The 230,686-nt window shown below is 58.7% G+C and carries 215 protein-coding genes, 7 tRNA genes and 3 pseudogenes (2 of these 225 only partly in view); 168 read left to right on the forward strand and 57 right to left on the reverse strand.

What is annotated here, in order from left to right:
- From lpdA to WI754_RS14260, 5 genes are all read left to right on the forward strand, one after another.
- Positions 1-977: the 3' portion of a dihydrolipoyl dehydrogenase gene (lpdA, locus tag WI754_RS14240; protein WP_349434088.1), read on the forward strand. Its footprint begins 469 nt before the window's first position; only the last 977 of its 1,446 coding nucleotides appear in the window; the start codon falls outside the window, past its left edge; the stop codon is at positions 975-977.
- Between the two features lie 97 nt (positions 978-1,074).
- The gene (lipA, locus tag WI754_RS14245; RefSeq protein ID WP_349437822.1) at positions 1,075-2,052 is read left to right on the forward strand and encodes a lipoyl synthase; all 978 of its coding nucleotides are present in this window, start codon (positions 1,075-1,077) and stop codon (positions 2,050-2,052) included.
- 238 nt (positions 2,053-2,290) lie between these two features.
- Positions 2,291-3,196: a phytanoyl-CoA dioxygenase family protein gene (locus WI754_RS14250; RefSeq protein ID WP_349434090.1), complete on the forward strand. Its 906-nt coding sequence runs from the start codon at positions 2,291-2,293 to the stop codon at positions 3,194-3,196.
- 104 nt (positions 3,197-3,300) lie between these two features.
- Complete coding sequence (locus WI754_RS14255; RefSeq protein WP_349434091.1) at positions 3,301-3,861, forward strand: AAA family ATPase; 561 nt, start codon at positions 3,301-3,303, stop codon at positions 3,859-3,861.
- Between the two features lie 117 nt (positions 3,862-3,978).
- Positions 3,979-4,431, forward strand: coding sequence for a type II toxin-antitoxin system RatA family toxin (locus WI754_RS14260; RefSeq protein ID WP_349434093.1), 453 nt, complete (start codon positions 3,979-3,981; stop codon positions 4,429-4,431).
- Positions 4,432-4,472: 41 nt separating this feature from the next.
- Here the strand turns inward: WI754_RS14260 and WI754_RS14265 are convergent, their stop codons facing one another.
- Together WI754_RS14265 and WI754_RS14270 are read right to left on the reverse strand one after the other, a co-directional pair.
- Positions 4,473-4,973 (reverse strand): CinA family protein, encoded by a 501-nt coding sequence (locus WI754_RS14265; RefSeq protein WP_349434094.1) that lies wholly within the window; start codon positions 4,971-4,973, stop codon positions 4,473-4,475.
- Positions 4,970-6,184 (reverse strand): bifunctional 2-C-methyl-D-erythritol 4-phosphate cytidylyltransferase/2-C-methyl-D-erythritol 2,4-cyclodiphosphate synthase, encoded by a 1,215-nt coding sequence (locus WI754_RS14270; protein WP_349434095.1) that lies wholly within the window; start codon positions 6,182-6,184, stop codon positions 4,970-4,972. Before WI754_RS14270 ends, WI754_RS14265 begins: the two co-directional genes overlap by 4 nt.
- Before the next feature lie 248 nt (positions 6,185-6,432).
- On the opposite strand from WI754_RS14270, the gene dusB reads away from it, so the two are divergent.
- From dusB to hflX, 8 genes are all read left to right on the forward strand, one after another.
- The gene (gene dusB, locus WI754_RS14275; protein WP_349434096.1) at positions 6,433-7,458 is read left to right on the forward strand and encodes a tRNA dihydrouridine synthase DusB; all 1,026 of its coding nucleotides are present in this window, start codon (positions 6,433-6,435) and stop codon (positions 7,456-7,458) included.
- The gene (locus WI754_RS14280; RefSeq protein ID WP_349434097.1) at positions 7,455-8,609 is read left to right on the forward strand and encodes a nitrogen regulation protein NR(II); all 1,155 of its coding nucleotides are present in this window, start codon (positions 7,455-7,457) and stop codon (positions 8,607-8,609) included. The genes dusB and WI754_RS14280 overlap by 4 nt, the downstream gene beginning before the upstream one ends.
- The gene (ntrC, locus tag WI754_RS14285) at positions 8,606-10,060 is read left to right on the forward strand and encodes a nitrogen regulation protein NR(I) (protein ID WP_349434098.1); all 1,455 of its coding nucleotides are present in this window, start codon (positions 8,606-8,608) and stop codon (positions 10,058-10,060) included. Before WI754_RS14280 ends, ntrC begins: the two co-directional genes overlap by 4 nt.
- A gap of 217 nt (positions 10,061-10,277) precedes the next feature.
- The gene (locus WI754_RS14290) at positions 10,278-12,551 is read left to right on the forward strand and encodes a PAS domain-containing sensor histidine kinase (RefSeq protein WP_349434099.1); all 2,274 of its coding nucleotides are present in this window, start codon (positions 10,278-10,280) and stop codon (positions 12,549-12,551) included.
- Positions 12,541-13,905, forward strand: a complete 1,365-nt coding sequence (locus tag WI754_RS14295) for a sigma-54 dependent transcriptional regulator (RefSeq protein WP_349434100.1) — start codon at positions 12,541-12,543, stop codon at positions 13,903-13,905. The genes WI754_RS14290 and WI754_RS14295 overlap by 11 nt, the downstream gene beginning before the upstream one ends.
- A gap of 35 nt (positions 13,906-13,940) precedes the next feature.
- Positions 13,941-14,804, forward strand: a complete 864-nt coding sequence (locus tag WI754_RS14300) for a D-amino-acid transaminase (RefSeq protein ID WP_349434101.1) — start codon at positions 13,941-13,943, stop codon at positions 14,802-14,804.
- A gap of 111 nt (positions 14,805-14,915) precedes the next feature.
- Positions 14,916-15,158, forward strand: coding sequence for an RNA chaperone Hfq (hfq, locus tag WI754_RS14305; protein ID WP_018325164.1), 243 nt, complete (start codon positions 14,916-14,918; stop codon positions 15,156-15,158).
- 78 nt (positions 15,159-15,236) lie between these two features.
- Entirely contained in the window at positions 15,237-16,562 is a 1,326-nt protein-coding gene (hflX, locus tag WI754_RS14310; protein ID WP_349434102.1) for a GTPase HflX, read from the forward strand.
- A gap of 31 nt (positions 16,563-16,593) precedes the next feature.
- Here the strand turns inward: hflX and mazG are convergent, their stop codons facing one another.
- Together mazG and WI754_RS14320 are read right to left on the reverse strand one after the other, a co-directional pair.
- Positions 16,594-17,427 carry a nucleoside triphosphate pyrophosphohydrolase gene (gene mazG / locus WI754_RS14315; RefSeq protein WP_349434103.1) on the reverse strand — a complete coding sequence of 278 codons (834 nt, stop codon included), beginning with the start codon at positions 17,425-17,427 and terminating at the stop codon, positions 16,594-16,596.
- Between the two features lie 5 nt (positions 17,428-17,432).
- Positions 17,433-18,014 (reverse strand): nucleoside deaminase, encoded by a 582-nt coding sequence (locus WI754_RS14320; RefSeq protein ID WP_349434104.1) that lies wholly within the window; start codon positions 18,012-18,014, stop codon positions 17,433-17,435.
- Between the two features lie 246 nt (positions 18,015-18,260).
- Here WI754_RS14320 and cysG point away from each other — a divergent pair, with 246 nt between their 5' ends.
- The 5 genes from cysG (at position 18,261) to WI754_RS14345 (ending at position 23,201) form a co-directional block, all read left to right on the forward strand.
- Complete coding sequence (cysG, locus tag WI754_RS14325) at positions 18,261-19,730, forward strand: siroheme synthase CysG (protein ID WP_349434105.1); 1,470 nt, start codon at positions 18,261-18,263, stop codon at positions 19,728-19,730.
- A gap of 1 nt (position 19,731) precedes the next feature.
- The gene (locus WI754_RS14330; protein ID WP_349434106.1) at positions 19,732-20,046 is read left to right on the forward strand and encodes a DUF2849 domain-containing protein; all 315 of its coding nucleotides are present in this window, start codon (positions 19,732-19,734) and stop codon (positions 20,044-20,046) included.
- A 14-nt stretch (positions 20,047-20,060) separates the two neighbouring features.
- A complete protein-coding gene (locus tag WI754_RS14335) occupies positions 20,061-21,734 on the forward strand; it encodes a nitrite/sulfite reductase (protein ID WP_349434107.1) in 1,674 nt (557 codons plus the stop codon).
- An 18-nt stretch (positions 21,735-21,752) separates the two neighbouring features.
- Positions 21,753-22,250 carry a DUF934 domain-containing protein gene (locus WI754_RS14340; protein WP_349434108.1) on the forward strand — a complete coding sequence of 166 codons (498 nt, stop codon included), beginning with the start codon at positions 21,753-21,755 and terminating at the stop codon, positions 22,248-22,250.
- A gap of 138 nt (positions 22,251-22,388) precedes the next feature.
- Positions 22,389-23,201: a ferredoxin--NADP reductase gene (locus WI754_RS14345; RefSeq protein WP_349434109.1), complete on the forward strand. Its 813-nt coding sequence runs from the start codon at positions 22,389-22,391 to the stop codon at positions 23,199-23,201.
- An 80-nt stretch (positions 23,202-23,281) separates the two neighbouring features.
- On the opposite strand, the gene WI754_RS14350 is transcribed toward WI754_RS14345, so the two are convergent.
- Positions 23,282-23,902 carry a GntR family transcriptional regulator gene (locus tag WI754_RS14350; protein ID WP_349434110.1) on the reverse strand — a complete coding sequence of 207 codons (621 nt, stop codon included), beginning with the start codon at positions 23,900-23,902 and terminating at the stop codon, positions 23,282-23,284.
- 89 nt (positions 23,903-23,991) lie between these two features.
- Between WI754_RS14350 and WI754_RS14355 the strand changes: the two genes are divergently transcribed.
- Positions 23,992-24,885, forward strand: coding sequence for a dihydrodipicolinate synthase family protein (locus tag WI754_RS14355; RefSeq protein WP_349434111.1), 894 nt, complete (start codon positions 23,992-23,994; stop codon positions 24,883-24,885).
- A 76-nt stretch (positions 24,886-24,961) separates the two neighbouring features.
- Here WI754_RS14355 and WI754_RS14360 read toward each other — a convergent pair whose 3' ends face one another.
- Complete coding sequence (locus WI754_RS14360; protein WP_349434112.1) at positions 24,962-26,470, reverse strand: M10 family metallopeptidase; 1,509 nt, start codon at positions 26,468-26,470, stop codon at positions 24,962-24,964.
- A gap of 256 nt (positions 26,471-26,726) precedes the next feature.
- Here WI754_RS14360 and WI754_RS14365 point away from each other — a divergent pair, with 256 nt between their 5' ends.
- The 6 genes from WI754_RS14365 (at position 26,727) to WI754_RS14390 (ending at position 35,691) form a co-directional block, all read left to right on the forward strand.
- On the forward strand, positions 26,727-26,888 hold the full coding sequence (locus WI754_RS14365; protein WP_349434113.1) for a hypothetical protein: 162 nt from the start codon (positions 26,727-26,729) through the stop codon (positions 26,886-26,888).
- A gap of 189 nt (positions 26,889-27,077) precedes the next feature.
- Complete coding sequence (locus WI754_RS14370; protein WP_349434114.1) at positions 27,078-28,337, forward strand: ferric reductase-like transmembrane domain-containing protein; 1,260 nt, start codon at positions 27,078-27,080, stop codon at positions 28,335-28,337.
- Between the two features lie 47 nt (positions 28,338-28,384).
- Positions 28,385-31,630: a c-type cytochrome gene (locus WI754_RS14375; RefSeq protein WP_349434115.1), complete on the forward strand. Its 3,246-nt coding sequence runs from the start codon at positions 28,385-28,387 to the stop codon at positions 31,628-31,630.
- Between the two features lie 69 nt (positions 31,631-31,699).
- Positions 31,700-32,590: an OmpA family protein gene (locus WI754_RS14380; protein ID WP_349434116.1), complete on the forward strand. Its 891-nt coding sequence runs from the start codon at positions 31,700-31,702 to the stop codon at positions 32,588-32,590.
- A 3-nt stretch (positions 32,591-32,593) separates the two neighbouring features.
- Positions 32,594-34,135, forward strand: coding sequence for a caspase family protein (locus WI754_RS14385; RefSeq protein WP_349434117.1), 1,542 nt, complete (start codon positions 32,594-32,596; stop codon positions 34,133-34,135).
- Complete coding sequence (locus tag WI754_RS14390; RefSeq protein ID WP_349434119.1) at positions 34,135-35,691, forward strand: caspase family protein; 1,557 nt, start codon at positions 34,135-34,137, stop codon at positions 35,689-35,691. Before WI754_RS14385 ends, WI754_RS14390 begins: the two co-directional genes overlap by 1 nt.
- An 81-nt stretch (positions 35,692-35,772) precedes the next feature.
- Here the strand turns inward: WI754_RS14390 and WI754_RS14395 are convergent, their stop codons facing one another.
- The 4 genes from WI754_RS14395 to WI754_RS14410 all read right to left on the reverse strand — a co-directional run bounded on the left by WI754_RS14395 (position 35,773) and on the right by WI754_RS14410 (position 40,048).
- Positions 35,773-36,549, reverse strand: coding sequence for an amino acid ABC transporter ATP-binding protein (locus WI754_RS14395; RefSeq protein ID WP_018325183.1), 777 nt, complete (start codon positions 36,547-36,549; stop codon positions 35,773-35,775).
- 19 nt (positions 36,550-36,568) lie between these two features.
- Entirely contained in the window at positions 36,569-37,726 is a 1,158-nt protein-coding gene (locus WI754_RS14400; RefSeq protein ID WP_349434120.1) for an amino acid ABC transporter permease, read from the reverse strand.
- Positions 37,727-37,730: 4 nt separating this feature from the next.
- A complete protein-coding gene (locus WI754_RS14405) occupies positions 37,731-38,924 on the reverse strand; it encodes an amino acid ABC transporter permease (RefSeq protein ID WP_349434121.1) in 1,194 nt (397 codons plus the stop codon).
- Positions 38,925-39,022: 98 nt separating this feature from the next.
- On the reverse strand, positions 39,023-40,048 hold the full coding sequence (locus WI754_RS14410) for an amino acid ABC transporter substrate-binding protein (RefSeq protein ID WP_349434123.1): 1,026 nt from the start codon (positions 40,046-40,048) through the stop codon (positions 39,023-39,025).
- Between the two features lie 346 nt (positions 40,049-40,394).
- On the opposite strand from WI754_RS14410, the gene WI754_RS14415 reads away from it, so the two are divergent.
- Positions 40,395-41,585, forward strand: a complete 1,191-nt coding sequence (locus tag WI754_RS14415) for a cystathionine beta-lyase (RefSeq protein ID WP_349434125.1) — start codon at positions 40,395-40,397, stop codon at positions 41,583-41,585.
- A 3-nt stretch (positions 41,586-41,588) separates the two neighbouring features.
- Here the strand turns inward: WI754_RS14415 and WI754_RS14420 are convergent, their stop codons facing one another.
- Together WI754_RS14420 and WI754_RS14425 are read right to left on the reverse strand one after the other, a co-directional pair.
- Complete coding sequence (locus WI754_RS14420) at positions 41,589-42,749, reverse strand: FAD-dependent monooxygenase (RefSeq protein WP_349434127.1); 1,161 nt, start codon at positions 42,747-42,749, stop codon at positions 41,589-41,591.
- A gap of 24 nt (positions 42,750-42,773) precedes the next feature.
- Complete coding sequence (locus tag WI754_RS14425) at positions 42,774-43,019, reverse strand: zinc-finger domain-containing protein (RefSeq protein ID WP_349434128.1); 246 nt, start codon at positions 43,017-43,019, stop codon at positions 42,774-42,776.
- A 171-nt stretch (positions 43,020-43,190) separates the two neighbouring features.
- On the opposite strand from WI754_RS14425, the gene WI754_RS14430 reads away from it, so the two are divergent.
- The 8 genes from WI754_RS14430 to WI754_RS14465 all read left to right on the forward strand — a co-directional run bounded on the left by WI754_RS14430 (position 43,191) and on the right by WI754_RS14465 (position 50,111).
- Positions 43,191-43,976 (forward strand): alpha/beta hydrolase, encoded by a 786-nt coding sequence (locus tag WI754_RS14430; protein WP_349434129.1) that lies wholly within the window; start codon positions 43,191-43,193, stop codon positions 43,974-43,976.
- A gap of 102 nt (positions 43,977-44,078) precedes the next feature.
- Positions 44,079-44,906, forward strand: coding sequence for a serine O-acetyltransferase (gene cysE / locus WI754_RS14435; protein WP_349434131.1), 828 nt, complete (start codon positions 44,079-44,081; stop codon positions 44,904-44,906).
- Between the two features lie 101 nt (positions 44,907-45,007).
- A complete protein-coding gene (locus WI754_RS14440; protein ID WP_018325192.1) occupies positions 45,008-45,211 on the forward strand; it encodes a DUF3126 family protein in 204 nt (67 codons plus the stop codon).
- A 245-nt stretch (positions 45,212-45,456) separates the two neighbouring features.
- On the forward strand, positions 45,457-45,816 hold the full coding sequence (locus tag WI754_RS14445; protein ID WP_349434132.1) for a phasin family protein: 360 nt from the start codon (positions 45,457-45,459) through the stop codon (positions 45,814-45,816).
- 250 nt (positions 45,817-46,066) lie between these two features.
- The gene (gene clpS, locus WI754_RS14450; protein ID WP_018325194.1) at positions 46,067-46,420 is read left to right on the forward strand and encodes an ATP-dependent Clp protease adapter ClpS; all 354 of its coding nucleotides are present in this window, start codon (positions 46,067-46,069) and stop codon (positions 46,418-46,420) included.
- Between the two features lie 9 nt (positions 46,421-46,429).
- Positions 46,430-48,952 (forward strand): ATP-dependent Clp protease ATP-binding subunit ClpA, encoded by a 2,523-nt coding sequence (gene clpA / locus WI754_RS14455; RefSeq protein ID WP_349434133.1) that lies wholly within the window; start codon positions 46,430-46,432, stop codon positions 48,950-48,952.
- Positions 48,953-49,032: 80 nt separating this feature from the next.
- Entirely contained in the window at positions 49,033-49,770 is a 738-nt protein-coding gene (locus tag WI754_RS14460) for an AzlC family ABC transporter permease (protein WP_349434135.1), read from the forward strand.
- The gene (locus tag WI754_RS14465; RefSeq protein WP_349434136.1) at positions 49,767-50,111 is read left to right on the forward strand and encodes an AzlD domain-containing protein; all 345 of its coding nucleotides are present in this window, start codon (positions 49,767-49,769) and stop codon (positions 50,109-50,111) included. The genes WI754_RS14460 and WI754_RS14465 overlap by 4 nt, the downstream gene beginning before the upstream one ends.
- A 6-nt stretch (positions 50,112-50,117) precedes the next feature.
- Here the strand turns inward: WI754_RS14465 and WI754_RS14470 are convergent, their stop codons facing one another.
- Genes WI754_RS14470 through WI754_RS14485 form a run of 4 tightly spaced genes read right to left on the reverse strand, consistent with a single transcriptional unit; the run spans position 50,118 to position 52,997 of the window.
- The gene (locus tag WI754_RS14470) at positions 50,118-50,549 is read right to left on the reverse strand and encodes an HIT family protein (protein WP_349434138.1); all 432 of its coding nucleotides are present in this window, start codon (positions 50,547-50,549) and stop codon (positions 50,118-50,120) included.
- A gap of 43 nt (positions 50,550-50,592) precedes the next feature.
- Positions 50,593-51,786, reverse strand: coding sequence for a GNAT family N-acetyltransferase (locus tag WI754_RS14475; protein ID WP_349434139.1), 1,194 nt, complete (start codon positions 51,784-51,786; stop codon positions 50,593-50,595).
- Positions 51,787-51,789: 3 nt separating this feature from the next.
- Positions 51,790-52,515, reverse strand: a complete 726-nt coding sequence (locus WI754_RS14480) for a glycerophosphodiester phosphodiesterase (protein WP_349434141.1) — start codon at positions 52,513-52,515, stop codon at positions 51,790-51,792.
- A 14-nt stretch (positions 52,516-52,529) separates the two neighbouring features.
- Complete coding sequence (locus WI754_RS14485; RefSeq protein WP_349434142.1) at positions 52,530-52,997, reverse strand: RidA family protein; 468 nt, start codon at positions 52,995-52,997, stop codon at positions 52,530-52,532.
- Between the two features lie 147 nt (positions 52,998-53,144).
- Between WI754_RS14485 and WI754_RS14490 the strand changes: the two genes are divergently transcribed.
- From WI754_RS14490 to lpxB, 14 genes are all read left to right on the forward strand, one after another.
- On the forward strand, positions 53,145-53,972 hold the full coding sequence (locus WI754_RS14490; RefSeq protein ID WP_349434144.1) for a cell envelope integrity EipB family protein: 828 nt from the start codon (positions 53,145-53,147) through the stop codon (positions 53,970-53,972).
- A 193-nt stretch (positions 53,973-54,165) separates the two neighbouring features.
- Positions 54,166-54,942, forward strand: coding sequence for a 30S ribosomal protein S2 (gene rpsB, locus WI754_RS14495; RefSeq protein ID WP_349434146.1), 777 nt, complete (start codon positions 54,166-54,168; stop codon positions 54,940-54,942).
- A 256-nt stretch (positions 54,943-55,198) separates the two neighbouring features.
- A complete protein-coding gene (gene tsf / locus WI754_RS14500; protein ID WP_349434148.1) occupies positions 55,199-56,122 on the forward strand; it encodes a translation elongation factor Ts in 924 nt (307 codons plus the stop codon).
- A 193-nt stretch (positions 56,123-56,315) separates the two neighbouring features.
- Positions 56,316-57,038: a UMP kinase gene (gene pyrH, locus WI754_RS14505; RefSeq protein ID WP_349434149.1), complete on the forward strand. Its 723-nt coding sequence runs from the start codon at positions 56,316-56,318 to the stop codon at positions 57,036-57,038.
- 53 nt (positions 57,039-57,091) lie between these two features.
- Positions 57,092-57,652, forward strand: a complete 561-nt coding sequence (frr, locus tag WI754_RS14510; protein ID WP_349434150.1) for a ribosome recycling factor — start codon at positions 57,092-57,094, stop codon at positions 57,650-57,652.
- Between the two features lie 38 nt (positions 57,653-57,690).
- On the forward strand, positions 57,691-58,434 hold the full coding sequence (locus tag WI754_RS14515; RefSeq protein WP_349434152.1) for an isoprenyl transferase: 744 nt from the start codon (positions 57,691-57,693) through the stop codon (positions 58,432-58,434).
- Positions 58,434-59,267: a phosphatidate cytidylyltransferase gene (locus WI754_RS14520; protein ID WP_349434153.1), complete on the forward strand. Its 834-nt coding sequence runs from the start codon at positions 58,434-58,436 to the stop codon at positions 59,265-59,267. The genes WI754_RS14515 and WI754_RS14520 overlap by 1 nt, the downstream gene beginning before the upstream one ends.
- A 30-nt stretch (positions 59,268-59,297) precedes the next feature.
- On the forward strand, positions 59,298-60,431 hold the full coding sequence (gene rseP / locus WI754_RS14525; protein ID WP_349434155.1) for an RIP metalloprotease RseP: 1,134 nt from the start codon (positions 59,298-59,300) through the stop codon (positions 60,429-60,431).
- A gap of 250 nt (positions 60,432-60,681) precedes the next feature.
- Positions 60,682-63,012, forward strand: a complete 2,331-nt coding sequence (gene bamA / locus WI754_RS14530) for an outer membrane protein assembly factor BamA (protein ID WP_349434157.1) — start codon at positions 60,682-60,684, stop codon at positions 63,010-63,012.
- Between the two features lie 48 nt (positions 63,013-63,060).
- Positions 63,061-64,125: a UDP-3-O-(3-hydroxymyristoyl)glucosamine N-acyltransferase gene (lpxD, locus tag WI754_RS14535; protein WP_349434158.1), complete on the forward strand. Its 1,065-nt coding sequence runs from the start codon at positions 63,061-63,063 to the stop codon at positions 64,123-64,125.
- On the forward strand, positions 64,118-64,585 hold the full coding sequence (gene fabZ, locus WI754_RS14540; protein WP_018325212.1) for a 3-hydroxyacyl-ACP dehydratase FabZ: 468 nt from the start codon (positions 64,118-64,120) through the stop codon (positions 64,583-64,585). The genes lpxD and fabZ overlap by 8 nt, the downstream gene beginning before the upstream one ends.
- Positions 64,582-65,400 (forward strand): acyl-ACP--UDP-N-acetylglucosamine O-acyltransferase, encoded by an 819-nt coding sequence (lpxA, locus tag WI754_RS14545; protein WP_349437823.1) that lies wholly within the window; start codon positions 64,582-64,584, stop codon positions 65,398-65,400. The genes fabZ and lpxA overlap by 4 nt, the downstream gene beginning before the upstream one ends.
- 5 nt (positions 65,401-65,405) lie before the next feature.
- Positions 65,406-66,287: an LpxI family protein gene (locus tag WI754_RS14550; RefSeq protein ID WP_349434160.1), complete on the forward strand. Its 882-nt coding sequence runs from the start codon at positions 65,406-65,408 to the stop codon at positions 66,285-66,287.
- Entirely contained in the window at positions 66,284-67,468 is a 1,185-nt protein-coding gene (gene lpxB, locus WI754_RS14555; RefSeq protein ID WP_349434161.1) for a lipid-A-disaccharide synthase, read from the forward strand. Before WI754_RS14550 ends, lpxB begins: the two co-directional genes overlap by 4 nt.
- A 30-nt stretch (positions 67,469-67,498) precedes the next feature.
- Here lpxB and gltA read toward each other — a convergent pair whose 3' ends face one another.
- The gene (gene gltA, locus WI754_RS14560) at positions 67,499-68,788 is read right to left on the reverse strand and encodes a citrate synthase (protein ID WP_349434162.1); all 1,290 of its coding nucleotides are present in this window, start codon (positions 68,786-68,788) and stop codon (positions 67,499-67,501) included.
- Positions 68,789-69,118: 330 nt separating this feature from the next.
- Here gltA and WI754_RS14565 point away from each other — a divergent pair, with 330 nt between their 5' ends.
- The 3 genes from WI754_RS14565 (at position 69,119) to exbD (ending at position 71,149) form a co-directional block, all read left to right on the forward strand.
- Positions 69,119-69,283, forward strand: coding sequence for a hypothetical protein (locus WI754_RS14565; RefSeq protein ID WP_349434163.1), 165 nt, complete (start codon positions 69,119-69,121; stop codon positions 69,281-69,283).
- A gap of 455 nt (positions 69,284-69,738) precedes the next feature.
- Positions 69,739-70,719 carry a tonB-system energizer ExbB gene (gene exbB / locus WI754_RS14570; protein WP_349434164.1) on the forward strand — a complete coding sequence of 327 codons (981 nt, stop codon included), beginning with the start codon at positions 69,739-69,741 and terminating at the stop codon, positions 70,717-70,719.
- A gap of 4 nt (positions 70,720-70,723) precedes the next feature.
- Positions 70,724-71,149: a TonB system transport protein ExbD gene (gene exbD / locus WI754_RS14575; protein ID WP_349434166.1), complete on the forward strand. Its 426-nt coding sequence runs from the start codon at positions 70,724-70,726 to the stop codon at positions 71,147-71,149.
- Between the two features lie 9 nt (positions 71,150-71,158).
- Here exbD and WI754_RS14580 read toward each other — a convergent pair whose 3' ends face one another.
- The gene (locus WI754_RS14580) at positions 71,159-71,872 is read right to left on the reverse strand and encodes an acyloxyacyl hydrolase (RefSeq protein ID WP_349434168.1); all 714 of its coding nucleotides are present in this window, start codon (positions 71,870-71,872) and stop codon (positions 71,159-71,161) included.
- A 134-nt stretch (positions 71,873-72,006) separates the two neighbouring features.
- Here WI754_RS14580 and WI754_RS14585 point away from each other — a divergent pair, with 134 nt between their 5' ends.
- From WI754_RS14585 to exoR, 6 genes are all read left to right on the forward strand, one after another.
- A complete protein-coding gene (locus WI754_RS14585) occupies positions 72,007-72,672 on the forward strand; it encodes a protein-L-isoaspartate O-methyltransferase (protein ID WP_349434170.1) in 666 nt (221 codons plus the stop codon).
- Positions 72,673-72,979: 307 nt separating this feature from the next.
- On the forward strand, positions 72,980-74,377 hold the full coding sequence (locus WI754_RS14590) for a TolC family outer membrane protein (RefSeq protein ID WP_349437824.1): 1,398 nt from the start codon (positions 72,980-72,982) through the stop codon (positions 74,375-74,377).
- A gap of 227 nt (positions 74,378-74,604) precedes the next feature.
- Complete coding sequence (locus tag WI754_RS14595) at positions 74,605-75,480, forward strand: PopZ family protein (RefSeq protein WP_349434171.1); 876 nt, start codon at positions 74,605-74,607, stop codon at positions 75,478-75,480.
- Between the two features lie 126 nt (positions 75,481-75,606).
- Complete coding sequence (locus WI754_RS14600) at positions 75,607-78,447, forward strand: valine--tRNA ligase (protein WP_349434172.1); 2,841 nt, start codon at positions 75,607-75,609, stop codon at positions 78,445-78,447.
- 440 nt (positions 78,448-78,887) lie between these two features.
- The gene (locus WI754_RS14605; RefSeq protein WP_349434173.1) at positions 78,888-80,105 is read left to right on the forward strand and encodes an OmpP1/FadL family transporter; all 1,218 of its coding nucleotides are present in this window, start codon (positions 78,888-78,890) and stop codon (positions 80,103-80,105) included.
- A gap of 656 nt (positions 80,106-80,761) precedes the next feature.
- A complete protein-coding gene (exoR, locus tag WI754_RS14610; protein ID WP_349434174.1) occupies positions 80,762-81,559 on the forward strand; it encodes an exopolysaccharide production regulator ExoR in 798 nt (265 codons plus the stop codon).
- Between the two features lie 17 nt (positions 81,560-81,576).
- Here the strand turns inward: exoR and xth are convergent, their stop codons facing one another.
- A complete protein-coding gene (gene xth, locus WI754_RS14615; protein ID WP_349434175.1) occupies positions 81,577-82,365 on the reverse strand; it encodes an exodeoxyribonuclease III in 789 nt (262 codons plus the stop codon).
- Positions 82,366-82,491: 126 nt separating this feature from the next.
- Here xth and WI754_RS14620 point away from each other — a divergent pair, with 126 nt between their 5' ends.
- Positions 82,492-83,955 (forward strand): phospholipase D-like domain-containing protein, encoded by a 1,464-nt coding sequence (locus tag WI754_RS14620; protein WP_349434176.1) that lies wholly within the window; start codon positions 82,492-82,494, stop codon positions 83,953-83,955.
- A 16-nt stretch (positions 83,956-83,971) separates the two neighbouring features.
- Here WI754_RS14620 and WI754_RS14625 read toward each other — a convergent pair whose 3' ends face one another.
- Positions 83,972-84,304 carry an iron-sulfur cluster assembly accessory protein gene (locus WI754_RS14625; protein ID WP_349434178.1) on the reverse strand — a complete coding sequence of 111 codons (333 nt, stop codon included), beginning with the start codon at positions 84,302-84,304 and terminating at the stop codon, positions 83,972-83,974.
- 209 nt (positions 84,305-84,513) lie between these two features.
- Between WI754_RS14625 and WI754_RS14630 the strand changes: the two genes are divergently transcribed.
- From WI754_RS14630 to WI754_RS14700, 15 genes are all read left to right on the forward strand, one after another.
- Positions 84,514-85,731 carry a deoxyguanosinetriphosphate triphosphohydrolase gene (locus WI754_RS14630; protein WP_349434181.1) on the forward strand — a complete coding sequence of 406 codons (1,218 nt, stop codon included), beginning with the start codon at positions 84,514-84,516 and terminating at the stop codon, positions 85,729-85,731.
- Positions 85,732-85,833: 102 nt separating this feature from the next.
- Positions 85,834-87,594 carry an arginine--tRNA ligase gene (gene argS, locus WI754_RS14635; RefSeq protein WP_349434182.1) on the forward strand — a complete coding sequence of 587 codons (1,761 nt, stop codon included), beginning with the start codon at positions 85,834-85,836 and terminating at the stop codon, positions 87,592-87,594.
- 63 nt (positions 87,595-87,657) lie between these two features.
- On the forward strand, positions 87,658-90,669 hold the full coding sequence (locus WI754_RS14640; RefSeq protein ID WP_349434183.1) for an SPOR domain-containing protein: 3,012 nt from the start codon (positions 87,658-87,660) through the stop codon (positions 90,667-90,669).
- A 147-nt stretch (positions 90,670-90,816) separates the two neighbouring features.
- A complete protein-coding gene (nagZ, locus tag WI754_RS14645) occupies positions 90,817-91,833 on the forward strand; it encodes a beta-N-acetylhexosaminidase (RefSeq protein ID WP_349434184.1) in 1,017 nt (338 codons plus the stop codon).
- Positions 91,834-91,913: 80 nt separating this feature from the next.
- On the forward strand, positions 91,914-92,732 hold the full coding sequence (locus WI754_RS14650; protein WP_156141985.1) for a ScpA family protein: 819 nt from the start codon (positions 91,914-91,916) through the stop codon (positions 92,730-92,732).
- A 22-nt stretch (positions 92,733-92,754) separates the two neighbouring features.
- A complete protein-coding gene (gene scpB, locus WI754_RS14655) occupies positions 92,755-93,459 on the forward strand; it encodes an SMC-Scp complex subunit ScpB (RefSeq protein ID WP_349437825.1) in 705 nt (234 codons plus the stop codon).
- Positions 93,460-93,719: 260 nt separating this feature from the next.
- Positions 93,720-93,923, forward strand: a complete 204-nt coding sequence (locus WI754_RS14660; RefSeq protein WP_349434185.1) for a twin-arginine translocase TatA/TatE family subunit — start codon at positions 93,720-93,722, stop codon at positions 93,921-93,923.
- A gap of 72 nt (positions 93,924-93,995) precedes the next feature.
- Positions 93,996-94,631, forward strand: a complete 636-nt coding sequence (gene tatB / locus WI754_RS14665) for a Sec-independent protein translocase protein TatB (RefSeq protein WP_349434186.1) — start codon at positions 93,996-93,998, stop codon at positions 94,629-94,631.
- Entirely contained in the window at positions 94,628-95,446 is an 819-nt protein-coding gene (tatC, locus tag WI754_RS14670; protein WP_349434187.1) for a twin-arginine translocase subunit TatC, read from the forward strand. The genes tatB and tatC overlap by 4 nt, the downstream gene beginning before the upstream one ends.
- Positions 95,447-95,516: 70 nt before the next feature.
- On the forward strand, positions 95,517-96,800 hold the full coding sequence (serS, locus tag WI754_RS14675) for a serine--tRNA ligase (protein WP_349434189.1): 1,284 nt from the start codon (positions 95,517-95,519) through the stop codon (positions 96,798-96,800).
- A 25-nt stretch (positions 96,801-96,825) separates the two neighbouring features.
- Positions 96,826-97,593, forward strand: a complete 768-nt coding sequence (gene surE, locus WI754_RS14680) for a 5'/3'-nucleotidase SurE (RefSeq protein ID WP_349434191.1) — start codon at positions 96,826-96,828, stop codon at positions 97,591-97,593.
- A complete protein-coding gene (locus WI754_RS14685) occupies positions 97,590-98,243 on the forward strand; it encodes a protein-L-isoaspartate(D-aspartate) O-methyltransferase (protein ID WP_349434193.1) in 654 nt (217 codons plus the stop codon). Before surE ends, WI754_RS14685 begins: the two co-directional genes overlap by 4 nt.
- Positions 98,244-98,248: 5 nt before the next feature.
- A complete protein-coding gene (locus tag WI754_RS14690; protein WP_349434195.1) occupies positions 98,249-98,980 on the forward strand; it encodes a class I SAM-dependent methyltransferase in 732 nt (243 codons plus the stop codon).
- 232 nt (positions 98,981-99,212) lie between these two features.
- The gene (locus WI754_RS14695; protein WP_349434197.1) at positions 99,213-99,869 is read left to right on the forward strand and encodes a biotin biosynthesis protein BioC; all 657 of its coding nucleotides are present in this window, start codon (positions 99,213-99,215) and stop codon (positions 99,867-99,869) included.
- A 275-nt stretch (positions 99,870-100,144) separates the two neighbouring features.
- On the forward strand, positions 100,145-101,689 hold the full coding sequence (locus WI754_RS14700; protein WP_349434198.1) for a peptidoglycan DD-metalloendopeptidase family protein: 1,545 nt from the start codon (positions 100,145-100,147) through the stop codon (positions 101,687-101,689).
- A 62-nt stretch (positions 101,690-101,751) separates the two neighbouring features.
- Here WI754_RS14700 and WI754_RS14705 read toward each other — a convergent pair whose 3' ends face one another.
- A complete protein-coding gene (locus WI754_RS14705) occupies positions 101,752-102,624 on the reverse strand; it encodes an ATP-binding protein (protein WP_349434199.1) in 873 nt (290 codons plus the stop codon).
- Positions 102,625-102,867: 243 nt separating this feature from the next.
- Here WI754_RS14705 and yajC point away from each other — a divergent pair, with 243 nt between their 5' ends.
- The 5 genes from yajC (at position 102,868) to WI754_RS14730 (ending at position 107,659) form a co-directional block, all read left to right on the forward strand.
- A complete protein-coding gene (gene yajC / locus WI754_RS14710) occupies positions 102,868-103,203 on the forward strand; it encodes a preprotein translocase subunit YajC (protein WP_037123840.1) in 336 nt (111 codons plus the stop codon).
- Positions 103,204-103,263: 60 nt separating this feature from the next.
- Positions 103,264-105,825, forward strand: coding sequence for a protein translocase subunit SecDF (secDF, locus tag WI754_RS14715; RefSeq protein WP_349434200.1), 2,562 nt, complete (start codon positions 103,264-103,266; stop codon positions 105,823-105,825).
- A 2-nt stretch (positions 105,826-105,827) separates the two neighbouring features.
- Complete coding sequence (locus WI754_RS14720) at positions 105,828-106,214, forward strand: Mth938-like domain-containing protein (RefSeq protein ID WP_349434202.1); 387 nt, start codon at positions 105,828-105,830, stop codon at positions 106,212-106,214.
- Between the two features lie 3 nt (positions 106,215-106,217).
- A complete protein-coding gene (locus WI754_RS14725; RefSeq protein WP_349434203.1) occupies positions 106,218-107,093 on the forward strand; it encodes a phytoene/squalene synthase family protein in 876 nt (291 codons plus the stop codon).
- Between the two features lie 125 nt (positions 107,094-107,218).
- The gene (locus tag WI754_RS14730; protein WP_349434204.1) at positions 107,219-107,659 is read left to right on the forward strand and encodes a hypothetical protein; all 441 of its coding nucleotides are present in this window, start codon (positions 107,219-107,221) and stop codon (positions 107,657-107,659) included.
- Here WI754_RS14730 and trmFO read toward each other — a convergent pair.
- The 4 genes from trmFO to WI754_RS14750 form a co-directional block, all read right to left on the reverse strand.
- On the reverse strand, positions 107,637-109,070 hold the full coding sequence (gene trmFO / locus WI754_RS14735) for a methylenetetrahydrofolate--tRNA-(uracil(54)-C(5))-methyltransferase (FADH(2)-oxidizing) TrmFO (RefSeq protein ID WP_349434207.1): 1,434 nt from the start codon (positions 109,068-109,070) through the stop codon (positions 107,637-107,639). The two genes, WI754_RS14730 and trmFO, sit on opposite strands and share 23 nt — an antisense overlap.
- A gap of 128 nt (positions 109,071-109,198) precedes the next feature.
- Positions 109,199-109,342: a DUF1127 domain-containing protein gene (locus tag WI754_RS14740; RefSeq protein WP_081927849.1), complete on the reverse strand. Its 144-nt coding sequence runs from the start codon at positions 109,340-109,342 to the stop codon at positions 109,199-109,201.
- A gap of 505 nt (positions 109,343-109,847) precedes the next feature.
- Positions 109,848-109,991: a DUF1127 domain-containing protein gene (locus tag WI754_RS14745; RefSeq protein WP_349434208.1), complete on the reverse strand. Its 144-nt coding sequence runs from the start codon at positions 109,989-109,991 to the stop codon at positions 109,848-109,850.
- Between the two features lie 660 nt (positions 109,992-110,651).
- Positions 110,652-110,822 carry a hypothetical protein gene (locus WI754_RS14750; RefSeq protein ID WP_349434211.1) on the reverse strand — a complete coding sequence of 57 codons (171 nt, stop codon included), beginning with the start codon at positions 110,820-110,822 and terminating at the stop codon, positions 110,652-110,654.
- Positions 110,823-110,997: 175 nt separating this feature from the next.
- Between WI754_RS14750 and WI754_RS14755 the strand changes: the two genes are divergently transcribed.
- The 36 genes from WI754_RS14755 to WI754_RS14930 all read left to right on the forward strand — a co-directional run bounded on the left by WI754_RS14755 (position 110,998) and on the right by WI754_RS14930 (position 145,227).
- Positions 110,998-112,104 (forward strand): DUF2157 domain-containing protein, encoded by a 1,107-nt coding sequence (locus tag WI754_RS14755; protein ID WP_349434212.1) that lies wholly within the window; start codon positions 110,998-111,000, stop codon positions 112,102-112,104.
- 1 nt (position 112,105) lies between these two features.
- The gene (locus WI754_RS14760; RefSeq protein ID WP_349434214.1) at positions 112,106-112,681 is read left to right on the forward strand and encodes a GDYXXLXY domain-containing protein; all 576 of its coding nucleotides are present in this window, start codon (positions 112,106-112,108) and stop codon (positions 112,679-112,681) included.
- Positions 112,682-113,047: 366 nt separating this feature from the next.
- Positions 113,048-113,182 carry a hypothetical protein gene (locus WI754_RS14765; protein ID WP_349434215.1) on the forward strand — a complete coding sequence of 45 codons (135 nt, stop codon included), beginning with the start codon at positions 113,048-113,050 and terminating at the stop codon, positions 113,180-113,182.
- A gap of 136 nt (positions 113,183-113,318) precedes the next feature.
- The gene (locus WI754_RS14770; protein ID WP_349434216.1) at positions 113,319-115,802 is read left to right on the forward strand and encodes a DNA-directed RNA polymerase; all 2,484 of its coding nucleotides are present in this window, start codon (positions 113,319-113,321) and stop codon (positions 115,800-115,802) included.
- A 73-nt stretch (positions 115,803-115,875) separates the two neighbouring features.
- On the forward strand, positions 115,876-116,118 hold the full coding sequence (locus WI754_RS14775) for a hypothetical protein (RefSeq protein ID WP_349434217.1): 243 nt from the start codon (positions 115,876-115,878) through the stop codon (positions 116,116-116,118).
- Between the two features lie 57 nt (positions 116,119-116,175).
- Positions 116,176-116,406 (forward strand): hypothetical protein, encoded by a 231-nt coding sequence (locus tag WI754_RS14780; protein WP_349434218.1) that lies wholly within the window; start codon positions 116,176-116,178, stop codon positions 116,404-116,406.
- Positions 116,407-116,410: 4 nt separating this feature from the next.
- Positions 116,411-116,689 (forward strand): hypothetical protein, encoded by a 279-nt coding sequence (locus WI754_RS14785; protein WP_349434219.1) that lies wholly within the window; start codon positions 116,411-116,413, stop codon positions 116,687-116,689.
- On the forward strand, positions 116,679-116,942 hold the full coding sequence (locus WI754_RS14790) for a hypothetical protein (protein ID WP_349434220.1): 264 nt from the start codon (positions 116,679-116,681) through the stop codon (positions 116,940-116,942). The genes WI754_RS14785 and WI754_RS14790 overlap by 11 nt, the downstream gene beginning before the upstream one ends.
- A 16-nt stretch (positions 116,943-116,958) precedes the next feature.
- Complete coding sequence (locus WI754_RS14795) at positions 116,959-117,555, forward strand: hypothetical protein (protein WP_349434221.1); 597 nt, start codon at positions 116,959-116,961, stop codon at positions 117,553-117,555.
- 28 nt (positions 117,556-117,583) lie between these two features.
- Entirely contained in the window at positions 117,584-117,934 is a 351-nt protein-coding gene (locus tag WI754_RS14800; protein WP_349434222.1) for a hypothetical protein, read from the forward strand.
- Positions 117,927-118,409: a hypothetical protein gene (locus WI754_RS14805; RefSeq protein ID WP_349434223.1), complete on the forward strand. Its 483-nt coding sequence runs from the start codon at positions 117,927-117,929 to the stop codon at positions 118,407-118,409. Before WI754_RS14800 ends, WI754_RS14805 begins: the two co-directional genes overlap by 8 nt.
- On the forward strand, positions 118,406-120,094 hold the full coding sequence (locus tag WI754_RS14810; protein WP_349434224.1) for a DnaB-like helicase C-terminal domain-containing protein: 1,689 nt from the start codon (positions 118,406-118,408) through the stop codon (positions 120,092-120,094). The genes WI754_RS14805 and WI754_RS14810 overlap by 4 nt, the downstream gene beginning before the upstream one ends.
- Entirely contained in the window at positions 120,094-120,255 is a 162-nt protein-coding gene (locus WI754_RS14815) for a hypothetical protein (RefSeq protein WP_349434225.1), read from the forward strand. Before WI754_RS14810 ends, WI754_RS14815 begins: the two co-directional genes overlap by 1 nt.
- A gap of 374 nt (positions 120,256-120,629) precedes the next feature.
- Entirely contained in the window at positions 120,630-120,863 is a 234-nt protein-coding gene (locus WI754_RS14820) for a helix-turn-helix domain-containing protein (protein ID WP_349434227.1), read from the forward strand.
- 118 nt (positions 120,864-120,981) lie between these two features.
- The gene (locus WI754_RS14825; protein ID WP_349434229.1) at positions 120,982-121,320 is read left to right on the forward strand and encodes a hypothetical protein; all 339 of its coding nucleotides are present in this window, start codon (positions 120,982-120,984) and stop codon (positions 121,318-121,320) included.
- 435 nt (positions 121,321-121,755) lie between these two features.
- Positions 121,756-123,777: a DNA polymerase gene (locus tag WI754_RS14830; RefSeq protein ID WP_349434230.1), complete on the forward strand. Its 2,022-nt coding sequence runs from the start codon at positions 121,756-121,758 to the stop codon at positions 123,775-123,777.
- A gap of 53 nt (positions 123,778-123,830) precedes the next feature.
- Positions 123,831-124,034: a hypothetical protein gene (locus tag WI754_RS14835; RefSeq protein ID WP_349434231.1), complete on the forward strand. Its 204-nt coding sequence runs from the start codon at positions 123,831-123,833 to the stop codon at positions 124,032-124,034.
- On the forward strand, positions 124,031-124,840 hold the full coding sequence (locus tag WI754_RS14840; RefSeq protein ID WP_349434232.1) for a hypothetical protein: 810 nt from the start codon (positions 124,031-124,033) through the stop codon (positions 124,838-124,840). The genes WI754_RS14835 and WI754_RS14840 overlap by 4 nt, the downstream gene beginning before the upstream one ends.
- Positions 124,822-125,055 (forward strand): hypothetical protein, encoded by a 234-nt coding sequence (locus WI754_RS14845; RefSeq protein ID WP_349434233.1) that lies wholly within the window; start codon positions 124,822-124,824, stop codon positions 125,053-125,055. The genes WI754_RS14840 and WI754_RS14845 overlap by 19 nt, the downstream gene beginning before the upstream one ends.
- 495 nt (positions 125,056-125,550) lie before the next feature.
- Complete coding sequence (locus WI754_RS14850) at positions 125,551-127,188, forward strand: portal protein (protein WP_349434234.1); 1,638 nt, start codon at positions 125,551-125,553, stop codon at positions 127,186-127,188.
- On the forward strand, positions 127,185-127,661 hold the full coding sequence (locus tag WI754_RS14855; protein ID WP_349434235.1) for a hypothetical protein: 477 nt from the start codon (positions 127,185-127,187) through the stop codon (positions 127,659-127,661). The genes WI754_RS14850 and WI754_RS14855 overlap by 4 nt, the downstream gene beginning before the upstream one ends.
- Before the next feature lie 82 nt (positions 127,662-127,743).
- Positions 127,744-128,604 carry a hypothetical protein gene (locus WI754_RS14860; RefSeq protein WP_349434237.1) on the forward strand — a complete coding sequence of 287 codons (861 nt, stop codon included), beginning with the start codon at positions 127,744-127,746 and terminating at the stop codon, positions 128,602-128,604.
- A 98-nt stretch (positions 128,605-128,702) separates the two neighbouring features.
- A complete protein-coding gene (locus WI754_RS14865) occupies positions 128,703-128,843 on the forward strand; it encodes an HNH endonuclease (protein ID WP_349434239.1) in 141 nt (46 codons plus the stop codon).
- The gene (locus WI754_RS14870) at positions 128,843-129,289 is read left to right on the forward strand and encodes an N-acetylmuramoyl-L-alanine amidase (protein ID WP_349434241.1); all 447 of its coding nucleotides are present in this window, start codon (positions 128,843-128,845) and stop codon (positions 129,287-129,289) included. The genes WI754_RS14865 and WI754_RS14870 overlap by 1 nt, the downstream gene beginning before the upstream one ends.
- Complete coding sequence (locus WI754_RS14875) at positions 129,286-129,534, forward strand: hypothetical protein (RefSeq protein ID WP_349434243.1); 249 nt, start codon at positions 129,286-129,288, stop codon at positions 129,532-129,534. Before WI754_RS14870 ends, WI754_RS14875 begins: the two co-directional genes overlap by 4 nt.
- A 3-nt stretch (positions 129,535-129,537) precedes the next feature.
- The gene (locus tag WI754_RS14880; protein ID WP_349434244.1) at positions 129,538-130,698 is read left to right on the forward strand and encodes a hypothetical protein; all 1,161 of its coding nucleotides are present in this window, start codon (positions 129,538-129,540) and stop codon (positions 130,696-130,698) included.
- A 9-nt stretch (positions 130,699-130,707) separates the two neighbouring features.
- The gene (locus WI754_RS14885; protein WP_349434245.1) at positions 130,708-130,881 is read left to right on the forward strand and encodes a hypothetical protein; all 174 of its coding nucleotides are present in this window, start codon (positions 130,708-130,710) and stop codon (positions 130,879-130,881) included.
- Positions 130,878-131,213, forward strand: a complete 336-nt coding sequence (locus WI754_RS14890) for a hypothetical protein (protein WP_349434246.1) — start codon at positions 130,878-130,880, stop codon at positions 131,211-131,213. The genes WI754_RS14885 and WI754_RS14890 overlap by 4 nt, the downstream gene beginning before the upstream one ends.
- Before the next feature lie 212 nt (positions 131,214-131,425).
- Positions 131,426-131,501, forward strand: a tRNA-Asn gene (locus tag WI754_RS14895).
- A 206-nt stretch (positions 131,502-131,707) separates the two neighbouring features.
- Positions 131,708-132,673, forward strand: coding sequence for a hypothetical protein (locus tag WI754_RS14900; RefSeq protein ID WP_349434247.1), 966 nt, complete (start codon positions 131,708-131,710; stop codon positions 132,671-132,673).
- 60 nt (positions 132,674-132,733) lie between these two features.
- A complete protein-coding gene (locus WI754_RS14905; protein WP_349434248.1) occupies positions 132,734-133,330 on the forward strand; it encodes a hypothetical protein in 597 nt (198 codons plus the stop codon).
- Positions 133,331-135,712, forward strand: coding sequence for a hypothetical protein (locus WI754_RS14910; RefSeq protein ID WP_349434249.1), 2,382 nt, complete (start codon positions 133,331-133,333; stop codon positions 135,710-135,712). It abuts the gene before it with no gap.
- Between the two features lie 465 nt (positions 135,713-136,177).
- Positions 136,178-136,639 carry a hypothetical protein gene (locus tag WI754_RS14915; protein ID WP_349434250.1) on the forward strand — a complete coding sequence of 154 codons (462 nt, stop codon included), beginning with the start codon at positions 136,178-136,180 and terminating at the stop codon, positions 136,637-136,639.
- The gene (locus WI754_RS14920; protein ID WP_349434251.1) at positions 136,639-138,621 is read left to right on the forward strand and encodes a hypothetical protein; all 1,983 of its coding nucleotides are present in this window, start codon (positions 136,639-136,641) and stop codon (positions 138,619-138,621) included. The genes WI754_RS14915 and WI754_RS14920 overlap by 1 nt, the downstream gene beginning before the upstream one ends.
- A 9-nt stretch (positions 138,622-138,630) precedes the next feature.
- Positions 138,631-142,290: a hypothetical protein gene (locus tag WI754_RS14925; RefSeq protein WP_349434252.1), complete on the forward strand. Its 3,660-nt coding sequence runs from the start codon at positions 138,631-138,633 to the stop codon at positions 142,288-142,290.
- Positions 142,291-142,302: 12 nt separating this feature from the next.
- Complete coding sequence (locus WI754_RS14930; RefSeq protein WP_349434253.1) at positions 142,303-145,227, forward strand: phage tail fiber protein; 2,925 nt, start codon at positions 142,303-142,305, stop codon at positions 145,225-145,227.
- A gap of 6 nt (positions 145,228-145,233) precedes the next feature.
- Here the strand turns inward: WI754_RS14930 and WI754_RS14935 are convergent, their stop codons facing one another.
- The gene (locus WI754_RS14935; protein ID WP_349434254.1) at positions 145,234-146,034 is read right to left on the reverse strand and encodes a M10 family metallopeptidase C-terminal domain-containing protein; all 801 of its coding nucleotides are present in this window, start codon (positions 146,032-146,034) and stop codon (positions 145,234-145,236) included.
- Positions 146,035-146,127: 93 nt separating this feature from the next.
- Between WI754_RS14935 and WI754_RS14940 the strand changes: the two genes are divergently transcribed.
- The 13 genes from WI754_RS14940 to tig all read left to right on the forward strand — a co-directional run bounded on the left by WI754_RS14940 (position 146,128) and on the right by tig (position 158,369).
- On the forward strand, positions 146,128-146,355 hold the full coding sequence (locus tag WI754_RS14940) for a hypothetical protein (protein WP_349434255.1): 228 nt from the start codon (positions 146,128-146,130) through the stop codon (positions 146,353-146,355).
- Between the two features lie 3 nt (positions 146,356-146,358).
- Positions 146,359-146,589: a hypothetical protein gene (locus tag WI754_RS14945; protein ID WP_349434256.1), complete on the forward strand. Its 231-nt coding sequence runs from the start codon at positions 146,359-146,361 to the stop codon at positions 146,587-146,589.
- A 56-nt stretch (positions 146,590-146,645) separates the two neighbouring features.
- On the forward strand, positions 146,646-148,373 hold the full coding sequence (gene terL, locus WI754_RS14950; protein WP_349434258.1) for a phage terminase large subunit: 1,728 nt from the start codon (positions 146,646-146,648) through the stop codon (positions 148,371-148,373).
- A gap of 1,506 nt (positions 148,374-149,879) precedes the next feature.
- A complete protein-coding gene (locus WI754_RS14955) occupies positions 149,880-150,305 on the forward strand; it encodes a hypothetical protein (RefSeq protein WP_349434259.1) in 426 nt (141 codons plus the stop codon).
- A 114-nt stretch (positions 150,306-150,419) separates the two neighbouring features.
- On the forward strand, positions 150,420-150,599 hold the full coding sequence (locus tag WI754_RS14960; protein ID WP_349434260.1) for a hypothetical protein: 180 nt from the start codon (positions 150,420-150,422) through the stop codon (positions 150,597-150,599).
- Positions 150,600-150,700: 101 nt separating this feature from the next.
- A complete protein-coding gene (locus tag WI754_RS14965) occupies positions 150,701-152,419 on the forward strand; it encodes a hypothetical protein (RefSeq protein ID WP_349434261.1) in 1,719 nt (572 codons plus the stop codon).
- A 53-nt stretch (positions 152,420-152,472) separates the two neighbouring features.
- Positions 152,473-153,507 (forward strand): M28 family peptidase, encoded by a 1,035-nt coding sequence (locus tag WI754_RS14970; protein ID WP_349434262.1) that lies wholly within the window; start codon positions 152,473-152,475, stop codon positions 153,505-153,507.
- Positions 153,508-154,056: 549 nt separating this feature from the next.
- Positions 154,057-154,209 carry a hypothetical protein gene (locus tag WI754_RS14975; RefSeq protein ID WP_349434264.1) on the forward strand — a complete coding sequence of 51 codons (153 nt, stop codon included), beginning with the start codon at positions 154,057-154,059 and terminating at the stop codon, positions 154,207-154,209.
- An 80-nt stretch (positions 154,210-154,289) separates the two neighbouring features.
- The gene (locus WI754_RS14980; protein WP_349434265.1) at positions 154,290-154,670 is read left to right on the forward strand and encodes a hypothetical protein; all 381 of its coding nucleotides are present in this window, start codon (positions 154,290-154,292) and stop codon (positions 154,668-154,670) included.
- The gene (locus tag WI754_RS14985) at positions 154,636-155,604 is read left to right on the forward strand and encodes a site-specific integrase (RefSeq protein ID WP_349434266.1); all 969 of its coding nucleotides are present in this window, start codon (positions 154,636-154,638) and stop codon (positions 155,602-155,604) included. Before WI754_RS14980 ends, WI754_RS14985 begins: the two co-directional genes overlap by 35 nt.
- A 535-nt stretch (positions 155,605-156,139) precedes the next feature.
- Positions 156,140-156,445 (forward strand): hypothetical protein, encoded by a 306-nt coding sequence (locus tag WI754_RS14990; RefSeq protein ID WP_349434267.1) that lies wholly within the window; start codon positions 156,140-156,142, stop codon positions 156,443-156,445.
- 43 nt (positions 156,446-156,488) lie between these two features.
- Positions 156,489-156,571: transfer RNA gene (locus tag WI754_RS14995), tRNA-Leu, on the forward strand.
- Positions 156,572-156,893: 322 nt separating this feature from the next.
- The gene (gene tig / locus WI754_RS15000) at positions 156,894-158,369 is read left to right on the forward strand and encodes a trigger factor (protein WP_349434268.1); all 1,476 of its coding nucleotides are present in this window, start codon (positions 156,894-156,896) and stop codon (positions 158,367-158,369) included.
- A gap of 261 nt (positions 158,370-158,630) precedes the next feature.
- Here tig and sthA read toward each other — a convergent pair whose 3' ends face one another.
- Positions 158,631-160,037, reverse strand: a complete 1,407-nt coding sequence (sthA, locus tag WI754_RS15005; protein WP_349434270.1) for a Si-specific NAD(P)(+) transhydrogenase — start codon at positions 160,035-160,037, stop codon at positions 158,631-158,633.
- Positions 160,038-160,299: 262 nt separating this feature from the next.
- On the opposite strand from sthA, the gene WI754_RS15010 reads away from it, so the two are divergent.
- Positions 160,300-161,349: a magnesium and cobalt transport protein CorA gene (locus WI754_RS15010; protein ID WP_349434271.1), complete on the forward strand. Its 1,050-nt coding sequence runs from the start codon at positions 160,300-160,302 to the stop codon at positions 161,347-161,349.
- A 13-nt stretch (positions 161,350-161,362) separates the two neighbouring features.
- Here WI754_RS15010 and WI754_RS15015 read toward each other — a convergent pair.
- The 6 genes and pseudogenes from WI754_RS15015 to phaC all read right to left on the reverse strand — a co-directional run.
- Positions 161,363-161,530, reverse strand: a pseudogene (locus tag WI754_RS15015) (JAB domain-containing protein); the annotation flags it as partial.
- Positions 161,531-162,082: 552 nt separating this feature from the next.
- A complete protein-coding gene (locus WI754_RS15020) occupies positions 162,083-163,006 on the reverse strand; it encodes a HEPN domain-containing protein (RefSeq protein ID WP_349434272.1) in 924 nt (307 codons plus the stop codon).
- A 445-nt stretch (positions 163,007-163,451) separates the two neighbouring features.
- Positions 163,452-164,042 (reverse strand): annotated as a pseudogene (radC, locus tag WI754_RS15025) (DNA repair protein RadC); the annotation flags it as partial.
- Between the two features lie 53 nt (positions 164,043-164,095).
- Entirely contained in the window at positions 164,096-164,923 is an 828-nt protein-coding gene (map, locus tag WI754_RS15030) for a type I methionyl aminopeptidase (protein WP_349434273.1), read from the reverse strand.
- Positions 164,924-164,951: 28 nt separating this feature from the next.
- A complete protein-coding gene (sfsA, locus tag WI754_RS15035; RefSeq protein WP_349434274.1) occupies positions 164,952-165,671 on the reverse strand; it encodes a DNA/RNA nuclease SfsA in 720 nt (239 codons plus the stop codon).
- 22 nt (positions 165,672-165,693) lie between these two features.
- Positions 165,694-167,547: a poly(3-hydroxyalkanoate) polymerase subunit PhaC gene (gene phaC, locus WI754_RS15040; RefSeq protein WP_349434275.1), complete on the reverse strand. Its 1,854-nt coding sequence runs from the start codon at positions 167,545-167,547 to the stop codon at positions 165,694-165,696.
- 90 nt (positions 167,548-167,637) lie between these two features.
- Here phaC and WI754_RS15045 point away from each other — a divergent pair, with 90 nt between their 5' ends.
- The 4 genes from WI754_RS15045 to recJ all read left to right on the forward strand — a co-directional run bounded on the left by WI754_RS15045 (position 167,638) and on the right by recJ (position 172,727).
- The gene (locus WI754_RS15045; protein WP_349434276.1) at positions 167,638-168,057 is read left to right on the forward strand and encodes a hypothetical protein; all 420 of its coding nucleotides are present in this window, start codon (positions 167,638-167,640) and stop codon (positions 168,055-168,057) included.
- Between the two features lie 121 nt (positions 168,058-168,178).
- The gene (locus WI754_RS15050) at positions 168,179-169,396 is read left to right on the forward strand and encodes an LL-diaminopimelate aminotransferase (RefSeq protein WP_349434277.1); all 1,218 of its coding nucleotides are present in this window, start codon (positions 168,179-168,181) and stop codon (positions 169,394-169,396) included.
- Positions 169,397-169,477: 81 nt separating this feature from the next.
- The gene (locus WI754_RS15055; protein WP_349434278.1) at positions 169,478-170,800 is read left to right on the forward strand and encodes a homoserine dehydrogenase; all 1,323 of its coding nucleotides are present in this window, start codon (positions 169,478-169,480) and stop codon (positions 170,798-170,800) included.
- Positions 170,801-170,924: 124 nt separating this feature from the next.
- Positions 170,925-172,727 carry a single-stranded-DNA-specific exonuclease RecJ gene (gene recJ, locus WI754_RS15060; protein ID WP_349434279.1) on the forward strand — a complete coding sequence of 601 codons (1,803 nt, stop codon included), beginning with the start codon at positions 170,925-170,927 and terminating at the stop codon, positions 172,725-172,727.
- Positions 172,728-172,782: 55 nt separating this feature from the next.
- On the opposite strand, the gene WI754_RS15065 is transcribed toward recJ, so the two are convergent.
- The 4 genes from WI754_RS15065 to WI754_RS15080 form a co-directional block, all read right to left on the reverse strand.
- Positions 172,783-172,857 (reverse strand) — tRNA-Glu (locus WI754_RS15065).
- Between the two features lie 190 nt (positions 172,858-173,047).
- Positions 173,048-173,122 (reverse strand) — tRNA-Glu (locus WI754_RS15070).
- Between the two features lie 137 nt (positions 173,123-173,259).
- Entirely contained in the window at positions 173,260-174,624 is a 1,365-nt protein-coding gene (locus tag WI754_RS15075; RefSeq protein WP_349434280.1) for a D-Ala-D-Ala carboxypeptidase family metallohydrolase, read from the reverse strand.
- Between the two features lie 369 nt (positions 174,625-174,993).
- On the reverse strand, positions 174,994-175,434 hold the full coding sequence (locus WI754_RS15080; RefSeq protein ID WP_349434281.1) for a VOC family protein: 441 nt from the start codon (positions 175,432-175,434) through the stop codon (positions 174,994-174,996).
- A 196-nt stretch (positions 175,435-175,630) separates the two neighbouring features.
- Here WI754_RS15080 and WI754_RS15085 point away from each other — a divergent pair, with 196 nt between their 5' ends.
- The 7 genes from WI754_RS15085 (at position 175,631) to WI754_RS15115 (ending at position 182,057) form a co-directional block, all read left to right on the forward strand.
- Positions 175,631-176,209: a cold-shock protein gene (locus WI754_RS15085; protein ID WP_037123746.1), complete on the forward strand. Its 579-nt coding sequence runs from the start codon at positions 175,631-175,633 to the stop codon at positions 176,207-176,209.
- Positions 176,209-176,694, forward strand: a complete 486-nt coding sequence (locus WI754_RS15090; RefSeq protein WP_349434282.1) for a DUF192 domain-containing protein — start codon at positions 176,209-176,211, stop codon at positions 176,692-176,694. The genes WI754_RS15085 and WI754_RS15090 overlap by 1 nt, the downstream gene beginning before the upstream one ends.
- Before the next feature lie 87 nt (positions 176,695-176,781).
- Positions 176,782-176,858: transfer RNA gene (locus WI754_RS15095), tRNA-Pro, on the forward strand.
- A gap of 442 nt (positions 176,859-177,300) precedes the next feature.
- A complete protein-coding gene (locus tag WI754_RS15100; RefSeq protein WP_349434283.1) occupies positions 177,301-178,758 on the forward strand; it encodes a hypothetical protein in 1,458 nt (485 codons plus the stop codon).
- Positions 178,736-179,554 carry a hypothetical protein gene (locus tag WI754_RS15105; protein WP_349434284.1) on the forward strand — a complete coding sequence of 273 codons (819 nt, stop codon included), beginning with the start codon at positions 178,736-178,738 and terminating at the stop codon, positions 179,552-179,554. Before WI754_RS15100 ends, WI754_RS15105 begins: the two co-directional genes overlap by 23 nt.
- A gap of 152 nt (positions 179,555-179,706) precedes the next feature.
- Complete coding sequence (locus tag WI754_RS15110) at positions 179,707-181,032, forward strand: hypothetical protein (protein ID WP_349434285.1); 1,326 nt, start codon at positions 179,707-179,709, stop codon at positions 181,030-181,032.
- A complete protein-coding gene (locus WI754_RS15115; protein ID WP_349437826.1) occupies positions 181,026-182,057 on the forward strand; it encodes a hypothetical protein in 1,032 nt (343 codons plus the stop codon). The genes WI754_RS15110 and WI754_RS15115 overlap by 7 nt, the downstream gene beginning before the upstream one ends.
- Before the next feature lie 4 nt (positions 182,058-182,061).
- On the opposite strand, the gene WI754_RS15120 is transcribed toward WI754_RS15115, so the two are convergent.
- The 4 genes from WI754_RS15120 to WI754_RS15135 form a co-directional block, all read right to left on the reverse strand.
- Positions 182,062-182,796 (reverse strand): thermonuclease family protein, encoded by a 735-nt coding sequence (locus WI754_RS15120; RefSeq protein ID WP_349434287.1) that lies wholly within the window; start codon positions 182,794-182,796, stop codon positions 182,062-182,064.
- Complete coding sequence (locus WI754_RS15125) at positions 182,742-183,566, reverse strand: hypothetical protein (protein ID WP_349434288.1); 825 nt, start codon at positions 183,564-183,566, stop codon at positions 182,742-182,744. Before WI754_RS15125 ends, WI754_RS15120 begins: the two co-directional genes overlap by 55 nt.
- Positions 183,567-183,746: 180 nt before the next feature.
- Complete coding sequence (locus WI754_RS15130) at positions 183,747-184,769, reverse strand: hypothetical protein (protein WP_349434289.1); 1,023 nt, start codon at positions 184,767-184,769, stop codon at positions 183,747-183,749.
- Between the two features lie 161 nt (positions 184,770-184,930).
- A complete protein-coding gene (locus tag WI754_RS15135; protein WP_349434290.1) occupies positions 184,931-185,671 on the reverse strand; it encodes a hypothetical protein in 741 nt (246 codons plus the stop codon).
- 452 nt (positions 185,672-186,123) lie between these two features.
- Between WI754_RS15135 and hxsB the strand changes: the two genes are divergently transcribed.
- The 4 genes from hxsB to WI754_RS15155 all read left to right on the forward strand — a co-directional run bounded on the left by hxsB (position 186,124) and on the right by WI754_RS15155 (position 189,954).
- Positions 186,124-187,533, forward strand: coding sequence for a His-Xaa-Ser system radical SAM maturase HxsB (gene hxsB / locus WI754_RS15140; RefSeq protein ID WP_349437827.1), 1,410 nt, complete (start codon positions 186,124-186,126; stop codon positions 187,531-187,533).
- Positions 187,530-188,618, forward strand: a complete 1,089-nt coding sequence (gene hxsC / locus WI754_RS15145; RefSeq protein WP_349434291.1) for a His-Xaa-Ser system radical SAM maturase HxsC — start codon at positions 187,530-187,532, stop codon at positions 188,616-188,618. The genes hxsB and hxsC overlap by 4 nt, the downstream gene beginning before the upstream one ends.
- The gene (gene hxsA, locus WI754_RS15150) at positions 188,615-189,247 is read left to right on the forward strand and encodes a His-Xaa-Ser repeat protein HxsA (protein ID WP_349434292.1); all 633 of its coding nucleotides are present in this window, start codon (positions 188,615-188,617) and stop codon (positions 189,245-189,247) included. The genes hxsC and hxsA overlap by 4 nt, the downstream gene beginning before the upstream one ends.
- 191 nt (positions 189,248-189,438) lie before the next feature.
- A complete protein-coding gene (locus tag WI754_RS15155) occupies positions 189,439-189,954 on the forward strand; it encodes a hypothetical protein (RefSeq protein WP_349434293.1) in 516 nt (171 codons plus the stop codon).
- A 405-nt stretch (positions 189,955-190,359) separates the two neighbouring features.
- Here WI754_RS15155 and WI754_RS15160 read toward each other — a convergent pair whose 3' ends face one another.
- Positions 190,360-190,872 (reverse strand): hypothetical protein, encoded by a 513-nt coding sequence (locus WI754_RS15160; RefSeq protein WP_349434294.1) that lies wholly within the window; start codon positions 190,870-190,872, stop codon positions 190,360-190,362.
- Between the two features lie 97 nt (positions 190,873-190,969).
- Positions 190,970-191,512: a hypothetical protein gene (locus WI754_RS15165; protein WP_349434295.1), complete on the reverse strand. Its 543-nt coding sequence runs from the start codon at positions 191,510-191,512 to the stop codon at positions 190,970-190,972.
- A gap of 418 nt (positions 191,513-191,930) precedes the next feature.
- On the opposite strand from WI754_RS15165, the gene WI754_RS15170 reads away from it, so the two are divergent.
- Entirely contained in the window at positions 191,931-192,380 is a 450-nt protein-coding gene (locus WI754_RS15170) for a hypothetical protein (RefSeq protein WP_349434297.1), read from the forward strand.
- A 121-nt stretch (positions 192,381-192,501) separates the two neighbouring features.
- Here the strand turns inward: WI754_RS15170 and WI754_RS15175 are convergent, their stop codons facing one another.
- Positions 192,502-194,046 (reverse strand): hypothetical protein, encoded by a 1,545-nt coding sequence (locus WI754_RS15175; RefSeq protein ID WP_349434298.1) that lies wholly within the window; start codon positions 194,044-194,046, stop codon positions 192,502-192,504.
- A 306-nt stretch (positions 194,047-194,352) separates the two neighbouring features.
- Between WI754_RS15175 and WI754_RS15180 the strand changes: the two genes are divergently transcribed.
- A complete protein-coding gene (locus WI754_RS15180; protein ID WP_349434300.1) occupies positions 194,353-195,258 on the forward strand; it encodes a DUF4238 domain-containing protein in 906 nt (301 codons plus the stop codon).
- A 227-nt stretch (positions 195,259-195,485) separates the two neighbouring features.
- Here WI754_RS15180 and WI754_RS15185 read toward each other — a convergent pair whose 3' ends face one another.
- Both WI754_RS15185 and WI754_RS15190 read right to left on the reverse strand, forming a co-directional pair.
- Positions 195,486-196,073, reverse strand: coding sequence for a hypothetical protein (locus tag WI754_RS15185; RefSeq protein WP_349434301.1), 588 nt, complete (start codon positions 196,071-196,073; stop codon positions 195,486-195,488).
- 690 nt (positions 196,074-196,763) lie between these two features.
- The gene (locus WI754_RS15190) at positions 196,764-197,651 is read right to left on the reverse strand and encodes a hypothetical protein (protein WP_349434302.1); all 888 of its coding nucleotides are present in this window, start codon (positions 197,649-197,651) and stop codon (positions 196,764-196,766) included.
- Between WI754_RS15190 and WI754_RS15195 the strand changes: the two genes are divergently transcribed.
- The 3 genes from WI754_RS15195 (at position 197,638) to WI754_RS15205 (ending at position 199,353) form a co-directional block, all read left to right on the forward strand.
- Complete coding sequence (locus tag WI754_RS15195) at positions 197,638-197,952, forward strand: hypothetical protein (protein ID WP_349434303.1); 315 nt, start codon at positions 197,638-197,640, stop codon at positions 197,950-197,952. The two genes, WI754_RS15190 and WI754_RS15195, sit on opposite strands and share 14 nt — an antisense overlap.
- Positions 197,953-198,191: 239 nt before the next feature.
- On the forward strand, positions 198,192-198,818 hold the full coding sequence (locus WI754_RS15200; RefSeq protein ID WP_349434304.1) for a hypothetical protein: 627 nt from the start codon (positions 198,192-198,194) through the stop codon (positions 198,816-198,818).
- Entirely contained in the window at positions 198,793-199,353 is a 561-nt protein-coding gene (locus WI754_RS15205) for a hypothetical protein (RefSeq protein ID WP_349434305.1), read from the forward strand. Before WI754_RS15200 ends, WI754_RS15205 begins: the two co-directional genes overlap by 26 nt.
- Before the next feature lie 20 nt (positions 199,354-199,373).
- Here WI754_RS15205 and WI754_RS15210 read toward each other — a convergent pair whose 3' ends face one another.
- From WI754_RS15210 to WI754_RS15240, 7 genes are all read right to left on the reverse strand, one after another.
- The gene (locus WI754_RS15210; RefSeq protein WP_349434306.1) at positions 199,374-199,979 is read right to left on the reverse strand and encodes an ATP-binding domain-containing protein; all 606 of its coding nucleotides are present in this window, start codon (positions 199,977-199,979) and stop codon (positions 199,374-199,376) included.
- Positions 199,980-200,241: 262 nt separating this feature from the next.
- On the reverse strand, positions 200,242-200,979 hold the full coding sequence (istB, locus tag WI754_RS15215) for an IS21-like element ISRel16 family helper ATPase IstB (RefSeq protein ID WP_341487505.1): 738 nt from the start codon (positions 200,977-200,979) through the stop codon (positions 200,242-200,244).
- 11 nt (positions 200,980-200,990) lie between these two features.
- The gene (gene istA / locus WI754_RS15220) at positions 200,991-202,520 is read right to left on the reverse strand and encodes an IS21 family transposase (RefSeq protein ID WP_341487506.1); all 1,530 of its coding nucleotides are present in this window, start codon (positions 202,518-202,520) and stop codon (positions 200,991-200,993) included.
- A gap of 92 nt (positions 202,521-202,612) precedes the next feature.
- On the reverse strand, positions 202,613-203,509 hold the full coding sequence (locus WI754_RS15225) for a UvrD-helicase domain-containing protein (RefSeq protein WP_349434307.1): 897 nt from the start codon (positions 203,507-203,509) through the stop codon (positions 202,613-202,615).
- Positions 203,506-205,281, reverse strand: a complete 1,776-nt coding sequence (locus WI754_RS15230; protein ID WP_349434308.1) for an AAA family ATPase — start codon at positions 205,279-205,281, stop codon at positions 203,506-203,508. The genes WI754_RS15225 and WI754_RS15230 overlap by 4 nt, the downstream gene beginning before the upstream one ends.
- A gap of 702 nt (positions 205,282-205,983) precedes the next feature.
- Positions 205,984-207,996, reverse strand: a complete 2,013-nt coding sequence (locus tag WI754_RS15235) for an AAA family ATPase (RefSeq protein WP_349434309.1) — start codon at positions 207,994-207,996, stop codon at positions 205,984-205,986.
- Positions 207,997-207,998: 2 nt separating this feature from the next.
- The gene (locus WI754_RS15240) at positions 207,999-208,316 is read right to left on the reverse strand and encodes a hypothetical protein (RefSeq protein WP_349434310.1); all 318 of its coding nucleotides are present in this window, start codon (positions 208,314-208,316) and stop codon (positions 207,999-208,001) included.
- A 376-nt stretch (positions 208,317-208,692) separates the two neighbouring features.
- Between WI754_RS15240 and WI754_RS15245 the strand changes: the two genes are divergently transcribed.
- From WI754_RS15245 to WI754_RS15265, 5 genes are all read left to right on the forward strand, one after another.
- The gene (locus tag WI754_RS15245; RefSeq protein ID WP_349434311.1) at positions 208,693-208,956 is read left to right on the forward strand and encodes a helix-turn-helix transcriptional regulator; all 264 of its coding nucleotides are present in this window, start codon (positions 208,693-208,695) and stop codon (positions 208,954-208,956) included.
- Between the two features lie 1,077 nt (positions 208,957-210,033).
- Positions 210,034-211,233 carry a hypothetical protein gene (locus tag WI754_RS15250; RefSeq protein WP_349434312.1) on the forward strand — a complete coding sequence of 400 codons (1,200 nt, stop codon included), beginning with the start codon at positions 210,034-210,036 and terminating at the stop codon, positions 211,231-211,233.
- A 478-nt stretch (positions 211,234-211,711) separates the two neighbouring features.
- The gene (locus WI754_RS15255; RefSeq protein ID WP_349434313.1) at positions 211,712-212,017 is read left to right on the forward strand and encodes an ETC complex I subunit; all 306 of its coding nucleotides are present in this window, start codon (positions 211,712-211,714) and stop codon (positions 212,015-212,017) included.
- Positions 212,018-212,059: 42 nt separating this feature from the next.
- Positions 212,060-212,136, forward strand: a tRNA-Arg gene (locus WI754_RS15260).
- Positions 212,137-212,589: 453 nt separating this feature from the next.
- Positions 212,590-212,985: an ATP-binding protein gene (locus WI754_RS15265; RefSeq protein ID WP_349434314.1), complete on the forward strand. Its 396-nt coding sequence runs from the start codon at positions 212,590-212,592 to the stop codon at positions 212,983-212,985.
- Between the two features lie 456 nt (positions 212,986-213,441).
- Here WI754_RS15265 and WI754_RS15270 read toward each other — a convergent pair whose 3' ends face one another.
- Positions 213,442-213,939: an AAA family ATPase gene (locus WI754_RS15270; RefSeq protein ID WP_349434315.1), complete on the reverse strand. Its 498-nt coding sequence runs from the start codon at positions 213,937-213,939 to the stop codon at positions 213,442-213,444.
- Positions 213,940-214,292: 353 nt separating this feature from the next.
- Between WI754_RS15270 and WI754_RS15275 the strand changes: the two genes are divergently transcribed.
- Both WI754_RS15275 and WI754_RS15280 read left to right on the forward strand, forming a co-directional pair.
- Positions 214,293-215,999, forward strand: a complete 1,707-nt coding sequence (locus WI754_RS15275; RefSeq protein WP_349434316.1) for a Fic family protein — start codon at positions 214,293-214,295, stop codon at positions 215,997-215,999.
- 51 nt (positions 216,000-216,050) lie between these two features.
- The gene (locus tag WI754_RS15280) at positions 216,051-216,293 is read left to right on the forward strand and encodes a hypothetical protein (protein WP_349434317.1); all 243 of its coding nucleotides are present in this window, start codon (positions 216,051-216,053) and stop codon (positions 216,291-216,293) included.
- A gap of 8 nt (positions 216,294-216,301) precedes the next feature.
- Here the strand turns inward: WI754_RS15280 and WI754_RS15285 are convergent, their stop codons facing one another.
- Positions 216,302-216,874 carry a hypothetical protein gene (locus tag WI754_RS15285; protein ID WP_349434318.1) on the reverse strand — a complete coding sequence of 191 codons (573 nt, stop codon included), beginning with the start codon at positions 216,872-216,874 and terminating at the stop codon, positions 216,302-216,304.
- On the opposite strand from WI754_RS15285, the gene WI754_RS15290 reads away from it, so the two are divergent.
- The 4 genes and pseudogenes from WI754_RS15290 to WI754_RS15305 all read left to right on the forward strand — a co-directional run bounded on the left by WI754_RS15290 (position 216,860) and on the right by WI754_RS15305 (position 220,387).
- Positions 216,860-217,441, forward strand: coding sequence for a tyrosine-type recombinase/integrase (locus WI754_RS15290; RefSeq protein ID WP_349434319.1), 582 nt, complete (start codon positions 216,860-216,862; stop codon positions 217,439-217,441). The two genes, WI754_RS15285 and WI754_RS15290, sit on opposite strands and share 15 nt — an antisense overlap.
- A gap of 457 nt (positions 217,442-217,898) precedes the next feature.
- Positions 217,899-218,972, forward strand: coding sequence for a D-alanine--D-alanine ligase family protein (locus WI754_RS15295; protein ID WP_349434320.1), 1,074 nt, complete (start codon positions 217,899-217,901; stop codon positions 218,970-218,972).
- A gap of 52 nt (positions 218,973-219,024) precedes the next feature.
- A pseudogene (locus WI754_RS15300) lies at positions 219,025-219,138 on the forward strand (MgtC/SapB family protein); the annotation flags it as partial.
- Between the two features lie 274 nt (positions 219,139-219,412).
- Positions 219,413-220,387: a GlxA family transcriptional regulator gene (locus WI754_RS15305; protein ID WP_349434321.1), complete on the forward strand. Its 975-nt coding sequence runs from the start codon at positions 219,413-219,415 to the stop codon at positions 220,385-220,387.
- Positions 220,388-220,514: 127 nt separating this feature from the next.
- Here the strand turns inward: WI754_RS15305 and WI754_RS15310 are convergent.
- Positions 220,515-220,590, reverse strand: a tRNA-Lys gene (locus WI754_RS15310).
- 195 nt (positions 220,591-220,785) lie between these two features.
- Between WI754_RS15310 and WI754_RS15315 the strand changes: the two genes are divergently transcribed.
- Positions 220,786-221,535 carry a cytochrome c biogenesis CcdA family protein gene (locus WI754_RS15315; RefSeq protein WP_349434322.1) on the forward strand — a complete coding sequence of 250 codons (750 nt, stop codon included), beginning with the start codon at positions 220,786-220,788 and terminating at the stop codon, positions 221,533-221,535.
- A 33-nt stretch (positions 221,536-221,568) separates the two neighbouring features.
- Positions 221,569-222,546, forward strand: coding sequence for an AEC family transporter (locus tag WI754_RS15320; RefSeq protein WP_349434323.1), 978 nt, complete (start codon positions 221,569-221,571; stop codon positions 222,544-222,546).
- On the opposite strand, the gene WI754_RS15325 is transcribed toward WI754_RS15320, so the two are convergent.
- Positions 222,514-223,719 carry a UbiH/UbiF family hydroxylase gene (locus tag WI754_RS15325; protein ID WP_349434324.1) on the reverse strand — a complete coding sequence of 402 codons (1,206 nt, stop codon included), beginning with the start codon at positions 223,717-223,719 and terminating at the stop codon, positions 222,514-222,516. The genes WI754_RS15320 and WI754_RS15325 overlap by 33 nt on opposite strands.
- Before the next feature lie 279 nt (positions 223,720-223,998).
- On the opposite strand from WI754_RS15325, the gene pcsA reads away from it, so the two are divergent.
- The 7 genes from pcsA to ytfQ form a co-directional block, all read left to right on the forward strand.
- Positions 223,999-224,724 carry a phosphatidylcholine synthase gene (gene pcsA / locus WI754_RS15330; RefSeq protein ID WP_037123731.1) on the forward strand — a complete coding sequence of 242 codons (726 nt, stop codon included), beginning with the start codon at positions 223,999-224,001 and terminating at the stop codon, positions 224,722-224,724.
- 9 nt (positions 224,725-224,733) lie between these two features.
- Positions 224,734-225,711, forward strand: a complete 978-nt coding sequence (locus tag WI754_RS15335; RefSeq protein ID WP_349434326.1) for a quinone oxidoreductase — start codon at positions 224,734-224,736, stop codon at positions 225,709-225,711.
- 52 nt (positions 225,712-225,763) lie between these two features.
- Complete coding sequence (locus WI754_RS15340; protein WP_349434327.1) at positions 225,764-227,338, forward strand: ABC transporter ATP-binding protein; 1,575 nt, start codon at positions 225,764-225,766, stop codon at positions 227,336-227,338.
- On the forward strand, positions 227,328-228,422 hold the full coding sequence (locus WI754_RS15345) for an ABC transporter permease (protein WP_349434328.1): 1,095 nt from the start codon (positions 227,328-227,330) through the stop codon (positions 228,420-228,422). Before WI754_RS15340 ends, WI754_RS15345 begins: the two co-directional genes overlap by 11 nt.
- Complete coding sequence (locus tag WI754_RS15350; protein ID WP_349434330.1) at positions 228,422-229,342, forward strand: ABC transporter permease; 921 nt, start codon at positions 228,422-228,424, stop codon at positions 229,340-229,342. Before WI754_RS15345 ends, WI754_RS15350 begins: the two co-directional genes overlap by 1 nt.
- A gap of 42 nt (positions 229,343-229,384) precedes the next feature.
- Positions 229,385-230,455: a BMP family ABC transporter substrate-binding protein gene (locus WI754_RS15355; RefSeq protein ID WP_349434332.1), complete on the forward strand. Its 1,071-nt coding sequence runs from the start codon at positions 229,385-229,387 to the stop codon at positions 230,453-230,455.
- A gap of 166 nt (positions 230,456-230,621) precedes the next feature.
- Positions 230,622-230,686: the start of a galactofuranose ABC transporter, galactofuranose-binding protein YtfQ gene (gene ytfQ / locus WI754_RS15360; protein WP_349434333.1), read on the forward strand. It continues 898 nt past the right edge of the window; the window shows 65 of its 963 coding nt (coding positions 1-65); it begins with the start codon at positions 230,622-230,624; its stop codon lies off the right edge, out of view.

Here is a 230,686-nt window from a genome sequence, read left to right on the forward strand (position 1 = left end):
CGACCGGCGCACGGCCGCGCGCGCTGCCCGGCATCGAGCCGGACGGCAAGCTGATCTGGACCTATTTCGAGGCGATGAATCCGGACCGCATGCCGAAGTCGCTGCTGGTCATGGGCTCGGGCGCCATCGGCATCGAGTTTGCCTCCTTCTACCGCACGCTCGGCGTCGACGTGACGGTCGTCGAACTGCTGCCGCAGGTCATGCCGGTCGAGGATGCGGAAATCTCCGCCTTCGCCAAGAAGCAGTTCGACAAGCAGGGCATGAAGATCATTCTCGACGCCAAGGTGACCAAGGTCGAGAAGGCTGCCGATTCGGTGACCGCCCATGTCGAGAAGAAGGATGGTTCGATCGAGAAGATCACCGCCGACCGGCTGATCTCGGCAGTTGGCGTTCAGGGCAATATCGAGAATCTCGGCCTGGAAGTGCTCGGCGTGAAGACCAACCGCGGCTGCATCGTCATCGACGGCTACGGCAAGACCAATGTTCCGGGCGTCTATGCGATCGGCGACGTTGCCGGGCCGCCGATGCTTGCCCACAAGGCCGAGCACGAAGCGGTCATCTGCGTCGAAAAGATCGCCGGCCTGCCGAATGTGCATCCGATGGATACTCTGAAGATCCCGGGTTGCACCTACTGTAACCCCCAGGTCGCCTCGGTCGGCCTGACGGAAGCCAAGGCCAAGGCCGAAGGCCGCGACATCCGCGTCGGCCGCTTCCCCTTCGTTGCCAACGGCAAGGCGATCGCGCTCGGCGAAGACCAGGGCATGGTCAAAACGATCTTCGACAAGAAGACCGGCGAACTGATCGGTGCGCATCTGGTCGGCGCCGAGGTCACCGAACTGATCCAGGGTTTCGTCGTTGCGATGAACCTCGAGACCACCGAAGAAGAGCTGATGCACACCATCTTCCCGCATCCGACCATCTCGGAAACGCTGAAGGAAAGCGTGCTCGACGCCTATGGGCGTGCACTGAACGCTTGATTGTGTTACGGCTCGCCTCCATTTGAAAAGGCGAGCCGCATTTCCGGCCCGAAAGGGCGCCGTCGAAACACGCGCCTGAAGGAAAGTGAAAGCCAAGATGGTCACCATTCTCGACCGCACCAATATCGAGAGCGACGTCAAGCGCATCCGTCACCCGGAAAAGGCCCACAAGCCGGACACCGAGATGCTGCGCAAGCCGGAATGGATCCGCGTCAAGGCGCCTGTGTCGAAGGGCTATCAGGAAACCCGGTCGATCGTGAAGGAGCACAAGCTCGTCACGGTCTGCGAGGAGGCTGGCTGCCCGAACATCGGCGAGTGCTGGGACAAGAAGCACGCCACCTTCATGATCATGGGCGAGATCTGTACCCGCGCCTGTGCCTTCTGCAACGTCTCGACCGGCAAGCCGAATGCGCTCGACATGGCCGAGCCGGAAAATGTCGCCAAGGCCGTCAAGCAGATGGGCCTCAGCCACGTCGTCATCACCTCGGTCGACCGCGATGATCTGGCCGATGGTGGCGCCGAGCATTTCGAAAAGGTGATCTGGGCGATCCGTGCCGCTTCGCCGGCAACGACCATCGAAATCCTGACGCCGGACTTTTTGAAGAAGCCCGGTGCGCTCGAGCGTGTCGTTGCTGCCAAGCCCGACGTCTTCAACCACAACATGGAAACCGTGCCGGGCAACTATCTGACGGTGCGCCCCGGTGCACGTTATTTCCACTCGATCCGGCTTCTGCAGCGGGTCAAGGAACTCGATCCGACGATGTTCACCAAGTCCGGCATCATGGTCGGCCTCGGCGAGGAGCGCAACGAAGTGCTGCAACTGATGGACGACCTCCGGACCGCCGATGTCGACTTTCTGACCATCGGCCAGTACCTGCAGCCGACCCGCAAGCACCACAAGGTGGAAAAATTCGTGACGCCGGAGGAGTTCAAGTCCTACGAGACCGTCGCCTACACCAAGGGCTTCCTGATGGTGGCTTCGAGCCCGCTGACCCGCTCGTCGCATCATGCCGGCGACGATTTCGCACGGTTGCGCGCGGCGCGGGAAAAGAAGCTGCTGGCGGCGGCTGAGTAGGAAGCAGACGTTTTGGCGGCGCGAGCCACCTCGACTGTGTTGATCCATTATTGAAGCTTTGCGGCGAGAGGGCCGCAGGTGGGGCATTGATAGGTAAGTTGCCATGGTGATAGGCAAGGCGAAGGCAGCACTTTTATTACCGTACAGTCTTTTTCAAGTGGTGAGCGGCAGAAAGGATTTCCGCGATCCGGTGCTCGGCAGTGAGCGGCTTAACCGTAGGGGCCTGCATGTGTGGCGCGTGAAGACGACTGCCCGCATCACCGAATGGCGCCGCCGAAAGCTAAAGCACCTGGTCTCTGACGCCGAGCGGGCCTTCTTTGCGGAAAACGGCTATATAGAGCGTCGTGATCTTCTGCCGGAGGCGGATTTCAGGGCGCTGGTAGCCGAGGTGGAGGCGCTAAAGGCGCCGGCGCGCGAGATGCGGGAGGGCCGCGCGGTGACACGCCGTATTCCGCTGACACCGGATGTGCTCGCCTATTCCCCGATGCTGCGCTCGTTTCTCAGGAGCGAGAAATGGACCGGGCCGATCCGCTATGCGGGCGGCTTTAACGTGGAGCCTGTGCTCAGCATTCAGACGATCTTCGGCGAGCCGACGGCCAAGCCCGGCGAGAAGGATCCGCAGACCGAGCTGCACATGGACACGTTCCACTCGACGGCCAAGGCCTGGTTCTTCCTCTATGACGTATCGGAAGACGAGGGACCGTTCACCTATGTCGCCGGTTCGCATAAGCTGACGAAGCGTCGGCTCGCTTGGCAGAAACGCATGAGCGTTCTGGCGTCGCAGCGGCAGGGCGGCGGGGCTTTCCGCATTCCTGCAACCTGGCTGAAGCGGCTTGACCTTCCCGAACCGACGAAATTCTCGGTCCCGGCCAATACGCTGGTCGTTGGAGACACATTCGGCTTCCATGCGCGGGGCAAATCTGTACGCAAGTCGGTACGCGTCGAGCTCTATGCATCGCAGAGGCCGAACCCGTTCTTGCCGTTCATCAATCTCGACAGCGCCTGGCTGCCCTTTGTCAGTGGCCGCAAGGAGGTCATCAGCTGGTATTTCTCGGACTGGCTGGCGCGGCTCGGCTTCCAGCGGGTGATCTGGCGGCCTGTCGGTGAGGTCTCCGCCCGCGAGACGCTTGTCGATCGCCCCTAGCGCGGCGCGGAAAAGAAGCTGCTGGATGCGGCCGAGTTATCTGCCTGTGGTTGCAAATCCGGATTCGAGTTGTATGGTGCGCGGCTCCAAGTTTGGAGCCCGCCATGCCGTGCCATATTTCCGGAATTGAACCAGCCCTCCCGATCCTTCGCCGTGCCAATCGTGTTCTCGTGATCGGCTGCTCCGGCGGCGGCAAGAGCACGCTGTCGAGAAAACTTTCGGGCAGACTGGACTTGCCCTACATTTCGATGGACCGGGAATTTTACTGGCTGCCAGGGTGGACCAAGCGACCGAAAGCGGAAGAGCGGGCGATGATAGCAGCCAGGGTTGCGGAAGATCGCTGGATCATGGACGGGAGCGGCGCGTCGACCTTCGATCTCCGCTTGCCGCGAACAGATCTGGTCGTTTGGGTTCGTATGCCCCGCCGCGCATGCCTGTGGGGGCTTGCCTGCCGGGTCGCTGCGAGCTTTGGCCGTGTACGCCCAGACATGGCACCAGGCTGTCCGGAACAACTGCCGGATCTTGAATTCCTGTCCTATATCTGGAATTTCGAACGGCGCGTTTCTCCCGTCATCGTGAACATGCTCGACCGGCATTCCCCGGACATGCCGGTCCTGACACTCAGGAACCGTCGAGACATGCGCGCGCTCATTGAGAGTTTGTAGGAAGCCGTGAATGTCAAATAAGCTTTTGGGTCTGGAGCAGGCGGCGCCATCTCTCCGCGCCGCCGAGCGGCGTCATGCCACCTTGTTTTTCCGGAAATCATTGAATATCTGAGTTCCATGCCACAGTTCGAGACCCGCCGGCCAGTCGGCCACTCACCAGACCAGATGTTCGATCTGATCGCCGATGTTGAAAAATATCCCGAGTTCCTGCCGCTCTGCGAAGCCCTGACGGTTCGTTCGCGCAAGGAGCGCGATGGCAAGGAACTGCTGCTGGCCGATATGACCGTCGGCTACAAGGCGATCCGTGAGACCTTCACGACACAGGTGCTCTTGAACAAGGCGGAGCGCATCATCGACGTCAAGTATATCGATGGCCCCTTCAAATATCTCGACAATCGCTGGCGTTTTGAAGACACGGGCGCGGGCGGTTGTTCGGTCCATTTCTTCATCGACTACGAATTCAAGAGCCGCATTCTCGGTGCCCTGATGGGGTCGATGTTCGACCGGGCCTTCCGGATGTTTTCCGAGGCCTTCGAAAAGCGCGCCGACGCGATCTACGCGACAGTATAAAGCTCTCGGCCCATCTCTTCGTGCAGTCCACCGAAGTGCGTTCAGCCTTCCGCCGCATCCTCCAGCATGTCAAGCGCCGTGCGCACCGTCGCGAGCCGGACGGCATCGCGGCCGATGTCGCCATAGTGCATTTCGCGATGAAGCACGCTGCCGCCGCGACTTGCGGCTGCCAGATGCACGAGCCCGACAGGTTTCTCGTCCGTCCCTCCGCTCGGCCCCGCAATCCCCGTAACGGCGACGGCGATATCGGCCTGCGAATGGGAAAGAGCGCCGCGTGCCATTTCAACCGCGGTCTGGCGTGACACCGCCCCGTGCGCGGCAAGCGTTGCCGGATCGACGCCCAGCATCTGTATCTTGGCATCGTTGGAATAGGTGACGAAACCGCGATCGACCACCGAGGAAGAGCCGGAAACTTCGGTCAGCGCGCCGACGATCAGTCCACCGGTGCAGGATTCCGCCGTGGCGACCATCAGGCGGCGTTCGGAAAGCGCAGCGATCAACGTGCGCGCCTTGTGTTCGATATCCTCGGGCCAGCCGCTCATTTTCCGTCTCCCGCATAAACCACCGTTGCCGTTGCAATGGCCGCAATGCCCTCGCGCCTGCCGACGAAGCCGATCTTTTCGTTGGTCGTCGCCTTCACCGAGCACCGGTCGAGGGAAATGCCGAGCATGGACGCGAGATTTTCGCGCATCGCCAGACGATGCGGCCCGACCTTCGGCGCTTCGGCGATCAGCGAAACATCGGCGTTCATAATCGTGCCACCGTTGTCGCGAACGACCTTCGCCGCGTGCTCGAGAAAGATACGCGAGGCAGCACCCTTCCACTGCGGGTCGGACGGTGGAAAATGATCGCCGATATCGCCCGCGCCGCAGGTCGCTAAAAGCGCATCCGTCAGCGCGTGCAGCGCCACATCGGCGTCGGAATGGCCGAGCAGCTTCTGGTCATGCGGGATGAAAACGCCGCAGAGCGTGACGCCGTCACCCTCGACCAGTTGGTGGACGTCATAACCATTGCCGGTGCGGACATCCGGAAGCCAATTCCGACTCAGCTTTTCGTCAGCCATGGCAATATCCCGTTTGAGCGTCAGTTTGACATTGTCGACGGACCCCTCGACCAACGTCACGGGCATGCCGGCCCATTCAGCGATCGAAGCATCGTCGGTGAAATCCGAGCGGCCGGAAGCCGCAGCTTGAGTATGCGCCGAAAGGATGGGCCCGAAGCGGAAACACTGAGGCGTCTGGGCCGTGAACAGGCCGGCTCTCGGCACGGTTTCTATGACCTTACCGTCAGGTGAGCCTCGCTTCAGCGTGTCGGAAACGGCAACGGCGGGAAGCACGGCATCCGCGCCGCCTGCGAGTGCCCCAAAGCACCGATCCAGCAGGGCATGATCGATGAACGGGCGCACCGCATCCTGGATCATGACATATGCGATGCCGTTTTTTTCCAGCGCTTTCAGCCCGGCGAGCACCGACAGTTGGCGTGTCGGTCCACCGTGGACGAAGGTGATGGGCGCATTGTTGCCAGCCATGTGGCCAAGCGCTTGCTCGAACAACGCTTCGTCATCGGGGTGAATGACCACGACGATCGTTCTTTCCCGCGGCCATGTCGCAAAAACATCAAGGGTATGAGAGATAACCGGCCGTCCGCCGATGGGGCGATATTGCTTGGGGCCGTCCTGTCGCGAACCGGCGCGTTCGCCGCGCCCCGCAGCGACGATGACGATACCACAGGAAAGCTGTTCTTTTGCGTGCATTTTCTATATGGCTTCCCGCGAATGCTTCACCGTCTGGGCCTAATGCCGCTCCTGGGAGCGGCTTCAACGCGCCGGTCACACCCGTCAAAAGCCCGCATCAGGGCCATTTCGGCGCGCGTCACTTCAAACGCCGAGGTGATTTACCGCGAAGGTCGGGTCTTTACCAGTTGTCCCGGGAATTTTGTCGCGCGGCTCTGAAATCGCTTGGCAATCCTGACAAGTATGTCTAAAAATAGTGCAGAATAAAGATGTGCCCGAAAGATAATCATTTGCAGATACCGGATTTGTCATCCCCGTTCCGGGTTGGGCGGCTCTCCTTTCGAAACCGCGTCGTGCTCGCGCCGATGTCGGGCGTGACGGACTTGCCCTTCCGGCAGTTGGCCTGGCGTTACGGCGCCGGCCTCGTCGTCACCGAGATGGTAGCAAGCCGCGAACTCGTCGGCAACGCGTCGGAAAGCTGGGCGCGCCTCAAAAACTCCGGCATCGATCCGCATATGGTCCAGCTCGCCGGACGTGAAGCCCATTGGATGGCGGAAGCGGCAAGGATCGCCGCGGACAACGGCGCCGATGTCATCGACATCAATATGGGCTGCCCCGCCAAGAAAGTGACCGGTGGTTACTCCGGTTCTGCTTTGATGCGCGATCCCGACCACGCGCTGTCGCTCATCGAGGCGACCGTAAATGCCGTCGATGTTCCCGTGACGCTGAAGATGCGCCTTGGATGGGATGAGAACTCCATCAATGCGCCTGAGATCGCCAAGCGAGCGCAAGAGGCCGGTGTGAAGATGATCACCATCCACGGCCGCACGCGCGTGCAGTTCTACAATGGCAGCGCCGATTGGGATGCGATCCGCGCCGTTCGCGACGTGATTTCGGTTCCGCTCGTTGCCAACGGTGATGTCGCGACCATGGCCGATGCTGAGGAAATTCTGAGGCGCTCCGGCGCCGACGCGGTGATGATCGGCCGCTCCAGCCAAGGGCGGCCCTGGCATGCCGGCGTGCTTGCGGGCGCGGTCGAGCATCCGGAAACAGCGCAGGTCCAGGAGGTCGTCGCCGAGCATTACGGCATGATGCTCGAATTTTACGGCGCCGATATTGGTTTGAGGCACGCCCGCAAACATGTCGGCTGGTATCTCGATCGCTTCGCGCCGCATCTGGCGTCGCCGGAGAAGGCAGCGATCATGACCTCTACCGACCCGAAAGCCGTCCTCTCCCGCACCGTCGCAGCGATCGCCGCCGGATCGGGGTGCGAAGAAGAAAAGGACGCGGCATGACCGAGAAAATGCGGGACGACGAACAGAAAATCGCGGATTCCCTGCCCATGGCGGTGCTCAACGCCATCCAGAACCCGGTCATCCTTGTCGATGAAAATGGTCTCGTGGCGTTTGCAAACTGGGAAGCGGAGGCCTTTTTCGGCGCTAGCGCCAACCATCTCGCCCGCCACGACATCAGCGCCTTCATTCCCTTCGGCAGCCCGCTGTTGACGCTGATCGAGCAGGTGCGCGAGCGCCGCGCCGCCGTCAACGAATACCGCGTCGATCTGAGCTCGCCGCGGCTCGGCGCCGACAAGCTCGTCGATCTCTATGTGGCACCTGTGCTGTCCGAACCGGGCTCCGTCGTCATCGTGTTTCAAGAGCGCTCGATGGCTGACAAGATCGATCGGCAGCTCACCCATCGCGCGGCCGCCCGCTCGGTCACGGGGCTTGCCTCGATGCTGGCCCACGAAATCAAGAACCCGCTGTCTGGCATCAGGGGGGCAGCCCAGCTTCTGGAGACCTCGGTCAACGACGACGACCGGGCGCTGACGCGGCTGATCTGCGACGAGACCGATCGCATCGTCTCGCTGGTCGACCGGATGGAGGTCTTCTCCGACGAGCGGCCTGTCGACCGCCATCCGGTCAACATCCATTCGGTATTGGATCACGTGAAGGCCGTTGCCAAAGCCGGTTTCGCCCGCAAGATTCGCATCACCGAAAATTACGACCCGTCGCTGCCGCCGGTCTACGCCAATCGCGACCAGCTGATTCAGGTCTTTCTCAATCTGATCAAGAACGCCGCCGAGGCGGTCGCCGACAAGGCGGACGGCGAGATCATGCTGACGACGGCCTATCGGCCAGGCATCCGCCTCTCCGTCGCCGGAACGCGCGAGAAGATTTCGCTGCCGCTCGAATTCTGCGTACACGACAATGGCCCGGGCGTTCCATCCGATCTGGTGCCACATCTGTTCGACCCATTCATCACCACGAAAACCAATGGCTCCGGTCTCGGCCTGGCGCTGGTTGCCAAGATCATTGGCGGCCATGGCGGCATCGTTGAATGCGACAGCCAGTCGAGCCGCACGACATTTCGCGTCCTGATGCCGGCGTCGAAAGGACCAACGGCAGAAGACAGCGAACCACTGACAGTAAAAGGACAATCCCGATGACAGGCGCCACGATTCTCGTCGCTGACGACGACGCTGCCATCCGCACCGTGCTCAACCAGGCGCTCAGCCGCGCCGGCTACGATGTACGCATCACCTCGAATGCCGCGACGCTCTGGCGCTGGATCGCCGCCGGTGACGGCGACCTTGTCGTCACCGACGTGGTCATGCCCGACGAAAACGCCTTCGACCTCTTGCCGCGTATCAAGAAGGCACGGCCCGATCTGCCCGTGCTGGTGATGAGCGCCCAGAACACCTTCATGACGGCAATCAAGGCGTCCGAGAAGGGTGCCTATGACTACCTGCCCAAGCCCTTCGATCTGACGGAACTGATCGCGATCATCGGCCGGGCGCTCGCCGAGCCCAAGCGCAAGCCGGCGAAGATGGACGACGACACGCAGGACGGCATGCCGCTGGTTGGCCGCTCCGCCGCGATGCAGGAAATCTACCGCGTGCTGGCACGCCTGATGCAGACCGATCTGACGCTGATGATCACAGGCGAATCGGGGACCGGCAAGGAATTGGTGGCGCGGGCGTTGCACGACTATGGGAAGCGCCGCAACGGCCCCTTCGTCGCGATCAATATGGCGGCCATCCCGCGCGATCTCATCGAATCGGAACTCTTCGGCCATGAGAAGGGCGCTTTCACCGGCGCGCAAAACCGATCGACGGGTCGGTTCGAGCAGGCCGAAGGCGGCACGCTGTTCCTCGATGAAATCGGTGATATGCCGATGGATGCCCAGACACGACTGCTGCGCGTGCTGCAGCAGGGCGAATATACCACCGTTGGCGGCCGCACGCCGATCCGTTCCGATGTCCGCATCGTGGCTGCAACCAACAAGGACCTGAAACAGTCGATCAATCAGGGCCTTTTCCGCGAGGACCTCTATTACCGGCTCAACGTCGTGCCGCTGCGCCTGCCGCCGCTGCGTGATCGCGCCGAGGATATTCCCGACCTCGTTCGCCATTTCGTCCAGCAGGCGGAGAAGGAAGGCCTCGACGTCAAACGTTTCGACCAGGAAGCGCTTGAACTGATGAAGGCGCATCCGTGGCCCGGCAACGTCCGCGAGCTCGAAAACGTCGTTCGCCGCCTGACGGCTCTCTATCCGCAGGACGTGATCACCAGGGAGATCATCGAAAGCGAATTGCGCTCCGATATTCCCGACAGCCCCATCGAAAAGGCGTCGAGCCGCCCGGGATCGATGTCGATTTCCCAGGCAGTGGAAGAGAACATGCGGCAGTATTTTGCCGGTTTTGGCGACAGTTTGCCACCGGCCGGCCTTTACGACCGGGTGCTGGCCGAGATGGAATACCCCTTGATTCTGGCCGCCTTGACGGCAACACGCGGCAATCAGATCAAGGCCGCCGACCTGCTTGGCCTGAACCGAAACACGTTGCGCAAGAAAATTCGCGAGCTTGGCGTTTCGGTTTACCGCAGCTCACGCAGCGCTTGACTTCGTACCGAGAACCGTTGCATTTTCGCCACAATATGTTGCTTAGAAAGCACACGGATGAGAGCGGTAGTTTGAATGCTTTGTCCGTTTGATCGGGTTGCCGGCGCGGAATAGTGCGTCGCCAACGGGTCGGTGCGGTCATTTTCTTGACCACAGAGCGTAAAATGCCCGCCGTCGTCCCATCAGGAACGGCCCCGGGTTGGGGGATGCGTTTTTGATGGCCGAAGGGCTTGTTGTGCCAGTAGCGAAAGAAGAAGCTGCTATGATCGGCCATGACCGGCGCGCGTCGTTCGCGTTTCCCGGTCTTGTTCTGGCAACCGGCGCGCTCGCCTGCGCGATCGTATCGCTGCTCGTTCTTCTCGGCCTGACGCCGATCCGGCCGGAAACCAACATCATAATTGGCTCGGCTGCCATCAATACGCTGTTTGTTATCGGCCTGTTGTTCCTGATCGGCCGGGAAATTCTGCGCCTTCTGAAAGCCCGCAACCGCGGCCGCGCAGCGGCGCGATTGCACGTCCGCATCGTTGCGCTGTTTTCGATCGTAGCGATCACTCCGGCCATTCTGGTTGCGATCTTTGCCAGCATCACGCTTGATGTCGGTCTCGACCGCTGGTTTTCGCTACGCACACAGTCGATCGTCAATTCATCGCTCGAGGTCGCCCAGGCCTATGTCCTGGAAAATGCGAGCTACCTCCAGGGCCAGACGGTCTCCATGGCCAATGACCTGGAGCGCAACCGCCAGCTCTACAGCCTCGACCGGACCGGTTTTATCGACCTGATGACACGGCAGGCCCGCGGGCGCGGCATGCTCGGCGCTTTCCTGGTGCGCGCGGACGGCTCGCCCATCCTGCAGGCGAATATCCCGACTGAGCGGCCGTTGCCGGCCATTCCGAGGGATGCGCTGCTCAGCACCGCGTCCGGACAGCCGACCCTCATCCCGCCCGGTGTGACCAATCTCGTCGGCGCAGTCATCCCGATCGACAATATCAGCGGTGCCTATCTCTACACCGTGCGCAGCGTCGACCCCAAGGTCATGCGCTCGATGCGGCAGATGGAAGAGAACACCGCCGAATACAAGAATCTCGAGGCCGGACGCACATCGCTGCAGGTGGCCTTCGGTGTGCTCTATCTCGGTTTTGCGCTGATCGTGCTTCTGGCTGCCATCTGGACCGCGATCGCAGTCGCCGACCGGATCGTGCGGCCGATCCGGCTTTTGATCGGGGCCGCCGACAGCGTGGCGTCTGGAAACCTGAATGTGGTGGTGCCCGTCCATGCGGTCGATGGTGATGTCGGCAGCCTGTCGCGCACCTTCAACAAGATGATCGCCGAAATCCGGACGCAGCGGGATCAGATCCTCGAAGCCAAGGACGAGATGGACGATCGGCGACGGTTTATCGAGGCCGTGCTTTCCGGGGTCACTGCCGCGGTGATCGGTGTCGAGGACGACCGGCGCATTACAATTGCCAATCCGTCATCCGAACATTTCCTCTCGCGCCCGATCCTGGAGCTTGTCGGCGAAAAACTTGCCGACGTGGCGCCTGAAATCGAACAGGTGCTGAACGAGGCCGCGAGCCGTCATCGCAACGACTACCGCAAGCAGATCAACATCATGCGCGGCGGAACGGAGCGCACGCTGAATGTTCAGGTGACGCGCGAGGAATCGCACGACGCCAAGGAATCCTACGTCATCACCGTCGATGACATCACCGATCTGGTCATCGCCCAGCGCTCGACCGCCTGGGCCGACGTCGCCCGCCGTATCGCCCACGAGATCAAGAACCCGCTGACGCCGATCCAGCTTTCGGCCGAGCGCCTGAAGCGCCGCTATGGCAAGCAGATCAATCAGGACGACCGGACCGTGTTTGATCAATGCACCGACACGATCGTTCGCCAGGTCGAGGATATCGGCCGCATGGTCGATGAATTCTCCGGCTTTGCACGGATGCCGAAGCCGACAAAGGAACAAGCGGATCTGCGCAACATCCTCAAGGATGCGATCTTCCTGCGCGAGATGGGGAATACCCATGTGACCTTCATCCGCGATCTCGGCGACGAACCGCTCGACGGCACCTTCGACGGCCGTATGCTCGGCCAGGCATTTGGTAACATCATCAAGAACGCGGTCGAGGCGATCGAGGCCCTGCCGGCCGATGCCGTTCGCGGCGACCGCCGCGTCATGGTCCGCTCGCGACGCAATGAAACGAGCGGCCAGTTCGTTGTCGATATCATCGACAACGGCAAGGGGCTGCCAACCGAAAACCGCCACCGCATTCTCGAGCCTTACATGACGATGCGGGAGAAGGGCACCGGCCTCGGCCTTGCGATCGTCAAGAAGATCATCGAGGACCATGGCGGACAATTGGAACTGCATGACGCGCCCGCTGATTTCGATCACGGACAGGGCGCCATGATTCGCATTATTTTGCCGCCAGCCGGACAGAGCGGCGGCACTGAAGACAGACAGGACAAGGATACTTCCCATGGCGGCTGACATTCTGGTTGTGGACGACGAGGAGGACATTCGCGAGATTGTCTCCGGCATTCTGTCCGACGAGGGCCACGAAACCCGAACCGCGTTCGACAGCGACAGCGCGTTACAGGCGATCAGCGACCGCGTGCCGCGCCTCGTCTTTCTCGATATCTGGATGCAGGGCAGCCGTCTTGACGGCTTGGCGCTTCTCGACGAGATCAAGGGCCGTTATCCGGACCTGCCGGTGGTCATGATTTCCGGGCACGGCAATATCGAGACCGCCGTTTCGGCGATCCGCCGGGGTGCCTATGATTTCATTGAAAAGCCCTTCAAAGCTGATCGGCTGATCCTGATCGCCGAGCGCGCGCTGGAGAACTCCAAGCTCAAGAGGGAAGTCTCCGAGCTGAAGAAACGCTCTGGCGATCCCGTTGAACTGATCGGCACCTCCGTTGCCGTCTCGCAGCTTCGCCAGACGATCGAGAAGGTCGCGCCGACCAATAGCCGCATCATGATCCACGGCCCTTCCGGTTCGGGCAAGGAGCTCGTGGCGCGGATGATCCACCGCAAGTCTTCACGAATGGCAGGTCCCTTTGTCGCACTGAATGCGGCGGCGATCACGCCGGACCGCATGGAAATTGCGCTCTTCGGCACGGAGGGAACGCCGGGCCAGCCGCGCAAGACCGGCGCGCTGGAAGAGGCGCATGGCGGAATTCTCTATCTCGACGAAGTCGGCGAAATGCCGCGTGAAACGCAGAATAAGATCCTGCGCGTGCTGGTCGATCAGCAGTTCGAACGCGTCGGGGGCTCCAAGCGCGTCAAGGTCGATGTCCGCATCATCTCCTCGACCGCCTACAATCTCGAAAGCCAGATCGCCGAGGGGGCTTTCCGCGAGGATCTCTACCATCGCCTGGCGGTCATTCCGGTACGGGTGCCGGCGCTTGCCGAGCGCCGCGAGGATATTCCCTTCCTGGTCGACATGTTCATGCGCCAGATCAGCGAGCAGGCAGGCATTCGCAGCCGCAAGATTGGCGATGATGCGCTGGCCGTGCTGCAATCGCATGACTGGCCGGGCAACATCCGTCAATTGCGCAACAATATCGAGCGGCTGATGATCCTTGCCCGCAGTGACGGCCCCGACACGGCGATCTCGGCCGACATGCTGCCAAGCGAGGTGGGCGACAGCTTGCCGAAGATATCGGCGCAGGGGGATCAGCATATCATGACGCTGCCGTTGCGTGAGGCGCGTGAAATGTTCGAGCGGGATTATCTGATCGCCCAGATCAATCGTTTCGGCGGCAATATTTCACGCACGGCCGAGTTCGTCGGCATGGAGCGTTCGGCTCTACACCGGAAGCTGAAATCGCTCGGCGTCTGAAATCGCCGGTTCCTATCTCTTGAAATAAGTCATCCATGTCGAGAATTGCCTATGTCAACGGCGCCTACCGGCGTCATGCCGATGCCGCCGTCCACATCGAGGATCGGGGTTTTCAATTTGCCGATGGCGTCTATGAAGTCTGCGAAGTCCGCCACGGCTACATCGTCGATTTGACGCGGCATCTCGACCGGCTCGACCGATCTCTCACGGAAATCCGTATCGCCTGGCCGATGACGCGGGCGGCGCTCGTTGTCGTCATTCGCGAAGTTCTGCGGCGCAACCGGGTACGCAACGGCCTGTTTTACCTGCAGGTGACGCGCGGAGCCGCCCGGCGAGACCATGTCTTTCCTGCAGAGGGGACGCCATCGACGATCGTCGTCACGGCGAAGAGAACCGACGCTTCACTCATCGCAAGGAAGAACGCAGTTGGAGTCCGAGCGATCACCGTGCCGGAAAACCGATGGGATCGTGTCGACGTCAAGACCGTCGGGCTGCTGCCGAACGTTCTCGCCCGGCAGGCGGCAAAAGAGGACGGCGCTCAGGAAGCGATCTTCGTCGAGCCGGACGGCACGGTGAAGGAAGGCGCTGCGACCAATGTGTGGATCGTCGACAAGGATGGAACGCTGCGGACGCGCCATGCCGATCACGGCATTCTTCGCGGCATCACCCGCACGACGCTGATGGACGTGGTTGCCGCAGCGGGAATCGATATTGAGGAGCGAGCATTTTCGGTCGAAGAAATGCTTGTCGCGCGTGAGGTTTTCATTACGGCTGCGACAAGCATCTGCTTTCCGGTGGTGGCGGTTAACGGTAAAACCATCGCCAATGGCCATCCCGGCAGCGTGTCACAGAAAATTCGTGAAGCCTTTTTCGACATTGCGGAAAAGACTGCGATTTGATACCAAAATCCTGGGGGACGCTCTGAAGGAGACTTCTGACGGCGTTCGGGATAAACAGATCGAATAATCAACCGGTTAAGTTGAACCGGCAAATAAGAAAGAAGCGGCGCTATGGCGGAACGTTCTCAGAACTTGCAGGATCTTTTTCTCAACACCGTCCGCAAGCAGAAGATATCTCTGACGATATTTCTTATCAATGGTGTGAAACTGACGGGCGTCGTCACATCTTTCGACAACTTTTGTGTCCTCTTGCGGCGTGACGGGCATTCCCAGCTCGTATACAAGCACGCGATCTCGACGATCATGCCGGGTCAGCCGATGCAGATGTTCGAGAGTGAAGAATCCGCGTCCTGACGGGATACAAGGCACATTACCAAACGTGATACAAAATCGGCGTCGATCATCCCGGAGCTCGAAAAGCTGCGTGATGACATGCGCGCCGTGGTCATTGTTCCGGTCCTGAAAAAGACCGGCAGGCAGAATGCGGACGTGATTGTCGCGACCTCGACGCGCAGCGACGAAAGCCGACTCGAGGAAACCATCGGGCTGGCACTTGCGATCGATCTTGAGGTCGTGCACGGCACGATCGTGCCCATCGCCCAACCGAAGCCGGGAACGTTGCTTGGAAGTGGCAAGATCGAGGAAATTGGTCATCTGCTCATCGAGCACAATGCCGGCCTGGTGATCGTCGATCATCCGCTGACGCCTGTTCAGCAGCGAAACCTCGAAAAAGAATGGAACTGCAAGGTCATCGACCGGACCGGTCTCATCCTCGAAATCTTCGGTCGCCGCGCCTCCACCCGGGAAGGCACGCTGCAGGTCGATCTTGCGCATCTGAACTACCAGAAAGGCCGGCTGGTCCGCAGTTGGACCCACCTCGAGCGCCAGCGCGGCGGTGCCGGTTTCATGGGCGGTCCCGGTGAAACGCAGATCGAAGCCGACCGCCGGCTGCTGCAGGAAAAGATCGTCAAGCTGGAGAAGGAACTGGAGCAGGTCCGCCGCACGCGCCAGCTTCACCGTGCCAAGCGCAAGAAAGTGCCACATCCGATCGTCGCCCTTGTCGGCTACACCAACGCCGGCAAATCGACCCTGTTCAATCGCATTACCGGCGCCGGCGTTCTTGCCGAAGACATGCTGTTTGCCACGCTTGATCCGACGCTGCGCCGCATGAAGCTGCCGCATGGGCGCATGGTGATCCTGTCCGACACCGTCGGGTTTATCTCCGACCTGCCGACGCATCTGGTCGCCGCCTTCCGGGCGACGCTGGAAGAGGTTCTGGAAGCCGACTTGATCCTGCACGTTCGCGATCTCGCCGACCCCGACAATCAGGTGCAGGCGCAAGACGTGCTGCGCATCCTGACCGATCTCGGCATCGACGAGAAGGCAAGGGCAGAGCGCATCATCGAGGTCTGGAACAAGATCGACCTGCTTGACGCTGAAACGCGGGCCGGCCTCGTGCAGAAGGCTGAAAACACGGACAATACGACGGCTGTTTCGGCGATCACCGGCGACGGCATCGATCATCTGCTCGAGGAAATCGGCAGCCGGCTTTCCGGCGTCATGACGGAATGCACGGTCGCCCTGCCTGTCGAGAAGCTGCAATTGCTGTCGTGGGTTTACGGGCATGCGATCGTGGACGGCCGCGAAGACATGGAAGACGGATCGGTCAGTCTCGATCTGCGACTGACGGCCGCCGAAGCGGAAGAACTCGAGCGCCGGCTGGGGAACGGACCGAAGGCTGTCGCCCAGGATTGGTAGGTTTCAGAGCGGCTGACGTTACGGAATGCCGTTACGTTAGTTGCCTCTCGATCGCCTTTGCTGCCTGCCAGAGTTCTTCCATCCGTTCCAGCGTCGCATCTTCAAGCGTTTCTCCAGCCGACTCCAGTTCGGTCTCGATGTGGCGGAAGCGGCGCCGGAACTTGGTGTTCGTTCCGCGCAGAGCCATTTCCGGATCGGCGCCGACATGGCGGCCGATATTGACCACGGCAAAGATCAGGTCGCCGAGTTCATCCGCCACCTTGGCCTTGTCATTGGCGGCGAGCGCCTCGCGCAATTCGGCGATCTCTTCCTCGATCTTGTCGAGGATCGGTTCCGGCGAGGACCAGTCGAAGCCGACTTTTGCCGCTCGCTCCTGCAGCTTCAGCGCTTCGACCAGGGCCGGAAAGCTGCGCTGGACCGAACCGAGATGGCCCTTGTTTGCATCTTCGGGAAAACCGTGCCGGGCGCGCCGCGCGCGGCGTTCGTCCTTTTCAGCCTGCTTGATCTCGCTCCATTGCCGCTTGACCGCCTCCGGCGTGTCTGCGTCCGAGTGGGCAAAGACGTGCGGATGACGGCGGATCATCTTTCGCGTGATTGCCTCGACCACGTCGCCGAAGGCGAAGTCTCCGGCTTCCTCGGCCATGCGGGCGTGAAAAACCACCTGCAGAAGCAGGTCGCCCAGTTCATCGCAGAGGTCGTCCATGTCGCCACGCTCGATGGCGTCGGCGACCTCGTAGGCTTCTTCGATCGTATAAGGCTTGATCGTCTCGAAGGTCTGGACGACATCCCAGGGGCAGCCGGTTTCCGGCTGGCGCAGGGCTGCCATGATGTCGAGGAGGCGCGTGATGTCCTTGGAGGGCTGCATGGGTCTCAATTCAGCGGGATCGCGTTGTCGTCCTTGCCGGACTGGTAGGCATCGGACAGGGACTGGTATTTTTCACGGATGCGCTTGTCCTGGGCGCGCAGCGCCGATTTCGCGTCGGATGTCGCAACCAGATCGGCGATCGACGAGGACCGCCAGAAGGCGTTGTTCTTCGCATAACCGCCCGGATCGAGCCGGAAGACCTCCTTCAGGATCTTCAAATCGTGCGGGATGGAAAAGGCGTCGCGGGAATCTTCGTGGCTGAAGAAATAATAGAAATTGTCGAAGCCGGCCCAGGTGATGGCCGAAAGGCACATCGAGCAGGGCTCGTGGGTGGACAGGAAGATCAAGTCCTTGGTGTCCGGCTTCTCTGCTCGTTCGTAAAAGCGTTTCAGCGTATGCACTTCGCCGTGCCACAGCGGATTTTCGGTTTCGTTGTTCGTCTCGGCGATCACCAGGGACAGGTCCGATTTACGCAGGATGGCGGCGCCGAAGACCTTGTTGCCGGCGCTAACGCCCTTTTCCGTCAGCGGAAGAATGTCAGCCTCGATGACGGTCAGAAGGCGTTCGGCGAGATCGGAATTCGTCATCCTATTGTGACTCCGGAAAGTGGCGTGGCGGCATTTGAAAAGCTATGGATGGCAATACGCAATGCCGCATGGCTGCGTCAAGCTGCTGTTGCAGCCGTGCCATAGCCGGAGATATTTGCTCAATTTATGCTGAAGTCGAGCAAAAGAATACGCCGCTTCAAAAGCCTGCGAATTTCTGTTTCTTCAATTTTCCTTCTATAAAAGGGATATTCCCCAGAACCTGTAACAGGATCAGATTCCTAACTCATGACCGAGCAGCTGACCGTTTTTCCGGCCTTCTTTCGCGTTGCGCAAAAAAGCGTGGCGGTGTTCGGCAATGGCGACGAGGCTTTTGCCAAGGTACGGCTGCTCCTGAACACGCAGGCCCGGATCGTCGCTTTTGCGGATGAGCCGGAATCGGATTTTGCTGCTTTCCTTTCCGCCAATGCCATCGACATTGTGCGCGCGCCGTTCGCGCCAGCTCAGGTCAAAGACGCGACACTGGTCTTTGCCGCGACCGGTGATGCCGCGCAGGATCGGACGATTGTGGCGGCTGCCCGTGAGCAGAGAATTCCCGCCAACGCCGTCGATCAGCCGGAGTTCTGCGATTTCCTGACGCCGGCGCTGGTCAATCGTGCGCCGGTCGCTGTGGCGATCGGAACCGAAGGCGCCGGCCCGGTGCTGGCGCAGATGATCCGTGCCCAGATCGATCAACTCCTGTCGCCCTCGCTCGGCGCACTTGCATCGTTGGCACAAGCCTATCGGGACGCAGCCGACCGGATTTTGCCGCGGGGTGTGTCGCGTCGCGTCTTCTGGCGCCGCTTTTTCTCCGGTGCCGTGGCGGACCAGGTCGCGCTCGGCAATGTCGCCGAAGCCCGCCGTCAAGCGTCACGTCTGCTGCAGTTGGTGGATCGTGTGCCTGGCCATGTCTGGCTGGTTGGTGCCGGCCCGGGGGCCGAGGACCTTTTGACCCTGCGGGCGCAGCGGGTGATGATGGAAGCCGACGTGATCGTCTACGATGCGCTGGTGCCGCAGGCGATCGTCGATATGGGCCGCCGCGATGCCGAGCGTCTGTCGGTCGGCAAGCGTAAGGGATGCCATACGAAGTCGCAGGAAGAGATCAACCAGCTGCTGGTACGCCTCGGCCAAGAGGGCAAGCGCGTCGTGCGCCTGAAATCGGGAGACCCGCTGGTTTACGGCCGTGCCGGTGAAGAAATGGCTGCGCTGCGCGACGCCGGGATTACCTATGAGATCGTGCCCGGCATCACCTCTGCCTTCGCAGCCGCCGCCGATTTCGAGCTGCCGCTGACACTGCGCGGTGTTGCTTCGTCGCTGATCTTCACGACCGGTCATGATCTGACCGGCGATGTTCTGCCCGATTGGGCGCGCCTTGCCATTTCAGGTGCTACGATTGCCGTCTACATGGGCCGCACGGTCGCGGCATCTGTCGCTGCGCGGCTGATGCAGGCGGGACTTCCCGCCGAAACCACGGTGGCTGTCGTCGAAAACGCCAGCCGTGCGGAGCGCAAGCTGCTGCATGGCACGTTGAAGGACCTGCCGGATCTGCAATATCGCGATGAACTGGACGGGCCGGTCATGGTGATCATCGGCGACGCCGTCGCCGGCGCGAATTTCGAGCGCTCGGAGCCGCTTGTCAGGGCGAAAGCCAGTGGCGAGACCGCTCCCGTGCGTGGCACGGACCTGCCGCGCAAACACAAAGACGAAGTGAGGAACTGACATGGCCGACAAAGTGCTGACCGCAAACCGCCTGTCGGACGGAATTTCCGTCTGGCTCGATGCCGCCGGCAATTGGGTGGAATCGCTGCAGGATGCCTTCGTCGCCCGGCATGCCGAAGCCGTGTCTGCCCTTGAGGCGACCGGAAAAGCGGCTTTTGCCGACAACAAGGTGGTTGACGTGAATGTCATTGATATTGAAGAAGTAGCGGGCGTTCTGCGGCCGCTGCGTCTGCGCGAGCGTGTTCGCGCCGAAGGGCCGACGATCGATTATGCGCCGGGATACAAGGGCCTGACCGGCCCCGTGCAGGCTGCTTGAGGAAAAGAAGACCGATGTACCGTTACGACGAATTCGACCATGCCTTTGTCTCCGGCCGCGTTGAGCAGTTCCGCGATCAGGTAACGCGCCGTCTGTCCGGCGAACTTGCCGAAGATGCGTTCAAGCCGCTGCGGCTGATGAACGGCGTCTATCTGCAGCTTCATGCCTACATGCTGCGCGTCGCCATTCCCTATGGCACGCTGAACAGCCGGCAGATGCGCATGCTCGCCCATATCGCCCGCAAGTATGACCGCGGCTACGGGCATTTCACCACGCGCCAGAACATCCAGTACAACTGGCCGAAACTTTCGGATACGCCGGATATCCTGGCCGAACTCGCATCGGTCGAGATGCACGCGCTGCAGACTTCGGGCAACTGCATACGTAACGTCACGGCCGACCATTTCGCCGGTGCCGCCGCCGATGAGGTCGCCGATCCGCGCCCTTACGCCGAAATCCTGCGGCAGTGGTCGTCGGTTCACCCGGAATTCTCCTTCCTGCCGCGCAAGTTCAAGATCGCCGTCACCGGCGCCGAGCGTGACCGCGCGGCGATACAGGTGCACGACATCGGCCTGCATCTGAAGAAGAACGGGGCGGGCGAGATCGGCTTTGCCGTCTATGTCGGCGGCGGGCAGGGGCGCACCCCGATGATCGCCAAGAAGATCCGCGACTTCCTGCCGGAGGAGGACCTGCTCTCCTACACGACCGCGATCATGCGCGTGTACAACCTGCACGGTCGCCGCGACAACAAGTACAAGGCCCGCATCAAGATCCTCGTGCACGAAACTGGCGCTGAGCAGCTTGCCGCGCAGGTCGAGCAGGAATTCCTGCAGCTGAAGAACACCGAGTTGAAGCTGCCGGAAGCCGATATCCAGGCGATCACCAACTATTTCGCGCTGCCGCCGCTCACAGAGCGGCCGGAAGGCTGGGCCAATCTGGCCGGCTGGAAGAAGGCTGATCCGGATTTCGCCCGCTGGGTGCAGCAGAACGTCCAGCCGCACAAGCATCCCGACTACGGCATGGTGACGATCTCGCTGAAGCCGATCGGTGGCATCCCGGGCGATGCCAGCGACAGCCAGATGGATGCGATCGCGGACCTTGCGGAACAATACGCCTTCGACGAAATTCGCATCAGCCATGAGCAGAACATCATCTTCCCGCATGTGGCGCTGGCCGACCTGGAGGCTATCTACCGCGGACTCGTCTCTATCGGCCTTGCGACCGCCAATGCCGGACTGATCACGGATATCATTGCCTGTCCCGGCTTGGACTACTGTGCACTGGCGAACGCGCGTTCGATCCCGCTGGCGCAGGAAATCTCCACCCGATTCGGCAATCCGGACCGGCAGGCAGAGATCGGCGAGCTGAAGATCAAGATCTCCGGCTGCATCAATGCCTGCGGCCACCACCATGTCGGCCACATCGGCCTTTTGGGTGTGGAAAAGAAGGGCGCGGAGCTCTACCAGATCACGCTCGGTGGCTCCGGCGACGAGAACACCTCGATCGGTGAAATCATCGGACGCGGCTTCGAGCCTGAGAAGGTGACCGACGCGGTCGAGACGATCGTCAACACGTATCTTGGCCTGCGTAAGGATGCATCCGAGATTTTCCTCGATGCCTATCGCCGGGTTGGGCCGCAGCCCTTCAAGGATGCGTTGTATGGCGGCAGCGCCCAGGAAGCCGCTTGAGGCGCAAGGACAAAAGACATGACGAAAATCTGGAAAGAAACCGGCTTCGTGACAGACGACCCCTGGGTCGTCGAGACCGAGGAGACAAAGGCGGGCTCAAACGAAAAGGCCATTCTTGGCCTCGATGCCTTCATCGAGAAGGCGTCGTCCGGTGACAGCGGGCTCGGCGTGCTGATCAACCCGGCCGACGATGTGACGCGGCTGCAACCGTTTCTCGAGCAGGTCTCTTTGATCGCCGTGGCTTTTCCGGCCTTCAACGACGGCCGGGCCTTCAGCCATGCCTCGCTGCTGCGGGCACGCCTCGGTTACGGCAAGGAAATCCGCGCCGTCGGCGATGTTCTGATCGACCAGGTGCCGTTGATGCTGCGCTGTGGCATCGACAGCTTTGCCGTCACCAACGGAACGGCTCTCAAGCGCCTCTCCGAAGGGCGGCTGCCGGGCATCGACAATCACTACCAGCCGACGGCGCGTCCGTCGGCGGATGCGAAATCCTACAGCTGGCGGCGGGTCTCCTGAGCGCTGCGACAGTCTGAAGCGCGCATCAATCCGCAAAAGGCGCTATAATTGGAACGGATTTGCTTCCAAAGCCGCGCCGTTTGGAATATCCGCTGATACCTGAAAGAATTGCTCATCATTACAGGACCTGACGCCGAGATGAATGCTCCTGCCAAGATCGAAGAATTTGCCCCAACCGTGCCCGCTGGCGTGTTCGCCGAAACGGTGACTGCCGTCAAGCACTATACGGACCGGCTGTTCAGCTTCCGGATGACCCGTCCGGCGGAATTCCGCTTCCGTTCAGGCGAATTTGCGATGATCGGCCTGATGGTCGACGGCAAGCCGATTTATCGCGCCTATTCGATCGCAAGCCCGGCATGGGACGACGAGCTCGAATTCTTCTCGATCAAGGTTCAAGATGGTCCGCTCACCTCGCATCTGCAGGGCATCAAGCCCGGCGATCAGGTTCTCATGCGCAAGAAACCGACCGGCACGCTCGTTCTCGATGCTTTGACGCCCGGTAAGCGCCTCTATATGTTCTCGACCGGCACCGGCATTGCGCCGTTCGCCAGCCTGATCCGAGAACCGGAAACCTTCGAGAAGTTCGAAGAGGTCATCCTCACCCACACGACCCGTGACGTTGCCGAGCTGAAATACGGCTTCGACCTGATCGAGGAAATCCGTAACCACGAATTCCTGGCGGAACTGGTCGGCGACAAGCTGCGCCACTATACGACGGTCACCCGCGAAGACTACCCATTCAAGGGCCGCATCACCAACCTGATGCGGGACGGCAAGATGTTCTCCGATCTGAACCTTCCGGCCTTCGATCCGGCCGTCGATCGCGGCATGATCTGCGGCTCGACCGAGATGCTGAAGGAAACCAAGGAAATTCTCGAAGCGGCCGGCCTGACAGAAGGCGCCAACAACAAGCCGGGCGAATTCGTCATCGAGCGGGCGTTCGTCGGCTGACGTTTCTACTGGATCCGGACATTGAGAGGGCGGCTTGCGGGCCGCCTTTTTTTATTTTTGCGATTCCGGCCGGCCGGGTTTTACCGCTCGGCGAGATAGTCCATCAGGTTTTCCATGGCGCTCGCCGCCGCTATGGGATCGGCCTGGTTGATGGCGCGGATGACCTTGACGTGCAGATCGACCGAGCGGTCCATGCGTTGCGTCGAAGCGGCACTGAACCAGAGCCTGCGGGCATGCGTCTGCAGCGGCGCCAGAGCGGAGGTCAGAAAAGTGTTGGGGCAGGTGGCCTCCATGATTTCGTCGAAAGCCTTGTCGGCAGCCAGAAACCCTTCCATGTCGGCGTTGATCGAGCAGGCGGTCATCGACTGGGCGCATTCGATCATCGCCGCGCGCGCTTCGGTATTTGCGTGTTCAGCGACGAGGGCCGCGGCGAGGGGCTCCAGAGTGCGTCGCACCTGCATGACATGCCGGTGGTCGCCGGGTTTGATCATCGTGATCTGCAGCCCGACGCGGGCGCGGACCTCGATCAGGCCCTGCCACGACAGCTTCTGGATTGCTTCCCGTACCGGCGTGCGGCCATGGCCGGCCAGATCGATCAGCTGCTTTTCCGTCACCAGCGAGCCGGGCTTGAGTTTCAGGGTGACGATGAGGCTTTCCAGCGCCAGATAGGCGAGATGGGCCTGCGAAGATGATCCCGACATGTTTTTCCTTGAGCTCTGATATATCAGATATTGACACAACTGAAAATGAATGGCAAATATGCTGATATATCACAGCAACGGAGGTTCCCATGTGGCGCGGCGTATTCCCGGCAGTAACAACGAAATTCACGGTTGAAGGCGATCTCGACAAGGCGGAGATGGAGCGCTGCTTCGCGCTTCAGTTCGAAGCCGGCGTCGACGGCATGATCGTCTGCGGCTCGCTCGGCGAGGCGATGGCGCTTGATCCGGAAGAGAAACTGGAAATCCTGAAAATCGCAAAATCGGTAGCCGGCAACAAACCGGTGCTGATGACCATCTGCGAAAGCTCCACACGCCGCGGCGAGACCGCTGCAAAGGCCGCTGCAAAGGCCGGAGCCGATGGTTTCATGGTCCTGCCGGGCGTTCCCTACAAGTCCGCACCGGCTGAGACGCTCGGTCATATCCAGGCGATTGCCGCTGCCGGCGGCCTGCCGATCATGGTCTATAACAATCCGGTGGCCTATGGCGTCGACGTGACGCTGTCGATGTTCGACGAACTGGCGAAGAACGACCTCGTCGTCGCCATGAAGGAATCGACCGACGATATCCGCCGCGTCACCGACGTCCTGACGCGTTTCGGCAAGCGCTTCGATTGCTTTACCGGCGTCGATAATCTGGCGCTGGAAAGCCTGCTGATGGGGGCCGATGGTTGGGTCGCCGGCCTTGTCGTGGCCTTCCCGAAGGAGACCGTGGCGATCTGGAAGCTGGTCCAGGCTGGCCGTCTGGAAGAAGCCCGCGCCATCTATCGTTGGTTCCGCCCGCTGCTCGATCTCGATGTCTCGACCAATCTCGTCCAGAACATCAAGCTTGCCGAAGTCTTTGCGATCGACAGCAACGACCGGGTCCGCGCGCCGCGTCTGCCGCTGTCCGGCGCGGAACGCCAGCGTGTGGCAGCCATCATCGAAAAGGCGCTTGCCGTGCGCCCGGAACTTCCCACGCTCTGAGGCTTTCAGGTTGGATGAAACGAAAAGGGCCGGATCGCGACGATCCGGCCCCTTTTTGTCGAATGGCGGGCGCGTCCTAGAGCACGAAATAGCCCTTCTGCAGCGTGAGGGCGTCGTCGAGGTGGATGGCAAAATCCGCAGTCTTGTCGCCGTTGACGTCACCGTAGATGTAGCTGTCCGACGACCCTTTGACGTATCTGAGTTCGCCAGCCTCACCGGTGAAGGCGGCCGTCCCACGGAAGCTGAACGCCTGGTTCCCGGAGGTGTCAGTATTGGCGTCGATACCGGAGAGATCGATCTTGTCGCCCTGTGAAGCGGCAAAATCGAAAATGGTATCGCGGCCGGACGTAGCCACCGTCGACTCCGAGACGAGCTTGAACAGGAAAATGTCGGCATCGGCGCGACCGATGAGATCGTCGGCGCCTGCGCCGCCAAAGAGCCTGTCGGCACCAGCTCCGCCGTCGAGCCTGTCGGCACCGGATGCTCCGATGAGCACGTCGTTTCCGGCTTCTCCGTTCAGCGTATCGTTGCCGCCATTGCCCTGCAGGGAATTCGCGACCTGATTGCCGGTGATCTGATCGCCGCCCGATCCGCCCTTGGCATTTTCGATCAGCGACCGGATGTCGCCATCGTGGAGCAGCGCATTGAAGATATTGCCTCTGGCATAACCATCATTGGGACCACCGCCCAGATAGGCCAACTGGTCCTCGCTGAAAAGCGACGCCTTGCCGGGACGAAGATCAATCTTGAGGTTGTCGCTATAGGCAGTGAGGTCGAACGTGTCGTTGCCGTCGCCATCCCAGAGGGTGGCAAAGATACGATTGGCACCCGGCTCGATCGCCACCTCGCCGTCGACAATCGTCCGGCCGCTGGTCGGCGTCCATTTGTAGACCGTGTTGCCGCTGTTGGTGGAGTAGTCGGCGCCATACATTTCCTGAAGGGCCGCAATATCAGCCATCATGAAGGTCTGGGGCGCACCATATTCTTCGTAGGAGTAAGCATCGCCGGTATCTCCGACAAAGCCCCTATAGGTCATCACCGAATATTCGAGCGAATCATAGGCCGTTGGCAAAGCGCCGAAACCGTCGGTTTCGTGACCGTGTTTCAGCCCCAATGCATGTCCGAGTTCGTGGATCATCGTGTGCCAGGCGTAGTTGCCGGCGACGGGTTTCCTGTAATCAAATTCGGTGCCGAACCAGACATCGCCGGCCGGTGCATATTCTTCCCATGGCATGTTGGCATAGGCCGTGCCAATGTCGGAATAATCGGACTGGGCGATGCGGATGGTGGCGCTGCTGCTGCCGCCGCTGGCAAAGCTCACATTGGTGAAACCCTCGACGGAAAAGCCGTCATTGGCGGCGGAGCCGTAGGATTGCTCCAGAGTGAAAAGCGCGGCGCCTTTCTGCGCATTCGAGATGGCAGCGAATCCATGATTTTTTTCCGGGCCATAGCTATAGCTGCTGCCACTGGTCGGAAAGGCATAGGTTATGGTGGAATCGCCCCAGGCCGTCTCGGTCAGAACGCCATCGATCAGCGCATTGCCGGTAGCGGAAATGGTTTTTGTTGTCTTGCTCGTACCAGTCAAGCGTATCTCCTGCTAACGCCTTTTGCCTCTTGGGTGTAGTATGCCGCTTGGCGTTATGCCAAACATGCGAGGCGAATCTAGGGGCAATGAATATCAAAAATTGTAAGCGTATTGTTAAAAGACGAAGCGACCCGTGATAAAATTCAGGACGTCTCTGAAACAATTTCTTTTCATGTCTGCGGGCATTGCTCTTGCCATCCTGGGGGCGGCGCCCGACCCCCATGCCCACGCGCAGATATCGACACAAGGACAGGACATGCTCCCGCCGCCAGACGTAGAGGCCGCCGTCCAGTCCGAATATGCGCGCGTCCAAGCCAAAGGCACGCGCGAAGCCTATGAGCGCTTCATTCGCCGTCATCCGGACCATCCGCTGGCCGAAAAGGCGCGTGAAGCGCTTGCAAAGGGCGGCCTGAAGTAACCTGCGGATGTCGCGTCTTGCCGCTTTTGCTCAAAGCGGAATTTGCCCGCAAACACAAAAACTTGAGGACGCCGAATAAAGCCCGACCGAAAATCGTATGGTCTACAATAGCTGTTGACGAAGCTTGAGGGGCTTGCCAGTCTTGCCTCGGGGGATTCCGGCAACTGCGGGAATTGTGAGGGATATTCTGTGAGCGCGGGTGGTGTTCTTGTCTGGTCGTTGATGGGATTCGCGGGGCTTCTGGCCGTTCCCGCGGTCAGTCACACCAATGCAGGCACGACCTTCTCGCTGATGGCCTCGTCCATGGCTTTCACCGGCATGGCGATCGCCCAGTTCATGGCCACCCGTCCGCCGCTGGTGGAGCGCCTTTTCGGCGGCCTCGACCGGATCTACCGGACCCACCGCCGGGTCGGCATCACGGTGCTGATCCTCATCCTCGTGCACTATTTCATCACGCCGGATTTCAAGGGCCTGTCACTGACGAGCGGATTGAACAAGCTGGCCGCATCGATGGGGGAGTACGCGTTCTACGGTCTGGTCGTGTTGCTGCTCTTGAGCATCTTCAAGATCATTCCGAAGACGAAAATCGAGATCCCCTATCACTATTGGCGGCTAACACATCGCTTCATCGGCCTTCTGTTCATCATGGTGGCCTTTCACCAGACCTTCATCAAGCGGCCCTACGACGGTACCGCGATGCTGGCGACATATCTCAACATCTTCGCGCTGATCGGCACGGCAAGCTATATCTATACCCAGCTTTTCCCATGGCTGCGCACGCGGGCATACGAAGTCTTCGATGTGACGCGTCATGACGGTGCAACGATCATTTCGGCGCGTCCGACAGGACGACCGCTCAAGGCGAAACCCGGCCAGTTCGGCTTTTTCCGGGTCAACAAGCCGGGGCTGCGCGAGCCGCACCCCTTCACGATCGCGGGCATGGAGGAGGGCGGTATCGTCCGTTTCGCGATCAAGCCATTGGGGGATTACACCGCGGCGCTGCGTGAAAACATCGCCGTCGGCGATCGATTGAAGCTCGAAGGGGGCTACGGCCGGTTCAATCATCGCCGCGGTGGCAAGAAGCAGATCTGGCTCGCCGGCGGCATCGGTGTGACGCCTTTCCTCGCAATGGCTGGGCGCCTCAAGGGTGATGAGGGCCAGGACATTCATATGGTATATTGTGTACGCGACCGTGCCGAGGCGATCGGTCTCGAGACGTTCGAGGCGCAGGCAGAAAAACTTCCGAATTTCAGTTTTACTTTGCATGATTCCAAAACAGACGGACGTCTTGATGCGGCGAAACTCGCGGCAGCGAGCGCAATCGATCCGGCGGGGGCGGACCTGTGGTTCTGCGGGCCGCCGCCTCTACGAAAAGCCATTGAAAAAGGACTGAAAGAACTCGGGAAAAAGCCCAGACGGGTCGAGTTCGAGCTGTTCGAGTTCCGGTAATACCGCATCGCATATTTTATCGTTTGAGAAAGCAAGGGGAACAAGCCATGCGCATGTTCGATCAACTGCCTGGAAAAATGATCCGCAGCCTGCCGCGACATATGCTTGCGATGGCGGCAGCCGTCCTTTCGATTGCCCACTGTCCGGGGACCGCCTCCGCGCGCGACGCTTTTGCCGATGATGCCTATGCGACCTACAAGGCAAATGTCGACAACGGCAAATATCTGTTCAGCGCTGCGGGCTGCGGCGCCTGCCATGGGTCCGGCAGCAATACAGAACTGCTTTCCGGCGGCATGGAGATGGATACGGCGATCGGCAAGTTTTACGCGCCGAATATTTCGCCGCACACCAATGGCATCGGCGGCTGGACCAACGCGCAGTTCCTCAATGCGGTGATGCAGGGCATCGACCGTGACGGCAACCATCTCTATCCGGTCATGCCCTATACGTCCTATGGCGGCATGAAGCCGGAGGACGTCCTCGACATCAAGGCCTATATCGACACGCTGGTGCAATCCGACGCCGTGTCGCAGGAACACGAGATCGCCTTCCCCTATAGCCGCCAGACCACGATTACGCTGTGGAAGCGCAGTCATTTCAACGTTCCAGAATATCAGTCGCGCGAAGAAACGCAGTTGGAGCGCGGCCGCTATCTCGTCGAAAACGTCGGCGGCTGTGGCGATTGCCATACGCCCCGCACGACCACCTACGGCCTCGATATCGAAAACGCCTATGCCGGCGAAAAGGGTCTGACCGGTGCGGTTGCGCCCGATATCACCAAGGCGCGAATGGCAAGCCTTGCCTCTCCCGAAGTCTTCACCGTCGGGCTGATCGACGAAGGCAAGAAGCTGTCCGGCGCGCCGCTGGCGGATCCGGTGATGCGCGAGATCGCCCACGGCCTTTCGAAGCTGACGGAGAAGGACAGGACGGCGATCTATGCCTTCCTGTCCGACCGCGAGGTCAAGCCGCCGGAACCGGTGGCACAATCGGCGACGGCCGTCTGCAAGGAAAGCACGCCGGAAGCCGCGTTGTCGGGAGACAATGCTGCGCTTGCAGTGCAGGCAGATGCCTTCATCGGCAAATATTGCCGCAATTGCCACGGGCCGGGCGAAAGCTCGCAGGGCAGTTATTCGGCCGGCGACCTGAAATCGATCGCTGCTGACGCGGCCTTCGTCGTTCCCGGTGATGCCTCGAAATCCCGACTGTTCACGTCCGTGACGAGCGGTCGTATGCCGCTTGGCAAGCGCCCGACCGCCGAAGAGGTCAAGAGCCTCGAAGACTGGATCAATTCGCTCAATCAGTCGAACCTGCCGCAGACGGCGGCCACGAAGCCGGACCGCACCCGGCCGATGCTTTCCTATCGCGACTTCATTGAGGCGGGACTAAAGGATATTTCCAAGGTCGGCGAGCTCGATCGGCAATTCATGCGCTATTTCTCCTATCGCAACCAGTACAACGGCATGATGGGCTGCGAGGCGGACAAGACCTTCATGAAGCGCATGGATGTGCTGGCCGGCGGCTTCAAGAAGCTCTTGAATTCGCTGTCCTTTGGACCGAAGCTGGTGCTGCCGCAGGAAGTCGAGGGGACCAACGGCCTGATGGTGCGGGTCGATCTTCGCGACCTGCAGTGGTCGGCCGAGGACTACAACTTCCTGATCTCGCAATATTTCTATGGGGTCGATCCGGCGAGCGACGCGTCGCTGTTGGCCTTGACCAAGGAGACGGATACCGTCCTGCCGATCATGCGCATCGACTGGTTCATGGCCAATGCCGCCAAGCCGAAGATCTACAATCAACTGATGAAACTGCCGACCCAAATCCGGGAGCTCGAGAAACGTTTCCAGATCAACGTGGATGAGAACATCCGCCGCCGACAGGTGCTCAGAGCAGGCTTTGCCGATGGTTCGTCCGGGGTGTCGGATCACAACCGCATGCTGGAGCGCCATGACATGCCGTTCGGCGGCTACTACTGGAAATCCTATGATTTCGGCGGCGATGTCGGCAAGCAGGTGTTGAAGCGCTTCCCGCACGGTCCGAAGGAGATCGAACCGCTCGACGCCGGCCTGACTGCCTTCCAGCATGACGGCGGAGAAATGATCTTCTCGCTGCCCAACGGCTTGCAGGGATACTACCTGTCGAACGCGGAAGGAAAGCAGCTCGATGTCGGCCCGACCAGCATCGTCTCGTTCCGCGAACGGCCGATCGGCAAGGGGGTCGAAATCACCAACGCCCGATCCTGCTTCGATTGCCATGCCAACGGCATCCTGTCGAAACGCGACCAACTGCGCGAGCATATCGAGACCTCGACGCTGTTCAGCAAGGATCAGCAGGCGATCCTGCTCGACATGTACGTGCCGCAGGAAGAGCTCGACGCTGCCTATAACAAGGACCGCCAGCGTTTTGTAGAGGCTCTGGTGAAGCTTGGCGTGACGGAGCCGACGCCGGACGGTAGTGCGCAAAGCATGCTGGCGCCGGGGAATGCGGAACTCGTCACCTATTTCGGTGACAAATATGAGGACGAACTCGACTTCGAAGCTTTAGCGGCGGAATTCGACATGAAGCCGGACGAGTTTTCCGCGACGATCAAGCGGGTCGAGGATGTCGATGTCCTGCGGCTGGGACTCGATTGGGTGACGACGCTGGAAGCGGGCGGCACCATCCCGCGGGCCGAGGTAGAGCAGCAATTCCCGCTGCTTCTGTCGCCGCTGATGCAACTGAAGGCGCTCGATACGACAACGGTCAAGGTTGCAGCGACGGCCCAGACCCAGGAGGTGGCCGGTCAGACGGCACAGCAGACCCCCGTCAAAGCTGAGACGATTGCGCAGGCAACACCGGCCTATCGCCAGGATAAGCCGACCGAAGGCAAGCTGGAACTCGCGCTCCAGGTCGCTTCGACGACGGCCAAGGTTGGCGATCAGCTGTCTTTCGAGCTGAGCTCCAACAAGGCCTGCGAACTGCAGGTGCTCTATGTCGAGGAGACAGGTAATGTCGAGGTCATACCGGATGCGATGATCGGCAATACGACATTGCAGGCCGGCGAGAAGCGCCAGATCCCGCAGCCAGGCACCGGCAACCTCACCTTTGACACACCGGCACCCGCCGAGACGATGATCGCCTTTTGTCGTCAGGGTGGTCTTGGCGACCAGAAGTTGACGGTGGAACGGGCACGCCAGCTGGTGGCAGAGTCGCATCTGCCACCGACGCGCGGGCTCGCCATCAACCTGGCGAAGAAGGCCGAGGATGACAAGGGCGCAAGCGGCCTGCAGGTCGTGACGTTCGAAATCAAGCAATGACGGAACGCCCGGCTGCCATCGGCGGCCGGTCGACGGTCCACAACAGCATGGAATGGCATGGAGAACACGATGAGGATGCTGATTGTCACATCTCTGCTGGCCTTGTTTTCCGCTGGCCCCGCTTCGGCGGCATGCGATGCATTGGCACAGGTTGCCGATGCGACCAATGCAGGAGACGAGGCGCGAGCCAAGCAGATCGCTGGCGGCCAGACGCCGGGCTGCACGGCGGATGACAAGGCGATGATCAGCCGCGTGGCAGCGCTCGCGTCGTTCAACCGGATCGTCGGCGCCGTCGGGCAGGGCGCCAATCTGGCTGATTTCGAGCCGGAACTCGAAACGATCCGCACGAGCAATGCGGCACCCTGGCAGGTCTTCGACGCGCTGGGCGACATCAATCGCGACCGCCGGGACTATGAGGCCGCAGCGCGTTATTACCAGCTGGCGCTGGAGGACGCGTCGAACGAGGTGCTGACGCCCGGCTGGATGGCCCCGGACGCAAAATACATTGCCCGGCTCGATCGTATGGCGACCGAAATGCGACTGGCGGCGCCGCGGCCCGTGAAACTTGCTATGCGCGGTGCCTGCAAGATCAGTTATCGCGGCGTTTCGCTGAAGAAGAAATCGACACCGGTGCGCTACGTTTTCGGCACCGCAGAATTCACGCCGGAGGGGCTGGAATCGGCCAAGGACCTTTCCGAATGCCTCAAATCCGTGAAGCCGAAGGCGATTACGCTGATCGGTCATACGGACCCTATTGGAGGTGCCGAGGCCAACCGCGCGCTGTCACTGGAGCGTGCCGAGGCGTTGGGGCAATATCTCGCCGCCGAAGGCTATGCCGGAGAATGGAAAACGGTGGGCAAGGGCGAGGACGAGCCCTTCAAGGCGGACGATGCCAGCGCCTATGACGAGGAGACGTTGAACCAGATGCACCGGCGCGTCGAAGTCGATGTGGAGAACTGAGTGATGCTGCGTGGTTTGCTTCTTTCCCTCCTTATCTCCGCTGCGCCGCTCAGTGCCGCTTCGGCGAAAACCTATGCCCTGGTGGTCGGCGTCGATGCCTATCCCTATGAGGTGAGCCTTGATGGCGCGGTGAAGGATGCGACCGACGTCGAAGGCGCATTGCGGCGAGCCGGCACTGACGAGATGGCGACCTTTTTCGATGCGGCCGCGCGCAAGGACGATATTCGAGCTGCATGGACGGGCTTTGTCGACGCCGCTGGTGAGGGCGATACGATCATCTTCACCTATGCCGGCCACGGCGCGCAGATGCCGGAGCTCGTTGCCGGCGATGAGGCGGATGGCCTCGATGAATTTCTGCAGCTGCCCGGCTTTGACCGCAATCGTGCCGAGGAGACCGATCACGAGATCATCGTCGACAACGAGCTGAATGCCTGGTTTTCCGAAGCCGAGGCCAGGGGCGTGCATGTGCTATTCGTGTCCGACAGCTGCCATTCCGGCGGTATGAGCCGCGCCTTTTCCGGAAAGACGCGACTTGCCCAGGCGGTCACCGTCAAACTGCCGCCACCCTCTGAGGAAGCGGTTTCGGGAGCGCGGATCAAGGAAGCTCAATTCCGCCAGGTGACGGTGCTTGCTGCCTCGCTGGAAAGCCAGCCTTCGCCCGAAGTGATCATCGGCGGCGAAGCGCGCGGAGCCCTGAGCTGGAGTTTTGCCCGCGCGGTCGAGGGATCGGCGGATCGGAACCAGGATGGCCGTATCTCCCGGGTTGAACTGGAGGATTATGTCTTTGCCAATGTGAAGCACCAGTCCGAGGCCTTGCAGATCCCGAACTTCACGCCACAGGTGCCGCGCTCTGAGGACGAGGTGGTCATGCCGCTTACCCGCAGCGTAGCAGCAGCTGCCGATCCAAGTGCTCAGAAAACGAAAACTCATAAGCCTGTGAGAGAAACGGGCTGGGACGGTAAGCTGGCGCTGACGGTAAGCGGCTCGCAGATGGTCCCGGAAAATACCGGCGGCAGCGGCGTGCCCTACCGCTGGGATGCGGCGAGTGGCGTCTTCTATACGCCGAATGGGGACGTGGCCGGTGAGAACATCAACGAAGGCAATGTCCAGGTCGTCGTCAACAAGTTCATTCTGCTCGATTTTCTGAAAGCGATGGCGAGCCAGAACCCCGGCACGGTATCGTTGACGCCGCAAAAGGATATTTACGCGGCCGGTGACCGGTTGGCGTTCGACGCACCCGCCTCCGGATACAAGAACATGATCGTCTTCAACCTCGCCAATACCGGCGAAGTGCAATTGCTGGACGTGCAGGCGGAGGGGACTGAAAGCCACGAGTTCAAGCTGTCCGACTTGCAGGTCGTCGAACCTTTCGGCGCCGATCACCTCATCGTCCTTTCAACCAATGAGCCGATCGACGCCATTGGCGCTGCGCTGGCGAGCAAGAATGTCGATGCCTCGACGCTGCTGCAACTGCTCACGACGCGGATTGATGGTACCGATACGAGCGTCGCGATCCAGCCGCTCTATACCCGGGAAAAACTCTGATGGCCGCGCTACGAACTGTCGCAGGATTGCTCGGTGCATCATTGCTATTGGCGCAGTCGCCGGCGGCAAAGGCGGAGGATCGGGCGCTGCTGGTCGGCATCGGTACCTACGAAAACCTGCCGGAGGATATGTTCCTGCATGGGCCGAAGAACGACGTGAAGGCGATCGAGGCGCTGTTGACCGGCACGCTCTCCTTCAAGCCGGAAGCCATCCGCGTGTTGACCGACGACAAGGCCAGCCGCGAGGCGATCCTGTCCTCGGTCAATGATTGGCTGATTGCCGCAACAGCACCCGGCGACCGGATTTTTTTCTACTTTTCCGGGCATGGCCTGCAGGTGAAGGACGCCACCAAGGATGAAGAGGACGGGATGGACGAGGCGCTGTCCACCTACGACATCAAGGCCGGCGAAGTGGACTGGACGAATGTCATCCTCGACGACGATCTCGAGGCGCTGCTGGAAAAGATGAAGGGCAGGGCGGTTACGCTGGTGATTGACGCTTGCCATTCCGGCACCATCTCCCGCTCCCTGTCGGCCGAGCAGCTTTCGGGCATGAGCGGCGCGCGCTACCTGCCGCGTCCTTCCGCTAACCCATTGAAGAACAAGGTGACACGCGGCCTGCGGATCGATCTGGGTGTCGTCGACAAGCCGGCGGAACTGACGGCCGGCGGCGTCACCGCCTGGAGCGCGGCCGCCCCCTACCAGGTTGCCTGGGACGATGTGCGGTTGCCGATCGAAGACCGTCACGGCGTCTTTACGTCGGCTTACGTAGCCGGCTACAAACCTTCGGAATCGGATGGAAACGCCAACGGTCTGGTCAGCAATGCCGAGCTCTTCCAGTATGTGACGACAAAGTCCAAGGAATATTGTTCGGCCCAGGAAAACTGCGACAACCTCGATCCACAGTTGGAGAGCGTGCCCGATGCGCTCGGCACGAGTGTTGCCAAGCCGGAACCCTACAAGACGGAACAAACCGCAACGACAACAGACCAGCAACAGGGCAAACCGGAACCGGTTTACCAGCAGGCGAAGGTCGATGCAGGGACAACATCCGCTTACGTCGATGCAAATCCCGTGGCAGCCATAGGCGACATTGTCGGCAAGGCGGATACGGGCGATGTGACGGTGACACTTGATACCGGTCCCGCGCTGAAAAAGGGCCAGCCCTTCAAGATTTCCATCACCAGCAAGTATGACGGCCGTCTGGTGTTGCTCGACGTGAACGGCGAGGGTGTCGCGACGCAGATTTTCCCGAATGAGATGGCGCAGAAAATAACGCCGCTTTCGGCGGGCTCGACACTGACCATCCCGGACGACTATTACGGCTTCGATTTCGAGGCGGATGGCAGCGGCGAGAATATGCTGGTAGCCATTGTCGTCAGCGACGATCTCGATTTGAGGGATGTCGCGCCAGCGGCGCAGGGACTGAATACCGAACTCGACGCGCGAAAAAGGCTGAGCGAGATCGTCGCCAAGCTGCAGAAGACATGGACGGGGGATGCCGAAAATCGCGGTTTGCGATGGTCGCTGGGAACGCTGAAATACACGATAGAATAGGGCCGAATGCCCTCAGAAGCCAGAAAGCCCGCGACGGTCGTCGCGGGCTTTCTGCTATGGCGCTGTTGGAGTGCGACAGATCTAGTGCAGGATCTGGCTGAGGAACAGCTTGGTACGCTCGTGCTGCGGATTGTCGAAGAACTCGGCCGGCGAATTCTGTTCGACGATCTGGCCCTGGTCCATGAAGATCACGCGATTGGCGACCTGGCGGGCGAAACCCATTTCGTGGGTGACGCACAGCATGGTCATGCCTTCTTCGGCGAGACCGACCATGGTGTCGAGCACTTCCTTGATCATTTCCGGGTCGAGCGCCGAGGTCGGCTCATCGAACAACATGACGCGCGGATTCATGCACAGCGAGCGGGCGATCGCCACGCGCTGCTGCTGACCACCGGAGAGCTGGCCCGGATATTTGTTGGCCTGCTCCGGGATCTTGACGCGCTTCAGGAAGTGCATGGCGACTTCTTCCGCCTGCTTCTTCGGCATCTTGCGCACCCAGATCGGCGCCAGCGTGCAATTTTCCAGGATCGTCAGATGCGGGAAGAGGTTGAAGTGCTGGAACACCATGCCGACTTCGCGGCGCACTTCGTCGATCTTCTTCAGGTCGTTGGTGAGCTCGATTCCATCGACGACGATCTTGCCCTTCTGGTGCTCTTCCAGCCGGTTGATGCAACGGATCATCGTCGATTTACCGGAGCCCGACGGGCCTGCAATGACGATGCGCTCGCCGCGCATGACCTTCAGGTTGATGTCGCGCAGAACGTGGAAGTCCCCGTACCACTTGTTCATGCCGACGATTTCAATGGCGACGTCCGTGGACGAGACTGTCAGTTTTGATGCCAGAGCTTCATTTGCCATGACGTTTTCCCCTCAATTGTTATCTTTTGTGGCCCTTGTCGAGCCTTCTTTCCATGAACCCTGAATAGCGTGACATGCCGAAGCAGAAAAGCCAGAAAGTAAAACCGGCGAAGATCAGGCCGGTCAGCGGCGTCACAGGCGAAGCCCAGTTTGCGTCCGAGAAGTTCTGACGAACGATCCCGAGCAGGTCGAACATCGAGATGATGGAGACAAGCGACGTATCCTTGAACATGCCGATGAAGGTGTTGACGATCCCTGGGATAACCAGTTTCAGTGCCTGTGGCAGGATGATGAGACGCATTTTCTGCCAATAACCGAGACCGAGTGAATCGGCTCCTTCGAACTGGCCTTTCGGGATAGCCTGGAGACCACCGCGCACCACTTCGGCCATATAGGCGGAAGCAAAGAACGACACCCCGATCAGGGCACGCAAAAACTTGTCGACGGTCATTCCCGGCGGCATGAACAGAGGCAGCATGACGCTTGCCATGAAAAGCACGGTGATCAGCGGAATGCCGCGAACGATTTCGATGAAGATGGTGCAAATCATTCGGATGACCGGCATTTTCGACCGTCGTCCAAGCGCCAGGATAATTCCGAATGGAAGAGAAACGACGATGCCGACGAAGGATAGGATGAGGGTCACCATCAGGCCGCCCCAGAGCGCCGTCTCGACATATTCCAGCCCGAAAACCCCGCCGATCAGCAGGAAGTAGGAAACCACGGGCAGGACGCCGAAAAGCAGGACTGCGTTGATTCCCTTGTAGGGAATCTTCGGAATCAGCATCGGCACGAGCAGTAGCACGAAGAGGATGCCGACCAGCATCGGTCGCCAGCGCTCATCGACCGGATAGCGGCCATAAATGAACTGGTCGAACTTCGCTCCGACGAACGCCCAGCAGGCGCCGCTCCAGCCTTCCGGCTGCGAACCGCCCTGGGAGACCGTGGCGCAGACGCCGCGGCCTCCGCCCGTCCAGGCGGCGTCGATGAACAGCCAGCGGATTACCGGCGGCAGGAACCAAGCCAGAAGCAGGAGGGCAACGATCGTCAACACCGTGTCCTTCGGCGTGGCGAACAGGTTTTTGCGGAACCAGGCAATCCAGCCTTTTTCAAGCAACGGTGGAGTCGTGGGTGCGATCAGCTCGCTCCGGACGAAGTTGGCTTGTTGCGCGCTCATCGGCTTATCTCTCCACCAGTGCCATCTTGGCGTTGAACCAGTTCATGAACAGCGATGTCGAAAGGCTGAGCGTGAGATAGACGACGAGCCAGATGCTGACGACCTCGACCGACTGACCCGTCTGGTTGAGGATCGTGCCGCCGATGGCGACGAGATCGGCGTAACCGACCGCAATGGCCAGCGACGAGTTTTTCGTCAGGTTGAGATATTGGCTGGTCAGCGGTGGAATGATGATCCGCATCGCCTGCGGCACGACGACCAGGCGAGTGGTCAGGCCTGGCCGAATGCCGAGCGCATGCGCCGCCTCAGACTGGCCATGACTGACGCCGCGGATACCGGCGCGAACGATTTCCGCGATGAAGGCCGCGGTGTAGAATGACAGGGCTAGGAACAGCGACAGGAATTCCGGCCCGACGACCGATCCGCCCGTCAGGTTGAATTTTCCGGCGATCGGAACGTCGAACGAGATCGGCATGCCGGTGACCAGGAAGGTCAGAAGCGGTAGGCCGATCACCGTGCCGAGCACAAACCAAAGGACCGGCGGGCGCTTGCCTGTCTCCATCTGCTTTTTGTTTGCATATCGCGCAAAGACAATGCTCGCTATGACCGCTATGACCAGAGCGTAGAAGGTATACTGCGCACTGCTGTCGAAAACGGGGCGGGGAAAGGCAAGACCGCGATTGTTGACATACATGTTGAGCGGCAGCGCCAGCGATTCACGCGGCTGCGGCAAGACGGCGAGAACGCCGGAATACCAGAAGAAGATGACGAGTAGCGGCGGAATGTTGCGGAAAACCTCTACATAGACCATCGACAGCTTCGCGATCAGCCAGTTCTTCGACAATCGGCCGATGCCGACCAGAAAACCGATGATCGTCGCCGTGAAGATGCCGGTTACGGCGACAAGCAACGTATTGAAGAATCCGACGACCAGCGCACGTCCATAGGTCGAATCGCTAGTGTAGGCGATCAGCGACTGGCCGACGTCGAAGCCCGCGCGTCCGCCCAGAAAACCGTAACCGGAGGCGATATTGGCGCGCTTTAGATTCTCAATGGTGTTTTGAGTGATCCAAATGACGGCGATTGCCAGGACAAGAATCGTGATTGCCTGGTAAAGGTAGCCCCGAACTTTGGGGTCGTTCAGAAATGAGCTTGTTTGCCGGTTTTTGCCGGGCGGAATCGTGACGTCCACTGTCATTCAGAGCCTCTTTATCCCCTATTCGCCCTGTTGCGAGCGATTCTTATTATTGGGAAGAGAAGGCGGCCGGAGCCGCTTTCTCAAGTCGTCAAACCGTCTTAGCGGACCGGCGGTGCGTACTGGATGCCGCCCTTGCTCCACAGGGCGTTCAAGCCGCGCTGGATCTTCAGCGGGCTGCCGCCACCGATGTTGCGCTCAAAGACCTCGCCGTAGTTGCCCACGCCCTTGATGACCTTCACGGCCCAGTCGTTTTCGAGGCCGAGATCGGTACCGATCTTGGTATCGGCTTCAACGCCGAGGAAGCGCTGGATGTCCGGGTTCTGGGACTTCTTCATTTCCTCAACATTGGCCTGGGTGATGCCGAAATCTTCAGCGTTGATCAGGGCGTAGTGCACCCAGCTGACAATGTCGAACCACTGGTCGTCGCCCTGACGAACAGCGGGGCCGAGCGGCTCCTTCGAGATGATCTCGGGCAGAACGATGTGATCGTCCGGCGCCGAAAGGATCAGGCGGGTCGCGTAGAGACCGGACTGGTCTGTCGTGTAGACGTCGCAGCGGCCCGCGTCATAGGCGGCGTTCACCTCATCGAGTTTCTCGAAGACGACCGGATTGTACTGCAGGTTGTTGGTCTTGAAGTAGTCGGCGAGGTTTAGCTCGGTCGTCGTGCCCGTCTGGACGCAGACAGCGGCGCCGGAAAGTTCGAGCGCCGATTTCACGTTGAGGCTCTTGCGGACCATGAAGCCCTGGCCGTCATAGTAGTTGACGGGGCGGAAGTTGAAGCCGAGCGCGGTATCGCGGTTGATGGTCCAGGTCGTGTTGCGGGCAAGCACATCGACTTCGCCCGACTGAAGCGCGGGGAAACGGTCCTTGGCGGAGGTCGGCGTGTATTTCACCTTCGTGACGTCGCCAAAAATGGCAGCGGCGATCGCCTTGCAATAGTCGACGTCGAAGCCAGCCCAGTTGCCCTGCGCGTCCGGCGCCGCGAAGCCTGCAAGCCCGCTGTTGACGCCGCACTGCAGGAAGCCCTTTGCCTTGACGTCGCCAAGCGTCGACGCAGACGCGGCCTGGGCGCCAATCCCCATGACGGCAGCGCCGACAAGCGCTGTCAGAATTCTTTTTGCCATTTTTAGAACCTTTTTCTGTTGTCTTTGTTCTTGTCCACACCCGCTGCTCGCGGTCGAGCGCAAAGCACGGCCCCCGCCACCCTCCTGGCGCGAGTTCTCTATCTCATTCCCAAAACCGCGCAGGGTCAAGACACGTTGCCGTTTTTCTGGGTTACACGCATAGAATCGTTGAGAAAGCCGAGTGTTTGGGCAGTTTTTAGCTGTTGAAAGCAGTTTTTTGTATAAAAAACCGCCAGAATCGAAATTTTCGTCAATTGGATAGCCCGTTGGCCTTGGAGTCTCTTGACCCATCCGGAGAGCGGGCCGACAAGTGCGGCAACACGATAGACCTCAGACGGATTCTCCCATGAACGACAAGAAGAGTTTTCTCGCTGACGCGGGGCCAAACACCCGGCTTGCCCATATCGGCAACGATCCAATGGACTACCATGGCTTTGTAAATCCGCCCGTGGTGCATGCCTCAACTGTGCTGTTTCCCAACGCAAAGACCATGGAGACCCGGGCGCAGAAATACACCTATGGCACGCGCGGGACGCCGACCACGGACGCATTATGCGAGGCGATCGACGAACTGGAAGGCTCGGCCGGCACCATCCTCGTTCCGTCTGGGCTTGCTGCCGTCACGGTTCCGTTCCTGACCTTCCTGTCGCCCGGCGATCATGCGCTGATCGTTGATTCGGTCTATTTCCCGACCCGGCATTTCTGCGACACGATGCTGAAAAGGCTTGGGGTCAGCGTCGAATACTACGATCCGATGATCGGCGCCGGCATCGAAAGCCTGATCAGGCCGAACACCAAGCTCGTGCACACGGAAGCGCCGGGCTCCAACACGTTCGAAATGCAGGATATCAGCGCGATTGCGGCCGTCGCCCATCGTCATGGCTGCGTCGTGACCATGGACAACACGTGGGCGACGCCACTTTATTTCAAGCCGCTCGACCACGGCGTCGATATCTCGATCCATGCGTCGACCAAATATCCTTCCGGTCATTCCGATATCCTGCTTGGCACCGTATCGGCCAATGCCGCCCATTGGGAGCAGCTCAAGGAAGCCAATATCACGCTCGGCATCTGCGCCTCTCCTGATGACAGCTACCAGATCCTGCGCGGCCTGCGCACCATGGGTGTTCGTCTCGACAGGCATCAGGAAAGCGCGCTGAACATCGCCCGCTGGCTCGAAGAGCGCGAGGACGTTGCGCGCGTTCTGCATCCGGCGCTGCCGAGTTTCCCGGGTCACGAACTCTGGGAGCGGGATTTTACCGGCTCCAGCGGTATCTTCTCCTTCGTCCTCAAGGCCGGGAGCCAGGAGCGGTTCAAGCCGAAGGCGCATGCCTTCCTCGACGCCCTGTCACTGTTCGGGCTTGGTTATTCCTGGGGCGGCTTCGAAAGCCTTGCTCTCCATGTCGGACTTTCCGACCGCAAGATCTGCACGGCGCCGAGCGAAGGCCCGGTTCTTCGGCTGCAGATCGGGCTGGAGGATGTGGCGGACATCCGCAAGGATATCGAGGCTGGTCTCGCAGCGGCAAAAGCCGTCTGATCTTCAGTCGCATGGCTCGTAGCCATAGAGCCAGTCGAAATCGGCGGCCAGGCTTTCCGGCCGCCGTATCGACAGAACCAGATCACGCCCGAGCCTGACCGGACCGCGGGCGTGATAGGCGAAGCGATTGAACGTGCCACGCGAACGCACCCGGGCTATACGGCGCTTCCGGTGATCGGCGAAAGCGGCGAGGGGCTGTCCCCCTTTGACAAAGGTTGCAAGCTCGAAGGCGTCTTCGATGGCCATCGCAGCGCCTTGGGCGGCAAACGGCATCATCGCATGGGCAGCATCACCGATCAGAACGGTTTCCTCGCCTTGATGCCAGACACCCTCGCTGACCTCGTAAAGCGGCCAGATCGTCGGCTGTGTCGCATTCCGCAGCATGTCGACAATCTCGGGATGCCAGCCGGAAAAAGCGGCCAGCAGCTGTTTTCGCGCCTCGCCATGGGGCAGGGTGCGATCCGGCGTTTCCTTCGGATCGTGTCCGCCGGCGATCGCAACCACATTGAAGCTGCGTAGCCGTGGCAAGGGATAGATGACGAGGTGCGCACCTCCGGCGAGAAACGCGGATACTTTCCTTGCATCGAACATGGCGGGTGCACGTGCCTCATCGAGCGTCAACCGCCAGGCGACGTTTCCGGAAAACTGTGCTTTTCCAGCCCCCTGGATGCGGTTCCTAACCTTGGACCAGACGCCGTCGGCGCCGACAACGAGGCCGGGTTCTTTGCCTATGACTCCTGTCAGAGAATCGCGTGATGCGTCATCGATCCGCGCGCCGAGATGCAGGCGGCACAATGGCTCGGCTTCGACAGCGGCAAGCAGAACCTTCTGAAGGTCGGCCCTATGCAGGACGCCGTAGGGGGATTTCCAGCGGTCCCGTGCGAAGGGTCCTGACGGGACAGAAGCGATCGGACGAAGAGAGGACCCGCTGACAAGGCAGATTGCTGCCGGTTCGCTCCAGACCTGTTCCAGCTGCAGGGCGAGACCGAGTTTCGCTAGAACGCGGGTGGCGTTGGGGGAGAGTTGCAATCCGGCGCCCGTTTCGCTCAGGACCGAAGTCTGCTCGAGGACATCGCTGGCGATGCCCTTGCGCGCAAAACACAAGGCTGCCGTGAGACCTGCGATGCCGGCTCCGACGATCGCGACAGGCTCGCATTGTGTCATGGACGAAACTTTCGCCGGGTGGGCTCAGGCGGCCTTCGCATTGAAGGTGCAGCCGTCCGGCACCGTCTGGTCCGCGTGAAGCCTGGAATTGTAGCGATAGAGCGTCGAACAGTAGGAGCAGACCTTCTCGTTGTCGTCGCCCATGTCGATATAGATGTGAGGATGGTCAAAGGGCGCGGAGGCGCCTGTGCACATGAATTCCTTCACGCCGATCTCGATTACTGCGTGGCCGCCGTCGTTCTGAAAGTGAGGGATACCGTGCCCGGCCATGTCGTGCTCCACTTGCGTCGTCTGGAAGAATAGTCGAATTCGGCGGCACCATAGAAAGCTTTGCGCAAAAAGTGTAGCGGCAAAGATGCCGCGGCCGCGCGTTTTTTGCCGTGCCGGGGGTTTTCCCCATCGAGCCGCTATCATAGGTTCGGCGAAAAACAGGACGTTCCCATGGATTTGAATCCCCCGCCTTTTTCGACATTTTCCCATGACGGGCTGACGATTGCCTATTTCGACGAGGGCGACCCGTCGGGCGATCCGATCCTGTTGATCCACGGTTTCGCGTCCAGCGCCAATGTGAACTGGGTCTTTCCGGGTTGGCTGAAGACGCTCGGCGATGCCGGATATCGGGTGATCGCACTCGACAATCGCGGCCATGGCGCCAGCGACAAGCCCCATGATCCGACCGTCTACCATCCACCGGCAATGGCCGGCGATGCGATCGCGCTTCTCGACCATCTCGGCATCGCCGAGGCGCACGTGATGGGCTACTCCATGGGCGCCCGCATCTCCGCCTTTCTGACGCTCGCCAATCCCCATCGTGTCCGCTCCCTCATACTCGGCGGTCTCGGTATCGGCATGGTGACCGGGGTCGGAGAATGGGATCCGATCGCCGACGCTCTCACTGCGCCGTCCCTCGATGCGGTGACCCATGATCGCGGCCGTATGTTCCGCGCCTTTGCCGACCAGACGAAAAGCGACCGCCAGGCACTTGCGGCCTGCATCTCGACCTCCCGCGACCTTCTTTCCGTCGAGGACGTGGGGCGGATCGACGTGCCGGTGCTCGTTGCCGTGGGCACGAAAGACGATATCGCCGGCTCGCCGCAAGAGCTTGCGACGCTCATACCGCACGCGCTGGCCCTGGATATTCCCGGCCGGGATCACATGCTTGCCGTCGGCGACCGGGTCTTCAAGAAGGCCGCGCTCGAGTTTTTGGCGAGGGTCGGGCAGGTGTGAAGCATCCGGAGCGTTTTAGCGCTCATTTTCGGAGCAGCCATTTATATCCGGTTCGATTTGGCCTATATCTGGTCGGACGACGGACTACGAAGGAGAGCGGCGATGGTCGCCAGAACTGACATACGCCCGACCGAGACCGTGAAGATCATGGACCCGATCTGGGACAGCCTGCAGGAGGAGGCGCGCGCCGCCGCCCAGCAGGATCCGTTGCTTGCGGCATTTCTCTATTCGACCATCATCAACCAGCATTCCCTGGAAGACAGCGTCATCTATCGCATCTGCGAGCGCCTCGATCACCCCGATCTCCAGGCCAACCTTCTGCGCCAGACCTTCGCCGAGATGCTGGAGGACTGGCCGGAATGGGGCGCCATCCTGCGCGTCGATATCCAGGCTGTCTACGACCGTGACCCGGCCTGCACGCGGTTCCTGGAGGCAATCCTCTATTTCAAGGGCTTCCATGCAATCCAGACCCACCGGCTGGCGCACTGGCTGCTGAACCGCGGCCGCCGCGATTTCGCCCTCTACCTGCAAAGCCGGTCGTCCTCGGTCTTCCAAACGGACATCAATCCGGCGGCGCGCATCGGCAAGGGCATCTTCCTCGATCACGCAACGGGCCTTGTGGTCGGCGAGACGGCGGTGGTCGGTGACAATGTCTCGATCCTGCATGGCGTCACGCTTGGTGGCACTGGCAAAGAGGGCAGCGATCGACATCCGAAGATCGGCAATGGCGTGCTGATCGGCGCCGGTGCCAAAATCCTCGGCAATATTCACATCGGCAATTGCTCGCGTGTCGCAGCAGGCTCCGTCGTGCTCAAGGAGGTTCCGGCGAAAACCACTGTAGCCGGTGTTCCGGCGCGCGTCGTCGGAGAAGCAGGCTGCTCCGAGCCGTCGCGCTCCATGGACCAGTTGCTCGTTTCCTTCGAGATCTGATTTGCAGCGATTTGTCGGCTGGCGGGGGAGACAAGGGGTTTACACCGCTTGAGGCCCCGTGCAAGAAGCGGCGCAAATCAAACCCGCCATGGAGAAAAGACTTGAAGCCCGAAGAAATCAGAAAGCTCGAAGCCTATTTCAAGCGCACTTTCAACCAGTCGATGGTCATCAAGGCGCGTCCGAAGAAGGACGAGTCGGCCGAAGTTTACCTCGGCGATGAGTTTCTGGGCGTTGTCTTCCGCGATGAGGAAGACGGCGAGCTGTCCTACAATTTTTCGATGGCCATTCTCGACATCGACCTCTAATCGCTCGTTACAGTTGAGTTCATCCTTTTTGACCCGGCCCTAATGTTCAGGCCGGGTTTTTTCGTAAAGTCATACTTTGGTTTATTCTTTTATTTATTTTTCCGCAGAAAGTGCTCCATTTTCGCTGTTTTTCATCAAGCTGTTGCAATGACAGTGTTTTATTGCGCTGCACGTATACATTGACTTTATTGTGCAGTGCACATAAAGTGGTATCGTTGCAAGGCGTCAAAAAGAGGAGCAGCCTGATGTTCAATTTCGAAGATGCAAACAAGAAAAGCAAAGAAACGATGGATACGATTTTGAAGAGCTATGCAGCGTTGACAAAGGCTTTTCAGGCGATCGCCACCGAAGCCGCAGACTATTCGAAGAAGGCGTTTGAAGACAGCGTTGCTCACATCGAAAAGATCAGCACCGTCAAGAGCGTCGAAGCTGCTTTCGAGCTGCAGACCAGCTACGTCAAGTCTGCTTATGAAGGCTATATCGCCGAAGCCACGAAAATCGGCGAAATGTACGCCGATCTCGCCAAGGACGCCTACAAGCCGTACGAAGCACCGGTCGCCAAGGCCACGGCTGCCGTCAAGTCGGCTACCGCTGCCGCTGCGTAAGGCTTCCGCGTCACAAATCTATTGCTGAAAAACCGGCCGCGCATCCCGCGGCCGGTTTTTTGTTGTCTGCATGGGATCTCAACGATTGGCAGTCCAAGAAAGTTGGTCAATCTTGTGCTCCATGACGCAAATATGATTGCAGTGCAGGAGAACAGCCTTAAAATCCGGAAAAGAACCACTAGATTATGTGTCACGAACAGGCTGTGAATACCTCCCAAGCATTTGCGGCCGGACAAGGGAATGAAGTAGAATGATCGCCATGCCGGTCTGGATGCAAAAAGACAGCGACGGGGATGGGGGCAATGCCAATCGCGGCACGTCCGTCATCACTCGGACAAAGCCGAAGACCAAGAAGCCGAGCCTGTACCGCGTACTGCTTTTGAACGACGACTACACGCCCATGGAATTTGTGATCCATATTCTGGAGCGGTTTTTCCAGAAGGATCGCGAGGCGGCAACACTGATCATGCTGCACGTTCACAATCACGGCGTGGGTGAATGCGGTGTATTCACCTACGAAGTTGCCGAAACCAAAGTGACGCAAGTGATGGATTTCGCCCGCCAGCATCAGCACCCGCTGCAATGCGTCATGGAAAAGAAATGAGGAACTGACGTGCCAACATTTTCAACCAGCCTTGAAAAGGCGCTGCACCAGGCTCTGACGCTGGCCAATGAGCGCCATCACGAATATGCCACGCTGGAGCATCTGCTGCTGGCACTGATCGACGATGCCGATGCGTCGGCGGTCATGGGCGCGTGCAACGTCAATCTCGACAGCCTTCGCAAGACCGTGTCCGACTATGTCGACAATGAACTCGGCAACCTGGTCACGGGTTACGACGAGGACTCCAAACCGACGGCGGGCTTTCAGCGCGTTATCCAGCGGGCAGTCATTCACGTTCAATCGTCGGGTCGCGAGGAGGTGACGGGGGCCAACGTGCTCGTTGCCATCTTCGCCGAACGCGAGAGCCATGCTGCCTATTTCCTGCAGGAGCAGGAAATGACCCGCTACGACGCGGTCAATTTCATCTCGCACGGCATCGGCAAGCGGCCCGGCTCGTCAGAGACACGTACCCCGCGCGGCGCCGACGAGTCGGAATCCGAACAGAAACCTTCGCGCGAGCAGGACGAGGGCGGCCCTAAGAAGCAGCAGGATGCGCTGACCGCCTATTGTATCAACCTCAATGAGAAGGCCAAGGGCGGCAAGATCGACCCGCTGATCGGTCGCCACTCGGAGGTCAATCGCACGATCCAGATCTTGTGCCGCCGTTCGAAGAACAACCCGCTCTACGTCGGCGATCCCGGCGTCGGCAAGACGGCGATCGCCGAAGGGCTCGCCAAGCGCATCGTCGAGAAGAAGGTGCCGGAAGCGTTGCAGGACGCGACGATCTTCTCGCTCGACATGGGCACGCTCTTGGCTGGCACGCGCTATCGCGGCGACTTCGAAGAGCGCCTGAAGCAGGTCGTCAAGGAACTGGAAGACTATCCGGGCGCTGTCCTGTTCATCGACGAGATTCACACGGTGATCGGCGCCGGGGCGACCTCGGGCGGCGCCATGGATGCGTCCAACCTGTTGAAGCCGGCTCTGTCCTCCGGGGCGATCCGCTGCATCGGCTCGACCACCTACAAGGAATATCGCCAGTTCTTCGAGAAGGACCGGGCACTTGTTCGCCGTTTCCAGAAGATCGACGTCAACGAGCCGACGATCAACGATACCATCGAAATCATGAAGGGCCTGAAGCCCTACTTCGAGGATTATCACAAGCTGAAATACTCGAACGAGGCGATCAAGTCTGCCGTCGAGCTTTCGGCCCGCTACATCAACGACCGCAAGCTGCCGGACAAGGCGATCGACGTGATCGACGAGACTGGTGCCGCCCAGATGTTGCTGCCGCAGAACAAGCGGCGCAAGCTGATCACCGAGAAGGAGATCGAAGCGACGATCGCGACGATGGCCCGTATTCCGCCGAAGACCGTTTCCAAGGATGACGAGACCGTTCTCGCCAATCTGGAAAAGGAACTGCGCTCGGTCGTTTACGGTCAGGACCTGGCGATCGAAGCTTTGGCGTCGGCGATCAAACTGGCGCGCGCCGGCCTTCGTGAACCGAACAAGCCGATCGGCTCCTATGTCTTCTCCGGTCCGACCGGCGTCGGCAAGACGGAAGTCGCCAAGCAGCTCGCAGTCTCGCTCGGCGTCGAACTGATCCGCTTCGACATGTCGGAATACATGGAGCGCCATACGGTCTCGCGCCTGCTTGGAGCGCCTCCCGGCTATGTCGGCTTCGACCAGGGTGGCCTTTTGACCGACAGCATCGACCAGCACCCGCATTCGGTGCTGCTGCTCGACGAAATCGAGAAGGCCCATCCGGATCTGTTCAATATCCTGCTGCAGGTCATGGATCATGGCTCGTTGACGGATCACAACGGCAAGAAGATCGACTTCCGTAACGTCATCCTGATCATGACGACGAATGCCGGCGCGTCCGACATGGCCAAGGCCGCGATCGGCTTCGGTTCCTCGAAGCGCGAAGGCGAGGACGTCGAGGCGCTGAACCGGCTGTTCACGCCGGAATTCCGCAATCGTCTCGATGCGGTGATCCCGTTCGGCTCGCTGCCGACGCCGGTCATCCACCAGGTGGTGCAGAAGTTCGTCATGCAGCTTGAGACGCAGCTTGCCGAACGCAATGTTACCTTCGATCTGCACCAGGATGCGATCGCCTGGCTCGCCGACAAGGGCTATGATGAAAAAATGGGTGCACGGCCACTGGCGCGTGTCATTCAGGAAAGTGTCAAGAAGCCGCTGGCCGACGAAATCCTCTTCGGCAAGCTGAAGAAGGGCGGTGTCGTCAAGGTAACTGTTGGTATCAAGGCCGATGGCACCAAGGGTCTGATCCTCGATTCGGTGCCGGAAACAGCGCGGATCAAGCCGAAAGCCGAGGTCGTCGCACCGGTACGGAAGTCTTCCAAGGCGGCCAAGCCGAAGGAAATGGAAACCGTTGGAGCGGAACCGGACGACGGCGCGAAGCCGAAGAAAGCTGCGAAAGCCGCCGTCAAGACCGAGGAGCCGGCAAGCACCATCGCTGCTGAAGCGCCCCGCAAGGGACGCACGGTACCGAAGGTGCCGCGCAAGAAGTAAGCGCCTCCAACATAGAGACACAGTGCCGGGCGGAATGGTCCGGCACTGTTTTTTTGTGGCATGAACCAACGGATGTTTTAATGGATCGTGGTGAGATGGCCGGCTCTGCGCGGCATTGGTTCCTGACCGGCATGATGGGCATTTTCAGCCTGCCGGCGATCATCCTGATGCTGTCCTTTGTCGGCTTCTGCGCCTTTACCGCGCAGGCCGGCATTCCGGTCGAGCAGGTGGTGTTCATGACCGGCGCCGTTTGGGCGCTGCCCGCCAAGGTCATCCTCGTTACGTCGATCCTCGGTGGCGCCAACGTCTTGACAGCCTTTATAGCGGTAACACTGTCCTCCATCCGGCTGATGCCGATGGTGGCAGCTCTCGTGCCGGAAATCCGCACGGAGAAGACGCCGACCTGGCTTTTGCTGTTCCTCTCGCATTTCGTGGCGATCACCGCCTGGGTGTTTGCGATGGAGCGGGTGCAATCGGTGCCGCGCGAGCGGCGGATCGTCTTTTTTGCCGGGTTCGGCATCACGCTCGTGCTTGCCAACATGGTGCTGGTGGCCGTCGTCTACCGCTTCGTGGCGGAGTTTCCACCGCTTGTCGCCGGTTGCCTATTCTTCCTGACACCCGTCTATTTTCTTGCGTCGATCTGGAGTTCGGCGCGCCATCCGGTGATCTATGTGGCGCTCGCCGTCGGCCTTATCGCCGGTCCGGTCTTCTACTGGCTCGCACCGGAGTTCGACATCCTGCTGGCAGGCGTCGGCGGCGGGACGGCCGCCTGGCTCGCTGAGCGCAGTTGGCGTCAACGCAAGGAGGCGCGCGCATGACCGTGCTTGAAGGCTGGTGGGCTTACGTCTTCATCGCGATCGCAGGCTGGCTCGCGACGGATATCTGGCGCTGGCTGGGTGTCGTGGCGGGCAATCGGCTGCGGGAGGATTCCGAAGCATTGAACTGGGTGAGGGCGGTTGCGACGGCGCTGGTGGCGGCTGTCATCGCAAAGCTCATTCTTTACCCGACCGGCGTGCTTGAACAGTCGCCGCTCTGGCTCCGTCTCGGGGCGGTCGCGGCGGGCGCCGTGGCCTTTTTCATCACGAGACAGAAACCCGCGATCGGCATCGCCACGGCCATCGCGGTCCTGGCCGTGGGATTGTACGCGCTGGGATTCTGAGAAGCCTCAGCCTGCAAGCGCTTCCTTGATTTTCGTAGCATTTGCCGCAAGAACCGCACCATCTTCCATCTTGCCGGAATGCGGCCGCAACGGCACGCCCTCGCGACGAGGAATGACGTGGAAATGCAGGTGGAACACCGATTGACCTGCAGGCGCCTCATTGAACTGCATGATCGTCACGCCGTCGGCATCGAAGGCCGCCTGCGCTGCGATCGCGATTTTCTGGACGATCGCAATCAAGGGACCAAGTGTTGCGGGATCGGCATCGAGAATATTGCGCGATGCCGTCTTCGGGATGACCAGGACGTGGCCTTCCGCCTGTGGCATGACATCCATGATGACGAGGGTGTTGTCGTCTTCGTAGACCTTCTGCGCGGGAATTTCGCCGCGCAGGATCTTGCCGAAGATATTGTTGCTGTCATAGGCGCCGCTGCTCATCTTGAGTCTTTCCTCCTGGTGTCTTGTCAAAAGCGTAGCTTGTTCAGTCGTCCATTTCTTGCCGTGCACCTTTGCGGAACGGGCTGTGATCGGCAAGGATGTCGCCGATCTGCTCGACCTCCCGCCGCTCGCGTTCGAGATAATCCGCGACAGCGCGCTTCAATCCCGGATGTGCAATGAAATGCGCCGAATGGGTCGTCACCGGCAGGTAGCCGCGTGCCAGCTTGTGTTCGCCTTGGGCGCCGGCCTCTACACGCTTCAGCCCCTTTGAAAGCGCGAAATCGATCGCCTGATGATAGCAGACCTCGAAGTGCAGGAAGGGATGGTCTTCGACGGCGCCCCAGTGGCGGCCATAAAGCGCGTCGCTGCCGATGAAATTGATGGCGCCGGCTATATAGCGGCCGTTGCGCTTGGCCATGACCAGCAGGATGTCGTCCGCCATCCGCTCGCCGATCAGCGAATAGAATTTGCGGGTAAGATAGGGGCGGCCCCATTTGCGGCTACCGGTATCCATGTAGAAGGCGAAGAACTGGTCCCAGACGCTTTCGGTCAGATCCCTGCCGATCAGCCAGTCGATGCTGATGCCGTGCTCGAGCGCCGTCCGGCGCTCCTTCTTGAGCGCCTTGCGTTTCCGGGAAGCGAGTGTTTCCAGGAAATCGTTGTGGGATGTGTAGCCGTCGTTGAGGAAATGGAACTGCTGGTCAGTTCGGTGCAGGAAGCCGGCGCTCTCGAATATCGGCATTTCCTCTTCCGGCACGAAGGTCACGTGCGCAGACGACGCCTTGTGACGGCGCGCCAGTTCCTGCAGTCCGGCCGCGAGTGACTCGCGAACTGCGCCCGTATCGGCATCCGTCGCACTCAAAAGCCGCGGACCGGTCGCCGGCGTGAAGGGTACCGAGCATTGCAATTTTGGATAATAGCGTCCGCCGGCCCGCTCAAGCGCATCGGCCCAGCCATGATCGAACACATATTCGCCCTGGCTGTGGTTTTTCAGATAGCAGACGAGGCCGCCTGTGAGGCTGCCGTCACTCGCCTCCATCAACAGGTGCTGGCCAAGCCAGCCGGTATCCGCGGTCGCTGAGCCGGATTCCTCCAGTGCCGAGAGATAGGCATGGGAAATGAATGGATTGTACGGACCGCCGGGCTGTCCTTTGGTGGCCCCGGACAATCCGTCCCATCTGTCCCGCGAAATATCCTGAAAGGAGGTTTCGATGCGGATTTTCACTTCGCCTGTCATTCTCTAAGCAGTGAGCCTTTCCTTTGGATCAAAGCCCTCGAACGTCATCTGATCCGCATGGTTGAACGTGTGATCGGCGCCAGCCCGATCCCTGACAGTCCAGGTCAGAATCGGTCGGCCAAGGGAGCGTTCCTTGGTGATGAACGAATTTGGCAAATCTCCATAGAAATAGGAAATAAAATCAAGACCAAGCTGCATCGCTTCTTCGTGAATGAAGAAGGACTCCGGCTGATTGCCACCCGCCGTCAGTCCCAGCGGGTAGGGTGGGTCGAGGGCCTTGAGATCCTTCAGCAGCCAATGGTCGAAGCTCATCAGGGCAACATGGCCTTCGTAGCCTTCCAACGTCTCCAGCACTGCGTCGGCAAAGCCCTCGTCGTCACCCTTGCGGCCCTTGAGTTCAAGGATCAGCGGCACACGTCCCTTTACCAGCCTCAGAAGTTGGCCGAGCGTCGGCACTTTGTCGGCCGTGCCGCCGATGGCGACCAGTCCAAGTTCGCCGGCGGTCTTTTCGCGGATGTCGCCCTTGATGCCGCACAGGCGCTGCATGTCGTCATCATGGAAAATAACGGGCACGCTGTCTGCCGTGTATTGCAGGTCGCATTCGATGGCGAAGCCGTTTTGCACCGCCCGGGAAAAGGCAGACAGCGTATTTTCCCAGATCGCATGGTTCATGTCGTGATAGCCGCGATGCGCGACCGGTTGCGCCGTGAGCCAGGAGAGGTCTTTCATGGGATGCTGTTCCGTTATGCGATTTCGATGACGGCGTCGATTTCGACGGCAGCATTGAAGGGCAGGGCGGCCATGCCGACGGCTGCGCGGGCATGAATTCCGGCGTCGCCGAGAACCTTGGCGATCAGGTTAGATGCCCCATTCATGACCAGATGCTGTTCGATAAAGGTCGGCTTGGAGGCGATGAAGCCGTTGAGCTTGACGATGCGGCGGATGCGCGAGAGATCGCCGCCAAGTGCTGCCTTGGCCTGGGCGAGAATGTTGATGGCGCAGAGTTCGGCTGCGCGCTGACCTGTCGCAACATCGACACCGTCACCGAGATGTCCGGTGATGGCAACCTTGCCGTTTTCCATCGGCAGTTGGCCGGAGATATAAAGATGCGATCCGCTGATGACGAAGGGAACATAGTTGGCGGCAGGAGCCGCAGCCTGCGGCAAGGTGATTCCCAGTTCCTTGAGACGTGCTTCGATTTCTGCGGACATGGATAACTCCGTTGTGTTTTGTCACCAAATGCTGCATGCAAAGCGTGATTCATGAAGTGATAAAATACCGCTTCGCGATCATCTATGCCTCGCTTTCGCCGGATGTGTTCTTATAGCATTGGCGGCGAGTCCAACAGGAGGAAACGGATGTTTCGTTCAGGCTTTGCCTCTGTCATTCTGGCATGGGCGTGTTTCTCAGGCGTGACGGTCGGCGGCGCTTCGGCAGCTTCCGCCAATATCCTGGTGCCTCACCGTGCCGTGTATGATCTGGAACTGAAAGACGCATCCGAGCGCTCCGGAATTTCTGGAATGTACGGCCGGATGGTCTATGAATTCAACGGCTCCGCCTGCGAGGGGTATACCGTCAGTTTCCGTTTCGTCACCAAGGTCGATACCGGCGACGAAGTCAGGCTGACGGACCAGCAGACGACGACCTACGAGGATCTGAAAAACGGCAATTTCCGCTTCCTGACGCGTTCCTTCACCGACGAGAAACTGGACAAGGAAGTGCGCGGTTCCGCCCACGAGGCCGACCAAGGCGTGAAGGTGGATCTGACCTCGCCGGACAAGCGCCAGGTCGATCTTGCCCAGAGCCTGTTCCCGACCGAACATATGCTGGAGGTCATCGACCGGGCGAAGAAGGGGGAGACGCTGTTCGAATCCCGCATCTTCGACGGCTCCGATTCGGGCGACAAGACGCTGATCACCACGACGATGGTCGGCAAGCAGCGGAACCCGATTGCCGATGACAGCGACGCTGGAAAAGCCGGCGCCATGGCTTCCAAGCCCTATTGGCCGGTCACCATTTCCTATTTCAACGACGACATGGCCGGTGACGCCCTGCCGATCTACCGCATGGAGTTCAAGCTCTATGAAAACGGCATAACCCGCGATCTGACGATGGACTATGGCGACTTCGTGCTGACCGGCAAGCTTGCCGACCTCGAAGTTTTCAAACAGGGCGACTGCAAGTAAGGCCTAACACGCTGCCCTCCGATATTTTATGCCTTCGCCCTTGATTTATCGGGCAACAGGGGGTAAGGCCACCCCATTCCACACGTAAGGTTTGGGACCGTCCGGGAGAAATCCGGGCCGTTCCACCCGGTGGCGCCTTCGAAGAAGGTGCTGTTTGCCTTGCGGAGGTTCAACCGGAAAAGGAGAAAAAGGCATGGCATTGCCTGATTTCAGCATGCGCCAGCTTCTGGAAGCTGGTGTTCACTTCGGTCACCAGACTCATCGCTGGAACCCGAAAATGAAGCCGTACATCTTCGGCGATCGTTCGAACGTTCACATCATCGACCTCGCACAGACCGTGCCGATGCTGTCGCGCGCCCTGCAGGTCGTCAGCGACACGGTTGCCAAGGGCGGCCGCGTTCTGTTCGTCGGCACCAAGCGCCAGGCGTCCGAAATCATTGCTGACGCTGCCAAGCGCTCGGCCCAGTATTACGTCAACGCCCGCTGGCTCGGCGGTATGATGACCAACTGGAAGACGATTTCGAACTCGATCCAGCGCCTGCGCAAGCTCGACGAAATCCTCGCTTCGGAAGCCTCCGGCTTCACCAAGAAGGAGCGTCTGAACCTCGAGCGCGAACGCGAAAAGCTGAACCGCGCTCTCGGTGGTATTCGCGACATGGGCGGCGTACCGGACCTGATGTTCATCATCGACACCAACAAGGAATCGATCGCCATCGACGAGGCCAAGCGCCTTGGCATCCCGGTCGTCGCGATCATCGATTCGAACTGCGACCCGGACCAGATCGATTTCCCGATCCCCGGCAACGACGACGCTTCGCGTGCGATCTCGCTCTATTGCGATCTGATCTCCCGCGCTGCTCTTGACGGTATCGCCCGTCAGCAGAGCTCGTCCGGTCGTGACCTCGGCGCCTCTGCCGAACTGCCGATCGAACCGGCTCTCGAAGAAGCCGCCGAAGCCGCCGAAGCCTGATCGGGCTGGACGGCGGGTCTCCCCGCCGCTCCTCTAGATAAAATCAGGACAAGGCCGTTTACGACTGAAGAAGTGAACGGCCTTGTTCTTTTGCATCGAGCCATCCCCACGGACACTGGTTCTTACGATGCGTATCGTCGGGATGAAGCCTTTCATCACGATGTCACATTCAGGGGTCATGCCCTGCCACATCCTCCTGGTATCGCGCCGGCATTCTGGCTTGCGGACCAGCCGAACAAACGAAGAGGCAAAAAAGATGAGCATTACTGCAGCAATGGTGAAGGAACTGCGCGAAAAGACCGGCGCAGGCATGATGGATTGCAAGAAGGCACTGGCCGAAACCAATGGCGACATGGAAGCCGCGATCGACTGGCTGCGCGCCAAGGGCATCGCCAAGGCCGACAAGAAGTCGGGCCGCACCGCCGCTGAAGGTCTGATTGGCATTTCGAGCGCCGGCACGAAGGCTGTCGTCATCGAAGTCAACTCCGAAACCGACTTCGTTGCCCGCAACGATGCCTTCCAGGACCTGGTTCGCGGCGTCGCCGGCGTTGCCGTTGGCACAGACGGTTCTGTTGAGGCGATTTCCGCTGCCAACTACCCGGCGACCGGCAAGTCCGTTGCTGAAAGCATCACGGATGCAATCGCCACGATTGGCGAAAACATGGCGCTCCGCCGTTCTGCTTTGCTTTCGGTTGAAGATGGTGTTGTCGCCACCTACGTCCACAATTCCGTTGCAGACGGCCTCGGCAAGCTCGGCGTTCTCGTCGCGCTGAAGTCGACCGGCGACAAGGATGCTCTGAACGCCATCGGCCGTCAGGTTGCCATGCACATCGCTGCGACCAACCCGCTGGCCATCCGTTCGACTGAGGTCGACCCGGCCGTTGCCGAGCGCGAGCGCTCGATCTTCATCGAGCAGTCGCGCGCTTCCGGCAAGCCGGACAACATCATTGAAAAGATGGTCGATGGCCGCATGCGCAAGTTCTTCGAAGAAGTTGCACTGCTGTCGCAGGCGTTCGTGATGAACCCAGACCTCACCGTCGAAGCTGCCGTCAAGGAAGCTGAGAAGACCGTTGGTGCGCCGATCGAGGTCACCGGCATGGCCCGTCTTCTTCTCGGCGATGGCGTCGAGAAGGAAGAGACCGACTTTGCCGCTGAAGTGGCAGCCGTCGCCAAGGGTTGATTTCTTCATCCTGATTGGGAAAACCGGAGGGCATCGCGTGACAACGCGGTGCCCTTCGTGTATCCGGCATCATCATCACATTGGCGCAGGCTCCTTCGGAGATCCATCATCCGGGGTGATATCGGCCGCGCGGGGATGAAAGATCAGTTTCAAGCACCATCTCGCATGTGTGCCTTCTTGGACAGGAGTGACGATGTCAGCCGAACCTCTCTTTAAACGCGTATTGCTGAAGGCTTCGGGAGAAGCCCTTATGGGAAACCAGGGGTTTGGCATCGATGTCGCGGTTGCCGATCGGATTGCCTCGGACATTGCCGAAGCGCGCGCGATGGGAGTGGAAGTCGGCGTCGTCGTCGGTGGCGGCAATATTTTTCGCGGTGTCGCGGTGGCGTCCAAGGGCGGCGACCGGGTAACCGGCGACCATATGGGCATGCTGGCGACGGTGATCAACGCGCTGGCTCTGGCGACGTCCTTGCGCAAGCTCGATATCGATACGGTCGTGCTCTCGGCGATTGCCATGCCCGAAATCTGCGAAAGCTTCTCGCAGCGCGCGACGCTCTATCATCTTTCACTTGGCCGCGTCGTGATCTTTGCCGGCGGCACCGGCAATCCGTTCTTCACCACCGATTCTGCGGCGGCCCTGCGCGCTGCGGAAATGGGTGCGGAAGCGATCTTCAAGGGAACGCAAGTTGACGGCATCTATACCGCCGACCCGAAGAAGGATTTGACCGCGACGCGTTTCGACCGCTTGACGCACAGCGAAGTCCTGGAAAAAGGTCTTGCCGTCATGGATGTTGCAGCCGTGGCGCTGGCGCGCGAAAACAGCATTCCAATCATCGTGTTCTCGATCCACGAAAAGGGCGGCTTCGCAGAAATCTTGACCGGCGGCGGTCGCGCCACCATCGTAACAGACAATTGAGCAGTACAGGGCGGCGGTGGCAATGCTGCCGCGACAAAACGGGAGTTTGATCCATGAGTGAAGGTATTGACCTGGGTGATCTGAAGCGTCGCATGGAAGGCGCCATTGCTGCTTTCAAGCACGATATCGCGTCACTGCGCACCGGCCGTGCATCTGCCAATGTGCTCGATCCGGTCATGGTTGAAGCCTATGGTTCGCGCGTTCCGCTGAACCAGGTTGCTAACATCACCGTTCCGGAATCGCGCATGCTCGGTGTGCAAATCTGGGACAGGTCGATGGTCGGCGCTGTCGATCGTGCGATCCGCGAATCGAATCTCGGCCTCAACCCGATCGTCGACGGGCAGAATTTGCGCATCCCTTTGCCTGAGCTGAACGAAGAGCGCCGCAAGTCGCTGGTGAAAGTTGCGCATGACTACAGCGAGAAGGCGAAGATCGCGGTGCGTAACGTTCGTCGCGATGGCATGGACAGCCTGAAAAAAGCCGAAAAGGATGGGGACATCGGTCAAGATGTGAGCCGCAGCCAGTCGGAAAAGGTCCAGAAAATGACCGATGAGGTGATTTCCGACATCGACCGCTTGCTCGCCGACAAGGAAAAGGAAATCATGCAGGTCTAGACTGCCCTTTTTCGAGTCTCTGTTTTTTCGGGCCACTGATGTCAAACCCATTGATTAGAAATGTTCCCACCCACGTTGCCATCATCATGGATGGCAACGGGCGTTGGGCCAATTCGCGTGGGCTTCCGCGCACGATGGGGCATCGCAAGGGTGTCGAAGCCGTCCGCGAGGCGGTCCGGACCGCCGGCGAGGTGGGCATCCGTTATCTGACGCTGTTTGCATTCTCGTCCGAAAACTGGAGCCGGCCTGAGGCCGAAGTCTCCGACCTGATGGGATTGCTGAAGGCCTTCATCCGGCGCGACCTGGCGGATCTGCACAGGCAGAATGTTCGTATCCGGGTGATCGGCGACAAGACCAATCTTCGCGGCGATATTCTTCCCTTGCTGATCGAGGCCGAGGATACGACGCGCAGCAATACCGGCATCACGCTCGTCATCGCGTTCAACTACGGTTCGCGCGATGAAATGACCCGCGCCATGCAGGCGCTGGCGATGGATGTCGCGCACGGGCGACTGACGGCCGACCAGATCACGCCGGAACGCATTGCGAGCAAACTCGACACGGCCGGCATCCCGGATCCGGACCTGATCATACGCACCAGCGGCGAAGAGCGGCTGTCGAATTTCCTGCTCTGGCAGGCGGCCTATTCCGAACTTCTGTTCATTCCTGAACTTTGGCCAGATTTCAACCGCGAGGTTTTCCTCGACGCGCTGAGCGCCTATGCCGGAAGGGAACGCCGTTTTGGCGGACTGTCGCAGCCGACGCTGGCAGTTGGCTCCTGATGCAGAAAGAACTGCGGCTGCGCATCATTTCCGGTATCATTCTGGCTGTCGTCACCCTTGGCGCGACCTGGGCCGGTGGAACCGTCTTCCAATTGCTCTCTGTCGCTATCGCGCTCCTCGTCTACTATGAATGGTCGACGATCACCCGTCTTTCCGAGCGCGACTATCAGGGCAACGCGTTCGGCTGGCTTTCGCAGGCCGTTATCGCCGCTCTCATTCTGTTTGATAACGCGCAACTGACTTTGCTGGCTTTGGCAGCATTTGCCGCTGCTGCCGCGATTTGGGTCTCTCTGCGCAGCGGCAGCTGGTGGCTGCCCGGCGGCATCGTCTATTCCGGGCTTACCGGCATCTCGCTCTCGGCGATCCGGGGCGACAGCGATATCGGCCTGGTCGCGATGATCTTCATTTTCGCCGTCGTGTGGGCGACGGATATTCTCGCCTATTTCACCGGTCGGGCGATCGGCGGCCCGAAACTGGCGCCGCGCATTTCGCCCGGAAAGACCTGGTCGGGTGCGATCGGGGGCACAGTTTCCGGCGTGATTGCAGGCGTCGCGGTGTTCCTCAGCCATTTTTCGCTGGACGACGTACGCATTCCTTTGCTGGCGCTGGCGCTGTCCGTCGCCAGTCAGATCGGCGATCTCTTTGAATCCTATATAAAGCGCCGGTTCGGTGCGAAGGATTCGAGCAGGCTCATTCCCGGTCATGGCGGCGTCATGGATCGTGTCGACGGACTTGTTTTTGCCTGTTTTGCCGCGCTTTTATTTGTCTTGGTGCAAGTCATGGCTGCCGGTGGACAAAACGCGCCTATGGGGGCACTTCTGCTGGGGCCGTGAATGGCGCCGCATACCTGATCGAGGGATGACATGGCTTACCTGGCCGATATGCTTCACTTTATTCTCGGCTATATCGTGCCGTTTTTGCTGGTTCTGACGCTGATCGTCTTCGTGCACGAGATGGGCCACTACCTGGCTGGCCGATGGTCCGGTATCCGCATCCTCGCCTTCTCCGTCGGTTTCGGCCCGGAACTGCTCGGTTATACCGACAAACACGGGACACGCTGGAAGGTTTGTGCCATTCCGCTCGGCGGCTACGTCAAGTTCTTCGGCGACGAGGATGCTGCGAGCGTTCCGGACTACGGTCGCCTCGAGCAATATTCCGCCGACGACCGTGGTCGCACTTTCCTTGGCGCAAAGCTGTGGAAACGTGCTGTTACCGTCGCCGCCGGTCCGATCGCCAACTTCATCCTGGCCGTCGCGATCTTCGCCGTACTTTTTTCCATCTACGGCAAGCCCGTGGCGGATCCGGTCGTCGCCGAAGTCAAGGAAAACAGCGCAGCTGCCCAGGCCGGCGTGCTGCCGGGCGACCTGCTCGTTTCCATCGACGGCACGCCCGTGACAACCTTCGACGACGTGCGCCGCTATGTCAGTGTTCGCCCGGAAACACCGATCACCATTCAGATCAAGCGCAAGGGCGAATTGCTGGATCTGCCGATGGTGCCACAGCGCACCGAGATCACCGATCAGTTCGGCAACAAGATGGAACTGGGTATCATCGGTATCCTGACGAACCAGGAAACCGGCAATTTCCGCCTGCAGACCTTTGGCCCAATGGAGGCCGTCGGGCAGGGCGTCATTGAAAGTTGGCACATCGTCACCGGCACGTTCAATTATCTGGCCAATCTCGTTACCGGCCGGATGAAGGCCGACCAGCTCGGCGGGCCGATCCGGGTTGCCCAGGCCTCAGGCCAGATGGCGACCATCGGCGTTGCCGCCGTCCTGCAACTGGCAGCGGTACTTTCAGTTTCCATTGGACTTCTCAATCTTATGCCCGTTCCCGTACTTGATGGAGGGCATTTGATGTTTTATGCGGTGGAAGCAGTCCGCGGAAAACCTGTGGGACCGGGGACACAGGAGATCGCTTTCCGTATCGGTTTTGCCATGGTTTTGATGCTGATGGTCTTCGCCACATGGAACGACATAAGCTCGCTTCTGGGCTAGGGATTTTGGGTATGCACCGGTGGTGCGGGCCATTCGGGAGCCGGTCGACCCTATTGTGAATTCAAGGGGTTGATCGAAAGGAATTGTTTACGATAAAGCAACTTCGTAGTGGCCGTTAGGACACGGTTTCAATTGAAGTAAACAGAAATTAACGAGCTCCCTTGCTTGTATGAGAAAAGCGGTTAAAACGGCAACCGTGACCGGAGTCGGTACGAGTTCGCTGCGGGGCATTGGGAAGAAGGTAAGATTTATGAAAGCTGGTTCAAGATTTTTGAACGCGGTGTCGGCGGTTGCGCTGTCTACTGGGATTGTCGCATCGGGGACTGGCATTGTAACGCTTGCAAGTGCATCTGTAGCAGAAGCCGCAACGATCAGCCGCGTGGAAGTCCGTGGCGCCACCCGAGTAAGCCCGGAAACTGTCCGCGCCAACATCACTATCGTCCCCGGCAAGAGCTTCAGCAATGCTGATATCGATTCTTCCGTGAAGCGCCTCTATTCAACCGGCTATTTCTCCGACGTCAGCATCAATGTTTCCGGCGGTACGCTTGTCGTTACCGTGAGCGAAAATCAGCTCGTCAATCAGGTCGTTTTCAACGGCAACCGCAAGATCAAGGACGAGAAGCTGCAGGGCGTCGTTCGCACGCGTTCGCTCGGCCCCTACAGTGAGGCGACGGCGGAATCCGATATTCAGGCCATCAAGGATGCCTATGCAGCCATGGGCCGTAACGACGTGACGGTGACGACGCAGGTCGTTCCGATCGCGGAAGGTCGCGTCAATCTCGCCTTCGTCATCAATGAAGGTGATCGCACGAAGATCACGCAGATCAACTTTGTCGGCAATAATGCCTACAGCGATGGCCGTCTTCAGGCGGTGATCGCCACCAAGGAATCGGGCATCTTTTCCTTCCTGAACCGCAAGGATGTCTACAACGCCGACAAGCTGCGTGCGGACGAAGAGCTGCTGCGCCAGTTCTACTACAATCGCGGCTATGCGGATTTCCGGATCATTTCCTCGGATGCGGTCCTGGATGAAACCAGCAACGAATACACCGTGACGATCACAGTCGAAGAGGGTGAGCGCTACGATTTTGGACCGGTCAACGTTGAATCGACCGTCGAAGGCGTGAATGCCGAAGAATTGAAGGGTCTCGTGCAGACCTCCGAAGGCTCGATCTATAAGGCCAAGGACGTTCAGGAAAGCATTTCCGCGATCTCCAAGCGTGTTGCGGCCCAGGGTTATCCGTTCGCTCGCGTAACCCCGCGCGGTAACCGCGATTTCGGCAACCGGACGATTGCTGTCGACTATCTCGTCGATCAGGGCGAGCGCGCCTATATTGAGCGCATCGAAATCCGTGGTAACACCCGCACGCGCGACTATGTCATCCGTCGCGAATTCGACATGAGCGAGGGTGATGCGTTCAACCAGGAGATGATTGCGACGGCCAAGCGCCGCCTTGAAGCTCTCGGTTACTTCTCCGCCGTCAACGTCAGCACGCAGCCGGGCAGCGCGGGCGACCGCGTCGTGATTGTCGTTGATGTGCAGGACCAGTCGACCGGCTCGTTCGGTATCGGCGCGGGCTATGCGGCCGGCAGCGGCGGCGGCTTCCTTGTCGAAGCCTCGATTGAGGAGAAAAACTTCCTCGGCCGCGGCCAGTACATCCGCTTGGCGGCCGGTCGTGGTGAAGACAGCCGGACCTACAATGTTTCGTTCACGGAGCCTTATTTCCTCGGCTATCGTCTGGCCGCTGGCTTCGATGTCTTCAAGAACGAAAACGACTATGATGAAGACAACTACAGCTATGAGGACCAGGGCTTCAGTCTGCGCGTAACCGCGCCGATCACTGAAAGGCTGTCGACAACGCTGCGCTACAACTATACGCAGATGGATTATCACGGCGACACGGATGATCTTTCGAGCCCGTATGATCGCGCCGTCAATGGTTCTCCGTGGGACCGTTCTTCGGTCTCGCAGGCTCTGACATACAATTCGCTCGACGATGCACAGCAGGCACACGAAGGCATCCTGGCTACAGCGACGCAGGAATATGCCGGTCTCGGTGGAACGTCTGACTTCTACAAGCTGACCGGTAAATTCAAGTGGTACTACACGGTGAATGACGATGCGGATATCATCGCGTCGCTCGCGGGTAGTGCCGGCCATGTGTTCAACACCGGTGGCAAGATGGAAGTGTTCGACCAGTTCCAGTTGGGCAGCAACGATATCCGCGGCTTCGAGCGTAATGGCGTTGGCCCGCGCGCGGAAAATGGCGATGCCATCGGCGGCACGACCTATTTCACGGCTTCCGCCGAGGCGACATTCCCGTTGCCATTCGTTTCACGCGACGCAGGTTTCCGCGGTGCCGTGTTCGCCGATGCCGGTACGCTTTACGGTAACGATGTGGACGTGACCGCGGCCGACGGGGTTCGCGGTACCGGGAGTTCGCTCCGGGCGTCTGTCGGTCTCGGTCTGCTCTGGGCATCGCCCTTCGGTCCGCTGCGCGTCGATTATGCGTTCCCGATCGCCAAGGAAGATTTCGACAGGGTTCAGAACCTCAAGTTCGGTATCTCGTCCTCCTTCTGATCCTTGCAGTCCAGAACTGCCTGCCAAAACTGTTCTGGAGTGTTGGCCATGGAATATAATTGGTTCTTCCCGCCGCATGAGGGGGTTCGCCTGAGCGATCTGGCGGACCAGATCGGTGCGACGCTTGAAGATAAGAGTTCAGCCGACCGGCTCGTCCGGTCGGTGGCGCCGGTCTACCGCGCAAAGGAGGGCGACATATGCTATATGTTGTCCCGCAAGAGCCGCGATGAGCTGGAAACCTGTCAGGCGACCGCTATTGTTTGCGACAAGACCATCGCGCCGCTCGTTCCTCCGCATATCCCTGTTCTGTTGACCGCGCATCCGCACACGGCCTTCGCCTTGGCGGGGACCTATCTGCATGAGATCGCAATGCGTCCGTCGCGTAACCTTTCGCAAGCCGGAATTTCCTCCGCAGCGATTATCGATCCACAAGCGCGGCTCGAGGCCAATGTCGAAATCGAGCCCATGGCCGTGATCGGCGCCGGCGCCGAAATCGGCGAGGGGACACGGATCGGCGCAGGCGCAGTGATCGGACCTGGCGTTCGCATTGGCCGGGACTGTACCATTTCAGCCGGAGCGAGCATTCTGTGTGCGCTGGTCGGAAACAACGTCATCATCCATCCCGGCGCGCGTATCGGCCAGGATGGTTTTGGCTATGCGCCAGGCCCGAAGGGCGGAATGATCAAGATCGTTCAGATCGGCCGCGTCATTATCCAGGACAATGTAGAGATCGGCGCCAACACGACGATCGATCGCGGCACGATGGACGACACTGTCATCGGCGAAGGCACAAAGATCGATAATCAGGTTCAGATCGGACACAATGTCCGCATCGGCCGGCATTGCGGCATTGTCAGCCAGGTCGGCATCGCCGGCAGTACCGTTGTTGGCGACGGTGTGATGATCGGCGGCGCGGCTGCGGTGAATGGCCATATCAAGATAGGCGACCGGGCGCAGATTGCCGCGATGAGCGGCGTCGCTTCGGATGTTCCGCCCAATGAGCGCTACGGTGGGATACCGGCTCGCCCGATGCGCGACTTCCTTCGCGACATCGCCGAAATCGCGGCACGGGCACATAGCAGACAAAAAAAATCGGGAGGCAACGATGAGTGAAGCAGGAACCACCGTTCTCGGCACGGCCGATATCCGGGAAATCTTGAAGCTGCTTCCCCACCGCTATCCGTTCCTGCTTGTTGACCGGATCATTGAGATCGACGGCGACAATTCTGCGATCGGTATCAAGAACGTGACGGCTAACGAGCCACACTTCACGGGCCATTTCCCCGAACAGCCGATCATGCCCGGTGTTCTGCTCATCGAAGGCATGGCTCAGACGGCCGGCGCGATTTGCGCCCGCAAGACCGGTGACGGCAGCAATCTGGTTTATTTCATGACCATCGACAATGCCCGCTTCCGCAAACCGGTCGTGCCGGGCGATCGCGTCGAGTTCCATGTCGTCAAGCAGAAGCAGCGCGGTAATATCTGGAAATTTCATTGTGATGCAAAAGTTGACGGGCAACTTGTCGCGGAAGCTGATATCGGCGCGATGATTATCAGCAAGGAAGACGCCTGAACATGATTGCAGCCACTGCGAAGATCCACCCGCTCTCGGTTGTCGAAGACGGAGCGGTGATCGGCGACAACGTCGTTGTCGGGCCTTTCTGCCATCTCGGCCCAAAAGTCGTACTCGCAGACAACGTCGAACTGATCAGCCACGTGGTCGTACTTGGGCGCACGACGGTCGGCAAGGGATCGAAGATTTTTCCGTCCGCTGTGATCGGCGGCGATTCGCAGAGCGTACACCACAGCGCCGTCGATACGACCCTGACGATCGGTGAAAACTGCACGATCCGTGAAGGCGTGACGATGAATACCGGCACCGTCGAGCATGGCGGCGCGACGATCATTGGCAACAACAACCTCTTCCTTGCCTATGCGCATGTCGCGCATGACTGCCACCTCGGTAACAACATCATCCTATCCAACAACGTCATGCTGGCGGGACATGTGACGGTCGAGGACCGCGCCATTCTCGGCGGCGGTTCGGCAGTCCACCAGTTCACCCGCATCGGACGGCAAGCCTTCATCGGCGGTCTCTCTGCGGTCAGCTACGATGTCATCCCCTACGGCATGCTGAACGGAAACCCGGGTATCCTGAGCGGCCTCAACGTGGTTGGCATGGCGCGGGCTGGTTTCGAAAAATCGGCGATCCACGAGGTTCGCCGCGCCTATAAACAGATTTTCGAAGGACCAGAATCCATTCGCGCCAATGCCGCTGCCATCCGCGCGGACTACGTCGACTGCGTACCGGCCATGGAAATTCTCGATTTCATCGCGGCCGAAAGTGATCGTGCCTTGTCTTCGCCGAGCCGGGGTAAAAAAGGCTGAGCGTGATGTCCATCGACAGCCAGCCGGAAACGCATGGAAGGCTGGCTATCATCGCCGGCGGCGGCATGCTGCCCCACCACGTGGCTGAAGCGGCGCGGGCGAGAGGCGAAAATCCCTACATCATTGCACTCAGCAACGAAACCGGGCTGGATTGGTCGGATTTCGACCATCAGTCCCTTGGTATCGGCAATTTCAAGGCGATCAGCGCGGTCTTCCGCGATGAGGGGATCGATCGCGTCGTGCTGTCCGGCGCCGTTCGTCGCCGCCCGGAATGGCGTGACATCAAGCCGACATTGAAGACGCTCACCAAGGTGCCGGGCGTGCTGAAGACGCTGCTGTCCGGTGGCGACGATGCGGTCTTGAAAATGGCCATCGAATTGATCGAGGCAAGCGGCGCCCGCGTCATCGGCGTGCAGGACATCATTCCCGAGTTGCTGGCGGAAACCGGGCCGCTTGGCGCGATCGAACCGGATCAGGACGACTGGAAGGATATTGAAATTGCCGCCGCCGCCGCGGTCGCCCTCGGCAAGCTTGATGTTGGGCAGGGCGCGGTCGCCGTTGGCGGGCGTGTCGTTGCGCTTGAGGGGCCAGAGGGAACGGACGCTATGCTCGCCCGGGTCGCGACACTCAGGACGGAGGGGCGAATCTCGGCCCGCCGACGCGGCGTGCTGGTCAAGCTATGCAAGCCGCAGCAGGATCTGCGCGCTGATCTGCCCTCGATCGGCGCATCGACGATCGAGGGCGCCCGGGCTGCGGGACTTGCCGGTATTGCCGTCGAGGCGGGGCGCGCGCTCGTCCTTGAGCGGTCGGAGATGATTTCGCAGGCGAATGACGTCGGCATCTTCGTCACCGGAATCGATCGCGCGTTCCTGCGAGGCTTGCGATGAGCACAGGCGGTCTCAAACTTGCTGTCATTGCCGGCGAAGTCTCCGGTGACCTGCTTGGGGCCGATCTCGTCAAAGCGCTGCGCCCGATAGTCGGCGGCGATCTGTCTGTCATCGGCGTCGGCGGTGAGGGGCTGGAGGCGGAAGGCCTCAAATCGCTGTTCGACTATTCCGAACTTTCCATCATGGGCATTTCGCAAGTGCTGGCGAGGCTGCCGAAGCTTATCCTGCGCATCCGCCAGACGGCACAGGCGATCATTGCCGCCAAGCCCGATATCCTCGTGATTATCGACAGCCCGGATTTCACGCACCGCGTCGCGAAAATTGCCCGCAAGTCTTTACCGGACCTGCCGATTGTCAATTACGTCTGCCCCAGCGTCTGGGCATGGAAGCCGGAGCGGGCCATCAAAATGCGACCTTATGTCGATCATGTGCTTGCCGTGCTGCCCTTCGAGCCGGAGGTCATGCAGCGTCTGGAGGGGCCGCCGACGACCTATGTAGGGCACAGACTGGCAAGCGATGCGAATGTACTCGCTGTCCGGGAGCGACAGGCAGAAAAGCGCAACGCAAGGGCTGATACCGCGCCAGCCACCTGCCTTTTGCTGCCGGGATCGCGCGCGAGTGAGATCACCCGTTTGCTGCCCGATTTCGGCGAGACGGCGAAAGAGCTGCGCAGCCGTCATCCGCACATGCGGTTCCTGCTTCCGACTGTTCCGAGACAGGAAGGCCTGGTGCGGCAGATCACGGCGTCGTGGGCCATCAAGCCGGAAATCACGGTCGGACCTGCGGCGAAGTGGCAGGCTTTCGCTGAGGCTGACGCTGCAATCGCCGCCTCCGGCACCGTCATTCTCGAACTGGCGCTGGCGGGCATACCGGTGATTTCAGCCTACAAGGCTGACTGGATCATTCGCCTGATGCACAAGCGCATCAAGATATGGACGGCCGCCATTCCCAATCTCGTGGCGGACTACCCGGTCGTTCCGGAATATCTGAACGAAGCCATCCGGCCCGGTGCATTGGCGCGCTGGATGGAGCGCCTGACCACCGCTACGCCGGAGCGCGAGGCCATGCTGGCCGGCTTCCGCACCGTCTGGCAGCGTATGGCGACAGAAAAACCTCCCGGCCATACTGCCGCCCGTATCGTTCTTGACCTACTCAACAAAAAAAGGCCCGGCCATCTCTGACCGGGCTTTTCCGTTTTGTTGTTCCGCTGCTTAGCGCTTGGAAACCGGGATGTAGTCGCGTTCCGGTTCGCCGATGTAAAGCTGGCGCGGCCGGCCGATGCGCTGTTCCGGGTCCTCGATCATCTCGTTCCACTGGGCGATCCAGCCGACTGTGCGGGCAAGCGCGAACAGCACGGTGAACATGGTCGTTGGGAAGCCCAGCGCCTTCAGCGTGATGCCGGAGTAGAAGTCGATGTTCGGATAGAGCTTCTTCTCGATGAAGTAGCTGTCCGTCAGAGCGATGCGCTCGAGCTCCATTGCCACTTCCAGCAGCGGATCATCCTTGTGGCCGAGCTCGGCCAGGACTTCATGCGTCGTCTTCTGCATGATCTTGGCGCGCGGGTCGTAGTTCTTGTAGACGCGGTGACCGAAGCCCATCAGGCGGAACGGATCGTTCTTGTCCTTGGCGCGAGCGACATATTCCGGAATGCGGTCGACCGAGCCGATTTCCGACAGCATGTTGAGCGCTGCTTCGTTGGCGCCGCCGTGGGCGGGGCCCCAGAGGCAGGCAATGCCGGCCGCGATGCAGGCGAACGGGTTGGCGCCAGACGAGCCGGCGAGGCGAACCGTCGAGGTCGAGGCGTTCTGCTCGTGGTCGGCATGCAGGATGAAGATACGGTCCATGGCGCGCGAAAGCACCGGATTGACGACATAGTCTTCGCACGGCACGGCAAAGCACATGCGCAGGAAGTTCGACGCATAATCGAGGTCGTTCTTCGGGTAAACGAAGGGCTGGCCGATATGGTATTTATAGGCCATCGCCGCGAGTGTCGGCATCTTGGCGATCATGCGCAGGCTGGCGACCATGCGCTGATGCGGGTCGGTGATGTCGGTCGAGTCGTGATAGAACGCCGAAAGGGCTCCGACGCAACCGCACATGACGGCCATCGGATGGGCGTCGCGACGGAAGCCGGTGAAGAAGCGCGACATTTGCTCATGCACCATGGTGTGGTGCGTGACGCGATAGTCGAAGTCCTTCTTCTGAGCTGCCGTCGGCAGTTCGCCGTAAAGCAGCAGGTAGCAGACTTCGAGGAAGTCGCCGTGTTCGGCGAGCTGCTCGATCGGATAGCCGCGATGCAGGAGGACGCCCTGATCCCCGTCGATATAGGTGATTTTGGATTCACACGATGCCGTCGAGGTGAAGCCTGGATCATAGGTGAACTGACCGGTCTGCTTGTAGAGCGTGCCGATATCGACCACATCCGGACCTATCGACCCCGATCGCACCGGTAACTCTACCGTTTTGTTGTCGACTGTTACGACTGCGCTTTTTCCTGTCATGGGGATCCTCCGTTTGCAGCAAATTGGCACACAATTATGCCGCAGATATTAACGCCGACCATGTGCTACCCCATTTACACACGGCTGCCAAGTTGAACGAAAGGCAAATTGTGCGATGCAAAAATAGGCATATGGCGACGCAATAATTGCATGTTCCGGCCCTATGTCCAATGAGATAATGGACCGGAAAAATAACCGCTCGCTCGATCGACAAGGCAATGCTCATTTTTTAGGCGAAAATCGCATTGGTTGCATTTTACCTATTGCGGTTGCAGAATGAGATTGGGTTGGCGCGGATGGGATAGCATCCATGGGTGAAGGACAGGGGGCATGGCGGCATGGCGCACGCGTTTTCGCGGCGCCCAGGCCGACGCGCTCGAAACCAAGCTGCAAGTTCCTGAATCTATTGAAGAACAACCGAAAAACGGCGGTCGGGCGCGCTACATCGCCTTTCCCTTGGCTGTACGCCGGGTTTTCGCGGGCAAAATGGCGTGACGCATTTCGGCGCGCGGTGGAGGAAGAGCAGGCTTTTGGTCATGCCGTCCTGTTTGCGCCCGTGTTTCTTGGCTTGGGCTCGCTTGCGTGGTTTTCCTTTGCTCAAACGGCCCGGCATTGTCAAAACTGCACTGCTGATGTGCATTTTTGGCATGGCGGCTTTCCTGTTGCGGCAGGACCTTTGATTGGCGAACGGGTCAATTCGACGCCCCTTGAATACCGGAAATAGCGCCGTCGCGAAGGCGCCTGGTGCAATCAAAGACCACTCGATCAGTGAGTCGATGTTTATTCTTGATGAAAAAACTCCACAAATCCTTGCGTTTCCGCCATAGTGTGTCGTATGAAGCCGCAATCGACGAGGCGCGCCGTCTTCGTCAGCTTTCGTTTGAAGGATCGCGTTCCCTCCACCTCTTCTCCCTGGGGATGGCAGGGCGATTGAAAGGTAAGGATAGGTCATGCCAAACCGGGTAAAGCCGAAATGGATGATGCTGGCGGCAGTATTGCTGGCGCTCTCGAATGCCGGAGCGCTGTACGCACAGGAAAACCCGGCTCCGGTTGCGACCGAAATGCAGCAATCGGCCGAAAATGCACCTGCAGGCGAAGCCATGCAGGGCGCACCCGTAGATCAGGCAGCCCCGGCGCGGGCCGTTCGACAGAGCGAAGAGACCGTGGCGACAGCAGCCAACCCGGTGCTGCCGCACGATCTTTCTCCGCTCGGTATGTTCCTTGCCGCAGACGTCGTCGTCAAAGGTGTGATGAGCGCGCTTGCCCTTGCATCGGTCGCCACATGGGCGATCCTGCTCGTCAAGATGTTCGAGTTGGCCGCCGCCAAGCGAAGCGTCAAGCGGGCGGTTCGCCTCCTGACGGATGCGGTCGTTCTGCGCGATGTTGGCGAAAGCCTGTCCGGCAGGTCAGGCCCGGCAGGCCGTATGGTCGCCGCGGCAAATGACGAACTGTCGAAATCGGAAGCGGTTCTCGACCTGGTGTCGACGCAGGGCGTCAAGGAACGCGTGGCGTCACAATTGTCCCGCATCGAGGCTGGAGCCGGAAAGCGCGTCGCCGGCGGCACTGGCATTCTTGCGACGATCGGCTCGATCTCGCCGTTCGTCGGGCTCTTCGGCACGGTCTGGGGCATCATGAATTCGTTCATCGGCATCAGTCAGGCGCAGACGACCAATCTGGCGATCGTCGCGCCGGGTATCGCCGAAGCGCTGCTGGCGACAGCCATCGGCCTCGTTGCCGCTATCCCGGCAGTGGTCATCTACAATTATTTCGCCCGCTCGATCAGCGGTTATCGCCTCGTCCTTGCCGATGCGTCGGCGGCGGTCGAGCGGCTCGTCAGCCGTGATCTCGACTTCCGCCAGGCACGCCGCCTCACGCCGCGCAAGGCCGAAAGCCATGTGCATTCGGACGCCGGCATCGCACGGATCGGATAAGACCATGGCGAGCAAAATCAGCGAAGGTGGCGGCGACCTCGAGGAAAATAGCGAGATCAACGTCACGCCCTTCATCGACGTGATGCTCGTGCTGCTGATCATTTTCATGGTGGCGGCGCCGCTCGCCACCGTCGATATGAAGGTCGATCTGCCACAATCGGCAGCGCAGCCGACCAAGCGCGACGACAAGCCAGTTTTCGTCACGCTGAAAGCGGATCTTTCCCTGGCACTCGGCAATGAGGAAACGGGACGTGACAATTTTGTCGGGGAACTTGACCGCATCACCGAGGGCAATACACAGACGCGTATCCTGCTGCGCGCCGACAAGACCGTCGACTACGGCGAACTGATGGCAGTCATGAACCTCATCCAGAGGGCGGGCTACACGAAAATCGGACTGGTCGGGCTGGAGGTTGCGCCGGCCGGCTGAACGGCGAGGCTAGAAACTGTAACCGACGGCAAGGCCCGCATGGCTGAGGCCATCGTTCGGTCCGTCACAAAGATCGGCATGCGACGAATGGTCCGCAGTGGCCAAAATCTGCCAGTTGTCCGTTATCCGGTAACCGACGGCGACTTGTTCGCGAAACAGGAAACGGCATCCGAGTTTCGGTCCGTTCGTGCCGTCGTCATTCAAGTCGCCGTTATGCACCGTTCCGCCGAGGCCAAGCTCGACAAAGAGCTTTTCGGTGACATCCAGGGTCCAGGCGAGGCCGCCATAGACCTGATCGGCGCCGTCGCCGGTCCCGACAGAAGTCCCGAGATAGATCCTGGGTTCCAGAATGGATTGCTGCCACGTTACGGCCTCTCCGCTTGACAGGGGATCGAAGAAGATCGTGGCGGAGGGAAATATGCCGGATTCGTGTGTGCCGCTGCCATTGATCGAGGCGCTCATGCCAAAACGCAGCTCGTCGAAAACTGTGTCGGCGGCGAATACATCGTGATGGACTACGAGAGAAGAAAACAAAGCAGCTGAAAGAAACCCAAACTTTGCATTGGGCAGGCATTTTTTTTCAAAATTCGTCTGCACTTCTATCCCCCATCCCCATGATTCGCGCGCATATGAGAAATCTGCCCATTTTCTCTCGTGCTGGGAAGTCAGATTATGGCGGCACGCTTTTGCGAAGCTTGCTTTTTTGCAAGAACTGCTTTCCATAGCTTGAAACGGCGGATGCGCGGATTTATGAGCGTGACCATTGCCGGTCGACTGAGCTCTACCGGTTGTTTTATCTGCGCAGACGAAGAGCGCGCAAACGCCGGACGACGGTCCGGATCACGAGGGCAGGCAGGATGAATTTCGAAGCAGCACGCATCAAGATGGTCGACAACCAGATCCGTACCACGGATGTGACGTCGCATGCCGTTCTCTCGGCATTTCTATCGGTCCCGCGGGAAGAGTTCGTGCCTGCCGCGATGAAGCCTCTCGCCTATATCGACACCGATATCGAGCTGCAGGCAAGTGGCGCATCCGGACGGCGCTATCTGATGGAGCCGTCGCCGCTGGCAAAGCTCTTGCAGCTGGCAAGCGTTTCCAAGAGCGACAAGCTGCTCGAAATCGGCTGCGGCACGGGTTATGCGTCGGCCATTCTCTCGACGCTTGCTGGTTCGGTCGTGGCGCTGGAAAGCGATGCCACGCTTGCCGCCGAGGCCTCCGAAACGCTGGCCCGTCTGGGCTATTCAAATGTCTCGGTGGTCACAGGTGATCTTGAAAAGGGGCATCCGGCGGCCGCGCCTTACGATGTGATCTTCGTCCACGGCGCCGTCGAGACGGTCCCTGATTCCCTCCTTTCGCAACTGAACGACGGCGGCCGCCTGGTTGCCGTGGTGGGTTCCGGCAATGCATCCCGGGCCAAGCTTTTCCTGCGCGAGAATGGTGTCACCTCGGAGCGGCAGGCCTTCAATACAGCGGTGAAACCGCTGCCGGGCTTCCGGCTTGCTCGCGAATTCGTGTTTTGATAACCTCTTGCTGAGGGGCCTCAATATCTGATGGGTGAACCCACAAATTGCAGTGTTGCGATTTGGCAACGTGATGCCCGTTTCTCTTCAATTTGTGCGATTGGGGAGGGGCGATACGGTTGGCGATGCGTTAAATTAGGGGTTTCTAAAAGTTGCTCGAGGATGATAAGAGCGGGAGCGACCGGTTGCTTTTGGAAGCCTCCGTCGGTCGAATGCAGCAAACGTAGGGCGTTCCGGGCAGTCTGGGATGCCGTCGCTTTGCCAAACTGGGAAGGTCTGGTACGCCAGCTTCCGTACCGGAGTAGAGATTGTGTCGATTTTCCGTAAGACAGCTGTGGCAGCAGCCCTTTCCACCGCCTTGTCGCTCCTGCCGCATGCCGTTTCCGCTGAAACCATCTATGGCGCGATGGAGAAGGCCTATCAGAACAATCCGGATCTCAATGCTGTACGCGCCGGGCTCCGCGCAACCGATGAAGGCGTTCCGATCGCCAAGTCCGGCTACCGGCCGCGGATATCGGCAACGGCCACGGGCACGTTGACAAGACTGGAAAGCGAACTGAGCCCCCTGGCCGGTGGCGGGACCGCGACCGAGGATTTTCACACCGGCTCAGCTGGCATCACCATCACGCAACAGATTTTCGATGGTTTTCAGACCTTGAACAATGTCAGGGCTGCCGAAGCGAATGTCTTTTCAAGCCGTGAAACGCTGAAGGGCAACGAGATTTCCATTCTGCTGGCGGCGGCTCAGTCCTATGCGAATATAGCCCGCGACCAGCGGATCGTGTCCATCCGCAAACAGAACCTGGCCTTCCTCAAGGAGCAGCTGAATGCTGCGAAGGCGCGGCTTGATGTCGGCGAGGGCACGCGAACGGATGTCAGCCAAGCGGAAGCTGAACTGGCCAGTGCGCAGGCACTCCTCGTCAATGCGGTGGCGCAGTTGAAACAGAGCGAAGCGGTTTACGTCCAGATCGTCGGCGATGCCCCGAAAGGGATCAAACAGCCGGTGCCCGCTTCAAAGGCGCTGCCGAAAAGCCTGGATCAGGCGGTTGCCACGGGGCTGCGCGAGCATCCGACGATCGCGGCCGCGCAGTACAACGTCGACGCGGCGGGATACGGGGTGAAATCTGCCGAGGGAACCATGCTCCCGGGTGTCGTCGTGCAGGGGGCACTGACCCGCAACACCGGCAATTCACCCGGCACCGGCGGTCTGGACGGCAATACGGCTTCGATCACCGCCCGGCTCGAAATCCCGCTCTACCAGGGTGGCGCGGAATATGGCCAGATCCGCCAGGCCAAGGAGCGGCTGGGCCAACAACGGATCCTCGTTGATTCCGCCCGTGCGGAAGTTCAGCAGACGATCGTTACTGCGCACGCGCAGCTTGAGGCAGCGCTGGCCAACATTACCGCAAACAAGTCTCAGGTGAGTGCTGCGAACATGGCCCTGGACGGTGTCATCGAAGAACGCAAGGTGGGCCAACGCACAACGCTTGACGTGCTCGATGCCCAGCAGAGCGTCCTCGTCGCAGAGGAAAGCCTGGTAGCGTCGCAGCGCAATGCCGTTGTCGCCAGCTATTCCCTTCTGGCGGCGATGGGACGGCTGACTATCAAGAGCCAGGGCCTGCAGGTTGCCGAATATCGCGCCGAGGAACACTATGAGGCCGTCAAGGACAAGTGGTTCGGATTGCGAACCGTTGATGGCCGCTGATCCGCACGCCTGAATCTGTTGCCGTAATTTTTCGAAAGCCGCGCGCCAAAAATGGGCGTGCGGCTTTGCTGTTGGAATGGCCCGGGTGCCGCCGCTAACAAATCTGTGCAAGAATCCAACTTGATGATTCGCGTCGTTTTGTTCGGCGCGGAACTCGCATACAGTCCGCGTCAACGACTGCGCGGCAATGTTTCGATCAAACGCGACCGCAGAAAACGGGGAAAATTATGGCACAGCCCAATGTAGCGCGTGAACCTTCGATGGATGAGATTCTCGCCTCCATTCGAAAGATCATCGAAAGCAATGAACCGGGCATACCCGGTTTCCCCGCCAATGATCTCGGCCCCGCACTTGACGACGGATATCGTGCCGACCACACCTATGACGACGACAGCGCCGAAGAAATTCACCTGACGATCGACGACGAGGTGCTGGTGGCGGAATTCGAGGCGGAAGTACAGCAGTCTGTCGCACCCGAGGAGTCCCTGTCGCGGGCGCCGCAGCAGGACACAGCAAAGCCCGCCATTTCTGTCGCAACACCGCCGCAATCTCTTGCCGATGTCGCAGCGCGTGTACGCGCAGCCTCCGAGCGACATTCGGCGCCGCTTCGGGAACCGGAAACCGCCGGCAATGCAGCAGCAAAGTCGGATAGCCCGCTCGTCACATCGCGCATGACGCCGGCCCTTGCGCCCCAACCTGCACATGTCGCCCACCGCTCCGAATCTGCCCTCTCCGTGACGCCTGTGTCCGCGGCGGTATCCCTGCAGCCCGCGGCGGTCAGTGATGAAAAGCGCGAGGTGCAGGAGGCCCGGACGCCGTCGCCGGCCGTTTCCGAAGCTGCGACGCAAAGTCAGCCGGTTGCCTTTGCAGCTGAAAAGGAGATTGCGGCGATTGTTTCACCAGCCGTTGGTGAACAGGTCGCCCGGTCCTTCGGGGATTTGGCCCTGGCCATCGATAGCAGCGCCCGCCGTTCCTTCGACGAGATCGCCGAGGATATGCTGCGGCCGATGCTGCAGGAATGGCTGGACGACAATCTGCCGACGCTTGTCGAGCGCCTTGTGCGAGAAGAAATCGAGCGCGTCGCCCGCGGTCCGCGACGATAAACGCCGAAAGTTATCGAGACAGAGCCGCCAGCAATCGCACTGGCGGCTTTTTTGCTGTTATTATTGACACCAATGCCTCGTTCCGATTTACAACCACCCATATCAATCAGCAAGTTTGGCTTCAGAATGCTTGAAAAAACCTATGATTCCGCCGCTGTCGAACCTCGCATCGCCCAGCTATGGGATGAGGAGGATGCGTTCCGCGCCGGCGCGGGTGCAAAACCGGGCGCCGAGACTTTCTGCATCGTCATTCCGCCGCCGAACGTTACCGGCTCGCTGCACATGGGCCATGCGCTGAACAACACGCTGCAGGACATCATGGTGCGCTTCGAGCGTATGCGCGGCAAGGATGTGCTCTGGCAGCCGGGCATGGATCATGCCGGCATCGCCACCCAGATGGTCGTCGAACGTCAGCTGATGGAGCGGCAACAGCACCGCCGCGAAATGGGCCGAGACGCGTTCATCGACAAGGTGTGGGAATGGAAGGCTGAATCCGGCGGTCTGATCTTCAATCAGCTGAAGCGGCTTGGCGCCTCCTGTGATTGGTCTCGTGAACGCTTCACAATGGACGAGGGCCTGTCGAAGGCTGTTCTCGAAGTCTTCGTTTCTCTCTACAAGGACGGCCTGATCTATAAGGACAAGCGGCTGGTCAACTGGGACCCGAAGCTCCTGACGGCGATTTCCGATCTTGAGGTGGAGCAGGTCGAAGTCACCGGCAGCCTTTGGCATCTGCGTTATCCGCTGGAAGAAGGCGTCACCTACCAGCATCCGATCGCCTTTGACGAGGACGGCAGACCGACCGAATGGGAAGCGCGCGACTATCTGATTGTCGCGACGACACGGCCGGAAACCATGCTCGGCGATACCGGCGTTGCAGTCCATCCGAGCGACGAGCGCTACAAGTCGATCGTCGGCAGGCATGTCGTACTGCCGCTCATCGGTCGGCGGATTCCGATCGTTGCCGATGAATATCCGGACCCGACGGCGGGCACCGGTGCGGTCAAAATGACGCCGGCGCACGATTTCAACGATTTCGACGTCGGCAAGCGCCATCACCTCCGCCAGGTCAACGTCCTGACCATCGATGGTCATTTGACGCTGGCCGGCAACGAGGATTTCCTCCACGAATTGCCATCGGGCCATGATCTCGAAGCCTTGATTTCCAAGCTCGAGGGAGTAGAGCGTTTTGCCGCCCGCAAGATGATCGTTTCGATGTTTGAAGAGCAGGGCCTGCTCGACAAGATCGAACCGCACAAGCACACGATCCCGCATGGCGACCGCGGCGGTGTGCCGATCGAGCCGCGGCTGACCGAGCAGTGGTACGTCGATGCCAAGACGCTCGCCAAGCCCGCGATCGCGTCTGTGCGTGAAGGCCGCACGAATTTCGTCCCGAAGAACTGGGAAAAGACCTATTTCGAATGGATGGAAAACATCCAGCCCTGGTGCGTTTCGCGCCAGCTCTGGTGGGGCCACCAGATTCCGGCCTGGTACGGACCGGACGGTCAGGTTTTCGTCGAAAAGACCGAAGAGGAAGCGCTGCACGCCGCGATCCAGCACTACCTGTCGCATGAGGGGCCGATGAAGGCCTATGTCGAGGATCTGCTCGAAAACTTCCGTCCGGGCGAAATTCTCACCCGGGATGAGGATGTGCTCGACACCTGGTTCTCCTCGGCGCTCTGGCCTTTCTCGACACTCGGCTGGCCCGACAGGACGCCGGAACTCGATAAGTATTATCAGACCGATGTTCTGGTGACCGGCTTTGACATCATTTTCTTCTGGGTCGCCCGCATGATGATGATGGGTCTGCATTTCATGAAGGACACGGACGGTACCCCCGTCGAGCCTTTCCATACGGTCTATGTGCATGCGCTGGTCCGCGACAAGAACGGCCAGAAGATGTCGAAGTCCAAGGGCAACGTCATCGACCCGTTGGAACTCATTGACGAATACGGCGCCGACTCGCTGCGCTTCACGCTGGCGATCATGGCGGCTCAGGGGCGCGACGTGAAGCTCGACCCCGCCCGCATCGCCGGCTACCGCAATTTCGGCACCAAGCTCTGGAACGCGACGCGTTTTGCCGGCATGAACGGCGTCGCCAATGATCCGAAGTTCGTGCCGGAAACCTGCTCTCTGACGATCAACCGCTGGATCCTGACCGAACTGTCACGCACCATCCGCGATGTCACCGAAGCAATCGAAAGCTACCGCTTCAACGAGGCGGCAGGCAGCCTCTACCGCTTCGTCTGGAATCAGTTCTGCGACTGGTATCTCGAGCTGCTGAAGCCGGTGTTCGGCGGCGAAGATGAGGCTGGAAAGGCGGAATCGCAGGCCTGCGTCGCCTATGTGCTCGACGAGACCTACAAGCTGCTGCATCCCTTCATGCCATTCATGACGGAGGAACTCTGGGCGCAGACGGCGGGCGAGGGCAAGACGCGCGACGGGTTGCTGTGCCACGCCGAATGGCCTGCCGCGCCCTACGGGGATGATGCCGCAGCTGGCGAGATCAACTGGCTGATCGACCTGGTCTCCGGTATCCGTTCTGTGCGCTCGGAAATGAACGTTCCGCCGGCTGCGATCGCGCCTCTCGTCGTCGTCGAAGCGAGCATCCTGACCAAGGAACGCCTGAAGAGCCACGCTGCTGCCATCCGTCGGCTCGCGCGCGTCGATGCAATCGATCTTGCGGCGGCAGCGCCGAAGGGCAGCGCTCAGATTGTGATCGGCGAGGCGACGGTCTGCCTGCCGCTCGGCAGCCTGATCGATCTTGTCGCGGAGAAGTCCCGGCTTGAAAAGGCGATCGGTAAGGTCGATCAGGAGCGAGAGCGCATTCTCGGCAAGCTGTCGAATGAGAAGTTCGTTGCCAATGCCCGGCCTGATGTGGTTGACGCCGAGCGGGAACGCCTGGCCGAACTGGATGGTCAGAAGACGTCGCTTGGCGTGGCGCTGGCACGAGTGTCGGACGCCGGCTGAAGATTGAAGTCATACCGGCGGAGCGAGATCTGGCTTGCTAGGATATGGAAAGGCGGCTTTGGGCCGCCTTTCCATATCGCCTGATTCTCTTCGTACGAAGTAAAGCGCAGGTGCCCTCGGGAAGCGCTGCCTTTCATGTCACATATTTCGGCGTCGAGGCGCCAAGACGTCAAAAAGCGGCATTGTTGTGTCAAGGTGACACTCGATTACATTTATGAAAAAATATTCCAAAAAAAATCTATGGTTAGAAACGTAGGGAAATTTTATCCTGATTTTGGCGAATTTCACGCCGTTCCAGATTTTCTTACGTAAATTTTTCGTGATCTGCTGCCACTGATCGTGACGGCTGGGTATTTGCCATTAACCGTCCGCAGCCGATACTTGTTTTTGAGCGGTTGGCGTACGCGCCGACCACTGATTTGTGTTCAGGGGAGGAACGGATGGCTCACAACAAAATCAAGGCGGCGATGACGGCGGCGGTTGTCGTCTTGCTTAGCACAACGGCGGCCAACGCAGGCGGTCTCGAGCGGGGCGGCTACAATATCGACCTGCTGTTTGATCCGTCGACCTATGCCGCCGAGGCAGCGGCAACCTATGTCAATCCGCAGCGTGAACTCGAAAATGTCGTCGATATCAACCCGGCCAACGGCATTGGTTCGGATGGTCTTGGCGGGGGCTCGACATCGGTGCGGGATACTGAAGGCTATTGGGTTCCGCGCGTCGGCGTGAAGGCCGGGCTCGGCGACAGCATCGACTGCATGGCCGATTACTCCCAGCCTTGGGGCGCGCACACCAATCCGGGCGCGAACTGGATGGGTGCCAACGATAATATCGAAACGAAGGTCGAGAGCGACAACTACGCCGCGACCTGCTCCTACAAGTGGGATATGGGCCAGGGACAATTCCGCATCATCGGCGGCGCCTTCTACCAGGAAGTCAGCGGCTTCAAGGAACGACTGGTGGCTCCCGATTTCGCGGTCCCGGGCAACGGCATTGGCCGGCTTGAACTCGAAGGCAGCGGTTGGGGCTGGCGCACCGGCGTGGCTTATGAAATCCCCGAATACGCCATGCGGGCAAGTCTCGTTTACAACAGCGCGGTTGATCTCGACAATCTCGACGGTTTCATCGATCTGACGCAGCTTGGCTTGACGAAGTACGACGTTTCCGGTTCTGCCAGCATGCCGGATTCGCTGGAATTGAAAGTGCAGTCGGGGATTGCTCCCGACTGGCTGGCATTCGGTTCGGTCAAGTGGACGGATTGGAGCCAGTTGCAGGTGCTGAATTTCTGCCCAGCTACCGTCACGCCAGCAACGCCCTGCACCAGCCTCGATCTCCTTTACCGCGACGGTTGGACGATCAGCGGCGGCATTGGACATAAATTCAACGATCAATGGAGTGGTGCGGTCAGCTTGACATGGGACCGCGGTACCAGCCACGGTTACGGGACGCAGACTGACACATGGACGCTCGGCACTGGCGTATCCTACGCGCCGACCGAAAATGTCGAGCTGAAGCTCGCCGGCGCAGTCGGTCTGCTGACGAGCGGCAGCTCCGGCCCGCAGACATACAATGGCGAGGTTATCGGTGACGAAGTTACCTACGACTTCGGCAACGACTTCGTCAGTGCCATTTCCACATCGCTGAAGATCAAGTTCTGACCATCCAGAAGCAAAAAAAGGCCCGGTGTTCGCATCGGGCCTTTTCTGATTGCGCTTGTGTTCGTTAACAAATCGAATTGCGACGCGCTTATGTTTTCTACAGCGCGCGAGTGCATTATGGCGTTACGAGCCGAGCGATAGGTCTGCCGCCTGCCGTGGTTCCGCTTCCAAGAATTTCAACGCCACAGCGTGAAATTTTCCATTTCCTGCCTCGCGAATTGTGACGATTCAGCAACACATTTTTTCTATAGTCTTTGGCGGTCGGGCGAGGGGTGATTGCGTCTATTTCCCGCCACAAACTGGGAGCACCGATGAACTCGACAAACCTGCAAAGAAGTTTTGAGCATGCGGCGTTTGAGGTAAGATGAGTCATCGCGTTTTCGAAAAATTCCAGGCTCTCCGTGACGTTACATGGCTTCGACACGGCCTTTCAGGCCGCTCGACGGGGCATGGCGGTGCGAACGCCTGGAAGCTGCGAGGGCAAGCCGTACTCTTGCCGGAAACGCCAACTACAGTTGGGAAACTGCCGGGATGAATGGACAGATTGGCAATGGGCGAAATGCCTCTAGTACCGTCTGTCGCAGCGTTGACGACAGGGATCTCGTTTGGACTGGCTTTGGCCGGCTCTTGGGATTGAACGGAAGATATAGACTATCATGCTGATACGCGGTTACCGGTCGTTGACGTTTCTTGTTTTGAGTGTTGCGCTCGCGCTGACCGCACAGGGGCGCGCTGCGTGCGCCTTTGATCCGAATGCTGGTGTCACCAAGGAATCTGGTCCCTTTGCACTCTTCAAATTCGGTTTCTCCGCTTACAAGAACGGCCGCAAGGACGAGGCGGTCGAAGCCTATCGTTATGCCGCCGAAAAAGGCCATACCGGCTCCCGCTGGGCCTTGGCCAACATGTATGCCTATGGCGACGGTGTGGCGGAAAACGACCTCGAAGCCTTCAAGATTTACAGCGAAATTGCCGAAAAGGGTGTCGAGCCGGGGTCCGAGGACACCGGCTATTTCGTCAACGCCCTGATTTCGCTTGCCGGTTACTATCGCCGTGGCATTCCGGATAGTCCGATCAAGAGCGATCTCAGTCAGGCCCGCCAGCTCTATTTCCAAGCTGCCTCGACCTTCGGCGTCGCCGAGGCGCAGTTCCAGCTGGCAAAGATGCTTCTCGCCGGCGATGGCGGCAGCGTTAACGTTCAGCAGGCAAAGAAATGGCTCAATCGCGCCCGCAAGAACGGCCATGCCGGCGCCATGGGCGTTTTCGGTAATGTGATTTTCCAGGAAGGCCAGACGGCCCGCGGGCTGGCTTACATGACGGCGGCGCTCGACCAGTGTTCGCCGAAAGACCGGCCCTGGCTGCAATCCCTTCAGGAGCAGGCCTTCTCGCTCGCCACTGAAGACGACCGCCGGACGGCGGTCACCATGGCAAGCAGCATTCATCTCGACAGCGACTGAGCGGCGCCGGGAAACGGTTAAGCTGCGAAGCTGAATTCTGCCGCGACCGGCACATGGTCGGATGGCTTTTCCCAGGCGCGCACGTGTTTTTCGATTCCCGTCGAAACCAGCCTGTCTGTCGCCTCCGGCGATAGCATCAGGTGGTCGATGCGGATGCCGAAATTCTTTTGCCAGCATCCGGCCTGATAGTCCCAGAACGTATAGAGCGGCGCTGCGTCCGTCGTGGCCCGCACTGCATCGGTAAAGCCGAGATTTTCAAGGCGGCGGAAGGCCTGGCGGGTCTGCGGCTGAAACAATGCGTCGTTCTGCCAGACTTTGACGTCCCAGCAGTCATGCGGCTCGGCGATGACATTGTAGTCGCCTGCGAGAATGAGTGGCTCCTCCAGCGCGAGACGACTTTCCGCAAAGGCGCTGAGACGATCCATCCAGGACAATTTATAGGGAAATTTTTCGGTTCCGACCGGATTGCCGTTCGGCAGATAGATCGAGCAGACACGGATGGCGCCGCCGTTGACGGAAAACACCGCCTCGATGAAGCGCGACTGCTCGTCCGCATCGCCGCCGGGCAGCCCGCGGTTGATTTCATCAGGCCGTATTTTCGACAGGATGGCGACGCCGTTGAATCCCTTCTGGCCGTGCGTCTCGACGTGATAGCCAAGCGCTTCGATCTCCAGGCGCGGAAACCCCTCATCCACTGTTTTGATCTCCTGGAGGCAGACGATATCGGGCTGTGATTCTTTCAGCCAAGCCACAAGGACGTCGATTCGGGCCCTGACGCCGTTGATGTTCCAGGTCACGATTTTCATATGGTTGGCATCCTTTTTGTTGACGTGTGCATGGCCCGCCATCCTTTTAGCCGCGCTGGATTTTTTTGACAAATCCGGCGTCGAGCACGAATTGCTTCCTGGCTTTTGCCCGCTATAGTCCGGCGCATGATCGATATACTCATCACCTATTGGCCGCACGTTCTGGCAGTGCTGTCCGTCGTTCTTGGCGTACCGGCGGCCATTCATGCAACAATGACCAAGGAGGAGGTGCGTTCCGCGCTCGGCTGGGTCGGCATCATCCTGCTGTCTCCCATACTCGGCGCCCTGGTCTATGCGATCGCCGGCATCAACCGGATTCGCCGTTCATCGATAGAGCAGCAGAGGTCGCAGTTCCGCGAGCGCGGGCCGGATGCGATGGGTGAGTTCGACGTTTCCAGCGCGGCAGTCTCCGACCGGTTCGGCCAGCGATTCGCCGCGATGAAGATGCTGGGAGACCGGGTCAGCCGGCATCGCCTCTGCACCGGAAACAGCATCACGATCCTTGAGGGCGGGGATACGGCCTATGCCGCGATGCTGCTTGAGATCGGAAATGCCCGCCGCGCCGTTCTGCTCGAGACTTATATTTTTGATCGTGATGACATCGGTTTGCGTTTCGCCGATGCCCTGATCACCGCCGCCAAACGTGGCGTTGAGGTGAGGGTTCTGATCGACGCGGTCGGCGCGCGGTATTCGGTGCCGAGCATTGTCGGGCATCTTGAGGCCGGCGGCGTGACGGTCAGGGTCTTCAACGGTAACATCATCATGGGGCTGCGGCTGCCTTACGCCAACCTGCGCACCCACCGGAAAATCCTGATCGTGGACGGCGCGGTTGCCTTTACCGGCGGCATGAATATCAGGGCCGGGTTCACGTCGGAATTCGCCGGTGACAGGCAGGCGCGCGACACGCATTTCCGCGTTTCCGGCCCCGTCGTTGCCGATCTCTTTCAGGTGGCCGCGGAGGACTGGTATTTCGCCAGCAAGGAATCGCTAGAGGGCGAGGAATGGAGCATGGGGCTGTCGGCGCAGGATCAGCGCAAGCCTTCGGTACTGATGCGCGCCGTGCCCTCCGGACCGGATAGGGCAAATGAATCCAACCACAAGATGATGATGGGCGCGTTTTCCGTTGCCAGGCGCAATATCCGCATCATGTCGCCCTATTTCCTGCCGGATAGGGAATTGATCAGCGCCCTTGTCACGGCGGCGATGCGGGGCGTCGAGGTGGATATCATCGTGCCGGCGGTCAACAATCTGGTGCTTGTTGACCGAGCGATGACGGCGCAATTCGACCAGGCGCTGAAGGGCGGATGCCGCATCTGGCGGTCCACTGGCGTCTTCAACCATTCCAAGCTGATGACGGTCGATGACCGCTGGGTCTATGTCGGCTCGTCGAATCTCGATCCGCGTTCGCTGCGCTTGAATTTCGAGATCGACCTCGAGGTACTCGATGCGGGTTTTGCCGGCGCGGTCGGCCAGCGCATACAGACGGCTCTGAAGCAGGCTCAGTCGGTCACACTGGCTGACCTGAGCGCAAAGCCGTTTTTGACCCGCCTGATCAACAAGATCTTCTGGCTCGGTTCACCCTATCTGTGAGGCTGTACGTTCGGCCTCAAACCGAGAAACTGGTGCCGCATCCGCAGCTTGCGACGGCATTCGGGTTCTTGATCTGAAAGGACTGGCCGAGCAGATTATCGACGAAGTCGATTTCGGAGCCGTTCATATAGACGAGCGACAGGCTGTCGATCAGCACCTTCGCGTCGCCCTTCTCAAGTACGAGGTCGTCGGCATCGGCGTCGCTGACCAAGTCGAACTTGTAGGAAAAGCCCGAGCAGCCGCCACCCTCGACGGACACGCGCATGGCTTTCATTTCGGCATCGGATTTCAGGATGACGCCGATGCGTTTTGCCGCCGAGTCCGAAAGGGTCACAGTTTCTGCTGTCATATCTACCTCCTGCCGGGGTCAAGAACCGGAGAGATTCGCTGTTTGCACCGTTTACGGCATTATATCGCCGGGCGGCGGTGTGGTCCACGTGTGCAGCAAAGCCCTGTTTTCGTTCAAGCTCGAGAGCGACTGCCACTCGGCACTTTCCTGCAGCGTGCTCTATAGGTATGAAGGCTTTAGTACCGCGTCAATGGGATGCAGAGTGGGAAATGACATTGGACAGACATGCGCTTGGTTTCGGCTCCGGTGAACGCGCCATTTTCGCCTCCGATCCGTGGGCGAGCAGGGGGCGGTTGTACCCCGAGACCGGCAGCCCCACACGTTCCGATTTTCAGCGTGACCGTGACCGTATCGTCCACACGACGGCCTTTCGCCGGCTGAAGCACAAGACCCAGGTCTTCATCGCTGCCGATGGTGACCATTATCGTACGCGGCTCACCCACACGATCGAGGTGGCGCAGATCGCCCGTGCCCTGGCGCGTGCGCTGAAACTCGACGAAGACCTCGCGGAAGGTGTCGCGCTGGTCCACGATTTCGGCCACACGCCCTTCGGCCATACCGGCGAGGACGCGCTGCACGAGATGTTGAAGCCCTATGGCGGCTTCGATCACAATGCGCAGTCCCTGCGGATCGTCACCAAGCTTGAACGCCGCTATGCAGAGTTCGACGGGCTCAACCTGACCTGGGAGAGCCTGGAAGGGCTCGTCAAGCACAACGGGCCGCTGATCGGGCAGGACGGCGAGGGCACCCATGGCCCGGTCCCCCAGCCGATCCTCGACTATTGCGCCCTGCACGATCTGGAACTGTCGAGCTTTGCCAGCCTTGAGGCTCAGGTAGCGGCGATCGCCGACGATATCGCCTACAACACCCACGACATCGACGACGGTTTGCGATCCGGCTATCTGACCTTCGAGATGCTCGAGGAAATTCCTTTCCTTGCTGGCCTGATGCGCGAGGTCGGCGGTCGCTATCCCGGGCTGGAGGCCAGCCGCTTCACCCACGAGATCATGCGCCGGCAGATCACCGCCATGGTGGAGGATGTGATCACCGTTGCGCAGCAAGGTCTCAAGGATGTGCGGCCGCAAAGTGTTGCGGATATCCGCAATGCTGGCAGGGTGATCGCCACCTTTTCTGATGCAATGTCCGAGACGGACCAGCAGATCAAGAAGATGCTGATGACGAGGATATATCGTCATCCCGAAGTCATGCGCGTGCGCGCCAATGCCGCTGAGATCGTCACCGATCTCTATCATGCCTTCATGGCCGATCCGCAAGAGATGCAGAAGCACTACTGGATCGACCAGATCGCCGGCATGGCCGAGCCGGCCAAGGCCCGGCACGTCGGCGATTATATCGCCGGCATGACCGATACCTATGCGATTGCCGTACACAGGCGCTTGTTTGACCATACCCCAGAATTGCGGTAGTCACCGCGCGCCGGTTGATGGCGGCGACTGTGCTGCCGTAATGCCACTTGAACGATAACAACGCGGTCTCGCACTCAAAGGCGAGCAGAGCGGATGGATGCCATGAACCTTTTCACAGACTTCGAATCAAGAATTAAAAACGTTCTGGAAACGATTGATATCGTGCGTGAAAAGAGATCTGAGATCGATTTCGGACGTGTCAGCGTGGAATCTCCGCGTGACGTCAGCCACGGCGATGTCGCAACCAACGCCGCCATGGTACTGGCCAAGCCGCTGGGCACCAATCCCCGCGCGCTCGCCGACCAGATCGTCGCGAAACTGAAAGAGGACCCGGAAGTCGCGGACGTCTCGGTGGCCGGTCCCGGGTTCATCAACGTCAAGCTTTCGGTCGCCTATTGGCAGAGCCTGCTGGCGATCATGATCGCCGATGGTACCGGTTTCGGCAAGAGCGCCGTCGGCGCCGGGCGTAAGGTCAATGTCGAATATGTCTCGGCTAACCCGACCGGCCCGATGCATGTCGGTCACTGCCGCGGCGCCGTCGTCGGCGACACGCTCGCAAACCTGCTGGAGTTCGCCGGTTACGAGGTGACCAAGGAATATTACATCAACGATGCCGGCTCGCAGATCGACACGCTTGCCCGGTCCGCCTTCCTGCGTTACCGCGAGGCGCTGGGTGAAAAGATCGGCGATATCCCGGCGGGTCTCTATCCGGGCGATTATCTTGTTCCGGTCGGCCAGGCGCTGGCGGATGAATTCGGCTCCAGCCTCAGGATCATGCCGGAAGACAAGTGGATGCCGCTCGTCAAGGACCGGACGATCGATGCGATGATGGTGATGATCCGTGAGGATCTTGCCGCCCTCAACGTTCATCACGATGTCTTCTTCTCCGAGCGGACACTGCATGCCAACGGCGCCGGTCCGATCCGCAACGCCATCAACGACCTGACCTTCAAAGGCCATGTCTACAAGGGCGCGCTGCCGCCGCCGAAGGGGCAAGTGCCGGAAGACTGGGAAGATCGCGAGCAGACCTTGTTCCGCTCGACCGAGGTCGGTGACGACATCGACCGGCCGCTGATCAAGTCCGACGGCTCCTATACTTACTTCGCCGCCGACGTTGCCTATTTCAAGGACAAGTTCGATCGCGGCTTCAACGAGATGATCTATGTGCTCGGCGCCGATCACGGCGGCTACGTCAAGCGGCTCGAGGCGCTGGCGCGCGCGGTCTCGGGCGGCACCTCGAAGCTGACGGTGCTGCTCTGCCAGCTCGTCAAGCTCTATCGCGACGGCGAGCCGGTCAAGATGTCCAAGCGTTCGGGCGATTTCGTCACGCTTCGGGATGTCGTGGAAGAGGTTGGGCGGGATTCCGTGCGGTTCATGATGATCTATCGCAAGAGTTCCGAACCACTCGACTTCGACTTTGCCAAGGTGACAGAACAGTCGAAGGATAATCCGGTCTTTTACGTGCAGTATGCGCATGCACGCTGCATGTCGGTCTTCCGGCAGGCGGCCGAAGCCTTTCCGGGCACTGATTTCGAAACCCTCGATCTGGCCGGAGCTGTCGCAGGAAATATCACTGATTCGAATGAGCTCCAGCTCGTTGCCAAGCTCGCAGAATATCCGCGTGTCATCGAGGCAGCGGCACTGTCTCAGGAGCCTCACAGGATCGCGTTTTACCTCTACGATCTTGCCAGCGCCTTCCACGGACACTGGAATAAAGGTAAAGAATCTCCGGAATTACGTTTTGTTAACGATAAGAACAGAGAATTGACCATTGCCAGACTTGGGCTGGTGCGTGCCGTTGCCTCCGTTTTGAAGTCGGGCCTGTCCATTACAGGTACCGCTGCCCCGGACGAGATGCGATAGTAACGTCACCATTTCCCCACAAAGCACTGGCAAGAACTGGCTAGTAAGTTGTGAGTGGAGCGCATGGCAGACAAACAATTGGCACGAAGCGGGACTGCGGAATTCGACGCTTTGTCGGATGACGATCCTTTGGCAGAGCTGGCCCGCATTGTCGGCTATGACAATCGGCCCGCAGTTCAGCAGCTGCAGGAGCTCGAAAGACATCGCGAAGCGGTCCGCCTTGAGCCTGTGCTCGATCTGGAGGACGAGCTGCTACGCGAGTTCGACGTCTATGATGCGCCGCAAGGTGGATCGTCGATGCATGCACCTGAGCCGGTCAGTGCCGAGGATCATGTTGCTTTCGCGCCGCTTCCCGAAGAGAGCGATTTCGCTCCAGCCGCATTCGTTGAGCCAGAGTTCGTCGCTTACGAGGCGGAAGAGATTCTTCCGGAGGTTTCGGCTGACGTTACCGCGCTTGCCGTGGAAATCGCGCCGCCCGCTGCAGAAGAGCCCATTCCTGCAGAACCCGCGGCTGAGGTCGTCAGCGTAGACGAAGAACCGGTTGTCGATTTCTGGTCACCCCAGTCTGAGCCGGTTTCGGCGGAAGTCGAAAACGTTTGGTCAGTTGATTCTGACAGCGACCCCGCATTCGACGGTGCAGATCTTGAGCGTGAACTCGAACTGTCCATCGGCTACGACGAGTATGCCGCCGTAGCGCCTACAATTGAAACGGCTTCGGCGCAAACGCAGCATTTCGAGCCTGAGTTGGGTGCTCTTGCCGGCGCCAAGGCAGAAGAGCCAGTCGAGGAAGTCGCCCCTTCGCCTGCATTTGACGAGCCCGTCGCCCTTGATCCCGTTGGGGATGTCCACACCGGCGCCGACCAAGCCTTAGTGGTGCCGGAGCCGACGAGCGAGAAGCAGTACGATCTGCCCGAAAGGCAGCCAGAGCCGGCACCGCCATTGAAGTCGGGTGACATCGTGATTTCCGCGGCGGACGCGCATGGCATTGACGCCTTGCTCACAGATATCGAACGGTTTCCTGTTCCCGCCAAAGCTGCCGTTAAGCTGGCGACCTCGGCGGATGCCGCGCGAAAAATCAATTATCCCTTCACGCCGACATTCAGCCGGGCTACGCCGGTCGCCTCGAACGGCGGAGTCCTGTCGCAGAAGGCCTTTGCGACCCCGCTTCCGGCGGCGTCTGTGCCGGTGGCAGCAGCTGTCACCGAAACCGCGTATCAGCCAGCCGAAACGCCCGTCGAGCCGGCGGTGACCGAAGCAGCTCCGGCTCTGAAGGCGCCTGTCGATCAGGAACCGGATTTCGATCTCGACTCGTTCGAACTCGATCTTTCCGGTATCGATCTCGATATCGACCCCTCGGAATTCGAGATTGCGGCTCGGGAGGCCGCGTTCGCTCCGGCTGCTGCGATTGCAGAGGAGCCCGTCAGCATTGCTGCAGCCCCAGTGGCACCCGTCGACGAAGTCCCGCAAGACGACGAGCCTGCGCGCGAAGAGCCCGAAAGCATTCTTCCCTTCGATCCCTCGATGATTGCCGAGACGGAAGAAAACCTGACGGCGATCGCCGATCTGAACGTGCCACAATTGCCGGCAGTCGAGCAGGAGCGTCCGGTCGTCCATCAGCCGGATTACGACCTCGATATCGACGCTGAAATGGCGCAGTTGTTCGGAACGCCGAGCCGCGGTGGCGCTGGCGCGAACAGAGGCGCTGACGACGAGCTCGGTTTCGGTTCCGTGCCGCATTCGATTCCACAGACCCGGACTGCCGCCGCTGGCGCGCCTGTCGAGGATGATTTCGACGAGTTCGAAAAAGCTATGGAAGAGGATTTCCGGCTGTCGCTGAGCCAGCGGCAGGAAGCCGACCCATCCTCGGATCGCCTGGCTGTCGGCTCCGGCTACACGGCCAATAGCGACTTTGACGAAGAGGGCAGCGGTTCCGGCAAGCGTCGGTTGATCCTGCTTGCCGCGGCAGTTACCGGTCTGGCGATCTTCGGAGGCGTCGGCGTCTACGCGTTCATCGGTGGCAACGGTTCCGTGCTGTCCGGCGGAGAGCCGAAAATCATTCTGGCGGACAAATCGCCTGTGAAGATCGTGCCGGTCGAAAAGGGCGGCAAGACCGTCCCCAATCAGGACAAGGCCGTCTATGATCGTGTTGCCGGTGCGCAGGACAGTACGCCGGAGCAGGGCACGCTGGTTTCCTCGACCGAGGAGCCGGTCGATGTGGTTCAGCGGACGCTGACGCCGGAGAACCTGCCGCTCGAAGGTGCCGGCGAAGAGCTTCCGGGCGTAGCGCCGGTAGACGAGGACGGCAGCGAACGCCTGCTGCCGGATGGCCAAACGGCCGAGAACGCCGCTGCCGAAGACAGCTCGCCTGCCGTATCGCCGCGCAAGGTTCGCACGATGATCGTCAAGCCGGATGGTACGCTGGTTGCTCGCGAAGAGCCGGTTACCCAGCCTGAATCGGAGATCGCTGCGAACGAAACGCCCGCAAGCCAGGGCGACCCGCAGATCAAGATGGTCAAGACGACCGCGGTGACACCGCAGGTGGAGACGGGTTCTACGCCGAAGTCCCTGCCAGCTGCCGATCAAGCTGCCGCCGATCAAGCTGCTGCACCGGAGCAGAAGAGTGCGCTTGCAGAAGCCGCCGACACGACCGTTGAGGAAACGGCGCCGGTCCGCTCCGTCAAGACGACGGCGGTTGCTAACACCAATCCGGTTCCGCAGACGCGTCCGGTCGAAGAGCAGGCGAAGGTCGTTGACACCTTCAAGGCCGAGCCGACCCAGCAGGCTCAGCCGGCAGTCGAAGCCAAGCCGGTTGAAACGGCCTCCGTCGCACCCGGAACCTATGTGATCCAGATCGCGTCGCTGCCGTCGGAAGCCGAAGCGCAGAAGTCCTACAAGACGCTTTCCGGCAAGTTCGGCAGCGTCATCGGCGGCAAGGGCGTCGATATCAAGAAGGCCGAGATCGCCGGCAAGGGGACCTATTTCCGGGTGCGCATTCCCGCCGGGTCCAAGCAAGAGGCGAATGCCCTGTGCGCGCGCTACAAGAGCGCTGGCGGCAGTTGCCTTGTGACGAAATAATCCGGCCAACAGCGAGAACACCAAAAAAGGCGCGGCGAAACGGCCGCGCCTTTTTCGTCTTCAAGCGGATTTGTTTGCTGTGAATGACGGGATTTAAAGGAAGAATCGATATTCGCCTTTGCCGGCCGCAGCCACTATCATCGCCCCATGACCGAATCAAAAGCATTCATTTCAGGCTGCAAGGGCCTGACGATCACGCCCGAGGAAAAAGCCTTCTTTGCAGGCGAGCGCCCGTGGGGCTTCATCCTTTTCGGACGCAATATCGGCGAGCCCGAGCAGATTTCTGATCTCACCGCGTCGTTGCGCGACAGCATTGGCAATCCCGACGCACCGGTACTGATCGACCAGGAAGGTGGCCGCGTCCAGCGCATCCGTCCGCCGATCGTTCCGCAATATCCGAACGGTGCCGCGATCGGTGAGATTTACCGTCGCGACCGCCAGAAGGGCCTTCGCGCCGCGTGGCTGATGTCGCGGCTGCATGCCTTCGACCTGATGCGCTTTGGCATCACGGTCGATTGCCTGCCGGTGCTGGACGTGCCGATCGAAGGCAGCAACGACGTGATCGGCAACCGCGCCTACGACTATGATCCGCAGGCCGTGGCCGAAATTGGCGCGGCAGCGGCGGCGGGCCTTAAGGCAGGCGGCATGCTGCCGGTGATGAAGCATATGCCGGGGCATGGCCGGGCTTTCGTCGATTCCCACCACAAGCTGCCGGTCGTTGATGTGGCGTTCGACGAACTGGCCAAAAGCGATTTCCTGCCCTTCACCGCCATGAAGAACGAACTGATGGCGATGTCGGCGCATATCGTTTTCACGGCGATCGATCCGGAGAATCCCGCGACGACCTCCGCCAAAGTGGTGCACGATGTCATCCGCGGCCATATCGGCTTCGATGGACTGTTGATGTCGGACGACGTTTCGATGAATGCGCTCGCAGGCGATATTGACGCGCGGGCGCGTGGCATTGTGGCCGCTGGCCTCGATCTGGTGTTGCATTGCCACGGCATTATGGATGAAATGCTGCAGGTGGCGCGTGTCGTGCCGGTAATCTCCGGTGAGACGCTCAGGCGCGCGAAGGCGGTGGAAGCCGGGTTCGCAAAGCCGGACGCATCGGATGAAACCGCGTTGCGGGATGAGTTCAACGGCATGCTGGCCATCGCGTAAGGGAAACAACGGCAACAAGAGGCAGGACAATCGTGAGCAACGCCGGCGACATGCAGAGGAAACCGGCGGCCAAGACCCCCATGGACCCGCTGTGGCAGGACGATGCATCGGATCGTGGCCTGCACGAGGAAGAGCTCGTCGTCGATATCGCCGGCTTCGAAGGCCCGCTCGACCTTCTGCTGCATCTGGCGCGCAACCAGCGTGTCGATCTATCCCGCATTTCGGTGCTGGCGCTTGCCGAGCAATATATCGCTTTCATCGAGCGCGCCCGTAGCATCCGGCTTGAACTCGCCGCCGACTATCTTGTCATGGCAGCTTGGCTTGCCTTCCTCAAATCGCGCCTGCTCATTCCGCAGCAGACGAAGGACGAGGGGCCATCGGGCGAGGAGATGGCCACGGCTCTGGCTTTCCGCCTCAAACGCCTGGAAGCGATGCGCGAAGCGGCGACCCGCCTGATCAACCGCAACAGGCTTGGGCGCGACGTGTTCGCACGTGGCGCGCCGGAACATATTCCCGTCGAAAAGAAATCCGCCTTCGAGGCATCGCTCTATGATCTGCTGAGTGCCTACGCGTCGCTGCGCCAGCGTGAGGCGGTGATGCAGGTAACAATCGAGAAGCGGCAGGTCTGGTCGCTCGCCGATGCCCGCCTTGTCCTCGCCCGGCTGATCGGGGATATGGTCGACTGGACGGCACTCGACCACTTTCTGCTGCGTTACATGACGAGCCCGAAGGAGAGGGCGACGGCTATTGCCAGTTCCTTTGCTGCATCGCTCGAAATGGTGCGGGAAGGCCGGCTTGAAATTCGTCAGGATGGCGCGTTCTCGCCGATCTACTTGCGCCAGGGGCCGAACAAGCTGACGGCCGAGGCGCTGGCCGACATGGAGGCGGGGCGTGATTGAACCGCAAAGGCAGCTACCGGGCGTGATCGAAGAGCAGGACGAAACGACCAGCACGGAAATCCTGCTTGATCCGCGCATCGAACTGGAAGCGGAACGCATCGCCGAAGCGCTTGTCTTTGCGTCCGCCCAGCCGGTGTCGGAGAGCTACATCGCGCAGCGCCTGCCGCGGGGCGCAAATGTGCCGCGCATCATGATGCGGTTGAAGTCCATCTATGCCGAGCGCGGCGTCAATCTCGTACAGGTGGCCGATCACTGGGCGTTCCGTACGGCAGCCGACCTCTCTTTCGTCGTCCAGACAGATGAAAACGAGGTGCGAAAACTGTCACGGGCGGCACTCGAAGTGCTGGCGATCATCGCCTACCACCAACCGGTGACCCGGGCAGAGATCGAGGATATCCGCGGCGTGCAGACGTCGAAGGGGACGTTGGACGTGCTGATGGAAGCGGGCTGGATCCGGTTCCGTGGCCGCCGCCGCACCCCTGGCCGTCCCGTGACCTTCGGCACAACCCGGGATTTTCTCGACCATTTCGGCCTTGAGGAACTGCGCGACCTGCCCGGTCTCGAAGAATTGAAGGGCGCGGGCCTTCTCTCCGGCCGCATCCCCTCGGGCTTCCAGATTCCGGTTCCGCTTGGCGATGATGGACTTGGCGAAGACGAGGATCCAATCACGCAGCTTGATCTTGAAGAGCTCGGCCTCTTGGCGCCGAGCGGCGGGGACGGGGAATAAAAGCCCGCGTCTTGAAGCCGTGTTCCCCTTGCCCGTCAGCCTTCTGCCCTTGTGCGCAATGGTCGCGTCCGGCCCTCGGTTCCACCGGCGGCTGCGCTCGATTGATCTGATAATCTGATGGACGGGCGTATCTCTGCCGAACTCTTGGTGTAAGCATTGCGTGACGTGCTGCTTTCCGTTAACGAGCGAGATACATTGCAGTTTGAAAAAGATGGTCGAGCATCTTAAATCGGGGTTACAGGTTTCAAGGGAGTAAGGACATGGGTTCCTTTAGTATCTGGCATTGGCTGATCGTTCTGGTCGTTGTTCTGCTGTTGTTCGGTCGCGGCAAGATCCCGGAACTGATGGGCGACGTTGCCAAGGGCATCAAGAGCTTCAAGAAGGGCATGACCGAGGATGAGACGGCCGCCGACAAGGGCGTCGATGCCAAGACGGTCGAACATAAATCCGACGAAGTCCGCTGATCATGCATTCGGTTCGGGGTCTGACCGTGAGGGCAGGCCTTGCCGCCTTTCGGTGTTGTGGAGTCCTTGAGAATGCTTGATGTCGGCTGGACCGAGCTCGTCGTTATCGCCATCGTTCTGATCATCGTGGTGGGCCCGAAGGACCTGCCGCCGATGCTGCGCACGTTCGGCAAGATGATGACGAAGATGCGCGGCATGGCGAGTGATTTCCGCCAGCAGTTCGATGAAGCGCTGAAGGAGGCCGATCTCGACGATGTTCGCAAGACGCTGAGCGACGCACAGAAGCTCAACCCGGCACATAGCCTGCGCGAGGCGATGAATCCGCTTCGCCAGATGGGCAACGACATCAAGGCCGATCTGCAGAAGGCGACGACCGTCGAGACGAAGCCGGTGGAACCGGCTGTGGCGCCCGCCGAAGTTCCGGCGGAAGCAGTCATTCCGCAGGAGCAGCCGAAAGCCGAGCCTGTCGCCGCTGCTGGAGGCGCCTCGACGGCCAAGCAGATGGATCGGGCTGCCGCCATCGCTGCTCCCGTTGAAGAACCAAGGGCGAAACGTGCTTCCAAGCCGAAGGCGGCTGCAGTCGGAGCCGCTGTCGCGGCTCCCGCGAAGACGACTGCGAAGAAGGTTAAGGGCGACGTTGCTACGGCCGTGAAGCCGGAATCTGCCACGGCTGCGCCGAAGAAGACCAAGAAAAAAGGTGACGCATGAGCGGCGATATCGAAGACAAGCCCCAGCCGCTGATGGAGCATCTGATCGAGCTGCGCTCGCGGCTTATCTGGGCGGTCGGCGCTTTTTTCGCGGCTTTCCTTGTCTGCTTCTATTTCGCCAAGGGCCTGTTCGATGTCCTCGTTCAGCCGTTCAAATGGGCGGTTGAGTGGGCCGGGCTCGATCATCGCAGCGTGGAGCTGATCTACACGGCGCCGCAGGAATTTTTCTTCACGCAGATCAAGGTCGCGATGTTCAGCGCCCTGGTGATCTCCTTTCCCGTCATCGCCTCGCAGGTCTACAAGTTCGTCGCTCCCGGCCTTTACAAGAACGAGCGGGCGGCCTTCCTGCCGTTTTTGATCGCGTCGCCAATCCTGTTTCTGATGGGGGGTGCGCTCGTCTATTTCTTCTTCACGCCGATGGTCATGTGGTTCTTCCTGGCGATGGAGCAGCATGGCGGCGAGGGGCAGGTATCGATCCAGCTTCTGCCCAAGGTTTCGGAATATCTGAGCCTGATCATGTCGTTGATTTTCGCCTTCGGTCTGGTGTTCCAGCTGCCGGTCATTACGACGCTCTTGGCGCGTGTCGGTTTCGTCACCTCGCAGGGGCTGAAGGACAAGCGCAAATACGCGATCGTCATCGCCTTCATTGCGGCGGCAATTCTGACCCCGCCGGATCCGGTTTCCCAGATCGGCCTTGCTCTCCCGGCCATCCTTCTCTACGAGATTTCGATCTATACGGCCCGACTCGTCGAGCGGCAACGGACACGCGACGCGCAAGCGCGCGAGGATGCCGAGGCGAAGGAAAACGCCGGCTGACACGGGCTTCGTGTCAGCGCACGGTGTTCGGGTCCCACTTTCGACACGACCGATCAGGACCCGAACGAACATGCTTGATATCAAATGGATTAGGGACAATGCCGAAGCCCTGGACGCGGCGCTTGAAAAGCGTGGTGCCGAGCCCCTGTCGGCCGCGCTGATCTCACTCGATGAAAAGCGCCGCTCCCTCGTTCAGTCGCTGCAGGACATGCAGTCGCGCCGCAACGCCGCCTCCAAGGAAATCGGCGCGGCAATGGCGCAGAAGAACAACGAACTTGCCGAAAAACTGAAGGCCGAAGTTGCCGAACTGAAGACCACCATGCCGGCGCTCGAAGAAGATAGCCGTCAGACGGATTCCGATCTTGCCGACGCCCTGTCGCGCATTCCCAATATTCCGCTGGATGATGTGCCGGTCGGCGGCGACGAAAGTGGTAACGTCGTCAAGCACAGCCATGGCCAGAAGCCCGGCTGGAACCACAAGCCGAAGGAACATTTCGAAATCGGCGAAGCGCTCGGCTGGCTCGATTTTGAAGGTGCGGCCAAGATTGCCGGCTCTCGCTTCACCATCGTCAAAGGCCAACTGGCGCGGCTCGAGCGGGCGCTCGGCCAGTTCATGCTCGACCTGCATACGAGTGAGCATGATTATCTGGAAGTCCAGCCGCCGCTAATGACGCGTGACGACGCCATGTACGGTACTGGCCAGCTTCCGAAATTCGCTGAGGACCTTTTCAAGACCACCGACGGCCGCTGGCTGATTCCGACTGCCGAGGTGCCGCTCACCAATATGGTGCGCGAGCAGATCCTCGAAGCTGACACGCTTCCGCTGCGCTTCACGGCGCTGACGCCCTGCTTCCGCTCGGAAGCGGGTTCGGCCGGCCGCGATACGCGCGGCATGCTGCGCCAGCACCAGTTCAACAAGGTGGAGCTCGTGTCGATCACCGATGCGGATAGCTCGATCGACGAACACGAGCGCATGACCGCCTGCGCTGAAGAGGTGCTGAAGCGTCTGGGGCTGCACTACCGCGTCATGACGCTCTGCACCGGTGACATGGGCTTTGGCGCACGCAAGACCTACGACCTTGAAGTCTGGCTGCCTGGGCAGGACACGTATCGCGAAATCTCGTCCTGCTCGGTCTGTGGCGATTTCCAGGGCCGGCGCATGAATGCGCGTTACCGGACGAAGGACGACAAGACGCTGAAATTCGTCCATACGCTGAACGGCTCGGGCACGGCCGTCGGGCGTGCACTCATCGCCGTCATCGAAAACTATCTGAATGAAGACGGATCGGTAACCATCCCGAACGTATTGTTGCCCTATATGGGCGGCCTCACCAAGATTGAAAAGGCCGGTTGAGCCGCGTCCTGCGGCAGGGGTAGATATGCGAATTCTGCTGACAAACGACGATGGCATTCACGCCGAGGGTCTCGCCGTTCTCGAACGAATTGCCCGGACGATTTCGGATGATGTCTGGATCGTTGCGCCTGAAACCGATCAGAGCGGACTTGCCCATTCGCTGACGCTGTCGGAGCCTCTGCGTCTGCGGCAGGTGTCCGAAAGGCACTTTGCCCTGCGCGGCACGCCGACCGATTGCGTCATCATGGCGGTGCGCAAGGTACTGGACGTCAAGCCGGACCTCGTCCTCTCAGGCGTCAACGTCGGCGCCAATATGGCGGATGACGTCACCTATTCCGGTACGATTGCCGGCGCTATCGAAGGCACGCTGCAAGGCATTCGTTCCTTTGCCCTCAGCCAGGCCTATCGTCATGCAGACGGCGGTGCTCCCTGGGATGTGGTCGAAACGCATGCGCCTGATCTTTTGCGCAAGCTGATGCGGCTCGACCTGCCGGACGGGACATTCCTCAATCTCAATTTCCCGAACTGCGCGGCAAGCGCCGTTGCCGGTACAGAGGTCACCTCGCAGGGCAAGCTCGATTTCGGCCTCACCATCGACGAACGCTCCGACGGCCGCGGTCACCCCTATTTCTGGCTTCGGTTCGGCGAGCGTTTCGGCGATTTTCGCGCGGGCACGGACATTCACGCCGTCCGCGAACACAAGATTTCGGTGACGCCGCTAAAGCTCGACTTGACGGATTATGCCGTGCAGGACCGTGTTGCACGTGCATTGCTCGACGGAGACGCCGATTGAGCCCGCGCGTCGTCGAGCAGGAGGGCTTTGCTGCTTTGGTGCTGCGCCTGCGTGCGGAGGGGATTTCCAACAAGGAATTGCTCAACGCCGTCGAGCAGACGCCGCGCACGCTGTTTACGCCGCCGCAATTTCAGGACAATGCCTATTCTTCGCGGCTCGTGCCGCTCGACTGCGGTTCCTTCATGGAAGGCTTCGACTATGCAGTCCGGCTCCTTCACCAGCTCAACCTCAAGCCTGGGCAGCGCATTCTGGAAGTTGGCACGGGCAGCGGCTTCACCGCCGGCGTGATGGGCCGGATTGCGGAGCGGGTATTGACTATCGATCGTTACAAGACGCTCGTGACCGGCGCCCAGAAAAACCTGGAAAAGGCAGGTATCCGCAATGTCATCGTTCGCCAGGGGGATGGCAGCACAGGGCCTGCCGGAGAAGGCACCTTCGATCGCATTCTGGTCACCGCTGCGTTCTCCAGCCTGCCGCGCGTCTTTTCCGATCACCTCGTTTCCGGTGGCGTTCTCATTGTACCGATCATGATGAGCGAAACCGAATGCCGGATCGTCCGCTTGACCCGCACCGGCAGCCGATTCGACCGCGAGGATCTGTTTGAGGCGCCTTACCTTCCGATCGTTCCGCAACTTGCGTCTTTCCTCTAAGCCGGATGCCGGACGCGATTTATAGCGACCGCACGCTTGCAGCGCTTTACGACAGTCTTAACCCTGCAGGACAGGATACCGACTTTTACTGTCAGCTCCCGCAACAGCCTTGCCGCATCCTTGATCTCGGTTGCGGCACCGGGCTTCTCACAGTGATGCTGGCTGCTCTCGGGCATCAGTTGACCGGCGTGGATCCCGCGGCGGCCATGCTGGATATCGCACGTCGACGTATGGGCGGCGAGAGAGTGCGTTGGATCGATGGCGACATCCATGCCCTTGGAACTGAGGAACGCTTCGATCTGGTGCTGATGACGGGCCATGTTTTCCAGGTGTTTCTGGATGACGACCAAGTTCTGGCGGTCTTCTCTTCCGTGCGGAGGCATCTTGAAGACGGCGGCCGCCTCGTGTTCGAAAGCCGCAACCCGCTTGCACGCGCCTGGGAAGGCTGGACGCCGGAACAATCCTTGAGAACGATCGAGCATCCGGAGTTGGGCGCTGTCGAAACCTGGCATGAGGTCTTCGATGTGCGGGCCGGGCAGGTGAGCTTTCGAACCCATACCCGCATCGATGTGCAGCGTCAGACCCATATCTCGCAGAGCACACTGGCGTTTCGCGACCAGGCCGAGATCGAAGGCCTTCTGCGGAGGACGGGCTTTAATGATGTATCGTGGCTCGGCGGATGGGACGGCCGGCCGTTCAGCTCGGAAAACCGCGAAATCATCGCTATCGCGCGCTGATTCCATCTTTTTGTTGTTGCGTTGCAGCATCCCTGAAAGTGCACTCTCCCGACCCACACCGATTATTGCTGCAAAATCAGCTTGTTAATTTTTCGTTAACGATGGTCAGTCTCGCACAAGTTTCGGAGCCTAACCGAAAACTGCGCACAAAAAGTCATACCTTTGAGCTGACCCCGGACTTGCTGCGTGTTTGTCAGTTCCATTTCAGGCGTCACAACGCAGGAGACGGCAGATGCAGATCGCGAACAGATTGACCTCGACAGGCACCGGTGATGGCCTGAGCAACCTTGCCGGCCGCGCCGCTGCCCAGGGACCTTCGGCTAACCGCGAAGAGGGCAACGCGACTGTCTCCCTCGGCGGTGGCTATGATCCATCTTCGCGTGTTTCCCTGTCGGCAGAGGCGCTTCTGTTTCTCGGGCGGACGAAGCGTGCTCAGGAAAAATATCCGGCCCTGACGAAGGACGAGTGGAGTAACAAGCTTTCTCCGCAGCTCGCCGCCCGCGAATATCAGGCCTTCGGGAAATTTAGCGAAACCGGTGACTACAAGGCCTATTACCGCGCCTTCATCGAGTATTACGACAACCTCCGTCCGGAGGACCAAAACAGCCTTCGTTATTTCGGAACGCGCGATGCGGCGATCGCCGGAGCGCGGTCGGTTGAATATAGCGACGAGAGTGGTGACGAAAGCGGCGCAACCTTTCAAACGCTCGTCAGCGTGCTGCTCGATACAGACAAGTCTCAATCCGAGTTCGCGACTTTCCAGGACGCAGGCAGCATGACCACTGGCGAGATGTTCGGCTGGGATGCCGGCACGATCAGCTATGAGGATGTCTCGCAGACGCGCGGCGCTCTTTCCGAGATCGAGAAGTTCTACCAGGAAAACTTCTGAGCCTGCCGACAGAGCATTGCAGGTCGATGGCCGTGCAGGATACGTAATCCTGTCTCATGTCTGGAAATGTGCCGGGATGGACGGCCGCGCCGCAGTTGTTTCTTGCTATCCACCGGTTTGATTGGCGCCGACACCCGATATCTTCGGTGCCTGCCGCCAATCATGGTTATCAATTCATCAAAAACCATCGTCCATGCCGCCGGTTTTAACCGCGCGGTAACTCTAATGCGCTTTAATCATCCTACACTGAGTTGTGTTCCAAGTGGGTAAGCGTCATGCGTATTAGAGTTTCGTCGAGTGCAGGAAAGTCCGTCGTTCGCCTTGTTGCGGCGGTGTTGCTGGCAAGTGCCGCAACGGGTTGCAGCTCGGATGCAACCCGCTTTGGAGGGCTCTTCTCCAGGTCTGATAATTTCACGACGAATTCGATCGCCAGCAGCAATGTTCCGATCCCGCGCAGTGACGTCCAAGGCGACGGCGTGGCGGTCGTGCCTGCGGTCGCAGGCGAGAATCGTGACCAAGCCATGAGCCAGCCGTTCCCGGATCCGGTCAATACCGCAACGACACCGGTTTCCCGCGCTCGGGAAGCGTCGACGCCGATCAACGTTCAGCGTGTTGCACTCGCTGATCCGGCAGCCAAGGCCCGCGATACTTCGCTGACGCAGCCTTTCCCGGCCGTCCGCGAAACCGCGAAGGCCGAACAGAAGATCAAGGCTGATCCGGTAACCACCAGTACGACGAAGGGTGGCTGGTCGACGACGAATGCGCCGGCGGTGCTTCTGCGTCAGGGCGATACCGTCGCGACATTGTCCAAGCGGTTTGGTGTTCCTGAAAAGGAAATCCTCAAGGCAAACGGCCTGAAGTCCGGCGCCGACGCAGAGCCCGGCCAGCGCATCCTTATCCCGACTTATGGGGTGGCCGGAAGTGCGGCAAAGGCGGCGGCTTCGGATGCCGCGGCAAGCCTCGATGTCGACAAGCAGAAGAACATTCCGCTGCAGCCGGACAATCGCGACGTCGCGATCCTGCCGGGCCAGACGCAGTCCCGCGAAAAAGGTGTCAACCGCACCGATATGGCTGCCGGTAAACAGCCGGTCGCCGGCGAAGGCGGCAAGGGTGGAACCTATACCGTCAAGGCGGGTGATTCCCTGAACCGGATCGCCAAGGCCAACGGCGTCTCGGTCGAGGAACTGCGCAAAGCCAATGGTTTGACCACCGCTGCGATCCGCATCGGCCAGACCTTGAAGGTTCCGGGTGCCAACACATCGGCTCCGGACCAGGTGGTTACTGCCTCGGTCCCCGGCAAGAAGGTTGATGCCAAGCCGGATACGAAGCTGGCCAAAGTCGAGGAAGCAAAGCCCGCCGAGTATACGCCGCCGGTCGCCAAGGAATCGGTCACCGAAGTGGCATCCAAGGATGACGGCTCGGAGTCCTCGCCGAAGGCAACGGGCATCAGTAAGTACCGCTGGCCGGTTCGCGGTCAGGTGATCGCCGGATATGGCGCCAATGTCGAAGGCAACCGCAACGACGGCATCAATATCTCGGTGCCAGAAGGCACACCGATCAAGGCGGCTGAAAACGGCGTCGTCATCTACTCCGGCAGCAGCCTTAAGGAACTGGGCAACGCCGTCCTGGTTCGCCACGACGACGGTACGGTTACCGTTTATGGCAATGCGTCGGAACTGAAGGTGCAGCGCGGCCAGAAAATCCAGCGCGGCCAGACGCTCGCAGCATCGGGCATGAGCGGCACGGCAACCCAGCCGCAGGTGCACTTCGAGGTGCGCAAGAACGCCAGCGCCGTCAACCCGGCAACGTTCCTGGAATAGTCGCTTCGCAGCCAGCCAAATCAGCAAAAGAAAAGCCCCACAACGGGGCTTTTCTTTTGCGTTCAGACCAGATCGATCTTTTTCTTCAAGCGACCGGCCAGATCCTGGATGTACTGCCAGGCGACGCGGCCCGAACGGGCGCCGCGTGTGGTGCTCCATTCCAACGCCTCGGCATGCAACGTGGCGGGGTCGGTTTTCAGCCCAAAATAGGCGGCATAGCTGTCGATCATGGCCAGATAGTCTTCCTGGCTGCATTTGTAGAAACCGAGCCAAAGGCCGAAGCGATCGGAGAGCGAAACCTTTTCCTCGACGGCTTCCGACGGGTTGATCGCGGTCGACTGCTCGTTTTCCATCATATGGCGTGGGAGAAGATGCCGGCGGTTGGACGTTGCATAGAGCAGCACATTGGCCGGACGGCCCTCGATTCCGCCGTCCAGCACAGCCTTCAGCGATTTGTAGGACGTGTCGTCGTGATCGAAGGAAAGGTCATCGCAGAAAACGATGACCGGCACCGGCGACGTCTTCAGAATTTCCATCAGGACCGGCAGCGTTGAGATGTCTTCGCGATGCACCTCCACCAGTTTCAGGCGAATGCCGCTATCCCGCGCCACACTCGCATGAACTGCCTTGACGAGCGAAGACTTGCCCATGCCGCGTGCGCCCCAGAGCAGTACGTTGTTTGCCGGGAATCCTTCCGCAAATCTCAGCGTATTGTCGAACAGGATATCGCGGACATGATCGACGCCGCGGATCAGAGCGAGATCGACCCGGTTCGGTCTGACGACTGGCTGGAGATGCAAGCGCTGGGGAGTCCAGACGAAACATTCCGCCACGCCCCAGTCGTTGGCGGCAGGGGCGGGCCCCGCGACCCGTTCGAGGGCTGCCGACAGTTTTTGCATTTCGGTGATCAGAAGGTCGATTTTCGTATCCTGCATCAAAAAGCCTCCCGAAACAGGGCAACAGGTTGTGCCGCTAGGCCAAGCGTTCGGTAGCATAGCTGTCCTAACGGTAAAAGGCGTGAAATCGGCTAGAAAGAGCTTCTCCTCCGGCGGATTTCCTGTATGAGGCTGAAGACAGAAGCCGTTGGTCCGTTGTTGCATTCACATGGGCTATTCCTATATTCCGGCGATCCGAATCATGGGCGATCCGCCCGCAAAACCGCATTCAAGGAGTGATTGATGTTCATTACCGAGGCATTCGCCCAGACGGCACCCGGCGCAGGCACAGGCGGCGCTGATATCCTGATGTCGATCCTGCCGTTCCTGCTGATCTTCGTCGTAATGTATTTCCTGATCATCCGCCCGCAGCGCGCAAACATGAAGCGCCGCGAGGAACTGCTGAAGAACATTCGCCGCGGCGACCAGATCGTCACCGGCGGCGGTATTGTCGGCAAGGTGACGAAGGTCATCGACGACAACGAACTCGAAGTTGAAATTGCTGACGGCGTGAAGATTCGTGTGGTACGCAGTGGTGTATCCGAAGTCCGTGTGAAGGGCGAACCCGTCAAGGAGTAAGCTCGCAGGGAGGCCGGATCCGCACCGGTCACCTTGTAACGACACATCTTCGAGAGCTTCATGCCGTATTTTTCCCGCTGGAAAACCATTATCGTCTGGCTCGTCGTGCTGCTCAGCATCGTGGTGGCTCTGCCGAATGCGGTCTCGAACGCGACGCTGGATGGATTGCCAAGCTGGGTGCCGAAAAAGCAGCTGATGCTCGGTCTCGATCTCCAGGGCGGATCCCAGATCACCCTGAAGGTCGAGCGGGAAGATGTGGTGAGGACGCGCCTCGAGGCGGTCATCGACGTGATCGGAGTGCGGCTTCGGTCAGCGGGTATCGCCTATTCCGGTCTTTCCGGCACAGGCCAGGATATTCAGCTACGCCTTCGCAACCCGGCTCAGCTTGAAGCCGCGCGAGCGGCCCTGAAGCCCCTGACGGATCCGATAAAGATCGGCGGCATTACGAAGGATGCGATTAGCGAAGTGACGATAGGCGGCTCGCCGGATGGTTCCATGAGTGCTGCCATTTCCGACGAAGGCATTGCCGACCGCATCTCCGCCACAGCCGATGCCGCTATCGCCGTGCTGCATCGCCGGTTGGCGGATCTCGGTTCCGAGCAGCCGAAAATCCGCAGACAAGGCGCCGATCGCATCATTGTCCAGATTCCCGGCCGCTACGATCCGGAACAGGTCAAATATATCCTGAGCCAGGCGGGCGCGCTCTCGTTTCGAAGCATCGACATGTCGATGGCGGTCCAGGACGCAGTCAACGGCCAGCCGCCGTTCAATTCGGAAATTCTCTACTCCGCCGACGACCCGCCGATCGGCTATCTCGTTCGCAAGCAGTCTATCATTTCAAATCAGGATATCGTCGAGGCCAAATCGGCGATCAACGCGCAATCCGGCAATCCTGTCGTCAACCTGCGTCTTGGCCCTGACGGTACGGTCAGGTTTGCAAAGGCGACGGCGGATACGGCTGGTGCGACGATTGCCGTGGTTCTTGATGGGGCGGTGATCGCCACCCCGCTGGTGCGCAAAGCGATTGCCGACGGCACCGTACAGTTGTCGGCCGAAATGAGTCCGGAAGGCGCCGACGATCTGGCCCTGCTTCTGCGCGCCGGGGCCTTGCCGAGCCCGCTGACCGTGGTTGAGGAGCGCTCGATCGGGGCAGGGCGCGGCGCGGATTCGATCCATTCCATTCTGGTCGCCGGCGCGATCGGCGCCGTCCTCGTCATCCTTTTCATGCTGGGGTTCTATGGCTTCTTCGGCGCGGTCGCGAGCCTGGCCGTGGCTTTCAACGTCGTCATGATCGTTGCCGTGCTATCCGCGACCGGATTGGCGCTGACCTTGCCCGGCATTGCCGGGATCGTGCTGACAATCGGCATGGCGGTCGATTCCAACGTGTTGATCTACGAGCGCATCCGGGAAGAGGTTCGCCACGGCAAAACGTTGCGTGAGGCCCTGGATTTCGGCTTCGCGCGTGCGTTCGCCGCCATCGTCGACGCCAATATTACCACGCTGATCGCCGCCATCATCCTGCTTTTCCTCGGAGCCGGTCCGGTTCGCGGTTTTGCCGTTACGCTTGCGATCGGTATCGTCACAACCCTCTTCACCGCCTTCACTCTGACGCGTGTTATCCTGGACGTATGGCTGCACCGGCGCCAGCCGACGCAACTGCCGGATGGCATTCGCACCGGTGTGTTCGACGGCGCAGCGTTCCGGTTCATGGCAATCCGAAACTACGTCTTTTCGCTGACGGCATTGTTGTCTGTCATCAGCATGCTTCTGTTTGGCGCCATGGGCATCAATCTCGGCATCGACTTTGCCGGTGGTTCGGTGATCGAATTGAAGGCGCGCCAAGGCAATGCCGACATCGAGGATATTCGCGCGCGACTGGATGAACTCAACCTCGGCGAGATCACGGTCAAACCATTCGGTTCGCCGCAGGATGTCGTCGTCCGCGTTCACTCCCGCGAGGGCGGCGAGAATGCCGAGCAGACATCGGTGATCCTCGTCCGAGGCGAGCTTGAAGACGCCTATGAATTCCGCCGCGTCGAAGTCGTCGGTCCCTCGGTCTCCGGTGACCTGACGACGGCGGCGACGATCGGCGTCCTCGCCTCGCTTCTGGCGATTCTTCTCTATATCTGGGTCCGGTTCGAATGGCAGTTTGCCGCTGGCGCGATCGTCGCCACGCTGCACGACGTGCTTTTGACTATCGGTCTCTTTGTCGTCACCGGAATGGAATTCAACCTGACGAGCATCGCGGCGCTCCTCACCATTGTCGGTTATTCGCTGAACGACACTGTGGTCGTCTATGACCGGGTTCGCGAGAACCTGAAGCGTTATCCGCGCATGCCGTTGCCGATCCTGATCGATACCTCGATCAACCAGACCTTGTCGCGAACAGTTCTGACGGGTGCGACCACCATGCTGGCGTTGGCTGCGCTATCGATTTTCGGCGGCGAGGCGATCCAGCCCTTCGCCTTCGTCATGCTCTTCGGCGTTGCCATCGGTACGTTCTCCTCGATCTATGTTGCCGGCCCTGTCCTCATTCTCTTCAGGCTGAGACACGGCGCACCGGGCAGCGATTCCGAAAAGACCGGTGGCGCGGGCATGCATCCGGCAAAAGGAGCGCAGTAGTCATGCGCAGACCGATAGAAATCCGCAACGCACATTTCCCCGGACGGGCACCGATAGAGAGCTACGGCAACGGCGGCTTTCGCTTCGCCGATATGTCCCATCGCGGCTCGCTGCTGATGCTGCCCTCGGGCATCTATGGTTGGGGCATGGTGGAAGGTGATCCGCTGACGGCGGAAAATTTCCAGCGGGTTTTCGACGAAGCCGCGGATATCGAGGTGCTGCTGGTCGGAACCGGCAAGGATATCAGGCCAATACCGGCGGCGCTGAAGGCGCTGTTCAAGGAACATGGGATATCGACCGACCCGATGAGCACGGGGGCTGCCATTCGCACCTACAATATCATGCTTGCCGAATCGCGTGCTGTCGCTGCCGCCTTCATTGCCGTTTGACCAATGACGCCTCCCAAAAATCCAATTCCGGCTTCCACGGCTCTCTACGATTTCAGTCTGACGGCACTGCGCGACAGCGACCGCGATCGCTATCTTGCCTGTCTGCTGTCGCCGCAGGACAAGCGCGGTCCGCTTTCCGCCCTCTATGCCTTCCATGCTGAGATCGCCCGCGTCCGGGATGTCGCACGTGAGCCGCTGCCGGGAGAAATCCGCCTGCAGTGGTGGCGCGACCTGCTCAGCGATCCGAGCGGCACGAGCGGCGAGGGGAACCCGTTGGCCGAAGCACTGCTTGGCTGCATCCGGGACAACAAGCTGCCCGTCGCTGTGCTGCAGGACATGATCGATGCCCGCATCTTCGATCTTTATGACGATCCGATGGAAAGCCGCTCGTCGCTTGAGGGGTATGCGGGCGAGACTGCCTCGGCGGTGATCCAGCTTGCGAGCCTGATTCTCGACCCTGCCCATGCCCAGCAATCGGCGTCTGCGGCAGGCCATGCTGGTGTTGCGCAGACGATTGCGGGAGTGCTGCTGCTTTTGCCGTTGCACCGCCGCCGCGGCCAGGTCTATTTCCCCGAGGAACTGCTGGCCGCCACGGGGCTGGATCGCGATGCTTTCCTGGCTGGCACGGATGAGGACGCGGTTACGCGGGCAATTCGGGCATTTTCCGGCCTCGGCCGCGATCATCTCGCCAAGGCGCGGACCGACGCGAAAGAGATTTCCTCGGCCAACCGGTTTGCCTTCATCACGCTGGCGCTGGCCGAACCGGTTTTCGACCGCGCCGAGCGGGCCGGTTCGAAACTCTTTGAACAGTCGATTGTGCCGTCTCAATGGCGCCGGCAGTGGTGGATGTGGAAAGCCGCCCGCAGCGGCAGGTGGTAAGCCGGCGACGTTTTTTATATTCGTAAATGCTGTTTTGAAAAGCCGGCGGCACATTGGCGCAAGCTTCGTCTTCTAGGGTCGTGGCTGTGTTAATGTCGCAACCGGCACGAAAAGGAGTCGGCACAATGATCTGGCCGATCGTCATCCTCTGCATTCTGCTCGCGGGTATCTTCTACATGCGGATGAAGGAGCGCGCCGACAGGGACAGACGGGAGCCGGATGCGGGGTCGGCCATCCTCGATTTCGGGCGGGCATTTCCCGATGAGGCCATCCGGGCCATCCACGCGACTGCGGATGAGAAGGCCTATTTCGTCCGCCTTCATGACGGCAAAGCCGGTTTCATGGCCTCGCACGGAACCCATTTCGTTTGCCACCTGATCGAGGCGGGCAATGTGAATGTCAGCAATGCACCAAGCGGCCGCGGCCTGAAAGTGCATTTCGCCGACTTTGCCCATCTCGACGGTGTCTACGAGTTCATCAGCCCGGCAGTGGCAGCCGAGGTTTCCCTCTGGCTGCTTGGCAGTTTCAGTCCGCAGTCCGACTTTAGAGCCGTTCAGGCCAATTAACCGCCGCCCCCAACCAGGCTGCGCAGTCGTCAAGCGCTCGCGCTGCGACGAGTTGTTTCTTCATCACCGTCTTGTCCTTGCCGCGGAAGCGCTTGACGCCTTCGGGTTTGGTGATCGCGCCCGGCTCAAGCAGCGGAAACAGGCCGAAATTGATGTTCATCGGCTGGAACGAGCGTTTGCCTGGCTCGTCATCGGAGACGATGTGACCGCCGGTGATGTGGTTGAGAAGCGAGCCGAAGGCTGTCGTCGCCGGCGGCAATGGCAGTGGTTCACCCTTGCGTTCGGCCGCGGCGAACCGGCCGGCAAGCAGACCGATGCTGGCGCTTTCGACATAGCCTTCACAGCCGGTGATCTGGCCTGCAAACCGCAGTCCCGGCCGCGATTTCAACGTCAGCGATGGATCGAGCAGCACCGGCGAATTGATGTAGGTGTTGCGATGCAGGCCGCCGAGACGGGCGAACTCTGCGTTCTCTAGGCCCGGAATCATCCGGATGACTTCAGCCTGCGCCCCGTATTTCAGTTTCGTCTGGAAGCCAACCATGTTGTAGAGCGTGCCAAGCGCATTGTCCTGGCGCAGTTGCACCACCGCATAGGGCTTCACGGTCGGATTATGGGCGTTGGTTAGGCCCATCGGCTTCATCGGGCCATGCCGGAGCGTCTCGCGGCCGCGCTCGGCCATAACTTCGATCGGCAAGCAGCCGTCGAAATAGGGCGTGCCTTCCCATTCCTTGAAGCCGGTCTTGTCGCCGGCGATCAGCGCTTCGACAAAGGCATTGTACTGCTCTTCGTTCATCGGGCAGTTGATATAATCCTTGCCCGTGCCACCTGGCCCGACCTTGTCGTAGCGCGACTGGAACCAGCAGACATCCATGTTGATGCTGTCGGTATGGATGATCGGGGCGATGGCATCGAAGAAGGCGAGCGCATCGGCGCCGGTTTCGGCCTGGATGGCGCTGGCGAGCGAGGGCGCCGTCAGCGGTCCGGTGGCGATGATCGCGAGATCCCATTCCCTCGGCGGCAGGCCGGACACTTCTTCGCGCACGACGGTGATCAGCGGATGGCTTTCGACCGCCTTCGTCACGGCATGCGAGAAGCCGTCGCGGTCAACGGCGAGAGCGCCGCCGGCCGGGACCTGGTTTTTGTCGGCAGCCGACATGATCAGCGATCCGGCAAGGCGCATTTCAGCGTGCAGCACGCCGACGGCATTGCTGGTGGCATCGTCCGAGCGGAAGGAGTTGGAGCAAACCAGTTCGGCCAGGCTATCGGTCTTGTGAGCGTCCGTGCCGCGCACGCCGCGCATTTCGTGAAGAATAACCGGGATGCCGGCCTCGGCAACTTGCCAGGCGGCCTCCGATCCGGCGAGGCCGCCGCCGACGATATGAATGGGGTAGTAGGAAGATGTGTCTGTCATGCGCCGTTATTTAGAGCAAGGCGGGCGCGAAGGGAACCTGTTCTGCATGACGAGACGTCAGCGAGACCCCGGAATCAAAAACGGCACCCCGTGGTGCCGTTTTTAGTCCCTCGACATGTCCCGTCCGATTAACGGAAGGAACGCGAAGCGATGTTGCGAATGTCGAAGCGGGTGATGCCGATGTCCGTCAGGGCGTGGTTGGACAGGTTGCCGAGTTCGGCAACGGTACGGCGGTAGTTGATCCAGCTTTTTGCGATACGAATCGGGTTCATGATCTTTTCCTTGAGAAACAAATGAGCAGTGCAGTGATTTGCCTGCTTCGTTGGGATCTATGTACGCCTTTCACGGGAAAAGATGGAGTGCAAAGAAAATGCATCTGCTATGCATTTGTGCACTGCGTTGCTGTTTCACTAAGCATTCTGGGTGTGTGCTGAAAAAGAAGCCATAGGTTAATGGCGCCCCGTATCGCGACGGATTTCAATTTAACGATTTGTTTTTTTATGATTTTTTTGATTCGGCTGCGTCAGCAGCGTCGCTGCGTCGCGAATTGTTCGGTCCTCGAAACTCGATCACATCCGATGCCAGGAAAATGGGCATGCAATAAATGCTGCACTGCAGCAGCGGCATGCAGGGGTCGCGTGCCGAGCGTCTACGGATACCCGCTGAGGCCTATGATGGCTAGGCGAAATTCAGGCGAAAAAAAACGCCCGCCGGACTGAACCGGAGGGCGTTTGGCAGTTGCGCATCAGGCCGGAAAAGCCGGCCGGCTGCGGAGAATTACCTGACTGCCTGGCGGGCAACGTACTGGATGTCGCCGCGGCCGATGCCGAGGTCGTTCAGTTCGCGGTCGCTCATGCGGCCGAGTTCGTTGCAGGTCTGACGGTACTTGCGCCAATTATTGAACGAGCGAGCAATGTTCATGATGCTGGTCCTTTCCAAGGTTCCTGCCAGCACCATCTGCTGGCCTTCATCTGATGGTTGGAATATACGCTGCCGGCCCCTGAAATTACAGAGACAATGCTGCATCGCACCCATGCGCGAATTGCAATCCTCTTTGAGGGATTGGCCACGGTTTGACCAAATTCTGTGCGAGCGCGTGAGCGCTAAAAGAGGATGTGCTGATGCTCGGGAGGAGGAGAACGTAAAAACAACGCCCGCCGGGGGAGGAGGTCCAGCGGGCGTTGCTTGTTCTGATCGGCAACTGGGAGGAGGAGAGTTACCGATCCCATCGGGGCGCGCTGGGAGGAGGAGTGCGCTGCTCCGAAGTTGTCCTTAACATAAATCGGACTGTCGGAAATGGGTAGGGCCAATGGCGAATAGCACCTATGTCAGGCGCGCATGCCTGGCTCGTTCTTGCGACATGCTCATGCCGAATATTTCGGCATCTGCAACTTCACTATTCTTCAAGGCACCGGAATATAATGATTTTTTGGTTTCCGAAATGAATAACGCCCGCTGGGGGAGGAGGTCCAGCGGGCGTCATTTACAGTGACAGGCAACTTGGGAGGAGGAGTGTTGCCCGCCTGATCGGAGCGACGCTGGGAGGAGGAGTGCGCCACTCCGAATTCTATGAAGCGAACCTCATTCGATCCGCCTGGCCTTTTCCACTTCTGAGCGGAAGCGGCTGGCCTTGCCGCTGACGGCCCCGATCAGCTTGCGTTGATCTCGTTCCGTCTTCTTGAGTTCAATATAGGACGACACGGGCGATTTGTGCAGTGCAATATCATCATGGATGATATGCGGATTCTGCAAGGCCGTTCGTTCGCCTTATGCCATCTGAGATTCGCGCGAAAATCTTTACGTCGCGTTAACGATGATCATCCGTTTCCGGCTGCCCCGAGGCCTCGCGTCGTTCGCCAGACTGCTCAACTATGATTTGCCGGCGCCTATGATATGTGTAGCGGGCGAGGCGCAAGGAGGGCGGGCTATGTACCGGGGGCGGATCGAGAAGGACTTCAACATCTGGGTCTCGAAGGGAATGCTCAGCGCCGATACGGCAAAGGCAATGCTTGCCGAATATGATTCACGCGAGACGGCTTTCAGTCCGGGCAGGGTTCTCTTGGTCCTGGCGGCGGTCCTTGTGTCGGCTGCCATACTTCTACTGGTCGCGGCCAATTGGGAGGCGATTCCCCGCCTTGTCCGCGTCGGCGGCATCGTCGTCCTCATCTGGGCCTTCTATCTGTCGGCTGCCTTGTGCCTGGGGCGCGGTTGGCGCGGCATGGGTGCCGCCTTTCTTGTTTTGGGAACCATGACTTTCGGCGGCGCGATCGCGCTAGTCGGGCAGATGTATCATTTGTCCGGCGACGCCGCCGACGCCCTGCTGGTCTGGTTCGCAGCCGCCTGTGTCGCGGCGCTTGCCTTCCGTTCGGCGGCTCTCTCGGTGATCTCAGGCTTTCTGGCCTGGGCCGTGTTCGGCCAGTTGCTGATGGACAATGACGCCAGCTTCGAGGGCAATGGCTATATCTATCTCATTCCGGGGCTGATCGTCGTCGTGATCGCGCTGGTTCGCTATACCAATGCCGGTGCGGCCCGGCATCTCGCCTATTTGCTTGCCTTGGCCTGGCTCGGCTGGCTCTATCTCGAGCTGCCGGAAATCTGGCTTGCCGCCGCTCTTTTCGGTCTTGGCCTGCTGGCGTTCCTGATTGTCAGCCTGCCTGCTTCGCCGCTCTTTCGCTTTGCCCGGGATGCTGGCGCTGCGCCCGCTTTCTACAGCTTCGCGCTGGCGATCCTGGGGCTCGCGGCCTTGCATACGGAGATCGATGGGCTTGGCCAGGAGGTCGCGATCGGGGCGACGACGCTCGGCGTCGCTTTGGGCGGCATTGCTATTGCCGGCCGGCTGAACGGCGCTGTCCGTTTCCTCGGCTACGCGGTCTTTGCCACCGAAACCCTCTATCTGGCCTTCGAAACGCTGGGCAGCATCCTCGGCACATCCGGTTTCTTCCTGATTTCCGGTGTCGTTGTCGGTCTGATCGCCTGGCTGGTGATCCGTCTGGAAAAGCGGCTCGGGGCGCAAACAGCAGGGGAAGGAGCGTAGTATGGGCAACAATCTTCGTCCTCTGATTGCGGCCATCATTGTGGCACTGCTGCAGACGGCTTTCCTCGGCTATATGATCGAAAGCCGCGCCTCGATCCTGCGCGACGGCGTCGATGTCGTGCTGAAGACCGTGCCGGTCGATCCACGCGATCTGCTGCGCGGCGACTATGTCATTCTCGCCTATGACATATCGAGTATTCCCGCTGAAAAGATCACCGGCGGCTTCCCCGGTGAGGCGACCGACGCGCAGATATCCGTGCGTCTGGAGAAACAGCCGGACGGTTTCTGGGGGGTATCGGAAGCATCTTTCGGTCCACTTGCGCCGAAAGACGGCAGCGTGATCGCGCGCAGCGCTCCATTCTACTTCTATCCGACGCCCGACGGTCCTCCATCCTCCTTGAATGTCGAATACGGCATCGAACGTTATTATGTGCCGGAAGGCGAGGGCAGGGTGCTGGAGGAGGCGCGCAACGCCAGCGCCCTCGCCGTGACCGCAAGCGTCTCCGGCGATGGCGGCATGCAGATCCGCTCGATCTCGATCGATGGAAAATCGCTCTATGAAGAGCCACTTTATTGATCTCAAACAGCAGGCTTGTCCGGCAAGTGACAAGAACACGACAAGAGCCGCATTTTTCCTTTGATCCGTTGCAAACGGGTGATATAGAGACGCCGCGCTCGGGAACGCCCTGAACCCGGCGCAGAATGTGTTGCGGCTCTTATCCGCGATTTCTTCTGTGCCGATGTGAGCAGGCGCTGCGGTTTTCTGAACGCGGGTATGGTGAAATTGGTAGACACGCCAGATTTAGGTTCACCTGTATTTTCCATTCGATAACGAAGCCAATAATCTCAGGAGCTTAGCAGTTTCTGGGATTTTTCCTTTGACAAATATCTACGTTATCGTAGAAGTCACGTTAACGGAGTGACATTCAAATAGGAGCTAAGCATGCCCGAAGTCCTTGTGTTTGCCCTGCAATTGCTGGGGTGGCTCGTGGTGACCCTGTCACTCCTGGGGATGACCTTGGTGCCATTGATGAAATTCGCAGAGGTTCTCTGGAAGCAACGGCAAGACCGCAGATGACGACGATAACGCAGGGAAACTGAGGTGTCTAAGACCTTGGTTTCCCTATTATTTTCTCTAAACGCCTCCGATAACGGAGGGATTACCCCTCCATACAGCACATACGAACAACTTCAGCGCCACCGATGAGGCCCGAATGACTGACCTATACCAGACCGAAATCGCCCTTGAGGAAGAAGCTCGGGGCTTGACCATCCAGAGGTTCCATAAAGATCACTTAAAGGGAACCTTAGAGGAAACCTTCAGTGAAACCTTTCTTGGTTCTCATCTCATTGGAAACTATCTCATTCCTTACACTCAGGGTATCTCTGAGTGGCTCAAGGCTTCGAATACAGGCAAGGCAGGAAGGCGCAGTCGAGCTGCTGTCTTGATCGAGAAAGTCGATCCGGCGCTCCTCGCCTTCCTGATGCTCAAAGCGATCCTCAACAAGGTTGGCGTCTACCACGAGGGCAAGCCTTGCTCGTTCACCGGCCTCACGATCTACGGCGGCGGTCTCATCCATGATGAGCTGCGGCTGCGTGAGTTCGACGCCGAGCACACCAAGCTGTCCCGTCGCATCCATGCCGACTTCAACAGCCGTGAACTCACCCGCGAGAAACGCGAGGAGTACATGCAGAAGACGTTCGCCAAGCACGACATGGAATGGTCTATCTGGTCCAAGACCGAGATGGTCCAAGTCGGTACGGCGCTCCTGGATGTCTTCCGAGCGGTGACCGGCGACATCGAGATCATCACCGAGGGTTCCGGCAAGGCCAAGCGAGACATCGTCCAACCGTCCCTGGGGCTCCTCCAGGCGGTCGAGATGACATCTGACCATTGCGAGGCGATGTTCACCACCTACTTCCCCACGGTGATCCCTCCGAAGCCCTGGTCCGCTGAGACCCTGGAGACGGGCGGCTATCACAGCCACCACGTCACGCCCTATCCCTTGGTGAAGGCGTCGAAGAAGACCTACCGCTCGATCCTCAAGGCTCGGGTGGCGGATGGCTCAGTGGATCGCGTCCTGCGTTCCATCAACGGCCTCCAGGAAACCAAGTGGGCGGTCAACGTCCGCGCCCTCGACGCAATCGAGGCGGTCTACGCTCGCAACATTCCGTGCGGCAAGCTCCCCCGAGCAGACCGAAAGGTTCCCGATCCGGCCCCGTTGTCCCTCGAAGGGCTCGACGCGGATCACCCCGACGTTAAGGCGTATCGCGTGTATTGCTTCGGCATCCACGAGAACAACCGCCGCATCATCGGCAAACGGGTCATGGCGCAACGCGCTTTCCACCTCGCCAGGAAGTTCTCGCAGTACGACGCGATCTACTTCCCCCACGATCTCGACAGCCGGGGCAGGGCATATCCCAAGCCCTCCGGTCTAAACCCTCAAGGACCCGACTATGTCAAAGGCATCCTTCACTTTGCAGAAGGCAAAACTCTCGGATCACGTGGTCTCTACTGGCTGGGTGTGCACGGTGCTAACTGTTTTGGGAAAGACAAGCTACCTCTGGACGAACGCGCGGACTGGGCAAAGGACAATACACAGCTCGCCCAATCTGTGGCCCGGAACCCACTTCAAGACCTCTCGTGGACACGATGTGATAACCCTGTCCAATTCCTTGCGTGGTGCTTCGAATGGGCGGAAGCCCACTCCCTCAAAGACCCAGCCTCGTATCGGTCGCGGCTCCATGTAGACCTCGACGCAACATGCTCGGGCCTCCAGCACTTCTCGGCCATGCTCCGGGACAAGGTCGGCGGCTTCCACGTCAACATGGTTCCCAACGATGTCCGCCAGGATGTCTACGGGGCAGTCGCGTCGGTCGCCCTGGAGATGATCCAGAACGAACCCGATGAGGAGAAGGTTGCCCTGGCGAAAGCATGGCTGGACTTCGGGATGACCCGCAGCACCACCAAGCGATCGGTCATGGTCAAGCCCTACGCCGGGACCCGCATGTCCTGTACCGGATACGTCTCCGAAGCCGTCGAGGAAGCCCTGAAAGACGGGGTCGCCCTGCCGGTTCCTCGGGAGATGATGTGGGAGTTCAAAATGTACGGCGCTGACAAGGTCTGGAAGGCTATCCCAAAGGTAGTCGTCGCAGCCGATGGTGCCATGCAGTGGCTTATGGCCGTGTCCCGCCTCGTCGGCCGGTCGCAGCCGAAGGAACGCCGTATCGAGTGGAACACACCGCTGGGCCTCCCGGTCCATCAGTACAAATTCGACACCCGCTCCCGCCGTATCGAGACCTTCTTCGATGGTGCCCGTATCCAACCGCGCATCACCGAGGACCTCGACACCCTCGATCCCCGACAGATGGCAACCTCGGTTGCCCCGTCGTTTGTCCATTCGCTCGACGCTTGCCACCTCCAGGCAACCGTCAGTGCCGCGATGGATGCAGGTATGGAACACTTCGCCGCTGTCCATGACAGCTTCGGGGTCCATGCTTGCGATGTCGAGCAGTTCACCCGGATCATCCGTGAAGCCTTCGTGCAGATGTACGAGGCGCACGATGTCCTGGCCGAGTTCCTCGAAACCGCCATGCCGCTGATTGCCGCCGACCTCCGCGAGGAGATACCGGCGATGCCAGCAAGGGGCTCCCTGGACCTCCGGGGAATCCTCGAAAATCAGTTCTTCTTTAGCTGATTATCTCCGTTATCGGAGGGATTACCCCTCCATACAGCACATACGAAACTCCCTCCAGATCGAAAGCGATCCCATGAATATCATTCGCATCCTCAAGGCTATCTACCGCCACTACACCACGCCGACCACGACCAAGGCCCTCGGCGGTCTCGATAAGTCCCTGAAGAAGCTCCGCGCAGCGTCGGCACAGCACAACCGTCGCCACCTCACGGCCAACCGGTTGATCGAGGCGTTTACCCTTGCCTCTGAGCAGGAAGCTGCCCAGCGCGACCGCGCCCTCCGTGTCTCCGAGCGTCTTGAAGACCTCGTCGCCTGATCCCTCCCTATACCGAACTTTTTTCAAATACCTCCGATAACGAAGGAAATACCCTACATGACGCCTACCTCCCAGATGCGCACGATCCGTTCCAACACCCGCTACGTTGAGGCTTCGGTCCACTACAACCGCCGCAAGTTCGACAAGAAGTTCGAGATCGTCGCCCGTCTCTATGACGACGCCCTGGAGGACCTCGGGGTCACCATTGGTGGCGAAGTCGTCCTGGATGTCCGCGAGGATCGCCACGACGCCCTCGAAGCCGTCCGCTTCTTCCGCAACCAGGGTTGATCCGATGAGAGCACGACGCTGCACTGGCTGTGGTGACCGGTTCTACGTGAACCCGGATGCACCCTCAGATACCTGCCAGGATTGCTCGGGGGATTTCGATCCCTCGGCGCAAGCCAAACAAGACGCCGAAAACATTGCCCGAGTGAATGACGCTCGGGTCCTGGGACGGCGCAAGCAGACGGTGGACCTCAACACCCTCCGTCAGGCCCAGGCCGAAGCAACCGCCGACGCCCAGGCCGAAGCCGGGAAGGCCACGAGGGGCAAGAAGGTCAATGACCAGTAAGCTGCCCTTCTACGTCATCCACCCGGATAACTCCTTCCATTTCACTGACTATCCCGACGACCTCGTAGACCTGATCTCCGAGCAGAACACCGTGGATACCGATCAGACCTTCACCGAAGCGCTCCGGGATGACTGGAGCGACGAGGACCTACGCCTTGAAGCCTTCGGACCGCATTTCACCGAAGAAACCCTCAAGGACACACTCGATCTCTGCGAAGCGGTCGAGGCAATGAACAAAGGCTACATTCTCTAAAATGGCAAATCTCGTAATGACATCCGCTCGGGGTGTCGCAGTTTATCCGGCGCTGAATCGTCCGGACACCAAATTCGATGAACTCGGTCAGTACAAAGCCGACGTGAAGCTGTCCGCCGAAGACGCGGCTCCGCTCATTTCGAAGATCCAGGCAGTCGCCAAGGAACACATGGGCAAGGTTATGCCCAAGGCCAAGAACTCGTGCTTCGAGGCTGTTCTGAATGACGAGGGAGAGGAAACGGGCGAAGTCCTGTTCAAAATCCGCGTCAAGAACAAGCTCCGCAAGTCCGATGGCAAGCTCTGGGACCGCCGACCGCTGATCATCGACGCCAAGAAGAATGACCTCCCGGTGGCTGTCGCCATTTGGGGCGGCACCACGATGCGGGTGCAATTCGAGGTCTACCCGTGGAACACGGGGGCCAAGAAGGGCCTCTCGCTTCAGCCAATCATGGTCCAGGTCATCGACCTCGTGACCGGTGGTGGCCGTGGTGACGCGAACGCCTTCGATGAAGAAGACGGTTATGAGGCTGAGGAGGAAGCTCCGGCCGACAAGAACGGCTTCGACAACGAAGACGATGATGCAACCCCTGACACGGGCAATGACGACTACTAATCGTTATCGCTCCGGTCTGGAGAGACAGGTGGCCCGTCAGCTTGAGCTGGCGGGTCGCTCTTTTGGGTTTGAAGAAGACAAAATCGACTACATCAAACCCGCCAAGAGGGCCAAGTACAACCCCGACTTCCACGTCCTGAAAAAGCGTGACGGCTCGAAAATGTACATCGAGAGCAAGGGCAGATTCCTCACCGAGGATCGCGCCAAGCATCTCCTCATCCGAGATCAACATCCCGAGTTGGACATCCGCTTCGTGTTCCAGAACGCGAACGCCAGGATCAGTAAGACCTCGTCAACGACCTACGCCAAGTGGTGTCGCGACAAGGACTTCAAGTTTTCCGACAAGGGCCAAATCCCCAAAGATTGGCTGAATGAGTAAAGACATCACGGGTCCAGACGAGCGCCCGACGATCCGAAAACTGATCGACAAATACATCCCTGTCCACACCCAGGACGCCGTTTGGCAGATGATCCGGGTTCATGAGGCGGAAGTTTACGACCTCCTGTACCGGCTCCATCAGCTCCAAGAGAACCACAACGCTCTCTGCAAGCACGTTGAGAAGCTCCACAAGGAAGTCTCCGACCGCGAGACCATCAGGGTCCCCCTGGGGAAATTCACGGTTGAGGGCGAGCGTATGATGATGGAGCCGAGCTTCGGCTTCCGAGCGATATGGCGGCCTGATCCTCTCCACTACGCGGTGATCCTACCGCATGACCCGCTGGACCCCCGCTTGTCCCCGGAAATCTTCCACGTCGTGGTTGACCAGTTCCGGGACCGTTTCGCCAAGGAAGCCGCCGAGAAGGTGACGGCCGAGTTCATCAAGCTCTACCACACCGTGGTGACCCGCCGATGAGCGAAGCGATCCAGACGCACCAACCGTGCGACGATTGCGGCTCCTCCGACGCCCTCACGATCTACCCCACGCACACCTATTGTTTCTCCTGCGAGACGAGGACCAACACAGATGCTTCAGACGATACACCCCGCACTGGTTCTTCCTCAGGCGGCACTTCTAGCCTTTACCGGTGCACCTACACCGCCCTGGCAAAGCGGAATATCACCGAAGAAACTGCCCGGTTCTGGTCATACGGACGGACTGACCTCCGAGGACAATCCATCCACTGCGCGAACTATCTGGACGAAAACCGCCAGACAGTAGCTCAGAAGCTCCGCTTCCCCGACAAGACCTTCCCCTGGACAAACCGAGCGGCCTTCAAGGGCCTCTACGGCCAGTGGCTATGGCGCGACGGCGGCAAGCAGGTGGTCATCACCGAGGGCGAAATCGACGCCCTGAGCGTCTCCCAGGTCCAGCAGAACAAATGGCCCGTGGTTTCCCTCGTGGACGGCGGCGGCAAGAACGCCGTGAAGCCCATCAAGGAAGCCTACGAGTGGCTCCAGAAGTTCGAAAAGATCATCCTGTTCTTCGACAATGACGAGAAAGGCCGACAGTCGGTCGAGATCGTCAAGCGAATGCTGCCGCTCGGCAAGGTCTACATCGCGTTTGCCCCAGAGGGCTACAAGGACGCGAACGACCTCCTGATGGCTGGCAAGGGCAAGCAGATCATCGACGCCATCTGGGGAGCCAAGCAGTATCGCCCTGAGGGCCTCGTGAGCGGCTCGGCTGTCCTCGACCGACTGCGCAAGCAGGAGAACGTGGTCGCCTTCCCATACCCCGATTTCATGGACGCCCTCAACTACAAGACCGGGGGCGGCATCCGCCTCGGGGAGCTGGACACCTGGACCTCCGGGACCGGCATGGGCAAGACCACGATCATCAAGGCCCTCCAGAACCACTTCTTCCACACGACGGACTTCAATCAGGCGCTCATCCACCTTGAGGAGCCCCTCGAAGACACCGGCAACGATCTCATCGCCTATGAGGTCGGCAAGCGTTTCCAGATCGATGACCCGGCCTACCGGGAAACCCTGGAATACAACGCCGCTGCTGAGAAGCTGTTCCTGGCAAAGGACGAGTTCGGAAACGACCGGTTGCAACTCTATGACGCCTTCGGGTCGATGGAGGACGACAGTCTCTACGAGATCATCCGGTACGCCGCCAAGGCGATGAACTGCAAGATCATCTGGCTCGACCACCTCTCGATCCTCGTGTCCGACATGGGCGACGGGGCAGGGACCGACGAGCGTAAGCGGATCGACAGCATCATGCACAACCTCAAGTCCCTGACGATTGAGCTGGGCATCTACATCGGCCTCATCTCGCACCTTAGGAAACCCCCAGGCAATGGCAAATCGTTCGAGCAGGGCGCTGTCCCATCTCTCGATGACCTTCGCGGTTCTGGCGGCATTAAGCAACTCTCCAATGGCGTCTTCGCCATCTCCAGAGACCAGCAAGCCACCGACCCCGAGGTACGCAATACTTCCACGGTTACCGTTCTCAAATGCCGTAAGACCGGCCGAACTGGAACCGCTGACTTCCTGACCTTCAGTGACGCCACCGGGCGCATTGAGAAGGGCAAAGACCCGGCACTCGCGGACAACAAGGGTGCCTTCAACGACGAAAGCAACGGAGAATACTGATGGACGAAGTGACCGTAACGATCTCCCAGAAGGAATATCTGAGCCTCTTGGATGACCGCAAGTGGCGGCAGTGCCTCGAAAGTGGCGGTGTCGATAACTGGAGCTACTATTCCGATAGCCTCCGCGAGGGCGGCTACTGGGATGAGGAGGAGGACGATTAATCACCCCCTTCTTGAACCCGGAATGCTCCTGGCCGAGCAATTTGATTTAGCCGGTCTCCATCGAGAAATCGATCAGGTGGTCATCCAGTTCAAACATCGGGACGCCATGTTCCAGTTTGACCGGCACCTGAAAGCGAACACCGACCATCACATGTTCGTGGCCTACCAGCACCCGCCCATAATGCAAATCGCTGGTATTCGCTGGAACCTCTCAGTACCCGCAACCAGTTGCTATGGACGATGAGGTCTTCCACCGCGCCGAGCGGTTGACCCTTGAGGCCACCGCCGAACCCAAACTGATCCCCCAATACACCGAAGCAATGAAACAAGCCCGAGCCCTTGAAGGTGCTCCGGGATGGAAAGGACGAACTAAAATGACCCAGGTAGAGAAAATCCTCAACCACATCCAGAAGAACGGCTCCATCACCCAGCGCGAGGCATACCTCGACTATGGCATCCAGAGCTTCCACCGCCGCCTCTCGGACATCCGCGAGATGGGCGTTCGGTTGCTCCCGGTCCAGAAGGTCCATCCGACTACCGGACAGGAATACACGCGCTACTTCATCGCTGGCTCGAAGGCCAACGGGAAGCCGGTGAAAGCTGCATGAAGATGGCGCTCGTTCTGATCGCCGTCGTCCTCGGGCTCACCGCCTGTGTCACCTATCAGCCGCCAGGGGAGAACCTCTGGCTGGCTATCCGCTAATCTCTCCAAACAGGAAATCCCCCATGCGCATTATCGCTTTCGCTCTCGCTGCCCTCATGATGACTGCCGGTGTCGCTGACGCTGCGTTCCGCTCCAGCGGCTTCCGGTCGAGCAGCTTCCGCTCCAGCTCCTATACCCGCTCGTACTCGGCCCCGCGCCCGATCTACCGGGCACCCGCGACGACCTACCGGAACACCACGGTGCACAACACCTATGTCCAGCAGAACTCCAGCGGCGGCGGCATGTTCAATTCGTTCATCGGTTCGTTTGGTGGCATCGCGGCCTACAATTGGCTGTTCGGTGAAGACGACAAGCCAGCGGAACAGCCGGCTACCCCCGCAGTGGCCCCCGAGGTGAAATAATGTGGCCCTTCCGCAAGCCCAAGAAACCCTCGCCGTCGCCGGTTCGGCCGGTACGCTCCTCGTACTCGTCTTCTGGCTACTCCGCATCTTCACCCTCCCGGCAATCCGACGACATGTATCTCCCGATGTACCTGACGTCCTTGGCGCATTCCGACCCGGCACCATCAACTCCTTCGTGCTCACCGGACTACTCCTCGTCTTCCTCGTACTCCTCGTCGGACTACTCGTCGTCCAGCTCCTGCGACTATTCCTCCTCCTCCAACTCGTATGACTGACCACACCAACGAGAATATCCCAAGTGATCTCAAGGTCTCCCGAAAGGGGGACCTTCTCATTTTTAAGACACGCACCGCGACCGTCCACCTGGACTTCCGTCGCCGTGACGAATTGATCGAAGCGATCCGCAGTCTTACCTAAGAATACCGGGGCAACCCATTGATAACTTTGATATTTGACATCGAGACCGATGGGTTCCTCGAAACGATGACCCGCGTCCACTCGCTTGTCATCCGCTGCGTCGAGACCGGTGAGGTCGGCACCTTTGCTGACCAGGACGGCTACCCGCCGATTGTCGAGGGCCTCAAGTGGCTCATGGAAGCCGACCGTATCGTCGGCCACAACATCATCAAGTTCGACCTTCCGGCCATCCAGAAGATTTACCCCTGGTTCGCCTACGATCCCGCCAAGGTCTTCGACACCCTGGTAGCGTCCCGCCTCATCTGGACCGCCATCGTGGATACCGACATGGGCAAGATCAGGGCAGGGAAGACAACCCTCCCTCCGAAGCTCGCCGGTCGCCACGGCCTGGAAGCCTGGGGCCACCGCCTCGGGAACTGGAAGGGCGACTACGCGAAGATGATGGAAGACCAGGGCCTCGACCCCTGGGCCTCCTGGTCCAAGGAAATGCAGGACTACTGCGAGCAGGACGTTGAAGTAAACGCCCAGCTTTACAAGCTCATCATCGACAAGAACTACTCAGAGCAAGCCCTTGAACTTGAACGTGAAATTGCGTTCATCATGGCTGAGATGGAGCGCACGGGCTTCGGCTTCGACATCGATGCCGCCGAGCGTCTCTATGTGGAACTGGCGGGGAAACGCGAGGAACTCTCGCAGTCCCTCCGCGATCTGTTCCAGCCCTGGTTCACCAAGGACGGTCCCGTCAAGGAACCGAAGAAGCCCCATAAGACCCTCGGGTACTGGGGCCACAAGGATGCCGATGGCGTCTGGACTGGATACCCGTTCCAGAAGATCAAGCTGACGATCTTCAACCCGAACAGCCGAGATCACATAGCCGACCGTCTCATGACGGAGCGCGGCTGGAAGCCTACCGAGATGACACCCGGTGGCAAGCCCAAAGTGGACGAAGATGTCCTCGGTGATCTCAAGTACCCCGAAGCCAAGGCTCTGACCGATTACATGACGCTCCAGAAGCGTATCGGACAGTTGGCCGAGGGGGACAATGCCTGGCTGAAAATGGTCAAGGCGAACGGTCGCATCCACGGCTCGATCAACCCCAACGGGGCGGTCACCGGACGTGCCACCCATAGCCACCCGAATGTCGGGCAGGTTCCCTCCGTGGGTGCCCTGTATGGCGCTGAGTGTCGCTCGCTGTTTGGCCCCAAGACGAAGAACCGGGTGCAACTCGGGTGCGACGTGTCGGGCCTGGAGCTGCGAATGCTCGGGCACTTCATGGCTCGTCACGACGGTGGCGCCTACGCCGACGAAGTCATCAACGGTGACGTTCACTCGACCAACGCGGCGGCTCTATTCGCGATGGACCCCGAGGAGTTCAAGCGGGGCCGCAAGTGCACCGATCCTATCCAGTCCATCACCGATCAGGTGAAGGAAGCCTACGACTGGTTGCGCAAGCTCCCGAAGGACAAGCAAGCGGAGAGCCTCGTCAAGAGCTTCTACGACAGCCTCCGGGACACCGCGAAGACCTTCATCTACGCCTTCCTATACGGCGCGGGTGACGGGAAGATTGGCTCGATTATCGGGCAGGGCCGCAAGGCCGGTGGGATGCTCAAGAAGAAGTTCTTCAAGCGCTTCCCAGCTCTGAAGAAACTGATCGATGGCGTCCAGGCAACGGCAGAAGCCAAGGGGTTCCTGAAGGGCCTCGACGGTCGCAGCTTGCATGTACGCTCGCCCCACTCCGCACTCAACACTCTGTTGCAGTCGGCCGGTGCCATCGTCTGTAAGCAGTGGATCGTGGAGTTCGAACGGCTCCTGGTCCAGCACAACCTGAAGCACCTCGTCGGCATCATGGCCTGGGTTCACGACGAACTCCAGATGTCGGTCGATCTGTCTCTTGTTACCTACGATAACGAAGGTAAGGCATCGTCAATCGTTGGCGATCTCTGCATCCAAGCCATTGAAAAGGCTGGAGAAGTTCTCGGCATTCGTGTGCCGCTCACTGGTGAATACAAAATCGGACTGAACTGGAAGGACTGCCACTAATGGCTAAGACCTCGAAAATGAAACAACGCTACGTGTGCCCTGGTTACCTGGGGATGTCTCGCGGCGACAACACGATCAACGCCATCATCTACGGCGATGACGATTGCTTCTACTTCTACCCGGTCACCGCCGCCCAGGCCGCAGCCATCGAGTGCTGGGCCGACTACGGGGACGAAGACGATCTCCGAGCGGTCCTCCCGGATGCCTCCGAGTACGACCTCGACATGTTCTATGCCGGTAAGGAAATCGTAGATTGAAAACACTCCTGATTGACGGCGACATGCTCGTCCACCGGTCCACCGTGGCCGTCGAAAAAGACACCCGGTTCCTCGACCGCTACCACATCCTGTTTTCGGACGCCGAGAGCGCCTGGAACGTGCTCATGGAAACCCTGGGTGAACTCCAGAACGCTGCCGACACCTCCGAGGTCCTGGTTACCTTCTCGGACCCCGAGGTGAACTTCCGCAAGGGTCTGGTCGGCGGGGACTACAAGTCTCACCGGGCCGGATCGCGCAAGCCGCTGGCCTACTGGGAAACCCGGAAGCGGGTCGAGGATAACTTCGCCACCACCGAGATGCCGACCCTGGAAGCCGACGATGTCATGGGCATCCTCATGACCCGGCATCCCGGCGACTACATCCTCTGGTCCCTCGACAAGGACCTCAAGCAAATCCCTGGGTTGCACCTTGTGGATGACGAGGTGATCCGGCGACCGCTCTCCGAGTGTGACCATTTCTTCTATCTCCAGACCCTCGCGGGGGATGTCACCGATGGTTACTCGGGGTGCCCTGGCGTCGGCGTGGCGGGTGCCGAGAGGGCTCTCCGGGAGGGCTCCAAGCTCGTCGCCTACCAGCACGAACTCAAGAGCGGCAAGCGCAAGGGCGAGGTGGAGACACGCTGGGAGGAAGTCCCGGCAGATACCCCCTGGGAGACCGTCGTGTCTCTCTACAAGAAAGCCGGTCTGGGTGAGGGGGACGCGCTCCTCAACGCCCGGATGGCGCGAATACTTCGTAATGAAGACTACGCTAATGGAGAAATCGTCCTTTGGACCCCCAACGCATAACCTCGGACGGCGGATCGTCCAGCTACTACGCGCTTCCCCCTGAAGCCAAAGAGCTTGGAGACCTGATTGAGTTCAAAGATATGGACTTCAATCTGGGAAACATCTTCAAGGCTTGTTACCGGCTCGGTGAGAAGAACGACCCGCTTTACGAGATCAACAAAATGGAGTGGTTTGTGGCGAGACTGAAGGCTCACTATCTCCGCAAGCAACGCTGACAAATCATTAAGGGGCTTCTTCGGAGGCCCCTTTCTGTATTGTCAAGTTTTAAATAATTACCCCTCCATACAGATAGATACGAAGAAAGTTTATGTCAAACATTCTGAACAGTAATCGTAGGTTACCTCAAGTAACTCAAGAACTCTTAGACTACCTCAGGAAATACTTCCCTTTAGAAGGTTTTAAAGAAGTGAAGAATGAAGGTGATCTAAAACGTCTCCAAGGGAAACACGAGGTCATCGACCACTTGGCAACCCTTCTCAGCGAATAAACAGGTCCACCATGTGCTTTAACAAGGCCCAAAAGACCCCGACGCCAGCGGCCCCGGCCGAGACGCTTCAACAGGTTGCCCCTGAGAAGAAGACCGCCGCGACCAAGGACAGCAACCCCCTAGCCATTGGCACCAAGAAGTACCGCAACGAAAGCGGCCTTGGCACTCCTGGCCTAAACTCCGGTTCACCCACCGGCCTCTCTTTGTCCAAGTAAGAGATTGAATGTCTGATGCCGTGAACGAAATCACGGCGGTCATCGACACTGACGCCGCGACGTATGCCCGACTTGAGGCTGACCGCGAAGATTTTCTGTGGCGAGCGCGTGAAAACGCCAAGCTCACCATCCCATCCCTGATGCCACCCGAAGGCCACTCGTCGGCCTCCCAGCTTTACAAGCCGTGGCAGTCAATCGGTTCTCACGGGGTTAACACCCTGACCTCCAAGCTCCTCATGACCCTCCTGCCAGCGAACGCTCCAATGTTCCGCTACTCAACCAGCGACAAAGCTGTAGAGGAACTGGCCCAGGACAAGAATGTCCGAGCCGAAGTCGAGAAGAAGCTCAACGAGATTGAGCGTTCCGTCCAGGATGAGATTGAAGGTCTCAGTATCCGAGCCGCCCTAGTGGAAGCCCTGAAGCACCTCGTGGTGTGCGGGAATGTCCTCCTATACCTCCCCAAGAAGGGGAACCTCCGAATTTTCCGGCTCGACCGGTACGTGGTCCAGCGAGACTACGAAGGCAATCTCCTCCGCGCAATCATCAAAGAGACGGTCGCCAAAGAGACACTGCCTGAAGACATCCAGCTCATGCTCCAGACCCCGAGTGATCTCCCGTCCGAAAAGGAAGGGCAGGTCAACGAGAAAGAGTATGACGTTTACACCGTGTTCTACCGCAAGGGCGACCGCTTGGTCACCCATCAGTCCATCAAGGGCATGAAACTGCCGCGCTCCGAGGGTTCTTGGAGGCTCGACAAGTCGCCCATCATGGCACTGCGATGGACCTATCTGCACGATGAAGACTACGGTCGCGCCTACATTGACGAATACGTCGGTGACCTCACGGGTGCGGAAGCTCTGTCCAAGGCGCTGCGCGAAGCCGCCGCTGCGTCCTCGAAGATCAACCCCCTGGTTAACCCCACGGGTCTAACGCGAGCCCAGGACATCGCGAACGCCGAGAACCTCGAAGTCATCTCAGGTCGCGCCGACGATGTCACAATGCTTCAGTTCGACAAGCAAGCCGACATGCAGGTTACCCAGACGGTCCTCCAGGACCTCATCACCCGCCTGTCTCATGCTTTCATGATGAACAAGTCCATCCAGCGAAACGGAGAGCGCGTCACAGCCGAAGAAGTGCGCACTATGATCTCCGACATCGATGATGTCCTCGGTGGTATCTATTCTCTCCTCGCTCAAGAACTCCAGCTCCCGCTGGTCATCCGCATCATCGATCGGATGGAGAGCGAAAAGAAGATTCCCCGCCTGTCGTCCCTCAAGGGGGCTGACGGTAAACCAGTCACTCGACCGAAGATCGTGACAGGTATCGAGGCTCTCGGACGCGGTCACGATTACAACAAGTATATGACCCTTGTGAAGGAAGTCCTCGCGCCCATCGGTGATGCCGCCTGGGCCGAAGTCAACCTCTCCGACTTCATCAAGAGAGCCGCCGTGTCGCTGTCAATCGACACCGATGGTCTCCTCAAGTCCCCTGAGGACAAGCAAGCCGCCCTCGATCAACAGGCCGGTATGCAGCAGGGTCAGATGAACCAGCAGATGCTCATGGACATGGTGAAGGGCGCAACCCCGCAGGTCGCCAAGGTGGCCTCTGAGGGCATCGCCCAACAAATCCAAGGAACACCCGAATGACATCGTTCAGCAAAGCATTCGCCTCGGCACGGAAGTCCGGTAAAAAGAACTTCTCGTGGCAGGGCAAAAGCTACAACACCAAACTAGCCAAGGGCGACAGCTCCCCGAAGAACGTCCCGACCCCCGGCAAGAAGCCGTCCCAGGTCTCCGCGACTTCCACGGCTGCTAAGGCCAAGCCAGCATCCGGAGTCAAGGCCGGTCCTGTCCCGATGAAGGACGTGGGTATCGCCCGAAAGGGCTCCCTGATCTCCCAGGCTAAGGCCCGAGCGGACAACGCCCCGGTCGCCAAGAAGACCGTGACCGGCCGAGCCCTCCAGGGTCCGCAGATCATGGCCGGTGCCAAGGCGCGAGCCGCCAAGGCATCCAATGGTGGCAAACAGGGTCCGACCCCGGAAGGCGTCTGGTACGCCCGTAAGGGTTCCGCGATCTCCATCGGCGCTGCCCGACGAGCCAACAAGCCCGTCAAGAAGTAACCAATAGAACCCGCCCCGCCTCTCAACGATGCGCACCGGGCGGGTCTTTCCCATTCTCCAACTCCCCCGAAAGAGAGCATCTATGTCAACAGTTCAATCCGCAGTTATCGCCGCCTCCGAGGCCACCGGCCCGTCCCTTGAAGAACAGTACGAAGCCCTGAAGGCCGAAGGTCTGGTCTCAGACGACGTACCCGGCGCAACCACCGAGGCAACCCCAGTTGCTCAAGGGGGAGCAGACGGTGACCAGGAGGGTGCTGAAGAACGCCCCTCCTGGCTCCCGGCAAAGTTCAATACGGTTGAAGAATACGTCACCTACAACGAGGGCCTCGAAGCCAAGCTGGCGAACCCGAAGGCAACCGCCGAGGAACCCCAGGGTGCCCAGGCGACCGCCGAGGAAACCGCTGCTGCTGAGGAAGCCACCAAAAAGGCTGGCCTCGATCTAGGCACGGTGTCCCAGGAATGGGCCACGAATGGTGGCCTGACCGATGAGACCTATACCAAGCTAGCCGACGCCGGTTATCCCCGCGAGATGGTGGACATCTATATCGAAGGTCTCACCAACCGAGCCAACGCCGTCGAACGACAGGCGCACGAGCTGGTCGGTGGAGCCGATACCTATGGCGAGATGATCGACTGGGCTATCGACAACCTGTCCCCCGAGGACCAGGAAGCCTTCGACGCCGCCGTCAATTCCAACAACCCGCGACAGGCGATGCTCGCCATCAAGGGTCTGAAGGCCGACTGGGAAGCCGCGCTCCAGGTCGAGCTGGCTGATGCCTCGCAGGAACCGGAAGCCCCACTGAACGGCAAGGGTGCCCCTGCGGCCAACGTCTACCAGACGCTTGACGACTACATGGAAGACCTCAACGACCCCCGCTACGACACAAACGAGACCTTCCGCAACCAAGTGATGCAGAAGCTCTCCCGCTCCAAGATCATGTAAGGACCTCGATGGCGAGAGACTACGCAAAGGAATACGCGGCCTCTCGCCGTCCAGATCGCCGCAAAGACAATGTCATGCGGAAACGCGCTCGGCGCAAAATGATCAAGAAGCATGGCGAAGCCGCCGTGCGTGGCAAAGAGATCGACCACAAGAATATGAACCCGCAGAACAATTCGTTCTCAAACCTCACGATCATGAGCCGCACGGCCAATCGCAAGAAACAACCCAAGAGAAAATAATGCGCTCCGTTAACCTGCTCGTCTGGCATTGCACCGCAACGCCGGAAGGCAAAGACTATTCCGTGGCCGATGTCCGCGCATGGCATAAGGCCCGTGGCTTCTCCGACATCGGCTATCACTACATCGTTCACCTCGACGGTCGCGTAGAGGCTGGCCGGCCGCTCGATCAGGTCGGCGCTCACGTCCAGGGCTACAACACCGGCTCCATCGGTTGCTCCTACGTGGGCGGCGTGGATGCTGACAACGTGAGCAAGGCCGAAGACACCCGAACCGATAAGCAGAAGGCCGCGATGCTCGCGCTCACCCGCAAGCTCGTCAAGGATTTCCCAGGCATCACCCGGATCGCCGGTCACAACGAGTTCGCCAATAAGGCTTGCCCGTCCTTTGATGTCCGCACGGACGCCCTGGGGAACGTCCCAGGCTTCAAGGCAGGACGCAAGCTGTGATCCATAAGACCTCGAAACGGAAGACCTCCAAGGTGCTCCTCGGGGTCAACACGCTCCTCGCATGGGGAGCCATCTTTTACGCAATCGCGCTCCAGCAAGCCGCTGTTGTCGTCGCCTCGCTAGTTGGGATTATCGCTCTCAGCTACGGGGTCTATGTTGGCGTCGGCCATATGGACTACCGCGCTCACCTGAAGAGTTTGGCCGGTGCTGTCTTCAAAACCGACAGCCAGAACCCTCAGGATTAACTCATGGCGAACACGCCTTACATCCAGCTCCCGGACGACCAGAAGGTAGTCCCGGTGAGCGCCACGTCCCAGAAATGGACGGATGACTTCGGCGGAAACGCCATCAATTCAGACAAGTGGGAAGTCGAGACTGACATTGGCGGTATGACCTCCGTGGTCACCGGCAGTACCCTCGCGGTCACGATGGGCGTCAACGCCAACGCCGAGTTGCGCCTCCTATCCCGTGAAACTTTCACGATCCCATTCGACATCGGCGTCTCCTTCCTGATGTCTCAGCGTATCGCCAACAACAACGTCTACTTTGAATTGGTCGAAGTGAACGCCGCTGGTGTTCCTGTCGTAAACGCAGCCCTTGCGGGTGACTGGAATAACCGAGCCGCGATCCTTCTTACAGGCACTTCCACGACAACCTGGAATATCGAAGCTGTAGGCGAGGGCGCGAGCGCCGTTGCGGGTGTCACGGTAACCTCCTCCAACTCGACCTCATCCGCCGTTGACGCCCTCCTAGAGGTTCGTCCTCAGGATATCTTGATGACCAACGTCCCCGCCAACTCGATTGGTGCACGTAGCGGCTCCGCTGGACGTATCTCCACGAGCGTTCCAGACCCCAATAAGGTCTATAAGGTCCGCCTTCGGTTCAAGAATGCCTCGTCGGCCCCGGCTACCAGTACCGTCGTGACGATAAATCGCGTGATTGTCATGGACGTGCAGGAGATCGCGGTAGAGATCGCTTCTGGCCGTGGCGATAGCGCCAGCGGGAAGGGCGTACCGGTCAACATGTCTAGCGGCGTGGGCCTCATAGCCACCAACTCATTCGGCTCGGGCACGACCGCCCACAAGTTGCTCGCGGCAGCAACGACCAATGCAACGTCGGTCAAGACCACCTCGGGTAAACTCCTGGGTGGTGTCCTGAAGAACCTCTCGGCCGCCAACAAGTTCGTCAAGTTCTACAGCAAGGCATCTGCGCCCACCGTGGGCACTGACACGCCGATCTTCACCATCGCCCTTTCGGCCAACGAGACGTTCCAGATTGCCGATTTCGTCGGACCTATTGGTCATTCGATCTCGACCGGTATCGCTTACGCGATCACGGGTGCCGTCGCGGACAGTGACACCACCGCTGTTGCGGCTGGTGACGTTATGGTCAACCTCATCTACGCCTAAGGAAACCCTATGCGCTGGCAAATCATGAACGGAGGCATCCCAACCGAGGGTGTCTTCGATGACAACATTCCTCTAGTCGGCCCCGGCGACGAAGGTTTCACCACCGATCTCGTCGCGGCGGAAGCCGCACGGGTCGGCGCAAGTGGCTGGAACTACACCGGTCCCTCGGAGAGCCATGAATGACCCTTCTGCGACCGTTCCTCCCTGGATTGGCGCTCGTCCTGGTCCTCGTGTTCGCCCTTTTCATGGTGAGCACGTCGGCCAAGCATCGAGCTACTCAGGAAGCTGCCTTCAAGCAGACCAAGCTCGATCTGGCCCAGGAGAAGCTCCTCCGCACCACCGAAGCCGCTGCCTATGCCGCCGACGCGGAACGGGCAGACGCCGCCTACAATCGCCTTCGGGCTCTCAATACCCGAGTGGAGGGCGTGAATGATTACGTCAAGGTCAATCCGACTTCTAGCAATCAGTGTCTTGATGGCGCTGACACTGACCAGTTGCGCGACCTTTGGAAATAAGACCGTAGCGCCGGTTTACCCGACGTTACCCGCAGACCTCCGGGTCTGTTTCCAAGAGCAGGTTCCGGCCCCAAAGGCTGGTCCACTGTCCAAGGGGCAGGTGATGAACCTCATCGCCAGCCTCAAGAAGTCTGAAGCGGAAAAGACCGAATGCGGTCGCCGCCTCATCGGCTTCTACGAAAGCCTGTCTCACCCGATCTAGGGTGGACTATTGGAATGTAGCTCAGTTGGTAGAGCAGCTCACTGTTAATGAGTTGGTCGCAGGTTCGATCCCTGCCATTCCAGCCAAATCTCAAAGTATCAGATCGGGAAGATCACTACACTATAGCCGCTCCTCTTTAGGAGGGCGATCTCCCTTTTGATTTAGCAAAGTGAATACTCTCAAGTAACCTCCGGCCCCCTCGGGGATAACCGCTAGATGAACACGAGTTTTCCGAAGCCAAATCACACCGAGCCGCTTTTGCCGCTCACTCTGATTACTTCCGAGAACTTAAATGCCCCAGTCCACAACCACGACCGCTGGTATCCCGGCCGGTCCGTCGCATAGCGACAACCTCTACCTCAAGGTCTTCTCTGGCGAAACCATGAAGGTCTTCAACAAGCGGACGGTCCTCAAGGGTCGCCACCGCGAACGCACGATTGCCTCGGGCAAGTCGGCTTCCTTCGCCGCAATCGGCAAGGCCGCTGCTGAGTACCATACGCCGGGTAACCTGATCCTTGGTCAGGACATCAACCACGGCGAAAAGGTCATCAGCATCGATGACATGCTCATCAGCTCGACCTTCGTGTCCAACTTCGAAGAAGCGATGAATCACTACGAGACCCGTAGCGAGTACGCCTTCCAGATGGGTGACAGCCTTGCCCAAGCTTACGACCAGCACCTCTTTGCTATCGCCACCAAGGCGGCTGCATCCGGCACGACCGGCGCTGTTGCTGAAATGGGCGCTGCCACGGAAGACAAGATCGGTGCAACGCCGTCGATCTCGAACATCGTGGACGCGATCTATAATGCTGCCGCGTACTTCGACGCCACGAACATCCCGGATACCGAGCGCACCGCGTTCGTCACGCCGTCCCTGTACTGGGACCTCGTGCAGGACGGTTCGTTCCTCGACCGCGACTTCGGTAACGAAGGCAACGGCTCCAAGTCGAAGGGCGGTCTCTACCGCGCCGCTGGCATCGACATCGTTCCGTCGAACAACCTCGCGCTGAACTTCGGTGTCGCCACCCTTCCGGGCACCCGCGCTGGCGCTGGCGTTACCGATTACACGGTAGACGGCACGAAGTCGCTGGTCCTCATCATGCAGAAGCAGGCCCTCGGCACTGTCAAGCTGATGAACCTCGCGACCGAGAAGGAATATCAGGTCGGCCGTCAGGGCACCCTGATGGTCTCCCGGATGGCTACCGGTCACGGCGTTCTGCGCCCTGAGTGCATCCGTCTGATCTCCGCGAAGGTCTAATCCACTCCATAGGGAGGTCCTTAATTGGGCCTCCCTTTTTTTCCTTTGGGAGGTTTCCCCGTGGCCGTTAACGCCTACACCGAACTTGAGGCGGTCAACCTCATCCTCCGCAACATGGGCGAGGCCCGTGTAAACTCCCTCATCAATCCACCGCTAGATGCCGCCGACGCCCTTGGGACCCTCCAGGAAGTCTCGCTCGAAGTGCAGAAGCGCGGATGGTATTTCAACACAGAATTACATCGGTTCATTCCCGATAACACCGGTACGATCGGTCTCCCCCCGAACACCCTGGGTGTATCCGCAGTTGGACCCGACAGGGGCCTCCAAGTCGTCAATCGGGGCGACAAGCTCTACCGGATCAAGCCTTACGACAACGGCTCGACCTTCACCGGTCCCGTCCACGTTGCCCTCGTGCTGGGCCTTGAGTTCGATGAACTCCCCGCCAGTGCCCGGTCCTACATCGCTATCCGCGCCGCAAGGGTCGCCCAGGTGCGCGTCGTAGGTGACCAACTCTCCGGCCAGGAGGACCAGCAGGACGAAACCCGCGCCCTCGCGGAACTCCAATCCGAGCAGCTCTCCACGGAGAAGCTCTCGCTCAAGAACTCCCTGACCGTCGCCAACGCGCTCTCGGGGGCAAACATTGTCCTGGTCTCCTAAATGTCCGCAATTTCCGGCGCTATCGCCAACCTCATCGGCGGCGTGTCCCAACAGCCGCCCGAAATCCGCGCCCCGAACTCTGCCGAAGCTCTCATCAACTCTTGGTGTGACGTGGCATCCGGCCTCGCAACACGACCAGCCGCACGACACATTGCCCGTGTGGCAACCGCGCCGACACCTGGCACCTCTGTGGCTACCCATACCATTCAGAAGCCTTCCGGGGACTATGAGGTAACCGTCCGCAACGGTGCGATGTTCGTCACCGACCTCAATACCGGCGTGAACCAGTCCCTCACTGTCACGGGCAGTGCTTCCGCCTACATCGCCAGCTCCGACTACGCAGCCGACATCCGCTTCGTGACCGTGGGCGACACGACGTTCGTCTACAACCGTTCCAAGGTGTGCGCCGCCTCGCTTCAGGCGGAAACCGCAGGTGTCCTCCTGGGCAACATGGACGGTGCCACGCGCCGTATGAACCCGAATCTCCTCGGGACCGTCTGGGTTCGCCAGCGGCTCGGCTATGGAGCCAACTACGCGGTCTATCAATCCGATGTTCAAAAGGGTCTCGTGACGACCGACACGATGACGACGGGTCAAATTGCTGATGCTCTCCTGACCAACGCCCAGAGCAATGGAATGGTGGGGCTGAAGAAGGGCGCGAATGTTCTATCGTTTACACTCCCCAGTGAAGCCGACTGGGTTACCTCCCAGGACGACCTCGCCAACACCGCGCTGTTCTCGTTTAACGACAGTGTCACCGAGTTTACCAAGCTCCCGAACGTGGATCGCCTTGGCCGCATCGTAAAGGTGGAACAAGCCGCCGACGAGGACAAGGACGATTACTGGGTCTGGTATGTGAAGGGGAAGTGGGCCGAAACCTACGGCTGGAACGCCTACGAGGTGCCGAACGCGAACACCATGCCCCACGTCCTCGTGGACAACCGGGATGGCACCTGGACTTTCAAGACGCACTCGTGGCCCGGTCGCCTCGTGGGTGACAAGGACAGCAACCCGACGCCTACCTTCATCGGTCGCACGATCAACTGCATGTTCCTGTACCGTGGCCGGATGGTTATCCTCTCGGATGAGAACTTCATCGCCTCCGAGATCGGCAACTACGAGAACTTCTACCGCACCACCTGCACCCAGCTACTCGATGACGACCCGATTGACGTGGCGTCGCCCAACAGTCGCGGCGCATTCCTACATACCGGCGAGGAGTTCGATGGGAAGCTCCTGTTGTCCAGCAAATTCGACCAGTTCGTGGTTGATGGCTCCCAGGATGACATCCTTTCCCCGAACACGGTGACAATCAAAAAGGTCAATGCCTACAATATGTCCCCGAATGTGCGCCCAGCGCCCATCGGCCCGAACCTCGTGTTCGTGGATGACTTCCAGACCCGAGGCTTTGCGCTGTTGCGCGAGTATCAGGTCGAGCGGGTCTTCGGACGGCAGGTTGCCCTCTCGATAACCGATCAAGTCCCCGAGTATATCCCGAGCGGCGTCTACACGCTGGCCGCATCCGCCTCGGACGATGTCCTCCTGGCCCTCAGTTCCGGCGAACGTAAGGCCGCATGGCTCTACAACTACTACTTCAACAGCGACGGCAAGGCTCTTTCCTCGTGGCAGAAGTGGGAGTTTCCCTTCGAGGTGTACGGCGGGTCCTTTATGGACGACCGGTTGCTTCTCACGGTATCCTACGGGGGCTACATCCACATCGTTGCGTTCTCTTTTGAACCCGGCGTGGACAGTGTGCTTGATGAGGACAGCGTTCTCCTGGACATGGGCGTCACGTCCGATCAGGTGACGGTGTCCTATGCCGGTGGGAACACCACGTTCACCCTTCCGTATGCCATCGCCAACGATGAGGACCTCGCAAACTTCCGTGCGGTCATCACTCCGACAGCCTCTGGCACCGAAGGGGCAGGGCAAGCCTATACCCCGACCTCCCGCAGCGGGGACACCGTGACGTTCGCCAACCGCGATCTCAGGGACCTCGATCTAAACTTCGGCCTACGCTACCGGTTCTACTGGAAGCTCAATCCGATCTACGTCCGCGACAAGAACCTCGTCGCCATCCAGGACGGACGCCTCCAGCTCCGTTACGTCTCGATGTTCTTCAATAACTCGGGACCCTTCGAGGTCCGTGTGACGCCGATAGGTCGAGAGACCTACATCGCCAAGTACACCAACTTCCTCCTCGGATCGACCACGAGCACCCTGGGAGCCCTCCGGCTCAACAGCGATAAGTTCCGCACGGCGGCTTATGGCGAGGGTGACAAGGTCGGCATTGAAGTCGAAGCCTACACCCCGTGGCGGGTCCGGTTCTCCTCCCTCGAATGGGATGGCGCTTACCGAGCACGGAAGCAAAGGACCACTTAATGAACTATGAGATACGGGGGGTTCGGGATGGAGACCTCCCGTACCTCGCAGCAAACCTCCGAGCTGCCGACGCTCGAGAACTCGTGGCAACTTACGGCAACGCCGCGTTTCTACGGGCTCTAACCCAGTCGGCTTATCATTCCCACGAGGTTGCCGTGTGTGAAGGGGACGGTGTCCCTATGGTCCTCTGGGGCCTCCACCACCTCAACCCGACCAGCGCCCTAATCTGGTGCTGTGCTACGCCCCTTGTGAACAAGTTCCGTGTCCCGTTCGTCCGTGAAAGCCGCGCCATCATTGGCCGCTGGTTCAAGGAAACGGACACGCAAATCCTGTTCAACTTTTCCCACGCCTCGAATGCGCTCCATCACCGATGGCTCCGCTCGTGTGGCGCTACTGTCCTCCCCGCCGTCCCGTGTGGCCCCCTGGGTGAGCCGTTCAGTCCCTTCGTAATTCGGAGAAACGCATATGTGTGACTTTGGTCTCGCCCTCGGTCTCGCTTCCGGCATCGCTTCCGTTGCTGGCGAAGTAGACGCCGCTGGGAAGAACACCGCAATCATCAACCAGCAAGCCAAGCTGGAGTACAGCGCCCAGGAGCGCGAACGCCTCGTGGAAACCGACGCCGCTCTCAAGGAAGGCTATCAGGCCCAGCTTGAAGCTGACCGGGCTGTCTCCCAGGGACGCGCCGCTGGCGAAGGCATGGGCGGTAGCACCGCTGGCCTCCAAGTGGCCGAGCAGAAGCGCCAAGGCGCTCTATCGATCGCCAATGCCAAGGACCGGGCGCAAGCCGCCAACGCCAACTACGCGATGGCCGGAAAGAACACCCAGATCGGCGCTCAGAACCGCATCAACACCATTCAGCCCAACCCGTTCACGTCGTTCACCAACGTCGCCACGGCGGGTCTTCAAGGATACGGAGCCTTTAAATAATGGCCGCACCACAACAGTCATCGGTTCCCGTCTACAAGGAAACCTCCAACATTCCGAACCCGAACACCGCGTACTTCCAGTATGACGCGAGGGACACCCCAGGTGCCGCCCTCGGGAAACTCCTGGGTGTCTCGGTGGACGCGATCCAGCGCCACAAGCAGCAAGAGGACAAGGGTCCCTCCACGATGGAGCAAGAGCAGCTCGCTGCCCTGGCGTCCGTTGGTGCCGAGAAGGACCGCCTGAAGCTGGCCGGTGGCAAGTCGATGTTCGGCATTATGAAGGACCCCGACAGTTCGATGGACAGCTACGAGTTAAACCGTGGCCGTCGCGATGCTGACCTATACGCCGGGAAGCTCCGGGACGAATACGCCGCCTCTGGGCTGGCCGACAACGATGACCCAAAGGCTTTCCAGGCTTTCGTCCAGGCCAAGCAGAAAGAGATGTTCGAAACGTCCCTCAAGGACGCCGACCCCTCCTACTACCACGGCTTCCTGACCCGCGTGGCCTCGTCCTACGAGGATATGGGCAGGGCTCACGCCGGGAACCTAGACACCTTCATCTCCGCTAAGAACAAGCTGGCGATGGAGAGCCGGATCGAGGCCAAGGTCGGTATCGACATGGCAACCGCCAAGGAAACCTCAGCGTTCGGCCAGTTCATGAACGAGATCATCGGGGTCGAGAGCGGCGGCAACTACAACGCCTTCCACGGAAACGGCAACAACAACCGGGTCCGCTTCACCGACATGACCATTCAACAGGTCCTAGATTGGCAGAAGGGCGGCGAATGGCGTCGTCTCGGGGCTGGTAGCTCCGCAGTCGGCAAGTACCAGTTCATCGAGAGCACCCTGAAGGACGTTGTCCGTGCCTCGGGCATCGACCCGAACACCAAGTTCACCCCGGCCGTCCAGGACAAGCTCATCATGCACCGGCTGTTCACCACTCGGAACATGAAGGACTACCTCGACGGTAAGATTTCCGATGAGGAGATGGTGGACAAGCACCTCGCTACCGAGTTCGCTGGTCTCAAGAAGACCGATGGCCGTGGCGTCTACGACGGTGACGGCATCAACAAGGCCAGCCTATCGGCCCGACGCACCATCGCCGCCCTCCAGCGGTTCAAAGAAGCCTACATGCGCGATCCGGCATCCGTCGTTAAGAAGGATGAGGACGGTAAACTCGTGATCGGGGGTCCCGCCCAGTCGGCCATTGGTGCCGAGGTGGAGAACTCCGAAGCCGAGTTCGGCCTACCGCAGCCCGTCGTCCGTCAGGCCGCAGCCAACGCCATCGTCAAGATGCTGGAAGCTGACCCCTCGCTAGCCGAGCGGGATGACCTGGAGGACATCATGGCGAACGCAAAGCTCTCCCGAGCCGAGCGTGACAGCGTCCATCAAGTCCGCGACCGGTTGCGCGAGGAGACCTCCACGAAGGCGCAGATTGCCGAGCGTGAACAGGAGGCCCAGCTCGTTGCTGCCGCCGACAAGTACGTCCAGAACGGCGACCAGGAGGCCCTCCAGGAAATCCGTCAGGTCAACCCTGAGATTTACCAGAAGCTCCTATCCCTCCAGGCCAAGCCGGGGAATGCCGCCGACTACGCCGAGAGCAACTCAGTGTTTGCCAGCGGTGTCTCCTACGATGACCCCGAGACCCCCGTGAACACCATGAGGGCCTACGCCGAGGGCCAGATCGACAAGGTCACCTACTCGAAGGTGATGAAGCAATACAACGTCGTCCAGAACGCGAAGGACGTGCTCGACCTCCCAGGTGTGGACGCCTTTGTCTCCTCCCTGGAACAGAGCCTCCCGGTGACCGTTCGGTCCCAGTTCAAGCAGGGCCTCGCCACGATTGCGGAAGACCTCCGCGAACAGAACGAAGGCCGACGCCCCTCGGTGACAGCCATCATGGAGGAAGCCCAGAAAATTCACGGCCTCCTCTCTGCTACCGGTCAGACCGACCAACAGCAGCTCATGACCAAATACGAATAAGGAATATCAATGCCAGCTTGGGAACCGCAGAAGGATGGGAGTTTTCTCCCCTCCGCTGACCTCATGGCGCGTGTTCGCGCTAACCCGCAGCAGTACCCGGATGCGGTCTCCGACTTCGCCAAGATCACCGGAAAGACCGAAGACGAAGTCCAGGCCATCATCGATAACCCAGGCTCCTCGGGGTTCTGGGGAACCATCGGCGGCACTGTCGTCAACGTCGGGCAGGGCGCTATCGCCGCTACTGCCGTCGCAGCCGAGAATCTCATCCCTCAGGAAACCCTCGGTGACGGTGCCAAAGACCTCCGCTCCTACGGCGAGAGCCTCGATCCGAAATTCGATACGGAGAAGGGCCTGGGGGAAACCCTAGCCGAAGGTGCCGGTCAGGCCCTCCCTGTTGTCGCCGCGACCATCGGAACGGGCGGCTGGGCCGGTATCCTCGCGGGTGCTGGTGTCGCCACTCTGACCTTTGAAGACGACCAGAACCTCGCCAACGTAATGCAGGAGATCGCCCCCGAGGCAACTCCCGACATCCTCGTGGTAAACCCTGAGGACGACGAGTTCACCAAGACCTCCAAGGCCCTCGTCACCAACATCCTCACCGACGCCGTCTTTGCCGGTGCCTTCGGTGTCGCCGCCAAGGCCATCAAGGCGCTCCAGCGAGGCGCTCCCGTCGAGGAGATCGCCGCCATCGCCAAGGAAGCCGATGGTGCCCTGAGTGACGTGGCGTTCACCGGGACCGAGGTCGCCACGATCTCTAAGACCGCCGCTCGCAAGCGTCTGGCAAACCAGATGCAGCTCAAGGAAACCGCTGGGGCTGCTGTCCCTGACGTGGCTGTTTCCCCGGAACACCGCAAGGCGTTCATGGAAACCGTCATGTCGCCGGTCAAGCGTCTGAAGGATCGCACCGACACGGTTGCCAAGGGTCTCGACCAGTTCCGCACCGAGCGGTTCGCTGATCTCACGACCACGATGGACAACGTCCTCACCGCGATCACCAAGGGTGACGACAAGGCCCTCTACGCTACCCTCAAGGCTGGCGTGAAGGCGAACAACGCCACCGAAGCCGCATATATTAATGTGTTCCAGAACTCGCTCCTCAGGGCAACCCTGAAGGAAATGCACAGCACCTTCGATGAGACCGTAAAGCTCATCCGGGAACAGCCGAACATTCCGACGAAGACTGCCTTCAAGCAGACCCTCACGGATTTCACCGAGCTGGCTGGCAACATCGGTGAGCTGGACCGAATCTACGGCTCGTCTGCCTCGTATCAGCTCCTCACCCGCAAGGGCATGGACACGGTCGAGGGTTCCCTCGAAGACATCACCGCCGCCCAAGAATGGGCTAAGACCCAGTTCAAGGATGTCGGCTTCGATCTGTTCTCCGACAAGCTGGAGTTCGTCACCTCCCAGGCCCTCAAATGGGAGGAGCTGGGTGTGGACGCTTCGAAGATCCTGCCCGAACTGGACAACATGTTCACCAAGTTCGACCAGGAACGTCAGGGTGTCCTCGCAAACCTCCGCAGCAACGCCACGGCCAAGCTGTCCGCCGAGGAGAAGATGACCGCCACGGCTCAGTTCGTGCGCATGGTCAAGGACATCCAGTCCACGGCCCTCCTGGGACAGCTCTCCACGACCGGCCTGAACGTCGCGTCGGACACTATCAACAACCTGATGCTCCCCTTCCTGGAACACACGGTCGCCAAGGGCAACCTTCGTCGCGCCGGGACCGAGTACGCCGGTTACGCCGCAGCGCTGCGCACGTCCACGTCCATCGCCAAGAAAGCCTTCCTGTCTGGGAAGGGTGTTCTTGATGACTTCGACCTCATGGACGGCGCTCATTCCTCGCTCCTCGACTACGACAACCTCAAGGGGTTCCCGAAGCTCATGGTTCGGATGTTCAAGTTCGCCACGGATGCCTCTCTGGCTTCCTCGGAGTTCTGGAAGTCCACCCGAGCCTTCGGTCTGGCTTACGCCGATGGCCTGGAACTGGCTCTCAAGTCGGGCAAGGGCAGGGTAGAGGCCAAGCAGATCGCTCGGCAGTTCGCCCAGGACCAGTTCGATGACGCCGGTCGCCTGACCAACGCCATGTATCGCAACGATGTCTCCAGGACCGCGTGGCAACAGGCGATGGACACCAGGTACTCCACCGGGAAACTCGCGCAATCCATTGACAACGTCCGTAACCGCGACGACGCGGTGGGCCTCCTGGCCCGTTCGGGCATCCCGTTCTTCCGAACCCTCGTCAACATCGGCTCCGACAGTATGCAGTACATCGTCCCTCCGGGGATGCCGGCTGCTCTGAGGGCGATGTCGAGGACCAAGAAGGGCGGCTGGCTGGCCCAGTTCCCGAAGACCATTCGGGCTCTCGATGACTTCACTGGTGCCAATGGTGCCGCCGCCCAGGCCCGAGCAATCGGTCGCCACCGGATCGGCATGGCCTTCACAGCGTCCGCCCTGGGTGCCGTAGCTCTCCACGAGAATGTCGAGATCACGGGTGCCTCCGGGACGAAGCGTTGGGATGCCAAGAAGCGAGCCTTCGAGGAATACCCGCCGAACTCAATCATCATCAACGGGGTCTCCACCGATCTCAACCGGCTCCTGCCGTTCTCCGCGCCGCTTATGCTGGCCGGGATGCTGCGGGACATGGAGATCGAGAACGAACTCCAGATGAAGGACGGCAACTTCAGCGGTGACAGCGATGTCTCCGACGCCCTGGTCAACTACGCTCCGGCCTTGGTCTACACGACCATGACCCTGTTCCAGGACAGTGCCGCGATGCAAGGCGTGTTCGATCTGTCCACCGCCTTTGACGAGGCGATCTCCGAGGGGTCACCTGACGCCCTCGTGACATACGGCCAGAAGTATCTCCAGCAGTTCACCCCCGGTACGCTGAAGATGATGGCGAAGAACACGAACCTCGACCAGTACGAGGGATACGACTTCTACACCGCCTACGCAGCCGCAGCCGGGTTCCCGGTAGGCTTCAAGCGCCTGGACTTCCTGGGTGAGCCGATCAAGCACGGATATTTCCGCGGTGTCGATCCGTTCAACATGAAGGAACTCCACACCGACGAGCCTGTCCGCAAGGAGTTTGTCTTCCTGAATAAGACCGAGGGCCTCGCCCTGGTCCCCGCCAAACCGGACGCAGTGTTCGACAAGGCGTTCTGGAAGAACCTGGGTGTCGATACGGGCAACGCCTTCTCCAGTGGTCAGATGCCGTCCCTCGTGGACCTGAAGACCACGACCGGGAAGAACGGGTGGGAGGCGTACCGAGAGTACCTATACCAGGGCAGACTAGGCGACGACAAAATGATCCCAACGTCATCCCAGGGTGACCGGATCGATATCGGCAAGGTGCTCGTCAAGAAGGGTGAAAACTTCGCGGACGCTGTAAAGCGCCTCGTGGAAACCCCGAGTTACCAAGGGCTCACGCCCGATGCCAGGACCAAGGTCTGGAATGCCGTGTTCGGTCATTTCAAGAAACAGGCCAAGGACCAGCTCGCTGATGAAATCGTCGTCAACCCGGATGTCTTCAAGGACAGCCGCTACGGGTCTCCGATCACGGAACCGACCACACTCTCCAAGACCGAAGACGCCGCCAAGGCTCTCGGCGCTGGCCTTCAGCAGACTAGGGGTTCCCCTCTGGACGCTGCCTTCGCAATAAAATGAGAACTCTAACGCATGGCGACAACCATCTTGTATCCCGGCCTCACCGGGGCACAGTCTGACTTTGCTATTCCTTTCGAATACCTGTCAGTCGCACACGTTCATGTAACTTTAGAGGGGGCTCCGGTCCCCTTTACTTTTTCCAGCAAGTACCTGATCCACGTCACGACCCCTCCGGTCGGCACCCTGAAGATCGCCCGTATCACTCCGGCCTCCCAGACGATCAACGATTACACTGACGGCTCGATCCTCGCTGGGAACGACCTCGACAATTCCTTCTACCAGAACCTCTTTGTCAACGAAGAACTCAAGGATGAGGTCACCGTGATCCACACGGAGCTGACCGACCGCCTGGATGATCTTCAGCTTGACGCCGACAGCAAGGCCCCTCTGGTCCACACCCACGACGCCTCCAGTGTCACAACGGGCCAGTTCCCGGATGCTCGGATCGCCTCCATCGACGGCTCGAAGATCACCGGCATCATCGATCCCGCACGTCTCCCGGTTATCCCAGGGACAACCCAGGAGCTTTCCTCGGGTGACCTTACGAACTTGACGGCCGGACAGAAGGCCAACATCAGCCGGGGCGCTGTCGTCACCACGACGGATGGCAAGCGTTGGCTGTACACCGGCACGGGCGACAAGGCCCTGGAGGCATCCTACATCCTCCTGGCGGACACGACCCCTGAGTGGAACGCCGTCGCCAACAAGCCGAACTTCGACACTCTGTATCTCGGGAAAACCGGTGGAACGCTTACCGGTGATGCCACGATTAACAAGTCTGGGGACGCGGCTCTCCGGGTGCAGTCGTCTGATGCAAACCCGCTCCTCGAACTGAAGCGTCCGACAGGGACCTTCGAGGTCAAGAACAACGCATCGAACCAAATGGCCGTCAACTGGTATGACGCCGCTGGCGTCTATCAGCGGACACCCTTCATGGTCAAGAACGACGGTCAGGTGCGAGTGGACGGTGGTGACCTTATGCTCACCGGCCTCGCTGGCACCGTGCGCTCCTTCAAGCTCGCGTCTTCGGGGGTATCACGCTTCAAGATCGGCCTGGGTAGCGGACCTGAGGGAGGGGGCAACGCCGGATCGACCTTCGTCATCTGGCGGTGCGATGACGCGGGTAATGACATCGACACCCCGTTCCTGATCGACCGAGCAACTGGCATCCCGATTATGCGTGGTTCCGAAGTCACCCTGAAGAACGCGGCATCCAGCACGGCACAGCAGATCACGCGCGTTGTTGCCGAGAGTGGCACGGGCTCGGCGATCCTCTCCCTCGACCCCGGCAACAACGGATACAACGTCCGCGACTTCTCGATCAGGGCCAGCAACAACGGCGGCAACCAGATCACTGCGTCTTTTTACGTCTCCAATGCGGCAACCCCTGCGAAGGCTTTTGACATCCTACCCAGCGCGGTGACCAACTTCACCAACCGTCCGACATGGAACGGTGTGGGCCTCGCGACCCAGGCTGAAGCCGCTGCCGGTGGAGGTGGTGCCGGTGTATCGTCCTTTGCTGGACGCACGGGCGCTGTTGCTGCTACCGCAGGGGACTACGACTCCGCCAAGATCACACATGGCGGCGGTACTGTTAACGACACCCTGACAACGCTGTCCAACAGGACGCAGCTCGTCTTCACGCCCGAGCAATACGGAGCTGTAGGCGACGGGACGGCAGATGACATCGGTGCCTTCAACAGCATGATGGCCGCGATCCCAGACAACGGACCTTCGCTGGTCCTCCTGTCCAAGCGCTACTACCTGTCTGCCCAGTGGCAGATCAACAAGAGTGGCATCCGCATTTCAGGCCGTGGAGGCATGGACTACCTGTCCAGCCGGGGCACTGCGATCATCTTCAAGAACAACGCCTTCGACGGTATCATGGTTGGTACGAACGTAGACGGGACGATGGTCTACGGAATCGAGATGGACCACTTCCAGGTGGTCATGCAGACCTGCACAGACAGCACACGCTTCATTGCGGTTGTCGCAGGTGCGGCGCATGTTCGGATGACGCGAGTGCGTATGCTTGGTTCGAGCAACAACTCGGCCAACCAGTGCAACGGTCTGTGGTTCCGCGACGGCCAGTCACTTAACCTCGATCAGGTCTACATGGTCGGCGTGACCGCTGAGTATTGCTTCTTGCAGTCGGCGGCTCTCCAGATCAACAACCCCGGTGGTGACCAGCGCTGGATTTACGGTAACCGTCGTCCTGACGTGGTCGTCGCCTACGCCTGTCGGTTCGCCGCAGAAGACGGCAACACGCGCACCCAGGCTGTCCGCCTTGGTGGTACTGCGTCGGCGTCGTTCGGTTCGTCTATGTTCCGAGACTGCACCACGGTGTTCTGTAAGAACCACTATGTTGCTGAGAAGGAACTTGGCGACACCACGCAGGGCCTCCCGTCGTTCTTCTACGTCATGGGCAAAGGTGGTGAAGGTGCCAGCGGTGATTACATCCGTTTGGTTCACGGCTACCACTTCATGATGGGCAGCGTCTATCTCGGCACGGCTGACGATAGCGGCTCCGGTGGCTCTGGCCTCGTGGTCGAGGCGACCTTCGGTGGCCCGGTCACGGCCAACGGCAACTACATCAAGTCCACGGCGAAGCATGTGGTTCACCTCAAGGGCTCCCAGGACATCACGCTCACCGGCAACACCTTCGGCCGAGCTGGCGTGGGTTCCTCGCAGGTGTACAGCAACGTCCGCATCGAGAGCGGGACGAAGGAAGTCATCATCAGCGGTAACAACCTGACGAACCTCGTACCGGGAACGGCAGAGCCTTACTCGGCAACCCGCTACGGTCTCGACAGCGCGTCGAACGACAACATCGTCATCAACGGCAACCGCTGCCGGGGTTCCCTCGGGGACATCCGGTATCCCACCGGGGGTACGATGGCGGTCAGCGGCAACCTCGGAGCTGTCACCACCTTCTAATGGGAGCTACAGGATGAAGTTATCTCCGTAGAACTTCAGTGTGTTTTCTATGCGGAGTGTGAAGTCGGCTTTCGTGTCGCCATTCACGTCCGCATAGATAAACGCATCGCCCTGCTTGACTTCATATCGTAGTTCCCCAGCATGACCGGTGAACCCCTTGGTCGCAAGCCATGTGAAATCTTGATTGCCGCTGACCTTCGTGTTGGCGTCAATCGTATGCAGGTCAACCTTGTCCCGCGCACCGTTCGTCCAACCGAAAATTCGATCCGGTGTCGCTGTGGTGCTTTCCTTGATGGATTTGAACAGGAAGACATCACTATCACGTCCGCCGTTGAGGACATCGTAGCCCGTACCGCCATAAAGAATGTCGTTACCGCCCCAGCCGACGAGGTGGTCATTTCCTGCGCCGCCAACGAGCTTATCCATGCCTCGGTCGCCAGCTAAGGCGTCGTTACCTGCGGTTCCTTTGGTGTAGTCAAGAACATCCACCACGGAGCGGTCAAAACCCCCGATGGTCGTCCTCACACCACCAGTGTCGATCTGCTCCACTGTCACATGCAGGGAGAAGTCCAGCGCCCCGTATGCAGCGTAGTCCAGGTCTGCCAGTAAGACGATTTGGTTTCCCACGACGCCGAAGGTGCTGATGGGGGTATCGACGGGCCCTGCCATACCGCCATATTCCACGGTGGCATACTGGATTTGGATTTCGAACGTAACGTCTTCCGATCCTGAAGCCGGGACTAGGTCAGCGATGACCGCACCGGCTTTCAAGGTTTCAACCAAGCTCACGACGTTTACTACACCCACGATTCTCACTCCCGATTTTCATCGGGAAAATACCCCTCGGAAAACCGGAGTCAACTCTCGGTTTTTCGCACAGTTCTTTACAATCAGAAGCTAATGGAAAACTCCGACATCAACGAACTCCAGCGCTCCCTCGGGCGCATTGAGGGCAAGACCGACGCCCTTCTCATCAACCAGGATCGCCTCCGCGAGGACTACGACACGCTCAAACAGGACGTGGTCTCCCTCCGTTTCAAGCTGAACTGGTATGCCGGTGCTCTCGCGACAGCCGGTTCTATCGCGGTGCTGTTCAAGGACCGCATTCTCCATCTCATCGCAGGTTAACCCATGAGTGCCGCTTCCATCGACGTGATGGCCGCGCTTCACGGTATCGTTGCCGAGGAGCTGATGAACCGCATCAAGGATGGGACGGCGACTGCCGCCGACATCTCCAATGCCATCAAGTTCCTCAAGGACAACGGCATCGAAGCACGAGCTGACAAGAATGCTGCCGTGGCCTCCCTGGCCTCGCAGTTCCCGACGTTCCACGATGAGGAACAGGCCATAGGCCGACACTGACGATCCAGGGGAGCCTTCGGGTTCCCCTCGGTCCTTCTTCTCCCCCGAGCATCCCTTTGACCTACAAGGAAGCCCTGAAGTCCTCCACCGCTGGTGTCGAGGCCGATCCGCTACGTGCGGATTTCCGTAAGTTCATGTGGCTGGTCTGGAAGTACATCAACCTTCCGAACCCGACCGCCGCTCAATACGACATCGCCCGGTTCCTCCAGACCGGCCCCAACAAGATTTGCATCGAGGCTTTCCGAGGTATCGGGAAGTCCTTCGTCACCTCGGCCTTCGTCCTCTGGGTCCTCTACTGCAATCCTCAGATGAAGATCATGGTTGTCTCGGCCTCCAAGAACCGAGCCGACAACTTCGTCACGTTCACGATGCAGTTGATCCAGCTCATCCCTGAGCTGCACCACCTGAAGCCCAAGCCGAACCAGCGGTCCTCCCGCGTCGAGTTCGACGTTGGCCCAGCGGAGCCCGACCAGACACCCTCGGTGTTCGCCAAGGGCATCGACAGCCAGCTCACGGGTGGCCGTGCTGACATCATTGTCTCCGACGACGTTGAGGTCTGGAACAACTCCCAGACGGTCGCCGCTCGTGACATGCTGATCGAGAAGACCCGCGAATACTCCGCTATTCTGAAGCCGCTGGCTCACGCTCGCATCATCTACCTCGGCACCCCTCAGACCGAGGACAGCATCTACAACAAGCTGGCCGAGACCTTCACCAAGCGCATCTGGCCCTCCCAGGTTCCCACCAAGGAAGAAAGACCTGGCTATGGTGATGACCTCGCGCCGATGGTCGAGGCGATGTACGAGCAGGGCCTCTACGGGCAACCCGTGGACCCCGAGCGTTTCGACCTGGACGAACTGATCGACCGACGCTCCGAGTACGGGGCCGCTGGCTACCAGCTCCAGTTCATGCTCAACACCAAGCTCTCCGACGAGGAGAAGTATCCGCTCAAGCTGAAGAACCTCGTGGTCATGCCGGTGCCCCCTCAGAAGGCACCCTACGATGTCCACTGGCTCCCGAACCCCGACAGGCACCTCAAGGACCTCCCGCTCTACGGGATGGCCGGGGACAAATACTACGCCGCTGCTGGACACTCTGCCCAGTGGGAGAACTACCAGCACCGCGTCATGGCTATCGACCCCTCGGGCCGAGGCAAGGACGAAACCGGGTACGCTGTCGGCTTCATGCTGGCATCGAACATCTGGGTCCCCCAGGCCGGTGGCCTCCAGGGCGGCTACGATCCCGAGACCCTGGACGAACTCGTCAGGATCGCCAAGGTTCACAAGGTGCAGACCATCGTGATCGAAAGCAACTTCGGTGACGGCATGTTCGGTAAGCTCCTGGAACCGGTCCTCCTCAGGGCAGGGGTGTACGCTGAGATCGTGGAGGTTCGCTCCAACACGATGAAAGAGATGCGCATCCTGGACATCCTGGAGCCGGTCATCTCCCAGCACCGCCTCATAGTGGACCCCTCGGTGATCGAGGACGACCACAACACCATCCAGGTCTACGAGGGCCTCGTGCGGTCGCACAAGAGCTTGTTCCATCAGATGACCCATATCTGCCGGATGAAGGACGCCCTGCGTCACGATGACCGTGTGGACGCCCTGGCGATGCTCGTGGGACACTTCGTGGAACTCATGAACCAGGATGCTCGAAAGACAGCCTCAACGGTTCACGAGGAGGCCATGAGGGCAGAGATTGCCAAGCTGCATCTCAGTCCCCTTAACAAGCACTTCGGTACACATCGAGTAACTTGGGGAGGCAAGAGTGGCCTCATCTAAGACAAGAGAAGTGAAGACAAGTATATTGACTTCTTATACTCTGTCATGCTACCCTATCTCACTTAGAGATAACCTAGAGACACCCTCAGTTATCTTAGGTTCATTATAGGTTATAGACCAGTAGTATTATACCTAAGAGATAACCCTGAGTGACACCTGGAGTTCCCTTCAAGTGTCCTCGGGGTATCATCCTCCTACTTCTCCTGATACTTGGTTTGATGTAGCTCCCTGGGTTCCCCCTGAGAGCCCCTCAGAGAGCCTCCAGGGCTCCCGGCTACCATCCATCATATTTCTCCTGCATCGCTCTGTACGGCTCTCCCCGTGTCATGTAGATTCACTGCCGGTTCCCCTGAGGGGACCACCGGACCTTTTTTGTGAAAAATCTGTATCGCTATACGTATATACCCTGCTACCTGTAATCCCCCCCGTGCCCCATCCAGTACAACTTGAAGTGCCCTATACGGCACCAACGGACGGCACACTCCAAGCTAAGTCATTGATTTCATTACATGCTCTGCTAGATGTAGTATCTGTAACCTAGCAGATAACCCCAAGAAACCCAGCGTTTGCAGGGGTTTGAGCCGCGAGCCTTTACGCTTACGTGTGCTCTCCCACATTTTTCAACCTAAGGGCAACTTAGGGTGCCTCGCTCCCATTTCCTATCGATCACGAAATGTTACACGCTGTAACACAATCGGTAACATTCGGTGATCGCCATATATAGCACGGGCACATAGCGCGGGTTCTCTGGGTTCTCTCTGGGTTCCTATACCGTCGCCAAATTATCCTCAAAAACACTATTGCCAACGATAACGAAGATATGCTTATATTTAGTCACGGTGATCGAAAGGCCACCGGGCAGGGGCACTAGGGTCTCTGGGTTCTTCGAAATCTCTGGTCTCTCCCATGTCTTGATACCTCAAGGTATCCACCGGTTCACTGGGTCTCTTACATCCGACTTGCTACGGCTAACAGGATTGAGATGCTGGAAAATGCGGCAGGATGAAACGCCTTCGAAATTATCTTCAAAACACGGATTGACTGCGATAACGAAGACAACTAGATTTAAGTCACAAACGAGCGACGGACTGCCTAACGGTCCTGAGCGGTCTCAGATGGAAGCTCTGAGTGTTCTTTGAAAACCGAATAGGATTGTTGGCATGGCTGCAAAGCGCAGCGAACGGGATAACCGTGTGCCCCTCAATCCAGCCGCTAGCAGACCGTCCTGAAATGTCTGCTGACCGATCGTTACCGCTCAATTGTGAGGCGTAGCTGAGGCGGGTCGAAAAGAGAGTACGGGGCAGGGGTCCAAACCTTGTCAGCTAGTAAGTCGAAGTGTGTCGTGTGGCGACACATGGGGTAACCTGAAGGCTCTGTAAGTAAACCCGATGAATGCGCTAGAATTGCGAGTGATCATAACGAACGAATGACAATTGAACCCAATGATTGTCTTAAAGGCACCATCGCATTTGGTGGTGCTCATTAATGCAATCGGAGTTTAACCTAATGCAAACCTATACCCATCTGCATATGGAAGCGGTGGCTTGTCTCTGGGAAGCCATGCTCGATGTCAACATGGAAGGCTGGGCTCGCGACCGTGAGAACCCTAACCGGTCACCGCTGGTTCTCCCTGCGATGGCTGAGAACAACGTGTGTCTCTATGCCCAGTGGCAGGATGTTGGCTCGGTCGAGATGCGCCATGCTGCCATCGGTCTCGCTGATTTCCTCCTCAAGACATGGGATGCCATGACTGAGAATGAACAACAGGATCTCATCCCATATGACTGGGAGTTTGTCCCCAAGTTCCTCGCCCAGGTGACGTGGGAGAATGGTGTCCCCGTGACATCCGAGAACCCTCGCGAGATGGCGAACCTTATCCTCGGGAAACCCGTGGGAACCGTGAAGGCTCCCTATGGCTGGGATGTCGCGTGATGAACGCCCTCTTGGAAAGCGCCATGATGCTGGGTGCTACCTACAGCGTCCTCGCCCTCGGGATACTCCTGAGCATTATTGTGTCCTAACCCCTACGTTAACGGAGGTAATAGCATGACCCGCAAGGACTATGAGCTGATAGCTGCCGCGTTCAAGCGCCAGTTGGCAATGAAGGTCGATAAGGCCGAGCACGATGTGCTGAGTGATCTCGCGGAAGACCTCGCGGGTGAGTTCCTCGCCCTCAATCCGCGCTTCGATGTGAACCGCTTCCTCAAAGCCTGTGGTTTGTCTTAATGCCTACGATAACGGAGAGAATAACCGCGACCGAGATTATGAACGCTCGGTCTGAGATGGAGCGCTACTGCCTCCAGGACCTCGTCCTCTTCGGACAATCCATGTCCCTGCGCTCCCTCGATAACGCGATCTTCGTGTCCCAGCGGGTGCCGATCCCTGAGTTCTACGGCCGCAGCTATGCGGACGAACATGCCGAACTGCGCCCCGTCTCCATCATCCACGATGAACTCTCGTTCACCCTTGAACCAAGGAAACCCGTCATGACCGAAGTAACCGCGAACACTACCGCCGTCCCGTCCGCTGACATCCACGTCCGTCCGCCGCTGCCTGAGGGCATCCGCTACATGTTCGATGACTGCGACCGTGTGACGATCACGGATGTCTCCGGGGCACCTGAGGGTGCTTTCCACCCCGATCATGAGAGCTACATGGGCTACCTATACCGCAACAGCCCCACTTACGGTTTCGACGCGGGTGCTGGCACCTATGATCTCGCGAGTTCCGTTCGCCGTGATCAAACCGCGTCTGTCGTTCACTTCATCCGCCACCCTACCGCTCGCGACTATGGTAAGAGCCCGGCCTTCGAGGGACACCCAGGTAACTTCGCGCTCTACCCGTACAACTCGGGCAACCCGTGGAGGGATTGCGACTGGTGGAAGAACAACTACCTCCGTTGGGTCGAGCACATGCCAGCCCCGTCCGTGAAGCATCCGGGTCTCCTGATGTACTTCCAATCGCCGGAAAAGCGTGCTCGTGACATCCGCACTCCCATCAAGCCGGGCAAGTACCTGACGAAGTTCTTCAGCGACGTGCTGACTGGCGAGGAGATCAACAACTTCGCTGTCATGTGGAGCAACATGGCGACCCCTCCGAAACTCTCGGTCACGATGGATGCCGACGAGATCGAACAATTGTACAAGGGCAAGCACAACGGCTCATGCATGCACTTCGCGAACGATGGCTATAGCGGCGATCAGCATCCAGCCCGTGCCTATGCCGGTCCCGATCTCGCCCAGGCATACATCGGGGACCTCGATTGCGCCGACGCTCGCTGCCTCGTGTGGCCCGAGAAGATGATTTACTACCCGAAGTTCTACGGGGACTACCGTCGCCTGGAGAGCGCCTTGGAGGTGGCCGGTTACAAGCGAGCCAGCGAGGATGCCTTCATCGGTGCCCGTATCCAGCGCCTTCCGTACAAGGGGACCTTCGTCGCTCCGTACCTCGATGTCGGCGGGTCCCTCAAGGATGATGGGGAATACCTCTCGATCAGCGATGACGGCGGGTATCCCTGCCGGGAAACCGATGGGCTCGCGGTGGCTGGCAAGCGTTGCACCTATACCGGCGGCCGCTTCTCGGAAGATGAGATGACGCACGTCAGCGACTATGGCTGGGTGAACGACGAGAGCCTCCATAATTCCGGCTCGTTCTTCGAGTGCGCTGTCACCGATGAGTGGTATCACGTCGGTAATCGGGCTCGCAGCCCCAGTGATTACCCGGTCTCTAACTACGCGGTGCGCAACCTCAGGAACCTCGTGTTCTATTGCGACGCAACCGACATGTACTACCTGAACTCGGAGTACAGCTACGTCCAGATGGCGAACGGGGATTACTGGGAAGCGGACCACTTCGCCTCCTGCGGGTCAACCTGCGACCTCTCCGGTGAATGCTACCCCGATGACGAGGTGACCTACCTCGACAACGGCAAGTGCGTGGCGGACTGCCTCATTGACGAGGAAGACGAGGCGTACCGCGCTTTCGCTGGTCTCGACACCTCCGATAACGAAGACACCGACGAAAACGTAGAGGTTGAGGCGGCTTAACGCTGCCTCTCCCACCCTTTCCAGCAGCCCGATAATCATAAGGAACCTATACCGTGGCAAAGCTGTCTCAGGACGAAAAAACCATCCTCGCCATGTTCTCCTACATGCGCCCCTCGGGGACACCTACGGAGACCATGTTCATCGAACGCTTTCTGACGCCCCTGGGGTTCACTCGTGATCCCTTCCAGAACCTCGTGCTGACCGTGGGCGACAAGCCACGCATCCTCTGGTCATCCCATGTGGACACCGTCCACGGCAAGGAAGGTATCCAAACGCTGGCCTATGACGGCGAGATGCTGACCCTCTCGAAGGGCGCGAAGCTCAACTCAAGCTGCCTGGGTGCCGACGATACGGCCGGTATCTGGCTCATGACGGAGATGATCAAGGCGAACGTCCCAGGCGTCTACGTGATCCACCATGCCGAGGAGAACGGGTGCGTCGGCTCCCGTGATCTCGCCAGGGGGAACCCCGAGTTCTTCGCGGACATCGACGCGGCCATTGCCTTCGACCGCATGGGCTATGACAGCGTGATCACCCACCAAATGGGTATGCGCACGGCGAGCGACCGGTTCGCCCTGAGCTTCAGTATGATGCTCGATGACGCCCTGGGCGACGGCAGCAAGTCCAAGTACGCGGCCGACGACGGCGGAGCCTATACCGATACCAACGAGTATTCGCACCTCGTGCCGGAATGCACCAACATCTCCGTTGGTTATCACAGCCAGCACACCCGCAATGAAAGCCAGCACGTCGGGCACCTGATCGCCCTGCGGAACCTCCTGGTCAAGGCGGACCTGTCAACGCTCGTGATCGCTCGTGATCCGGCCCAGGTGGAATACGCGGGGTCTCGGGGTTTTTACCGAGGAGGGTTTTTCGGTCACGGCAACTGGGACCACGACGACCCCTGGGATAACCCCAAGAACTACACGGCTTTCCCGGATCGACGTTCTACGGGGTCGATGGAGGACCTAGTCCGTGCGTATCCCGACGTGGCCGCGAATATCCTGGCGTCCTACGGGATGTCCCGGAACACGCTCATGGATGAGATCGCTGACATGTACGGGGATGCCGCCCTTGAAGCCGTCTAAGCTCCCGCAAATCTTTCGGGACATCATCGATCACGATGCTCGACGGCCGGTCCTCCAGGGACCGGTTGTCCCTCTCGCCAGTTACCGGAAGTGGAAGTTGCGGCGGATCGCGTTGTCCGTGGCGGCAAACCTATACCGGAAATCCCAGAAACCACGGACCCCACGAGGTCCCTCAACATAACGGAACACTGCAATGGTTAGAGTGCATGAAGAGTTTTGGACGAAGTCCGAAGCGGAGAATTTCTGGCGCGATTATTTAATGCAGTTTGTCCCAGGCGTTTACGGCACGGTTCTACGCACATTTCGCGACCGTGTCGCTGGTATGTGGGTTGTAGCTGGTCATCGCTTCGACTGAGAAATCCCTGATAACAGGAATAGTTGAGGATTAGTTAATTCTAGTACTGGTACGATGGTTGGACCTGTGGTTATACACTGCTCGTCGGTACTTCGGGAAACCGCTAGGAAAACTTTCTTCACCTGCTTTACATCTAGGAATAAATTCCGCATAAAAGCGGAGCCAGCGGCAGCTATTGCGAAGGGAAACGGGAAGTGCAGATTGAATTTTACAACAAAGCCGGTGAGAAGATCGTGGCAGTGTTGGTGGATACCGACGATCACTGGGAGGCGTGTGAACAAGGTCACACAATGCTACAGGCCGAGCTTATCTGTGGGGCGGATGATTTCCAGGTGCTAGAGGATTAAATTAGCATTTTCTGGGATGTTGACGTTATCGGAGATAAATCTTATCGTGCCTGCCATTCATACAAGAGGGTACTAAAACAATGGCGACTTCGGAACGTACTAAGCTGAACTCCATAATCACCGCCCTGCGTTTCTTCAATCAGTTTGATACGAAGATGCAGGTGTCCACCATGCTGACTCTCCTAGAGATCGCTGCGGCCGGATTGGATAAGCGGTCGATTGCCGTCCAGGACCTCGAACAGAAGATTGGGATGCTTTCCGGTACGGCATCCCGCAACGCCCTATACTGGGCGGAAGGCCACAATGACATGCGTGGTGGGCACAAGATGGTCGATATCTCGATTGACCCGAATGATCGCAGGAAGAGGTCCCTAAAGCTAACCAGCAAGGGGAGAGCATTCATCGACAGCATAACAGGAGGTAGTCATGGCGCGGAAGCGCGGGACGAAATATCAAGCTGACGTTGTAATTGACGGTGTTCGGAAGCGACCGTCCTTCGCAACACTGGCCGAGGCGGAAGCCTATGAAAATGCAGTTGCCAAAGGTCTTCCCGAAATAGGGGCGACTACTTTCAAAAAGTTCCACGAGACCCACTTCGCCTTTATTTGGGGCGACAACGGGGCACCCCAAGCCACCCAGTACGGTCTCGACGCTCTCGATCAGTTCATCCCGGCATCCAAGCCTATCTCCGAGATCAACTCGGCGTTCATCATCTCGGTTGTCTCGGAGATGAAGAAGACGGGCGTGTCCAACGCGACGATCAATCGGCGGCTCTCGGTCCTCTCGAAGCTCCTCAAACACGCGGAGAAGATGGAGATCACCCGGAAGCCTCCGATGGATTTCCTGAAGGAAGCTGAGGGCAGGGAGCGCGTCCTATCCCGTGCCGAAGAAGCGAAGATGTTTCAATACTTCGACCATATGGGGCTAACCCTCTCGGGTGCCGTGGTGCGCTTCCTGCTCTACACGGGGTGCCGCCTGGGCGAGGTCTTCTCCCTTGAGCGGGAGCGTGTGAGCGAGGGCCGGGTGACCTTCCACTACACGGTGACGAAGACGAGCAAGACCCGTCTCGTGCCTTTGATCGGCCCGGCGAAGGACGCCTGGGACACCGTGCGGAAGATGTCGGCACTCGACAAGCCGTTCTCGTTGCTCCCCAGGGACACCTTCCGTGATCACTGGAACCGCTTCAGGGGACACATGGGCTTGCTGGAGGATGACCAGTTCGTGCCGCACATGCTGCGCCACACCTGCGCCTCCAGGCTCGTCTCCAAGGGCATCCCGTTGCCCCAGGTCATGATGTGGATGGGTCACCGGAACATTCAGACGACCATGCGGTACTCCCATCTGGCCCCAAAGGACCTCGATGGTGCCGCGAAGGCGCTGATGGAAGATGCATGATGTCGCATTGCTCGAAGCGACATTTCTGTCCCGATAGGGCGCAGGGGATCGCTTGTCGAGGCCCCTGCAAAGCCCCTAGTTTAGAGAGTACCGGCCGCACCGACCATCGTCGGCCATCGGTCCCTGACAGGCAACCCGAGCTAACTCTCGAAGTTCACCTGCATTTCTCCATTGCACCCAGTTCGCTCCCAGGCTGACGGCCAAGAGCACGAGGATGGTGACGAGGCGTCCGTTCATCACGGAGCCACGCAGTTGAAAGATGCCATGAGGTTGCCCGTCTGATGAAGCTGGGCGACCTTGCCATACTTCTGACAGTGAGCGTCTGCGTCCCGCGTGGCCGCTCCGATGTTCATATTTCCTACCATTGTGTAGGTGATCCCGGCTGAATTTCCAGTGCCCGACGAGGCGCAGCCAGCCAGCAGTGCGAGCGCAACAAGCGCAAAGCGCATGAGACTTCCTTTCAAATTTGAGATGAAACCCACGGCTAACTTGATCGCGCTGCGATTGCAAGACCGTGGACATATGGAGAAGAGAGATGACGAAAATTCCTGTGACCGGACAACCGACGAGCGGCCTCTTATCCAAGATGAAGCGGCCCTTCGACCTCACCAAGACCCAGTTTCTCGCGGAAGGATACGGACCCACGACGGTCCTCAGAGCTTTTCGGCGGAAAAGTGCAATGATGCTATTCAACGGCTCCGGGCAACCCATCCGGCTTATTTCGTGGGAGGACTGGGGCAATTTGAAATCAACCTATCCCGCAGAGGTGGCGTCGGAGGGGCTGACCTGCAAGAATGTCTGGACGTTGGAAGAGATTAAGACCCGGCCCACGCCTGTCTAGCGACTTGACCCTATACCGTGCTTGTGACATACCGCGCCACCAAGCGGGTATGGCGGAATTGGTAGACGCACCTGGTTTAGGTCCAGACGCGCAAGCGTGGGAGTTCGAGTCTCTCTACCCGCACCAAAACACTGTGCCAAAGCTGTGCCAAGTTGTGACGGCACTGGCACGAGGAGGGGGCTGAAACGCCGGGAAACCTTAAGTTACTGGGTTTCCTTGTAGATTTAGGTTCTGGTGCCGCAAGGCGTGGGAGTTCAAGTCTCTCTACCCGCACCAGAATGAAGGACGTCCAGGGCTGGTTCTTGGCGTCGATCGAGAAGACGGCGCCATTTTGCTTGCAAAACGGTGACTGATTTGCGTAAAGCCACTCCCGGCAAATGGATCGGCTCAAGTGCTCGTGTAAAAGAACACCGACAGAGCCCTGTCAACGTGAAATGAAGGTTTGAACATGCAGGTTATCGAAACGCTCGCTGAAGGGCTGAAGCGCGAACTCAAGGTCGTTATCCCGGCCAAGGACATGGAAGCTCGTATGAACGAGCGTCTTGAAGATGCCAAGGGCAAGGTCAAGATCAACGGCTTCCGTCCGGGCAAGGTGCCTTTCGCACATCTGAAAAAGATGTACGGCAAGTCGATCATGGCTGAACTGGTCAACGAACTCGTTCGCGAAAAGCCGACCGAGATCCTGTCGGAGCGCGGCGAAAAGTCGGCGACCCAGCCGGAAATCGCGATGACCGAGAACGAGGCCGAAGCCGACAAGATCCTCAACGCAGAAGTCGACTTCGAGTTCACCCTCGCTTACGAAGTCATTCCTTCGATCGTCCTGAAGGACGTGAGCGGTATCAAGGTGACGCGCGAAGTCGTCGATATCGACGAGGCCGAGGTCACCGAGCAGATCCTCAAGATCGCAGAAAACGCCCGCACCTACGAAACCAAGAAGGGCAAGGCCGCAAACGGCGACCGCGTCACGATCGACTACCTCGGCAAGGTCGATGGCGTTGCCTTCGATGGCGGCAAGGACGAGGACGCTGAACTCGTTCTCGGCTCCAACCGCTTCATCCCGGGCTTCGAAGAGCAGCTCGTCGGCGTCAAGGCTGGCGACGAGAAGACCATCACCGTAACCTTCCCGGCTGAATATCCGGCTGCCAACCTTGCAGGCAAGGAAGCCACCTTCGACATCACCGTCAAGGATGTTGCCGCCGCTGCCGAGGTGGAAATCAACGACGATCTCGCCACCAAGCTCGGCCTCGAGTCGGCCGACAAGCTCAAGGAAGTCGTCCGCGGCCAGATCGAAAGCCAGTACGGCTCGATGACCCGCCAGAAGGTCAAGCGTCAGATCCTCGACCAGCTGGACGAACTCTACCAGTTCGACACCCCGCAGCGCCTCGTCGACGCAGAGTTCGACAACATCTGGCGCCAGATCAACACCGACCTCAGCCAGGCCGGCAAGACCTTCGCCGACGAAGACACGACGGAAGAAGAAGCCCGCGCCGAATACCGCAAGCTGGCTGAACGCCGCGTGCGCCTCGGCCTCGTTCTCTCTGAAATCGGCGAAAAGGCCGGCGTTCAGGTCACCGACGAGGAAATGCAACGCTCGCTGTTCGAACAGCTGCGCCAGTTCCCGGGCCAGGAAAAGCAGATCATCGACTACTTCCAGAAGACCCCGGGTGCCGCCGCTTCGCTGCGCGCGCCGATCTTCGAAGAAAAGGTTGTCGATCACCTGCTTTCCGAAGTGAAGGTCACCGATAAGACCGTCAGCAAGGAAGAGCTGATGGCCGACGACGAAGACGGCGCTTCCGAAACGAAGAAGGCCGCTCCGAAGAAGAAGGCCGCTGCCAAGGCTGACGCTGCCGAAGGCGAAGAAGCCGCTGCTCCGAAGAAGAAGGCCCCGGCCAAGAAGAAGGCCGCTGACGACAGCGCCGAATAAGGTCAGCGCTTCTCTCACAAATTTGAAGAGGCCGTCCCGTGAGGGGCGGCCTTTTTGCTATGGTGCAGGGATCTATGGGAGGTGTCGTCGTGCGAAGGGCACACATGAGATACCACAGAGCTGTGGCGGTTTTATCGGGCGGCTCGCCTGTGTTCTGCAAATTTCAAACGACGAGTCGTCCAGCTTCGTCAGCACCGGACCAGCGTTGAGGCTGGCAAACTGTGTGCGGCGCCCGTAGATGATACAGACCGGAGGCGTCGCTTATCCCTTCGCGATGAGTTCGCCCATCCGATTGCCGGCGTCGAGGCCGGCGATCTTGTAGGCTTCGGCCAGTGTCGGATAGTTGAAGGTGTTTTCGACGAAATACTCGACCGTGCCCTTCAGGTTGAGTACGGCCTGGCCGATATGGACGAGTTCCGTCGCACCTTCGCCGACGATATGGACACCGAGCAGGCGGCGGGTCTTCAGCGAGAAGATCAGCTTCAGCAGGCCGGAATCAAGCCCCATGATGTGGCCGCGCGAGGTCTCCCGGAAACGGGCAATGCCGCATTCGTAAGGGATGCCACGTTCCTTGACCTCTTCTTCCGTCAGGCCGCAAGTGGAAATTTCCGGCACGGCGTAGATGCCGTAGGGGAAAAATTTCGGCGGCTCCTTTGCGATCGCGCCGACGGCGACGCGTGCAGCGATTCGCCCCTGTTCCATCGAGGTTGAAGCAAGGCTCGGAAAACCGACGACGTCGCCCGCCGCATAGATATTCGGAACCGATGTCTGGAACGTCTCGGGATTGACGCTCAGCCGACCGCGGCTATCGGCTTCGAGCCCGGCTGCGGGCAAGTTCAGCGTGTCGGTCGCGCCCATGCGACCGGCGGCAAACAGCACCATCTCGCAGACGATGACACGACCGCTGTCGAGCGTGATTGAACACTTGCCGTCCGGCGTCCGCTCCACCTTTTCCGCCTTCTGGCCCAGATGCAGCTTCATGTTGCGGTCACGCAGCTGATAGGTGAAATCCTCGACGATTTCCTTGTCGATAAAGTCGAGCATCGTCGCCTTCGGATCGATCACGGTGACATGTGTGTCCAGCGCGCTGAAGATCGTCGCATATTCGATGCCGATGACCCCGGCGCCGATTACGGCCAGGGAACGCGGCAGATCTTCAATTTCCAGCAATTCGTCGCTGTCGAGCACCGTCTTTCCATCGAATGGTATGTAGTCCGGGCGGAACGGTTTTGTGCCGACGGCGAGAAGAATGCTCGTTCCGGAGACCCGAATGATTTCTCCGTCGTCCTTGACGATCTGCAGCGTTTGAGGGTCGATGAAGCTCGCCTTGCCGCGAATATGCTGGACGCGGTTGCGGGCAAACTGGTGCTCAAGAACCTCGACCTCGTGATCGAGCGTGATCAAAAGGCGGCGGCGCAGGTCTTCAGCGCTGATTTCCTGCTTGACGCGATAGGCGCGCCCGTAAAAACCGCGTTCGCGCCAACCGGTCAGGTTGAGCGCTGTTTCGCGAAGGGTTTTGGAGGGAATGGTGCCAGTATGAACGGAGACGCCGCCGACCCGCTTTCCCTGTTCGACGACAAGAACCTTCTTGCCCAGTTTGGCTGCCTGAATGGCGGCCCTGCGCCCTGCAGGCCCGCTGCCGACAACCACGAGATCGTACTGGTTCATGACGCGTTTCCGATGATGAAGAAAGAATCATTGTGCGTTGCGGCAAATTCACTCGCAAGCGGATATAACGTCAATCTCACAGTTTAATAAAGCCTTATGAACTACCCTCGGGCTCGTAGATGCTTATTTTACGAAAAGCGCTATATTGCCGCGTGAAGGTCGGTATCCGGCAGGGACGGCGCTCCGAAATGGGCTCGCTGCAGATATCCGATGCGTAGCGAATTCGACGGGTAATGCCCAGTTTGCAGTGGGAGATGGTATCATGGCTTTGCACGAGACCGACGACGCGCGCGTTGATGATCTCAACACCGACACGCTTCCGTCAGCAAAGCCGCGCAGCCGACCCGGCGTCGTTGCTGCTGCAGTCTACGAACATGGCCAGCGCATTCGCGATATCGAAATCCAGGAAGCTCACCATTGGAAGGGCCGTGACAACGCTGTCGTCTGGATCGGGCTGCACGAGCCGGATGAAGCGCTGCTGCGGGAGGTGCAGTCCGAATTCGGTCTCCATGAGCTTGCCATCGAAGATGCGGGCCATGCCCACCAGCGCCCCAAACTGGAGATCTACGGCGACGCGATTTTCGTTGTGGCGCGAACGGCCCATATGGGCGGAGACGAAATTGTCTTCGGTGAGACCCATCTCTTTGTCGGCCGCGGCTATGTCGTGTCCGTGCGTCACGGGCCATCGACCTCCTACAATCAGGTAAGGCAGCGGTGCGAGGCTTCGCCGGCGGCGCTGGCGCATGGCGAGAACTACATTCTCTATTCCATCCTCGATTTCATCGTCGATAACTACATGCCCGTCGTCGAAGGTATTCACGCGGAAGTCGAGGAATTGGAAGAGCGGGTGCTGCGCGAGCGGCTCGACAAGAAGGATATCGAGCGGCTCTATTTCCTGCGCCGCAGCCTGCTTCGGCTGCGCAACGCGGTCGTGCCACTGGTCGACGTCTGCCGGCGTCACGAGAATCTCGAACTGCCCGGCATGGACGTAACGCTGCACGCGCTATTTCGCGACGTCACCGATCATGTGCGCCGCGTTCAGGAAGATATCGACACCCTGCGCGAAGTCCTTGCCTTCACCTTCGAGGCCAGCCTTATGATCGGCCAATCCGAGCAGACGGAGATTTCGCGCAAGCTGGCGTCCTGGGCTGCCATTCTGGCGGTACCGACCGCGATCGCCGGTATCTATGGCATGAACTTCGACGACATGCCCGAACTCAAGTTTCGCTACGGTTATTTTCTGATCCTGGGGGTAATCGTCGTCACGTGCAGCCTCCTCTACCGCATGTTCCGGCGAATGAAGTGGCTGTAGAGACCCGCCCGGCTTAGATCAGTCGCAGCCCCTTGAGGCTTGCATGACCGTCCTTGCCGACGATGATGTGATCGTGAACGGTGATGCCGAGCGGCTTTGCCGTTTCGATGATCATTTTGATCATGTCGATATCGGCACGGGAGGGTGTCGGATCGCCGGAGGGGTGGTTGTGGACGATAATGCTTTCAACGCGTTTCAACGCTTGTCGGATTGCGGTGTCCGTGAGGCTCGATTGTCTACCTGCGAAAAGTAAACTTGAAGAAAGAGTACTTCAATAAACCCGAGACTGGGTGACCTGAACCCTTAAAACTGGTCCGGATCGAGGAGTATTGGTCGGACGCTGATCGCGTGCAGATCGGACGTGATCGTGTGAGACATTCTCGTTATGGATCGCAGGATCGCATTATGATTCATGCGGAACCTGTGCATTGCCGCCACAATACGGAGATTAGACGTTCCTCCAGTACCAGCCGGCCGGTCGGCCCACTATGGCGGCTCAGCAAGCGAGATATTTGTCTCCTGGTGATGGCCGCAGTTGCGCGCAAAGGTGCCCTCGCCGTGATCTCGATTACCGAAAACAATTCCGCCTTGATCCCCTGGCAGGTTAGGCGAGATAGTGATGAGGACTGTCTGATGGGGGATGCGCTTGCTAGTTGGCGCGGCGCCATTGACATCAAAAATGCGCAGTCTTCGCCGATCGATCAGTCCCACAACAAAAGCCAACGTTTGACTATTACGCAGCCAGCCGTTCGGCGCAAAGAGTGGCGACGACCTGCTTCAGAACCTTCAGCCGTTCCACGAGCCAGGTCAGTTCCTCGGCCGTGATCGCATACTGGGAGGAATAGCGGGCCTCGACATAGGCGCGATCCAGGCGCGCAAAGCAGCGGCGGGCAAAACGGCTGTCGCGCGGCCATGCCTCGATCAGCCTGCTGTCGATGCGTTCGGCATGGGAGCGAAGGAAACTCAGCCGATGCGATTTCGGGCTGTAGAGGGTCCTTACGAGCAGAACGCAGTGATAGAGGCGTTCACTCGCCTGATGGAGCATGAAAGCAGCGTCACGGGTTACATCGTCCGCCATGCTGTCTTGAGCTAGTTTAAGGGCGTGGCTTGCCAGCGGAAACCAGTGATCAAAGTGGCGTTGCGCCTCGGCCCTTGCGTCATCGGGCGTGAGCGGTTTTGCGGCGGCGAGGGGGAAACCTGGCTCCTCGTAGAGCACGACGCCGTCGCGGGCGATGTCGGTAAAGAACGGTCGGCCGCGGGCCAGTTGATCGTTGAGGTCCATCAGGCTGTGGACGATGAAGTTCACTGGCGTGTCGAGATGCCGGGTGACGGTCAGTTCGCGCACAAAACGCTCGCTGGCCCGATCCCAATAATCGTGCGGGTCGGCAAAGCTCTCGGCACTGACGACGACGAGCAGATCATAGTCGGACCGATAGCCACTCTTGTGATCCTCGACCCAATCGCCGCGCGCATAGGAGCCAAACAGGACCAGCTTGAGAATGCGGCCTGTCTTGCGTTTGTCGGAGAGTTTTCCCTTCTGGGCTTCGTCGAATTCATCAAAGAGAATCTCGGCGACACGGCCGAGCTCGCGACGTTTGGTTTCTGGCAGATGGTCGAGGCGATCGGTGAACGTCAATTGTTTCAGTACTTTCTTCAACTCCGCATGGTGGCGGGGAAAATCGATGTGAAGCGCGCAGCGGCATCCACATGGCAAACGAAGCCTGGACCGTCAAAGACTGTCCGCGCTCCGGTTATCCCTCTCGGTCGTGCGCCCAGTATCACTACCTGGGGTACCTGAGGTCAATCGACTAGTGCCTTGAATTCCCGATCAACATTGCAAGCGGATCCTTCCCCCTACCAACCAGCCCGGAACCGCTGGCCTTGCCGAGCGCGAGCGTCGTCGTTGCCGAAGATCCAAACGCCAATTTCGGCGCGCTTGAATCCAAACTGGCTAAGACGGCAGGTGAGTGAGTGCCTGAAATCAATGTCTGTCGGACCGAGACCTCTCGACAAATACGCGATCATGGTGAACGAGGAGTTCAAGGCCTAGGTGGCATTGTCGGGACTGCATCAGGGGCGACTCGCTCCCGCGAATACCCCATGTGGTTGTGCACGAGAATCAGCGCGGTGGCCGAGAGTTCCAGGCGCTTCACCACTTCGCGCGGATAGACCGGCGTGTGATCGACGGTACCCGTCTGCTGCACTTCGTCGGCGATCAATGCATTACGCTTGTCGAGGAAGAGAATGCGAGATTGCTCACGGGTCTCGTGCGCCATGGCAGCGTGGCAGTATTCGATCACGGATGACCAGGAGGCGAGAACCTGCTTGCCCTTGAGTTCGCTTTTCAGCGTCCGGTGAGCGACAGTCGAAATGAGTTTCAGATCAAAAGCCACGGCCTCGCCAATTCCCTTCACTTCCTGCAGCAAGGCCGGGGAGGCGCCGAAGACACCGGCAAGCGTCCCGAACCGGTCGAGCAGCGCCTTGGCGATGGGCTTGGTGTCGCGGCGTGGGATCAGGCGGAAGAGCAGCAGTTCCAGAATTTCGTAGTCCGTAAGCGCGGTGTCGCCATGGTCTCAGTAGCGGGTCCTCAGCCGATCGCGGTGGCCATGATGGTGCGCGTCGTCCTGGGCGGTTGCTAGGCCGAGGCCCGAGCGCTTGGCTGGCTGTTCCGCGAAAAAGCCCCTTTCGTCAGCCGGTTGCGAAGTGTCGCCGTCGGGAGAGAAAGGGGGCTTTGTCATCGCGAACCCTATGCTGGCAGGCCCGGCCGGTCGAGGCCGGCCGGCGACAGGGTGAAAATCTCGCAGCCGTCGGCCGTGACACCGACCGCATGCTCATATTGGGCGGAGAGGGATCGGTCGCGGGTGACGGCGGTCCAGCCGTCGGCCAGGACCTTCACGTGCGGGCGGCCGAGATTGATCATCGGCTCAATGGTGAAAATCATGCCCTCGCGCATTTCCGGGCCTTCATTTGCCCGACCGTAGTGCAGGATGTTCGGGGCGTCATGAAACAGCCGGCCGACACCGTGGCCGCAGAAGTCGCGCACCACCGAGCAGCGCTCCGCCTCGGCGAAGGTCTGGATGGCCTCGCCGATGGCACCGGTGCGCGCGCCGGGCTTCACCGCGGCAATGCCGCGCATCAAGCATTCGTGGGTGACTTCGAGCAGGCGCTCGGCCGCACGCTTGATCTCGCCGACCGGATACATGCGGCTGGAATCCCCGTGCCAGCCATCGATGATGTAGGTCACGTCGATATTGACGATATCGCCTTCGCGTAGCGGCTTTTCATTGGGAATGCCGTGACAGACGACATGGTTGATCGAGGTGCAGGAGGATTTTGTGTAGCCGCGATAATTCAGCGTGGCGGGCAGCGCGTTGTGATCCATGCCGAATTCGAACACGAAGCGGTCAATCTCGTCGGTCGTCACGCCCGGTTTGACGCGGCTCGCCAGTTCATCAAGGCAGCGGGCGGTTATCTGGCAGGCGCGCTTGATGGCGGCGAAATCCTCGGGCGTGTAGAGGCGGATGACGCCGGTATTCTTGTAGGGCGCAGACGCTGCCTCGATATAGGTGACCATTACGATACTTTCAGTTGTCTTCCTGTTGTCATAGATCAGCAAAGGCGGGTTCGTCCATCATGATCAGACCGTCCGGCACAATTTGCTGCGGCGAAACCCGGCATTTGACGGCAAACGCCTCGACGCCGCGCCGTCCCGCCCGCAGGAATGCTTGGGCATAGAGCGGGTCAAGGTCATTGCAGATCCTGAAGATCGCGCAATCATCCCGCTGGATGAGGTAGATCATGATGCCGCGATGACCCGCCTCGACCATGTCGCCGAGTTCCTCGAGATGCTTCGCGCCACGTGCCGTCGGGCTATCCGGGAACTCGGCAAGGCCTGAAGCGCGGCTGAAATGCACGTTCTTGACTTCGACATAGGCGCGGCCGCGCTCGGGGTCGGTCAAAAGCATGTCGATGCGGGAGTTCCGACCGTATTTCTGCTCGCGCTGCAGGGTCGAATAGAGATGCAGATCGCCGATCTGGCCGGCTCGGATCGCTTCTTCCGCCAGCCGGTTTGGCAGCCCGGTATTGATGCCGACAACGGTGCCGCCCACTTCCACCATCTCCAGCATATGACGATATTTTCGCGTCGCGCTGTCGTGTTCCGATAGCCAGATGCGCGATCCGGGCGAGGTCAGGCCACGCATCGAGCCGGTATTGGGGCAGGAGCCGGTGATCGCACGGCCGTCCTCCAGAACCGCGTCGAAGAGGAAGCGCTTGTAGCGTTGGACAAGGACGGCAGGCACCAGCGGCCGGTCGAAAATCATGGAGCCGGATGTCCGTTCTGGGTCAAGCGCGGGCGCGGACGTAGGAGCCGGGTGCCTCTTCCAGCGAGTTCAGCGTTCCCCCTGTCTTGCGGGCGGCAACCCGCTCGCTGTCGAGCGTTTCGATCCAGGCCTGCCAATGCGGCCACCACGAGCCGGGCGTCTCCTTGGCCGTCGCTACCCAGTCGTCGAAATCGCCCTTGGCGGGACCACCGGTCCAGAACTGGTACTTGCCCTTGTCCGGCGGATTGACGACACCGGCGATGTGCCCTGATCCGGACATGACATAGGTCACGTCACCGCCGAAGAACTGGCTGCCGACGAATACCGATTTTGCCGGCGCGATATGATCTTCCTTGGTAGCGAGATTGTAGATCGGGATTTTCACGTCACTGAGCGAGATCTTTTTCCCGGCCAGAACCATCTTGCCCTTGCTCAGGTTGTTTTCGAGATAGCAGTTGCGCAGGTAGAAAGAGTGGTTCGCCGCCGGCATGCGTGTCGAATCGGAGTTCCAGTAGAGCAGGTCGAAGGCTGAAGGTTCCTGGCCTTTCAGGTAGTTGTTGACGAAATAGGGCCAGATGAGATCCGACGCACGCAGCATGTTGAAAGCCATGGCCATCTTCGACCCGTCGAGATAGCCGTTTTCTTTCATCCGCTGCTCGATCTGCGCGATCTGCTCCTCATCGGCAAAAACCTTGAGATCGCCCGCATGGGTGAAATCGACCTGCGTCGTGAACAGCGTGGCCGACTTGATGCGCGTATCGCCTTCCTTCGCGTGCAAAGCAAGCGTTGCAGCGAGCAGGGTGCCGCCAACGCAATACCCGATCGCGTTGACATCCTCTTCTCCGGTTGCCTGACGAATCGTGTCGAGCGCAAAGCCGATGCCCTCGCGGGCATAGGATTCCCAATCCTTGTTGGCATGGCGCTCGTCCGGATTGACCCAGGAGATCACAAAGACGGTATGTCCCTGATCCACCGCCCATTTGATAAAGGACTTCTGCGGATTGAGGTCGAGAACATAGAATTTGTTGATCCAGGGTGGGCAGATCAGCAGCGGGCGCTTCAGCACCGTCTCTGTGGAGGCATCGTATTGCAGAACCTGGCAGACATCGCTCTGGGCAATGACCTTGCCCGGCGTAATGGCGATGTTCTCGCCGACGGCGAATTTGCTCGTATCCGTCTGGCGCAGTTTGAGATCGCCTTTGCCGGCAACGATGTCCTCGGCGAGCATCTGCATGCCCTTGACGAGGTTGGCGCCGCTCGACGCCACCGTTTCGCGATAGAGCTGCGGGTTCGTCGTCACGAAATTGGCCGGCGAGAGGGCGCTTGAAAGCTGCCGCACGTAAAAGGCGGCTTTGTGCCTGGTGTGTTCGTCGAGCCCATCGGCATCGCGTACCATCCGGTCCGCCCAGTTGGACGTGATGAAATAGCTTTGCCGCAGAAAATCGAAGAAGGGATTGGCGACCCAGTCGGCGTCGGCGAAGCGCTTGTCGTCGCGCGGCACTTCGTCCGGGTCACTCACGGCCTCGCCGCTCATTTTTTGCAGCGTGCGTGTCCACATCGAGAAGAAGCTTCCCATCAGGGAGGTCTGGGCCTCCAGAGTGCGCCTCGGATCGGACAGCCAATATTCGGAGACTTTCGACAGCGTCTTGACCATATCGACGACCGGATCAGCGATCATATCGGTCTTCTGACCGCTTTCGCGCGGTGCAAGCCAGGCGGACGCCGCCTTGCCGAGTTGCTCCACTGTGCGTGCCATATTCATCGCCAGGGCCTCAGGATCCTTGACGATATAGGGATCGACGGACTTCGGGTCGAAACCGCTAAAACCATCCGCGCTGGAGCCGGAAGGGTTCTCGGTCTTCCTGTCTTCTGCCACCCGGTTTCCTCCACAGATGTTTGTTTGTTTTGTCTTTTTACATTCTGCCTTAAAATGATTACAAGTGCCAGCGCGTGTTGGACTGGCCTCTTGGCTGTCAGCCAATTTCGGGCGAAGATCGAGCGGCACAGACCGGGCAGGGGCATGATGAAGAAGTCGGGAAAAGCAGCGATGATGCGGATGGTAACGGCTTGTGGAACAGTTGGTTTTGCGCTTGTTCTTGCCGGCTGCAATTCTGCGACGGTTGGCGAGCAGCCGTCCGTCTACTCCGCCACCATGGCCAAGCCCATTCCGGCGGACGTCTATCCGGTGATCGAAGGCAAGCGGCCTGCGGCAAGCGTACAAATGAGCAATGAAGAGGCTGCCGCCCAGGAAGCACGGCTGACGGCATTGAGTTCGGCCCGTACGTCCGGCAAAATCTCCGAAGCGGAATATCAGCGCCGCCTCAAGGAGCTACAGCTGCTTGCCGCCAATCACGGCACCGATACGCTGAAGCAAATACAGAATTAGCGCTTGCGTTTCAGCTGATTTGGACGCAAAGCGTTTCGTGGCCGCGTGGGCCGATTGCACCGCGCGTTTCTCCTTGCACGCATGTTCCCAGCAACGGAGACCGCGCAAGACGAGGTTAAAGATGGAAGAGTTTCACAAAGTCCGGCGTCTGCCGCCTTACGTTTTCGAACAGGTCAACCGTTTGAAAGCCAGCGCGCGAGCGGGTGGAGCAGACATCATCGACCTCGGCATGGGCAATCCCGACCTGCCGACGCCGAAATCCGTCGTCGATAAATTGTGCGAGGTCGTTCAGGACCCGCGCACCCACCGCTATTCCTCGTCCAAGGGCATCCCAGGTCTGCGCCGGGCGCAGGCCGCCTACTACGCGCGCCGCTTTGGCGTCAAGCTGAACCCGGATACGCAGGTCGTCGCGACGCTCGGTTCGAAGGAAGGCTTCGCCAATATGGCGCAGGCGATTACGGCGCCGGGCGACGTCGTTCTTTGCCCCAACCCGACCTATCCGATCCATGCCTTCGGCTTCCTGATGACCGGTGGCGTGATCCGCTCGATCTCGGTGGAGCCTGACGACACGTTCTTCCCGCCGCTCGAGCGGGCGATCCGGCATTCGATCCCCAAGCCGATCGCGCTCGTGATCAACTATCCGTCGAACCCGACGGCGCATGTGGCGACGCTCGATTTCTACAGGGAAGTCGTTGCCTTTGCGAAGAAGCACGACATCGTCATCCTGTCGGATCTCGCCTATTCGGAAATCTATTTCGACGACCTGCCGCCGCCGTCCGTTCTGGAAGTTCCCGGCGCGATGGACAACACGGTCGAGTTCACGTCGATGTCCAAGACATTCTCCATGCCCGGCTGGCGCATGGGGTTTGCGGTCGGCAACGAGCGGTTGATCGCTGCACTGACACGGGTCAAATCCTATCTCGATTACGGCGCCTTCACGCCGATCCAGGTGGCCGCAACCCATGCGTTGAACGGTGATGGTTCGGACATTGCCGAAGTCCGCAATATCTACAAGCGCCGCCGCGACGTTCTGGTCGAAAGCTTCGGCAAGGCTGGATGGGACGTGCCGCCGCCGGCGGCCACCATGTTCGCCTGGGCGAAAATCCCGGAAAAGTTCCGTCATCTCGGTTCGCTGGAGTTTTCCAAGCTGCTGGTGGAAAAAGCCGACATTGCGGTGGCCCCGGGCATCGGTTTCGGCGAGCAGGGGGATGACTATATCCGCATCGCGCTTGTCGAGAACGAACACCGGATCCGCCAGGCGGCCCGCAGCCTGAAGAAATTTCTTTCAACGGCAGACGACACCTTGCACAACGTCATCTCGCTGAATGCTCATCGCTGAGGCGCTGGTCTTTCCGGCACCCTCAAACATCCGCTCCGCCGCTTTGAGGCGGAGCGCTCTCGACATGTTAGGAAATCGTGAATGTCAGATGCCCTTAAAATCGGCATTGCGGGCCTGGGAACCGTTGGCGCCTCGCTCGTCCGTATTCTTCAGGAGCGCCATGAGCAGTTGGCGACGACATGCGGCCGGGCGATCGAGATCACCGCCGTCACGGCACGTGACAGGAACCGTGATCGCGGCGTCGACCTATCCGCCATGCGCTGGCATGACGATGCGTTGTCGCTGGCTGAGACGGCCGATATCGACGTCTTCGTCGAACTGATGGGCGGTGCCGGCGAACCAGCCTATTCCGCCGTCAAGGCAGCGCTGTCCCGTGGGCTTCACGTCGTCACCGCCAACAAGGCGTTGCTCGCCGCACACGGCATTGAGCTTGCCGGACTCGCCGAAGAGCATGGTGCGCTTCTGAACTACGAAGCCGCCGTCGCCGGTGGTATTCCGGTGATCAAGGCGCTCAGGGAATCGCTGACCGGCAACACGATTTCCCGTGTCTACGGCATCATGAACGGCACCTGCAACTACATCCTCACCAAGATGGAGAAGGAGGGGCTTTCCTTCGAGGCCTGCCTCAAGGAAGCGCAGCGCCTCGGCTATGCGGAAGCCGATCCGGCCTTCGATATCGAGGGCAACGACACCGCACACAAGCTCGCCATTCTGACCAGCCTTGCCTATGGCACGGCGATTGCCGCCGACGACATCTACCTCGAAGGCATCACCAACATCTCGATCGACGATATTCACGCGGCGGCCGATCTTGGCTACCGCATCAAGCTGCTCGGCGTTGCGCAACGCACCGAAAGCGGCATCGAGCAACGCGTCCACCCGACCATGGTACCGCTCGATTCGGTGATCGCCCAGGTCGACGGCGTCACCAACGCGGTGGCGATCGAATCCGATATTCTCGGCGAACTCCTGATGGTCGGACCCGGCGCCGGCGGCAATGCGACGGCGTCTGCCGTGCTTGGCGATATCGCCGACATTGCCAAGAGCCGACCGGGCGCCCAGCATGTGCCGGCCTTCGGCCGCCCCGTCACCGCGCTGCTCACCTACAAGCGCGCGCAGATTCAGAGCCATGAGGGTGGCTATTTCATCCGGCTGAAAGTCGTCGACCGGACCGGTGTCTTCGCGAAAATTGCGACGCATATGGCGGAAAATCACATCTCGCTCGAATCGATCGTCCAGCATTCGAAACATCCGGTCGAGACCGGCGAACCGCAGACGATCATCCTCGTTACCCATGCGACGACCGAACAATCGGTGCGCAAGGCTGTCGCCTCGATCAAGAGCGAAGGTTATCTCGTCGGTGATCCCCAGGTGATCCGCATTGAGCGCCCGAAGGCGGCCTGATACGCTCGTTTACGCACGTTTTGCGGCCCCATCCGGCAATCGACCCGGATGGGGCCGCTGTCGTTTCCGGTTTGCGGATGCCGCAAAACACGGGTACGAACGGTCAAGAAATCAAGGATGTACGATGAGCGACTTGGTAGATCCGATCCAGCGGGCTTTTCTCGGCGTCGAGCGCTCGGTGAGCGGGCAGCGCTGGGTGTCGCGGCTCGATCAGGCGGGACAGAACCGCGCGCTGGCCATCAGTCAGGTTCACGGCTTTTCCGATCTCATTGCCCGCGTGCTGGCTGGCCGCGGCGTAACGATGGACGACGCAGTCGCATTCCTCGAACCGACGATCCGCTCGCTGATGCCCGATCCCGATACCCTGACAGACTGCAGCAAGGCAGCCGGCCGCCTCTTCGCAGCAATCAGAAACCGTGAGAAGGTCGCCATCTTCGGCGACTACGACGTCGATGGGGCCGCATCATCCGCCTTGATGTTCCGCTTCCTGCGCCATTTCGGCGTCGAAGCCGAAATCTACATTCCGGATCGCATCTTCGAGGGCTACGGTCCCAATCCGGCGGCAATCAACCAGTTGATCGACAATGGCGCCCGACTGATTGTCACGGTGGATTGCGGTTCGACCAGCCACGAATCATTGGCGGCGGCCGAGGCGCGCGGGATCGATGTGGTCGTGATCGATCATCATCAGGTCGGGGCGCAATTGCCGCCCTGTGTGGCGCTGGTCAATCCGAATCGGGAAGACGATCTTTCAGGGCAGGGGCACCTCTGTGCTGCCGGCGTTGTGTTCCTCGTTCTCGTCAACGCCATGCGCCAACTGCGTGAAAGTGGAGACCGCCGGGTTGAGTCCTTCGATCTTCTTGCTCTGCTCGATCTCGTCGCGTTGGCGACCGTTTGCGATGTTGTGCCACTCAAGGGGTTGAACAGAGCCTATGTCGTGAAAGGGCTTGTTGCCGCCCGCCATATGCAGAATCCGGGGCTGTCGGCACTCTTTCGCAAGGCAGGGCTTGGCGGCCCTGTAACACCTTATCATTTCGGGTTCTTGATCGGCCCTCGAATCAATGCCGGCGGGCGTATCGGCGACGCGGCGCTTGGTAGTCGTCTGCTTACACTTGACGACGAAAACGTCGCCGAGCAGATCGCAGCAAGGCTCGATGAATTGAACCGTGAGCGACAGGCGATGGAAATTGCCATGCTGGCCGAGGCGGAGGCTGAGGCGCTGGCGGAATATGGCAACGGTGAATCCGCCTCCATCATCGTCACCGCGCGTGAAAACTGGCATCCCGGCATTGTGGGCTTGCTAGCGGCCCGGCTGAAGGAAAAATTCCGCCGTCCGGCCTTTGCCATTGCCTTCGATCCCAATGGCAAGGGAACTGGGTCGGGCCGGTCGATCAGCGGCTTCGACATCGGACGAATCGTCCGGGCCGCCGTCGATGCCGGTCTTCTGGTCAAAGGCGGCGGCCATGCCATGGCCGCGGGCTTGACGATCGAGCGCGCCAATCTCGGCAGGCTGCGGCATTTCTTCGAGGAAAAAGCTGAGACCGCCATCAAGGACCTCGTCTCTGCCGAAACGCTGAAGATCGATGGCGCATTGGGGGCGGCCGGTGCCAATCTGGCACTGATCGACCAGCTCGAGCAGGCAGGCCCGTACGGGGCCGGCCATCCGCAACCGGTCTTCGCCCTGCCGGCTCACCGTTTGCGCGATTCGCGGCAGGTCGGCGCCAACCATGTGAAGATCACGCTGGAGGGGCAGGACGGCTCCCGTGCCGAAGGCGTAGCCTTCAGAGCGCTTGAAACGCCTCTTGGCGATCTCCTGCTTTCGGGACGTGGCATGGCTATCCACGTCGCAGCGTCGATCTCAGCGGACCTGTGGCAGGGAACGCGGCGTGTGCAGCTGCGGGTAATCGACGCCGCAAAGGCGCTTTGAGCCGAGAGCCCCGCGGGCGGCAAATGTGTGTCAATATCGGGGGAACAGAGAACCATGGTACGCCCTAGGGGAGTCGAACCCCTCTTCCCAGAATGAAAATCTGGTGTCCTAACCGATAGACGAAGGGCGCATCAGTGGTGTGGGCGTCTTATAGTCAGACGCTTTGGATGCTGCAAGTGCTAAATCGCATTTTTTTTGAGGATTTTTCGCAGCAAAAACAGCGGCAAAAGAGAGGGCTTCTACGTCGTGCGGAAGCGCTCACCGGCGAGGCTTTCTCACCGGAAGCGCACATATTTCTATGTCGAGGGGGAGGTTCACAATGGTACGCCCTAGGGGAGTCGAACCCCTCTTCCCAGAATGAAAATCTGGTGTCCTAACCGATAGACGAAGGGCGCAGCCGTTGTGTGGGCGTCTTATAGTCAGGGGTTTTGAATACCGCAAGCGGCAATCTTCATTTTCCTGTAAAAAAGCCCTGTTAAAGAGGAATCTCTGGGGAAAAGAGAAAATACGCAATTAAAACAGTCACTTGGTATCAGGTTTTGCGGCGGCGGCAGCGCCAGTTCCAGTCGCGGGCCTCACCGGTATCGATATGGACCGATTCCGTGTGGCAATAGGTTCCGACGCCGCCGCGACCGGGAATAGTGCGCAGATAGTTGGCAAGATCCCATTTGCTGACGCCGGGCACCTGGATGTCGGCCGCTTGGCAGGTCGTGTGAAGGGAATACCGCCGGCCGCCGGCCCGTATGTTGTGTTTCACATCCCGCAGGCCCGACGTCACCATGATCTTGCGACCGTAATGGGTCTCGACCACCTTCAGAACCTGCAGCAGTTCCGGCCGGAAACAGCCGGTCTCCACGTTCTCCGTTTGCAGCCAGAGGCCGTTTGGCGCAAGCCGTGCCAAGCCGGGCAGGGCGGCCACTTCGACCGCGGCACTGTCGTCGTCATGGCCGGGCTGGGCATCGTCCACGGTCGCAAACATCGAAGTGGTCTGGACGCCGGGCAAGTCAGTAAAACCGAGTGCCGCGATCTGCTGCTGCGGCATATTGGCGGCGACAAGCGTCTTTTTTGCCGGCGCCTTGGCGAAACGATCGCCGTCAAACTGATTCCGGCTCTTGCGCTTGGCAGCGAACAGCGCCGCGAACGTCAGCGGCTTCTGTGTTGCATCCTGCTCGTCGCCGTCGTTTTCCGCGTTGCCAGACTCGGGAACAGCGGCGACGGCAACCGCCGTCGGATCCGCAGACGCGGTTTGCGTCGCCGCTGGCTGAGGCACGCTGCCTCCGTCCCGCATGGCGTTGCCACTCGACGGAATCGGCACGGCAACGGGAATGGCGGTGCCAACCTCGGCGCTTGCCACCTGCTGCGTTGCCGGAACGGCACCCTCGGTATTGGTCGCACCTTCAAGCGGCAGGGCTGCCGGATTGGCTGCGGGCTGGCCACTGTTGAAAAGGCTGTTTGTGGTCGGGTTGACGCCGGTTTGCTGCCCCACCGGCAACGGTGCATTGCCGGTTCCCGCGTCGGCGTTCTGCGCCGGGACAGGGACCGCATTCGGCGTCTGAACCGCAAAGATGCTGCTGGAGGTTGCCTTGACGCCAGTGCTTTGCATCGTCAGCGATGCCGGCTGACCGTCAGTGACCGCCGGAACCATCGCATTGGCCTCGACCGGGTCTGCGGCCTGTTGCTGCGTGTTGGCGCCAACGGCTGCCACCTGTTGGTCTTGATAGGCGGCGGGAACTGCCTGTTCCGCGTCGGCCGCCGCGATTTCGGGAACCGTCTGCTCCGTCGCCGCGGTTTCCTTCGCGGCCGACACACAACCGGAAAGGGCCATTGCCGAAATGGTCAGGGCGAGAGCACAGCCGAAACCGCGAATCGTCGCCGTCGTTAGCAGAACTTGACGCAACGTTGGATCCCCACTCAATGCGGGCCGGGCGACATATCGTTGCCGTCGTGGCCGATCATTTCGAAGTCGCAAACAGCATATCGTCGGCGCGATCCCTGTTGGGGTGTTCGCGCCGTTCTTGCGGTTTGACCGGTTCAACCGGAAGCAGGATGGGCATCGACCGTAAGGCGACTCAGATCCTGATCCCTTAACGTTTCGCGCGCACAATAGTGAACGCGTCGTTGTTTGTAAACCTGCGCTGACGCAGGCGGTGGTTGTCGCGCGGTTCCACGGGGAGGCCTCCACCAAGCTGATGGTTAAACTGCTCCGGAATGAACAGGCGATTTTCATATTTCGGTCTGATTATCGCCTGGTCCCATTGCGCGGGGCTTACCAGGCGCCCGTATTGCCCATCGATAGCCATGGCTCCTGCGGCGGCAGGTTTTCGCCCTTCTGCAGGATTTCGATCGAAATTCCGTCCGGCGAACGAACGAAAGCCATGTGCCCGTCGCGCGGCGGCCGGTTGACGGTGACACCGTTATCCATCAGGTGCTGGCATATCGCGTAGATATCATCGACCTCATAGGCGAGGTGACCGAAGTTGCGGCCGCCGGTGTAATCCTCGGTATCCCAGTTATAGGTGAGTTCCAGACAGGGAGACAGTTCCGCCTTCGCATGGTCGAGATCGCCGGGTGCCGCGAGGAAAACCAGGGTGAAACGGCCCTTCTCGTTCTCGTAGCGGCGGATTTCCACAAGGCCGAAAAGCGTGCCATAAAAGTGAAGTGCCGCGTCCAGATCTTTGACGCGAACCATCGTGTGCAGATAACGCATTGTAATGTCCCTGTTTTGCTGAAGATGAGCTATATTTAGCCGCAAGCCAGCCAGAGGCAAGGCTCGTGAGGTAGCTTTGATCGACGGCAAATTTCATCCGAGGGCTTGCGCAACCGCGGCGGGACGATGTTATTCTGACCGTCAAGAATCAGTTAACCGTAATGAATGTGACGCGTAAACGAGGGGCTGGCGGGTAATGGCGGACAGGATTTCACCGAAGGGCGTCACGCCGGATGATGACTTTGGCAATGACGCGCTTGATCTGATCGAAATCACCGGCGTGATCAAATGGTTCGACGTTGCCAAGGGGTTCGGCTTCATCGTGCCTGACAACGGCATGCAGGACGTGCTTGTTCATGTCACCTGCCTGCGCCGCGACGGCTATCAGACCGTCCTTGAAGGCGCCCGAGTCGTTGCCTTGATCCAGAAGCGCGACCGCGGCTACCAGGCTTTCCGCATCCTTTCGATGGATCAGTCGACGGCGGTCCACCCGTCGCAACTGCCGCCGGTCAAGACGCATGTTCAGGTGACGCCGACCAGTGGGCTGGAGCGGGTGCTCGTCAAGTGGTTCAACCGCACCAAGGGCTTCGGTTTCCTGACGCGCGGTGATGGCACCGAGGACATCTTCATCCATATGGAAACACTTCGTCGCTTTGGACTTACCGAACTGCGTCCCGGCCAGACCGTTCTGGTTCGCTTCGGCGATGGCGACAAGGGTCTGATGGCGGCCGAAATCCACCCAGACGTCCCGGCGCCGACCGGTCGGGCGCACTGATGCGGGCGCGCCTCCCGCGCCGTGCCGGAAGCGCCCTCGTGGCGCTTTTTTTATGGCTAGTTCCGTTTTGCGCCCCTGCAGCGGAGGTCACCTTCGACACGGCACCCCTGCAGATCATCGCCGCCGGCGGCAAGGTTTACAGGTTTACCGTCGAACTGGCGGTGGATAGCGATCAGCGCGCGCAGGGCCTGATGAACCGCCGTCACATGCCGCGGGATCGCGGCATGCTGTTCGATTTCGGTGAGACGCGCCGGGTGATGATGTGGATGAAGGACACCTACCTTCCGCTCGACATGCTGTTCATCGCCCGGGACGGCAAGGTCGAGGCGGTGCGTGAAAACGCAGTGCCCTTGTCCGAAGCCATCATCGATTCCCGTGTGCCGGTCGCCTTCGTTCTCGAATTGAACGCTGGTACTGTCAGCCGCCTTGGTCTTGCCCCCGGGGACATCGTCGACAGCCAGCGTATATCCGGCGCAAAGCCTTAGATCAGCATTCGCGCATGCGTTGGATTGCACAATTTAGCTATTGCAGGGGCTGGGGTAAGCGTGTATCTCCGCGCCATCGATGGGTCACGGAGTGTAGCGCAGCCTGGTAGCGCATCTGGTTTGGGACCAGAGGGTCGGGAGTTCGAATCTCTCCACTCCGACCATCGTCTTTCCCCTGCATCCTATACGGCGCAGACATTGGCTGCTTTAAGCTGCATAAACCCCACCGCCACAGATACGCCACAGATACAAATGTCGCTGCGTTTTGTCGCCTGATAAAACGCGCAAAGCATATTCACTGCCTTCAAGACCGATTCCGCCAGAGCGCCAGACTGGTCGTTCGTAGGGGCAGCCACATTTTTTCTCCACCATTTCCATAATCATGACTTCAATTGACAAGGAAATGACTATTTGCACCGTAGCACCTGCTCTTCCGAATTTAACTGCGCTGCGGATCGTAACGGCGTTTTCAAGGCAGTTTCACCCGGCAACTCGCGCGTCGCATCTCTGTTAACCCTTTCGAAACCATATTCTGGACCGCAAACAATCTATGCGATACCCAGTCGCTACCGCTAACCTATGGTAACCACGTCAGTTCGGGAAAAAATGGCCGCCCCTCGTTTTGAAGCACTGAACCGACTCTGGGAAACGGTCCGAGAGTCCAATCATGATTTTCGGTCCACGACCGATGTCTTTCCAATTATCGAAGTCGAGAAGGTCAGTCGCACCCTCGAACTCGTGGACCGGGGGACCGAGAGCGGCTCCACGAACCAGCCGCCAAAGGCTGCCCGGGCCCTTGATGATACCGAGCAGCGGATCGTGGCGAAGGTCGAAGCTGAGAAGAAGGCTTCTTATCAAATTCTGGAAGATCGGTTCGATCATTTTTCAGACCGTTTGAAGAGCCTCGATTTCCAAGGACAGTTCAGCCTCATACGCAGCGCGAACGCGAGCAGCCTTTCAGATTTTAAGGCGGAGGCGGTCAGGGGCGAAGACGAGCTTCATATTCTTCGCGACGATATGTTGGTTGCCGAGAACCAGCTCGTCAAATTCAAGCAAAAACACAATCTGGAACGTGCGGCGAAGATCACCACGTCTTCAATGTGGGCATTCAAGATTTCAGTCATCGTCTTCCTGGTCCTCATTGAAACCCTTATGAACGGCAAGTTTTTGGGGGAAGGCAGTTCGCAGGGCCTCGTCGGCGGCATTATCGAAGCGGTTGTCTTTGCGGTGGTGAACATCGGGTACGCACTCGCGCTTGGTCTTGGCTGTTCCAAACTGCTTGCCCACCGGTCTATCGTGTTCAAGTTGGGCGGGTATCTCACCTTCGCATTGTATGTCATCGTTGCAGTCGGCATCAATCTGGCCCTCGCGCATTACCGTGAGATCGCCGAGGTGAGTTTCGAAGGCGCTGGGACCGCAGTTATTGAACGATTGCGAACGAATCCAGCCGGGTTGACCGACCTGAAATCATGGTTGCTCTTCGGGCTCGGCCTTTTGTTCTCGATTGTGGCATTCGCTGACGCATGCATGATGACCGATCCATACCTCGGCTTCGCGTCGACAGAGAAGCAGCGGAACGTAAAACGCATTCGCTACCGGAGCCGGAAAGATCAGCTGATCGAAAACCTGACGGACATCCGCAACGACCACAACAACAAGGTCAACGACATCATTCGAGAACTGAGCAACCGCCGTCAGGATTTCCAGGCAACGATTGCCCACCGCGCTCGTGTGATCTCGCTGTTCAACGAACATCAAAATCAACTTGAGCAGGCTGCAAACTCGCTTTTAACCATCTATCGCGAGGCGAACCGAAAATCGCGGACGACCCCAGAGCCGAAGTATTTCATCACGTCATACAAGATGGACCGCTTGAATGCTGTTCCTCACGTGCATGAGGAATGGAACGACCAGGAGCTTGCGGCTGAAATTAACAAGCATCAACAAGAGCTGACAGAACAAGTGAAACGGATAGGGGAGGCATATTCAGACGCCATCGACCGTTTTCACCAGCTCGACACGATTTTCCCGGGGAACGTAAATGGCCAGACGCAGACAAAGTAGCTCAGAGAGTAACACGGGCTTGATTATCGGGACGATCCTGTTCGGCCTCGGTTCGATAGCGTTGGTCGGCACGTTTTTCTGGTTCCAGGCCGTGGCCGATTCCAAACCAAAATTGGACAAGGTGACGATGTGCCCCGAGACCGGCCCGAAGGCGATCACGGCGATGCTTCTTGATGTCACCGATCCCATTTCCGACGTCACGGCTCTCGATCTCCGCAACCAATTCCAGGATATCGTGAAGTCGGTTCCGGAGGGCGGTCTGATCCAGGTCTATGCGTTGACCGATAAGCAAGGAGAGCTTGGCCAGACCTTCAGCGGCTGCAACCCAGGGGACGGTTCAAGCGAAGATGACATCACCGGGAACAAACGTCTGGCAAAGGAGCGATGGGAAAAGGGCTTCCAGAAACCCTTGGATGAGATCGCAGGGAAGATCGGCAAAGGGACTGCAGGCAAACAGTCGCCGATCATGGCGGGTATTCAGAACATCAATTTGAATGTTTTTGGTTCCCCGCAGTATCGCGACATTCCAAAAGAAATGGTCGTTGCCTCGGACCTGATCGAGCATACCAGCGCCTTTTCGATGTACGCTGATGGCGCTGACTTCCAGAAATTTCAAAAATCTCCAGCCCGCGAGCAGTTTCGAACAGCCCTCAACGGCACGGAAATCCGCCTTTTGGAGTTCCAAAGGCCCGGGCTGAAATTTGACTCCATGCAGTTGGCCGAATTCTGGACCGCTTGGATCAAGGTCAACGACGGGCAGATGGAAAGATTCACCCGTTTGGAAGGGATGAACTGATGATCAGCCGGGAAAAGCTACAGAGCTTCGTCCGCCACAAGGGACCGCTCATTGTCTTCGCGGCGCTGACTTTCGGCGGCATGATATTCATCTGGACGGCAAAGACGTTCGAATGGAATACCTATGTCGTTACGGCGGTCCCGATCTGCCTGATGCTCTTCTACTTCGGGCTGTCGTTCATTGCCAACGGCCTTAGGCTTCACAACGAGCAGGCGGGTGACAACCTCTATTACATGGGGTTTCTTTATACCCTCTCAAGTCTCGGCGTTTCGCTTTATAGGTTTTCCGGTGAGGCATCTATCGACGATATCGTTCGAAACTTCGGTATCGCGGTCACGTCGACAATCGTTGGCATTACGCTGCGCATTCTGTTCAACCAGATGCGCCGCGACCCACTGGATATTGAGCGAAGCGTTCGCCACGAACTCGCCGAGATGACACGGCGGGTGAGGACCGAACTCGATTCATCGGCCCGCGAGTTCTCCAGCTATCGTCGCACGAGCAGCGAGATGCTTTCCGAGGGTTTTGAGGAGATCGCGCGCCAGGCCGAGAAGAGCGGCGAAGCTGTCCAGAAGGCAATCGAGGCCGTGTCCCGCGAGGCTATACGCCCGATCCAGGAAGCTGCGGAAAAGCTGGCCGTCATCATGGATGCCAACAACAAGATCGTCGAAGATCGCGCCAAGGCCAACAACGAACTGGCCGAGGCTGCCCTTGCCAAGCTGAACGAAACGTCGACCAACCTGACAGGGATCATCGTTTCCTTTGGCGGGCACGTAGAAGCCGCTAGCGAACGACTGGCTGCTATGCGCCTTCCGGAAGACGTGATCAAGGTCGAATTGACCCCCGTTCTGGCGGCGATTGCGGACCTCGGGAAACTTCAGGCAAAACGGCTTGATGAAACGGCGGCGAATACGAGAGAGCAGGCCGACCGAATGACCCAGGCCTTGCAGCCGTTGGATCGCCTTCCGGAACGCTTGGACGCATCGCTAAAACCCTTGGACAAGCTTCCTGAAGCAATGCGTGCGGGATACCAGGCCATGGATCAGGTCCCGGCCAAGATCGAAGCCTCGCTCAAAGTGTTCGAAGGAATCGGGGATAAAATCGATCTTGCTCTCAAGCCCTTGAGCGGTGTCGCGAAAAGGGTCGGCAACGCCGTCGATCTCTTGGATAAGGCTTCCACCAAAATTGGCGATACAACAGCGACGCTGGAAAAGAGCGCCAAGAACGCGACCAGGCAGCATGATGCGCCCGATCTCTTCCAAACGTCCCAATTCGCATCGCCTAGCAACGGGACGAGCGCAGTTATCGAGGCAATGACCGAGCCAAAGGGTGATCCAATCATCCTCGACGGCCACCCATCAATCCAGACCCCAACTTCGGAGCCAGCTGTCTTGGCGTCGGAGGTACCGGCAACCGAACCGTCGCAAACGGCGGATATGGCCAAGCAACCTGAACAGAAGAAGCGTTGGCGATGGTAGATTATGCGGAACCGGCGACGAAGCTTGAACACAAGGGATACAATCGGGGCCTGATCCTTGGCCTGACCATGGCTGAATCCATGCTGTTGCTGGTTTTCTGTCTCCTGCTTGTGGCGGCAGCGATCATCAACGCGGAGCGAACGAAAGCGCGTGATGCCGAAAAGGCATTGGAAAAGACTAAGATCGAAATGGCCTCGCTCAGAACCAAGGACAAGCAGGCTGAAGAGGCCGCGAAGCAACTGAGGGACAAGCTCGCTGCACTGGAGAACCAGCTCCGGTCTGTCAGTCTTATTCCAGCTGACCGTGCGAAGTTCGAAAAGGAATGGCGCGATCTTGTCGATGCCAATACCGAACTCCAGCGTTTGAAGAAGGAGGGGGTCACTGCTGAAAAGTTGGCTGAACTCCAAAGGGCTGCGGACGCGCTCCAGGCAACGGTCACTGTGCTGAAGGACAGTGGTCTTTCAACCACGGATGCCAAGGTGCTTGCGGACCGATTAAAAGTCCTTTTGGAGAATGAGCAAAAACAGGCTCAATCCAAACCACACGAGTGGCCGCCGATCATCAATCTGAGTGAGGCCGGAGGATATTTCTTCCAGTCTGGTAGCGCAGAACTGGCGGGGCCATTTGAAGAAAAGCTGCGTGGGTCCATTTCCGACCAGATCGCGCAGAGCCTTGAGCAGTATCAGGTCGATATCATTGAGGTCATCGGCCATACTGACGAGCAACCGATTTCACGGGCGACCTCCAATCTCGATCAGAGCTTTATCGCCGTGCTCGCAGGCAAGAAGCCGATTTCGGGGGTCCTACCTGCTGACAATGCTGGCCTTGGCCTGGCCCGGGCAATCGCAGTCGCTAATGTTCTGAAGGCGGATGGTAAGTTGAAAGGGGCTACGATTCTTCCGATGTCAGCGGCTCAGCTGGTGCTCCCAGGCGACACTCTGACGACAGGGCAAGCGGGCAATGTTGAATCCCGCCGCCGTATCGAAATCCGCATCCGCCGTCGCAATGCGTCGATAACTCCGTAGTCGGTCAGCGCCCCCAGAAGGGCGCTCTCCATCCGGCTTCTACGGCTTCCTTCTCGGTGCAGAACCAGCGCTCGCCCTGTTTGATACTGACCTTCGTGCGCCCGTACCAAGGTGACCAGGGCGCGTGGTAGATGTGACCGTTGTCTGAAATGTTGCCCTTGATCGGGCAACCGTCGGGCGCGGCCTGCTTTGCAACGTCCCATTTATGGGCGCGATAATCCCAAGGCGCTTCGGTCTCCGCCTGCCAGATGCCAACGTGGTTCTGATGAGCGATTTCTTCCAGGTCCGCGTAGTCCTCTGAATATTTGCGGAACGCCCATGCGTGTCCGGTCTGGACCATGGCGGCATTGAGGTTCGTCGACCCAACCTTGCAAACACCGATGGTCCGACCGTAACCATCTTGGCCACGATTGTCGCACGAGACGTCCTTGCCAAGAGCAAGAGCTTCCATCGCTGCTATCGCTTCCTGCCCGCAAGCCCAAGCTTTTCCATTTGCAGAATTGCACTTTTGTCCCGCCTCGGGAGCGTCGATACCGTGAAGACGATAGACGACGCCGGAAACCTCCACGGTGTCGCCGTCGACGACTCGAATGCTCGAAGATGCCTGGAGCGCAGACGTATATAGCCCGACAATGAGCGACCCGAAGATTAAAGCCCTCACTTGGCCTCCGATGCTGGTTGTGATCACTTCCACTTCGCCGCCCAGTTTCGAAGCGCTGCTCTTGGCCTCTCCGGCCATGACTTGACCTCCGGATTCACCTTAATCTTCTGCCCGGACGGCTTCCAAGCGAGGTAAATGGTTTTGTGAGGGATATCCGCGATGACGATGGCTTCTTGGTCTAGGCACATGTGGCGGGAACAAGAGGTGCCCACGAAAAGATCGCCATCATATTTGCCGGAGCCAACACCCATCAAGATGTCATTCACCAGCGTAGCGTCAGGTCCTGCCAATCGAGTTATCTCTTCGTTCAGCTCTGCATAGTCGAGCAGGTCTGCGGGGTGAGAGGCGGTTCGCTCCCGTAGTTGAGGCCACCCTTTCGATACGTCGGCAACAAAAGCTGCGCTCTCCGCTTCCTTGATGCCGTCAGACGGCGTCCATGTCCACCGTTTGCCGGGTTCATTCGGAGTGGGAGCGGTCGATAACGTCAAGGCGATATCAGACGCTTCCACTTTGACACCAAAACAAGTGTCCAACGGCCCATCGAGACGAGGGGATTCGTTTCGCGGAAAGGAAACAATAAATGGAGCCCCTTCGCATGCGTTTCCGCCCCCCGACGATGTTCCCACCACGGTAGGTGTGCCATTGATGACGTAAATTTCATCGAGGTCGAGGTAATAGTTGCGAAGAACTTCGCGTTCATCAATCTCAAGTTTAAATTGGTCGCCAGATGGAGAGATCGAAACCTGGTGGCCGAAAAGGGTCATTGCGAATGGAGACGAACTGGCAACCGTCGCGTAAACAAACATTGGCACTGCAGCAACCAGTGCGAACCAGGGAGATTTTGGCATTTTGGGTATCCAAAAATATCGGGGTCTGTGTATTCTATTGTAAGGTCTCAAAAGCAATCATGACTCGCAGCTCTCTCGCATAACTGGCTGATAAGGCTTTGTTTTTTGCCTTAGAAGATCAGAGTCTCAGGTCAGGGCCATTATAGGATGTTGGCTTGCTCGCGTTTCGATCAACAATTTTTAAGATCGACCCAGTTCACCAGCCTTGGGCCTTCCAATTGCCTTGAGCCTACCCAGACCGAGTCTTTCGATAAGCTGCTTTTCACGTGCACGCCATCTTAATATTTTCTGTGCCTGGTCGAATCCAAAGGCAAATAGCCGAGGGTTTTTGTCGACATGCAGGGGCACGGTTCCGTCAGCGAGACCTTGCAAACGATTGACATGCTCGCTGTCGATGCCGACGACGCCAAGTTCGGTTCGGAGCCGGGCCAGTCTGAGATTGAATGCACAGACATTGCGGAACGCCGCAAGGAGTTCGGCTTCTCGCTTCAATATTTGATCCTCGTAGCGATCAAGCTGCTCAAAGACCTCATCGTTGAACAGCTGTGCGTTGCTGTAGTGCTTGGCCTCCCAAAAGACCAATGCGTAGCCCCCGGCAGCTTCCTCAAGGCGTACGATGTCAATGCGATCCTGCATTCTTCCCTGTCGTTGCTCCGTGGTCGTTGGGACGCTGTCCGCCGGGGGCGCGTTGTCCCTCATCAGGGCGACCTCGACATCGACAACCAGTGGGTCGTCCTTGATTGCTCGGTAAACACCGAAGTTCTCCATCCCGGAGTAGTAAGTGGCGGCCTTCTTGATTTGCTGAAGGGAAACACCCTCCCGGTATCGCCCTTGCATATAGGCGCTCGGCTCATACGCAAAATCTGACTTCCGCAGATTGATATATGGGCTCTTAGGAACGTCGATCATGAGGTATTTGACGTGTGTCTGCGCTTCAATGTCGTCGCCACTAAAATCGATGCGATAGATCAGAGCGCCTTGGTGGTAGACATCGATGCGGTCATTGCGAAGCGCGAAGAAAAGATCGCGATCCTTGAGTGCATCGCGCAGCCATGCGCCGTCGGGACCAGAAACAGCTGTTTCGAGCAGTCCTATTTTCTCGTCATTGATAAAACGAGTGAATCGCCACGCTGCGCTATCCATCGAAGCCCCTTTTTTTTGAACGTCGTGAATTGAACCGTTGCTCGTCATCAAGGCGGACAATGGGGTATCACAACCACGATGGCTAGGGATATCGAAACACGCTCGCGAGACAGTTGTGAAGAGGTGAAGAATTAGAGCCGTGGTTACCACCACCTGATACTTCACGGCACGTCGTCATGTTCATTACGCTTGAGGACGCCGACGATTAATGTGTTGGGCTGTCATCGCGGTTCGGTCTGATAGGCCACCTGAGCCACCACCTTCGTCGCGTCGCCACGCCCCTTGTACCTACCGATGAGTTGGCCCTTTTCCTCCGCCACTGGTTCGTCAACTCGGTGAAGGTCCCATTTTTTGTCGGAAGTAGGCGTTAGACGGTACGTCCGCCCATTCGTTCGACAATACCACTGTGATGCTTTTCCCAGTTGAGTCCACTTACAATCAGCACCAGATAGTAGCCGCTGTTCCGCCATCAAACGCTCCTCCTCGCGCATCCGCCTATATCGTTGCTCACGCTCTAGACGGAGACGTTCTTCCTCGCGCTCAACGTGCTCTGCTAAAAGTCCGATTATAGCGGGAAGCTCAGTACCGTCGGCTTTTTCTCTAGCGAACAACGCAAGGCAGCCATCTTTTAGATCATCGTTCGGATACGAGGCGTAAGGTTCCTCCTCGAATGCTCTTAATCTCTGCGCGACATCGGTCATCGTGAGAGACGGACCAGGCAGCCCGTTTAAGTATTCCCGTAAATCGTCAATTGGAATCCAACACCCGAGCGCAGACTTCAGCAGTGTTTCTCGCTCACCTTCCCATTTTTGCCAGATGCCGCTCTGGCGATCCAAGCGTTTCACAATGACCTTCGCCACGTTTATCAAAGAGTGCGGGTCACGAAGATGGCGAAGAGACGGGCTCTTCACGTAGTCGTCCAGAATGCCCTTCACTGCCCAAATGCGATCATCATTTGTCATGAGCGCCAGCTTTCCACCTCTTCCAACCAACATCTCCCATCCCAAGATGTCCTCCTCGTGGCATATTCTCCACCCCGCGCTGCGCACCACCACGACGGTGTTCAACATACCGCGAACAAAACTCTTGCGCGAACGCGCACTCTGCTACAGCTTAAGAGCCAGAGAAGCTTATTGCGGTGGGGGCTGGCAATGCTGGATCAACCAGGGCAGCGTGCTTGCAAAATGGCCATAGGCCCAGAGTTTCGGCCATATCTTTTCGACGCCATCATGCGCTTTTCCTATCTGCATCCGTCGGTTCGGGTGGCCGTCGATACTGATGTGATGCTTACTGGAGGGGAAGGCACTGACGTGGCTGACCTTATCCGAGATTTCCATTTCACTCTTTGTCGACAGAAAATCTACGCCGAAACTCTGCCGCTGCGGCGAACTCTCATCGAGAGTGTGATGGGCAGATGACCGTCTTCCCACTGAAATTTAGGCCTTCTAGCGATGGCGCGTTGCTCTTCGCAGACGACGCAGGCGGGTATTTCAAAGCCGACAACGCTTTTCTGGAACGCTATGTGGGAGACAGGCTCAACCCCGGCGACAGACGGTTCCTCAGTGAGAACGGCCACTCCTTCGAAGAGATCGATGATCTGGCGTATACCGGCTTCGCCTACCGGTGGGCCAACCGGCTCTACGCGCCGACCGAACTAGATTACGTCATCCTCGTTCCGACGTTGCGCTGCAACCTTGCCTGCGGCTATTGCCAGGTATCTCGGGTCAACGAACAGACGCCCGGTTTCGACTGGGACGAAAGCACGTTGAGCGCGGTCTTTGCTTTTCTCGACAATCTCCCGACGAACCGACTAAAGGTCGAGTTCCAAGGCGGTGAGCCGCTTCTGAAATTGGACATGCTGCAGCGGGTTCGCGATTTCTGTCGCAATCGCTTCGCCCAGACCGAATTTGTCGTTTGCACAAATTTGCAGACGGTCAGCGATGAGGCTTGGGCGTTCCTGTCGGAGCGGGATACGTTCATCAGTACGTCCCTCGATGCCAATGCGCAGACACATCAGCGCCAGCGCACCGTGACTTCGGAGAGAACAAACGAGTTTTTAGACAACTTGCGCCGGGCCGTCGATGGGTTCGGGGCGGGGAAAGTCTCGGCGCTTCCAACGCTCGATATTCGGAATTTGCCCGATCCCACGTCGGTTATCGAGAGCTTTTTGTCATTCGGCTTGCGGTCCATCTATCTGCGACCGGTCAACTACCAAGGCTTCGCCCGCAAGCGTTTTGCCGCCAAGGACACGACGGCTGCCTGGAATGCCTATCATTCGACCTTCATCGATGCGCTCATCGAACACAATTGGACCGCCGCAGAGCCGGTTGAGGAATACTATTTCTCCCACTGTTTACGGCGTGTGCTTCGGTCCGGCCACAATGGACATGTTGATCTGCGGAACCCGAATATCCTGGGGCGCAGCTATCTTGCTATCGACTACGACGGTACCTTCTATCCAACCGATGAGGCCCGAATGGTTACCCGCGTCGGCCAGCTCGACCTGTCGATGGGAAACGTTCACACCGGCCTGGACAGGGCTGCCGTCGATGCACTCAACGACGAGGCTTCTAACAATTTTCACCCTGACTGCATCCACTGCCCTTATCAGGCTTATTGCGGAGTGGACCTGGTCGATGACCTGTCGCGCTATGGCCGCATCGATGTGCCAAAGCACCTCACGGATTTCTGCCAGCGGCACACACACATCTTCGACAAGGTTTTTGAACTGATCTATTCCACTGATCCAAAGGCGCAGAAATCTCTGGCGCTTTGGGCGGGGATGCCTGAATACGAACCCGCGCTGGCGAAGGTCCATCAATGATCGACCTTCGGCTAAAAATCGATCCATTGCCGATAGTCGAGCCGTTGGTGCTGCGGCTATGTGAAAGCGAGCGGACCGATCCTTCCGGGCACGATGCTCATCTCATCCGACGGGAACGAGACTATCGCGAGTACGAATATCTCGGCTTTTCAGTTCTGGTTCACGCCACCGAAGATATGCCGCTGGATGGCGATGTGCTTCTGATCGTGCCAGGGCAGGGGAGTGCGCACCGGCTCATTCGAGCCTCGTCAAAACACAACACGCTGCTGGTAACAGAACAATGCGATCAGCTGTGTGTCATGTGCTCGCAGCCGCCGAAAAAGCATCATGTCGATCTCTTCGACCAGTTCGCTATTGCCGCGACGTTGGCCCCATCTGGAGCCTATATCGGGATATCCGGCGGTGAACCGCTGCTGCACAAGGATCGGTTATTCGAATTTCTGGCGTCTGCGGCCTCCGCTCGCCCTGACCTGCGTTTCCATGTTTTGACCAACGCGCAGCATTTCGAGCCGGACGACGTCGGCCGCCTCGATGCAATCGGCCTTGATCGCGTCCTGTGGGGTGTTCCCCTCTATGCGTCTGAAGCCGAACTGCACGACCACATCGTGGGCAAACCAGGAGCGTTTCACCGACTGGAGCGCAACCTTTCTCTTCTGACGCGTGCCGGAGCTTCCGTTGAGTTGCGAACGGTGGTGACCCAGCAGAACTGGGAGAACCTGCGAGGCCTGGCGAACTACGTCGTCAATCGGACGCCGTTCGTTTCTGTGTGGGCACTGATGCAACTCGAACGGATCGGCTACGGCCGGATGAATTGGCACAAGACGTTCCGGGACACGTCCGCAGACTTTACGATGATCAGGGCGGCGATCAATTTGGCAACCGCGAAGGGGGTCGCCGTCTCCCTGTTCAATTTTCCGCTTTGCTCGGTCCCGGAACCGTACCGCCAATTCGCGCCATCGACGATCTCGGATTGGAAGCGAAAATATCTCGATTTCTGTGAAGGTTGCTCCGCTCGCTCAGCTTGTGGTGGTTTTTTTGAGTGGTATAGTCACACCGAGGGGTTTAGTGAGCTGGGGCAAATATGAAAAAAGGGTTGTTCCTTATACCGTCGTTTCTGGCGGCGGGATTCCTGCCGTCCAAGTCTGACGCGGCTCCGGCGACGGGGCTGGTTGCGAAGAAAACCGTCTCTGTTTCAATCTTCGAACGCTTGCGGCTCAACCACGTTTATACCCTTGCCGGGCATCGCTCACATTCAAGCCACAGGTCCCATTCCAGTCATTCTAGTCACCGCTCATCGAACGGCGGCAGCTACGTCACTCGAAGCCTGCCATTATACGACCCTACGCCGGTCATACCGAAACGACGGGTTTACCAAGCCCAGCCGGACACGTATCAGCTGGTGCCGAATACCAACCAGGTATATCAGGCGACGCCGAATACCAGCTCAACGGATTCTGATCCGACCTACTATCCGCCGATTCCACAAACGCAGGGGACCAAAGTCCTGCCGGGGAATTCCGACAAGTTTCGGCAAATCGTCATCCAGGTTCAAAACGCATTGAGCCTATATGGCTACTACCAAGGCGTCATTGACGGGAAAATTGGACCGCAATCGAAAGTAGCGCTGGCGAAGATGCAAGAGGATTACGGTCTGAAGGTCACCGGTACGATAACGCCTGAGGTTCTCAACGCGTTGAATATCAGGGCCTATTAATGGCTACGGCTGATTTGATCCATATCGCGCCACGTGCAGGTACTATGGCGGCTCTTGCGATGTTTGATCACGTTAACCTGACAGGATGCCATCGACCTTTATCTATCCTGGATCGAACAAAGCTGGCATAGGACGTTATTAGGGGTGGCGAAGCGATGCGGAAGTCTTTGCAGAGATTCGCTGAACTTCAAATGGTCGATCCGTCCGGAGCTGTTGCCGATGCCTTCAGGTGGGTCCCCCGCTACCGGGTCGCCACCAAACAACGGCACGCGGCCTTCATGTCCCATTGGAGTGCGGGAGAACATGATGCCGCCCTGGTCGAGCTTCACTTCTTTCTGACTGCGGCGTGTCGCATCGTCGCCTTCATGAAGATGGCTTCGGACCGCATGGGAGGTGAGGTGAAGTCCCATGTCGAATCCCGCGACTTCATTTCAATGAAGGACGCCCGCAACCACTTCGAACACATTGAAGATCGGCTTTACGGGAGCGGGAAGAATCGCCCACTCCCGATTACCGACGGCGGCGCTGTGCACACGGTGCACTTTGGGCTCCGGGGTGCGGATCAGCGCTTCCTGTTCGGAGACAAGGCGCTCGATGTGTCGCCCACCTTCCTCGCCGAGTTCCTGTCGTTCGTGGATCGATTCCTGGAACTGATGGATATCGCAGTCGAGGCTGCCGCACCGTTTCCCGCAGGCAGGCCATCCTGAGAGCTATTTCGCGACCGAGAGCGCCTTCGATCACCGACACTCGTCGTCATGGGCTCTGCCATGCTCTCCTGTAGTCGGGCACGTGACCGACTCCCTTGGCGGGATTCTTCGCACAAAGTGCGTCATGAGCGCCTGGCCGAACTTAGGAAAGCCTGCCTCTTTGGTGGCGAAGTCAATCCTTGACTTGGCCGTCCTGAAGTAGCCAGGAATGGACGATCTGCCATTTGTCACCTTGGTACTTAAAGTTCAGAAGGTCAGGACACTGGCTTTCGAGGTATGCGAAAAATTCTAACCCCGCAGCGCCGCTCAGAACAGCGTCATGCTGGAAGCCGCGTTGACGTCTCCATTCATGCCACGCTGCCTCGACAGCTATCCTCGCATCTTCTGGTGCTTTCAGACTTGGCATCAGCGGTTAGCCCCCGATCCGTTCTCTTTTAGGCGGCGGAGTTGCTCCTTTGCCAGGCGACGGAGTTCTTCTACATCTTGGTGAGCCAATATTTCGTCAAGCAGATCGTAAACAGCCTCCACGAACGTAGCGAGGGGACGCTGATCGCAGAATTGCCGCAGATGACGGAACCAGGCACTCTCATCTTCCATGCCGCGCGGGTGAAGGTCGAAGGCACCAGCAACAATAGCGTCGTCGGAAGACGCTTCCGGATTTTCATCAAATGCGCGAGTCATTGCGGCTGCATTCAAGCCAGACAGGAAGCCTTGCGTCCAACTCAAGAACATAAACTCCGCCGTTTCTGGCGACATGCGATATAGTTTGGCCAAATCGCCACAAGTCGCCGTCCCTGCGCCGGAAATTGCGGTTTGAGCCAACACACTGGCCGACAAAAGCATCGCCGTGGCCGATGAAAGGGCCAACAATCGTATTCGAATGTCCATCTGCCCGATCACCTGCGGTGCGTTCACCAATCACCATATCACAAATACGATAAAGACGCTGGAAGGGGACTTTTCCAGAAGTCATCACGGCCGGGTGGCAGCGCAGGAGCTAGTCGCCGCCAAACATTCATTCGAACTGACCGCGAGGGTCGCTTCTGGCGTGCGGCAAGAGTTCGTAGCTTTCCAAGTTGGCCATTTCCAGAAAATATCGAGCCTTGCGCTTGGGCACGGCTCGAAGCCAATCCGCAAGCTCCGATTGCGCAAGCCTCAACCAGTCTGGAAAATCCTCAGGCCCCTGAAAGTCTCCTTCAATAAGGCCCATCAAGGCATTGATATAGATGATGCGACCAACGCCTGGGAATTCGTAAATCTCGGTGTCGCGCTTTCCCTGTAATCGCTCCTCGATGAGCCGACATCCGAGAGCGAGTACAATTTTGTCTTCAGGAAATCGCTCATCTTCGAGAAACCAGTGCACGATTTCCGCTCGCCGTTCCGTATCGCTCAGGCCGTGGTAGGCACCGAGCCCCATGTTGCAAATCGTGCAACATGGAACCAGCTTACACTGGCCGAAATGCTCCTGAATTTGTTTCTTGGTAACGAGACCGCCGTTAGCAAACCGGTGAAGAATATAGACCGGAGGCAGGTGATCAAATTTGCCATCATTCGGCATACCGCAGTAAATGCATCGGTCACCCGGGACCGTCGCATAGACTCGGGCAAAGCGTTTTTCAGCCTCACGTCGACTATATTTCTGTTTAACGCGCGTCCCGATCACAATGGTTACATCGATATGCCGGACAACAATGAGTGTGTTCTTATCCTATCTAGATTAAGGCAACGCTAAACTTGTGCCGAAGTCGTCGCGGCAGGACAGCCCTGGTAGTCAAATTCTTGCGAAGCGTCACACTGGGTTCTCATTTCGCGACGTCGGCTGAGGTTCCAATTGCGACATGAACGGTCATCGCCCCATGTTGAATAGCTCTTGGATACTTGGCCCTTGCTGGGAGTTCGTATTGGTCCCATGATCTGCCTACTTCTCTGGCAGGCTTGAGGGAGCTTAAATGGCGTGGGGTAGAGGGCTGTTCAGGATGTGGATCGTCCTGAGTGTGATTTGGTGTGTCTTGGTTGGCCTCTTCATGTGGAACAGCATAGCCAATCCCTATCTTTCTTGGGGCGGTTTCAAGATGGGTGAAGGTCATCCTGAATACCTCGAACCTTTTGGTGAGAAGATGTCAGCCGTGCGTGCGCTCAAAGAGCGAAAGTTGCTCATCGAGTACGAAATCAGCTTCGACCAAACGGGTCTTAGAGAGACGGCCTTCTTCTTCCCGGCCAGCGCAGTACATGAGGACAACCTAAAGGCCATCGAAGCTTATATCCCCAAAGCCACCGCCCTGCAGAATGCCAAGATCAGGCGTGCACGCTACGACGCCTTATGGGGAGCTGGGTGGAGTGCTGTCGTGCCTCCGTTCATAATCCTTGCGCTTGGGCTGGCCATTCGGTGGGCTTTGCTGGGATTCCGACCGCACATCACGGGGTGAAGTTCGGGTCGTCAAAGTCAGTGGCTAGCGGCATTGGCGTCCGGCTCGGGCCATCTTGCGACTTTGGCTGAGGTCCCAAATGCGCCGCGCACAGCGGCCACTGCATCCCGTTCGCTCTAGACTACTGGAGGAAGGGCCGCTCGTCAGAGGCTTTTATCATAGCCCACCACGGCAGAATTTCGGCAACATCCATGGGGAAGCCCTTGCGGGTGTGCCGAATTTCGGAATCACGCGCCACCTCCGGTAGGCCGTAACCACGATATTTTTCGGACGCCGCGTTATCCAGAACCGTCATGAACCCATCGGTCTCGGTTTGTGCAAAGGTATCATTTAGTTCCTGAACAGAGGCAAAAACGACCATGCGCATATCGTCGTCGGTGATCCCGGGATCGGTAGCGGCAAGCTCCTTCGCCCTTGCCAACGCGCTCTCCCTTAGCTTTGTTGCCATTTGCATCCAGCTGTCCATGGTGAGGACGATCCCATGACCAGTCGGTGATACCTGATGCTCGGTGTAAATCCCGCGCCGAGCATGTGAGAAGAACCGCCACAGCTGGAAAATGCCTTTGGCGAGTTGCTCGAACCCCTGTTTGGCAGCAATCATCGGGTTTTCCGCGAACTGGCCTTCGAACGTCAGCTTTGTGGCTTTGCACTCAATAGCCACAGTGATTTGCTTGCCGTCCTTGATGAGGCAGTCCGGAGGATCAACTGCCGTTGCCTTCGGCCCATATCGTTCACCCTTCAATGCCTCAAAACGCGGATGATACGCCTTCACTAACTTCCGAATATACTCTTCGAACCGTGCGTTGGCCTCGGTACGCAGACGGTCTGGCCCTTGTTTGATGTCATAGTACAATCCAGAGGTGGCGCGGTTCATGACAAGGGGAGGCAGTGGTGCGGTATACGTGGTGGCCCGTCCGGTGTTCCGTATCATCGGATGCTGCCGGAGAATGCTGGGCATGTAAGCCGTCTTGAGAGGCGTGCCAATATTTCTGATGGCGTCGGCATTCATTCGCAGTGCCTTTATCCGCGCATCGGCCAGCTCAATGCTTTGCAGTGCAAGGGTCCTCGTCAGCGTGTCCTGGCTAAGTTTCAATGCAGAAATATCCGGGGCGACAATCCACGGCTTTTCCATCATCAACGCGAACACCATCAAGCTCAGGTATATGAAGGTGGATACCGTGATACCGCTATTCTCCTCGAAGAATGCGCCACACTCTCCCTGCCCATAGACGTAGGCATATCGGTACAACTGCTCGCTGTTGTATCCGCGCTGCCATGAGAATTGCCGCTGTCCGATCCGGTACATTTCTTCCCAGATGTTCGAGGCGGTGCCGGAGCGGGCATACTCGCCGTTCTCGATGGCTCGGAGATAATTGACCAGCGAGCCAAGCGATCCGAAATGCGTAAGGTTCGTGAAGCGATACTTTCCCTTGCGTTCCCTGTCCTTCGGCGTCGTCAGTAGGGACGTGACAATAGTTTCCAGCTCCCATTTATAAATAGCATACGGACCTACCATTTTTTCGGTGACGGCCTCCTCGGGGAAGGAGATGTATCGCGCCGCCTGTTTCGCGTGTCCGGATTGGAGAGCTTGGACGGCCCAGACGAGCGTAAGGCAATCGAAATTGTCGGCACGTTCGAGCCACGTGCGATAACGGTCCTTGTTCATTCTAAGCTTGATGCGGGTCGACTCGTGCATAGCTCATGACTACCAGAAATAGTTGCCAAGATGAGGGGGGGCCGCCATCGTCATCCCGTAGAAGCTCAGCGGCCCGTGGCCCTTCTCTCCCAGCTTGTCATGATCCGAACACCAAAGTGCTCACCTTCCACGTGAAGCGCCCGTTGAACCGAAACTGGGTCGGTTGGGTATGCTCCTTATATCTCTCAAAGCTGGGGATTGGTCACATCGACGCTTCCCAGTTCATCGAGCCTAACGCACTGTTGGGTTGCCAACGTTTATGCGGTGCGAAAGTCTATGAATGTTCCGAAGAGACATCACTTCGTTCCGGAGATGCTCCAGAAAAACTTCACCAACGACGAAGATGGTCTCTGGACATTTGACAGTCGCAACGCTGCAAAGGGTGTGTGGAGTAGTACCTATGGAAACCTTTTTCTGGAAGGACATCTCTACAGCCTTGTTCAGCCTGACGGCACAAAGGATGTTTCTCTAGAAAGCTGGTTCTCGGAGTTGGAAGGTCAGGTCGCGCCAATTGTGCAGAAGATCATGTCGACTGCGCGAAGAGGTAAGCTCCCCTGCCTGAGCGGACAGGAACGGCAAATCTGGGATTTCTTCTTTTATCAGCAATGGCGGCGGGTTCCGGATTTATTTGCGTCACTTCTTACGCCTGAGCAGCACCGCATCGAAGTGGAGAACCTGTTAGACGTGCTTGTGCGAAGCGGCCGCCCGGTGAGCAACCAAGAACGAAGCGATCTACTCGAACCAGCGTCCCTGAAGCGCATGCACAAAAATCTCAGGGTTGCGACGTTGAAAACTGGCAGCCGTACTGTGCTGGATGTCATTGCCGGGCGAGGAATTGCAATCGGCAGGCTTCTCCATCCCCGGAAATCGTTTGTATTAGGTAGCCGACCTGTAGTGAAATTGACACTGCCTGGGATCACCCACTTGAGTGATCCTCGGGTGGAAATGTGGCTTCCTATTGCAAGCGATGTAATCGTAGGCATGGGCTCAATTGATAGCCCTGAATTATTGGTTCCTGTGAGCGCGGCACAGGCTCGAAATCAGAACGAGGCCTCAGCGATGCAGAGTTCCCAGATCGTCGGCCGGTCTAAGCCGCTCATCCAGTCTTTGTCCCCATTGGTTGGAAGAAAGGTTCAGTTCACGCCGGTCGCGGAATTTCCACAGGTACCCAGCTGCGGTTAAGCCACTCACGGAGGTGTTGCCACAAAAGCTTCGATTCAAAAAGGAACCCATCGACCAATGTTGACACACTGCTCGACCGGCCTCCGGCATTCTCGCTGCAGCTGCTGGATGCGCCGCATGGACTTGCCCGCGACGGGCGGGCCATCAGGATATTGTGATACCGTTATTGTACCGAGGAGATTTTGCTGTGGCGAGGCCTCCATCATGGCGTTGATGTTGATGGATCATCAAGATAACTCGACCTCAACAGGTCCAGGCGTCGAGTTCGTTGCGTCGGACGCGACAGCCAAGGGAGGGTTCGGCGGTTTTTTGAAATCCGTCGAGCCGATCTCATTCGCCCGTTCCACGAGAGCATCGTACTTATCGGGCGAAATGCCCTGATGTCCCTCTTCGCGAAGCCGTCTGACTACCTTGTGGGGGTTCAGGACGACGGCATGGGCGTACTTACCAGCGGAACCACCCTTAATTCGAATGAACCCAAGCTCGGCGAGAAGATCGATGCGGTCCTGCCACTGACGAACGGCACGCTGACCAGAGTAGCCAGAGTGCGTTGCGAGTGATCCCGCAGCCCCGAGGGAAACATACATTTCTGCCCGAGCGCGACACCATAGTTCAAAGTAGGTGTTGCCCGCAGGCGTTCCCTTCGTGAGGTCGTCAATCATTTTTATGATGATCGGCATAGTACGAGGCACGGGCGTGTAGCCCTCTTCACTGTGGGAATCCCACAGGAGAGCCTTATCAAGGTCAGGCCACAACGAGTCGCGGAGTTCTTCCGTTTTTCTTCCGACTTTGGATTTCTTTCTGATCGGTACCATTTCGCTTCCTTTTTCGCTGATGAAAGATGGGGCGACCGAGGTTTGGACCCCCGGCCTTGGCCAATAGCGAGACCGGCGTGAGCTTGCATCCACGCTGGTCCTCCGGAAGGCGGAGTATTTGGCCGAGGTGTGGACCCCCGACCTCTCCGCCTTCTTTTGGTGGCGCGGGCTTGCATCCGCGCCGTGTTGCCTGCCATAAGCGCCACGATCATAAATTACCTAAAAAACATAATTAAATCAATCACTTAAATAAACAAAGCGGCAGCATTGTCGATGAGAAGTCACAGGCAGGTTTTTTGCTGAGTTGGAGTATATACACCAACAGCTCCGCCAAATAGGATTCAAGCCACCAATTTTGACGAGTAAGAACAAGCCGCTAGGTCGATCTTTCCCGTATCGCGTGATCTCGTCATCTGGCTGATCGCGTGATCGGGTGATCGGGTGTAGAAAATTTCTGAAGGCCCCCGCCCGCCTGATGCATTAACCGGACAGGATGCCATCGACCTTTAACTATCCTGGATCGAACAAAGTCGGCATAGGACGCTGCATCTTTCGGGCGCTTCGGTCATCGTCTATGCTGGTTGGTATTTGTCGGCGAATAGAGCTTATTCTCTCTTCTTGGCCAGTAGCGAGCTGACATTGCCGAGAGAGTCCAGCAGATGTGCAACCTATACCGCAACTTCTACTGTCTTATGTCGCGTAGTTGCCGTTCCTGTAGTCTTTCAGGTTTTCGTCATCTCCTCCACGTTCACCTGTGCAGAACTTCAAGAATTCAGTTTTTCTATTGCCGCCAAACACGTCGTCATAAGTGATTCCACCGTAGACATAGATTGCAGCGCGACCAGCGCGAATTTCCGTCATTATCTCCTCATCAATCCCCCGGGTGCGTGGGTGATGATAATTATAATGGAACCCCGGAGATATTACACTGGAGGATTGATCGACTTCGCCTTCCTTGGGGAACGGTAGGCTACCTTTGAGCGGATACTTTTCTATCCATATGTGTATCCAGCTCTTTACATTCATCGCAGGTGTTTGGCCGAAATTTTTTATGGAAACATGGGCGACGGGCTCATTGTTCTCTTTAAAGCTTATCCAAGCATGTGCGGTGTTCATGTAGGCTCGCATCTGCATTTGCGCCATGTCGCGAGTCACAATGACCGCGTCATCGGCGGCTTTGACTGCCTTTCTGGTCTCAACCAAAGTGTCCCGAATGTAATAGATACCGATGCTTGTAATACCGAGAGTAGCGGCCGATACTACCGTCATCCAGAACGTCCACCACGCCATATCAGATTGGGCTACAAGATCATTCTCGGCCCGCTCATGCTCATTAGTGGCTTCTATTACACCGCGTATGCATTCGGACATAGCATACGAATCACGGAGAGCGCAGCGTTGCTTTATCTCCTGATCGGCATTCTCAATATAGTTTGTGGAATTGCTTTGTTGTTTGGAGCGACTAAGGGCGGTAGATGATCCTGTCTCGAAAACGGCAATGGCTGAGAGGCAAAGCAGAGTAATGATGACAACCGCAGTTGCAACCTTAAAGAATTGACCTCTATTGCTGTCAGACATTGCAAAAATAAACCGCCATGAATTTGCCCCGAGAGAGATTATTCCGCACGTTAACCTCATTCGCGTCAACACCAATCTCGGCCAGCTTCTCAACAAGTTGTGCGTAGGCGTCTTGGCCCCGATCATCGCAACGGACATCCTGACCGAGGACAAGTTCTTCGAGGACGGAAATAGCAGCTTTCCGCAAGTCCAGGATTTGCCGTCACGCTTGATTTTGACCGGCAAGCTCCAAGGTATCGCCGTCGACTACGCGGGGGAGAAGATGCCGCCCACGCATAGTTTCCAACGAAGGCGATTGTGATTAGTTCCAGAAGGATTTCCGTGCAGTCCCGTTCTCCACTGACGGAGAGATCAGGCAATTCAAGAACCTGCACATCCTTCCTGGCGTCCGAGTTGAACCCTCATGCCAAAAGCAATCTAGACAGGAACTTCGGCGGGAAGTACACGTAGGCGAGGGATTGTGCGGACTTATGCTTCTAGAAGGTTCGGCTGAGCTATCAGGTGTGGGGGCCACAAGTGGGGGCGGTTAGAGCAGCGTTGGTGGACGCCTTCATTGCCGCCCTGCCGGTGGCCTTGGTCTATTTCAGCGGTTGGGCCTATCTGACATCATATCTCGGCCAGTTTGGGATCGACGCGACCCAGTTCGACGTCAGCTTCACAACTGTACTCGTCTATGCGTTTGTGCCACTTCAGTCTTATTCTGTTCTTTTCGCGATAGCTGCTATCGTCCTCCTCGGCTTTGCAGGCTTTTTGCTCGAATTCAACATGAAGGAAGATTCGACGATTTTGCGCAGCGTGGCTGCGTCACTTGGTCTTGTCGCTCTGGTTCTGGTTGTCGTCCTCCTCTTCGTTGTAAAGGCGGCGGCAACGACAGCCGCTCGTGATATGAGCGACAATGTCTGGAAAGGCGACAAATCCCAGTCGGTGGTGCCTCTACTCGACGCGCGAAAGGACGATCCAGCAGTAAAATTATATAATGCTTGCAGAGAAGGCCGACGTCTCCGCCAGATAATCGGCTTGCCGAGCCAACTGTTTTTGATGTGTCGCAGTGCCGTGGATGAATGCAACCGGGGAACGCTTTTTGCGGTTAGCAATGAGGGAAAGCTGCTTTATTCGGCCGACAAGGTCAGGGAGGAAATCAATGTTCGGAAGATTTGTCAGCCTTAGCCTGCTCCTGATTATTGCGATACCTCATCAGTCATTTGGCGACGACATTGAACTCGCCATGAGAAGGAAGATTGTCGTTGGCGACGGGCCATTTGAGATAAAGGACGAGGGAGGAGTCATCGGTTTTATCGTAGCCACGGCCGGAAATTCGGTCACCTTCAAGCCTTGTACAGGGGAATCTTTTTCGCTTAACCGCGACAAACTTCTCAGGACTAAAAACAAATGCAAGGATGCGCCATCTCCTGATGAGAACCCTCTAGTGGCAAACTGTGGTGATGCGTGGGACGGTTGGGACAAAACGAAAGTCGTACAGGCCATCAAAGGCGACGAGCCGGTCGGCACGACTTTTTTCTCCACCAGTGACAACGAGATATTTGCACAGGCTATGGACCCGACCCAGATGGCAGCAGCCATGGACAGCGTGGCTCAGCTGAAGGATTGTGGGCAATATACTATCGGCTTTGACACGCAAGGAAAAATCAATCTGAGCATCGTTCAGCCGATGCAGGCGATCCGTTTTGACAATCAAAACTGAACGCCGCTCAAGAGGCGACATTAAGTTTGGAATATAGGAGTTGGATCGTTTTTCGAAACAACCAAGTATATCTCCTTCGTAGCCCGGCTCAGAGCTACATAAAGCAGGTTCCTCTTTGCCAAATTGTCCGGGAAACTCGTTTTGTCTCCTGCAAACAATATCACCGTGTCTGCCTCTAAACCTTTGCATTTGTGGATGGTGCTGAGACACTTGCTGGGAGGCGAGGGGTGAACCCTTGATCGTCGATGTATGATCTCCGCCAGCCCAACTTTGGGATCGTCGAATTCTTGGAGTTGGATGAAGTCGTTGAGTTCACGAGGATAGTCTAATCGAATCTCGTTGAACGGCGCTTGTTTAGAAATGATCAGTTCCCGAAGCGTAGCCGCCGCTTCGCAATACCCAACATGACCCTCGTCTTCTGAGATTTGGCTCGCCATGGTAGCCATCATCGGTGGAATCTGACCGCGAGGCGAGCGTGAAGGGCATGCGATTTCACGATGCAACACGCTGGAAAATCGAGAGCCAAACCCGCTTGTGACCGCTTTGAGAAACTCCACAAACGCGGCGACCTTGCCAGATTGGTCAACGGTCCCATTGCCGAGCTTGTCGATGAACTGTTCCACCATTGTGGTTGAGTGACCTTCCCATATCGGCAGGCGAGCCTTAAACGTAGACCGGAGGCCATTGACCGTACCGGAGCGGGAGGCAAGGCAAAGCATCCGAACACTCGAAGCAACAGCCTCGTTGATAGGTTGCCAATCTGCCGATTCCGATGAAGCCGCCCCTTTGTTCCGAGATGATTGCGCCCCCGGATTCCGGGATGATCTCGCCCCCTTGAGGCTGGGGTCCTGCTGGCTGTGATTGTTGTCAGTCGATCGTCGTTAGGAGTCAAGATTTCCGGCGCTGATTTCGCCGCAGGCTTTCGCCAGATAGGTCGATGCGATGGGCATTATGAACCAGCCTGTCGAGAATGGCATCGGCGTAGGTTGGGTTACCGATGATCTCGTGCCAGGCTGATACGGGAAGCTGGCTGGTAACGATTGTCGAGCGACGTCCGTAACGATCTTCGAGGATCTCCAGGAGGTCGTGGCGCGCCTGCTCATTGAGCGGTTCCAGGCCCCAGTCGTCGAGGATCAAGAGTTGGACGTGGCCGAGGGTGCGTTGCAGCCTTGCATATCGACCGTCACCGTGAGCAAGGGCGAGATTGGCAAACAGCCGTGGCACGCGCTGATAAAGAACGGAACGATCGTCGCGGCAGGCCTTGTGCCCGAGTGCACAGGCTAACCAGCTTTTGCCGACGCCGGATGGCCCGCAGATCGCAAGGTTGTCGTGGGCATCGATCCAGTCGCCGCCGATCAGCTTCATGAACAGAGCGCGATCGAGACCGCGGTCACTGCGGTAATCGACATCTTCCGGTACGGCCTGATGACGGAGCTTGGCAAACCGCAGACGGGCGGCAAGCTTGCGATCGTGGCGCGAGCTCCATTCTCGCTCGAGCAGCAGCCCGAGCCATTCGGCATGGGAGAGTTGTTCGCTCTCACCGTTGGTCAGCAGTTCGTTGAACGCTTTGGCCATGCCGGTCAGGCCCATGGCGTTCAATTTATCAAGCGTGGGATGTGCAAGCATATGTCGTCTCCTCAGTGGTAATAGCGGGGACCGCGGATGTTGGAGTGGTTGATCGGCTCGGGTGATGATGCGCCTGATGACGCCGACGGTCGGTCGAGGTGATTGTCGAGAATGGAGCGCACCGAGCCATAGGTTCGCGCACCGATTTCCAATGCCCGCCCGCAGGCCGCGTTGACCCGCTCTCGCTCAAACGCTTTAACGAGGCGGATAATGCCCAGGCAGGCTCTGTAGCCCTGCTCGGGATGCGGCCGATCGGCGAGAATACGCTCGCAGAGCAATGCAACGTCCGATCCGATTGCCGATGCTTCGCGGCTGATGCGCTCGATTGTCCAATCGGCAAAGCGGCGATGGGATGATGGCATGTGCTCGGGCGTTGTCGTGTGCTTGCCATTGCCGCTCGAGCGTCGGTGGGCGGCAATGCGCTCACCTTTGTGGAAGATCTCGATGGTATTGGCGGTGATGCGCGCCTCGACCTGCTCACGGGCAAACCGGTAGGGCACGGAGTAATAGTGCTTGTCGATATCAACATGATAATCGAGGCCAGCCCGCCGTATCTTCCATTCGGCAAAGACGTATCGTTCGACAGGAAGCGGCCGTAGGGCGGGATAATCGATCTCTTCAAACAACTGGCGTCGTGTGCGCCCGACACGACGCAGAACACGCGCGTCGTTGAGATCGACGAGCAATTCGACAATCGCCGCATTGACGTCGGCAAGGCTGTAAAAGACGCGGTGGCGTAGCCGGCCCAGCAGCCAGCGCTCGACAATGCGAACCGCCGCCTCCACCTTCGCCTTGTCGCGTGGCCGGCGCGGTCGCGTCGGAAGAACAGTGCTTCCGTAATGCGCTGCCATCCCGGCATAGGTGCGATTGACCTGTGGATCAAAAAGGCAGGCCTTGATAACGGCAACCTTGGCGTTGTCGGGAACCAGCAGCGCCGGTGCGCCACCGAACGCCTCAAGCGCAAGCAGGTGGCATTCGATCCAATCAGGAAGCGTCTCGCTCCAGCGGGCATGTGCGAATGAAAGGCTCGATGCCCCGAGCACTGCGACGAACAGATGCGCTTGCCGCGTCTTTCCCGACAATCGATCGATGACCACCGTGACCGTGTCGCCGGCATAGTCGACGAACAGCTTTTCGCCAGCCGCATGGTCCTGGCGCATCGTCACCGGCAGCTTCAGTGCCCAAGCGCGATACAAATCGCAGTAGCGGCTGTAGCGATAGCCATCGGGATGAAGGCCGATATACTCGTCCCAGAGGATCTGCAGCGTGACATGCTTGCGTTTCAGCTCGCGATGAACATGAGCCCAATCCGGTTCAACGCTGCGACGGTGACCGGTCTTCGTGCCGGCAGCTCTATAGAGAGCCGCTTCCAAAACCGCATCGTTGACATCGTCGCCCAACGGCCAGGAAAGCCCGGCAATCTCAACACGGCGCAGCGTCTCACGCACCGTCGAGGGGGCCGCACCAACGCGCGCCGCAATCGACTTGTGGCCAAGCCCTTCCTCAAATCTGTATCTCAGAATCTCGCGGACACGCCGCATCTTTAGTCTCTCCGCTGGCATCGCGTTCCTTCCTCTCAGGCAACTGAAAGGACGAACGTCTCACCAGCAGGACACCCCGACAAACAGCCCAATCAGGGGGCGGCATCATCTCGGAACAAGGGGGCGGTTAATTCTCGGAATTGGGGGGCGGCATCATTTCGGAATGCGGGGGCGGATTGCCTCGGAATCTGCAGCCAATCACCATTCTCGGGCGAGAATTGATATCCTTGGCCATCCTTCAGCCCATTTTCCGCAACAAGGACGTTTATCCCTGCTGGCAACTTTCCTGACAAATCTACCGCAAGGCCGTCGCGTAATCGCATGCGACAATCAAGAACCCACTTTCCCAGACCAGGGTTTGTGTCCTTCCAGCGATGACCGGTTTCCAAAGTACCAAAGCTCCCTTTAGTCTTGAGCGCTTCCCAGCGTGACCTGACTTCAGTCACCCTCTTTCCTTGCCCATGCCCTCCGGGAATTACCTGCATAGGGTCGCCGAAAATCCGAAGCATTGATCCTTGCTCGCCAATCAGGAGGACAATCGCTTCTTGGTACGAGCTACTGTCCTGATGCTCGTCGCATATAATGACCGGGTAGCGTCGAGCGAGCATTCTTGAAATCATTGGGTTGAACCGAATGAAATCAGCTACTTTGCTCGCAAGAATGTCAAAGCCATTTGCGGTAGTGCGCGCCCACGTTGCCACGTCGTCTGGTAAACCAAGGGCCGTGCGATAGGCGCTCGCGACTTCGTGGATGAAGCCATCGAGAGTCCGGAGTTCGATGTGTCGCCTGATTTCCTTGGTGCGCTTTGCGACGACAGAACACGCAGCATGGGTGTGCGTGAGGACAAGCACCTTCTTATGGCCAATTTGTCGGGCCACTTCTTCAGCATAGAGCGCTGCCTGAAACGTCTTACCGCATCCCGCTGGTGCCTCAATCACCACGAGCGGGATGTCTGACCGCAAAAGAGCAGCGATATCGTCGTCTGTCATAGGTCAATCTTGGCGGAAGGCGACTTCCCGACAAGCACGAGCACTGAGTTAAAAAACGGGCGCAACATCGGTTCGATCTGCTCCCAAGCATCGTTCTGAACTATGTGGCGAACTAGTTCGCGACCGCCGCTCCCATCTTCTTTCTTGAACCAGCTTCGAGATTGCTTCTTCCACTCTTTTGCTATTGATTTTCGCTTCTCGGGATCATGTTCTTTTATGTCATCAGCATCACCCGTCGCTGCCTTGATTATGAAACTCCGTAGCATTTCCCTATCGCCATCGACCGCTGCAAGGAGCGCCTCGAATTCCTTATCGGCAATCTCCAGTCGCGTCGCCACCGACCGAAGTCGATAACCATCCCAATCGCCTTCCTCATCGCGAAATAGGCTTTCTAAGTTTCCGGCGGGCACAAGCGGTATCAAGTTCGTCTCAATGCATCCGTCCTTCCATTGGAAAAGGCGGTCGCCCATCACACCTTTCAAAGCCGCCCAGCGATCCTTTTTGCCCCCATCATTGTCCGCGAAACCACATACATTGAGGTTTGAGTTCTTCAGCTCCACAAGCAAATCAAGAAGCTGGGCGTCCCCTTTGCCAACAGATACGCGGACACCGAAATAATCTGGCTCGTCTTGTAATAGTCTCTTCAATATTGCATGGACGAAACCCCTCTCGGTTTCACCTTCGACAAGTACAGGTACCCGTGAAAGAAATATCACCGGGTCTCGCTTGACCTGCGCTCCTATTTTCTGGTGATCCAGTTTTCCAAGCATTCCTTCGGCGTCGAAGAACCATAGCTGCCCGTCGCCCAACATAAACAATGCAATAGGGCTGTGAGTGGTGATGAAGCCCTGTCGTCCGCTATCAATCAACACCGATACTAGTTGCCGAAGCCTGTATGGCTCGAGGCCCCGTTCAATCTCATCGATAACGATAAGTTCGGCCTCTTTTCTCACGGACGCAGCGACCTGAAGAGAGGCCATCCGACGAGTACCTGCGCCCCAACTGGAGAGAGGGAGGAACACTTCTTCTTTTCGCGCGGTCAGGCCGATTAGGGCTCCAATGGAAATGCCTTGGCTTCCTGTCAGCCCTAACGAGATGTCCGACGGCAAAGCGGCTTTATCAAGCGCATCACTCAGCCCTGCAATGGCCTTCGTTGCATCCTCTCCCAGTTGATCGACGAGAGGCACCTGCGATACCAATTTGCCGATCTTAGCGCGCAGATTCTCCTCGGAGAGCAATCGATCAAGCCCTGAACCATGAACAAGCCGCAGATCGCGGTCGTTCTTCTCTTCGCTGCCCAGCTTGATTAGACCAATGCGACGACGGAGACCGAGGGAGAAGTATTCTCGCGCCTCATCCGGTTGGATGATTTCCCAGGCTAAGTCGAAATCCGCTGACGCGCTTACCGCAACACGAAAGACTGGATACTGCCCCGCCTGCGTGACCTTTGCATCGTTGCGCGGTTGGACCGCATCTTTGCCATCCCATTCCCACGGCCATAAAGTTTTGGTCGTCGAGGTTAGGTCAAGTTCGTCGGGAATCGCAATGACAGCTTCAATTCGAAAGCCGTCTTCAGTCTTGCGCTGCCAGTAGTCCGCCTCGGTCAGGGACGCACTATTACTAGGCTGAAAAAGCAGAGATATCGCGTCTAAGATCGTGGTCTTGCCCGTATCTCCACCCCCGATAATCAAATTCAAGCCTGGTGACGGGTTCCACACGAGCCCACGGATGCCGCGAAATCGGTCGATCCGGAGCTGCCTAATTTCAACCATCCTATCCTCCGGCTCCGTTCTCCCACCCACGCCAAAATTATCCACACGAGCCTGTTATGGACTTGTTATGCCGAAGTTGGCTTTAAGGCACTCCTCGACGCTTTTACGGATTGCACTCGTCGAATCTGCGGGCGTCGATGTCAGCGAAGAGTGAACGTACGTGATTTTCGACATAAGGACAGATATTTAAACGCCGTCAGTAAGACAGTAACTTGGGACGAAAACGGCGGTGCCAGCTAGCTTCGGCGATGCCCCAGAGGCAAATGACGGTGTACCGTAACTAGGTCGCTCGCACTGGGACATTGGCGTCAACGGTGCGTCGGGTGATCATCTGAGCTTCCTCGCGCAACTCGCGTTTGCATTGAAGTCGAACGCGGTGAGGGGTGCGTGCATTCGCTGTTGGTTTCTCGGGTGCTGTCAAGCAAGCGCCCGATCTTAACTCCCCTGTCGGGCTTGACCTACACGCTCCCCTGCTGTCCATCTTTACACCCCGATATTTTACGCAAGGCGGTGGGCGTCGAGCAGTCCGGTAGTGTTGACTCGCTATGCCTTTGGCAGCCGGGAATTATCTCTGTTGACGTACCGGATCACCGAACGAGTTTTTCTCGCCAATCAGAGCGATGGACTTCAGACTCTGCTCGGCAACCGTCACTCCTTAACTGAGCATTTTCGGCAAAGGCTATGCTGATGCGCTCTCGCGCGTCATGCGTTTTGTTTGCCTGGCCTATCGGAGCCCTTCTGTTGAAGAAAGTATTCCAAGCGCAGGCCGTCGATGCGTTTCTCCTTCTTCAGCGCCAGGGCGAAAGCAAGAACTTCTTCCTTCCTGCTATTAAGATGTTCCTTCGCCCTTCGGAATTCACGTTGGAGGATGACATTGACCTCTGCTCTGAACGAGGGGTCTCGGGCAATACTGGAAGGATCGGTAGTGTCGTACGCGCCTGGGACAAAGAACAACGAATTATCCAAACCGTATTCTCCGCACATCTCGATTGCCATCGATGTTGCGAGTTCCAGATCGCTACCTTTCGCACCGCCGGAGGAGGTCGAACGATCATCTAAAATAACTTCCTCAGCGGCCAAGCCCCCCAAGGACATCGCGATATTGTTGAGGATGCCATTCTTGGTTCTGAAGCCCCGCAACGGCTGCTCGATGAAGGTGATCCCGTGGGCTGCCCTTTCGGTTGGGTGGCTTTCGCGCTGGTCATAAACTTCCACCGCCGTTACAACACCAACGTCAAGCGCGTGGGCTAGAATTGCATGCCCAACTTCATGGACGGCTACCCGGAAAAGAGATGCGTCGTCCAAAATCTGAGGCGCTTGGAGGTGTTCTTCGACATCTGTCAAGGCGATGTCACGATTGTTGGTGCGGGCGGTCCTTTTAGCATGCCGTGCAAGTCGTTCCAGATCGGCACCACTGAAGCCCACTAGCCTCGAAGCGATAGCTTTAAGCTTGGGTTCAGCAGCTAACGACGGAAGGTAGAACTGCAGAATGTCCGCTCGGGTGTCCGCGTCGGGCAGGGGGAAATGCACGTGTTTTTCTAGGCGACCACTCCTCAGGACGGCAGGGTCTATCCGTTCGGGGTGATTGCACGCCCCCATCACGATTACGCCTTCTCGGCTATCCACCCCGTCCAAACTTTCAAGCAGTCCGTTCACAACCTGCACGGAATAGTCTTTGTAGCGGGAATTGAATTGCTTCCTGTCGCCTATGCTGTCGATTTCATCGAGAAATAAAAGACAAGGGGCGTTCGACTTTGCCTCTGCGAAGCTACCGTACATTGCCTTCAGCAAGTCCCCCAGATGTCCGTCTCGCGAGCTTTGCCATCTGGAGATGGAGGTGGAAATGAGGTGCATTTCGCACTCGCGCGCCAAAGCCATCGCAAACCGGGTCTTGCCGGTACCCGGAGGACCGAAGAGCAAGATGCCCCTGTCAACTTCCGACCAAGGCAGTTTTCCGCACCGCCACTCAGCCAAGTCTCTTTGGAGTTGTATCGCCCAGCTGCTCGCAGGTCCGAAGCCTTTGTTCGTACGCAACGAAAGTGTCTCCGACGAAGGCGCGGCAACTGGTTCATCCTTCTTCAACCTTGCGGCGGCAACCTCAACGGGTTGCCCAATTCGAAAAAGTGCATCAATGCGCTCCGCAGGCTCCTTCGCGATCAGCGCCAAAGCGTCGTCAGATATCTCCCCGCATTTTAAGAGTGATGACAAGGCCCGGAAGTGCGACGCAAGTCCGATTTCGAGCCTCAGGTCGGCGGTTGCTGCGATCACAAAGTCGGGGTGGGGGCTCGTTTCATCGTGTTTGAGAATTACGAGCTTTGCAGCCATCAGGTATTCGGTAGCATCGATCTCCCACTCACCCTTTTTATTCCGGCCATGATGATGACATAGCAACTTTACCTCACGATTGTAGCCAAACGCAGTTGCGGCGGCCGATTGCACGTCGCCGAGCCGCCAGGTCTTAGGTACGCTTACGATTATAGCGAAGGCTGGTGCCGAGAAGGCAGATCGGTGCTGGCGAACAAAGCGCACAAAGGCACAGTATGCTACGAAATTGCGAGCCGACTTGACCAAAGCGATAAGAGCGGACTTGCGCTTCAAAATTAGAACCGTGCTCATGAAGATGCCACGTTCTTCGGCCGCGAGTTCTTGAAGTTTTTTGATCACGGATGAAATGTCATCGGGAACGCGTGTCATAACGCTATGATCCTTGGCCATCGTTATGTCCGAGCCCGTTCGACCATCGGCGTCTCAAGCCGGTACCAGCGGCTCAGCGTCCTGGCCAAGCCAAGGTTTTCATCCAGGAAGTACACCTCGCTTGTTACACCGGGATTGTTGTCGGCAATTGTCGGATGGCCGGTCATCCGACCGAGCAGGCACGGTACGGCGCGGCGGCTCAGTATCCAATCATCGATCAGTATCGGCTCTCTAGAAAAGGAAATCCTTTTGTTGGCCGCCAACCGCTCCAGGTCAGCCGTCAACGACTTCAAGCGCACAATCAAGCTCGTTGGCTCTTCGCCTAGCCATTCAACGAACATCTCACAACTCCGAATCAAGAGGAAAACTTCCTCATAACCCAACCATTTTACGCATATGGAGTCAATTAAATGCATATGTATCTCTGTTAATGCATTAATGGCTCGTAATGTTGACATTTTTTGACGTCGGCTGCTTGTCCACCTTATGGAGTTTAACGCAGCGAGTTTCCGTGCCGCTCGGTCCCTGCTAGGCTTAGGCCAAGCGGAGGTCGGCTCGCGTGCTGACGTGGATAGGAATGTCGTCTTCAGGGTAGAGACTGGAAAGTATCAGAGAGACCTTCGGCCACAGGCTACGAAGCTCAAACGGTTCTTTGAACGTGAGGGTATCGAGTTTCTTGATGCGACCGACAACTCCAGTACCGGTATCCGATGGCAAGTGGGCAAGATAGATGTGCTTGTCCAGCGGGAGCATTTGAGAGCAGGCAGGGCCATCGCCGGGCTACTCCAAGCCGATTTAGCTGCGAAAGCAGAGGTAAGCCAGAGCTTAATTAGTCGGTTCGAGAGCGGGAAAACACAATCAATCTCTTCCAGCGAATTTGAGAAGTTAGTATTGGGCTTGTCCAAAGCGGGCGTTGAAGTGTTTAACGATCCCCAAAAAGGGGTTGCCGAAGTACGAATACGAACCCTCAATCACTTTTGAGGGAAGTGCTCTAAAAAGCGGGAAACGAATTCAAAAGCCCAGCAAAATTGGTGCCGAAGGTCTCCGCTGGGCGCGTCGCGGCAACCGTAAGCGTTCCTCGATTAGATGTATCTGGTCTTCGAATGCAAAATAACAATCCGGTTTAAAAGCGGTGAACTGGGAATCCTGGGTTTATCCACTTGCCGTAAGCAATATTCTCAAGCCCGGCGGGGCCTATGTTGTTGAGTTTCGCGGTTTCGATAAGCAACACGGTGGCCCTAAGCGGTCCGCTCCGGCGTCAGAGCCCGCAAAGGGGCATTTTTTCCCAGTGAGAGCGTGCCGTCGCTGGCTTCACATCGCGATCTCCTCGCGTGTCACGGAACGTTGACCGGGCTAGGCCGACCTCCTGGAGAAATCGCACCCGTTGCGGCGGCTAGCGCTCCTAGAACCTCAGGAATAATCAAACGTCGATCCGAAAGCTCCGATATACCGAAGGGTACTTTTGCGAACCCATACTTCGAAAGGATTAGCTGCCGGATGGCGGCGCGTGCGGTCTTGCGCTTTACACGTGCGTTCTCGGCTTTTCTAAATGATTTTGTGCGGATTTTTAACTCCTTAGTCACTGCTGAAAACACACACAAATAAATTATCGAAAAATCGCATAATGTTGACATTTTATTTTATTTTCAAATACTTATCCGAATTGATGAGTTGATTTTCCTGCCGCATGTTTCCACGCTGAGTCGCATGAAATCCACAGCAAAACCCCGCTGTGTTAGCTCTGAGGAAACCGGCTATGCGATTACAGGAAAATCGTGAAAGCGACGCAAGTCATCAAAATTCCGGCCTGGCGGGCGCGATGACCGATAGTCCCGAACCTTCCTATGAGCCGCGACACGACGAATGGTTGACGCTCGAAGAAGCGGTATGCCTGCCGGAGTTTGGCGGAAGGTTGCTCAAAGGCCAGTCAAATCAACGGGGAGTCTTGTCGGTCAAAACCCTGCGTGCAGCAATCGCGCGGGGTGAGCTAACCGCCATAAAGTTAAGCCCAAACAGAACTTTCTTAACCAGAGACATCCTCAAGGAATGGAGTGAGCTATGCCGCGCTATCGCAAGGAACCCTACCTCTACAAGCGAACTGCACGCCGCGACGGAAACGGAAAGCAGACTCACAAAGCAACCTTCATTATCAGAGACGGCAAGGACGAAATTCCCACAAGATGCGGTCTCGCTGATGTTGAACGCGCTAGGCAAATCCTAAGGGACTATATTGTCCAGAAATACGCCGACAAGCCGTTGAAAAAAGGCCTCGATGAGGAAAGTGTTTTTGTTGCTGATCTTCTCCGCCATTACCTCGAAGCCAACAAAGACTGGATCGAGGCGATGAACGGCGCGAACAGGCGATGGACAATAAAGCAGTTTGCCCGCCTCAACGATTTTTGGGGAGGCCTTACCGTCGATCAAGTCAACAAAGCCAACTCAAAAAAATACCAAGAAAATCGGAAACCAAACGCCGCACGCCAGGAACTCGTTATTTTGCGGGCTGTTATTAACTTTGGTGCCAGCGAAGGAAAAGTGAAGCTGGCGCTGCAACACAATTACGCACTGCCCCCCAAACCACAGCCTCGTATGCATTATCTCAGCCTGAAAGAGGCAATCGCGCTATATAAGGCTGCCCGTCGAAGGCAACACACCTTCAATGGGGTCGTCACTCATCGGGTGGCGGAGCATGTCGCTAGATTTATAGTGTTTGCACTGATGACCGGCACCCGTTCAGAGCGGATTTCGAAAGCCAGCTTCCACGAAGAAGCCGGTCGGCCATGGATCGACCTTGAGAATGGCATCTTTTACCGGCGAGCCGACCAAGAACACGAGATATACAACAAACGGGCTGATCCCATTCGGATTCCGGACCGGTTGTTACGATTGCTCCGTAAATGGTACAGGCTGGATAAACGTGATGGCGTCCCTGGCTATCAGTATCTGATCCATTATGACGGCCGAAGTGTCGATTGTCGCAAGGCGTTTTACACCCTAAAAAAGATCGTCTTTACGGAAGAACGGGCGCGGAAAATCAACCGGCATGTGCTTAAACACACCTGTGTGACCTGGCTCCTTCAAGAAGGCACTACGGTCGACGAAGTTGCAGCTTATGTCTCGACAACCCCCGAGGTCATCCGCAAGGTCTACAGCCAGGTCATTCCCGGATCGAATGCGAATGTAAATGCTGTCTTTTCGGGCAAGCGAGTTGGCCAGATACGGTTGCGGCGGGCGGTGGAAGAACCAAGAGCGAATTAATTGGTGCGAGCTAAAACACGGTTGTTGCCGCTGAAACCATCATATATGCTTAACAGCACGGACGCGAAATGTTGACTTTGGCATCGCCATTTCGCTGTCCGTCACCGCCCCAGTTTCGCCACGGAAACGAGTGGAATTAGGGGGTGAAATCTTGAGAATATGGTCCAGTCAGGGCTTGTAAAGCCAAGGTTATGCGAGCGTGCATCTGTTTTGGGACCAGAGGGTCGGGAGTTCGAATCTCTCCACTCCGACCATCGACTTCTCTCCTTCCTGTAATGTCGGTATTCGTTGAAGCTTTTGTTTTGCCGGGCAAACATGTCTGGCGAATTTGAACAGCGTTTCGACGAACCCTACAAACTCGTAAAATCGACATATATATCGCCGGAAAGTCATTCCGTTTTGATCCATTCTGCGCTATGGCAATGCGCAGCGACCGGCAGCCCGGCGTGACGGAACCAAGGTGGAGACTGCTCGAGACATGTCCGCGAAAATCTATCGACCCGCAAAAACCGCCATGCAGTCGGGCAAAGCCAAGACGCATTTGTGGGTTTTTGAGTTCGATCAGGAAAAGCCGCGGACGATCGATCCGATCATGGGCTATACGAGTTCGGCCGACACTCGCCAGCAGGTGAAGCTGACCTTCGAGACCGCCGAGCAGGCGATTGCCTATGCTGAACGCAACGGCATCGAGTACCGCGTCATCGCGCCAAAGGAAGCGACCCGCAAGAGCGTCTCCTACAGCGACAATTTCCGGTTCAGCCGTACGCAGCCCTGGACTCACTGACACCAGGCTGCCAGTTTCCGGAGGCCATGGCCTCCTTCAAGCGGCCCCTTAGCTCAGCTGGATAGAGCACCTGCCTTCTAAGCAGGTTGTCGCAGGTTCGAGCCCTGCAGGGGTCGCCATCTAACCGCCTGATTATATGGCGATATACATGAAAGTGACCTACGGCTCCCGCATTTCATGCGGAAGCCGTAGTGCGACGAAATCCCTTTGGCTGAGCGTAGGTTCCCGAAAAAATCCCGGACACAATCCGTTTGTTTGCTGGGTACTGTACTGTCAATTTTTCCGAACGATACTCCCGGCAAATCTATCCAATTGACCAGAAGAATGCCGTTCACGGCTATTTTGAAGGGCCGCCACCGCGAACTGGAGGAGGTCATGACTGTTCAAGCATATAATGTCCCCGAGCGCATCAAACCGCGTTTGGGCTAGTATTTTCCACTCGGCTGCGCCGTGTATCGGGCATAACTCGATAAATCCGATGGTAGTCGGTCTGCTTAATTAACAATCCTGTTTATCAGTGCCAATTCAACTGGACCTTGTGGCGTTAAGGTCTGCATACTGCAATTTGTAGCATGATAAGCAAGGATGCGAAGGCAATAATGCCGCCGAACAAGCGCACAAAGGGGCTGAGCCCGCTATCGCGAAATCTCCTTTCTGCGGGGGAGAGCGATCAGGTCGATTTCAAGAAAGTTCCTGATGGCGTCAGCCAGGAAGACCTTGTCGCTTTTGCGAATTCCGACAATGGCGGGCAAATACTGGTTGGTGTCGTGGAGGAAGCTGCTGGTGGCGCGCAGGTGGGGGGTGTTCGGGGCTGCGATGTCAGTGACAGCGCTATTCTGCAGATAACGAATAAAGCGGTCACTTGCATCCCACCAGTCTCAATCGAGATCACAATTGAGAACCTCGATGCGCAACCAATTTTGCGCATTGCGATACCATCAAGTGCGACACGTCCTCATTGTACTTAAAAGGGTATCTACAACCGCCGGGACGGCTCCAGGAACCGGCCACTTCATCCAAGCGAGTTGCTCCGCATATTCCTTGACGCCGAAGCTCGCGCATTTGCTGAGCGGTTTGAGGCAGCGGCTGATCGGATTTCGAACGACCTGTCTACCCTTGAGCATTCACTCGACAAGAGCATCAAATACATGGGCGACCAGCTCGGTTGGGCGGAGTCGCAGATGTACGATACCGAAAGCAGCCTGGATGAAATCCTTCGACGAGCACGCGGCATAGAACAGGCGACTGGGGATATTATGGAGCGTTTCAGAGCGCTCTTTCGGCAGGACAGCCGCGATGATCCGGTCCAAAAGCGAGAGCGGAACAAGCTAGTCAATAGGCTTATCAAAGCGATAGACGCGAGCGACGATCACCTGAAAACCATTAAGTCGGGAGGAGATTTGGCAATGACGAGCTACGCGGGATTATCTCCCGAACTGACTGAGGAGGATGGAAAGCTCGCTATGCAAGTAGCTGTTGATCACGTCCGCCGCCGCGAGGATATCCGTCAACGCTTCAGCCCGAAGAGACCCTGCAGCTGTTCCTGCTCGACATCCCGGAAACCGAAGCCACAGGATATCCGGCTCTCCGTAAGTGACGCCCATTACGGCTTCGATTTCGCCAGCAGGACTTTCCCTGAGCGCATGTAGAAAATCAGCTTCGTCGTCTGTGTCGAGGTCCTTGAACACAAAAGTGAAGGTGATCTCACCTGTTGCAGTGCCTCCGTTTGGGAGGTGAACGTCGTCCGACGTGAATCGAGGATAGGGATCGTCAGCACCTGCCAAGAGAGCATGCAGCCCGTCGACCACAGCGGATTTCCTAATATTGTTTGGGCCGACAATGACATTGAGACCTGGCTGAAAGCTGACGGTGGTTTTTGTAAAATGCCGAAAATTTGTGATGGTCAGCGATGCTAGGTACAAAACGAATCTCCTTCTCCCCTATGGGTTGAGTTATGCGCTCTTAGCTGGAGCCTGCAAGGCTGTGCCCGTGAGGCGCGTGGCGACGCGCTGAGCCAATTTGGCTCGCTAAATTTAGTTTATCTAAAAAAATGTTTATATTCATATATTTAACGAAAGTTATTGTAGGTCGTCGTTCGTAACCTATTGAGAATCGACATTGTCAACATATTGTGAATCGACCTTCATATTCTATTGTGAGTCGACACACGTAAAATATTGTGACTCGACAATCGCAATCTATTGCAAATCGACTTATATAAGTTATTGTCTATGAGCACGAGCACGCCGTTACGCTACGCAGTGAAGGAAATTCAATGAGCCTGGGTCGGAGTCACATCGTCCTCGCGGAAGCGCTTCAGTCGCTGAAGGCTGTCACTGACGTGAGTAAGTCGGCAGTCGTCGAGTCAGGCGATTTGGATGGCGAGCACCGCCGACAACTTGTCGAAGCAGGCTTCCTTGAGATGATAATGCGCGGATGGTACGCCGTCTCCAAGCCCGGAGCGCGCCGCCGTGTGGAAACCATGTGGGGCAGCGTTTATTGGGACTTCGTCGCCCAATACCTGCGAAAGCGCTTCCAGAATGAATATTGGCTTGATCCGGTGGCATCGCTACGCATCCACGCCGAGAACCTGAAGGTTCCAGAGCAGCTCGTGGTCTGCGTGTCGACCGGCGTAAACGCGAAAGTCGAGCTTCCGAACAACACCTCTTTATATATCTACAACACCACCAAACCGACTTCAAAGACCGCGATCATCGAAAAGGGGGATTTGCGGATGCTGTCTCCCGAGACCGCTATCGCCAATCTGCCTGTAGCGGCCTGGGCCGAAGATGCGACAGATGCAGCAGCTGTACTCGGATCGATCCGGGGTAGCTCAACACTTCTTCGCGCAATCCTTGAGGACGGCAAAGTCGTGAAGGCTGGGGCGGTCGCTGGAGCTTTGCGCCAGCTCGGACGGGGAACAGATGCTGATGCGATCCTGTTCAGCTTGAAGGAGGGGAAGCACAATGTCCGAGAGATCGCTCCGTTCGAAAAAACCATCGACACGAAGTTTGACACTCGCCGTCCGCCCAAGGCCGCCGCTACTCGTATCACTTTGATGTGGGAGCGAATGAGATCAAGCGTGCTCTCTCACTTCACCCAGGAACCCAAAAGAATAAACGATATCGACGGTTACCTGCGAGATATTGACGACAGATATGTATCTGACGCCTACAACTCACTTAGCATTGAAGGCTATCAGGTCTCGGCCGAACTGATTGAGAAGGTCAAGGCTGGCAGCTGGCAACCGGAAATCGATGCCAGCGATTTTGACACCCAGAATGCCTTGGCAGCGCGTGGCTATTGGCTCGCGTTCAATGAGGTGAAGGCTGACGTAGGTCGCATTCTGCAGAACGAACCTGCTGGACCATTATTGTGGGATCGTCACCAGGAATGGTTCAAGGCGATGTTCCAGCCATTCGTCGATGCCAACATCCGAAAACAATTTGAACTGGTCGGGTACCGAAACAGTCCTGTCTACCTGTTCGGCTCCGGTCATGTTCCTTATTCCCCGGACGCGGTTCTTGACGGGATGGAAGCTCTTTTTGAATGTATCGACAAGGAAGACGATCCACGAGTCAAAGCCGTACTGGCCCCGTTCTTGTTCACTTACATCCATCCTTTCATGGATGGAAACGGGCGTAGCGCGCGCTTCCTGATGAATTGCCTGTTGGCTGAAGGAGGGTATCCTTGGACCGTCATTCCTTATGAACGGAGGGATGAGTACATGGCATGCCTTGAGGCTGCGAGTTCCAAAGAGGATATTGGCCCTCTCGCGGCTTTCGTTGCGGAGTTGGTTGCCGCGCCTCCGCCGCCTCGGCCGTCCACATCAGCTTATCCGGCACGCAAAGGACCACTTCCTAGCGCGGACAATGCGCCTGGCGTCGTCGTAGCCTCCGAAAGGCATAAGGGCGAATCCGGCATCCAACGTGAGGAAATCCTGGTGAATATGTTGCACTTGCCCTCGTTTCCTCGGGCGTGATCGATGCTAACCAGATTGGCCGCATAGCTGCCCCGTTGGAAACTTAGCAATATGAGCAAGGCAAGCCCAGATCATCCAATCGTCAAGGCCATACAGAGCGCAATCATCGGCATTCTGTTCTCCAAGCCTGAGACTGGTAGGCGACTTGCGGCTTTAGAGTTGCACTCCGATACTACCCTGCGCGAGGGAGTCCAATTTTCCGATGAAGGGCTTTGGTTCAACAGCGAACGAGTTAAAGCTCTGACACGGGACGAGCTGGCCGAACTGTTGTTGACTTTAGATGTTGAGCAATGACCCTGACCCTACGTGGCTGTCGCACCTGCAGCGTCCTGTTCAGCTATTCTGGACAGGGCTTGTGCGTACTCAGGAGCGAAGGTCGGCAGATTGGCCACCTGCAAGCGTTGCGCTTCCGCTTCGACATCCGCCTGGAAACCAGCAACAGAAAACAGCTCGATTTGGCTTACATAGAGGGCGTGAAGCCACACATGCTTGCGTACTACCGATAGTAACGCGTGCTGTAACCCCCCATGGATTAACTGTCCGATCCCTTCAAGATATGAGGCGTATGCGTCAAGGTCTCCGCCAGCCTTGTCGTAGGACTCGTATGAAATGTAATCGAGCCATAGCTGGCCATCCCCATCCTCCGCAAGGCCGCTTCTCACGTAGGCCTCTTCATCGTCCGGGTGGTGATAAGCGCCTCGATACTGCCGCGCGATCTCTAGTACGTCAGGGTCCACGATCACCCGGGGATAAATCGCCAGCTGCGATTCCATCTGATATGCACGCACAATTTTCCCCGGGAACCGCATTGGAGCGAGCATAAACTGAAAGAGCCGAAGGAACGGGTCCGCGAGCTTCAATTGGCTGAACAGCATGCGATTGATCATTCGATTAGAGAGGACTATCGGCCGTGGCACCTGTTTCTCCATTTGAGCGGCCGCCGTCTGAAGGAATCGCTGATCCGTTGGTCGGACGTTAATTGGGAAACTGGCGAGATCACGACGGCAGGCAAGGGCGACACGCGAGTCTGGACGCCGATGCCCCCGAGCATACGCGAGATACTCGAGTGCCTTGGCCGTCATCCTGAGTTCGTTTTCACATTTGTTGCCCGCCGCACACGCGAAGGGAAAGTCGCTGGAAAACGGTATCCGATAAAGTATCACGGCGTGCAGTCTCAGTGGCGGCGCGATCTGGCACGTTCCGGAGTCAAGAATTTCCGTTTACATGACCACCGCCACGACCGGGCGTCGAAGCTGCTTCGCGAGACCCGCAACCTCAAACTCGTACAGCGGGTGCTGAACCACTCCAATATCACTACCACCGCGAGATACGCGCACGTGATGGACGGCGAGGTGGCCCTCGCGCTCGAAAGCAGCGCGAAGTCCCGGAATCAGCCCCGAACTAACCCGGGCGATGAACTTCAAGGTCCGGATTTTGCATAACATTTCATTACCTTGACCGACTGCTTGGTAAGCAGTGGGTCACTGCCTTCTAAGCAGGTTGTCGCAGGTTCGAGCCCTGCAGGGGTCGCCAAAACTTCAATAAATACCGACATCGCTCCGATAGGCACAATTTCGCATCTCGCAAAAATTATCGCGTGCTCGTCCTTGTGTCCAATCTCATCGAGCATTCGATGGCGGCGCTCCATGAGGGGCCGTTTCCCTTTTGCCGCTGTTAAATCGCCTCTGATCCCAATTGACGTCCGATCAAGCGGTTTTCTCGATCAGACATCCGTTTGCGGCTCGCAGCCCGACGCATTGGCGTCGGTGGCCCGGCTGCGCCGTGACGAGATATGCCATCGGCTGACATAAACTGCGAAAGACATCTCAATTTGGTTGCAATTGGTCGGTTACAGCTTGGCATCCGCCTCATGAGACCAATCTTTCGGAAGGAAACGTCATGACCTCCAAATTGCGCGTTGCTGTTCTCTTTGGCGGGCAATCCACGGAGCATGATGTTTCCATCCTTTCGGCTCGCAATGTCATCAAGGCAATCGACGTCGACAAATATGAGATCATCCCGATTCTTATTGATCGAGCCGGGCAATGGTTGTTGATCGAACTGGTTGATGGCGCCCTGCCGGACCCCGTTGCCTATGTCGGGACAAGGGTTTGCTTGCTGCCCGGTGGTCGCGGTCTTCTTCTCGCTTTTGGCGGCCCCGCCGGTTCCAGCGAATTGCCTGTGATGGATATCCTGTTTCCCGTATTGCACGGGATGCATGGCGAGGATGGGTCGGTCCAGGGGCTTGCCCAGATTGCGGGTGTTCCCTTGGTCGGCTGCGGCATCCTCGGATCGGCCATCGCCATCGACAAGGACGTGGCAAAGCGTCTGTTGCGGGACGCGGGTTTGCCGGTCGCCCGCTCCATCACGGTTAGATCCGGCGAAAGCCCAATTTTCGAAGACGTCACAAACATTTTGGGCTCGCCGATTTTCGTCAAGCCCGCGCGACAAGGCTCGTCGGTTGGTGTCAGCAAGGCGCGAACGGCCGGCGAATTTCACGTCGCGCTCGCCGAGGCGTTCAAGTTTGACACCAAGGTTCTCGTCGAGGAGTTCGTCCAGGCCCGCGAGATTGAATGCGCGGTACTTGAGAAGCCTGACGGCGCAATCGTGGTCTCCGTCGCCGGCGAGATCGTGACGGGCGAGGGGCACGGCTTCTACACCTATGAGGCAAAGTATCTGGACGAGACGGGAGCCACCATCAACATCCCGGCAGTGCTCCCCGAACAGACGGCGCAACATCTGCAGGACATGGCTAGGCGAGCGTTCGTCGCGCTGGGCTGCGAGGCGCTTGCTCGCGTCGATTTCTTCGTGCGGCCGGATATGAGCACGGTGATCAATGAGGTCAACACGATGCCAGGCTTCACCGATATCAGCATGTATCCGAAAGCGATGGCGGCGAGCGGGACGTCCTACCCTGAACTGATCGGCCGGCTGATCGAGCACGGATTGGCAAGAGCCAAACAGGCCCGCTGATCGTCGGCGATGTTGTTGTGGAACCAAGTTTTTGCCAGTGCGTTCAGGTGGCTTGGACCCGGTTTTCGGCCATATCTTTCCCGCCACGCAAATAGTCTATCTGGTCATCATCGCCCGCTTCTGTGGTGCGATTTTCTTCGGCGGACTGATCGGCTTCGAACGCGAGGAAAGCGGGAGGAGGCCTGCAAGTCGAAGGTCGTGCCGCCTGCCGAATCAAAGAGCAGCTTCGGGAAAGACAAGCATCGGCAGCCCAAATCCTAAAAAAAACGGACCGAAGGCATGTCTGCCGTTCGGCCCGTCCGGTAAAGGTCGGATAGGGGAATTTCCAGACATCCGCAGGCCGAGCAGCACTGCGAATGGGAGGTCTCTTACCACCTCATCATGCCCCGAACGCCCACATTTCATTTGACATAAAGCGCAGAAGATTTGACATTTTTACCATGCCGCAAAAAGAGCCATCCGAACACGGCGTTTCTGTCGTCATCGTTGTCCTGCCGGAATCGTCGATCATGTCGCTCGCTTCCGTGCTGGATCCGATGCGCGCAGCAAATCGCGTCGCCGGGAAAGTGCTCTTCCGATGGAGAATTCTCTCTCCCGATGGTGAGCCGGTTCTTCTGACCTGCGGTGTCTCGATCGCCGTCGACGGCGTGTTTTCGGCGCGCGCGGCGGGCGATTTTCTGCTGGTGATCGGTGGCTTCAATCTGGAGCGCCACGCGGGCAAGGCGTTCATCGCCGGCCTGCAGACCTGCGCACGGCATTTTCCCGTCGTGGCCGGTATCGAATCAGGCTGCTGGCTGCTGGCACGCTCCGGTCTCGTCAATGGACGCTCGGCAACGGCGCATTGGGAGGAACTGGAGGATTTCGCTCTGACGTTTCCCGACGTGTCGGTCAAGGCCGATCGTTTCGTCACCGACGGCAAATTCTGGACCTCGGGTGGGGCGTCGCCAACCTTCGACATGATGCTGCACATGATCAGGCAGCGATTCGGCTCGGCCGTTGCGCTCGATGTGGCGAGCATCTTCGTCTATGACGAAACGCATGCGCCATCGGACGCGCAGCCGCTGGTCTCGCTCGGCCGCATGGAAGCGCTCGATCCGGAACTGGCTCGCGCCATCCGGCTGATGGAACGCACGCTCGACCGGCCGCTGTCGATCGCAGCGCTTGCCCTGCGAGCCGGCCAATCCCGTCGCAAGCTCGAAATGCGCTTTGCCAAGGCGCTCGGCGTGAGCCCCGGCACTTACTATCTGCGGCTTCGCCTGCAGGCGGCACATCGGCTGGTCAGCGATACGGAGTTGAGTGTCCGCGACATCGCACTTCGCTGCGGCTTCGACAGCCTGTCGTCCTTCTCCCGCGCCTTCAAGCATCAATACGGCGAAAGCCCGCTGAAACTGCGGCAAGGCAAGGGGCGTCAATGACAGGCTTCATCGCGAAAAAATCAACGTCTCCACCGTCATGGCTATGGTCTGGAATGCCCGAGGTTGTCACCCATGTCTTAGTAGGGACAAACTGTCACCTATGTCTCCGGGTCGGACAAAGATTTTATGGTGAGCGCGCAGGGATTCGAACCCTGGACCTACTGATTAAAAGTCAGTTGCTCTACCGGCTGAGCTACGCGCTCCCAGAAACCGGGGCGTTTCGTGCCCGGCGGAAGTGGGCGGACATATGCACAGCGGGCTTGTTTTGGTCAACCCAAAAAACAGGCGAAAAGTGTAAATTCGATGATTTGCAAGGAGATCGCCAAAAGGTGATTGGTTTGGCGGCGACATCGGCGCTAAGACGGCGCGAGCGTGTTGCAGGCTGGAGTTCTTAACTGGTGTCGATCGCTGATATTTCCGTCTGGACCGCCATTTTGGCGGGCGCGCTGTCCTTTCTGTCGCCCTGTGTACTGCCGTTGGTGCCACCCTATCTCTGTTATATGGCGGGCATTTCGGTCGATCAGTTTCGCGGCGGCGAAAGTGAGGCCGCCATTGCCGGCACGCGGCGCGCGGTGTTCGGAGCGGCCTTCTTCTTCACGCTGGGCTTTGCCACCGTCTTCGTGGCGCTCGGGGCAGGGGCGTCCACCATCGGCCTCGTGCTGCGCCAGCATATCGACATCCTGTCGCGCATTGGCGGCATCGTGATCATTATCATGGGCCTGCATTTCCTCGGTGTCTTGCGTATCGGCCTGCTCGGGCGGGAGGCGCGTTTCCAGGGTGGCGGAAAGCCAGCGACGCTGTCCGGCGCCTATATTATGGGGCTTGCCTTCGCCTTCGGCTGGACGCCCTGCATCGGCCCCGTGCTCGGTACGATTCTGGGGGTGGCCGCCGCGCGCGATACGGTCGGCGATGGCGCGATGCTGCTGGCGGTCTATTCGCTGGGCCTGGCGATCCCCTTCTGGATCGCCGCCGGGTTCTCCGGCGCTTTCATGAGGTTCCTGTCGCGCTTCCGCCGCCATCTCGGCCTGGTGGAAAAGCTGATGGGAGTCTTCCTGATCCTTGCGGGCCTTGCCTTCGTCTTCGGCTTCATCAGTTCGATGGCGATCTGGTTCCAGGAGACCTTTCCTGTGCTGATGCAAATCGGCTAAGCACAGGCTTCACACAGAGGCTCCGCGGAAAAGATGGCCGAAATATCCGGTTTGGTATTACCGTTCTTCGGTCTGATCTTCCTTGGCTATCTGACAGCCAGGGTGGCAAGGAATCCTGCCGGTGAGGGTGCGGGCGATGCCATGGGTTGGCTCAATACGTTCATCATCTATCTGGCACTGCCGGCGCTTTTCTTCAAACTGGTGTCGAAGACGCCAATCGAGCAACTCACACGATTCGATTTCGTCTTCGCCTCGATCTGCACCACCTATACGGTCTTCGCGCTCGTTTTTGGCGCGGGTTACCTCGTCCGCCGCAATTCGCTTGCCGAATCAACGGTGCAGGGATTGGCCGGCGCCTATGGCAACATCGGCTATATGGGACCGGGTCTCGCGCTCTTGGCGCTCGGCGAACCGGCAGCCGTGCCGGTGGCGTTGATCTTCTGCTTCGAGAACGTGCTGCATTTCATGGTGGCGCCCGCGATGATGGCGCTGGCGGGCGGTGAGAAGAGTTCGCCAGGCAAGCTCGTTTTCGGCATTGCCCGCAAAATCCTGCTGCACCCGTTCATCCTGTCGACGATTACCGGCGTGATAGCGGCTTCTGTTTCGTTCCAGCCGCCGTTGCCGGTTCAACGGCTGATTGACTATCTCGCGCAGGCAGCCGCACCTTGCGCCCTGTTTGCCATGGGCGCGACGCTGGCGCTACGGCCGCTGAAGCGTATCCCCGCCGAGCTCGGCTACATCGTTCCAGCGAAACTCATGCTTCATCCGGTGCTGATGTACCTGGTTCTGAGTTTTGTCGGTAATTTCGAGACGGTCTGGGTGCAGACAGCCGTGCTGCTGGCCTCGCTGCCGACGGCGACCAACGTCTTCGTCATCGGCCAGCAATATGGTGTCTGGCAGGAGCGGGCATCGGCGACGATCCTGATCACCACCGTCCTGTCGGTTGCCACGGTAACGGCGCTGCTTTACCTGATCGGTTCAGGCGCGCTGCCAGCCGATCTTTTCCCGTAAGGAACTGTGCAGCGTTTGCAAGGCGCTGCCGGGGTTCAGCCCCTCGTGCATCATCAGATTGCGTAGCAGCGGAACGCTGGCAAGAGCCTGCAGCCCGGCCGCGCGCAGCATCTGCACCGGCAGGAAATCGGACAGCAGTGACCGGTTGAGCAGATCGACACTGACGGTACGGGTCAGGATATCGGCTCGCCGTTTGCGGTCATAACGTGCGCCAAAATCGTCCGGGATGGTCGGGAGGTCGGAAAGCAGCGAGGTCGCCGCCATGATGTCGCGAAGGCTGAGGTTCAGTCCCTGCGCGCCGATCGGCGGGAAGGCATGTGCCGCCTCGCCGATGAGAATGGCGCGGTCCCTGCCGAAAGCCTTGGCAGCCATGCCGGAGAGCGGGAAGGATTGCGCCGTGCCTTCGATAGTGACTTTGCCCAGGATAGACTGCATGCACTGTTCCACCGCCAGCGAGAGTTCCTCGGATGAAAGCGCCAACGTTGCTGCGGCGGCGTCCGGCTTTTGCACCCAGACGAGGCTCGAACGCGGACCGGGCAGCGGTACTTGCGTGACCGGACCGTCCGGCGTGTGGAACTCGGTCGAGATGTTCTGGTGCGGGACCTGATGAGCGAAGTTGAGCACCACGGCGCTTTGCGGATAGGACCAGTTGCGGACGTTTATACCGGCCGCCCCGCGCACTCTGGATTTTCGTCCATCGGCGCCGACGACGAGATCGGCGGTGACGGCGCGGCCGTCGTTGAGGGTCAGGGTCGCCCTGTTGGCGTCGAATTCGATCTGCGCCAGGCTGGCGACAAGGCGTGTGAGCGACGGGCGGGTTTCGGCCTCGTTTTCCAGCAGCGATAGGAAGGGCGCATTGGGGATATTGTAGCCAAAAGCGTCGAGGCCCACTTCGGCGGCATGAAAGGTCACGGTCGGTGCACGCAGCAACCTGCTGGTGCCGTCAATAATGCGCATGGTGGAGAGCGGTGCCGCCAAAGGTTCGATCGCATCCCAGAGGCCCAGTTGCCGCACAAGATCAAGAGAGCGATCCATCAGCGCCGTCGTGCGCCCGTCGGGGCGTGCGGGCACCGGTGCGATCAGCACGACGCTACGCCCGGAATCGGTCAAGGCGAGGGCGGCGAGCGATCCGGCAAGCCCGGCGCCGACAACCGCGATTTCGAAGTGATCCATGACGTTCGTTTCCTGCTCGTGCTTGACGATGAACCAATCTTACCCGCCACCGCCCATGATGGGAATGGGGTGATGTGGCACAGGCGGCCGGGATGCGTCCACAGCTGATTCCCGCGCTTTTTGAAGGGCCTGTGATTTTTGCTGGCAGCCAAACTGAAACGGTGCATATTACCGCCAACACCGCGCGACAAGGCGGGTAAGGGAGCGTGGGCCCTCAACAGCGGCGGGTTTAGCATGCTTCGGGGGAAAGCGCAGAGTAAGGACAGGGTGCGTCTGCCAATGAAGTTTTTCAATTACAAGCGCGTGCCCTACGCCGAAATCCGTGCCTTCTCCGTCCATATCCTCACTGCATCGGGCTCCTTCCTGGCCTTTCTCGGCGTTGTTGCCGCGGCCGAGCACCGGTTCGTCGACATGTTCTGGTGGCTGGGTCTTGCGCTGGCCGTCGATGGCATTGATGGGCCGATCGCGCGGAAAGTGCGGGTCAAGGAAGTGCTGCCGAACTGGTCCGGCGATACGCTCGACAACGTGATAGATTACGTCACTTACGTCCTCCTGCCGGCCTTCGCGCTCTATCAGAGCGGCATGATCGGCGAACCCTGGTCCTTCGTCGCCGCCGGCGCCATCGTGATGTCGAGCGCGATCTATTACGCCGACATGGGCATGAAGACGGACGAATATTTCTTCTCCGGCTTTCCCGTCGTCTGGAACATGGTGGTGTTCACGCTGTTCGTCATCGACGCCAGCGAGATCGCGGCTTCGATCGTGGTCTTCGTCTCGGTCTTCCTGACCTTCATGCCGATCAATTTCCTTCATCCGGTCCGTGTCCAGCGGTTGCGATCGCTCAATCTTGCCGTCTTTGCCGTCTGGTCGGTGCTCGGCATCTACGCGCTGCTGCTGCATTTCGACACGCCCGGATGGGTCGTCGCCGGCGTTGTCGGCACCGGCCTTTATCTCTACGTCATTGGCTTTATCTTGCAGATATTTCCCCGTCTCGGGCGGGGTTGAGGAGGTTTCATGGCACAGGCCATTATGGTGCGCGCGCTTGGCGGGCCGGATGTTCTGAAAATCGAGGGGATCACGCTGACGCCGCCCCGCCCGGGCGAAGTCCAGATTCGCCAGGTCGCCGTCGGCGTGAACTTCATCGACGTCTATTTTCGCACCGGCCTCTATAAATCCACCGAGGGACTTCCCTTCATTCCGGGCAAGGAGGGCGCAGGCATCGTCACGGCAGTAGGCGATGGCGTCAGCACCTTCGCAGTCGGCGACCGTGTGGCCTATGCCTCCTCCGACGGTGCCTATAGCAGCGAGCGTAACATCGACGTTTCGCAGCTCGTCAGGGTACCTGATGATATCAGGCTGGAAACGGCAGCGGCGATGATGCTGAAAGGCATGACGGCTCAGTATCTGCTCAATCAGACTTTCAAGGTCGGTCCGGAAACCACCCTGCTGTTCCATGCAGCCGCAGGCGGTGTCGGCCTGATCGCCGGACAATGGGCGAAGGCGCTCGGCGCAACGGTGATCGGCACGGCCGGCTCACAGGAGAAGATCGACCTCGCGCTCGCCCATGGTTATGACCACGTCATCAACTACAGCACGGATAATTTCGTCGCCCAGGTCAAGGAGATCACCAACGGCAAGGGTGTCGATGTCGTTTATGATTCGGTCGGCCGCGATACGTTTCCGGCATCGCTCGACTGCATCAAGCCGCGTGGTCTCTGGGTCAGCTTCGGCAATTCCTCCGGGCCGGTCGAAGGCGTCAATATCGGCATCCTGGCGCAAAAGGGATCCTTGTTTGCAACGCGGCCGACCCTGTTCAGCTACGTCTCGACGCGGCCTGCTCTGGAGGCGTGTGCAAACTCCCTGTTTGATGTTGTGCAAAGCAACAAAGTGCGTATCAATATCAACCAGACCTATGCGCTTGCCGATGCAAGCAAGGCGCATACGGATCTCGAAGCAAGAAAAACGAGTGGAACAACGTTGCTGATTCCGTGAGAGAAGCCGAAAAAGGCAGACAGGGCAGCAAGATAAAGAAAATGAGGGCGGCGTGTCGGCTGACGCACAACCTGCCAATGGTCCATTGCTGGCTGTTGGCCAACTGACGAAACTGTTCGGCACATTCGCTGCCTGCAACGGCATCGATCTCGATATCAAACCGGGTGAAATTCACGCGCTTCTCGGCGAGAACGGCGCCGGCAAATCGACGCTCGTGAAGATGCTGTTCGGCGTTCTGGCGCCGACGAGCGGTGAGATCGTCTGGCAGGGAAAGCCCGTACGGATCACCAGTCCGAGTGCCGCGCGCAAACTCGGCATCGGGATGGTGTTCCAGCACTTCTCGCTGTTCGAGGCGCTGACGGTTGCGGAAAACATTGCGCTGTCAATGGCGCCTGGCATTTCGCTGAACCGCATTGCCGAGGAAGCCTCCGCGCTGTCGCACAGCTATGGACTGCCTCTCGATCCGAAGGCGCATGTCGCAGACCTCTCGGTCGGCGAGCGTCAGCGCATCGAGATCGTCCGCGCGCTTCTGCAGAATCCAAAGCTGATTATCCTCGACGAGCCGACCTCCGTTTTGACGCCGCAGGAGGCCGACCGGCTGTTCGAGACACTGAACAAACTCAAGGCCGAAGGTCGATCGGTCCTCTATATCAGCCATCGGCTGGAGGAGGTTCAGCGGATCTGCGACCGTGCAACGGTCTTGCGGCACGGCAAAGTCACCGGCGCCTGCGACCCGCGCCGGGAAACGGCCTCCTCGTTGGCGCGCATGATGGTCGGCAGCGATGTCGCGCATGTGAGCGCGGAGGGAACGAGCACGAAGGGCGCAGTGAAGCTGGAGGCGCGGCATCTGTCCGCTTCCGCTAGAACGCCGTTTGCCGTTTCGCTGAAGAACATCTGTCTCAAGGTTCATGCTGGCGAAGTCTTGGCGATTGCCGGCGTTGCAGGCAATGGTCAGGGCGAATTGTTCGATGCGCTGTCCGGCGAATATCCGGCTGGCAGCGATGACGTCGTGCGCATCGCGGATAAACCTGTCGGAACACGCGGTATCAGTGCCCGCCGGCTGATGGGCGCCGGCTTCGTGCCGGAAGAGCGCCATGGCCATGCGGCGGTCTCGGCTCTTTCGCTGTCCGACAATCTCGTGCTCGCGCGCAGCCAATCCGATCGTCGGGCCTTCCTCGGCGGTGGCGTGCTTGGCCTCATCCGTCAAAATGCGGTGAAAGCGGCAACCAGGCGCATCTCGGAAGCCATGGACGTGCGCAAGAGCGGCGAGAATCCGCCTGCCGGCTCGCTGTCCGGCGGCAATTTGCAGAAATTCATCGTTGGCCGCGAACTCGACCGCCAGCCGACGGTGCTGGTTGTCAACCAGCCGACCTGGGGTGTCGACGCGGGCGCAGCCAGCCGCATTCGCCAGGCGCTTGTCGATCTCGCCAAATCCGGCTCGGCCGTACTCGTCATCAGCCAGGATCTGGACGAGATTTTCGAAGTTGCGACCGAGATCGCCGTGATCAGCGAAGGCAGGCTTTCGGATATCTATCCCGCGTCCGAGCTCTCGCGTGAAAAGATCGGATTGCTGATGGGTGGTATGTACGGCAAGACCGAGACCGCGGAGACGGCACATGCGCATTGAACTGGAAAGACGGCCGAACGTCTCCAAACTATTTTCGATCCTGTCGCCTGCTATTGCGCTTGTCTTGACCATGATCTTCGGCGGCATCATGTTCCTGCTGCTCGGCAAGAACCCGGTGACCGCGCTCTACAGTTTCTTCATCGAACCGCTGATGGAAGTGTGGTCTCTGCATGAACTGGCAATCAAGGCGGCCCCCCTGATTTTGATCGGCGTCGGCCTTTCCGTCTGCTACCGGTCGAACAACTGGAATATCGGTGCAGAAGGGCAGTTCATCATTGGCGCGATTGCCGGCTCGATCCTGCCGGTGGTCTTCAATGAATGGCATTCGCCGCTGGTGCTGCCACTCATGCTGTTGCTCGGAATGCTGGGCGGCGCGCTGTTCGCCGGCATTCCTGCATTCCTCAAGGCGCATCTCAACACCAACGAAATCCTGACCAGCCTGATGCTTGTTTATGTCGCGCAGCTGTTTCTGGACTGGCTGGTGCGCGGCCCCTGGCGCAATCCGGGTGGCATGAATTTTCCAGAGACGCGGACCTTCGATCCGGTTGCCGTCCTGCCTGAGATGATCGCCTCCGGACGAACGCATTGGGGCTTCGGCTTCGCCATCCTCGCGGCCATCGCCATCTGGTTCATGATGCGCTACACGCTGAAGGGGTTCGAGATCACCGTGCTCGGCCAGTCCGAGCGGGCAGGGCGCTTCGCCGGTTTTTCCTCGCGCAAGATGATCTGGTTTTCGATGCTGCTCTCCGGCGCGCTCGCCGGCCTTGCGGGAATTTCGGAAGTCAGCGGTGCGATCCAACAGTTGCGCCCCGTCATTTCGCCCGGTTACGGATTCACCGCCATCATCGTCGCCTTCCTCGGACGGCTCAATCCTTTGGGGATCGTCGTGGCCGGTCTTGTGCTGGCACTCACCTATCTCGGCGGCGAGGCAGCGCAATTGTCGCTTGGTGTCTCCGACAAGGTGACCCGCGTCTTCCAGGGCTTGCTGCTCTTCTTCGTGCTCTCCTGCGACACGCTCATTCACTACAAGATCAAGCTCGTATGGTCGAAGCTGACGGCCGCCGCGACGGACGGAGCGCGTTGATGGGAATTTTCGAAGCCATCCTCCTAACAGTCATTACCGCTGCAACGCCGCTGGTTTTGGCGGCCGTCGGGGAGCTCGTCACGGAACGTTCCGGCGTGCTCAATCTTGGCGTCGAGGGCATGATGATCATGGGGGCCGCCTGCGCCTTCATCGCCACGCAGATGACGGGATCGCCTTATGTCGGCATTCTCGCCGGCATTGCTTCGGGCGCCTTGTTCTCCCTGCTGTTCGGTTTCCTTACTTTGACGCTGGTGGCAAATCAGGTTGCGACGGGACTGGCGTTGACCATCCTCGGTCTCGGCGTATCCGGCATGATCGGTGAGGCCTATGTCGGCCAGTCCGGTATCAAGCTGCCGCAGATCGTCTTTCCGGTTCTGTCGGATATCCCGTTTCTCGGTGCCCTGCTGTTCAAGCAGGATCTGATCTTCTACCTCTCGATCGCTGTCGTCGCCGGCGTCCACTGGTTCCTGTTCAGGAGCCGCGCCGGACTGAAGCTGCGCTCCGTCGGCGATAGCCACGCCTCGGCCCATGCGCTTGGCATCAACGTCATCCGCATGCGCTATCTCGCCGTCATGTTCGGCGGCGCCTGCGCCGGGCTCGCCGGCGCGCAGTTGTCGCTGGTCTACACGCCGCAATGGGTGGAAAACATGTCGGCCGGGCGCGGCTGGATCGCGCTGGCGCTGGTTGTCTTTGCCTCATGGCGACCGTGGCGGGTGGTTGCCGGCGGCTATCTGTTTGGTGCGGTTTCGATCAGCCAGTTGCACGCCCAGGCGTTCGGCATCGGGATTCCCTCGCAGTTTCTTTCTGCTCTTCCCTATCTGGCGACGATTGTCGTACTAATTCTCATCTCGCACAATCGGCGCACGACGCTGATCAACACGCCGGCATCGCTCGGTAAACCGTTTGTGCCGGACAGGTAAACAAGAACAACAACCAAATTCCAAAAACCTACAGGGGTCACAATGAAAAAAATTCTCTTCGCACTCGCAACCACGGCCGCCGTGATCGGCTTTTCCGCCGCGGCAAGCGCACAGGAAAAAGCCAAGGTCTGCTTCGTCTATGTCGGTTCGAAGACGGACGGTGGCTGGACGCAGGCCCATGACCTCGGCCGTCAGGAACTCGAAAAGGCGCTCGGCGACAAGGTCGAGACGCAGTTCCTCGAAAACGTTCCGGAAGGTCCGGATGCCGAACGCGCCATCGAGCGTCTGGCCCGCTCCGGCTGCGGCCTGATCTTCACGACGTCTTTCGGCTTCATGGATGCGACGGTCAAGATCGCCGCGAAATTCCCGGACGTGAAGTTCGAGCATGCCACCGGCTACAAGACGGCTCCGAATCTTGCGACCTACAACAGCCGCTTCTATGAAGGCCGCTATATCCAGGGCCAGATCGCTGCGAAGATCTCGCAGAAGGGCGTTGCCGGTTACATTGCTTCCTTCCCGATTCCGGAAGTGGTGATGGGCATCAACTCCTTCGTCACCGGCGCTCGCACCATCAACCCTGACTTCAAGATCAAGGTCGTCTGGGCAAACACCTGGTTTGACCCCGGCAAGGAAGCCGACGCTGCCAAGGCACTGATTGACCAGGGTGTCGATGTGCTGACCCAGCACACCGACACGACGGCGCCGATGCAGGTTGCTGCCGAGCGTGGCATCAAGGCCTTCGGTCAGGCCTCCGACATGATCAAGGCAGGCCCGGAAACGCAGCTGACCGCGATCGTCGATACCTGGGGCGCCTATTACATCAAGCGCACACAGGCCTTCATCGACGGCAAGTGGGAGACCACGTCGAGCTGGGACGGCCTGAAGGACGGCATCCTGACGATGGCGCCTTACACCAACATGCCGGATGATGTGAAGGCGATGGCTGAGGCGACCGAAGCCAAGATCAAGTCCGGTGAGCTTAAGCCCTTCACTGGCCCGCTGAAAAAGCAAGACGGTTCCGAGTGGCTGAAGGTCGGCGAATCGTCCGATGACGGCACGCTGCTCGGCATGAACTTCTACGTCGAAGGTGTTGACGACAAGCTGCCGCAGTAAATTCGGCATCATTTCGTGTGCAATCAGGGAGGGTGGCCGCAAGGCTGCCCTCTTTCGATTCTGGCCGGGAAAATTTCGCAAACCGCGCAAAATCGGGTTTACATAAGTCATATAGTATGATTTTTTATCCTCGCTGCTGAGGAGCAGCTTTCTTTGGGAGGACATCATGAAAATCAAGACTGCACTTAGCTGTGCCACGATTCTGGCTGCCTGCATGTTTGGTTCGGCCTC

The organism is Pararhizobium sp. A13, from assembly GCF_040126305.1.
Classification (GTDB): domain Bacteria; phylum Pseudomonadota; class Alphaproteobacteria; order Rhizobiales; family Rhizobiaceae; genus Pararhizobium.

Coding starts and splice junctions, on each gene's coding strand:
- WI754_RS14880 (WP_349434244.1), top strand. CDS start 129,538: ATGGCGAACACGCCTTACATCCAGCTCCCGGACGACCAGAAGGTAGTC.
- WI754_RS15050 (WP_349434277.1), top strand. CDS start 168,179: ATGGAAGAGTTTCACAAAGTCCGGCGTCTGCCGCCTTACGTTTTCGAA.
- hxsC (WP_349434291.1), top strand. CDS start 187,530: ATGATCGACCTTCGGCTAAAAATCGATCCATTGCCGATAGTCGAGCCG.
- WI754_RS14620 (WP_349434176.1), top strand. CDS start 82,492: ATGATCGATATACTCATCACCTATTGGCCGCACGTTCTGGCAGTGCTG.
- WI754_RS15230 (WP_349434308.1), bottom strand. CDS start 205,281: ATGGTTGAAATTAGGCAGCTCCGGATCGACCGATTTCGCGGCATCCGT.
- WI754_RS14460 (WP_349434135.1), top strand. CDS start 49,033: ATGGATCGTGGTGAGATGGCCGGCTCTGCGCGGCATTGGTTCCTGACC.
- map (WP_349434273.1), bottom strand. CDS start 164,923: ATGGTCACCTATATCGAGGCAGCGTCTGCGCCCTACAAGAATACCGGC.
- mazG (WP_349434103.1), bottom strand. CDS start 17,427: ATGCAGCCCTCCAAGGACATCACGCGCCTCCTCGACATCATGGCAGCC.
- WI754_RS14785 (WP_349434219.1), top strand. CDS start 116,411: ATGAGAGCACGACGCTGCACTGGCTGTGGTGACCGGTTCTACGTGAAC.
- WI754_RS14775 (WP_349434217.1), top strand. CDS start 115,876: ATGAATATCATTCGCATCCTCAAGGCTATCTACCGCCACTACACCACG.
- WI754_RS14265 (WP_349434094.1), bottom strand. CDS start 4,973: ATGAGCGGCTGGCCCGAGGATATCGAACACAAGGCGCGCACGTTGATC.
- WI754_RS15115 (WP_349437826.1), top strand. CDS start 181,026: ATGGTAGATTATGCGGAACCGGCGACGAAGCTTGAACACAAGGGATAC.
- WI754_RS15110 (WP_349434285.1), top strand. CDS start 179,707: ATGCTCTTCTACTTCGGGCTGTCGTTCATTGCCAACGGCCTTAGGCTT.
- WI754_RS14705 (WP_349434199.1), bottom strand. CDS start 102,624: ATGCAGGATACGAAAATCGACCTTCTGATCACCGAAATGCAAAAACTG.
- yajC (WP_037123840.1), top strand. CDS start 102,868: ATGTTCATTACCGAGGCATTCGCCCAGACGGCACCCGGCGCAGGCACA.
- WI754_RS14340 (WP_349434108.1), top strand. CDS start 21,753: ATGACGAAAATCTGGAAAGAAACCGGCTTCGTGACAGACGACCCCTGG.
- WI754_RS14790 (WP_349434220.1), top strand. CDS start 116,679: ATGACCAGTAAGCTGCCCTTCTACGTCATCCACCCGGATAACTCCTTC.
- WI754_RS14890 (WP_349434246.1), top strand. CDS start 130,878: ATGACCCTTCTGCGACCGTTCCTCCCTGGATTGGCGCTCGTCCTGGTC.
- WI754_RS14640 (WP_349434183.1), top strand. CDS start 87,658: ATGGCAGACAAACAATTGGCACGAAGCGGGACTGCGGAATTCGACGCT.
- WI754_RS15125 (WP_349434288.1), bottom strand. CDS start 183,566: ATGCCAAAATCTCCCTGGTTCGCACTGGTTGCTGCAGTGCCAATGTTT.
- lpxB (WP_349434161.1), top strand. CDS start 66,284: ATGAGCACAGGCGGTCTCAAACTTGCTGTCATTGCCGGCGAAGTCTCC.
- WI754_RS14965 (WP_349434261.1), top strand. CDS start 150,701: ATGTCCCTGCGCTCCCTCGATAACGCGATCTTCGTGTCCCAGCGGGTG.
- WI754_RS14915 (WP_349434250.1), top strand. CDS start 136,178: ATGTGTGACTTTGGTCTCGCCCTCGGTCTCGCTTCCGGCATCGCTTCC.
- WI754_RS15190 (WP_349434302.1), bottom strand. CDS start 197,651: ATGTCTGACAGCAATAGAGGTCAATTCTTTAAGGTTGCAACTGCGGTT.
- WI754_RS14335 (WP_349434107.1), top strand. CDS start 20,061: ATGTACCGTTACGACGAATTCGACCATGCCTTTGTCTCCGGCCGCGTT.
- trmFO (WP_349434207.1), bottom strand. CDS start 109,070: ATGACAGACACATCTTCCTACTACCCCATTCATATCGTCGGCGGCGGC.
- argS (WP_349434182.1), top strand. CDS start 85,834: ATGAACCTTTTCACAGACTTCGAATCAAGAATTAAAAACGTTCTGGAA.
- WI754_RS14825 (WP_349434229.1), top strand. CDS start 120,982: ATGCGCATTATCGCTTTCGCTCTCGCTGCCCTCATGATGACTGCCGGT.
- WI754_RS14955 (WP_349434259.1), top strand. CDS start 149,880: ATGCAAACCTATACCCATCTGCATATGGAAGCGGTGGCTTGTCTCTGG.
- WI754_RS14420 (WP_349434127.1), bottom strand. CDS start 42,749: ATGACACAATGCGAGCCTGTCGCGATCGTCGGAGCCGGCATCGCAGGT.
- WI754_RS15255 (WP_349434313.1), top strand. CDS start 211,712: ATGTCCGCGAAAATCTATCGACCCGCAAAAACCGCCATGCAGTCGGGC.
- tatC (WP_349434187.1), top strand. CDS start 94,628: ATGAGCGGCGATATCGAAGACAAGCCCCAGCCGCTGATGGAGCATCTG.
- WI754_RS15105 (WP_349434284.1), top strand. CDS start 178,736: ATGGCCAGACGCAGACAAAGTAGCTCAGAGAGTAACACGGGCTTGATT.
- WI754_RS14320 (WP_349434104.1), bottom strand. CDS start 18,014: ATGACGAATTCCGATCTCGCCGAACGCCTTCTGACCGTCATCGAGGCT.
- WI754_RS14850 (WP_349434234.1), top strand. CDS start 125,551: ATGTCTGATGCCGTGAACGAAATCACGGCGGTCATCGACACTGACGCC.
- WI754_RS15325 (WP_349434324.1), bottom strand. CDS start 223,719: ATGGATCACTTCGAAATCGCGGTTGTCGGCGCCGGGCTTGCCGGATCG.
- hflX (WP_349434102.1), top strand. CDS start 15,237: ATGCGCGCCGTGGTCATTGTTCCGGTCCTGAAAAAGACCGGCAGGCAG.
- WI754_RS15335 (WP_349434326.1), top strand. CDS start 224,734: ATGGCACAGGCCATTATGGTGCGCGCGCTTGGCGGGCCGGATGTTCTG.
- WI754_RS15170 (WP_349434297.1), top strand. CDS start 191,931: ATGTGGATCGTCCTGAGTGTGATTTGGTGTGTCTTGGTTGGCCTCTTC.
- WI754_RS14660 (WP_349434185.1), top strand. CDS start 93,720: ATGGGTTCCTTTAGTATCTGGCATTGGCTGATCGTTCTGGTCGTTGTT.
- tatB (WP_349434186.1), top strand. CDS start 93,996: ATGCTTGATGTCGGCTGGACCGAGCTCGTCGTTATCGCCATCGTTCTG.
- WI754_RS15320 (WP_349434323.1), top strand. CDS start 221,569: ATGGCCGAAATATCCGGTTTGGTATTACCGTTCTTCGGTCTGATCTTC.
- WI754_RS14740 (WP_081927849.1), bottom strand. CDS start 109,342: ATGAACCCGATTCGTATCGCAAAAAGCTGGATCAACTACCGCCGTACC.
- WI754_RS14410 (WP_349434123.1), bottom strand. CDS start 40,048: ATGGCAAAAAGAATTCTGACAGCGCTTGTCGGCGCTGCCGTCATGGGG.
- serS (WP_349434189.1), top strand. CDS start 95,517: ATGCTTGATATCAAATGGATTAGGGACAATGCCGAAGCCCTGGACGCG.
- nagZ (WP_349434184.1), top strand. CDS start 90,817: ATGACCGAATCAAAAGCATTCATTTCAGGCTGCAAGGGCCTGACGATC.
- WI754_RS14415 (WP_349434125.1), top strand. CDS start 40,395: ATGAACGACAAGAAGAGTTTTCTCGCTGACGCGGGGCCAAACACCCGG.
- WI754_RS14855 (WP_349434235.1), top strand. CDS start 127,185: ATGACATCGTTCAGCAAAGCATTCGCCTCGGCACGGAAGTCCGGTAAA.
- WI754_RS15135 (WP_349434290.1), bottom strand. CDS start 185,671: ATGACAAATGATGATCGCATTTGGGCAGTGAAGGGCATTCTGGACGAC.
- WI754_RS14805 (WP_349434223.1), top strand. CDS start 117,927: ATGAGTAAAGACATCACGGGTCCAGACGAGCGCCCGACGATCCGAAAA.
- frr (WP_349434150.1), top strand. CDS start 57,092: ATGAGTGAAGGTATTGACCTGGGTGATCTGAAGCGTCGCATGGAAGGC.
- WI754_RS14330 (WP_349434106.1), top strand. CDS start 19,732: ATGGCCGACAAAGTGCTGACCGCAAACCGCCTGTCGGACGGAATTTCC.
- WI754_RS15080 (WP_349434281.1), bottom strand. CDS start 175,434: ATGCGTTATCTGCACACGATGGTTCGCGTCAAAGATCTGGACGCGGCA.
- fabZ (WP_018325212.1), top strand. CDS start 64,118: ATGAGTGAAGCAGGAACCACCGTTCTCGGCACGGCCGATATCCGGGAA.
- WI754_RS15295 (WP_349434320.1), top strand. CDS start 217,899: ATGACCTCCAAATTGCGCGTTGCTGTTCTCTTTGGCGGGCAATCCACG.
- WI754_RS14650 (WP_156141985.1), top strand. CDS start 91,914: ATGGACCCGCTGTGGCAGGACGATGCATCGGATCGTGGCCTGCACGAG.
- WI754_RS15235 (WP_349434309.1), bottom strand. CDS start 207,996: ATGGCCAAGGATCATAGCGTTATGACACGCGTTCCCGATGACATTTCA.
- exbD (WP_349434166.1), top strand. CDS start 70,724: ATGGCGAGCAAAATCAGCGAAGGTGGCGGCGACCTCGAGGAAAATAGC.
- WI754_RS14470 (WP_349434138.1), bottom strand. CDS start 50,549: ATGAGCAGCGGCGCCTATGACAGCAACAATATCTTCGGCAAGATCCTG.
- surE (WP_349434191.1), top strand. CDS start 96,826: ATGCGAATTCTGCTGACAAACGACGATGGCATTCACGCCGAGGGTCTC.
- WI754_RS14630 (WP_349434181.1), top strand. CDS start 84,514: ATGACATTGGACAGACATGCGCTTGGTTTCGGCTCCGGTGAACGCGCC.
- WI754_RS14930 (WP_349434253.1), top strand. CDS start 142,303: ATGGCGACAACCATCTTGTATCCCGGCCTCACCGGGGCACAGTCTGAC.
- WI754_RS14910 (WP_349434249.1), top strand. CDS start 133,331: ATGTCCGCAATTTCCGGCGCTATCGCCAACCTCATCGGCGGCGTGTCC.
- WI754_RS14870 (WP_349434241.1), top strand. CDS start 128,843: ATGCGCTCCGTTAACCTGCTCGTCTGGCATTGCACCGCAACGCCGGAA.
- WI754_RS14295 (WP_349434100.1), top strand. CDS start 12,541: ATGGCGGCTGACATTCTGGTTGTGGACGACGAGGAGGACATTCGCGAG.
- WI754_RS15155 (WP_349434293.1), top strand. CDS start 189,439: ATGGTCGATCCGTCCGGAGCTGTTGCCGATGCCTTCAGGTGGGTCCCC.
- clpS (WP_018325194.1), top strand. CDS start 46,067: ATGATCGCCATGCCGGTCTGGATGCAAAAAGACAGCGACGGGGATGGG.
- WI754_RS14765 (WP_349434215.1), top strand. CDS start 113,048: ATGCCCGAAGTCCTTGTGTTTGCCCTGCAATTGCTGGGGTGGCTCGTG.
- WI754_RS14725 (WP_349434203.1), top strand. CDS start 106,218: ATGACGCCTCCCAAAAATCCAATTCCGGCTTCCACGGCTCTCTACGAT.
- WI754_RS14810 (WP_349434224.1), top strand. CDS start 118,406: ATGAGCGAAGCGATCCAGACGCACCAACCGTGCGACGATTGCGGCTCC.
- WI754_RS14580 (WP_349434168.1), bottom strand. CDS start 71,872: ATGGAAAGCAGTTCTTGCAAAAAAGCAAGCTTCGCAAAAGCGTGCCGC.
- pcsA (WP_037123731.1), top strand. CDS start 223,999: ATGAAGTTTTTCAATTACAAGCGCGTGCCCTACGCCGAAATCCGTGCC.
- WI754_RS15120 (WP_349434287.1), bottom strand. CDS start 182,796: ATGGCCGGAGAGGCCAAGAGCAGCGCTTCGAAACTGGGCGGCGAAGTG.
- WI754_RS14770 (WP_349434216.1), top strand. CDS start 113,319: ATGACTGACCTATACCAGACCGAAATCGCCCTTGAGGAAGAAGCTCGG.
- lpxD (WP_349434158.1), top strand. CDS start 63,061: ATGGAATATAATTGGTTCTTCCCGCCGCATGAGGGGGTTCGCCTGAGC.
- WI754_RS15180 (WP_349434300.1), top strand. CDS start 194,353: ATGAATGTTCCGAAGAGACATCACTTCGTTCCGGAGATGCTCCAGAAA.
- WI754_RS14820 (WP_349434227.1), top strand. CDS start 120,630: ATGACCCAGGTAGAGAAAATCCTCAACCACATCCAGAAGAACGGCTCC.
- WI754_RS14605 (WP_349434173.1), top strand. CDS start 78,888: ATGGCTCACAACAAAATCAAGGCGGCGATGACGGCGGCGGTTGTCGTC.
- WI754_RS14280 (WP_349434097.1), top strand. CDS start 7,455: ATGACCGAGAAAATGCGGGACGACGAACAGAAAATCGCGGATTCCCTG.
- WI754_RS14815 (WP_349434225.1), top strand. CDS start 120,094: ATGGACGAAGTGACCGTAACGATCTCCCAGAAGGAATATCTGAGCCTC.
- WI754_RS15345 (WP_349434328.1), top strand. CDS start 227,328: ATGCGCATTGAACTGGAAAGACGGCCGAACGTCTCCAAACTATTTTCG.
- WI754_RS14260 (WP_349434093.1), top strand. CDS start 3,979: ATGCCACAGTTCGAGACCCGCCGGCCAGTCGGCCACTCACCAGACCAG.
- WI754_RS14695 (WP_349434197.1), top strand. CDS start 99,213: ATGCAGATCGCGAACAGATTGACCTCGACAGGCACCGGTGATGGCCTG.
- WI754_RS14480 (WP_349434141.1), bottom strand. CDS start 52,515: ATGAAAGACCTCTCCTGGCTCACGGCGCAACCGGTCGCGCATCGCGGC.
- WI754_RS14445 (WP_349434132.1), top strand. CDS start 45,457: ATGTTCAATTTCGAAGATGCAAACAAGAAAAGCAAAGAAACGATGGAT.
- WI754_RS14730 (WP_349434204.1), top strand. CDS start 107,219: ATGATCTGGCCGATCGTCATCCTCTGCATTCTGCTCGCGGGTATCTTC.
- WI754_RS14960 (WP_349434260.1), top strand. CDS start 150,420: ATGACCCGCAAGGACTATGAGCTGATAGCTGCCGCGTTCAAGCGCCAG.
- WI754_RS14945 (WP_349434256.1), top strand. CDS start 146,359: ATGAGTGCCGCTTCCATCGACGTGATGGCCGCGCTTCACGGTATCGTT.
- WI754_RS14860 (WP_349434237.1), top strand. CDS start 127,744: ATGTCAACAGTTCAATCCGCAGTTATCGCCGCCTCCGAGGCCACCGGC.
- WI754_RS14345 (WP_349434109.1), top strand. CDS start 22,389: ATGAATGCTCCTGCCAAGATCGAAGAATTTGCCCCAACCGTGCCCGCT.
- WI754_RS14490 (WP_349434144.1), top strand. CDS start 53,145: ATGTTTCGTTCAGGCTTTGCCTCTGTCATTCTGGCATGGGCGTGTTTC.
- WI754_RS15165 (WP_349434295.1), bottom strand. CDS start 191,512: ATGCCGAATGATGGCAAATTTGATCACCTGCCTCCGGTCTATATTCTT.
- istA (WP_341487506.1), bottom strand. CDS start 202,520: ATGCGGCGTGTCCGCGAGATTCTGAGATACAGATTTGAGGAAGGGCTT.
- WI754_RS14350 (WP_349434110.1), bottom strand. CDS start 23,902: ATGTCGGGATCATCTTCGCAGGCCCATCTCGCCTATCTGGCGCTGGAA.
- WI754_RS14780 (WP_349434218.1), top strand. CDS start 116,176: ATGACGCCTACCTCCCAGATGCGCACGATCCGTTCCAACACCCGCTAC.
- WI754_RS14405 (WP_349434121.1), bottom strand. CDS start 38,924: ATGACAGTGGACGTCACGATTCCGCCCGGCAAAAACCGGCAAACAAGC.
- WI754_RS14395 (WP_018325183.1), bottom strand. CDS start 36,549: ATGGCAAATGAAGCTCTGGCATCAAAACTGACAGTCTCGTCCACGGAC.
- WI754_RS14355 (WP_349434111.1), top strand. CDS start 23,992: ATGTGGCGCGGCGTATTCCCGGCAGTAACAACGAAATTCACGGTTGAA.
- WI754_RS14365 (WP_349434113.1), top strand. CDS start 26,727: ATGCTCCCGCCGCCAGACGTAGAGGCCGCCGTCCAGTCCGAATATGCG.
- pyrH (WP_349434149.1), top strand. CDS start 56,316: ATGTCAGCCGAACCTCTCTTTAAACGCGTATTGCTGAAGGCTTCGGGA.
- WI754_RS14990 (WP_349434267.1), top strand. CDS start 156,140: ATGACGAAAATTCCTGTGACCGGACAACCGACGAGCGGCCTCTTATCC.
- WI754_RS14940 (WP_349434255.1), top strand. CDS start 146,128: ATGGAAAACTCCGACATCAACGAACTCCAGCGCTCCCTCGGGCGCATT.
- xth (WP_349434175.1), bottom strand. CDS start 82,365: ATGAAAATCGTGACCTGGAACATCAACGGCGTCAGGGCCCGAATCGAC.
- WI754_RS15210 (WP_349434306.1), bottom strand. CDS start 199,979: ATGGTGGAACAGTTCATCGACAAGCTCGGCAATGGGACCGTTGACCAA.
- WI754_RS14885 (WP_349434245.1), top strand. CDS start 130,708: ATGCGCTGGCAAATCATGAACGGAGGCATCCCAACCGAGGGTGTCTTC.
- WI754_RS14255 (WP_349434091.1), top strand. CDS start 3,301: ATGCCGTGCCATATTTCCGGAATTGAACCAGCCCTCCCGATCCTTCGC.
- WI754_RS15010 (WP_349434271.1), top strand. CDS start 160,300: ATGGCTTTGCACGAGACCGACGACGCGCGCGTTGATGATCTCAACACC.
- WI754_RS14565 (WP_349434163.1), top strand. CDS start 69,119: ATGGCGGCATGGCGCACGCGTTTTCGCGGCGCCCAGGCCGACGCGCTC.
- WI754_RS15085 (WP_037123746.1), top strand. CDS start 175,631: ATGGCGGACAGGATTTCACCGAAGGGCGTCACGCCGGATGATGACTTT.
- WI754_RS14745 (WP_349434208.1), bottom strand. CDS start 109,991: ATGAACATTGCTCGCTCGTTCAATAATTGGCGCAAGTACCGTCAGACC.
- hxsB (WP_349437827.1), top strand. CDS start 186,124: ATGACCGTCTTCCCACTGAAATTTAGGCCTTCTAGCGATGGCGCGTTG.
- hxsA (WP_349434292.1), top strand. CDS start 188,615: ATGAAAAAAGGGTTGTTCCTTATACCGTCGTTTCTGGCGGCGGGATTC.
- exbB (WP_349434164.1), top strand. CDS start 69,739: ATGCCAAACCGGGTAAAGCCGAAATGGATGATGCTGGCGGCAGTATTG.
- WI754_RS14385 (WP_349434117.1), top strand. CDS start 32,594: ATGCTGCGTGGTTTGCTTCTTTCCCTCCTTATCTCCGCTGCGCCGCTC.
- WI754_RS14900 (WP_349434247.1), top strand. CDS start 131,708: ATGCCCCAGTCCACAACCACGACCGCTGGTATCCCGGCCGGTCCGTCG.
- WI754_RS14550 (WP_349434160.1), top strand. CDS start 65,406: ATGTCCATCGACAGCCAGCCGGAAACGCATGGAAGGCTGGCTATCATC.
- tsf (WP_349434148.1), top strand. CDS start 55,199: ATGAGCATTACTGCAGCAATGGTGAAGGAACTGCGCGAAAAGACCGGC.
- WI754_RS14755 (WP_349434212.1), top strand. CDS start 110,998: ATGTACCGGGGGCGGATCGAGAAGGACTTCAACATCTGGGTCTCGAAG.
- WI754_RS14760 (WP_349434214.1), top strand. CDS start 112,106: ATGGGCAACAATCTTCGTCCTCTGATTGCGGCCATCATTGTGGCACTG.
- WI754_RS14835 (WP_349434231.1), top strand. CDS start 123,831: ATGTCTCGCGGCGACAACACGATCAACGCCATCATCTACGGCGATGAC.
- WI754_RS15055 (WP_349434278.1), top strand. CDS start 169,478: ATGTCAGATGCCCTTAAAATCGGCATTGCGGGCCTGGGAACCGTTGGC.
- WI754_RS14920 (WP_349434251.1), top strand. CDS start 136,639: ATGGCCGCACCACAACAGTCATCGGTTCCCGTCTACAAGGAAACCTCC.
- WI754_RS15275 (WP_349434316.1), top strand. CDS start 214,293: ATGAGCCTGGGTCGGAGTCACATCGTCCTCGCGGAAGCGCTTCAGTCG.
- WI754_RS14600 (WP_349434172.1), top strand. CDS start 75,607: ATGCTTGAAAAAACCTATGATTCCGCCGCTGTCGAACCTCGCATCGCC.
- WI754_RS14585 (WP_349434170.1), top strand. CDS start 72,007: ATGAATTTCGAAGCAGCACGCATCAAGATGGTCGACAACCAGATCCGT.
- WI754_RS14980 (WP_349434265.1), top strand. CDS start 154,290: ATGGCGACTTCGGAACGTACTAAGCTGAACTCCATAATCACCGCCCTG.
- WI754_RS15185 (WP_349434301.1), bottom strand. CDS start 196,073: ATGGTACCGATCAGAAAGAAATCCAAAGTCGGAAGAAAAACGGAAGAA.
- WI754_RS15305 (WP_349434321.1), top strand. CDS start 219,413: ATGCCGCAAAAAGAGCCATCCGAACACGGCGTTTCTGTCGTCATCGTT.
- WI754_RS14375 (WP_349434115.1), top strand. CDS start 28,385: ATGCGCATGTTCGATCAACTGCCTGGAAAAATGATCCGCAGCCTGCCG.
- istB (WP_341487505.1), bottom strand. CDS start 200,979: ATGCTTGCACATCCCACGCTTGATAAATTGAACGCCATGGGCCTGACC.
- WI754_RS15280 (WP_349434317.1), top strand. CDS start 216,051: ATGAGCAAGGCAAGCCCAGATCATCCAATCGTCAAGGCCATACAGAGC.
- tig (WP_349434268.1), top strand. CDS start 156,894: ATGCAGGTTATCGAAACGCTCGCTGAAGGGCTGAAGCGCGAACTCAAG.
- ntrC (WP_349434098.1), top strand. CDS start 8,606: ATGACAGGCGCCACGATTCTCGTCGCTGACGACGACGCTGCCATCCGC.
- lipA (WP_349437822.1), top strand. CDS start 1,075: ATGGTCACCATTCTCGACCGCACCAATATCGAGAGCGACGTCAAGCGC.
- WI754_RS14465 (WP_349434136.1), top strand. CDS start 49,767: ATGACCGTGCTTGAAGGCTGGTGGGCTTACGTCTTCATCGCGATCGCA.
- WI754_RS15285 (WP_349434318.1), bottom strand. CDS start 216,874: ATGCTGTTCAGCCAATTGAAGCTCGCGGACCCGTTCCTTCGGCTCTTT.
- recJ (WP_349434279.1), top strand. CDS start 170,925: ATGAGCGACTTGGTAGATCCGATCCAGCGGGCTTTTCTCGGCGTCGAG.
- WI754_RS15265 (WP_349434314.1), top strand. CDS start 212,590: ATGATAAGCAAGGATGCGAAGGCAATAATGCCGCCGAACAAGCGCACA.
- WI754_RS14515 (WP_349434152.1), top strand. CDS start 57,691: ATGTCAAACCCATTGATTAGAAATGTTCCCACCCACGTTGCCATCATC.
- WI754_RS14430 (WP_349434129.1), top strand. CDS start 43,191: ATGGATTTGAATCCCCCGCCTTTTTCGACATTTTCCCATGACGGGCTG.
- gltA (WP_349434162.1), bottom strand. CDS start 68,788: ATGACAGGAAAAAGCGCAGTCGTAACAGTCGACAACAAAACGGTAGAG.
- rseP (WP_349434155.1), top strand. CDS start 59,298: ATGGCTTACCTGGCCGATATGCTTCACTTTATTCTCGGCTATATCGTG.
- WI754_RS14290 (WP_349434099.1), top strand. CDS start 10,278: ATGGCCGAAGGGCTTGTTGTGCCAGTAGCGAAAGAAGAAGCTGCTATG.
- cysG (WP_349434105.1), top strand. CDS start 18,261: ATGACCGAGCAGCTGACCGTTTTTCCGGCCTTCTTTCGCGTTGCGCAA.
- WI754_RS14520 (WP_349434153.1), top strand. CDS start 58,434: ATGCAGAAAGAACTGCGGCTGCGCATCATTTCCGGTATCATTCTGGCT.
- sthA (WP_349434270.1), bottom strand. CDS start 160,037: ATGAACCAGTACGATCTCGTGGTTGTCGGCAGCGGGCCTGCAGGGCGC.
- dusB (WP_349434096.1), top strand. CDS start 6,433: ATGTGCCCGAAAGATAATCATTTGCAGATACCGGATTTGTCATCCCCG.
- WI754_RS14985 (WP_349434266.1), top strand. CDS start 154,636: ATGGCGCGGAAGCGCGGGACGAAATATCAAGCTGACGTTGTAATTGAC.
- WI754_RS14865 (WP_349434239.1), top strand. CDS start 128,703: ATGATCAAGAAGCATGGCGAAGCCGCCGTGCGTGGCAAAGAGATCGAC.
- rpsB (WP_349434146.1), top strand. CDS start 54,166: ATGGCATTGCCTGATTTCAGCATGCGCCAGCTTCTGGAAGCTGGTGTT.
- WI754_RS14270 (WP_349434095.1), bottom strand. CDS start 6,184: ATGCACGCAAAAGAACAGCTTTCCTGTGGTATCGTCATCGTCGCTGCG.
- WI754_RS14425 (WP_349434128.1), bottom strand. CDS start 43,019: ATGGCCGGGCACGGTATCCCTCACTTTCAGAACGACGGCGGCCACGCA.
- WI754_RS14380 (WP_349434116.1), top strand. CDS start 31,700: ATGAGGATGCTGATTGTCACATCTCTGCTGGCCTTGTTTTCCGCTGGC.
- WI754_RS15350 (WP_349434330.1), top strand. CDS start 228,422: ATGGGAATTTTCGAAGCCATCCTCCTAACAGTCATTACCGCTGCAACG.
- WI754_RS15240 (WP_349434310.1), bottom strand. CDS start 208,316: ATGTTCGTTGAATGGCTAGGCGAAGAGCCAACGAGCTTGATTGTGCGC.
- WI754_RS14390 (WP_349434119.1), top strand. CDS start 34,135: ATGGCCGCGCTACGAACTGTCGCAGGATTGCTCGGTGCATCATTGCTA.
- WI754_RS15355 (WP_349434332.1), top strand. CDS start 229,385: ATGAAAAAAATTCTCTTCGCACTCGCAACCACGGCCGCCGTGATCGGC.
- WI754_RS15205 (WP_349434305.1), top strand. CDS start 198,793: ATGTTCGGAAGATTTGTCAGCCTTAGCCTGCTCCTGATTATTGCGATA.
- bamA (WP_349434157.1), top strand. CDS start 60,682: ATGAAAGCTGGTTCAAGATTTTTGAACGCGGTGTCGGCGGTTGCGCTG.
- WI754_RS15250 (WP_349434312.1), top strand. CDS start 210,034: ATGCCGCGCTATCGCAAGGAACCCTACCTCTACAAGCGAACTGCACGC.
- WI754_RS15225 (WP_349434307.1), bottom strand. CDS start 203,509: ATGACAGACGACGATATCGCTGCTCTTTTGCGGTCAGACATCCCGCTC.
- exoR (WP_349434174.1), top strand. CDS start 80,762: ATGCTGATACGCGGTTACCGGTCGTTGACGTTTCTTGTTTTGAGTGTT.
- WI754_RS14720 (WP_349434202.1), top strand. CDS start 105,828: ATGCGCAGACCGATAGAAATCCGCAACGCACATTTCCCCGGACGGGCA.
- secDF (WP_349434200.1), top strand. CDS start 103,264: ATGCCGTATTTTTCCCGCTGGAAAACCATTATCGTCTGGCTCGTCGTG.
- WI754_RS15090 (WP_349434282.1), top strand. CDS start 176,209: ATGCGGGCGCGCCTCCCGCGCCGTGCCGGAAGCGCCCTCGTGGCGCTT.
- WI754_RS15175 (WP_349434298.1), bottom strand. CDS start 194,046: ATGAACAAGGACCGTTATCGCACGTGGCTCGAACGTGCCGACAATTTC.
- WI754_RS14595 (WP_349434171.1), top strand. CDS start 74,605: ATGGCACAGCCCAATGTAGCGCGTGAACCTTCGATGGATGAGATTCTC.
- cysE (WP_349434131.1), top strand. CDS start 44,079: ATGGTCGCCAGAACTGACATACGCCCGACCGAGACCGTGAAGATCATG.
- WI754_RS14625 (WP_349434178.1), bottom strand. CDS start 84,304: ATGACAGCAGAAACTGTGACCCTTTCGGACTCGGCGGCAAAACGCATC.
- WI754_RS14700 (WP_349434198.1), top strand. CDS start 100,145: ATGCGTATTAGAGTTTCGTCGAGTGCAGGAAAGTCCGTCGTTCGCCTT.
- WI754_RS14300 (WP_349434101.1), top strand. CDS start 13,941: ATGTCGAGAATTGCCTATGTCAACGGCGCCTACCGGCGTCATGCCGAT.
- WI754_RS14400 (WP_349434120.1), bottom strand. CDS start 37,726: ATGAGCGCGCAACAAGCCAACTTCGTCCGGAGCGAGCTGATCGCACCC.
- WI754_RS14475 (WP_349434139.1), bottom strand. CDS start 51,786: ATGACAGGCGAAGTGAAAATCCGCATCGAAACCTCCTTTCAGGATATT.
- WI754_RS14690 (WP_349434195.1), top strand. CDS start 98,249: ATGCCGGACGCGATTTATAGCGACCGCACGCTTGCAGCGCTTTACGAC.
- hfq (WP_018325164.1), top strand. CDS start 14,916: ATGGCGGAACGTTCTCAGAACTTGCAGGATCTTTTTCTCAACACCGTC.
- WI754_RS14925 (WP_349434252.1), top strand. CDS start 138,631: ATGCCAGCTTGGGAACCGCAGAAGGATGGGAGTTTTCTCCCCTCCGCT.
- sfsA (WP_349434274.1), bottom strand. CDS start 165,671: ATGATTTTCGACCGGCCGCTGGTGCCTGCCGTCCTTGTCCAACGCTAC.
- WI754_RS14795 (WP_349434221.1), top strand. CDS start 116,959: ATGACATCCGCTCGGGGTGTCGCAGTTTATCCGGCGCTGAATCGTCCG.
- WI754_RS15100 (WP_349434283.1), top strand. CDS start 177,301: ATGGCCGCCCCTCGTTTTGAAGCACTGAACCGACTCTGGGAAACGGTC.
- WI754_RS14485 (WP_349434142.1), bottom strand. CDS start 52,997: ATGTCCGCAGAAATCGAAGCACGTCTCAAGGAACTGGGAATCACCTTG.